The sequence below is a fragment of the Bradyrhizobium jicamae genome (assembly GCF_018130695.1).
GTDB classification, from domain to species: Bacteria; Pseudomonadota; Alphaproteobacteria; order Rhizobiales; family Xanthobacteraceae; genus Bradyrhizobium; species Bradyrhizobium jicamae_B.
The window spans coordinates 111,960-303,174 of the sequence record NZ_JAFCJX010000009.1 but is presented as its reverse complement, the minus strand read 5'-3'; the positions used below and the strand labels follow the sequence as shown (position 1 = coordinate 303,174).

The window sequence follows — 191,215 nt, the reverse complement described above, 5'->3', positions numbered from 1 at the left end:
TCGCCCTGGTGAGACTCTGCTTTTGTGCCACCATCGCCAGCGACAGGCGTTAGCCTTTCGCGTGCTTGCCACCTGCATCGGGGCGGCAGGCCCACACGACTTCGCCGTCCGCCTTGCATGCACACGCCTGTCGCACGCCCGGCGGCCACCGCATCGTCACCCACGTTCGTGGCGTTCGCGAGCGCCCCTCGTGTCGGGTGAGATGGCCATTGTTAGCATATTCCGAAGTTCGTGTAAAGAGGAAATATTTTCACTCCGGGCCCTTGCGCCGTCGGGCAAATCAGCGGTCTAATGTCAGCGGGAGCGCACAGGCTTTGTGATGGGTGGAGCGCAGCGATATCCATCCTCTCACGACGCGGCACGAAGGTGATGGGTATCGCCCTTCGCTCCACCCATCCGACGAAACTACGATACCGCGCCACTGCCGACGCCTCTCCAAAATCAATGGATCGCTTCTGGAACCTGTGCGTTGTCAGGCTGACGACGCACAAAGGGGGTCTTGGCGTGATGGCGATCCGCTGGGGGCGACTGCTACCGATGGTCGGGGCTGTCCTCGCACTCCTGCTGATGACGTCAGTGGCGGATGCGGAAGGCGACAAGGGCGCAAAACCATCCGAATTCATCCTGCTGGTGCAGATCGCGCTGCTGATCCTGGTCGGCCGCGGGCTCGGCGAGATCATGCAGCGGATCGGCCAGCCCTCCGTCATCGGCGAGCTGCTTGGCGGTCTCTTGCTCGGCCCGTCCCTGTTCGGCTGGGTGTGGCCTTCCGCGCAAAGTGCGATCTTTCCGCATTCCGCTGAGCAAAAGGCGCTGATCGACGGGATCGCGCAGTTTGGCATTCTTCTGCTGCTCTTGCTGACGGGCATGGAGACCGACCTCAAGCTGGTGCGCAAGGTCGGCCGCGCCGCGGTCACGATCTCGATCGCCGGCATCGTGGTGCCCTTCGTCTGCGGCTTTGCGCTCGGCCATGTCCTGCCGGACAGTCTGCTGCCGCATCCCGAGGCGCGGCTGGTCGCCTCGCTGTTCCTCGGCACGGCCCTGTCGATCTCCTCGGTGAAGATCGTAGCCGTCGTGGTACGCGAAATGAACTTCATGCGCCGCAATGTCGGGCAGATCATCGTCGCGACCGCCATCATCGACGACACGATCGGCTGGATCATCATCGCCATGATCTTCAGCCTCGCCTCGCGCGGTACGCTCGATCTCGCCTCGGTGGCGCAGGCGCTGCTCGGCACGCTGGCCTTTCTCGCGATCAGCTTCACGATCGGCCGGCGGCTGGTGTTCCGCCTGATCCGCTGGGCCAATGATCATTTGGCCAGCTCGGCCGCCGTCATCACCGTGATCCTGCTGCTGATGAGCGTGATGGCGATGATCACACACCTGATCGGCGTACATACCGTGCTCGGCGCCTTCATCGCCGGCGTGCTGGTCGGGGAATCCCCGATCCTGACACGGCAAATCGACGAGCGATTGCGAGGGCTGATCTCGAGCCTGTTCATGCCGGTGTTCTTTGGTCTCGCCGGCCTCAGCGCCGATCTCACCGTGCTCAGGGATCCGAACCTCTTGATGCTGACGGGCGCGCTGGTGCTGATTGCGAGCATCGGAAAATTCGGCGGCGCCTTCGTCGGCGGCGCACTCGGCGGGCTGACGCGTCAGGAATCCTATGCGCTGGCGAGCGGCATGAATGCGCGCGGCTCGACCGAGGTGATCATCGCGACCATCGGCCTGTCGATGGGCGTGCTGAGCCCGAACATGTTTTCCATGATCGTGACCATGGCGATCCTGACCACGATGGCGATGCCGCCGATGCTGCGCGCGGCGCTGGCGCGGCTGCCGCTCGGCGAGGAAGAGAAAGATCGGCTCGAGCGCGAGGAGTACGAACAAAAGGGCTTTGTCGCCAATCTGGAACGGCTGCTGCTGGCGGTCGACGAGAGCACCAACGCGACCTTCGCCGCTCACCTCGCCGGCCTGCTCGCCGGCGGGCGCGGCCTGCCGATCACCGTGCTGCATGTCGGCGCCGAGGCGGAGGCGCAGCAGAAGAAGCGCGCCGAGGATGAGAGCCACGAGGCGGCTGTAACCGAGGCTGCAAGAGCCAGCGCAGAGGCCGAACCCGATCGCGGCGGCAATGTCGAGGTCACGACACGGGCACGCGACAAGGATATCGCGGAGACGATCACTGAGGAGGCAAGGAAGGGTTTTGATCTGCTGATCGTCGGTGTCGAAGCGGTGATCGACGGCGACGGCGGTTTCACGCAAGAGATCGACGACCTGAGCTCGGGCTTTACCGGGCCACTCGCGATCGCGCTCGCCAAGGGCCCTCACCTCAAACAGCCGACCAGCACCGCGCGAAAGATCTTGGTGCCGGTGTCCGGCAGCACGGTGTCGCGGCGCGGGGCCGAGGTCGCGATCGCGCTGGCCAGGCTCAGCGCACAGCCGCTGCAGATCGTCTATGTCTCGACCACCCGGGACAAGGGCGCGCGGCGCTCCAGCCCGAGCATGTCGCTGGCGCGAGAGGAAGCGATCCTGAAGGACACCGCGGCCGCAGCCGCCCGCTACGACGTCGAGGTGCGCACGCGACTGCGCGTCAACACCGCGCCAGAGGTCGCGATCCTGCAGGAGATTGCGGCCGTCAGCGCCGATCTCGTCGTGCTCGGTGTCGATCGCATCCAGGGCGATGAACTGAATTTCGGCAGCGTCGCAGCCGCCGTGCTGAGCAAGTCGAAAGCGTCCGTGCTGCTGGTGTCGGATGGGGAAGTCAGGCCGAAGACCTAAGCACCTTGCGTTTGGCAGGTCGCAGATCCCCTATCCCCTCATCCTGAGGAGCCCGCGAAAGCGGGCGTCTCGAAGGACGAGGCCACAGCTGGGGCCTCATGGGTTCGAGACGCGCTTCGCGCTCCTCACCATGAGGGTAACCAGCGCCCCTACCACTCTTCCGGGCAGGGATCGACGATCTTCCAGAGCTCGGTGCCGTTCTTGATCTTCTTCATCTCGGTGGTGAGCCCGCCGTTCCTGCGGATCCAGTCCTTCACCGTGTCGGGGTAATAGGACATCAGGTCGGAGGTGCCCTCGAGGCTGGTGACCTTGATGCCGAAGGTGAAGGCCTTGTCGTAATAGGCCTTGTGGAAGCCGAGGCTCGCCTTCGGCGTCACGCAGATCTTGTTCATCGGCACGATGCCGAACACCAGCGTGCAGGCGGAGTTGCAGATGCCGTCGATGATGACGCGCTCGCCCTTGTCGCGGACGCGCTTGTACTTGGCCTTGTACTCCTCGACATAGCCGCCATGGTCGCGCGTGATGTGCAGCTCCGCCCGCGCGGGCGCGGCGGCCAGAACAACAAGCGACAAAGCGAAGAGCGTGATGCGCATGAACAGTTCGAAACCGGGGTGTCTGGTCAGGAAATACGGCCCAAGTCGATTTACCCAAGTAGACTTATCAGACAGGACCTGCCGCAAGACTCTGGCCGGACTGTGTTGGGAATTCGTTAAGCATCCCGAAAAGGCCAAAAATTGGCACGCTGTGACCGTTTTCCCGCAGCTTTTGGGCCCGTTACGGGTTAAATGGAGGGAGGGAGCGGCCAAAACGGCCGATTCCCCTGGGGAATGTCCGGAGATGCCGATGACCACCAAGACCCTTTTCGCCGCTGCCGCCGCCTTCGTCCTCCTGGCCCTGACCCCGGCCTCCGCCGCCGACATGACCGCCACTCCGCGCCACCACCACTACCGGCACGCCCATTGGTGGGGCCTGCCCTACCACATCAGCTATCTGCATAATTACGGCCCCGGCCCGGCTGCCGGCACCTTCGCCTATTATGACGGCCCGACCAGCGTGAAATGCTACCAGAGCGCCGCCGCCTATCGCGGCCAGGACGGCCGCCGGCATCCCTGCTTCTGAGGCGGTCCGCTTAAGCCGAGCCCCCGCGGCGGCGCCCGCTGGCCCTCGCCGGGCCAATCTGATAATCGACCTCTGTTCGGGCGTGCTCTGATCGGATCACGCCTCGGCATGCACTCGTAGCTCAGCTGGATAGAGCATCGGATTTCGATTCCGAGGGTCGGGAGTTCGAATCTCTCCGAGTGCGCCAAACAAATTCAAACAGCGTGGGTTTGAGGTTCGCGTCGCGTCCTCAGGAGAGTTGCTTCAGACCCTCTTCAATCGCTCGCAAATCGTCATGAACCTGATCGAGCGCGTGGCGCGTGGATCCGCTGGGCGAGGACTGGAGTTCTTCAAGCAACTTGCGCCGAAGCTCGCTCATTCTCTCCAGCGCTCGCCGGTTCTTCGCGCGCACGTAAGCGGATACGAGGGTTCGAACGGCAGATGACACTGAAAGACCCATAGCGAGCAGCAAATGCTGCGATGGTGCTACGTTTTCCCTAAATTATTATTCCGGCCGTCTCATACGTGAATCCGGCGATCGGACGAACGATTGGCGGGGCCGAATTGAGCTGCACGACTTTGCTCCATGATGAGCATCGGCTCTACGCTCAGCCATCTGAAGCGCTCGTCCTTGCGCGATGTTCGGCCGAACTTAAAATAATACCGCTCGCGTTCTGAAAATCGACCCCGCCCGTCTCAAATGAACATGCCCAAAGCGAGGATGACGACCGGCAACAGTCCGAATGCAATGATTCCTGCGCGTTTAAAGATTTCAATCATGGCACACCCCCGACAGATGCACTTAACCCAAGTTAAGCCGGGGAAACGCGGGCCGCCAAGTGCAGTTTGTGCCAAGCGGATTCGAGAGCGGAATGAGCGCCGCTAAAGCGCAAACAGGGCCAGCGCCGCCAGCATGACCAGTGCTGTCGAGACGCACAGTGCAACGGGGAGCCAATCAATGCGCATATCGCTACGCTGATCCGGCGTTCATCGCGACCTTTGACCTGAATCAACTGAGGCAGACGTTGCCGGCGCATCGCGCACGACGGACAGAATGCCGCAGGGGCTGCGCAGCGTCAGGTTGCATTTGAATGAGTCACACAAGGGATTTTCAAAAGACTTCGCCTAAACAGCACCGAACATTTTAGTTCGGGAGGGCGAATTGAACGGAAAGCTCGTCGTTGTTCTTGCAGGTGCGTTAACCGTGGCCGGCTGCGATCTCGTCCCCGACCCGACGGTCTTCCCTTATTCCAGCGACCAGGTCCGGACCATGCTGATGGACGCCAGGACCACCATGCCGCGGCGCGATGATGCCAAGGAGATGATCAAGATCTGGGGCGCCGCGCGCACATCGAAGGGCGTCAGACTGAACATGAAATATGCAAGCTGGGCGGGCACGCAGGAGTGCGAGGCCGTCATCACGGTCATCAAGCCGCAGGAAAGCCGCGTCGTTGCCGACTGCGGCAAAGTCACAAACCCTGACTCCGCGCTGAGCCGCACGCAGGATGGTCTGCGCGCCCCGATGTTCGAGGAACATATCGCCGCAACCCTCAACAAGCGCCCGTTCAATCGCGGCAACGTCACCGCGAAGGAGTCCGCGCTCGTGATGAAGAACCTGCCGGCGATGCAAGGCGAAGCATTGCAGATGGCCGCCGACGAAGCCAAGCTAAGGGCTGCGGCGGGCCGCCGCTGAGGACGTCGCAACACCCCCACTGCGGCACGTTGATCGAGAGAAAAATCGGCCCGGCCAATCGCATGCAGCGATCGCCGGGCCGATCTCATGTTGGCTCAATGCTTGCTCGGCGTCAGCATCACCAGCACGCCGGTCGGCTCGGGCTCGTGGGGACGCAGGCTCGTCAGCGTCGGATCGCTCCAGTCGGCGAGGCTGACGACCTCGCCGGTCTCGCCGTCCATGTCGGAGGTCTGCGCAGGCTCGAGCACCTTCAGCCCGCTGCGATCGACGAAGAAGGTGTGGTCGCCGAACAGGCCGCACAATTGCGCGACGGCCGGATGATTGTCGGGAAGCACCTCGGCTTCCATCTGGGTCATGGTGCGCTTCACTTGGTCGGAGTTTAGCTTCATCAGCAGTTCCTTGTCTGGAGTTCCGGCCGCCGCCCGTTTTCCTCAGGGGCCTTGAACTCCCGAACACATGTTGCGCGGAAACGTTCCGCACGTGAGGCTCTTCGACGTCACGGCGCAACCGACAACATGTCGCTCAATTCATGTCGCTCAATTCCCGATGCCCCAATCGTCGCAAGCCTGAGGCAAGAACCGGCGACTCCAGCGCTTGACGATCGTCGCGGTTCCCATAAATATGGTTTTATGGGAGAGCGACGCATGAAGACCACGATTGAGCTTCCCGACGACCTCTATCGCCGCGCCAAGGCGGAGGCGGCGCTGCGCGGTCGCAAGCTCCGGGATCTGGTGGAGGAAGGGCTGCGGCTCGCCCTCGATGCCAAGACCAAGACCCGCCGCCCGCCGAGCCTGTCCGGATTGACCAAGCGGGCACGCGGCATGATCGATTCAGGTGTGCCCGACCTCGCCTCGAACCCCAAGCATCTCTCGGGCTTCGGGCGCCATGACCGTCGCGATCGTTGATACCGGGCCCCTCGTCGCGCTGCTCGACCGCGCCGAGCAGCACCACGGCTGGGTCGCCGAGCGCCTCGGAGAGCTCGATGCCCCTCTCCTCGTCTGCGAGCCCGTGCTCGCCGAGGCGATGTATCTGCTGGCGCGCTATCCGAGTGCACAAGACGCCGTCCTGGAACTCATTCAGAACGGAGCGCTGGCCGTCGCGTTTCGCGTCGATGACCATGTCGAGGCGCTGCGCAGGCTTCTCAGGAAGTACCGGGACATGCCGATGTCGCTCGCCGATGCCTGCATCGTTTTGATGTCGGAGGTCCATGATCAGCACGTCGTCCTGACGCTGGACTCCGACTTCCTGGTCTACCGGCGACACGGCCGCTCGCCCCTGCCAGTCATCCATCCCCAGGCACAATAGCTGGTGGCCGCGGCGGCGGTTGATTGATACCTGTCGCGTTCCTCAAGGGGATAGAATTCACCTAGAACTTGCGTTAGTCACGGGAAAGGCCTCGGCTTTGCCGGTCCGGGCCCCCCTCCTTCGGTCATCACGCCATTTCGGACATTTTCGACATGAGACAGATCATCCTCGCGCTGGCGCTCCTCGTTCCGGCTGCCGCGCTCGCCCAGGGCACCACGCCGCCGCCGCCGGCCGATGCCAGCCAGCCCTCAGCAGCCGCCAAGCCGGCCAAAAAGCCCAAGCCCGCGGCAACAGCACCTGCGGCAGCCGCGCCAGCGGCCGACAGCACGGCCCCGATGGTCGGTGACAAGCCCCTGGTCCAGGTCGGCAAGAAGAAGGCCGCCAAGAAGGATGCCGCCGCCCCGGCCGCCTCCGGCAAGGGGCAATCGGTCGCCCAGAAGCTGCAGGCCTGCGGCGACATCGACGACGCCACCAAGGAACGGCTGATCTGCTACGACGCGATCTACAAGCCGGAGCCGAAGGCCAAGCCCGCGGCCGCCAAGGGCGTCAATGAGTGCCGTTTCGTGAAGGAAGAAGACGAGCGGCTGACCTGCTACAACGGTTTTGCCGACAAGATTCCACGCCTGCCGCGCTAAGTGCTTGATAGCGCACGCGATCGGCCTGCAGCCAGATTAGATTAGACGGGAATGGTCAGCGTTGCCCAAGCGGGCAACGCTGACGTTTGGCTTTTACCAGGTGCTGTTCCAGCCGAAGCCGCCGAAGAAGCCACGCGGCTGCTGCTGGGCGACGCGGAACGGCTGGGCCTGCGGCTGCGCCAGCCGGGTCGGCTGCAGCTGCTGCGGCGGGTTGCTGTGGACCTTGGCGACCTTCTTCTTCGGCTTGGCCTGCTGGGCCGGGGTCTGCTGGACCTCGAGCGGCTTGGCCTCGGCGACCTTGGCCGCATCCTTCTTGCTGACGTCCTTGCTGCCCAAGTCCTTGGCTTCGGCCGGGACGAACTGGGCGAAGGTGTCGCGAACCCGGGCGGTGGCCGACTGGTCGACCGCCGGCCTGGTGGCCGCGGCAACCACGGTTGCCTGCGCCGGCACGATGGTCGGCTGGGTGGTGTCATAGACCACCCGCTCCGGCAGCTTCTGGGTCGACTTGATCCGCACCGTGCTCTTGTCGAGGCCGGGCGATGACAGGTTGGCGAGCGCGGCGTTGTCTTGCGGGACAATGGCGTCGATGACAAACAGCAGCGCAAGCAACGCACCGCCGACAAACAGAAAATATCGCGCCAAAGGCATCGTCGTAGCTCCCCCCGCGCTCTCTTCGCGCGGTTCATTCGCCATGGCCCTTCCGGATTTCGTTCCTTCGGACCAGATTTTTCGTTTGAGGTGCTCGTTCAGGCGATCCCGTCAACCGGTAACCCGGGACGCATCGCTTCGAAGCCCTCACACGGGCGATCTATCAGTTAGTTACGAGGGAGGTCCTAAGGTTCACCCCAGGGGGTCAAATTTTCGCGACGAAAGGTTTACGTGCGGCTCGCGGTGACGAGGGAACAACGCGCCTTGTTTGCATTAACGTTGACGAAGCCGATTAACATTCCCGAATAGGTCTTCCGGCTCTTCATGTTGATGGTGTCGGATATCAGCTTGGTGCGCGCGGTCAGCGGGCTGCCGTCCTGACGGACGAACTTGCAGGCGATCTCGATATCCTTGACCGCGAAGTCGTTGCTGTTGCGCAAGGTCAGCGTCACCAGCGCCTTCGAGCCCAGCCCGCCGCGGCGGAACGACTGCGACGCAATTTGTAAACCATCCAGCGGCGACTTCTCGGGCCGCGCGTCAGGCGCAACCGACGACGGCGCCATGCCGACCGTCCCGGTCGCCTCCGCCGGCGCGGTGGCCACCGCCGGGCTCGCGGTCGCCTCATCATTGGTCGCGTTCTGCGCGGTGAGAATGATGGCGGAGGACGCGGGCGAGGCCTGATCCTCGGCATCGCTGGGCTCGGGAAGCATCAGCCAGGCGGTCAGCCCGGCGACGACGATCAGTGGCAGCGCAATGGTCGTCCCCCAACTCTGCAGCGACGCCTTGCCGAGCCTTGCCCCGATCCACATTGCCTCACCCCTCAGCCGGCAACGAACCGGCCGTGCCGGTCCGCCACACATGAAAAAAGCCATACGGCGTTCAACCGTACGGCTTCCGGGACGACGGCCGCGCAGTACGGGGCGCCACTTCCAACCCAACCACTGGGCAGCAAAATGGTTTCATTCCGGGACGGCAATATTGCGGCGCGCGCATATTAGCGCGATGGCATTGCCGCGGGGCCGCCGCTAATACTGCGGCGATCGGCCGCCGCTTCGCGCGGTCCAAGAACAACTTGAGGAGCTCGCTATGCCCATCGTCGTCACCTGGGATCACGTCCACCTGCGCAGCCCCGATCCCGAGGCCACCGCGGCCTGGCTTCGCGACACGCTCGGCGGCGAGATCCTCCGCGGTCCCGGCCGCATCGACGTGCAGCTCGGTGGCGCAAAAGTGTTCATCGCCGAGGTCAAGGATGGCGACGGCGTCAACGCACCGCCGGTGACGCCCTATCAGGGCCTCGACCATATCGGGCTGACGGTGAAAGACATCGACGCGGTCGCCGCCGAGCTCAAGAGCAAGGGCGTGGCGTTCACGAAGGAACCGACCACGATTCGCCCCGGCGTGCGCATCTGCTTCATCCGCGGCCCACAGGGCATCTCGATCGAGCTCCTGGAGCGCGACAAGAAGTACGCGTGATGTATCTCCTCATGGTGAGGAGGCGCGCGAGCGCCGTCTCGAACCATGCGGCCACATCCTTCGAGACGCCGCTGCGCGGCTCCTCAGGATGAGGGGAAAGGTACAGTCTGACGACAGAGTCGCTACGTCATGCTTCCCGGCATGAAGCAGCGGATGGTGATGCCCTGATAGCCGCGGATCGGCCACACCATGGTACGGCCGACGCGGTTGGGCTCGGTGATCACGGCCTCGTCGGGCACGTCCCACCATTTGTCATCGAGACGCACGCGGTAGTGGCCGTCCCTGGATTCCCAATCGACGTCGCTGACCGCGCTGCCGTCGGCGTCCGAGCAGCACGGTCCCTTGCCGCTGCGCAGGCTGTCGAACCATTGCTTGAGCGGCGAATTGGCGTAGCGGCCGTCGGGATCGCGGGCCTGCGCAAACGATATCGCCGCAACCGAAAGCGAGACCGCAAGCGCGAGTTTGAGGGGTGTCATGACGGGGCCCGTTCGGTTGCGAAGCGGAAGCCCACGGGCGAAGTGACGGCGCACCATGGTGCGGCCGGAATCGATCCAGTCTGTCACGTGTTTCTTGCTCCAGCACCCACCGGCCCAGTGCAATCAGACATTATGCATTTCGCGGGCCAACTTGATTCGCAGAGCCGCCCGCTCTGTCATCGCATCGTCACACAACTGGCAGGAACCGAGGGTCTCACCGCCCGCCTTGGGCTAAATAATCAACCGGCTGCGTTGCGCTAGGTTGCACGCTTTGGCATAAAAATCCGAACGGCTGCCGTGGGCGCGGCGGCCGGCGAGTTGGGACGTTATGAAGAACGGGCTGTATTCCATCCACGTCCAACTGCAGGACGGGCGCGTCGGCAAGGGCAGCGGCGTGATTCTGTTTCGCGACGGCCAGATCCTGGGCGGCGATGCCTATCTCTATTACACCGGCAGCTACACGGTGAAGGGCGACACCTTCAAGGGCGAGGTGCTGGTGCAGCGTCACACCTCGCCGCGCGACAATGACAATCCGCTGTTCGGCGGCCCCGCTCCGGTCGGCATCGGCGTCTCCGGAACCTTCACCGACACCCGCGGCAGCATGACCGGCACTGCCCTCGTCGGCAAAGCCAGCCAGATCTTCGGCGCCACGCTGCACAAGCTCGCGGATACGAATTAGCGCCGGCTGCGATATCTCGCGACGCACGTTTCAACGCCGGCCGAACACCTTGAGGATGTCGAGCAGTTCCTTGTGGCCGCGCGCGCCGACCTTCTTGATCAGACGCTTCTCGTGCTCCTGAACCAGCGCGTCCGCGCGCGCCAGGAAGTGCTGGCCTTCGGCGGTCAGGTGCAGCGCGTGTGAGCGACGGTCCGATGCCGACGGCATGCGCCGGATCAGCCCCTTGCCTTCCAGCCCGTCCAGCAACGGCACGAGGCCCGACCGCACGATGCCGAGGATCTGCGACAGCGCCATCTGGGACAGACCGGGATTGTCGCCGATGATGGTCAGGATCGAATATTGCACCGGACGCAGATCGAGCGGCTCGAGCGTGGCGTTGAAGTCCTGGAAGACCCAGAGCTGAGCCTGCCGGATCAGATAGCCGGCCAGGCCTGTCAGCTTCTTCAGGTTCACCATGGGCGCAGCGTCAGTCGTGCGGTCTGCGCGCTGCGCTCGCCTGTCGCTCCGCGGCGCTTGCTTGGCTGACTTCACCGCCGTCCGCAGCTTCTGGTCGGACACCCCTACCCTCATCACTGTGATCCGCTCCGTTCATGGCGTGGTTCGCGCAGCAGCGCAAATTGTTTGTGAATCGTTCTTGACTCGAACAGTTCACTAGATGAACAATATCGGCAACTGGCGAAACGGCCAGACATCCTGGGGGAAGGTTCAGATGCGAATGGGGCGCGACGCGCAGGCGTATCCTGCAGACACGATCACGGCGATGGTTTCAGGCAAGCGCAGACGGGGCGCGGCTGCGGCGATTGCCGCTACTCTCCTCGCCTGCAGCACCGCGCCGGCGCTGGCGCAGGGCACGAAGTTCACCAGCATCACCGGATTCGGCGACAGCTATGCGGACACCGGCAGCGCGCCCGGCGGCGCGTTCCGCCTGCTCGGCTTCCCCTGTCCCGCGGGACCTCCGACCAATCCGACCTGCCATTTCAGCCAGGGCACCAATTTCGTCGACTCGCTGCAGTCGATCTACAATTTGCCGCCGCTCACCAACTACGCGGTCGGCGGCGCGCAGACCGGCAACACCAATGTGATTCCCGGCCTGCCCGGCTTCGCCCAGGAGGTTGCGACCTTCGTCGCCAGTGGCAAGCGCTTCTCCTCGACCGACCTGCTCGCGATCTCGATCGGCGGTAACGACCAGGCGCAGTTCAACAGCGCCAACACGCTGCCGCAGATCAACGCGATGGCAACCACATCGGCCGGCAATGCGGTCGCCGGCGTCCAGCAATTGATCGCGCTCGGCGCGCACAACATCGCCTGGGTCAGCCCCGGCAATCCCTTCTACTTCCCGGCGCCGTTCGGCGATCCCGCGCTGACCTTCGCGCAGCGCGAGGAATGGGCGCGCACCTATTTCCAGCAGTTGCAGATGCAACTCGCGCCGGCGGCCAATGCCGGCACCCGCATCTTCCTGTTCGACTACGAAACGCTGCAGGCGCGCATCGTCGCCAATCCCGGCCAATACGGCTTCGCCAGCGCCGGCAGCTGCCTCGCAAGCCTCGGTGTCGGCGGCTGCCTCGCCGCGTCGAGCGCGGTGCAGAACAGCTATTTCTACTGGGACACCATCCATCCGACCAGCGCGGGCTTTGCGCTGATCGCGCGCTACATGGCCAACCAGATCGATGCGCCGCTGACGGTGGCGCCGCAGGGCGACGTCGCGATGTCGATCGCGACGGGTTTTGCCGGCTCGATCTTCGGCCATCTCGACGCCTATCGCACCTTCGCGCCCTATGGCGGCGTCATGAACGCAATGGCGGCGGACATGCCGGCGAAGGCGATGCGGCCGCAGGCCGCGGCGAGTCCGTGGACGGTGTATGGCGATGCGGCCTATTCCGGCGGCAACCGTGACAGCCAGGCGCTGTTGTCCGCCTACAACTACAATGCGGCCGGCGGCCAGATCGGCGTCGACTACCGCGTGCGGCCCGACCTCGTGGTCGGCGGCGTGTTCAACTACAGCCAGCCCAACGTCAATCTCGCCGTGCAGAGCGCGAACTACAAGATCGATGCGTTCCAGTTCGGCGGCTACGCATCTTACACAAAATCGAACTGGTTCGCCGATGCGCTGGTCGCTTATGGCCGCCAGGCCTTCGCCACCAGCCGCCAGGGCATCCTCGGCAACATCAACGGGTCGACCAATGCCGACACCTTCACGGTCGCGGGCAAGGCCGGCTATCTCTGGGATGCCGGGCGCTTCCGCATCGGCCCGATCGGCGGTCTCGCCTACACCAATGCGCAGATTGCCGGCTACACCGAGACCGGCGACATCCTGCTCACCAACATGGTCGCGCGGCAAACCCTGGAAAGCCTGACCGGCAGCGCCGGCGTGCAGATCCGCGCCCCCTTCACGTTCAGCAACGGCCTCTACAGCCCGTACATCAACGTCACCGCCGAGCACGACTTCATCGGATCGGCGCGGACGCTGATCACCACCCAGGTCACCACCCCGCTGCTGCCCGTGCTGACGCCGATCGACGGCCGCACCGCGACCTACGGCAAGGTTGTCGCCGGCCTCGCCGCTGCGATCAGCGACAGCGTCAGCGCCAATGTCACGGCGGTCAGCACCTTCGCACGCAGCGACGGCAATGACTACGGCGTCAGCGGTGGTCTCAAGGTGAAGTTCTGAGGAGCCGAGGGAATGACACGACTGATCGGAACACTCCTTGTTCTCTTCTGGGCGTCGTCGACGGCGCTGGCGCAGGTCTCGGACAACGCGGTCAGGATCGGCGTCATGACCGACCTGTCGAGCTGGGGCCGCGACAACACCGGCCCCGGCTCGATCGAAGCCGCCAAAATGGCGATCGAGGAGTTCGGGCCGACCGTGCTCGGCAAGCCGATCGAGCTGATCAGCGCCGACCACCAGATGAAGGTCGACGTCGGGACCCAGATCGCGCGCGGCTGGATCGACAACAGCAAGATCGATGCGATCGTCGACGTGCCGAATTCGGCGATCGCGATCGCCCTCCACAACATGGCGCGCGAGCGCAACAAGATCCTGCTGCTGTCGGGCGCCGGCGCGAGCTCCCTGACCGACGAGCTCTGCAGCCCCAACACCGTGCAGTTCACCTACGACACCTACGCGCTGGCCAAGGTGACGGCGTCCGCGATGGTGGTTGAAGGCAACAAGTCGTGGTTCTTCGTCACGGCGGACTATACGTTCGGCCAACAGCTCGAGCAGGACGCGACCCGCTTCATCAAGCAAGCCGGCGGCACGGTGCTCGGCAGCGTGCGGCATCCGTCCAATACCTCGGACTTCTCGTCGTTTGCCCTGCAGGCGCAGAACTCGAAATCCAATGTCGTCGCCTTCGCCAATGCCGGCCAGGACACGCAGACTGCGATCAAGCAAGCCAACGAGTTCGGGCTTGTCAGCGCCGGACAAAAGCTGGTCGGGCTTCTGCTGTTCGATGCGGACATCCACGCCATCGGCCTGCGCGAGGCGCAGGGAACCTACATGACGACCGCATCCTACTGGAACATGGATGACAAGACGCGCGCCTGGTCGAAGAAATTCTTCGACCGCACCGGCGTCATGCCGTCCATGATCCACACCGGCGTCTATGGCGCCACCCTGCACTACCTCAAGGCCATCAAGACAGCCGAAAGCGACGATCCGGCCAAGGTGATGGCGAAGATGCGCGAGCTGCCGATCGAGGATGCCTTCGTGCATCAGGGACGGTTGCGCGAGGACGGCCGTGTGATCCGCGACATGTATCTGGCCCGGGTCAAAAAGCCCGAGCAATCGAAGGAGCGATGGGACTATCTCGAGATTGTCCGGACGGTGAAGGGCGACGATGCGTTCAGGCCGGTGTCGGAATCGAAGTGCCCGCTGCTGAAGCGTTGACTGCGATGGTCAGTCTGTTCGATCCGATCAAGCTCGGCGCCATCGAGGCCCGAAACCGCATCTTCATGGCGCCGATGACGCGGGCACGCGCCACCGCCGACCACGCGCCGACGGCGATCATGGCCGAGTATTATCGGCAGCGCGCCTCGGCGGGGCTGATCCTCACCGAAGCCATCGGCATCAGCCTGCAGGGGCTGGCCTGGCCCTACGCGCCGGGCATCTGGAACAGCGCGCAGGTCCAGGCCTGGCGAACCGTCACCGACGCCGTGCACGCGGCCGGCGGGCGCATCGTCGCGCAACTCTGGCATATGGGCCGCCTCACGCACACCAGCTTTCCCGGGCGCGGCCGCCCCGTCTCGGCGTCCGCGACGACCGCTCCCGGGCTGGCGCAGACCTACGACGGAAAGCTGCCTTACGAGGAAGCCCGCGCGCTGCATCTCGACGAGATCCCCGCCATCATCGACCAGTTCGCCAACGCCGCCCGCAATGCCATCCAGGCCGGCTTCGACGGCGTGCAGATCCATGCCGCGAACGGCTATCTGCTCGACCAATTCCTGCGCAGCAGCTCCAATCTGCGCAGCGACAGCTATGGCGGCAGCGTCGAGAACCGCATCCGGATCCTGCTGGACGTGACGCTCGCGGTCGCCCAGAGCATCGGCGCCGGCCGCACCTCGGTGCGGCTCTCCCCCAACGGCGAGATCAAGGGCATCAACGACGACCATCCCGAGGAGCTGTTCGTCGCCGCGGCGAAGATGCTCTCGAAGCTCGGCATCGCATTCCTGGAAATTCGCGAGCCGGACTTTGCCGGCACCAACGGCAAGGCCGACCGGCCGCCGATCGCACCGCTGATGCGCGCAGCCTTTCGGGGACCGCTGGTGCTCAATTCGGACTACGACGCCGCCAAGGCGCAGGCCGCGCTCGATGCGGGGCACGCCAATGCGATCTCGTTCGGCCGTCCGTTCATTGCCAATCCCGATCTTCCCGGCCGATTTGCCAGACGCGCAGCGTTGAAGTCGACCGATTCCGCGTCGTGGTACGGCAGAGGCGCGGAGGGTTATACCGAGCTCTGACGTCGCGCGCAGGCCACGCCCTACTCCGCTGCCTGCTCCAGGGGTGCTGTGCGCGGCAGGATGATCTGGATGCGGGTGCCCTTGCCCGGCGCGGAGTCGAGATCGAGCCGGCCGCCGAGGCGCGTGGTGACGATGCTGTAGACGATGTGCAGGCCGAGCCCGGTGCCGCCCTGGTCGCGCCGCGTGGTGAAGAACGGGTCGAAGGCGCGGCGACGCACGTCGAGCGACATGCCGCAGCCATTGTCGGAGAAGATCACCTCGACATTGTCCTTGCCGGACTCGCGCACCTGGATGTCGACCTCGCCGGCCTTGCCGTCCGGGAACGCGTGCGCCACCGAATTAAGGAACAGATTGGTCAGCACCTGGCCGTACGGACCGGGATAGGAATTCATGGTCAGGTTCGGCTGGCAATCGACATTGAGCGTGAGGTTATGCTTGCGCAGGCCCGGGCGCAGCGACATCACCACCTGCTCGGTGAGATCGCCGAGATCGAAGGTGCGCTGGTCGGAGTAGTTGCGGTCGGCGGCGACCTGCTTGAACGACTGGATCAACTCGGCGGCGCGGTTGAGGTTGGCGACCAGCTGTGACGACGCATCGCGCGCGGTGCCGAGGAAATCGTTGAGGCTGGAGCGGCGCAGATCGCCGCGCTCGACCTGGGAAGCAAAATTCGCGGTCTTGCGCTCCAGCGCAGACGCCACCGTCAGGCTGATGCCGACGGGATTGTTGACCTCATGCGCGACGCCGGCGACGAGGCGGCCGAGCGCGGCGAGCTTCTCGGCCTCGATCAGCGAATTCTGCGTCTCGCGCAGATTGCGCAGCGCGGCCTCGGCGGAATCCTTGGCTTTCCGCATCTCCTGCTCGCTGCGCTTGCGCTCCCCGATGTCGAGCGCAACCGTCACGATGGTCTCGATCTCGCCCTGGCCGTCCAGGATCGGCAGCTTGTTGACCAGCCACTGCCGCATGTTGCCGGCGGAATCCTTGTACTCCTCCTCGTAGAAGCCGAGCTCGCGCCGCGCCGACAGCACGCGCTTGTCATGCTCGTCGGTCTTCGCCGCGCCGTAATGCGACATAAGCTCGGCCGTGGTCTGGCCGAGCGCGTCCTGCGGCTCGATGCCGAAGATGCCGGCCATGTAGCGGTTCATCAACACATAGCGCAGCTCGCGATCCTTGACGTTGATCACCGCGGGCACGGTGTCGATCACCATCTGCAACAGGCGGCGGCCTTCGGCGATCGCATCTTCCGCACGCTTCTGGTCGGTGATGTCGCGCACCGTGCCTTCGTAGCGGACCACCTCGCCGCGCTCGTTGCGCACCGAGGTGGCGGAGTCCGACAGCCACAGGATGGTGCCGTCGCGCGAGCGCACCTGGTATTCATATTCGCGCACCATGCCGTCGCGCCTCATCAGCGCCTCGTAGCCATCGCGCGCGGCCGCATCGACATAGACGGTGGAGGCGATGTCGCCGATGCCGTTGATCAGGCCCTGCGGGGTCTCGTATCCCATCATCCGCGCCAGCGCCGGATTGGCGTTGAGCAGCGCGCCGCCCGGCGTCGTCACATAGATGCCGTCGACGGAGGCCTCGAACAGCTTGCGGTAGCTTTCCTCGGCCAGCCGCTGCTCGGCGAGCGCGCGCACCGCGGCCTCCCGCGCGGTGTCGGCATCGACCAGCGTGGCGCGGAACACTTCGGCGGCGCGCGCGATGTCGCCGATCTCGTTGTCGAGATCGGTCGCCGGGATGAAGGCGCTCTTCTCGCCGCCCGACACCTTGCGGATCGCGCCGGCGATCTTGGCGAGCGGACGCACGGTGCGACGGACCACCAGCACGGCCGCGAACATGCCGATCAGCACGCCGGCCGAGCCGAGCACGATGCTCTGCCATTTGGCTTCCGCGAGCGTGCGGGCGAAGTCGCGCGACAGCACATGGCCGCGCCGCGTGCTGACTTCGCGGAGCAACTCGGTGACGCGCTGGATCAGGCGGCCCTCGATGCCGAGCACCTCCTTGTCGATGTCGGCGATCTGGCCTTCCCGCACCGAGATCGCGATGATCGCCTCGGCATAGGCATCGACCGCGGAGCGCAGCGAGCCATCGGCGATCTGCATCGCGCGCATGCTCTGGGCCGCCTGCTCGGCCGCCGACGGGTTGTGCGCCAGCAGCGCGGTCGCGATCCGGCTCTGGGTTTGTGACAGTTTTGTCGCAATCTCCGGATCGGGGCTGGCCGCGACCGCCTTGTCGAAGGCCTCGCGCAGCGGCGCCAGCGCGACGATCAATTCGGCGCGGCGGGCGATCAGCGCCGAGATCCGCTCGATGCCGCCGCGGTAGGTCGCCAGCCGCTCGGTGACCCCATCGATCATGTCCTGCTGCTCGGGCGCGAGCTCGAGACGGGTCTTTTTCAGGATCTCGTTCAGCGATTGGGCGGCTTCCGCGACCTGGACGGACTGGCTGCCGGGCTCTGTGACGAAGTCACGCGCCGCCAGCCGCAGCTCGTTCATACGGCGATCGATGTCCTCGGCGAGGTCGCCGACGCTCTGCAGCCGCCGCAGCTCGGCGAAGGTCGAATCGATGTGGCGGATCGCCACCACGCTCGCGGTCGAGGTGATGATGATGACGGCCAGCACCAGCATGAAGCTGCCGAACGTCAACTGCCCGATCGACAGCGAGAACGATCGCGGCGGCGGCGAATTCGGCGGCAGTTCGGAGGTCATCTTATCGAGGCCGGGGTCCCATCCGCCCCAATATACGGGATATTACGAGCCGTGGGGAACATGCTGATCATCATGGATAAGCCGGCCGGCCCGGCGTGATTTGCGTCACGCTGACGCGGTCCACTGTCCGAATCCGGGCTTGCGCAGCCGGCCAGCGCCCGAACCGCCCGCCTGAGCGGGCGGTCAGGCGGCCGAGAACGACCGTGCCGGGATCGTCATCGCGGCAACACCGATCACGACGCAGGCGAGCCCGATCCAGACGGTCGGACCAGCAGCGCGAGCTCGAAGGCCAGGTTGGGCTGGCGTGGGGTGGTCATGGGCTTCCGTCCCGATGCGATCGGGACGGAGACTACGCCGGGAGGTGACCACGATACTTCGATCGAGACCAAACTATCCGTGTCCCGGACGCGATGCAGCGTGCAACGCTGCTTCGCAGCGCCGGGACCCACGCTTGCTTGTTTGATGGATGGACCCCGGAGCAGCAGCGCATCACCATAGCGTGTCGAAGACGCGCGTGAACGCGCTTGCGGTGCTGCGCAGCATCCGGGGAACGCCGATGGAGATACGGCTACCCCACCGCCCCCACGTCGAACACCTCGCCGTCGTAGCCGGCTTCCTTGGGGATACGCAGCTGCCGGCCGGTGGCGGTCTTGGTCATCACGGGCATCACGCTGACGACGGTCTTGCCGCGGCTATCGTCCAGCGCGGCCTGCACGCTTGGCTGCTTGCCGAGCTTGATCAGATTGCGGGTGGTCGGGAATGGCAGCTTGAAGCGGCCGTTGTCGCCGCCTTCCAGCGCCTCGCGCGGCGACACCCAGATCGAGTCGGTGGACTCCTTGCCATCGTGCGCGCCGAGCTGCTCCGGCGGCGCGGCGGCGAGGAAGAACCAGGTGTCGAAACGCTTGGGCATGCCCTCGGGCGTGATCCAGTGCGCATAGGGCATCAGCCCGTCGAGCGCGAGCACGAGGCCGTTGTCCGTGATCACCTTCAGGAAGCTGATCTTGCCTTCGTTGAGCTCGGTGCGATGCGCCAAGGCGATCGCCTCGGCCCGCTTGGCGTCGATCAGATCCGTCGAGCCCTTCGGCCGCGCCAGCAGAATGCCGCTTTCCTCAAACGTCTCGCGGATGCCGGCGATGCGGAAGCCGAGCGCGTCGCCATCGAGCCCCTCGCCGCCCGAATAGAGCGCGGGATCGGCCGCGATCTCCATGTCGTTCTTGTCGACACTGCCGCCCGGAAACACCAGCGCACCGGAATTGAACTCGATCTGATGATGGCGCACCATCATGAAGATTTCGATTTCAGCGCGGCCCTTGCCGTCGCTTGACGCCGCTGCGCTATCGCGCAGCAGCAGCACGGTGGAGGCAAGACGCGGGGCGACGGTGTCGGGCATGGACTAACTCCTCAGGACCTCATCCTGAGGAGCGGCCACTTGGCCGCGTCTCGAAGGATGAATGGCACGATCGGGGCCTCGTGGTTCGCCTGGCGATGCGAAGCATCGGACGGCGCTTCGCGCCTCCTCACCATGAGGGTCCTGCGCTGGATTGCTTCGGCTGCAGATTGGCGCGGCGATCGACGCGCGCCACGCGCGACAGGAGGTAATCGACCTCCGCCCGCGCCTGCGCCGTGATCACGGCGCCGGGCTTGCGCTGGGCACTGGAGGCGATCACGCCGCGCTTCTGCAGCACATATTTTCGCACCGTGAGGCCGACGCCGGGCTGCTGCTCGTAGCGGATCAGCGGCAGATGGGCGTCGAACAGATCGTGCGCTGCGTCGCGCTTGCCGGCCTTGGAGAGATTGACCACGTCGATCAGCAACTCAGGGAAGGCATAGCCGGTCATCGCGCCGTCGGCGCCGCGCTCCATCTCGAAATCGAGGAAGGTGCCGCCATTGCCGCACAGGATCGACAGCGGCCGCAGCGAGCCGTCCTTCTGGAAGTTGCGCAGCGTGGTGATCTTCTCCAGCCCCGGCCAGTCCTCATGCTTGAGCATCACGCAAGACGGCGAGTTCATCACGATGGTGCGGATCACCGCGGGCGTGAACACCACCGTCAGCGTCAGCGGATAATCCTGCAGCACCCAGGGAATGTCGTCTCCAACAGCTTCCTGCGCCTGCTTGAAATAGGTGACGATCTGGTCGTCGGTGCGCAGGTTCGGCGGCGGCGCGATCATGACGCCGGCGGCGCCGGCGTCCATCGAGGCCTTGGCGAGCGAGCGCATGGTGGCAAAGCCCGGCGCGGAGACGCCGACGATCACCTGCATCGACTTGGCGCGCTTGACGTAGCGGATCGCGACCTGCTCGGCCTCGGCAGCATCGAGCTTCGGCGCCTCGCCCAGGATGCCCAGCACCGTGACGCCGTCGCAGCCGACCTCGGCGTAGAAATCGGTCAGGCTGTCGATGGATTTCTCGTCGATGCGGCCGTCATCATGGAACGGCGTCGGCGCGATCGCGAAAGTTCCTTTGGCCTGGGCAGTGAGCTTCATATCTATCCTCGTTAGGTATCCGGGGCGGACCATTCCGGCCGCCCCGGCCCCAATAGCATGGGGTCAGAACCGCCGCGCGCCCATCTTGATCTGCTCCTCGGAGAAGAAGATCTCCTTGGCGTGGGTGACGATGTCCTCGGCATTCCAGCCCGAAAATGGCGGCTTCCAGCCTTCCATCTCCATCATCCGCATCTCGCGGACGCCACGCGGGCCTGATACGCCGAGCACCTTGCCGGTCTGGTCGCCCGACAAATCGCTGACCATGTATAGCACGGCCGGCGCGATGCCGTCCGGCCCCAGCGCCGCACCAGGGTTCTCCTTGTAGCGGGGCAGGTCTGCGGTCATGCGGGTCAGGGCGCCGGGCGCCAGCGTCCAGATCCGGATGTTGTACTTGCGGCCCTCGATGGCCAGCACGTTGGAGAGGCCCCAGATGCCGCCCTTGGCCGCGCCGTAATTGGTCTGGCCGAAATTGCCGATCAGGCCGGAGGTCGAGGACGTGTTGACGATGACGCCGCCGCCGTTGTCGCGCATCCATTTGAACACCGGCTGGGTGCAGCAGAAGGTGCCCTTCAGATGCACCTTCATCACCCGGTCCCAGTTCTCCTCCTTCGCCTTGTGGAAGGTCTCGTCGAGCAGGATGCCGGCATTGTTGACGAGGATATCGGCGCGGCCGAAATTCTTGATGGCGTCGTCGAACACGGCCTGGCCGCCGGCGAGCGTCGAGATGTCGGCGCCGTTGGCGACCGCGCGGCCGCCCTCGGCCTTGATCGCGTCCACGACCTTTTGCGCCATCGATTTGTCGGCGCCGGAGCCGTCGCGCGGCCCGCCGAGATCGTTGACGACCACCGCCGCCCCCTCGCGTGCGAACAATTTCGCATAGGCCTCACCGAGCCCGCCGCCGGCGCCCGTGATCAGCGCCACCTTGCCGTCGAGTAATCCCATGGTCGTTTCTCCCTGTTATCGTGTCCCGGACGCGATGCAGCGTGAAACGCTGCTTCGCAGAGCCGGGACCCATGCCCGGCAATGGGCCCCGGCTCTGCAGCGCACCGCTTGCGCGCTGCGCTGCGTCCGGGGCACGAGAGTTACGCCAGCACAGTCTTGCCGCTCTTGATCACGGTGACACCGCGCGATTTCACCTTGGCTTCGAACGACACCACATTGCTGTCCTTCCACAGCTCCATGGTCACGGTCTCGCCGGGATAGACCGGCGAAGAGAACCGGGCGACGTGCTGCTTGAAGGCGGACGGATCGTAGTCGGCGTAGGTCTGCAGCACGCCGCGGCAGGTGATGCCGTAGGTGCACATGCCGTGCAGGATCGGTCGCGGGAAGCCGGCCTTTTTGGCGAACTCGGGATCCGAGTGCAGCGGATTGCGGTCGCCGCAGAGCCGGTAGATCAGCGCCTGGTCCGGCCGCGTCGTGATGTCGACGGTCTTGTCGGGCGCCCGCTCCGGCACCTTGTGCGGCTCGGGCTGGCCTTCCGACGGACCGCCGAAGCCGCCATCGCCACGGGCGAAGCGCGAGGCGACCAGCGTGGCGAGCTTCTCGCCTTTCTCGTCTTTCAGTACGGTCTGGTGACGGATCACGGCGCCCTTGTCCTTGCCCTTGTCGAAGACGTCGAGCACGGTCGAGTCCGCAGTGATGTGGGCGGCCGTCGCGAACGGCTTGTGGAAGGTGATGTCGCGCTCGCCGTCGACCACCATCACCCGGTTGAGATTCATCTCGCCCGGCCCCGCGCCCCACGCGGCGACGGAAGCAAAGGTCGGCACCACCTTGAGCGGCCGCGGCGTCAGCACGCCTTCATTGACGAAGGCGAGCTCCTTCTCGTCCATCGGATCGGCGCCGAGCCCGATGCCGTAAGCATAGAGCATCACCTCGCGATCGCTGTAGCTGTATTTCTGGCCGAGATTTTTCAGGGCCATCAGCTGTTCGTAATTGATCGGCATGTTTGTTCTCTCCCCGAACTGTCTCTTCTTCGGCGCTGCTAGTTATTGTGCCCTCTCCCCTTGCGGGAGAGGGCTACACCGGCATCAGCCAAAAACTCTTTTGGGAGAGGGGTTGCCTCCACAGCGAGACTCCTTATGCGGAGCGACCCCCTCTTCCGGCGCTTCGCGCCACCTTCCCCCGCAAGGGAGGAAGGTACTTCTTAGACAGGCGTAAAGAACGGCAGCGGCGCGCCGTCGGTCGGCTTCCACACCACCTTCACCTTCTGGCCGATCTTGATCTTCTCCAGATCGCAATCGACGATGTTGGTCTGCAGCGACGGGCCTTCTTTCAGCGTCACATAGGCGATCGCGTAAGGCCCCGTCGGCGACTTCCGCATCAGGCTGTAGGTGTAGATCGTGGCCTCGCCGGAAGACTCCTCCCACACCGTCTTGTCCGAGAAGCAGAATGGGCAGACCGAGCGCGGAAAATAATGCGGCTCGTTGCACGATGTGCAGCGCTTGATCATGAACTTGCCGGCCTTGGCCGCTTCCCAGAACGGCGCGGTCTCCGGATTGGTCACGGGGGCGTTGAGTTTCTTCGCGTCAGCCATCACACACGCTCCAGAATGCAGGTTGAGGCGGCGTGGCGCACGCCGAGGAGTCCGCCGGTGCCGTGCGCGATCGCGAGATCACAGTTCGGCACCTGCACCTTCGGATGCGCTTCGCCGCGCAGCTGGCGCACCGCCTCGAGGATTTTCGTCATGCCGCCGCGGTTGACGGGATGGTTGCTGCAGAGCCCGCCGCCATCGGTGTTGAACGGCAGCTTGCCGACGCCGGAGATCAGATTGCCGTCGGCGACGAACTTGCCGCCCTCGCCCTTCTTGCAGAAGCCGAGGTCTTCGAGCTGCATCAGCACCGTGATGGTGAAACTGTCGTAGATCGAGGCATACTTGATGTCCTTCTGCGTCACACCCGCTTCCTCGAAGGCACGCGGGCCGGACCAGACGCCGGCGGAGTACGTGAGATCGAGATCCTTGCCGCCGCGCGGGCCCTTCATCGCCTCGCCATGACCGATCAACCGCACTTGCGGCTTCTTCAGGCTTTTGGCGATCTCCGGCGTCGTGACGATCATCGCGCCGCCGCCGTCGGTGACGACGCAGCAATCCATCCGATGCAGCGGATCGGAGATCATCGGCGAGTTCAGCACGTCCTCGACGGTGACGACCTCCTTCAGCATCGCATGCGGATTGTATTGCGCGTGATGGGAGGCCGCGACCTTGATCCAGGCCAGCTGCTCGGAGGTGGTGCCGTAGTCGTGCATATGGCGCATGGCACACATGCCGTAGGCATTGTGCGTGGTCGCCCCGTAGGCGGACTCGAAATCGGCCTCGGCGCCGGAGGCGCGTGCCGGCATCGGCCCGGTGCGCGGCTTGCCCGCCAGTGTCACCAGCGCGACCGAGCACTTGCCGGCGGCGATCGCTTCCGCGGCATGGCCGAGATGGATCAGATAGGAACAGCCGCCGGTCTCGGTGGAGTCGACATGGCGCAGCTTCCCGGTGTTGAGGCCGAGATAATCGACCATCGGCCACAGCCCGCCCGGCGCGTCGCCGGCGCAGAAATAACCGTCGACGTCGGCCCTGGTGAGGCCGGCGTCTTCCAGCGCGCCCTTGGCGACCTCGGCGTGCAACTGCGCGGTGGATTTGTCGGGTGCGTGCCGGGTGGGATGCTCGTAGATCCCGGCGATGTAGGCTTTGCCCTTGATGGTCAAGTCATGCTCCGCTGGCGTTTCTTCTCTCCAGCGTTTTTCTGAACCGCGCAGGCGACCTTGGCAAGCGCGGAAATATTCCGTCAGGCGATACAGGCGGATCGATATGATTATAGGCAAAAATCGTATTGAGTCTGACGCCCCGCATCTCCAGCGACACATGATTTGAAAGAAGCCGGGCCACCACAGGACGACTGGGTTGATGGCGGTGCGCTCAATCGGGCAGACCGGCCATGCGAAGGCCATCGAGATAGTGCGCGAAGTTTGCCGCGTCGCCCAACAGGTGGGTTTCTCGCACAAAGGCTATCGACGTGTTTGGGCGCTTGACCTGCAATTCCTGGATGCGATTTCTGGCCTCGTCGAGCCTGCCAAGCTGAGCCAGAGCCGCGATCAGCACGGTGTAGCGCGACCATTGGAAATTCGGCTGCTGCAGCGCGCGCTGCGCCCACTCGGCGGCTTCCTCGTAGCGCGTCAGCAAATAAGTGGCATCGGCGAGTCGTACCAGGAATGATCCCATGTTTGGATCATGCGGACTTAATCGTATCGCGGCAGTCAGATGGGGGATGCTTTCCTCTGCGCGCCCCGAGAATACGAGCGTCGCACCCAGACCGTAATGTGCGAGCGCCAGTGAAGGGTTGAGCTCCAATGCTGTCTTCAGTTCCCGGAATGCAGCATCATATGCGCGGCGCATATAGTAAGCCCGCCCCAACGTACAGTGCGCGCCCGCGTCCTCGGCGTCGAGCACCACGGCCCGCAGCGCCGGTGCGAGTGCTCTCTCCCGATTGTCCGAGATGGACTCAGCGAAGCCGTAGACACCCTCGTAGTAATAGGTCTCGGCGAGCCCGGAATGCGCCGGCCCGAGCTGCGGATCCCTCGCGATGGCCTGCAAAAAATACTGCCGCGCGCGCTGCAGGTCGTCCCTGGTATATTCATAGAGATGCGACATGCCACGCTGGTAGAGATCCCACGCGTCGAGATTATCCGGACGCTTGCCAGCCGAGCGCCGGCGCTCGACTTTTCCGAGCTCCGGCTCGACCGCACCGATAATTGTCTCCGTGATCTCGTCCTGCATGGCGAATATGTCGGATAATCCTCGGTCGTAGCGCTTCGCCCAAAGCTGCCTCCCGGAAACTCCCTCCGCCAGCTGTGCACTGATCCGGACGCGCTCGCCCACCTTGCGTACGCTGCCCTCGAGCACGTAGCGCACGCCGAGCTCGCGCGCGACCTGCTTGACGTCGGTCGAGCGCCCCTTGTACGCAAAGGACGAATTCCGCGCGATGACGAAGAGCCAGCGTGCGCGGGAGAGCCCGGTGATGATATCCTCGATCATGCCGTCGGCGAAATAATCCTGCTCGGTATCACCGCTCATGTTAGCGAATGGCAGGACGGCGATCGAAGGCTTGTCGGGAAGCGCCAAAGGTAGCGGCAAGGCCGGTCGCGCCTGCGCGGCTTCGCCGCTGAGCCGCACCCGATAGACCCGCACCGGCCAGGCGATGTTCTTCAGCTGCTGTTCGCCGATGTCCTCGAAGGCGATATCGAGCTTGCCCCGAGCATCTTCCTGCACGCGGCCCGAAACGCTGATGCCACCAGGCTCCGCAAGGCCCTCCAGACGGGCTGCCACATTCACGCCGTCGCCATAGATGTCGCCGCCGTCGCTGATGATATCGCCGACATTGATGCCGACACGGAACTCGATCCGCCTCTCCTGAGGCACGTCCGCATTGCGCTCCAGCATGCCGCGCTGGATCTCGACGGCACAACGCAGTGCATCGACCACGCTCGCGAACTCGGCCAGCATGCCGTCGCCTGTGGTCTTGACGATCCGCCCCTGATATTCGTCGATCTTGGGATCGAGCAGCGTATGCCGATGCGCTTTCAATTGGGCAAGCGTGCCCTCCTCGTCAGCGCCCATCAGCCGGCTATAGCCTGCGATGTCGGCCGCCAGAATTGCCGAAAGCCGTCGCTGCACGCGCTCGCCAGCCATGGCATCCCTCTGTCATCCGCCGGATGGATACTACACGCTTCCGGTGGCGGGGGACATGAGGCTAAACAGTCGTACCCCCGTTGAACCTGCGTCTCCAGCGCGGCCACAAATGATACCGAATGGCATCATCGTGTAAGGAGGCTGCGCTGGCCAGGGCTGCATTGGGTGTATCCTGCATCGGCTTGATCCTGATCCTGGCCGCGTGCGGTGCGGCCCGCACCGAGAGCGCCCGCATCAAGGCTTGCTTCGACCGCCGCTCGAATGCCGAGCAACGCGATTGTCTGCATGATCTCTATCGCGAAGCGCAGGCCGAGCTCGATCAGCTGTTTCACCGGAAGATCGACGAGGCGAACGCCCGCGAGGCCGACATGCGGGCGAGAAACACCTTGCCGCCGCCCGTGAAGGGACCAAGCACCGTGGAGCGGATCGCTGCGAGCCAGAAAGCCTGGGAAGGCTATCGCGAGGCCGAGTGCTGGGGCGTTGTCGGCGAGCCCGGCGGTTCGGGGAGCAGGACCTGGGCGTATGGCTGCCTCGCTGAAAAGACGTTCGAGCGGATCGGCGAGCTGAAGGTGCCGTACGTCCAGCGGTAGTTTTGAAGGCGTAACCCACGAAAGCTCATTTTCGCAGAAGCGAAGTGATGGGCACGCTTCGCAGGCACACCCTACGACTTCTGCCTTCGCTGGCGTTTCTTCTCTCCAGCGTTTTTCTGAACCGCGCGGGCGACCTTGGCAAGCGCGGAAATATTCCGTCAGGCGATACAGGCGAGCTGATACGATTATGGACGGAAATCGTATTGCCTGCGCGAGGCTATTTCGGATCGGCTAATGCTTCGTGCCGGCATATCTGAGAAGGTCCAGGATCGCGGGATCAATCCCCTGCTCGGCGGCATCTCGCAGCAAATTCATGGACGTGCTGGCCGCTAGTATCGGCAGCGTCGCTCGACCGTAGTCGGTCAATTCAAGACTCGAGCGGAGCGCCATGTAGAGGTCCTCCCTCTCACCAAGGTCCAATCCAGGATGAACGACGAACTGTTCAAGCTCCTGGACGATCTCGGCTGCGAACTGATCCGGAGCGATCAACTTTTCCGCCGCCCGCAGAAGACCGTACTCGTCAAGTGGTCCGTGCGGAAACCGGATGCCGTCTCTATGCCGGATCAACGCGAAGTAGATGCCGAACCTGATCATGGCCAGATCGCGCCACTTGGTCTCCTTGATGTAGAGCTTCATGATCGTGTTGGTGGAATACGTCTCGTGCTCGCCATCCCGCTTGACGAGATAGTCGCGGAAGACATCATGCGCGTCCGGGCTGAGGCGCAACAGCGCCAGCATCGCTGGGGCAAGTGCGCCTTGATTTTCCGGCCCCCATATCTGGCGAAAGATCTTGCTGGCCTCAATGACACGAGGTTGGACCTCCAGATACACGGTCAAGAGTTCTCGAAGCGCCGATGCAACGGGAATCCGCTCGCGCGTCAAGCGGGCGAAGAATGCGGTCTCCGATATCGTACGCTTGCCGACCTTAAAGGACACCTCAAACACGTCGTTCTGAAGAAGATCGGACAGGCGGTCGCGGACATCGCGTGTCAGCTGCGCAAGCGCGTCGACGATGGCTGACTTCGAGAAATCCCGCACAAGTACAACATGGCTTCGGTCGGTTTGAGTGAGCAACTTCCTGACCAGACGGCTCGGCGGATATGGCCGCATCCCCTTGCGGAAGCCATCTTCATCCTCGGCAATCAGCCTGAACGGCAATTCGCTCTCACACCAGTCACGCTGAAGATAGACGGTGTCTTCATGCGACTGGATTTCCACAGTCCGGGTATCCGTCACGTCGACGATATCTTGAAGCACGTTATAGCTTTTATTGCGAAATCGCTGAAAGGCGAACGCGGGCGAAAGCTTTCCATCGACACTGACGCGCTGGAACTCGACTGATCTGGACCAAGTACCGGTCTTGATCCAAAAAGCTGCTTCGGACTGCTCCCAGATCACGTCGTGGATCGACTCGGTCTGCAATCCCTTCCGCGTTGTGATGAGAGACTTTAGCCCGGGAGGGTCGGTTACCCAAAGCTCGAGAACATGCCAATTGCGCTTCTGCTCGTCGTAACCCACCCCCCTCAGCGCATGATCCCGATCAACAGAACCATCATCGACCGAGGGGACGCCAAGGTGGTGCGCGATCGCATAGCATCCAGTCGGGCTGAGCCAGATCCATGGCCCCGCTTCGTTTGGAATGAGTTCGGCGGAAATGGACCAATCAGACCTATCGATGCGGCAAAACCTGCGGCGAGATTCTGCATTTCGCGGATCTCCGTCACAGCAAATGAACAACAAGTGGCCGGCTTGATCCTCGGTTACCTTACCCAAAATCTGCAGGTCCGAACGGTCGCACCGTTCTTCATCGGTAGGCTGCGCAATGCCCTCGCTGACAATTCGTCCGGCGCGTTGGTCCGCCGCCCATGACACAGCATCCCCCTCAACCATCGTTTCGAGACTATTCGACTGCAGGATGTGGATCGAATGCGCCCCAGCCCAGCGATCGAGGTAGGTTCCGGCACGATAGAAAACAATGAACTCAGCATCGTCCGTCACACGCACGTGGCCGCTACTAGACTTCATTGAAATATGTCGTCTTGCGATCTCCTTGCCCGATCGCCAGTCGATCAGGCATACCTCCGAGTCCTCGGAACAGCACACCAAGCGGTCGTTACCAACGATCGCGGCTTGCTGAATCCTGTGTTTGGGAAATGGCATGAACAGCCGCCACTGGCCATCGTGCTCCACCGCAGCGACGGCGTTATAGCGACGTTCAGTACCCGTGATGTGAACGATGGGCTTCAGGTCGACCAATTCCTATCGTCCCAAAATGCAAACGTATCGAAACGTTCCGAATTCTAGGTTGCTATGGGAGTCAGATGCAATCCTCATTGTCGCAGAAGCGACAATGAGGACCGGACGTCTCCAGGCTGAAATTCACGAGTCGGCAAAAGGGCGTCAGAAGGTGAGCATATGCTTTTTGCCCACCCACTCTGCACCCTGCTCTTACTCCGCCGCGATCTGCCGCGGGGCCGGCGACGGGCTCGCGAGGTCGGCGGCGAGTTGCGCGTAGCGGACCTTTGTCTCCTTGATCGCCTTGTCCTTCACCGGGCCGTAGCCTCTGATACGATCGGGCAGCGACAGCAGCTCGACGGCGATGTCGTGGTTGAGCGGCGACAGCAGGCCGAGCACGGTGGCGACGTCCTTCTCGTAGCCAGCGATCAGGTCGCGTTCGAGCTTGCGGTCGGCGTTGTAGCCGAACATGTCGAGCGGCGTGCCGCGCAGGAAGCGGAATTTCGCCAGCCAGCGGAAGGCCGACATCATCCACGGGCCGAACGTGCGCTTCTTCGGACGGCCCTGCGCGTCGAGGCCGCCGCCGAGGATCGGCGGCGCCAGATTGAAGTTGAAGGTGAACTCGCCCTCGAACTGGTCGCGCAACTGCTTCTCGAAGCGGCCGTCGGTGAACAGACGCGCCACCTCGTATTCGTCCTTGTAGGCGAGCAGTTTTGCGTAGTTGATCGCAACCGCGCGCGGCAGCGCTTCGTCGAAGCCGCCCTTGGTCGCGGCGTCGCGGACCTGATCGACCAGCTTGCGGTAGCGTTTTGCTAGGCGTCCGTTCTGGTAGTCGGAGAGCAACGCCATGCGATGGGTGATGATCTCGTCGAGCGACATCGCATCCAGCGTCTTCACCGGTGCAACGTCGTCGTCCTGCCCCTTCATCATGTCAGCCAGCCGCGCCGGATCGGCGGCGGCGAGACGGCCGAGCTGGAAGGCCTGCGTGTTCATCTTGATCGAGACGCCGTTGACCTCGATCGCCTGCTGGATCGATTCCGCCGTGAGCGGCAATAGCCCGCGCTGATAGGCAAAACCCATCATCATGATGTTGGTCGCGATGGAGTCGCCGAGCAGCGCTTCGGCCGGCTTGGTGAAATCGACGAAGGCGGAGTCCTTGCGCAGCTCGGTCTCCAGCACGCTGTTGACCTTGCGGCTCTGGAAGTTGAAGTCGCGGTTGAGGATGAAGTCCGCGGTCGGGATCACATGGCTGTTGATGACGCCGACGGTGCGGCTGGCGTCGCACAGCGTGATCGTCTCCTTCGACGCCGCCACCACTTCATCCGCGGCCAATACGAGATCAGCCGTGCCGGTGACGATGCGCGAGCAGGTCACGTCAGCCGTGTGCTCAGACAGGCGGACGTGGCTCAGCACGGCCCCGCCCTTCTGCGCGAGACCGGACATGTCGAGGATCATGCTGGCCTTGCCCTCGATATGGGCGGCCATGCCGAGCAGCGCGCCGATCGTCAGCACACCGGTGCCGCCGACACCGCCGACCGCGATGTTGTACGGCCGGTCCAGCGGCGGCTTGGAGGTCGGCTCGGGCAGATTGTCGATCGCGCCGAGATCGGGCGGCGCGCGGCGGCGCAGCTTGCCACCGTCGACCGTGACGAAGGACGGGCAGAAGCCCTTCACGCAGGAATAGTCCTTGTTGCAGGTCGACTGGTTGATGGTGCGCTTGCGCCCGAGCTCGGTCTCCAGCGGCTCGACCGAGATGCAGTTCGACTGCACCGAGCAGTCGCCGCAGCCCTCGCAAACCGCGGGATTGATCAGCACGCGGCGTTGCGGATCCTCCATCAGGCCGCGCTTGCGGCGGCGGCGCTTCTCGGCCGCGCAGGTCTGCACGAACACGATCGCCGAGGTGCCCTTGAACTCGCGGCACATCTTCATCACGTTCTCGAGTTCGTCGCGATGGAACAGCTTCACACCCGGCGCGATGGTGTCGGACGGATAGGAGCCGGGATTCTCCGAGACCAGATAGATCTCGCGGATGCCTTCGGCGTGCAGCTGGAAGGTGATCTGCTGCGGCGACAGATCGCCGTCATGGCGCTGGCCGCCGGTCATCGCGACGGCGTCGTTGTAGAGGATCTTGTAGGTGATGTTGGCTTTCGACGCGATCGACTGCCGGATCGCCAGAATGCCAGAGTGGAAATAGGTGCCGTCACCGAGGTTCGCAAAAATGTGGTTCTCGTTGGTGAAGGGCGCAATGCCGACCCACGGCACGCCCTCGCCGCCCATATGGGTGAACGTCTCGGTCGAGCGGTTCATCCAGAGAGCCATGAAGTGGCAGCCGATGCCGGCCAGCGCGCGGCTGCCTTCCGGCACCTTGGTGGACGTGTTGTGCGGGCAGCCGGAGCAGAAATACGGCGTGCGCGACACCGGGGCCACCGCCTGCATCTGCGTCGATTGCCGGCCGTTGAACCAGTCGGCCTTGGCGCGCAGCATCGCGGCGATCTCAGGGTTGAGGTTCAGTCGGAGCAACCGTTCCGTCAGCGAGCTCGCAAGCGACGCGACGCTCAGCTCGGCGGCGAAGGTCAGGAAGCGCTTGTCGTGCTCGTCCATCTTGCCGACGATGCGCGGGCGCACGTCGTCACGCCAGTTGAACAGCACCTGCTTGACCTGGTTCTCGACGATCTCGCGGCGCTCCTCGACGATGAAGATCTCTTCGAGGCCGACGGCGAATTGATGCACGCCTTCCGGCTCCAGCGGCCAGGGCATGCCGATCTTGTAGAGGCGGATGCCGATCTGGGCGGCGATCTCCGGTGTGATGCCGAGCTCGCGCAGCGCCTGGCGGATGTCCTCGTAGCTCTTGCCGGAGGCCATGATGCCGTAACGCGCGTTCGGCGAATCCATGGTGATGCGGTTGACCCTGTTGGCGCGGGCAAAGGCGATCGCCGCAAAGCCCTTGTAGTCCTGCAGCCGGCGGTCCTGCTCGAAACGGTCGTCGGGCCAGCGGATGTTGAGGCCATCAGGCGGCAGCTCGAAATCGGGCGGGATGATGAACGGGGTCATCTCGTCGGTGAGATCGATCTCGGCGGTGGTCTCCACCGTCTCGGTGATCACCTTCATGCCGACCCAGCAGCCCGAGTAGCGCGACATCGCGATACCCAGGAGGCCCATCTCGATCATTTCGTGGATGCTGGAGGGATAGAGGTAGGGCATCAGCGCCGACATGAAGGCGTGGTCGGACTGATGCGGGACGGTAGAGGATTTTGCGCCGTGGTCGTCGCCGGCGAGGCACAGCACGCCGCCGTTCTTGGCGGAGCCGGCCGCATTGCCATGGCGGAACACGTCGCCGCAGCGGTCGACGCCGGGGCCCTTGCCGTACCAGATGCCGACCACGCCATCATGCTTGGCGCCGGGCGAGAGGTGGAGCTGCTGCGAGCCCCAGACCGCGGTCGCCGCGAGGTCCTCGTTCACGCCAGGCTGGAATTTGATGTTGTATTGCTCAAGGTGCTTGCGGGCGGCGAACAGCTGCTGGTCGTAGCCGCCAAGGGGGGAACCGCGATAGCCGGAAATGAAACCCGCGGTATTGAGGCCTGCGGCGCGGTCACGCCTGATCTGCGCCATCGGCAGACGGACCAGCGCCTGAATGCCGGTCAGAAAGACGTGGCCGGTGCCCTGGGTATATTTCTGATCGAGGCTGATCGGACCTTGGTTGATTCCCATAGTGCCCTCTTGGAGAACTGGTCGCGATGACGTCGTTTTTAGCTAGTCATCTGAGCTTGTTAGAACCAGTCTATGTCGGATTTTCCGCGCCGCGCAGCACAATTCTGAACGCTCATGCCCGGCATTCAAAAATCGCAATTTCGTGCCGGGAATATCGCGAGGGCGTTTCGGTTTCTGTCGTTGGACGGGCCTGCAGCGAAACGGCGTGACGCGTCTGGCAGACCGGAAGGTGATGGATGCGGGTGCGGGTTTGGTCGGCGCGGGCGATTCTTCTCGCCGGAGTGGTTTTGTGCGGTGCGTTCCAGCCAGGTGAATGCGCGGCCGCGCCTTCCGAGGAGATGATCGCACGCGGCAAGGCGTTGGTGATCGCCGGCGACTGCGCGAGTTGCCATACCGTCGATCCCCAAAAGCCGTTTGCCGGCGGCAAACGCATCGAGACACCGTTCGGCAGCATCACCTCGCCGAACCTGACACCCGACCGCGATACCGGCATCGGCGGCTGGAGCGACGACGATTTCGTCCGCGCATTGCGCGAGGGCGTCTCGCCGAGCGGCGCGCGCTACTACCCGGCCTTCCCCTACCCGAGCTTCACCAAGCTCACCCGCGACGACATCCTGGCGATCCGTGCCTATCTCGGAACGATTGCGCCGGTCAGCAACAGAGCGCCGCCACCGGACCTGCGCTGGCCCCTCAACTATCGCGTGCTGATGCGGGCCTGGAACGCGCTGTTCTTCACGCCGGGCATCTTCCAGCCCGACCAGAGCAAGAGCGCCGAGTGGAATCGCGGCGGCTATCTGGTCGAGGGCCTCGCGCATTGCGGCGCCTGCCACACGCCGAAGAACATGTTCGGCGCCGACAAGGCCGGCCAGGCCTTCGGCGGCAGCGCGATCCAGGGGGTGTTCGCACCACGGCTCGATGCGGCTGCGCGCAGCGGACTGAAGTCGTGGAGCGTCGACGACATCGTCGAGTACCTGCAGAGCGGCCGCAATGCGCGCAGCCACGCCGGCCCCCTGATGTCGGAGGTGATCGTCAACTCGACCTCCAGGATGGCCGATGCCGATGTGCGGGCGATCGCGGTCTATCTGAAGGGCCTGCCCGCCGGCGCGCCGGAGCCCGAGGTGACGCCGCCGTCACCGGAGTCGATGCGCGACGGCCAGCGCATCTATCGCAGCGCCTGCGTCGCCTGCCATGAGATCGACGGCAGCAGTGCGCCGCGGATCTATCCGCCGCTGCCCGGCAACGCCAATCTGCAATCGGCGGATGCTGCGAGCACCATCCGCATCATCCTCGACGGCGCGCAGACCGTGACCACGCCGCGCGCGCCCAACCCCGGCTCGATGCCGTCCTATCCCAAACTGACCGACCAGGAGATCGCCGACGTCACCAATTATATCCGCAATTCCTGGGGCAATGCGGCGCCGGTGGTGTCGGCGGATGAGGTGGCGAAGGCGCGGCGGAGATAACTCTCGTGTCCCGGGCGCGGTGCAGCGTGCAACGCTGCTCCGCAGAACCGGGACCCATGCCTCAACGGCCTGAGATGGGCCCCGGCTCAGCAGCGCACCGCAAGGGCGCTGCGCTGCGTCCGGGGCACGGGGGCTGCTACCGCCCCTCGCCCGTGAACACGAATTTCGGCATCTCCCATTTGTAGCGGATCGCAAGCAGGCGGAAGCTGAGGCCGAGCACAAAGGTGAGCGCGGTCCAGAGATGGGGGTTCAGCTGCAGGCCGAACGCGGTCGCATAGAACAGGCCGGTGACGACGGAGACACTGGCATAGAGCTCGCTGCGGAACAGCAGCGGCACCTCGTTGCAGAGGATGTCGCGCAGCACACCGCCGGCGCATCCCGTGATCATGCCGGCGACGATCACGATCGGCAGCGAGGCATCGACCTGCCAGGCGACGTCGCAGCCGGCCATGGTGAACACCACGAGGCCGATCGCATCGAGCACCAGGAAGGCGAGATTGAGCCGGTGCACCAGCCGCGCCAGCAGGATGGTGACGAGGGCTGCGACCTTGGTGATCGCCAGATAGATCGGCTGCTGCACCCAGAGCAGCGGATAATGCCCGAGCAGCACGTCGCGGATGGTGCCGCCGCCGAGCGCGGTAATGCAGCTCAGCATGCACACGCCAGCCCAATCCATGCTGCGCTTGCCGGCCGCGAGCGCCGCCGTCATCGCCTGCGCTGCGACCGCGATGAACGACAGCACATGCAGCACGGAATCAGTGGGCGGCATGGTCCACATTGCGGATAAGCCCCTCGGAACCTCCGAATCGCCGGTTCCATCATGAACGGACTGCAACATGGCGCGGAACATCCTTGCGCGCCAGCCATTGTCTTCGCGCGTTTAGCGATGGGGTGCTAACGGAGGAACTTTTGATGGCATACCAACCGAACGATCCGTATCGCGCCAACCTGACCGAAGACGAAATCCGGCATCAGGCGCGCCTCAACAGTCTGGACAACGAGTTGCAGCCCGATCCGGAGCTCGCCGAGGGCCCGGCCAGCGGGACCAAGATCGCGATGTTCGCTGTCGCGATCGCGGTGGTGCTGGGTGCGCTGTTCTACGGGCTGAACAACACCTCGGTGAACCAGGCCGGCACGACGCCGTCGACGCAGACCGCCCAGACCCAGCCGGCCAACCCGGCCGCGGCGCCTCCGGGCATGCGTGATGTGACGCCGCGTCCGAACAACCAGCCCGGCATGACCACGGGCGCCGCCCCGGCGAACCCGGCTGCTCCGCCGGCCAACAAGCCGACCGGCCAGGAGTCGACGGGCGACAAGCAATAATCAATCACGCTCTCACGCAACGAAGCAGCGGGCCGATCGGCCCGCTGCTTTTTTGTGTGCTCTATTTGAACATCTTGTTGAGCTCGCCGCCGGGATAGCCATTGGCGAATTCGGTGAAGGTGCCCTGCTCGGCCATCTCCTTCGACGCCTTCATGAAGCCCGCCCAGGCCATCCGCGCCAGCGCGCCGCCGACGCTGATCCGGCGTACGCCGAGTTCGGCGACCTTTTGCAGCGACAGATCGGACGCGCCGCCGATCAGGAGATTGACCGGCTTCGGCGCCACCGCCTTCACGACCGCGGCGATCTCCTCGCTGGTCGAGATGCCCGGCGCATAGAGAACGTCGGCGCCCGCGTCCGCATAGGCGCGCAGCCGTTCGATCACCAGCCCCAGATCCTTCACTCCCCGCAGGATCGCTTCACAGCGGCCGGTGAGCAATACGCCGCTGCTGCCGATCGCCTTGCGCGCCGCCTTGATGCGCTCGACCGCAAGCGCCTGCTCGAACAGCGGGTTGGCGGCATCGCCGGTGAAATCCTCGATCGAGAGCCCGGCAACGCCGGTCTCGACGGCCCGCGCGACATTGACGGCAACCTTCTCGGGTTCGACGGCAAAGCCGTCCTCGTAGTCCGCGTTAACGGGAATATCGACGGCGGCGCAGATCGCCGTCAGGTGATGGCAGACGTCATCGACAGTGACACGGTTGTCGGCCTTGGCGATGGTCCAGGCAAAGCCGGCGCTGGTCGAGGCCAGCGCCTTGAAGCCGAGATGCTGCAATGCGCGGGCGCTGCCGACATCGAAGGGGTTTGGGATGATGAAGCAGCCGCTCTCGTGCAGCGTCTTGAAGGCGGCGCGTTTGTCAGCAGTTGTCACTGGCATTGTTCTCTTCCCTGGTGTTGTTGCCGCGCTGAGATAGGCACGCATCCGGGGCAGCGCCAGTGCGCGCCCGGAGGTGCTAGCGCGCCTCGTGGACGGCGCGGCTGTCCTTCGGCGCCTGCTCGCGCTCGTTCATGCCGTAGTCACGGATCACGCCGGCGACACGCAGGCGATAATCGTCAAAAATCCTTGCGCGGCCCTTGGCCTGGGTGCGGCGGTGGCCGGCGGTGTTGCGCCAGGCTTCCACCGCAGCCTCGTCGCGGAAGAACGACAGCGAGACGAACTTGCCCTTCTCGGTGACGCTCTCGAACCGCTCCACCGAGATGAAGCCGTCAATCTTCTCCAGCTCCGGCTTGAGCTCGGCGGCTAGGTCAAAGTACTGCTGGCGGTACTCGGCCTTGGGCCAGACCTCGAAGATCACGGCGATCATGTTCGTCTCCTTGTTCGTTATGATCGCACTATAACGCCACCTTGCGCAGAAATGTCCGTTCCTCAGCCAGGATGAACTTGTTTTCTTCGGCGAAGTTGAAGTTCGCCATGCCTTCACTGTCCTGGCGCAGCCGCGCGCGATAGGCCTCGTAGGCGGCAAGGCTCTCGAACGAGATCAGCGCGAAGGCGATGTTGTTGGTGCCCTCATGCGGCATCCAGTAGCCGATCAGGTCGCCGCCGCATTTCGGGATGATAGTGAGCCAGTTCTTCGAATACGCCTCGAACATCGCGCGCTTGAACGGGTCGAGCTGATAGCGGATGAAGACGGTAATGGTCATGGCAGTGCTCCCTTGATTTCCCGCGCAGACTAGTCCCTTGCCCGACGTAGATGCTTCGGCTATCATCGAACTATGAAATCCGGACCCGACATCTCCATGGTCGCCGCTCTGGTCGGCGATCCCGCGCGCTCCAACATGCTGCAGGCGCTGATGACCGGCCGCGCGCTGACCGCGAGCGAGCTGGCGCAGGAGGCCGGCATCACGCCGCAGACCGCGAGCTCGCATCTGTCCAAGCTCGAGGCCGGCGGGCTGATCGAGCCGGAGAAACAAGGCCGCCACCGCTACTACCGCCTCACCGGGCCTGACGTCGCGAGCGTGCTGGAAGGGCTCGCGGGGCTCGCTGCGCGCGCCGGCCACATGCGCGTGCGCACCGGGCCGAAGGAACCGGCGCTGCGCCGCGCGCGGATCTGCTACGACCATCTCGCCGGCGATCTCGGCGTGCAGATGCTCGACAGCATGCGACGGCAAAAGCTGGTCCGGCAGACCAAGCAGACGATCGAGTTGACCGGCGACGGCAGGCGCTTCATGGCCGAGGCACTGCAGATCGACGCCAATGCGCTGGCGCATCCGCGCCGCCCGGTGTGCAAGGCCTGCCTCGACTGGAGCGAGCGGCGCCATCATCTCGCCGGCACGCTGGGCGCGGCCGTGATGACGCGCTTTGCGGAGCTGAAATGGGCGATGCGCGATCCCACGCCGGGCAGCCGCGTGGTCAATTTTTCGCGAAACGGCGAAAAGCGATTTGCAGCGTTGTTCGGTCCGGGCGAATAACGGCGCGCGTTGCAGGCCGGCGTCATTGCCGGCTTGCATGAACGCAGCACGTTCGTCCCGGAGCCCTTGATGAATCGTCTGTCCGCTGCGGCGCTGCTTGGCGCCCTGCTCGCCTTGCCTGTTGCCCCCACCTTCGCCGCCGAGCGCGAACCCTATGGCATCGGGCTCGAAGGCTTTGCCTATCCCTACCCCGTCAACATGCTGCCGCTGGTCAATGACGGCGAGCAGCTGCGCATGGCCTATATGGACGTCGCGCCCGCGCAGCCGAACGGCCGCAGCGTCGTGCTGCTGCACGGGCGCAATTTCCCGTCGAGCTACTGGGCGCCCGTCATCAAGACGCTGACCGACGCCGGCTATCGCGTCGTGGTGCCGGACCAGATCGGCTTCGGCAAGTCGTCGAAGCAGCAAGGCGATCTGCATTTCGACAATCTCGCGCGCAACACGGTCGCACTGCTCGATCACCTCAAGATCGCCAAAGCCGACATCGTCGCGCATTCGATGGGCAGCATGCTCGGCGTCCGCATCGCGCGCGCCTATCCTGACCGCGTCGATCACCTCGTGCTGACCGCGCCGATCGGACTGGAAGACTACCGCCTCTATGTGCCGCCTACGCCGACCGAGAAGATCATCGAGAACGAGGACAAGCTCACCGCCGAGGGCTACCGCAAGCAGCTCGAGATCAACTACGCGCTGAAGCTGCCGCCGGACCAGGTGACGCCGTTCATCGACGCGCGCTTCAACATCAAGGGCAGCGCCGAATATCCGCGCTGGCTGCACGCCTTCGTCGCCTCCGCGCAGCTGATCTATCGCGAGCCCGTGGTGCACGAGATCCCGCTGATCACGCAGCCGACCTTGTTCGTGATGGGCGCCGACGACCATAACGCGCCGGGCCGCCCGAATGCGCCGGAGGCGCTACGGCCGAAGATGGGCCACAACGCCGACCTCGCCAAGGCGCTGGCGGCGCAGATGCCGAACGGCCGTGCCGAGGTCATTCCCGACACCGGCCATCTGGTGTTTCTGGAAGCGCCGGCGAAATATGACGAATTGTTGCTGGGCTTCCTCCGCTCGCATCAGTAGAACCAAGACAGATGTTCGCCTTCGCCACGTTCATGTCGCATTCAGGCAGCGGAACTATGGTTGAAGACAACGGAGGCGGCATCTGCAAGACTCCGGCCCGCCGATTCGTTTGAGCATGTTTTTTGCGGTGCCACACAGCGTGGGCCGAAATCGAGGGAGAAGACATGAAGTATCTTTTTGCAGCAGTTTTGCTCGCGAGCTCCGTTGCCAGCTTCACCGCCGCTGAAGCGGCGGGCGGATGCGGCCCGTATCGGCATCGCGGGCCCTACGGCGGCTGCGTTCCCAATGGTGGCGGTGGTGGCGTCGTCGTCGTGCGACCGCCGGTCGTCGTCGCTCCCGCGCCGGTCGTCGTGGTTCGTCCCGGCCGCGGCTGCCCCTATGGTTTCGTCTGGCGCTACGGCCGCTGCCGTCCGATCTGATCGGCACATCGGAATCCATCAAAACCCCGCCGCTCCGGCGGGGTTTTCTTTGACGGCTGCTTGAACGCATTCATCGCTCGGCAAGACCAAAAGAGTGGTGCGTTTCCTCCGCCGTGTCATTCCCGTTCATGAAGCCCTTCATCTCGCTCACCGCTCTCTTCCTCGCCGCATCGATCGGCCTCGCATACGCCGACGAGGTGCGCAGCTGCGACTTCGAGGTGAAGCCGCGCTGCACCTCCGGTTCGGCAAGCGTGACGCTGGCTGATGGGACCGTGAAGAGCATCGAGGTGACTGTCGTCACCTGCGGCCTGCGCGGCCGTCCCGGCTACAGCTGCACCGTCGATGCCTCGCGCGGCGAGACGGATTCCAAATGGAGCGAGGAGAACGGTGCGACCGTGATCGCGAACGCCTCGCCGTTCAATCCGACGGCGCCTGACCGCGTCAAGGTCACCGTCGGCAAATACGTCTCGATCGACATGGACGAGGCGCAATCAGCCGGCCGCTGCGGCGCCGGCGCGGAGCTGCCGCGCGCGATCGTCATTCCCGCGGCCAAGGGCGCGTGCAAGGTCTTCCTGGGATCGCGCTAGGCTCGTTACCAATAACGGCGCCAGTGCCGGCGATGCCAACGACGGCGGTGCCAGCCCCAGTGGCGACGGCGCCAGCCCCAGTGCCTGCGGCGCCAGCCCCAATGGCGGCGATGCCAGCCCCAGTGACGGCCACGGCCCCAGCGCACCTCCTCCGGCGTGAGATGCTCGACCTCCTCGCCCGTCGTGACGGCGGGATGGGCGTCCGGCGGCGGCGGCAGGCGGGCGTCTTCGTTGAGCGGATGCGGAGCGAGTGGCGCAGCATTGGCGCTCGCGGCGAAGGCGGCGGCTCCGGCGGCAACACCGAAAGCGATCTTGAGAAAGTCGCGGCGTTCCATGGCATCTCTCCAGTTCTGTGACGTGAGCGATGCGCAAGGATCTTGCGGCGGCCACCTGAACATCCGCTGAACCGCGCGTTCAGGTTGGGCGTGGCGGCACCGGGCGGCGACACCTCCGTCGGCCCCCACGCCGCCGTCACACGATCCGTGATATCCTCCCGCCGCACATCGCCTGCTCCGGAAAAACAATCATGTTTGCCCGCGTCCGTTCCAACCTCTTCGCGACACTTCTGCTGATCGCTAGCGCCCTGCCCGCCGTTGCCGACGACGTCGCGCTGCCGCGCGAGGCGCAGCTTGGCCCGCGGCCGTTCTATCTGGTCGACAAGATGAAGGACGGACCGCTGAAGCAGCGGCTCCGCCAATGCACCGGCCCGTTTCACAAGACCGATTTCTCGATCGGCCATCGCGGCGCCGCGCTGGAATTTCCCGAGCACAGCCGCGAATCCTACATCGCGGCCGCCCGCATGGGCGCCGGCGTGATCGAGTGCGACGTCACCTTCACCAGGGATCGCCAGCTGGTCTGCCGCCATTCCCAATGCGATCTGCACACCACGACCAACGTGCTGGCCGTGCCGGAGCTGGCATCGAAATGCACGCAAGGCTTCAGCCCGGCCGACCCGGCCGCCGGCAAGAAGGCCACGGCCAAATGCTGCACCAGCGACTTCACGCTCGCCGAGTTCAAGCGCCTCACCGCCAAGATGGACGGCTTCAATCCGGATGCGAAGACGCCTGAGGAGTACCAGAACGGCACGCCGCGCTGGCGCACCGACCTCTACGCCCGGGGCACGCTGATGACCCATGACGAGAGCATCGCGTTGATCAGGAGCCTCGGCGCAAAGTTCACGCCGGAGCTGAAGGCGCCGGAGGTGCCGATGCCGTTCGACGGCGACTACACCCAGGAAAAATACGCGAGCCAGATGATCGCGGCCTACAAGCAGGCCGGCATATCAGCGCATGACGTGTTCGTGCAAAGCTTCAGCCTTGCCGACATCCTCTATTGGGTGAAGACCGAGCCGGAATTTGCCAAGCAGGCGCTCTATCTCGAGGAGCGCTACGAAAAGCAGGGGCTCGATCCGAACAGGCCCGAGACCTGGAAACCGTCGATGGAAGAGCTGAAGGCCGCGGGCGTCGCGATCCTCGGCCCGCCGATCTGGACCATGCTGACGCTGAACGACAAGGGCGAGATCGTCCCCTCCGCCTACGCCAAAGCCGCGAAAGCCGCCGGCCTCGATCTGATCGGCTGGTCGCTGGAGCGCGACGGCCCCCTCAACAAGGGCGGCGCGTTCTATCACAAGTCGGTCAAGGCAGCGATCGATCGCGACGGCGATACGCTGACGGTGCTGGACGTGCTGACCCAGCAGGTCGGCATCCGCGGCATGTTCTCGGACTGGCCGGCAACGACGACGTTCTATGCGAATTGCGTGGGGAAGGATTAGGGCTGCGCGCGCAGTCTCCTCACCGTCGTCCTGGCGAAAGCCCGGACCCACTACCACCGAATTTGGTTGTGAACGGGATCGTGGCCCCAGCGTCGTGAAACAATTTGCGTTTGGGGTAATGGGTCCTGGCTTTCGCCAGGATGACATCGAGTTTGTTCGCGGCCGTAACCTGATTTCAGACAGTAAATGTAGGGCGGGTCAGCCGCCTCGTCCGCCGTGGCTCAACAAGCGAAGGGCCTTAACGCTCGTCGGATGGAGGGACGACGGGTTGACCTGAGACGCTGACCCGCCCCATGCGCTGCCCAGGTGCGAGACTGTGCGGCGCAAACTGCAGAAATCAGTGGCGTTCGAAGATCCTGGCGCCCGGGTAGGCTCGCCAGGCGTAGCTCACGACCAGCTCGCGGTCCTGTGTCTCCAGGAACGGCGTTCGGATCTGGCACGAGCCGACGATGAGGTACCAAAGGCCGTTGAGCTTCTGAATGAAGACGTTCATCGCGCGTTCTCCGAAGGACTTTCTGTCCGGCAAACCCGTGTCGATGTGACAATCCTGCACGTGTTGGCTTGAAGCAGTGATTGCGGTCACATCCGTTGGGAGCCCACCTTGTGCCTGCCATCGGATTGCTTGCCCGAGATCATAAGGATTCGTCGCCGCCGTTGAATTGTACAAGCGTAAGTGCAGGGCATGATTTGGGATGAACGGGATATACGAGGGTATGCCGGGTTCATCCGTGGTGACGAAAAAACCCCGCCGTTGATGTCGGAACGCGCGCCCGTCGCACGTCCTTTGCCTGGAACCAGCACATGGAGATACCGCATGGCCGACCTCACCCTCACCACCTTCGATTGGGTTCCCGAGCCGCCACGCGGTTTTGTACGCGATCTGCGCATCCGCTGGGCCCTGGAAGAGGCCGGCCTGCCCTACCGCGTCGCCAGCGTGCCGTTCGGCGACCGGAATGCTGATCATTTCGCGCACCAGCCGTTCGGCCAGGTGCCGTGGCTGACCGACGGCGATCTCTCGATCTTCGAGAGCGGCGCGATTCTGCTGCATCTGGGCGGACTGAGCGCAGCGCTGATGCCGAGGGATTCGCGTGGCCGCAGCGAGGCTGTGGAATGGCTGTTCGCCGCACTCAATTCGGTGGAGATGGCAAGCCTGCCCTGGACGATGTTCAAGTTCATGGGCACTGACGACGGCTCACCCGCCGTGAAGTTTGTCGACGACTTCCTCACGCTGCGCCTGAAGCACATCGAGGCGGTGCTGGCGCAACGCGAATGGCTGGCCGGTTCGTTCTCCGTCGCCGATATCCTGATGTCCGACGTGCTCCGCGTCGTCGACCGCTTCGGCGGCCTCGCGGCCCATCCCGCCAGCCGCGCCTACGTCGCCCGCGCGACAACACGGCCGGCGTTTGCGAAGGCGCATGCGGACCAGATGGCGCATTTCGCCGCGGCGGATAAGAATCGTGAAAAATCGTAGGATGGGTGGAGCGGCCGCCATCGCTCGAAGAGCGAAGGCGGACGCGATACCCATCATCTCTCCGCGCAGCACGAAGTTGATGGGTATCGCTTCGCTCCACCCATCCTACGCACCGCGCGCGCGTCACCGCCTCACATCAATTTCATCGGCGCGTCGTGCACGACGCGGAGATCGATCCGGCCGATCAACTCCGCCCGCAGCGCCTCGGCGGCACCGATCGCGGCATCGGTCTGGCGCAACGTGCTGACATTCGATCCCAGCGAAACGATCCCGCCGAGCATCAAGGCAATCGACCCGAGGGCAGCGGTCGAGCCCGCGCTGAACAGGCCGAGCATCACGATGAGCAGCAACGCAGCTCCGCCGGCGATGGCGGCCTTCGACGCCAGGATGAATTTGCGGCAGCGCTCGGCCGTCACGGCAAGCGCTTCGATCCGCGCTTCGATCTGGGAGATGCCGTCGGTCGAGTCGTCGTCTTCGGTCATCGGATTCGAGATCACGCCGTCATCCACAGGGTGGGTAGCGTTAGCGTAACCCACCACAGTCTCAACGCGCTGTTGGTTAGGCCGGTGGGTTACGGCTTCGCCCAACCCACCATGCGAACCTCATTACAACGGCAAATTGTCGTGCTTCTTCGCGGGGATCTCGACCTTCTTATCCCTGAGCATCGCCAGCGCCCGCGCAATCCGCCGCCTTGTCGAATGCGGCATGATGACGTCGTCGATGTAGCCGCGCTCGGCCGCAATGAACGGTGACAGGAAGCGGTCTTCGTATTCCTTGGTTCGCGCCGCGATCTTGTCGGGGTCGCCGATATCAGCCCGGAAGATGATCTCGACCGCGCCCTTGGCGCCCATCACGGCGATCTGCGCGGTCGGCCAGGCGTAGTTCATGTCGGCACCGATTTCCTTCGACGCCATGACGTCGAAGGCACCGCCATAGGCCTTGCGGGTGATGATCGTCACCAGCGGCACCGTGCATTGCGAATAGGCAAACAGCAGCTTGGCGCCGTGCTTGATCAGGCCGCCATATTCCTGCGCGGTGCCTGGCAGGAAGCCCGGCACGTCGACGAAGGTGACGATCGGGATGTTGAAGGCGTCGCAGAAGCGGACGAAGCGCGCGGCTTTCCGCGAGGCGTCGCTGTCAAGCACGCCGGCCAGCACCATCGGCTGGTTGGCGACGAAGCCGACCGTGCGGCCGGCGATGCGGCCGAAGCCAGTGACGATATTCTTGGCGAACGTCTCGGAAATCTCGAAGAAGTCGCCCTCGTCGACGACCTTCAGGATCAACTCCTTCATGTCGTAGGGCTTGTTCGGATTGTCGGGGATCAGCGTGTCCAGGGACATGTCGACCCGGCCGATGTCGTCGAAGCTCGGCCATTCCGGCACGCCGTCGGTGTTGTTGGACGGCAGGAAGTCGATCAGGCGGCGCATCTGCAAGAGCGCGTCGACGTCGTTTTCGTAGGCGCCATCCGCAATCGAGGAGCGGGTCGCGTGCACCGAGGCGCCGCCGAGCTCTTCGGCCGTCACCACTTCGTTGGTGACGGTCTTCACGACGTCGGGGCCGGTGACGAACATGTAAGAGGTGTTCTTCACCATGAAGATGAAGTCGGTCATGGCCGGCGAATAGACGTCGCCGCCGGCGCAGGGACCCATGATGACCGAGATCTGCGGGATCACGCCTGAGGCGATGACGTTGCGGCGGAACACGTAGGAATAGCCTGCCAGCGCTGCGACGCCCTCCTGGATGCGCGCGCCGCCGGCGTCATAGAGGCCGACGATCGGCGCCCGCGCCTTCATCGCCATGTCCTGCAATTTCGTGATCTTCAGCGCGTGGGTCTCCGACAGCGAGCCGCCGAACACGGTGAAGTCTTTGGCAAAGACAAAGGTCTTGCGGCCGTTGACGGTGCCCCAGCCGGTGACGACGCCGTCGCCGGGGACCTTGGTCTTCTCCATCCCGAATTCGGTCGAGCGGTGCTCGACGAACATGTCGAACTCCTCGAACGAGCCCTTGTCCAGCAACAGCTCGATGCGCTCCCGCGCGGTGAGCTTGCCGCGGGCGTGCTGGGCCTCGATGCGCTTCTCGCCGCCGCCAAGCTTGGCTCCGGCGCGCCGGTCTTCGAGGGTATCGAGGATGTCTTTCATTTGCTTCCGCCCGCATTAGCTAGTGGACCTGACGTCCGGGGATTGGGCGGGGTTCTAACACGGCCTTTTCGGATGCGGAAACCGGGTTCTGGGCGATCCCGGCGACAAAACGGTAGGATTTTCTGACCTTGGGGAGACGACCATGAATGATACCACCACGGCCGCGACGGGCGCGGCCACTGGCGGGGTGCGCGCCCTGCTCCGCCTAGAGGGGCTGGCGCTCTTCCTCGGCATGACCGTGCTCTATGGCATCTGGGACGGCTCGTGGTCGGTTTATGCCATCCTCTTCCTCGCTCCCGACCTCAGCTTTGCCGCCTATCTGGCGGGCCCGCGCACAGGCGCCTTCGTCTACAACACCGCCCACGCCTATCTGGCGCCGACGGTGCTGATGACGGCGGGCTTCGCCACGTCATCGCCGCTGGTGCTGTCGATCGCGATGATCTGGCTCGCCCATATCGGCATCGACCGCGCGCTCGGCTATGGGCTGAAATATGAGGCAGGCTTCGGCTTCACCCATCTCGGGCGGATCGGGAAAGACCGAAATTGACAGGCAGTTCCGCCCTTGCTGTTATTGGACAAAATCGAACACGGGGGGTTACCAATGAAGGACTGGCGGATCGCCGCAACGGGCGCGCTTCTGGGCTGCGCCGTGCTGTTCACCTGCATCGAGACCAGCGCGCAAGTGATCCCGAAGGAGATCGCGGCACGCACCGAGATCTACGGCATCCCCTCGCTGACCATCTCCGACCAGCAATTCCTGACCGGTGACGCCAACGGCAAACAGGTGACGGTCGGCGGCGAATTCCGCATCGCTCAAGGCACCGGCAAGCTGCCGGTCGTGGTGCTGATGCACGGCTCGAGCGGGGTCGGCGGCACCATGGATGCCTGGGTGCACCAGTTCAACAGCATGGGAATCTCGACCTTCGTGATCGACGGTTTTTCGGGCCGCGGACTGACCGCGACCGGGCCGAACCAGGCCCTGCTCGGCCGGCTCAACTTCATCCTCGACATCTACCGTTCGCTGGACATCCTCGCCAAGCATCCGCGCGTCGATCCTGACCGCATCGTGCTGATGGGATTTTCGCGCGGTGGGCAGGCCGCGCTGTTTGCCAGCCTGGAGCGCTTCCACAAGCTCTGGAACAAATCCGGCGCGCAGTTCGCTGCCTACATCCCGTTCTATCCGGACTGCTCGACGAGTTACGCGTCAGACACCGAGGTCGCGGCGAAACCGATCCGCATCTTCCATGGCGCGCCTGACGACTACAATCCGGTCGCCAGCTGCAAGGCCTATGTCGCGCGACTGCAAGAAGCAAAGCGCGACGTGGAGCTGACGGAATATCCGGACTCCGCGCACGGGTTTGATGCCGGGCTGATCGGAGTGACTAACGTGGTGGAAGCGACGGGATCGCAGACCGTGCGCCACTGCACCATCAAGGAGGGCGAAGGCGGCGTGCTGATGAACGCGGCGACGCACGCCGCCTTCACCTACAAGGATTCCTGCGTCGAGCTCGGCCCGCATGTCGGCGGCAACCCGACCACCGCGGCCGAAGCGCGCAAGGCGGTGAGCGATTTCCTCACGGCGCTGTTCAAGCTGGGGTGACGGCACTCGCATGCACCACCGCTGTCATCGCCCGGCCTTGACCGGGCGACCCAGTATTCCAGAGACGGTGTTGTTTAACCGATAAGCCGCGGCGTACTGGGTCCCCCGCATTCGCGGGGGACGACACTCCATGTGTGTCGTCACATCGCGACGATATCCGTCAGACACTGCTGCGTCACGCTCATGCGCGCGGCGATCTGCTCTGGCGTCTTGCAATCCATGTTCATCGCGAACACCGTGACCGCTGAGCCCTTCTCGACCCAGCCGACCAGCCAGCCGAGCGAGCCCTGCTCGCGGCCGGTCAGGCCGCTCTTGGCGCGGATGGTGGCGTCGCCGACCTTGGTCACCGGAAGGATGTCGCGCACCAGCTCCTGGCTGCGCTTACCGACCGGCAGCACGCCGCGGCGCAGGCGGTCGACGAAATCGATCTGCTCGATCGGATCGATGCGTAGCTTGCCGGAGAGCCAGAACTGATCGATGCCGCCGCCGATGTCGCGGTTGCCATAGTCGAGCTTGTCGACGTACTCCTGCATCCGCGCCTCGCCGATCCGCCGCGCGATCTCCTGATAGACCGGCACCGCGGAGACCGCGATCGCCGAGCGCAAGGTGTGATCCTTGTTCCAGGCCTCGATCGGACGCGTCACGCCATCCCATTTGAACACGTCCTTGTCGGGATCCTTGACGACACCGGTCTCCAGCGCGATCAGCGAGTTCGGAATCTTGAACGTCGAAGCCGGCAATTTGCCCTCGCCCGAGCGCTTCTTGTCGCTCGCGACGATCAGGTAATCGTCGATCTTGTAGGCGACGAAGGTGCCCTCGGTGCCGAGATCGAAGAACCGCTTTTGCAGATCGTCGCGAAATTCGCTGCGCTGGCTGGAGACATTGGCGAAGCTGCGGGATGGCAGGATGCTCGCGGCGGCAAACAGACCGAGCGCATGACGGCGATGGATCACGACGGAACCTGGACCAATTGAGGGACGCAACGATGGTGATGCCATCTTGGTAAAACGATGGCAATGAGGATTAGCCTCGTTGTGTCTTTAGCCCCTCATGGTGAGGAGGCGCGAAGCGCCGTCTCTGGACGATGCTTCGCATTGCCAGGCGAACCACGAGGCCCGGCTGGTGGCCTCGTCCTTCGAGACGCTTGCTTCGCATGCTCCTCAGGATGAAGGGATAAAGCTAACTATGACGCAGCAGGATCAGCGCACCCGTCCCGACAGCCGCAGCACGAAGATCAAGACCTCCGCGACGGCCTTGTAGAGCTCTTCCGGAATCTCGTCGCCGATCTCGACATTGGAGAGCGCGCCGGCCAGCACCTCGTTCTCCTCGATCGGGATGTCGTTGGCCTTTGCGATCTCGATGATCTTGGCACCGATCGTGCCCTTGCCCTTGGCGACCACGCGCGGTGCGCCGGTGCGGTCGTAATGCAGGGCGACTGCAAGCTGGGTCTTGGTGTCGCTCATAGCGCACGGTCCAGGAAATGCCCGGCGCGCGCCGGGATCGCTTGCGGCGGCGTGCCGTCGCGGATCACGATGTCGCCGGGATTGAGCTCGGCCTGCGCCAGCTGCTGGCTCAGCTCGGCGGCGCCGGCACGCAGTTGGGCTGCGGTCGACGGCCGTTCCGCCCACATCCGAACCGAGGTGCGGTCGCCGACCAGCGAGATCAGCGCATGCACCGGACCGGTCGGCTCGACGTCGAGCGAGAAGCGCGCCTTCCACACGCGCTTGCCCGCTTCGGCCGCCTCGCCGCCGCCATCCCTGGAGACCTCGAACTGCGCGATCGCCGTGCCCTGCGGGGTCAGGAACGGGATCTCGAAATTCCAGCGCGGCGTGGTGATATCGATCCGCTGCGCCGTCGCGTCGACGCGATCGGGGAGCGAGGCGACCTGCAGCAGCGTCTGCCGCGCGATCGCGGCATCGGTGTTTTCAAGGAGATGATGCGTGGTGGCCGCCAGCGGCGCATCCGGCGCGATCGATGGCGCGGCGATCGGCTGCGCGGTCGGCAGCGCGCCGCGGAATGGCGGTGGCGGCGTGTTGGTGTGGACGGTATCCCCGAGCGGCACCGCGCGCGGCGCGGCCGGCTGAAGTCGCGTTGCGGCCGTGGTGCCGAGCTCCTGCAGCGCCTCCTGCAGCAGATTGAGCGCGCCGCCGGAGGACGGGCCGGAGTCGAGCGCTTCGGCCAACGCATTCGCGATCGTGCTGCTCGCGACACCGACATCATCGGCAACCGGCACACGCGCCTGCGGCAGCAGGATTTCCTGCAGGTCGGCCTCGGGCGCCGGCGCCAAGGTTATGGCGGCGGTGGTCGCAGCCGCGCGCGGCAAAGCGGCGTCCTGCGCGACGGGCGCGGCAGGCGCCTGCCCTGCTTCCGTCGCGCCGAGCGACGACAGCGTCTGCTTCAGCACGATCAGCGCGGCCTTGAGATCAGGCAGCACGCCGCTTGATGACGGCACCGTGCCCGTGGCGAGCGAGGCCTCCAGAAACAGGCCGGATTTCTGAAACGCGGCCTTGATGTCGCCGCCGTCGAGTTGGGGGTCGAGGCTGGTCTGCTGGGCCAGCACCTGCGCGATCGCAGCCTGCAATTTCGGCGGCAGGTTCGGAGAGGTCGCGAGCGCGTTGAGATTGGCGAACAATGGCGCCTGGCTGTCCTGGATCGTCGCCGCACCCTGGGCGGCCGCCGTCACCACGACGCGCTCCAGCGGCGTCAGCACGGCCTTCTGCACCGGCGCGGCCGGCTGTGCGCTCAGGGGCGCATCGACCTGGGCTTTCGGCGACAGCGTGATCGCATCCGGCGAGACGCCGCCGGCATCCGCGCCCTGCCCGACCAGTTGCAGCCGCGTGCTGCCGTCCTGACCCTGCGACACGGCCAACTGCAGTTGCTGCCCGGCCTGCAGCGGTACCTCGGTCTGCACGTCGATGGAGAGGCTCTGGATCGCGATCCGCACCAGGTCGGCCGACAGAACTTGAAGGACCTGCGCATTGACCACGCTGCCCTGCTGCAGCACGAGCTCGGGCGCGATGCTGGCAGCCTCCTGGGAGGCAAGCACCGGCAGCACAGGGTGGATGGAAATCGCCATATCGGAGGTCTCGGCCTGGGCGAGACGCTAGCCCAACGCCGTAAACCTCTCGTTAACCGAAGCGCAGAGAGTGGCCGGTTTCGGCCCCCCGGCCGGCTATTTGAGGATGGCGAGGATGCCGGCTGCGGCCTTGTAGTCGACCAGCCGGGCCGCCCGGCGGGCCACGACCTCCTCGTCGGCGCCCCATTTCTCGATGTTCCAGTCCTCGTCGACATGGGCGGCGGTCCAGATCGCGTCCTCGTCGCGCACGCCATGCGCCAGCGCCAGCGCCAGCAGCGCCGAGCCCGTGATCGTCGTCACCACGTGCAAGGCTGCGACCGACCAGGCATCGGCCGGAAACGCCGCCCGCGCTGCGGTGATCGCGGGCTCGGGCTGGGCGACATGCACGATGCCCTCGGCGAGGATGAAATGCGCACCGAGCTCCTCGGCGGCCCAGCGCAGGATCGGGTCCCAGTGCCGGCCCTCCCGCGCGACCAGCGTCTCGGGATGGCCGGCGCGGTAGAACAGCATGTCGGTGCCGAGATATTTGGCGGCGTCGTCGGCAACCTCATCGACGCGCGCGATCACGCCCTCGACGACGCTGTTGGCAAAGCGCGTCAGCGGCATGGTCAGGGGATCGATGCTCTCGCCCTGCGCACGCCATTCGGCTGCGATCATGTCGGCAATCGCGCGCGTCGGCGCGGTCACGCCCTTGCCGGTCGGCGTCTTGATCGGCCGGCCGTCGAGCGTGACGGCAAATCCGCCAGCGGCCTCGGCCACGCCGACGTCGGTATAGAACCGCTTGCGCAGCGGCGCGCGGGTCTGGCGCCGCACCGCTTCCTGCGGGTCGAGCGGGGATTGTCCCGCGGCTTCTTCGAAGAGTTCGCGCATTGCGCCTGATAGCTTTCGTTCGATGAGACTTTTCGGCAAGATATGTCAGGGATGGCGGCAAATAAAGCAGATGCGACGTCTGAAATGCCTGACAGGTTCTGTGCTGCTCGCGGCCACCCTCGCCGCGACGCCGGCCGATGCCGGGTTCCGCTCGCCGGAATCGCTGGTCCGCAACGTCTATGCCCATTACGGCAAGGGCAGCGCCGAGCTGTCCGGCGGCCTGCCGCGCGACGCCGAGACCACGCGGCAGTTCTTCGATCCCAGCCTGCGCGCCGCCTGGAGCGCGCCGCACGACCAGCCCTATGATTTCCTGGTGCAGAGCCCGACCTGGCGGCTCGGCGCCATCTCGATCGCGATCCTGCGCAAGCAGTTCGACAGGACCTATGTCACGGTTACCTTCGACAATCAGGGCCGCGCCGTGGTGCTCAACTTCATCGTCGTCAACGGCCCCGAGGGCTGGGTCATCTCGGACGTCGAGAGCCCGCATGACTCGCTGCGGCTGTTCCTGGCGCAGTTCAAACGCTAAAGTGCGATGAGATTAGGTTGAATCGTCATCGTGCTTTAGCTCGTGTTTGAGCACGATCTTTTCGGAAAACCGCTTCACACCTTTCCGAACCGGCGACCAGCCAGTCCGACGCACCCCAACCGACCGGCATGACCCTGCTTTGATCGTTCCTGCTGTGGGAGCCGCGCTGATTATTCTTCCGGCGCATTCTCGATGGGATCGAAGCGGTCGTATTCGAGCCCGAGCAGATTCCAGGACTGCTGCATGTGCGGTGGCAGCGGCGCGGTGGCGTCGATCACGCCGCCGCGCGGATGCGGAATCACGATGCGGCGGGCGAGCAGATGCAGCCGGTTCTGCAGGCCGCCAGGCAGCTGCCAGTTCTCCTTGTTGAAATATTTGGGATCGCCGACGATGGCGTGATCGATATGCGCCATATGCGCGCGAAGCTGATGGGTTCGTCCCGTCACCGGCTTCAGCGACACCCAGGCGAGCTTTTGCGCCGAGGTCTCGACCACGGCATAGTAGGTCACGGCGTGGCTTGCGCCTTCATCACCATGCGCCGCGATCCGCATGATGGTGTCTTCCTCGTTCTCCTCCTTGGCAAGGTAGGTCGAGATCCGGCCCTGCTTCGGCTTCGGCACGCCGGCCACCAGCGCCCAGTAGATCTTTCGCGCCGAACGATGGCGGAAGGCGCCGGTCAGATGCGTCGCTGCAAAGCGCGTCTTGGCAATCAGCAGGCAGCCGGACGTCTCGCGATCAAGCCGATGCACCAGGCGCGGCTTCTGTCCCTTGGCGTCGCGCATCACCTCCAGCATCTGGTCGACATGGCGCGTCATGCCGGAGCCGCCCTGCACCGCAAGCCCCGCGGGCTTGTTCAGCACCATGACGTCGGCGTCCTCGAACAGCGTCATCTCCTTGAGCGCCTCAAGCGTCTTGGTCTGTGCGTCCGAGAGCACGCCGACCACCTTCGGCGCGTCGAGCTTGAGCGGCGGAATGCGCACGCTCTGGCCCTCCTCGAGGCGATCCTTCGAGTCGGCCCGCTTGCCGTTCACCCGCAGTTCGCCTTTGCGGACGATGCGCTGGATGTGGGAGAACGACAGCCCGGGAAACCGCGCCTCGAGGAAGCGGTCGACGCGCATGTTGTCCTCGTCGGCGGTCACGACCACGGTCTGCACCTTGGTCGGCAGCTGCGGCTCGGCCTTGGGCTTTTCCGGCTCGTCGCGGAACGCCGCCGGCTTCTCGCGCAATGGCTTGGAGAAGCGCTGCGGCTTGCCGCCAGCGAAATGCGCGGGCGCGCGATGCCGCTCGCCGCGCTCGCTCTCGGCCCCTCCGCCGCCCTTGCGATCGCGATCGCCGCGGCCGCCTTTGGGACGCTCACCCTTCGCACGATCTCCCTTGGCACGGTCGCCGGGCGACGTTGTTCTCTTGATGCGACGACTCATGAGGCTTTTCCAAGTTTGCGCTATGTCAGAAAGACTCGTCCGACGGACGAGATATTGGAGTTCGTCAAGGAGAGAAAGTATTACTACGTCAGTTCCACGCGTAGCGTGCGACCAACGGCGTTGGCCGCTCTACGGAGGGTCTCCAGTGTAACGGACGGAGTTGCGGGATCGAGCAATCGGTCGAGCTGGCGCCGGCTGGTCTTCATGCGCTCGGCCATCACGCTCTTGGTGATGCCTTGTGCCTTCATGGCTTCTGCCAGCTGCTCGGCGATGATTTCCTTGATGGCACGCTCCTCGCAGGCACCCAGCATTCGCTGTTCGGAGAGAAAGTCGTCAAATGTCTCTTCGCTGATACGCGCTTTTTTCTTTGCCATCACGTCACCTCTCGCTTCCGCTTAAGCGCCAACTCCAGATCCTGCTGCGGCGTCTTCTTGATGAATCCGTGCAAGAGGATCATCTGACCGTCAGCAATATAGAAGATCACCCGCGCAATCCGATTGCTGTCGAGATCGCTCCTGACTTCCCACAATCCGTGCCCAAGCGGCGCGCAAGACGGTCGACCGATCGGCCAACCGAATTCCACTTTCTGAATGTCCTTTCCGACCGTGCGACGGTCATCAGGGGGTAAATCCAGAATCCATTCGCGGACGGGATGACGCCCCGTCGGGCTGATGTAGAATCGTGCGGGCAGCTTTTTCGCGCGATCAATCATGCGCAATTTATGTGTCATTTTTGACACACGATTGCAATACCACCCTCAGCGTTTCGTCCGACCTACGCCCCGCCCCGCTCCTTCCGCAGCCTGTTCCAATAATCCAGCCGCTTCCGGATCTCCCGTTCAAACCCACGGTCCGGCGGATCATAAAACGTCTGCCGGCCGAGTGCCTCCGGGAAATAGTCCTGGCCGGAGAAGGCGTCGGGCATATCATGGTCGTATTGATAGCCGGAGCCGTATCCTTCCGACTTCATCAGTTTGGTCGGCGAATTCAGGATGTGCTTGGGCGGCAGCAGCGAGCCGCCCTGCTTGGCGGTCTGCATCGCCGCGCCGAAGGCGGTGTAGACCGCGTTCGATTTCGGCGCGGTCGCGAGATAGACCACCGCTTGCGCGATCGCGAGCTCGCCTTCGGGCGAGCCGAGGAAATCATAGGCGTCCTTGGCGGCATTGCAGACGGCCAGCGCCTGCGGATCGGCCAGGCCAATGTCCTCGACCGCCATCCGCACCACGCGCCGCGCCAGGAACAGCGGGTCCTCGCCGGCGTCGAACATGCGCGCCAGATAATACAGCGCAGCGTCAGGATCCGAGCCGCGGACCGATTTATGCAAGGCCGAGATCAGGTTGTAGTGACCGTCGGCCGACTTGTCGTAGATCGGCGCGCGGCGCTGCAGGATCTCCTGCAACTGCGCGGCATTGAACACCTCGCCCTTGCGCGCGGCGCGCCAGACCTCTTCGGCGAGCGTCAGCGAGGCGCGGCCGTCGCCGTCGGCCATCCGCACCAGCACGGCGCGCGCTTCCGCATCGAGCGGCAGTTTTCGGCCTTCAATCCTCTCGGCGTTCTCAAACAGCCTCTCGATCGCGACCGCATCGAGCGAATGAAACACCAGCACGCGGGCGCGCGACAGGAGCGCCGCGTTGAGCTCGAAGGACGGGTTCTCCGTGGTGGCGCCGACCAGCACCACGGTGCCGTCCTCCATCACGGGCAGGAAGGAATCCTGCTGCGCGCGATTGAAACGATGCACCTCGTCGACGAACAGCAGCGTGCCCTTGCCCATCTCGCGGCGGGCCCGCGCGGCGTCGAACACCTTCTTCAAGTCGGCGACGCCGGAGAACACCGCCGAGATCTGCTCGAACTGCAGCTCGGTGGCGTCGGCCAGCAGCCGTGCCACCGTGGTCTTGCCGGTGCCGGGCGGGCCCCAGAACACCAGCGAGCCCAGCGTCCGCGTCTCGAGCATGCGCGTCAGCGCGCCGTCGGGACCGAGGATGTGATCCTGGCCGACGACATCGGCGAGCACCCGCGGCCGCAGCCGGTCCGGCAGCGGACGCGGCGCGTCCTGCTCCATCCCCGCCGCGGCAAAGAGGTTCGCTGCGTCCTGCGGCTTCTTCGGACTCATCCGCCGAGCGTCACGTTGATCTGCTGGCCGCCGCGCACCACGGTGATGCGCCAGATCCGGGAGCCCGCCTTGGTCGCTCTGTCGAGATCACTGGTGCGCGCGATCTTCTGGTTGTTGACGGCGAGGATGATGTCGCCCTTCTGGAAGCCGACATTGGCTGCAGTGCCGTCACCGGCGAGATCGGTCACCACGACGCCCTCGGTGCCGGCATCGAGATGCAGCTCGTCGGCGAGCGCCGGCGAGATGTTGGCGACCCGGGCGCCCTGGAACGGCGAGCGCGCGGTCAGCACGATCTCGTCGCGATCATTGTCCGGCGCGGTCTCCAGCGGAACGGTCAGCTTCACGCTCTTGCCGCCGCGCTGCACGTCGATCTGCGCAGTGCCGCCGAGCGGGCGCGTGGCGAAGCGATAGTCGAAGGCGTTGGGATCATCGATGGCCTGGCCGTCGATCCCGACGATCAGGTCGGACAGCTTCAGCCCCGCCTTGGCCCCGGGGCTGTTCGGCGACACGTTGGCGACCAGCGCGCCGGTCGGCGTCTTCAACCCGAGCGTTTCGGCGATGTCGGGCGTCACCGCCTGCAGGCGCGCACCGAGCCACGGCCGCTTCACCGCCTTGCCACCACCCTTGGCGGAGGCGACGACGACACGGACCATGTTGGCAGGGATCGCAAAGCCGATGCCCTGCGAGCCGCCGGAGCGCGAATAGATCGCGGTGTTGATCCCCGCAAGCCGGCCGGTCATGTCGACCAGCGCGCCGCCGGAATTGCCGGGATTGATCGCGGCATCGGTCTGGATGAAGAACTGGTAGTCGGTGATGCCGACCTGGGTGCGCGCCAGTGCCGAGATGATGCCGTGCGTCACGGTCTGGCCGACGCCGAAGGGATTGCCGATCGCGAGCACGACGTCGCCGACCAGGAGCTCGTCGGAATTGGCGAAGTCGAGCGTCGGAAATTTCTCCTTGGTGTCCTTCAGGCGCAGCACCGCGAGATCGGTGCGGCTGTCCTTCAGCACGATCTCCGCCTCGAACTCACGCTTGTCGGACAGCGACACCTTGACCTGGTCGGCGCCTTCGATGACGTGGACGTTGGTGACGACGAGGCCGGAGGCATCGACCATCACGCCGGAGCCGAGCGAGCGCTGCATCTGCTCGGGCTGCTGGCCGGGCACGCCGAAGAAGCGGCGGAAGATCGGATCGTCCAGCAGCGGATTGCGGTTCTGCACCACCTTGGCGGCGTAGACATTGACGACCGCCGGCTGCACGCGCTGCACGATCGGCGCATAGGACAGCCGCAGTTCGGCCGCCGAGGACGGCACGCGCCGGTCCTGCGCCAGCGCAAGGCAAACGCTGCCGATGTGGATGAGCGTGCAGAGCACAGGAATTGCAGCAAGGCGGATCGATCGAAGCATTCTTACCTCTCGCGGAAAACGCCGGAATATAGGCGCGTTCGCACGGCAATTGAAGGGCGGTCCGGCCAATATATGGCGCCCAAAATGCCCCTCGCCGGCCGTCCTCACGTCCCGTTGAACCGGCCCGTCAAAGTTCTATGATGACCATCATGCCAGCACGCAGTTCGCGTTCTGAGTTTGACTACCTTTTCCATCGGGGAGAGGTGAAACGATTACGCTGCGCGCTTCGCCTTCTTCACCACCACTTCGGGCGCGGGCGCGCACGACAGCGACTGCTGATGGCTCTCGCCCCAGGCTTTCAAAATATCGATCACCGGCCGCAGGCTCTCGCCGAGCTCGGACAGCGTGTATTCGACCCGCGGCGGCACCTCGGCATAGACCTTACGGATCACGAGCCTGTCGTCCTCGAGCGCACGCAGCTGCTTGGTCAGCATGCGCTGGGTGATGCCGGGCATCCGCCGGCGCAGCTCGCCGAAGCGCTGGGTGCCGGCCTGCAGATGAAACAGGATCACGCCCTTCCATTTGCCGTCGATCAGATCGAGCGCCGCCTCGACCGCGCAGCCCGGCCGGCGGGCGAAATTCTTCCGCTTCACGATGATTTTCCCAGGATTTTTCCCATTAGTATCCAAACGGGGACTAGGTCCCTCTTTTTACAGTACTTGCCAATTCGGCGCCAGCGCGACAGTTAAGCGGCAGGCGATTGCCGCCACACATGGAGACCGGGCATGAAGGCCGTCGGATACAAACAGTCGCTGCCGATCGAGGCAGCCGACGCACTCGTCGATTTCGAAATTGCAAAGCCGGAGCCGAAGGGGCGCGACATCCGTGTCGCGGTGAAGGCGATCTCGGCCAATCCGGTCGACTACAAGGTCCGCAAGCGCGCCGCGCCGCCCGCAGGCGAGCACAAGATCCTCGGCTACGATGCGGCCGGCGTGGTCGACGCGGTCGGCCCCGACGTTTCGCTGTTCAAGCCGGGCGATGAAGTGTTCTACGCCGGCTCGATCCTGCGCCCCGGCACCAACTCCGAATTTCATCTGGTCGATGAGCGCATCGTCGGTGCCAAGCCGAAATCACTCTCGTTCGCGCAGGCCGCGGCGCTGCCGCTGACCTCGATCACCGCCTGGGAATTGCTGTTCGATCGGCTCGGCGCCGTTCCCGGCAAGAGCGTCGATCCGCGCACGCTGCTGATCACGGGCGGTGCCGGCGGGGTCGGCTCGATCCTGATTCAGCTGGCGCGACGCCTCACCGGCCTCACCGTGGTTGCGACCGCGACGCGGCCGGAATCGCAAAAATGGTGCCTCGATCTTGGCGCGCATGCGGTGATCGATCACGGCAAGCCGATGAACGAGCAGATCGAGAAACTGAAGCTGCCGCCGGTCGACCTCGTCGCCAGCCTCACCTACACCGAGCAGCACTACAAGGGCATCGCCGAGTTCATGGCGCCGCAGGGCAAGTTCGGACTGATCGACGATCCCGCTGAATTCACCATGAGCGTGTTCAAGGGCAAGGCCATTTCGGTGCACTGGGAATCGATGTTCACGCGCTCCTCGTTCCAGACGCCTGACATGATTGCGCAGCATCATCTGCTCAACGACGTCGCCGACCTCATCGACAAGGGCGTGCTGCGCACCACGCTGGACCAGACCTTTGGCACGATCAATGCTGCGAACCTGAAGCGCGCGCATGCGCTGCTGGAGAGCGGCAAGTCACGCGGCAAGATCGTGCTGGAAGGCTGGTAGCTTCGCGGCATCCGGTCGCTTTCAAACGACCAAACGTCTCTGTTAGGTTCCCCGGGCCGGTTGACCCCGCCTCGGGGAATTACAGGGACAGGATTGAATGAACATCTGGATGAAGAGAACGATCTCGGCGGCTGCCTGTGCGGCCGCCGGGTTGATGGGCTGCACCTCGCTCGCGCTTGCTGACGGCTATCCCGAGAAATCACTGCAACTGGTCGTGCCGTTTCCGCCGGGAGGCGCCTCCGACGTCGTGGCCCGCATCATCGGCGGCGAGCTCGAGAGCCGGCTCGGCAAGCCCGTGGTCATCATGAACCGCCCCGGCGGCGGCACCACGATCGCGGGCAAGGAAGTCGCACGCGCTGCGCCCGACGGCTATACCCTGTTCTTCAGCTCGAATTCGACCTTCACTCTGCCGGCGGCGGTGAAGGAGAGCGTGCCTTACGATGCGGCCAAGGATTTCGAGCCGATCGGACAAGTCGGCAAAATCACGCTGGTGCTCGTCACCTACAAGGACAACCCGGTCAAGGACCTTGCCGCGCTGATCGCCGAAGCCAGGGCAAATCCGGATAAATTGTCGCTCGCGTCCTTTGGCGTGGCGACCGTCTCGCACTTTGCGGGCGAGCTGTTCAAGTCGAGTGCGGGGATCAAGATGGTCCACCTGCCCTACAAGGGCAGCGCGCCGGCGATGAACGACCTGATCGGCAAGCACATCCAGTATCATGTCGACACCGTGATCGCCGCCAAGCCGCAGCTCGAGGCCGGCACCGTCCGCGTGCTCGCGGTCTTCTCCTCCAAGCGCACGCCGCTCCTGCCCGACGTGCCGACGCTGACAGAACTCGGCTATCCCATCGACTTCGCCTCCTGGGGCGCCGTGGTCACGCCGAAGGGGCTACCATCCGCCGTGCGCGACAGGCTGACGGCGACGCTGGAGGAGACCATCAACAATCCCGCCGTCATCGAGCGCTTCACCAAGGTCGGCTTCGAGCCTGGCTTCATGCGCTACAGCGACTGGACCGGTGCGATCACCAAGGAAACTGCTGACATGAAGGACGTCGCGCAGAAGGCGGGGATCAAGGAGGAGTAGTCGGCGTGACCAGCGCGAGGAGCGCCCTGCGCAAGGCGCTCCTCGTCATCCAGCAAGACACAGCTACTTCGCCTGCGCGGCCGCCCGAAGTGCCTTCGTTGCGTCAGAAAGACCTTCCCCGGCACGCCCTCGACAAACACCAGCCGCCGCTCCAGCGCGTCAGCGCGGATCGTCACCGCGACGCGGGCGAAGCTGCCGCCTCCGGCGGACGCGCCGCCCGCTCGACAAAACCCTTGGCGAGCGCGTGATAGATCCCCTCCTCGCAGATCATCCGCGAAACGAAATGGGCGATCAGCGCCGCGGCCATCAGCGGCACCACCATGGCATGATTGTCGGTCATCTCGGTGACGATCACGAAGGCCGTGATCGGCGCCTGCACGACGCCGGCGAAATAAGAGACCATGCCGAGCAGCAAGATCGCACCGATCGGCGCATCGTGGAAAAGCACTGCGACGTTGCTGCCCAGGCCGGCGCCGACGGCCAGCGACGGCGAAAAGATGCCGCCGGGTATGCCGCTGATCGCCGCAAACGCGGTCGCCAGCAGCTTGAGCACGCCGAAATCCTGCGGCAGCGGCGTGCCGTGATCAAGCGCTTCCTTCACCTGCGCATAGCCGGTGCCGTAGATCGTATCGCCGGAGATCAGACCGCAGATCGCAACCGCAAGCCCGCACGCCAGTGCAAACCACAAGGGATGCGCCTTGATCGCACGGCCGACGGGGTTGGGCAGGCCGCGCGCCATCGTGATCACGATACGGCTGAACACCCCCCCTGCAACGCCTCCGACCACGCCGCAAACGGGAACCGCCAGCCAATCGAGGCCGCGGGCCAGCGACATCGCGCTGCTGCCGAAATAGGTGTAGTTGCCCATCAGCGCCAGTGACGTCAGGCCGGCCGCGATGACCGCGGCGATGATCAGGCTGCTGGTGCGCGTCTCGAAGGCACGACTCATCTCCTCGATGCCGAACACGATTCCCGCCAGCGGCGTGTTGAAGGCCGCGGCGACACCGGCCGCCGCGCCGGCCAGGATCAATCCGGGCTGGCGGCGCGGCGAGACGCGCCCGAGCGCGAACATCACGGATGCGCCGACCTGAACGGTCGGCCCTTCCCGCCCGACGGAGCCGCCGCACAACAGGCCGAACAGAGTGAGGAGAATTTTCCCGACGGCAATGCGCAGGGACACGAGCCGTTCCCGCGCCGTCTGATCGTCAAGATGGCGCGCGGCGATGGCTTGCGGAATGCCGCTGCCCTGAGCTCCCGGAAACAGCCGCATGGTGAGGAACGCCGACAGCAGGAAGCCGAGCGGCGTCACCAGCAGCGCGGCGTAACGCCACTTTGCGAGCAGCAGCCTGAACGCCTCCTGGGCGAGGTCGGCGAGCAGCGCGAGCCCCACGGCCGCGGCGCCAACCACGATCCCACCCAGCAGGAAGATGGCCCGCCGTTGCCACCGCGCAGACGTGATCCTCAACCGCCGCCTGTTGCGGATAGACCGGACTATAACCATAACGCGGTCTATACCGATCACGCCGCGAATTGAAGCGGCCAGCGAGCAGATCAGCTAAGTTTGTTCCACACCCTCGACGAACACCAGCCGCCGCTCCAGCGCGTCTGCGCGGATCTTCAACGCCTCGGCGTATTCCGGCGAAGCATACCATTCCTTCAGCCGCGCCATGGTGGGGAATTCGACGATCACGATGGATTTGGGCGGCAAATTGCCTTCGGCGAGCTCGGCCTTGCCGCCGCGGACGAGATAGCGGCCGCCAAATTGCGCGATGGTCTTTGCGGCGAGCGTGCGATAGGCCTCGAAACCGTCGGGGTCACGCATCTCGACTTCGGAAATCACATAGGCTGTCATGTGCGTGCTCAAGCGATGGTGTTGACGATGCCGCCCTCGGCGCGCAAGGCCGCGCCGTTGGTCACTGATGCCTCCTTCGAGGCAACATAAACCACCATGTTGGCGATCTCCTCGACGCTGGCGAAGCGCTGGATCAGCGAGCTCGGGCGATGCTGCCTGACGAAATTGGCGGCGGCCTCATCGACCGACTGGCCGTTCTGCTTCGCAAGATCCCTCACGAAGGTCTCGACGCCTTCCGACATGGTCGGTCCCGGCAGCACGGAATTGACGGTGACGCCGGTGCCGCGGGTGAGCTGCGCCAGCCCGCGCGCGACCGAGAGCTGGGCGGTCTTGGTCATGCCGTAGTGAATCATCTCGACGGGAATGTTGAGCCCGGACTCCGAGGAGATGAAGACGATGCGGCCCCAATTGCGCTTGAGCATGCCCTTGAGATACGCGCGCGACAGCCGCACGCCGCTCATCACATTGACCTCGTAGAAGCGGCTCCAGTCCTCGTCGGGGATGTCGAAGAACTCCTTCGGCTCGAAGATGCCGGCGTTGTTGATGAGGATGTCGACCTCCGGCAGCGCTGATACCAGCGCCTTGCAGCCGGACGCGGTCGAGACGTCGGCGGCGATGCCGCGGATCTTGGCCCCCGTCCCTTCCAGCTTGCTCACGGCCGCATCGACCTTGTCCTGGCCGCGGCCATTGATCACGACGCTCGCCCCTGACTCGGCGAGGCCCTTGGCGATGGCGTGACCGATGCCGGCGGTCGAGCCGGTGACGAGCGCCGTCTTTCCGGACAGGTCGATGTTCATGTGTGATCTCCGTGGTTGCTGACAGAGATATCGTGCGCTGCACAAAGAGCTTCAACCGCCCTCACCGATGCGTGAGGCAAAAAGCGCGATGAGATTGGGTTGAATTCGTCATCGCGCTTTAGCTCTTTGTTTGAGCATGATCTCCGCGCAAACGCCTTCGGCGTTTGTCGCGAGGGAAAACCGCTTCACACTTTTCCGGATCATGCTCCAGGTTCCGCATGGCCGCTATTCGCGCGGCGGCAGCGTCCGGACGAAGGCGACGAGCGCGTCCAGATCCTGCGGGCTCATGGTCGCATAGCCCGCATACGCCATCGGCGGCTTCATCTTGTGGCCGTCGCGCGCGACGCCTTGCGTGATGGCGCGCTTGATCTCGTCGTCGCTCCACGCACCAATGCCGGACTGCGCATGCGAGGTGATGTTCGGAGACCTGGATTCGCCCCATGGCCCCTTGAAGGTGCGGCCGCCCTTGCCGCTCGCCTTGGCGAAGTCGTGCACGGCGGACGGGCCTTCCGGCGTGTGACATTCCAGGCAATGCGCGATGGTCAGGAGATAGCGGCCGCGCGCGAGCTTGTCGGCCAGCTCAGCCTCACTCGCCTGCTTGCCGGCATAGGTCGGCACCTCCGGCTTCAGCGCAATCCGGTATTCCGGCGCCGGCACCTCATGAGGCACGGCCGGCACCGAGCGCAGATAGGCCACCAGCGCGTCGAGATCGCGTGCGGTGAGCACGGTGTAGAACCCGGTCGGCATGATCGGCGCGACCTTTGTGCTATCGGGCCTGACGCCGCTGACCAGGAAGTGCTTGAGCTCGGCGTCGCTCCATTTGCCGATGCCGGTGTCCTTGTCCGGGGTGATGTTGGAGCCGGTGACCTTGAAGGCGGGCTCGTCGAAGGTCTGGCCGCCCGACAGCGCGCGCGACATATCGAAACCTTGCGGACCGCGCGGGGTGTGGCAGTTGTGGCAGACCATGACGCTACCCACGAGATAAGCGCCGCGCTCGACCAGCGTCTCGCTGGCCGCCGGCGACATCAGCAATGCGAGCGCGATCCCCAGCACAATCCTCATTGAAGCCTCCCGGGCAAAAATCGCATTTGAAAAAATGATCGTGCGCGGCATGAGAATTCGACGCGCCATACAAAAAAGCGGCGCCCAAAAGGCGCCGCTTTCGAAACTCTTATCCGCTGAGGCTTACGCCGCCTCGGCTTCCTTCTCCTGGACCGGACCGGAGTCCTGGCCCTTGGCGTCGACGTCGCGGTCGACGAACTCGATCACGGCCATCGCCGCGTTGTCGCCGTAGCGGAAGCCGGCCTTGATGATGCGGGTGTAGCCGCCCTGGCGGTCCTTGTAGCGGGTGGCCAGCGTGTCGAACAGCTTCTTGACCTGGTCGACGTCGCGCAGCTCCGAGATCGCCTGGCGGCGCAGGGCGAGACCGCCCTTCTTGCCGAGGGTGACGAGCTTCTCGACGATCGGACGCAGCTCCTTGGCCTTCGGCAGCGTGGTGACGATCTGCTCGTGCTTGATCAGGGCTGCCGCCATGTTGGCGAACATCGCACGCCGATGCTCGGCGGTGCGGTTGAGCTTCCGATGAACCTTGCCGTGACGCATTTCTGTATTCCTTACTTTGACTGCCGCGACGGTTCGTCGGACATGTTGCTCAGGTGGGCTACCTGCGTTCGCCCGTTAAAACATGACGGCCGGACAAGCCGGCCATCACGCAACTCAGTAGTGATCCTCGAAGCGCTTGGCGAGCTCGTCGATGTTCTCCGGCGGCCAGCCCGGCACTTCCATGCCGAGGTGCAGACCCATCTGGGCCAGCACTTCCTTGATCTCGTTCAGCGACTTGCGGCCGAAGTTCGGAGTGCGGAGCATTTCCGCTTCGCTCTTCTGCACGAGGTCGCCGATGTAGACGATGTTGTCGTTCTTCAGGCAGTTGGCCGAACGCACCGACAGCTCGAGCTCGTCGACCTTCTTGAGGAACGCCGGGTTGAAGGCGAGATCCGGGATGATCTCCTGCGCGACTTCCTTGCGCGGCTCTTCGAAGTTGACGAACACGTTGAGCTGATCCTGCAGGATGCGCGCGGCATAGGCCACCGCGTCATCCGGCGTGATCGCGCCGTTGGTCTCGATCGTCATGGTCAGCTTGTCGTAGTCGAGGATCTGGCCCTCGCGGGTGTTCTCGACCTTGTAGGAGACCTTGCGGACCGGCGAGAACAGGCTGTCGACCGGGATCAGGCCGATCGGCGCGTCCTCGGGACGGTTACGCTCGGCGGCGACATAGCCCTTGCCGGTGGTGACCGTGAACTCCATGCGTATCTCGGCGCCGTCGTCCAGCGTGCAGAGCTGCAGGTCGGGGTTCAGCACGGTGACGTCGCCGACGGTCTGGATGTCGCCGGCGGTGACGGCGCCCGGGCCCTGCTTCTTCACGACCATGCGCTTCGGGCCTTCGCCCTGCATCTTGATCGAGATGTCCTTGATGTTGAGCACGATGTCGGTGACGTCCTCACGGACGCCCGCGATCGAGGAGAACTCGTGCAGCACGCCGTCGATGTGCACCGACTGCACGGCGGCGCCCTGCAGCGAGGAGAGCAGAATGCGGCGCAGAGCGTTGCCGAGGGTCTGGCCGAAGCCGCGCTCGAGCGGCTCGGCGACGATGGTCGCGAAGCGCGAAGCGTCCGAACCCGGCGTCACCACCAGCTTGTTCGGTCGAATCAATTCCTGCCAATTTTTCTGGATCGTCACTGGTTCACCCATTTGCCGGCCATCCGGGCCGATCGATCGGCCCACACCGGCGTTGGAGATCGCGGAACTGTCCGCGCGGTCAAATTCCAAAAAACCATCGCGGACGGCCGGGCCGTCCGCGACTTCATCAGATCAAACGCGCCGGCGCTTGCGCGGACGGCAACCATTGTGCGGGATCGTGGTCACGTCGCGGATCGAGGTGACGGTGAAGCCCGCAGCCTGCAGCGCACGGAGCGCCGACTCACGGCCCGAACCGGGGCCGGCCACTTCAACTTCCAGCGTGCGCATGCCGTGTTCCTGCGCCTTCTTGGAAACATCTTCGGCTGCGACCTGCGCGGCATACGGGGTCGACTTGCGCGAGCCCTTGAAGCCCATCGTGCCTGCCGACGACCAGGCAATGGTGTTGCCCTGCGCGTCGGTGATGGTGATGGTGGTGTTGTTGAACGACGAATTCACGTGCGCGATGCCGGAGGCGATGTTCTTGCGTTCGCGACGGCGGACGCGGGTGGCTTCCTTGCCCATTTCAAACCTTTCCTGTGATCTCAAACGCCGCCGTAGTGCCAGCGGCTACACCTAAAAACGTGATTAGCGAATGGCGAGTAGCGAATAGTAACTATTCGCCACCCACTATTCGCTATTCGCGAAACTTTACTTCTTCTTGCCGGCGATCGCCTTGGCCGGACCCTTGCGCGTGCGCGCATTGGTGTGGGTGCGCTGGCCGCGCACCGGCAGGCCGCGGCGATGACGCAGGCCACGATAGCAGCCGAGGTCCATCAGCCGCTTGATGTTGATGCCGACCTCACGACGCAGGTCGCCCTCGACGAGATAGTCGCGGTCGATCACTTCGCGGATCTGCAGGACTTCCTGGTCGGAGAGCTGGCTGACGCGGCGCTCGACCGGAATCTTGACCTTCTCCAGGATGTCGGCCGCATTCTTCTGGCCGATGCCGTGGATGTACTGAAGCGCGATCAGCACGCGCTTGTTGGTGGGGATGTTCACGCCGGCAATACGGGCCACGGCCTTCTCTCCTGTTGCCGATCCTCTCGGAGGATGCGGGCTTAAGTTCTTGCTATCTCGGGCAGGTGTCCGCAAACGCGAACACGACGCCCTCCCCTCATGTCCTTGTGGGGCCCGGCATCGTCATAAAACTATCCGACTTGGATGCGGGGCTTATTAAAGGATTCATGTCGGTTTCGTCAACCGCCCCTAGCGCTTAGCTCGCTTTTTCGTCAGCTTTTTTGCAGCCTTTTTGGCGGCTTTCTTGGCCTTCTTGGCACCCCCGCCTTTGGCGGGCTTTTTGGCTGATTTCGCGGCCTTTTTTGCCCCTTTAGCGGCCTTTTTGGCCGGTTTGGCGGCCTTCCTGGCAACTTTCGCTGCCTTCTTGGCCGGCTTCTTCGCGGATGTCTTGGCGCCCTTGGCGGCCTTCCTGGCCGGTTCCGCGGCGTGTTCCTTCGGTTCCAGGGCTCCGATGGCGCCAAGGATTCGGTTGATGTCGCGAGTGACGTGCTCGATGGTCATCATGCCATCGACGGTCAGCAGCTTGCGCTTCTCCGAATAATAGTGAATCAGCGGCTCGGTCAGCGAGCGGTACTGGGCGAGGCGCTTGGTCAGCACTTCCGGGGTGTCGTCGAGGCGGACTTCCTCGCCACGGGCGCGGGTCTCCTGGGCGCGGCGCTCGACGCGCTCCAGGAGCGCACTCTCATTGACGCGCAGCTCGACCACGGCGTCGAGCTTGAGGTGCTTCTTGCGGAGCAGTTCGTCGAGGGCAGCGGCCTGCGGCACCGTGCGCGGGAAACCGTCGAGGATGAAACCCTTCTTGGCATCCGCCTGCTCGATGCGGTCGGCGATGATTCCCACCACAACCTCGTCGGGAACGAGGCCGCCATTGGCCATGATCTCCTTGGCCTGCAGCCCGATCGGCGTGCCGGCGGCAACCGCGGCGCGCAGCATCTCGCCGGTCGAGAGCTGGACGATGCCGTGCTTGTGCACCAGCCGCTGGGCCTGGGTCCCCTTGCCCGAGCCAGGCGGTCCGAGAAGAATCAATCTCATTTGCGTTCGCCCCCACGAGTGGTGAGCGAGAGATCGCACACCTGTTTTTTCAGATCCAGAATAGTGCAAACCACAATCAGCACCGAACCACCACCAAAAAGAAAGGGCAGTTCGCCCCAGGCCACCAGCAGCTCCGGAATCAACACGATCGCCACGAGGTAGACGGCTCCGACGACGGTCGTCAATGACGCGACGCGATCGAGATGCTCGACCGTCGCTTCCCCAGGCGCGACGCCTTGTATCGTTCCGCCCTGCTTTTGCAGGGTCTCGGCGGCCTGCTCGGGATCCAGCACATAGGCCGTGTAGATGAAGGCCAGCACGAAGATCACGATGGATCCGAGCACCATGTGCACCGGCTGGCCGAACTTAAGGTGTCCATATGCCCTGGCCAACCAGGACGTTTGGCCGAACACGAAGGTCGCGAGCGCCAGCGGCAGATAGAACACCCAGGGCGTGACCGTGGAGGGAATCAGGAATCCGGCGCTGTTGATCTTGATCGACAGCACCGAGGACTGCGGCTCAATCACGGATTGTCCGACCTGCCGCGCGGCGTATTGCACCGGGACACTCCGCCGCGCGCCTTCGAAAAACACGACGACAGCTACCAGCGCCACCGAGATGACGGCCAGCAACGGCCCAAGACCACCGGGGAGCGCGCCCTGTCTCAACAGTTCAAAAGTGTTGGCGATGTCCCCCGGCAGCGAGACGATGATGCCGACAACCAGAATGAGCGCGAGCCCGTTACCGATCCCGTGCCGGGTGATTTGCTCGCTGAGCCAGACCAGGCAAAACACCCCGCCCACCATCGTTGCCGTGGCCGAAACCAGGAACCAGGCGCCGGGCTCGCTGACGACGCCTGAAATACCCTGCAGGCCGGACGCAACACCGAACGCCTGGAACGATGCAATGAGCAGTGTCAGGACCAGCGTGTAGCGGGCGATTCTGCGCCGGCCGATTTCGCCGGATCGCTCGAGCGCACTCAGCCTTCCCCACACGACGGCGACAAGCTGGAGCAGGATCGCGGCGCTCAGATAGGGAATCACGGAGAGCGCGAAGATCGAGATGCGGGCGGCGCCGATCGCTGAAAGCAGGTCGGCCTGAACGCGGGGCGAAATTCCCGTCATCGGGATGTGGCTGCCGAGCCTGAAAAGAAGCAGCGCGCCGATCGTGATTGCGATGCGGCGCGCCAGCTCGTTCATGATGGGGACTCTCGTTAGCGGCGGCGTCCGCGCAGCTTCGACTTGCGGATCAGGCCTTCATACTGATGCGCCAGCAGATAGCCCTGCACCTGCGCCACTGTATCCATGGTCACGCTGACCACGATCAGGAGCGACGTGCCGCCGAAGTAGAACGGCACCGAGGCGTACGAGATCAGGATCTCCGGGATCAGACAGACGATCGCCAGATAGACCGCGCCGAGCACGGTGACGCGCGACAGCACATAGTCGATGTATTCGGCGGTGCGCTCGCCGGGCCGGATGCCCGGGATGAAGCCGCCATGCTTCTTCAGATTGTCCGCGGTCTCGGTCGGGTTGAACACGATCGCGGTGTAGAAGAACGCGAAGAACACGATCAACGCGAGATACATGAACAGGAACAGCGGACGGCCGTGGCTGAGCTGGGTGGTCAGCCACTGGAACCACTCCGGGCCCTTGCCGGCGTAGAAATTGGCCACCGTCGTCGGCATCAAGAGCAGCGACGAGGCGAAGATCGGCGGGATCACGCCCGACGTGTTGAGCTTGAGCGGCAGATGCGAGGACTGGCCCTCGAACATCTTGTTGCCGACCTGGCGCTTCGGATACTGGATCAGCAGCCGGCGCTGCGCGCGCTCCATGAACACGATGAAGGCGATCACGGCGACCGCCATCACGATCACGATCAGGATCAGCCCGGTCGACATCGCACCCTGGCGGCCTAGCTCCAGCATGTTGGCGAGCGCCGACGGCAGCTCGGCGACGATGCCGGAGAGGATGATCAGCGAGATACCGTTGCCGATGCCGCGCGAGGTGATCTGCTCGCCGAGCCACATCAGGAACATGGTGCCGCCGGTCAGCGTGATCGTGGTCGACAGCAGGAAGAAGAAGCCGGGGTCGCTGACGACATTGCCGGCGCCTTCGAGGCCGACCGCGATGCCGTAGGACTGGAACGCCGCCAGGATCACGGTGAGGTACCGCGTGTACTGGTTCAGCATCTTGCGGCCCGCCTCACCTTCCTTCTTCATCGCCTCGAGCTGGGGCGAGACGGTGGTGAGCAGCTGGATGATGATCGATGCCGAGATGTACGGCATGATGTTCAGCGCAAAGATCGCCATGCGGTGGATGCCGCCGCCGGCGAACATGTTGAACATGCCGAGGATGCCGCCGGCCTGTGTGCGGAACACCTGCTCCCAGATGTTGGGATCGATGCCGGGCAGCGGGATGTAGGTGCCGAGCCGATAAACAAGCAGCGCACCCAGGGTGAACCAGATGCGCTTCTTCAGCTCGTCGGCCTTGGCCAGGGCGCCGAAATTCAGGTTGGCTGCAAGTTGTTCCGCTGCTGAGACCATGTCTTGGCTTTCTCCCGGGCCCCCTTCGCCGACGACCCCAGGGCTCAAGTTTGGGGGATCATCGGCAGACGCCGGACATTATCTGGTGCTCGGCCTCGATAAGTCCATCGTTCCAAATGCGAATTGCCCGCGTGCGACGCGGGCAATGACGCAGTTGTTACGCCGCCTCGCCGTCTTCCTTCTTGGCGGGCGCGAGGATCTTGACGGTGCCGCCGGCCTTTTCGACCGCTTCCACGGCCGACTTGGAGGCGCCATGCACCTCGATGGTCAGCTTGGACTTGAGCTCGCCGCGACCGAGCAGCCGCAGGCCGTCCTTGGCGCGGCGCAGCACGCCGGCCTTGACCAGGGCTTCCACGTTGATCGTGGCGCCGGCGTCGAGCTTCTTGGCGTCGACGGCTTCCTGCAGACGGTCGAGATTGATCTCGGCGAAGTCGAGCCGGAAGATGTTGTTGAAGCCGCGCTTGGGCAAACGGCGATGCATCGGCATCTGGCCGCCTTCGAAGCCCTTGATGCGCACGCCCGAACGCGCGGTCTGGCCCTTGCCGCCGCGGCCCGAGGTCTTGCCCTTGCCGGAACCGATGCCGCGGCCGACACGCATGCGCTTCTTGCGCGAGCCGGCGTTGTCGGCGATATCGCTGAGCTTCATCGCCCTTCTCCTATTTCTTGCTTACTCGCCGACGATGCGGACGAGGTGATGGACCTTGTTGATCATGCCGCGAACCTCAGGGGTGTCCTGAAGCTCGGCGGTCCGGCCGATCTTGTTGAGCTTGAGGCCGATCAGCGTCGAACGCTGCGAGTGATGGCGGCGGATGGCGCTGCCGATCTGCTCGACCTTGATCGTCTTGCTGGCCTTGGCCATGTCAGTAACTCCAGATAGCGCGCTGGCTTACAGCGCCGGTTATTCCGCCACCACTTCGGCGTCGCCGCCGACGCGGCGCGACTGCAGGGTGGAGACCTTGATGTTGCGGCGGGCGGCCACCGAGCGCGGCGAATCCTGATGCTTCAGCGCGTCGAAGGTGGCGCGAACCATGTTGTAGGGATTCGACGAGCCGATCGACTTCGCCACCACGTCCTGGATGCCGAGCGTCTCGAACACCGCGCGCATCGGGCCGCCGGCGATGATGCCGGTACCGGCCGGAGCGGCACGCAGGTAGACGCGGCCGGCGCCGTGACGGCCGGCGATGTCGTGATGCAGCGTGCGGCCTTCGCGCAGAGCGACGCGCGTCAGGTTGCGCTTCGCCGACTCGGTCGCCTTGCGGATCGCTTCCGGCACTTCGCGCGCCTTGCCGTGGCCGAACCCGACCCGGCCCTTCTGGTCGCCGATCACGACCAGTGCCGCAAAGCCGAAGCGCTTACCGCCCTTGACGACCTTCGCCACGCGATTGATGTGGACGAGCTTGTCGACGAACTCGCTGTCGCGCTCCTCGCGATCCCTGCTCCGTTCGCGTCCGCCGCGTTCGCGTTCACCTGCCATGGTGTTTTCCAATCTTTAAGAGGCCTTACGCCTCAATCCTCAAATGTCTGTTCGGTTTAGAAGCTCAGTCCGCCTTCGCGCGCCGCATCCGCGAGCGCCTTGACGCGCCCGTGATAGATGTAGGCGCCGCGATCGAACACGACTTCCTTGACACCCTTCTGCGCCGCGCGCTCGGCAAGCAGCTTGCCGACCGCCTTGGCCGCATCGATGTCGGCGCCGGTCTTGCCACCGTCGCGCAAGGTCTTCTCGAGCGACGAAGCGGACGCCAGCGTCTCGCCCTTCTGGTCGTCGATGACCTGGGCATAGATGTGCTTGGACGAGCGGAACACCGACAGCCGCGGGCGGCCATTGGCAGAGCGGCGAAGCGCAAGGCGCACGCGCTGCTTGCGCCGGGCATTCGTAACCTTGAGTGACATGACCGGCTCCGTTACTTCTTCTTGCCTTCCTTGCGGAAGATGAATTCGTTTGCGTACTTCACGCCCTTGCCCTTGTAGGGCTCCGGCGGACGGTAGGCGCGGATCTCGGCGGCGACCTGGCCGACGCGCTGCGGATCGTTGCCGGTGATCGTGATCTCGGTCGGCTTCGGCACCGCAATGGTGATGCCTTCCGGGATCGCGTAGACCACATCGTGGCTGTAGCCGAGCGCGAGCTGCAGGTTCTTGCCCTGCATCGCGGCGCGGTAGCCGACGCCGGTGATCTCGAGCTTCTTCTCGAAGCCCTTGGTGACGCCCTCGACGAGGTTGGCGACCTGCGCGCGCGCGGTGCCGTACATCGCCTGCGCGCGGTTGGTCTTGACGCGCGGAGCGACCTTGACCTGGCCGTTCTCGAACTTGACCTCGACGTCGTCATGCACGACGAACTGAAGCGCGCCCTTCGGGCCCTTCACCTTCACCGTCTGGCCCTCGACGCTCGCCGTCACACCCGACGGGATCGTCACCGGCCGCTTGCCAATACGTGACATCGCTCTTCCTTCCTCAGAACACCGTGAAGAGAACTTCGCCGCCCACATTCGCGTCGCGCGCGTCGTGGTCAGCCATGATTCCCTTCGGCGTCGACAACACCGAAATGCCGAGACCGTTGTTCACGCGCGGCAGGTTCTTCACCGAGGTGTAGACCCGGCGGCCCGGCTTGGAGACGCGCTCGATCTCGCGGATCACGGGCTCGCCGTCGAAATACTTCAGCTCGATCTCCAGCTCGCTGCGGCCGGACGAATGCTCGACGCTGGCGTAGCCGCGGATGTAGCCCTCGGCCTTCAGCACATCGAGAACGTTCTGGCGCATCTTCGAGCCGGGGCTCGAGACCTTGGACTTGGAACGCATCTGCGCGTTGCGGATGCGGGTGATGAGATCGGAGATCGGATCGTGCGTAGACATGTTTCCGACCCTCCTTACCAGCTCGACTTCACGAGCCCGGGAACCAGGCCCTTGGAGCCGAGTTCACGCAGCGCGATGCGGGACAGCTTGTTCTTGCGATAGTTCGAGCGCGGACGGCCCGAGAGCTCGCAACGGTTGCGGATCCGGGTTGGCGACGAATTGCGCGGCATCTCGGCGAGCTTCAAGGTCGCCGCGAAACGCTCTTCCATCGGCTTGGTCTTGTCGGCGATGATCGCCTTCAGCTTCTCGCGACGCGGGGCGGCGTTCTTCGACATCCGCTTGCGCCGGTTGTTCTTCTCGATTGAACTCTTCTTTGCCATGCTTGGCTCCTGGGTATCCGCGTTTGAGTGGCTTTGGCTCAGCTACTCACTGCCGGAACGGGAAATTGAAAGCGGTCAACAAGGCGCGCGCCTCGTCGTCGGTCTTGGCCGTGGTGCAGACCGTGATGTCCATGCCGCGGGCTTCCGTGACCTTGTCGAAGTCGATCTCGGGGAAAATGATGTGTTCCTTGATGCCGAGCGAGTAGTTGCCGCGGCCGTCAAAGCTCTTCGGGTTCAGGCCGCGGAAGTCGCGGACGCGGGGCAGCGCCACGTTCACCAGGCGGTCGATGAACTCGTACATATGGGCCTTGCGCAGCGTGACCTTGCAGCCGATCGGCTGGTTCTCACGCAGCTTGAAGGTCGCGATCGCGATCCGCGAATAGGTCACGATCGCCTTCTGGCCGGCGATCTGGGTCAGCTCGGCAGCGGCGGTCTCGGCCTTCTTGCGGTCGTTGACGCTGTCGCCGACGCCCATATTGAGCACGACCTTGTCCAGGCGCGGAACCTGCATCACGTTGGCGTAACCGAACTTCTCGGTCATCAAGCCGCGGATCTTCTTGTCATACTCCGCGCGCAGGCGCGGAACGTAAGCGGTATCAGCCATCGATCTCTGCTCCCGAGCTCTTGGCAATACGGACCTTCTTGCCATCGGCCTGAATCTTGAACCCAATGCGGGTCGGCTTTCCGTCCTTTCCGACATACGCAATGTTGGACAGGTGGATCGGCGCCTCCTTGGAGATGATGCCGCCCTCCTGGGACTGGGTCTGCTTCTGGTGACGCTTCACCATGTTGACGCCGCGCACGAGAGCCTTGTTCTCGTCCGGACGCACCTCGAACACCTCGCCGGTGCGGCCCTTGTCGCGGCCGTTCAGCACGATCACCTTGTCGCCCTTGCGGATCTTGGCAGCCATCACAGCACCTCCGGCGCGAGCGAAATGATCTTCATGTGGTTCTTGGCGCGGAGTTCGCGCGGCACCGGCCCGAAGATACGAGTGCCGACCGGCTCCGACTGGTTGTTGATCAGCACGGCGGCGTTGCGGTCGAAACGGATGACCGAACCGTCGGCGCGGCGGATGTCCTTGCGGACGCGCACCACGACGGCCTTCATCACGTCGCCCTTCTTCACCTTGCCACGCGGAATGGCTTCCTTGATCGACACAACGATAACGTCGCCCACGGTGGCATAGCGGCGCTTGGAACCTCCAAGAACCTTGATGCACATGACACGGCGTGCGCCAGAATTATCGGCCACGTCGAGGTTGGTCTGCATCTGAATCATTGATGCACCTCGTCCTCTTTCTGCGCTTCAGCGCGCTCAAAATTTCCCTGAACTCGTCCGGCTAAGCGGAAGAAATCAGGCAGTTTTCTTGTGTTCGCCCCGGACCACGGTCCAGCGCTTCAGCTTCGAGATCGGCTTCGATTCCTCGATCCACACCATGTCGCCCGGCTTGAACTCGTTGTTCTCGTCGTGCGCGTGGTAGTTCTTCGAACGGCGGATCGTCTTCTTGTAGATCGGGTGGGTAAAGCGGCGATCAACGCGCACCACGATCGTCTTGGCTTGCTTGTCGCTGACGACCACGCCCTGAAGGGTACGTTTCGGCATAGGCGGCCTCTTACTTCTTCTTCGCGCGCGACTGCGCGGCGACGGTCTTGATACGGGCGATCTCGCGGCGGGCTTCACGCATGCGCGAGGTGTTCTCCAGCTGCCCGGTGGCGCGCTGGAAGCGCAGGTTGAAGCGCTCCTTCTTCAGGTTGAGGATCGCCTCCTCGCGCTGGTCGTCGCTCATCGCGCGGATGTCTTCGATTTTCGTCTCGGCCATGGCGATTACTCCGCGATGCGCGCGACGAAGCGCGTCTTGATCGGCAGCTTGGCGGCGGCGAGCGTCAGCGCTTCCTTGGCGGTTTGCACGTTGACGCCGTCGATCTCGAACATCACGCGGCCCGGCTTGACCCGCGCCACCCACAATTCCGGCGAACCCTTGCCGGAGCCCATGCGGACTTCGGCGGGCTTCTTCGACACCGGCACGTCCGGGAACACGCGGATCCAGACGCGGCCGGCGCGCTTCATGTGACGGGTCAGCGCGCGGCGGGCGGCTTCGATCTGACGGGCGGTGACGCGCTCAGGCTCCATCGCCTTCAGGCCGAACTGGCCAAACGCCAACGTCGCGCCAGAGGTCGCAACGCCGTGGATACGGCCCTTATGCGCCTTCCGGAACTTCGTTTTCTTAGGTTGCATCATGGCTTTAAGCCCTCAAATTCCTGCTTTGCCTCAAGCGGCGTCGCGGCGCGACGGACGGCCGGAGTCGCCTTCGGCCATTCTCTTGTCCTGGGCCATCGGATCGTGCTCGAGGATCTCGCCCTTGAAGATCCAGACCTTGACGCCGCAGGTGCCGAAGGTCGTGAACGCGGTGGCAACGCCGTAGTCGACGTCGGCGCGCAGCGTGTGCAGCGGCACGCGACCTTCGCGGTACCACTCCATGCGCGCGATTTCGGCGCCGCCGAGACGGCCCGAGCAGTTGATGCGGATGCCCTCGGCACCCAGGCGCATCGCCGACTGCACCGCGCGTTTCATGGCGCGGCGGAACGCGACGCGGCGCTCGAGCTGCTGGGCGATCGATTCAGCGACCAGGGTCGCATCGAGCTCGGGTTTACGGATTTCGACGATGTTGATCACGACGTCCGACGAGGTGATGTCGGCAACCTTCTTGCGCAGCTTGTCGATGTCGGCGCCCTTCTTGCCGATCACGACGCCCGGACGCGCCGAATGGATCGTCACGCGGCACTTCTTGTGCGGACGCTCGATCACGATGCGCGCGACGGCCGCCTGCTTGAGCTCCTTGTGCAGGATCTCGCGGATCTTGACGTCTTCGTGCAGCAGCTTACCGTATTCCTGCTTGCCGGCGAACCAACGGGAATCCCAGGTCCGGTTGATGCCGAGACGCAGCCCGATTGGATTGATCTTTTGACCCATCGTCTTCTCCTGCGCCCTTCTTAAGCGCTTGCCTTTTCCTCGACCTGACGAACCACGATGGTCAGGTGCGAGAACGGTTTGTACACGCGGCCCGAACGGCCACGGCCCCGCGGGGCAAAACGCTTCATCACGATGCCGTTGCCGACATGGGCCTCGGCGACGACGAGATCGTCGACCTCGAGGTCATGGTTGTTCTCGGCATTGGCGATCGCCGATTCCAGGCACTTCTTGACGTCGACCGCGATCCGCTTGCGCGAGAACTGCAGGTCGGCGAGCGCAGCCGATGCCTTGCGGCCACGGATCAGCTGGGCGACCAGGTTCAGCTTCTGCGGGCTGACGCGCAGCATGCGGGCGACGGCCTTGGCCTCATTGTCCGCGAGGCTACGTTCGCGCTTAGGTTTGCTCATCGCTTAATCCTCAAGCCTTCTTGGCTTTCTTGTCGCCCGAGTGGCCATGGAAGGTCCGGGTCGGCGAGAACTCGCCGAACTTGTGACCGACCATTTCCTCGTTGATCGCGACCGGCACGTGCTTCTGGCCGTTGTAGACGCCGAACGTCAGGCCGACGAACTGCGGCAGGATGGTCGAGCGGCGGCTCCAAATCTTGATGACGTCGTGACGGCCGGACGCGCGCGCGGCATCTGCCTTCTTGAGCAGAGAACCCTCGACGAACGGGCCTTTCCAGACTGAACGAACCATGTCCGGCGTTCCTTACTTCTTCCGCTTGTGGCGGCTTAGGAGAATGAATTTGTTGGTCGACTTATTGGTACGGGTCTTCTTGCCCTTGGTCGGCTTGCCCCACGGGGTGACCGGGTGGCGGCCGCCCGAGGTACGACCTTCACCACCGCCGTGCGGATGGTCGATCGGGTTCATGACGACGCCGCGGTTGTGCGGACGCCAGCCGAGCCAGCGGGTACGACCGGCCTTGCCGATCGAGATGTTCATGTGGTCGGGGTTCGAGACCGCGCCGATGGTGCCGCGGCAACGGCCGTGCACCAAACGCTGCTCGCCCGAGTTCAGGCGGACGATCACGTAGTCCTGGTCGCGGCCGACGATCTGGGCGTAGGTACCGGCGGAACGCGCCAGCTGACCGCCCTTGCCGATCTTCAGCTCGATATTGTGGATGATCGTGCCGACCGGCATGTTGCCGAGCGGCATGACGTTGCCCGGCTTCACGTCGACGTAGTTGCCGGCCACGACGGTGTCGCCGGCCGCCAGACGCTGCGGCGCCAGGATGTAGGCCTGCTCGCCGTCGGCGTACTTGATCAGCGCGATGAACGCGGTGCGGTTCGGATCATACTCCAGCCGCTCCACGGTCGCCGCCACGTCCACCTTGTCGCGCTTGAAGTCGACGACACGGTAGGCCTTCTTGTGGCCGCCGCCGCGGAAGCGCACGGTGATGCGGCCGGTGTTGTTGCGGCCGCCGGTGCCGAGCTTGCCCTCGGTCAGCGCCTTCACCGGCTTGCCCTTGTAGAGCGCCGAACGATCGACCATCACCAGCTGGCGCTGGCCCGGCGTCGTGGGATTGTAGGTTTTCAATGCCATCGTGGTTACGCCTTATAGTCCGGTCGTCACGTCGATGCGGTGGCCCTCTTCCAGGGTCACGATCGCGCGCTTGGTGTCCGACTGCGAGCCGAGATTGCCGCGGAACACCTTGGTCTTGCCCTTGCGGACGAGCGTGTTGACGCTCTTCACCTTGACGTCGAACAGCTTCTCGATCGCTTCCTTGATCTGCGGCTTGGTGGCCTTGCTCGCGACCTTGAACAACACCTTGTTGTGCTCGGAAGCCAGCGTCGCCTTTTCCGTGATGACGGGAGCGACGATCACGTCGTAATGGCGCGGGTCGATATTCTTCATTTGAAGCGCGCCTCCAGCGCATCAACCGCAGCCTTGGTCAGCACCAGCTTGTGGCGGCGGAGAATGTCATAGACGTTGATGCCCTGGATCGGCAGCACGTCGATGTTGGGGATGTTGCGAGCCGCGGTCGCGAAACCGGTGTTCAGCTCGGCGCCGTCGATGATCAGCGCATTGGTCAGGCCGAGGCCCGCGAAGTTGCCGATCAACGCCTTGGTCTTGGCTTCCTTGATCGCCGCCTGGTCGATCACGACCAGCCCGCCGTCCTTGGCCTTGGCCGACAGCGCATGCTTCAGCGCCAGCGCACGGACCTTCTTCGGCAGGTCGGTCGCATGCGAGCGCACGACCGGACCGAACGCACGGCCACCGCCGCGGAACTGCGGCACGCGGGCCGAGCCGTGACGGGCGCCGCCGGTGCCCTTCTGCTTGTACATCTTCTTGCCGGTGCGCCAGATCTCGGCGCGGCCCTTGGCCTTGTGCGTGCCGGCCTGGCGCTTGTTGAGCTGCCACTGCACGCAACGCTGGATGATGTCGGCGCGCGGCTCGAGGCCGAAGATCGCATCCGACAGCTGGACCGAACCAGCTTCCTTGCCCTCAAGGGTGGTGACCTTCAGTTCCATCTCACGCACCCTCCTTCTCGGCCGCAGCCTCGGTGGCGCCCTCGCCGGCAACCTTGAACTTGCCGGGCTTCGGGGCTTCCTTCGGCAGCGGCTTCTTCACCGCATCGCGCACCGAGATCCAGCCGCCCTTGGAGCCGGGAACGGCGCCTTCGACGAGGATCAGGCCGCGCTCGACGTCGGTCTGGACGACCCGCAGGTTGAGCGTGGTGATGCGGTCGACACCCATGTGGCCGGGCATCTTCTTGTTCTTCCAGGTCTTGCCGGGGTCCTGACGGCCACCGGTCGAACCGATCGAACGGTGCGAGATCGACACACCGTGCGTGGCGCGCAGACCGCCGAAGTTCCAGCGCTTCATGCCGCCGGCAAACCCCTTACCGACCGAGGTGCCGGTCACGTCGACGAATTGGCCGACCACGAAATGGTCCGCCTGGATTTCCGCGCCGACCGGGATCAGCGCGTCCTCGGACACGCGGAATTCGGCGACCTTGCGCTTCGGCTCGACCTTCGACACGGCGAACTGGCCGCGTTCGGCCTTCGGCATGTACACGGTCTTGCGGGCGCCCGAGCCGAGTTGAAGGGCGACGTAGCCGTTCTTCTCGGTGGTGCGGTGGCCCAGCACCTGGCAGTTGCCCAACTTCAGCACGGTCACAGGGATATGCTCGCCGGTCTCCGTAAAGACCCGCGTCATCCCGACCTTCTGTGCGATCACTCCGGAGCGCATCGGCGTGCTTCCTGTCTTTCTGTCCGCAATCGGCGGACGTAAAAATCCAAAACCTTAGAGCTTGATCTCGACGTCGACGCCGGCGGCCAGGTCGAGCTTCATCAGCGCATCGACGGTCTGCGGGGTCGGATCGACAATGTCGAGGAGGCGCTTGTGGGTGCGCATCTCGAATTGCTCGCGGCTCTTCTTGTCAACGTGCGGCGAACGGTTGACGGTGAACTTCTCGATGCGGGTCGGCAGCGGAATGGGTCCGCGAACCTGCGCACCGGTGCGCTTCGCCGTGTTCACGATCTCACGGGTCGACGTATCGAGGATCCGATGGTCGAACGCCTTGAGACGGATGCGAATGTTTTGGCCGTTCATTGCCGTATCTCTTTCTTCGTCGCTGTCTTAGCGAATAGGGAGTGGTGAGCGGCGAATGGAGAAACCCACTCGCCGCTCCCTTGATTGGTCCACCCTTACTCGATGATGGCGGCGACGACGCCGGCGCCGACGGTGCGGCCGCCTTCGCGGATCGCGAAGCGCAGCTTTTCTTCCATCGCGATCGGCACGATCAGGTGCACTTCCATCGCGATGTTGTCGCCCGGCATCACCATCTCGGTGCCTTCGGGCAGGTGCACGACGCCGGTCACGTCGGTGGTGCGGAAGTAGAACTGCGGACGGTAGTTCGTGAAGAACGGGGTGTGACGGCCGCCCTCTTCCTTGGTGAGGATGTAGGCCTCAGCCTTGAACTTGGTGTGCGGCTTGACCGAACCCGGCTTGCAGAGCACCTGGCCGCGCTCGACTTCCTCGCGCTTGGTGCCGCGGAGCAGCGCACCGATGTTGTCGCCGGCCTGGCCCTGATCGAGCAGCTTGCGGAACATTTCGACGCCGGTGACGATGGTCTTCTGGGTGTCGCGGATACCGACGATCTCGATTTCCTCGCCGACCTTGATCACGCCGCGCTCGACACGACCGGTGACCACGGTACCGCGGCCCGAGATCGAGAACACGTCTTCAACCGGCATCAGGAACGGCTGGTCGATCGGACGCTCCGGCTGCGGGATGTACTCGTCGACGTTGCGCATCAGCTCGAGGATGGCGTCGTGGCCGAGCTTCTTGTCCTTGTCTTCGAGGGCGGCGAGCGCCGAGCCCTTGATGATCGGGATCTTGTCGCCCGGGAATTCGTACTTCGAGAGCAGCTCGCGGACTTCGAGCTCGACGAGCTCGAGCAGCTCCGGATCGTCGACCATGTCGCACTTGTTGAGGAACACGACGAGCGCGGGCACGCCGACCTGGCGGGCGAGCAGGATGTGCTCGCGGGTCTGCGGCATCGGGCCGTCAGCGGCCGACACGACCAGGATCGCACCGTCCATCTGGGCGGCGCCGGTGATCATGTTCTTGACGTAGTCGGCGTGGCCGGGGCAGTCGACGTGGGCGTAGTGGCGGTTCTGGGTCTCATACTCGACGTGAGCGGTCGAGATGGTGATGCCGCGCGCCTTCTCTTCCGGCGCCTTGTCGATCTGGTCGTAGGCGGTGAACGTCGCGCCACCGGTCTCCGCGAGCACCTTGGTGATCGCCGCGGTCAGCGAGGTCTTGCCATGGTCGACGTGACCGATGGTGCCGATGTTGCAGTGGGGCTTGTTACGTTCAAATTTTGCTTTGGCCATTTGACTCTCCGTTCAATCGTTAGCTGCCAACCAACGATAATCAGGCAAACTTTTTCTGGACTTCAGCCGACACGTTGGCCGGGGCTTCTGCGTAGTGGTCGAACTGCATCGTGAAGGTCGCGCGACCCTGGCTCATCGAGCGCAGGTTATTCACGTAACCGAACATGTTCATGAGCGGCACCATCGCGTTGATGACGTTGGCGTTGCCGCGCATGTCCTGGCCCTGGATCTGGCCACGACGGGAGTTGAGATCGCCGATGACCGAACCGGTGTAGTCTTCCGGGGTCACGACCTCGACCTTCATGATCGGCTCGAGCAGGACCGACTTGCCCATCTGCAGCGCTTCGCGGAAGCAGGCCCGCGTCGCGATTTCGAAGGCCAGCGCCGACGAGTCGACGTCATGATACTTGCCGTCGATCAGCTGCACCTTGACGTCGACGATCGGGAAGCCCGCGACCACGCCGGAGGACAGCACGCTCTCGAGACCCTTTTCGACGCCGGGGATGTATTCCTTCGGCACCGCGCCGCCGACGATCTTGGATTCGAACTCGTAGCCCTTGCCCGCCTCGTTCGGCTCGACGATGATCGTCACGGCCGCGAACTGACCGGTACCACCGGTCTGCTTCTTGTGGGTGTAGGAGTGCTCGACGCGCTTGGTGACACGCTCGCGGAACGCCACCTGCGGCGCGCCGATGTTGGCGTCGACCTTGTAGGTGCGCTTGAGGATGTCGACCTTGATGTCGAGATGGAGTTCGCCCATGCCCTTGAGGATGGTCTGGCCGGACTCGTGGTCGGTCGACACGCGGAAGGACGGATCCTCCGCGGCGAGCTTGGCCAGCGCCACGCCCAGCTTTTCCTGGTCGGCCTTCGACTTCGGCTCGATCGCGATCTCGATCACCGGCTCCGGGAATTCCATCTTCTCGAGGATGACCGGCTTGTTGGCGTCGCACAGCGTGTCGCCGGTGCGCGCTTCCTTCAGGCCGGCCAGCGCGACGATGTCGCCCGCATAGGCTTCCTTGATGTCTTCGCGATTGTTCGCATGCATCAGCAGCATGCGGCCGATACGTTCCTTCTTCTCGCGGGTCGAGTTCACCACGCCGGTGCCCGACTGCAGGATGCCGGAATAGATGCGGCAGAAGGTGATGGTACCGACGAAGGGGTCGTCCATGATCTTGAATGCGAGCAGCGCGAGCGGCTCCTTGTCGTCCGCCTTGCGCACGACCTCGTTGCCGTCCTCGTCGGTGCCCTTAATCGCGGGCACGTCGATCGGCGACGGCAGATAGTCGACGACGGCGTCGAGCAACGGCTGCACACCCTTGTTCTTGAACGCGGAACCGCACAGCACGGGATAGAACGCGCCGGTCAGCACGGCCTTGCGGATCAGCCGCTTCAGCGTGGCTTCATCCGGCTCGTTGCCGTCGAGGAACGCGGCGAGCGCATCGTCGTCGAGCTCGACGGCGGCTTCCACCATCTTCTCGCGGTATTCCTTGGCCTGCTCGACCAGGTCTTCCGGGATGTCGACGTAGTCGAACTTCGCGCCGAGCGATTCATCGTTCCAGATGATGCCCTTCATCTTCACGAGGTCGACGAGACCCTTGAAGTTGTTCTCGGCACCGATCGGCAGCTGGATCGCGATCGGCTTGGCGCCGAGGCGGTCGACGATGTCGGACAGGCACTTGAAGAAGTCGGCGCCGGTCTTGTCCATCTTGTTGGCGAAGACGATGCGCGGAACCTTGTACTTGTCGCCCTGACGCCAGACGGTCTCGGTCTGCGGCTCGACGCCCTGGTTGGAGTCGAGAACGCAAACGGCGCCGTCGAGCACGCGCAGCGAACGCTCGACTTCGATGGTGAAGTCGACGTGGCCGGGGGTGTCGATGATGTTCAGGCGCTTGCCGGCCCAGAACGCGGTGGTCGCAGCCGAGGTGATCGTGATGCCACGCTCCTGCTCCTGCTCCATCCAGTCCATCGTCGCGGCACCTTCGTGCACTTCGCCGATCTTGTGGCTCTTGCCGGTGTAATAGAGGATGCGCTCGGTCGTCGTGGTCTTGCCGGCGTCGATATGCGCCATGATACCGAAGTTACGGTAGTCCTCGATGGCATGTTGGCGGGGCATGGGTTCTTCCTGTTCCGTTAGTCGCCGTTACCAGCGATAGTGCGAGAAGGCACGGTTGGCTTCCGCCATCTTGTGCACGTCTTCACGCTTCTTGACGGCGTTCCCCCGGTTGTTCGACGCATCCAGCAGCTCCGCCGAGAGCCGCTCCGTCATGGTCTTCTCGTTGCGATCGCGCGCAGCCGAAATCAGCCAGCGAATGCCGAGCGCCTGGCGACGCACCGAGCGAACTTCCACCGGCACCTGGTAGGTCGCACCACCCACGCGGCGGGAACGGACCTCGATGGTCGGCATGACGTTCTCGAGCGCCTGCTCGAACACGCCGAGCGGGTTCTGCTTGGTCTTGGCCTCGATGATACCGAACGCACCGTAGACGATGCCTTCGGCAACCGACTTCTTCCCGGCATACATGACCGAGTTCATGAACTTGGTAACGATGATGTTCCCGAACTTCGGATCGGGAAGCACTTCACGCTTTTCGGCAGAATGGCGACGAGACATCGATCTGGTTCCCGCTTACTTCGGACGCTTCGCGCCGTACTTCGAACGACGCTGCTTACGGTTCTTGACGCCCTGGGTATCCAGCACGCCGCGGAGGATGTGGTAGCGCACGCCCGGCAAGTCCTTGACGCGGCCGCCGCGGATCATGACCACCGAGTGCTCCTGCAGGTTATGGCCCTCACCCGGGATGTAGCCGATCACCTCGAAGCCGTTGGTCAGGCGCACCTTGGCGACCTTACGAAGCGCCGAGTTCGGCTTCTTCGGGGTCGTGGTGTAGACGCGCGTGCAAACGCCGCGCTTCTGCGGCGACTGCTGCAGCGCCGGCACCTTCTTGCGCGACTTCTGCACTTCACGTGGATTTGCGATCAGCTGGTTGATCGTCGGCATGCAGCCTTCACCCTTTAATTCGCGCGGAGACCTTGAATGGCTCCGCAAATTCTTCTCGGGACTAGCCGTCCCGTACGGCCCGTTCGACGCGGAACTAGCACCCGCGCAAAACGAAATCGCGCCAACCACTCATTGCTGAGCGGAAAGCGCTTCGACGCCACAGAGGACCGCGATTCCCGGGCCGATCAGCGTTCGCTGTTCAGTCCGTCACCGAGGTCATGCATCCGAACCCACTCTCAAGAGAACTTGCTCAAGAGAACCAGTATCGTCCTGGCATTGCCTAGCTATAATCGACAGCGTTTGAGCGGCATTCGTCGAGGTTGGTGCCCGTCCCTGCCCCAAAAGGCCGTCCGGGTGCTCCGTTCCGACGCTGGCGTTGCTCACCGCCTGTCGTTAAGTGGGCGCCTTGTATAAGCGCAACTGAGTGAAGTCAAGCGAAACGACAATCAAAGAAACGCCTATGGCACCAGCGGATTCCGCATTTCGCGCGACTCGGAATCGCGCAAATTTTGGGCGTCCCGACCAGCCCTTTGTGACACAAGATCACATATTTTATCCGGGTAAAACATAGGTAGAAACAACTCTCCGCAGCTTTGCCCTTAAGGCGCCCCACCAAACTAAGCCTTTATTTGCCATTCGCGGCGCAAAGATGGGGTTCCGAGGCCCGGATTCCCTTTATGCGGTACACCGACATCGCGATCATTGGCGGCGGCCTTGCAGGCTCGACCGCGGCCGCCATGCTCGGCCGCGCCGGGATTGCGAGCGTCGTGATCGACCCGCATGCGGTCTATCCGTTCGATTTTCGCGTCGAAAAGCTCAGCGGCGGCGTCCAGCTCGAGCGATTCGAGAAGACGGGACTGGCCGATTCCGTGCTGCGATCGGCGACTCACGACGGCGAAAACTGGATCGCGCGATTCGGCTACCTCCTGGACAAGGCGCCGAGCGAGCAGTTCGGCATCATGTATGACGTGCTGATCGCAGCGATCCGCGCCGAGATTCGCAAGCCCGCCGAATTCGTCTGCGCCAAGGCCGTCGAGATCGCGCTCAGTACCGAACGGCAGAAGCTGACGCTATCCGACGGGCAAGAGATTTCAGCCCGGCTCATCGTGCTTGCCAATGGGCTGAATGTCGGCCTGCGCCGCATGATCGGCATCGAGCGCCAGGTGATCAGCGCCTGCCATTCGATCTCGATCGGATTCGACCTGGTGCCGGTCGGTCGCCCCGCCTTCCCGTTCCCGGCAATGACCTATTTCTCGGAGCGGCCAAGCGACCGCATCCCCTATCTGACGCTGTTTCCGGTCGGCAGCCGGATGCGCGCCAACCTGTTCGCCTATCGCGAGGCCGACGATCCCTGGCTGCGCGAGATGCGGCGGAAGCCCGTCGAGACGCTCAATGCGGCCCTGCCGCGGCTGAAACGGATCACCGGGGAATTCGACGTCGCCGGCGACATCAAGATCCGCCCCGCCGACCTCACCGTCTCGACCGGTTATCGGCAGCCCGGCGTCGTGCTGGTCGGCGATGCCTTCGCGGCCACCTGCCCCGTCACGGGCACCGGGACCGACAAGGTGTTCACCGACGTCGCCCAGCTCTGCAACGTCCACATCCCGGCGTGGCTTGCGAGCGAGGGCATGGGGCTAACGAAGATCGCCGCATTCTACGACGATCCGGCCAAGCTTGAATGCGATGCCTGGTCCACCGCAAAAGCCTTCAACTTCCGCTCGGTGTCGATCGATCCAGGACTCTACTGGCAGGCGCAGCGCTGGGCGCGCTTCCTCGCCTATCTCGGCGACGGGACGCTGCGGCGACTCAACAAGGCGTTCAGCGGGGGGACAAGGCTCCGCACTCACTCCTCCTCGTCGTCCTCATCCTCGTCCTCGTCGTCCTCATCATCCTCGTCGCTGTCGTCGTCGTCATCATCGTCGTGACTGGCGAGGCCCTGGTCGTCCCATAGCTTGCGGTAGGTGCCGTTCTTGGCGAGCAGCTCGGCATGCGAGCCGCGCTCGATCGCCCGGCCGCCGGAGATGACGATGATCTCGTCCATCTCCACGACCGAAGTCAGCCGATGCGTCGACCAGATCATGGTGCGGCCTTCGGCGACCTTGAGCAGCGTGCGGTTGATCGCAGCTTCCGTGGTCTGGTCGAGCGCCGAGGTCGCCTCGTCCAGCAGCAGCACCGAGGGATTGCGGATGATGGCGCGCGCGATCGCGATGCGCTGGCGCTGGCCGCCGGACAGCGTATCGCCGCGCTCGCCGACCGGCGTGTCGTATTTCTGCGGCAGGCTCATGATGTAGCGGTGGATCTCGGCCTTCTTGGCGGCGTCCACCACCTCCTCGTCGGTCGCGCCTTCCTTGCCGAGCCGGATGTTCTCGCGGATCGACATGTTGAACAGCATGTTCTCCTGGAACACCACCGCCATGCTCGCCCGCAGCGACTCGCGGGTGACGCGGCGGATGTCGACGCCGTCGATCGCGACGCGGCCCTCGTCCGGCACGTAGAGCCGCAGGATCAAATTGAGCAGCGTGCTCTTGCCGGAGCCTGAGGGACCCACGATTGCGATGCTTTTGCCGGCATTGAGCTTGAGGCTGAGATTGTCGAGCACCGGCGTCAGCGCGCCCTCATACTGGAAGGTGACGCGATCGAAGGTGATGTCGTTGGTGATACGCGGCAGGTCCGGCGCGCCGGGACGGTCGGCGCCGCGGGTCGGCTCGTCAAGCAGCTCCTGGATGTGCCGGATCGCCGCCGCCGACTGGATCGACACCGGGATGAAATGCATGAGATGGGCGATGTTGTAGGACACCTCCCAGAATGCGCTCTCGAAGGTGACGAAGGTGCCGATCGTGATCTGGCCCTTGGTGGCGAGATAGGCGCCGATCGCGAGCACCACCAAATGCAACAGCAGCACCGAGATGGTCACGGTGCGCTCGACCATGGTCGACAGGAAGGTGGCGGACGCCGACTTCAGCCGCACGTCATTGTTGCGCAGCGTGAACCAGCCGAGCGCGCGGCGCTGCAGGTTGAAGGCCTTCACCACCGCTTGCGCGGCGACGTTTTCCTGCACGGTCGCCAGCAGCCCTGCCTCCTGCAGCTTCTGCTCGTAATTGGCCTGCACCGCCTTCGGGGTGAGGATGCGCGGGCCGATCAGTGTGATCGGAAACACCAGGAGCGCCACCGCGGCGAGCTGCCAGTTCAGGAACAGCATCAGGATGATGCCGGCAATCAATTCGAAAAACGGCAGCGCTGCGCTGTTGGCAAAGCTCTTGATCGCACCCTCGAACGCCGACAGGTCGATCGAGAAGCGCGACAGGATCTCGCCGCGCTTGGTGCGCGCGAAATAGGCCGATGGCAGGTTCTGCACATGGTCGAACAGGCGGGTGCGGACGTCGGAGATGATGTTGGCGGCAAGCCGCGCATCCCAGCGCTCGTACCAGACCGCGATGATCGAGGTGATGATGCCGGCAACCGCGAGTACGCCGAGGATCTTGTAGAGCGCCTGGAAATCTTCCTCGCCGAGCGCGTCGTCGATCAGGAATTTCAGGCTGAGCGGCATGATGACGTTGAACAACGTCTCGACCAGCACGCCGAAGGTCACGAAGACGAACAGCTTCTTGTAGCTGGAGAGGAAGGGCCTGACGAAGCCGTAGATGGTGGCGAGCGCGCCGGCGGCTTCCTTGGCGGTGAAGACGACGAGGTCCTCGTCATCATCATCGTCGTCGAGCTCGAGTTCGTCGTCCTCATCCTCGTCGTCATCGTCGGGCGCCGGCTTCGCAGCCGCAGGCACAACAGCCGATGCTGCAAGCTTCTTCTTCCGCTCGGCCTCCTCGGCCGCGGTCAGTTCAGGGTCGTCAGGGGCAGGAGGCTTTGAGCTAGGAGGCTCGGAGGTGGGAGATTTGGGCGCCATGAAACCAACCGATGCTGCACGGCCGGCATGACCGCAAATCGAAATCGTCACGCAAATCGCAACGGCGGCAATCCTATGCGATCAGGATGAATTCGGCAAAGCAATTGGCAGTCGAGGACGCGCCGCACGAAAGTTGCAACGGCGGAAGGGGCGCGCTGCGCGCCCGCCCCTTTTACAGTTTTCTGACGCGGCGGCGTCGAGGCGACTAGTCTTCGTCCTCGTCGTCCTCGACCTTGTCGAAGAACGAGTAGCGCAAGGAGTCGGCGTCGGCGTACCACTGCCCCGGCCCCTTGTTGGCGGCAAGGGTCGCGGCCCACAACGCGTCGGTGCAATCCTTGCGATGCATCGAGAGATCGAAGCCGTTGCCGAAGAACAGCTCCGACCATTCCCACCAGGTGCCGAGCTTCCTGACCCCGCGCAACAGGTCGTAGCGGTCGATCAACCCCGGCGCCATGTCCGAGGTGACCGAGCCGAACACCAGGCCGGTCTTCATCACGCGATTGAGCTCGCGCACTGCGCGCACCACCTGCTTCTCGCCGACATGGCAAAGGCTGGTCTCGTAGACGAAGTCGAACTCGCCTGTCTTGAACGGCAGGTCGGTGATCGAGCCGAACTTGTTGTACTTCTGCAGCGCCTTCGGCGTCTTGCCGTGGATGTAGCGATTGTTCTCGACACCCCAGGCATCGATGCCGCGCTCGCGCAGCGCACCGACCAGCTCGCCGCTGGCCGAACCCGCGATCAGCACCTTGTAGCCCTTCGCCCTGCCCCACACGATCTTGATCATGTCGGTCAGGTAGGTCGGATCGGAGAACTGACGCCACACGTCGCCATAGGGACCGGCACCGCGATAGTTCTGGAAATAGTCGCGGTCGATCTTGTCGGAGAGGTTGCCGGACTCCTGCGCCTTCGAGCGGCGCAGCCGCATCATCTCGGTGACGACGATGTCGGTCGCCGCATCCGAGGAGTCGAGCAGACCGTTCAGGGTCGAATCGAAGAGATAGTCGCCGACCACGACGATGCCGGGATGGTCCTTCGGCTCCGGGCGGTGATTGGTCATGACGTCGCGCACCGGCAAGCCGCCGGGTAGCGCGTTGACCGACGACAGCCAGCGATGGATCTTGCCCTCGAGGAAATGCTCGCGGACATTGCCGAGCGAAGCCGGCAGCGACTTCAGCGCGGCGTCGATCAGCTCCTGGTCGCTAAGATTAGCGAAGGCCAGCGCATCCGAGCCCGCGATCAGCCAGTTCAGCACGCCGTGCTTGCCGACGTCGTGGCGCGCGCCCTCATTGTAGACGCAGCAGCCGCCGAACGCTTCCGACATGAACCAGGCGCCGGGAATCTTCTCGCCCCAGAACGGCTCGTCGAACAGGATCGAGACACGCAGATAGTGCGCGGGACGATCGAAATAGGCGACGTGCTTGACCATCGACTTGCGCAGCTCTTCGCCGTCCCAGCGCATGGTCGAGAGCCAGGAATGCGGCAGGCAGACCAGCACGAGATCGAAATCGCGCGTCTCCGGCCCCTTGCCGTTCATCATGTTGAGCTGGTAGCGCCCGCTCCCGGTCTTGCCGACCTTGAGGACGCGATGATTGAGCTGGATGTCAGCTGAGACTTCCGAGCGCAGGCAATCGATCAGCTGCTCATTGCCGTTCTGGATCGAGTAGAGGCCGATATAGCCGTCGACATCCATCACGAAGTTCTTCAGCGCGTTGAGGCCGTTGGTGTTGTGGCTCTCGGTCGCGATATCGGAGCGCGCCATCACCTTGAAGAAGCGTTTTGCGATGGGATCCTTGACCTCCTCGTCGAGCAATTGCTCGGCGGTCTTGTAGGCCCAGGGATGCTCGTTGTCGTGGGCGCCGACGCCTTCGTAGTATTCGATCGGCGACACCATGTTGGCGCAGCGCTTGCGGAACGCCTCGATCGCAGCGGCGGTCTTGGCGCCGTACTTGCGACGCATGCCCGGCACGTCGTTGAGCAGTTCGCCATCGAGCTGCACCTGCTCGGCGTCCATCGGTATCGTCTGCAGGCCGAAATGCTGGATCAGCTCGCGCAGCGGATCGGGTCCGGTCATCGAGTAGTCGTAGATCTCGGCAACGCCGGCTTCATACATCGCAGGCGCGGTGTCGAACTTGCGCGTCACGATCTTGCCGCCGAGGCGATCGGACGCCTCGAAGATCGTGATGCGGCAGAGATCGCCGAGCTTCTTCTTCAGATACCAGGCGCTCATCAGCCCGCCAGGGCCGCCGCCTACGATTGCGAGATCAAGCATGTGGGTTCCGTCGGTTCCGGCTCGCAAAGGGCCGGTCTAAGTCAGCCTAGCAAAAGCGCTTTTCAGCCTGAAGGGAAGATGAACAAAGCGGGTCCCCGCACCGCAGCAGGGAAACAAAGCAGCAAAAAGGCCGGCAAAAAGCCGGCCTTTTCGTCTGTCTCCGTAGTCTTGCGGAGGCTTATTCCGCCGGCGGCAGCGCCAGCGGTTCGGCTTCCGGAGCAGCAGCCGGCACGATCGCCGCCTGCTTCTCGCGCTCGTCGAGGATCAGCTTGTCGCGCTTCATCGCGACTTCGCGGATCCGCGCCATCGAGGCGCCGGTGCCGGCCGGGATCAGGCGGCCGACGATGACGTTCTCCTTGAGGCCTTCGAGCGGGTCCACCTTGCCGTTGACGGCAGCTTCGGTGAGCACGCGCGTGGTCTCCTGGAACGACGCCGCCGAGAAGAAGGAGCGGGTCTGCAGGCTCGCCTTGGTGATGCCGAGCAGAACCGGCGTACCCGTGGCGGGCTTCTTGCCCTCCTCCTTGGCCTTGGTGTTGAGCGCGTCGAACTCGATCTTGTCGACCTGCTCGCCCGAGATCATGTCGGTGTCGCCCTGATCGGTGACCTCGACCTTCTGCAGCATCTGACGGACAATCACCTCGATGTGCTTGTCGTTGATGAGCACGCCCTGCAGCCGGTAGACCTCCTGGATTTCGTTGACCAGATAGGCAGCGAGTTCCTCGATGCCCTTGATCGCCAGGATGTCATGCGGCGCCGGGTTGCCTTCGACGATGAAGTCGCCCTTTTCGACGATGTCGCCGTCCTGAAGGTGGATGTGCTTGCCCTTCGGGATCAGGTACTCCTTCGGCTCCTCGGTCTTGTCCATCGGCTCGATCGAGATGCGGCGCTTGTTCTTGTAGTCGCGGCCGAAGCGGATCGTGCCCGCGGTTTCCGCGATGATCGCCGCGTCCTTCGGCTTGCGAGCCTCGAACAGTTCCGCCACCCGCGGCAGACCGCCGGTGATGTCGCGCGTCTTGGCGCTCTCGGTGGAGATACGCGCCAGGATGTCGCCGGCCTTGACCTGCGCACCGACGTCGACCGACAGAATGCCGTCGACCGACAGCATGTAGCGGGCATCGCCGCCACGCGCGAGCTTCAGGACCTTGCCGTCCTTGCCCTTGACCACGATCGCCGGACGCAGGTCCGCACCGCCGCGGGTCGAGCGCCAGTCGATGACCACGCGCTTGGCGATACCGGTCGATTCGTCGAGCGTTTCCGAGATCGACTGCCCCTCGACCAGATCCTCGAAGCCGATGGTGCCTTCCGCCTCGGTGAGGATCGGACGGGTGTAGGGATCCCACTCCGCGATGCGCTGGCCGCGCTTGACGGTGTCGCCCTCGTCGACATGCATGCGCGAGCCGTACTGGATACGGTGGGTCGCACGCTCGGCGCCATCGGCGTCGACGATCGCGACCACCATGTTGCGCACCATCGCGATCAGGTGGCCTTCGCTGTTGCGGGCGATGGCCTTGTTCTTGATCACGATCTTGCCGTCGAAGTTCGACTCCACGAACGACTGCTCGTTGAGCTGCGCCGCGCCGCCGATGTGGAACGTGCGCATCGTCAGCTGGGTGCCGGGCTCACCGATCGACTGAGCCGCGATGACGCCAACGGCCTCACCGTGGTTGACCGGCGTGCCGCGCGCGAGGTCGCGGCCGTAGCACTTGCCGCAGATGCCGTTGATCAGCTCGCAGGTCAGTGCCGAGCGGATCTTCACCTCCTGGACGCCGGCCTGCTGGATGGCGTCGACGTGGCTTTCCTCCATCAGCGTGCCGCGCTTGACGATCACCTTGTTGGAGGCGGTGTCGCGCACGTCATCGCAGGCCACGCGGCCCAGGATGCGCGAGCCGAGCGAGGCCACCACCGTGCCGGCATCGACGATGGCGCGCATCTTGATGCCGAGATGGGTGCCGCAGTCGTCCTGCGTGATGATGCAGTCTTGCGCAACGTCGACCAGACGACGGGTCAGGTAGCCGGAGTTCGCGGTCTTCAACGCGGTGTCGGCCAGACCCTTGCGGGCGCCGTGGGTCGAGTTGAAGTACTCGAGCACCGACAGACCTTCCTTGAAGTTCGAGATGATCGGCGTCTCGATGATCTCGCCGGACGGCTTGGCCATCAGGCCGCGCATGCCGGCCAGCTGGCGCATCTGCGCCGGCGAACCACGCGCACCGGAGTGGGCCATCATGTAGATCGAGTTGATGTCGGCATCGGCCCCGCTCGCCGTCTTCTTGGTGGCGGAGATCTCCTTCATCATCGCCTTGGCGATTTCTTCCGTCGCCTTCGACCAGGCGTCGACGACCTTGTTGTACTTCTCGCCGTGGGTGATCAGACCGTCATTGTACTGCTGCTCGAAATCCTTCGCCAGCGTACGGGTGGTGTCGACGATCTTCCACTTGCCGTGCGGCACGACCATGTCGTCCTTGCCGAACGAGATGCCGGCCTTGAACGCGTTGTAGAAGCCGAGCGCCATGATGCGGTCGCAGAAGATCACCGTCTCCTTCTGGCCGCAGTGGCGGTAGACCTGGTCGATGACGCCGGAGATCTCGCGCTTGGTCATCAGCTTGTTGATGATTTCGTACGAGATCCTCGGATTCTTCGGCAAGAGATTGCCGAGCATGACGCGGCCCGCGGTGGTTTCGATCCAGCGCTTGGAGTGCTTGCCTTCCTCGTCGATGCCTTCCCACCGGTACTTGATCTTGGTGTGGAGGTGGATGACCTTGGAGTGCAGCGCGTGCTCGAGCTCGGCCATGTCGCCGAAGATCTTGCCCTCGCCGGGCAGGCCTTCACGCATGATCGAGACGTAATAGAGGCCGAGCACGATGTCCTGCGACGGCACGATGATCGGCTGGCCGTTCGCCGGATGCAGGATGTTGTTGGTCGACATCATCAGCACGCGCGCTTCCAGCTGCGCTTCGAGCGACAGCGGAACGTGCACGGCCATCTGGTCGCCGTCGAAGTCGGCGTTGAAGGCGGCGCAGACCAGCGGGTGCAGCTGGATCGCCTTGCCCTCGATCAGCACCGGCTCGAACGCCTGGATGCCGAGGCGATGCAGCGTCGGCGCGCGGTTCAGCAGCACCGGATGCTCGCGGATCACCTCGTCGAGGATATCCCAGACCTCCGGACGCTCCTTCTCGACCAGCTTCTTGGCCTGCTTCACCGTGGTGGACAGGCCCTTGGCGTCGAGCCGCGAGTAGATGAACGGCTTGAACAGCTCGAGCGCCATCTTCTTCGGCAGGCCGCACTGGTGCAGGCGCAGCTCGGGACCGACCACGATCACCGAACGGCCGGAGTAGTCGACGCGCTTGCCGAGCAGGTTCTGACGGAAGCGGCCCTGCTTGCCCTTCAGCATGTCGGCGAGCGACTTCAAAGGCCTCTTGTTGGCGCCGGTGATGACGCGGCCGCGACGGCCGTTGTCGAACAGCGCGTCGACGGCCTCCTGCAGCATGCGCTTTTCGTTGCGGATGATGATGTCGGGCGCGCGCAGCTCCATCAGCCGCTTCAGGCGGTTGTTGCGGTTGATGACGCGGCGGTAGAGGTCGTTGAGATCAGACGTCGCGAAGCGGCCGCCGTCGAGCGGCACCAGCGGACGCAGGTCCGGCGGAATCACCGGCACGACCGTCATGATCATCCACTCCGGCTTGTTGCCGGAGAAGCGGAAGGCCTCGACGATCTTCAGGCGCTTGGCGAGCTTCTTGTGCTTGATGTCCGAGTCGGTCTCGGCCATGTCGGTGCGCAGCTGCGCCTCGAGCTTCTCAAGCTCGAGACCCTTGAGCAGCTCGCGGATCGCTTCCGCGCCGATCATGGCGGTGAACGAATCCTGGCCGTACTCGTCCTGCGCCTTCAGATACTCGTCCTCGGACAGCAGCTGACGGTCCTTGAGCGCGGTCAGACCCGGCTCGAGCACGACGTAATATTCGAAGTAGAGGATCCGCTCGAGATCCTTCAGCGTCATGTCGAGCAGCAGGCCGATGCGCGACGGCAGCGACTTCAGGAACCAGATGTGGGCGACCGGCGCCGCGAGCTCGATATGGCCCATGCGCTCGCGCCGGACGCGCGACAGCGTGACCTCGACCGAGCACTTTTCGCAGATGATGCCCTTGTACTTCATCCGCTTGTACTTGCCGCACAGGCACTCGTAGTCCTTGATCGGCCCGAAGATGCGGGCGCAGAACAGGCCGTCGCGCTCCGGCTTGAACGTGCGGTAGTTGATGGTCTCCGGCTTCTTGATCTCGCCGTAGGACCAGGACAGAATCTTCTCAGGAGACGCGATCGAGATCCGGATCTGGTCGAAGACCTGAGCCGGCGTCGTCGGATTGAAGAGATTCATAATTTCTTGGTTCATCGTCTTCTCCTCGCGTGCCGATCGTCACCGGCAGCAAATTCGAAAGTCTTTAATTCGAAGCACCCTGCCCGCACCCCGCGGACCAAGGCGCCGATGCCCGGCCTTTCGGCCGGGCATGAAGCATCGTGTTACTCGGCCGCCTCGGAGGTCGGCGCCGGGCCGATCTTGGAGTTGTGCAGGTCGACGTTGAGGCCGAGCGAGCGCATTTCCTTGACCAGCACGTTGAACGACTCCGGGATACCGGCCTCGAACGTGTCGTCGCCGCGCACGATCGCCTCGTACACCTTGGTACGGCCGGCGACGTCGTCCGACTTCACGGTCAGCATTTCCTGCAGCGTGTAGGCGGCGCCGTAGGCTTCGAGCGCCCAGACCTCCATTTCGCCGAAGCGCTGGCCGCCGAACTGCGCCTTGCCGCCCAGCGGCTGCTGGGTGACGAGCGAGTACGGACCGATCGAACGCGCGTGGATCTTGTCGTCCACGAGATGGTGCAGCTTGAGCATGTAGATGTAGCCCATCGTCACCTTGCGATCGAAGGGATCGCCGGTACGGCCGTCATAGACGGTCGACTGGCCGGAGGCGTCGAAGCCCGCGAGCTTCAGCATCTCCTCGATGTCCGCTTCCTTCGCACCGTCGAACACCGGCGTTGCGATCGGCACGCCGTGGCTCAGATTGCGGCCGAGCTCGACCAGCTCGTTGTCGTTCAGCGACTTGATGGTTTCATCCTCGCCGTAGATCTTCTTCAGGGTCTCGCGCAGCGGCTTGAGATCCTGCTTCTGATAGAAGGCGTCGATGGTCTGGCCGATGCGCTTGCCGAGGCCGGCGCAGGCCCAACCGAGATGCGTCTCGAGGATCTGACCGACGTTCATGCGCGAGGGCACGCCGAGCGGATTGAGGACGATGTCGGCATGCGTACCGTCCTCGAGGAACGGCATGTCCTCGATCGGCACGATCTTCGACACCACACCCTTGTTGCCGTGACGGCCGGCCATCTTGTCGCCGGGCTGGATCTTGCGCTTCACCGCGACGAAGACCTTGACCATCTTCATCACGCCGGGCGGCAGCTCGTCGCCGCGCTGCAGCTTCTCGACCTTGTCGAGGAAACGCTGCTCGAGGCCCTTCTTCGACTCGTCGTACTGCTTCCGCATGGCCTCGATCTCGGCCATCAGCTTGTCGTTCGGCGAGGCGAACAGCCACCACTGCGACTTCGGATACTCGTCGAGCACCGCGCGGGTGATCTTGGTGTCCTTCTTGAAGCCCTTGGGGCCGGCGATGCCCTGGCGGTTCTCCAGCAGCTCCGCGAGGCGGTTGTAGACGTTGCGGTCCAGGATCGCCTGCTCGTCGTCGCGGTCCTTGGCCAGACGCTCGATCTCTTCCCGCTCGATCGCCAGCGCACGCTCGTCCTTGTCGACGCCGTGGCGGTTGAACACGCGGACTTCCACGATGGTGCCCTGCACGCCCGGGGGCACGCGGAGCGAGGTATCGCGGACGTCGGAGGCCTTTTCACCGAAGATGGCGCGGAGCAGCTTCTCTTCCGGCGTCATCGGGCTTTCGCCCTTCGGCGTGATCTTGCCGACCAGGATGTCGCCGGCGCGGACTTCCGCACCGATGTAGACGATGCCGGCTTCGTCGAGGTTCTTCAGCGCTTCTTCCGAGACGTTCGGAATGTCGCGGGTGATTTCCTCCGGACCGAGTTTGGTGTCGCGGGCCATCACCTCGAACTCCTCGATGTGAATCGAGGTGAAGACGTCGTCCTTCACGATCCGCTCGGAGAGCAGGATCGAGTCTTCGAAGTTGTAGCCGTTCCACGGCATGAACGCGACCAGCACGTTGCGGCCGAGCGCGAGCTCGCCGAGATCGGTCGACGGACCGTCGGCGATGATGTCGCCCTTCTTGACGACGTCGCCGACCTTCACCAGCGGACGCTGGTTGATGCAGGTCGACTGGTTGGAGCGCTGGTACTTCATCAGGCGGTAGATATCGACGCCCGACTTGGTCGGATCGAGATCCTCGGTCGCACGGATAACGACGCGGGTGGCGTCGATCTGGTCGATCACGCCGGAACGGCGCGCCGCGATCGCAGCACCCGAGTCGCGCGCAACCACGCCTTCCATGCCGGTGCCGACGAACGGCGCCTCGGCGCGAACCAGCGGCACCGCCTGGCGCTGCATGTTCGAGCCCATCAGCGCGCGGTTGGCGTCGTCGTTCTCGAGGAACGGAATCAGGGCTGCTGCGACCGAAACCAGCTGCTTCGGCGACACGTCCATGTAGTCGACCTTGTCCGGCGTGATCGGCAGCACTTCGCCAGCGTGACGGCAGACGATCAGGTCTTCGGTGAAGCGGCCCTTGGCATCGAGCGGCACGTTGGCCTGCGCGACGCGGTAGCGGCCCTCTTCCATCGCCGAGAGGTAGACCACCTCGTCGGTGACGCGACCGTCCTTGATCTTGCGATAGGGCGTCTCGACGAAGCCGTACTTGTTGACGCGCGCGAACGTCGCCAGCGAGTTGATCAGACCGATGTTCGGACCTTCCGGCGTCTCGATCGGGCAGATGCGGCCGTAATGCGTCGGATGCACGTCGCGCACCTCGAAGCCGGCACGCTCGCGGGTCAGACCGCCCGGGCCTAGCGCCGAGAGACGGCGCTTGTGGGTGATCTCGCTGAGCGGATTGGTCTGGTCCATGAACTGCGACAGCTGCGACGAGCCGAAGAACTCGCGCACCGCGGCAGCCGCGGGCTTCGCGTTGATCAGGTCCTGCGGCATGACGGTGTCGATATCGACGCTCGACATGCGCTCCTTGATCGCGCGCTCCATACGCAGGAGACCGATGCGGTACTGGTTCTCCATGAGCTCGCCGACCGAGCGCACACGGCGGTTGCCGAGGTGGTCGATGTCGTCGATCTCGCCCTTGCCGTCGCGCAGGTCGACCAGCGTCTTGATGACGGAGAGGATGTCTTCCTTGCGCAGCGTGCGATGGGTGTCGGGCGCGTCGAGCTCGAGACGCATGTTCATCTTGACGCGGCCGACCGCGGAGAGGTCGTAACGCTCGGCGTCGAAGAACAGCGACTGGAACATGGCCTGTGCCGAGTCCAGCGTCGGCGGCTCGCCCGGACGCATCACGCGATAGATGTCGAACAGCGCATCCTCACGCGTCATGTTCTTGTCGGCATGCAGCGTGTTGCGGATGTAGCCGCCGACATTGACGTGGTCGATGTCGAGCAGCGGCAGGTCCTTGTAGCCCTGCTCGTTCAGCACCTTCATAGACTTCTCGGTGATTTCCTCGCCGGCCTCGGCGTAGATCTCACCGGTCTTCGGATTGACCAGGTCCTCGGCGAGGTAGTTGCCGACGAGCTCTTCGTCCGACATGCGAAGCGCCTTGAGGCCCTTCTCCTGCAGCTGGCGGGCCTGGCGCACGGTCAGCTTCTTGCCGGCCTCGAGCACCACCTTGCCGGTGTCGGCGTCGATCAGGTCGTTGACGGTCGAGTAGCCACGGAAACGGCTGGCGTCGAACGGCACGCGCCAGCCTTCCTTGGTCCGCTTGTAGGTGATCTTCTTGTAGAAGGTCGACAGGATCTGCTCGCCGTCGAGACCGAGCGCGTACATCAGCGAGGTCACGGGGATCTTGCGGCGGCGGTCGATGCGCGCGAACACGATGTCCTTGGCGTCGAACTCGATGTCGAGCCAGGAACCGCGATACGGAATCACGCGCGCGGCAAACAGCAGCTTGCCGGACGAATGGGTCTTGCCCTTGTCGTGGTCGAAGAACACGCCGGGCGAACGGTGCATCTGCGAGACGATGACGCGCTCGGTGCCGTTGACCACGAAGGTGCCGTTCATCGTCATGAGCGGGATGTCGCCCATGTAGACGTCCTGCTCCTTGATGTCCTTGACGGACTTGGCGCCGGTCTCTTCGTCGATATCGAACACGATCAGGCGCAGCGTCACCTTGAGCGGCGCAGCGAAGGTCATGCCGCGCTGGCGGCACTCGTCGACGTCATACTTCGGCGGCTCGAATTCATAGCGGACGAATTCGAGCATCGAGGTGCCCGAGAAGTCCGAGATCGGGAACACCGAGCGGAACACCGCCTGCAGGCCCTCGTCGAGACGACCGCCGACGGGCTCGTCGACCATCAGGAACTGGTCATAGGACGCCTTCTGAACCTCGATGAGGTTCGGCATCTCGGCGACTTCCTTGATGTGACCGAAGAACTTGCGAACGCGTTTGCGACCGGTGAATGTCTGCTGCGCCATCGTGGCCTCTCATTTTCGTCGCCTTTGTCTGGCGAACCTTCCGAGCACCGGCTGCGGCCGGCTTCGGGTTGAATTTTTCGAACCGCCTCGAAGGAACGAAGCCCAGATTCAGGAATTAAATCCTCAACCCGGACCGAGGGCCTTCAAAACGCAAAACGACGCGCGGGGCGCTTGACTGCACCCGCCCGTCCGAACGTTCCGCTTCACGGACTGAAAAAGCCCGAAATCTGACTGTCTCCCAACGGCTTGTGCCGAGGGCCCTGCCGCCCCCGTCGCCGACCGTGTTTTTCCGCTGCCGTCCCGATATGGGATGGCAATAATGGAGATTCGAGGGTTAAGTCCACGCATCCCCACACTTTTTTGTGTCCCGCGCCATCTGCGACAAGCTGCCGCACACCGCCTGCATGGCCGGGAGCGCCATTCGGCGCTCCCGGATCGCGCATTACTTGAGGTCGACCTTGGCGCCAGCCTTCTCGAGCTGGGCCTTGATCTTGTCGGCTTCTTCCTTGTTCACGCCTTCCTTGACGGGCTTCGGAGCGCCTTCGACGAGATCCTTGGCTTCCTTGAGGCCCAGGCCGGTGATGGCGCGGACTTCCTTGATGACCTCGATCTTCTTGTCGCCGGCGGAAGCCAGCACGACCGTGAATTCGGTCTTCTCTTCAGCCGGAGCGGCGGCAGCGCCACCAGCGGCCGGGCCAGCGACCGCAACGGCGGCGGCGGCGGACACGCCCCACTTTTCTTCGAGGAGCTTGGCGAGTTCGGCCGCTTCGAGCACGGTGAGGCTCGAGAGGTCGTCGACGATTTTCTGCAGATCAGCCATTGTTCAGTTCCTTAAACGTTTGGTTCGAACCAGGTTTGAGATTAGCGAAGGGGTCAGGCCGCTTCGCCCTTTGAGGCATGAGCCTGAATGACGCGTGCGAGCTTGGCCGCAGGCGCGTTGGAGAGCTGAGCGAGCTTGGTCGCCGGCGCCACGAGGAGGCCAACGAGCTTGCCGCGCAGTTCGTCCAGGGACGGCAGCGAGGCGAGCGCCTTCACGCTGTCGACATTCAGGACGGTTTTACCCATCGAGCCGCCGAGGATGACGAACTTCTCGTTCGCCTTGGCGAATTCGATGGCAACCTTTGGCGCCGCAACCGGATCTTTCGAAGTAGCGATCACGGTCGGTCCCTTCAGCAGGGAGCCGATGGCAGCGACGTCAGTGCCTTCAAGAGCAATTTTGGCGAGACGGTTCTTCGAGACCTTCACCGACGCACCCGCCTGCTTCATCTGCATGCGCAGCTTCTGCATCTGGGCCACGGTGAGGCCGGAATAGTGAGCAACGATCGCAACCGACGTGGTCTTGAAGACCTCGTTAAGTTGTTCGACCGACTCTTTTTTTGCCGCTCGTTCCACAGCAAGCTCTTTCCGGTTGGCGGCCTACACGAAAGGCAGGACCGCCGGGTTGCACCCATCGTCCCACCCAAAACCTGATCCGAGAGGCCGAAGCTTTCGGACATGCCGGGCAAGACGACATCTAGAAGCCTGCCCTCCCAAAGCCTTGCGGCGATGGGCTGTCGAGGTTCGAACCAAATCAGCGTCTCGTCACGGCAATCGCCGCGACGGGGAATGCAAAATCCGGTCTTCACCCGTCTATGCAGGCCATGCGATTAAGCCGTTGAAAACGTGACGTTCTCGCGGGCGCCTGCAGTCTTGGACAGGATCGGATGATTGACCGAAGCCAACCACCCTGCTCTCATTCCACCGGAGGCGACGGGTTTCCTTCCTTTCGAGCATCCTTGCGGGCATGCGGAAAGGAATGATCTCCTATCATCTCAGGTTTTCGGAATGCGAGCACGGACGCGCCAGCAACGAGGCCAGCACGCCCGGAGGCCGCTATGTAGCGGCTCCGGCCCGTCTTGCCAAGAGCAAAATTCAGACCAGTTCAGGCCAGACCGGCCGGGCCGGATTTTTCCTTTGTAGTCAATATGATCCTACCGGCTCCTGACCTCGTAGGGCAACGGTCTGCCGGCAAAAAACGCCTCCAGATTGGCGAGCACGCAGTCCTGCATCGCCACATGTGATTCCAGGGTGTGGCCGCCGAGGTGAGGTGCCAGCACGACGTTCTGAAGCGCCGTCAGTTCGCCGGGCGCGTGCGGTTCCAAAGCGAACACGTCGAGCCCCGCCCCTGCGATGGTCTGCTCGGTCAGCGCCTTGACCAGCGCCGGCTCGTCGATCACCGAGCCGCGGGAGATGTTGACGACAAACCCCTCGCTGCCGAGCCGGCGCAGGATGTCGGCATTAACGACATGCTGGGTATCAGCCCCAGCCCTCACCGCGATCATCAGGATGCTGCACCAGTCGGCGAGCGCCTCGAGCGTCGGGAAGTACTGATAGGGTACCTCGCGCTTTGTGCGGCTGAAATAGCCGACCTCGGTCTCGAAGGCCGCGACCCGGGCAGCGATCTTGAGCCCGATTTCACCCAAGCCATAGACCCCGACCTTGCGGCCGCGCATGCCGGCCTGCGGCCGCATCATCGGCGACGGCTTGGCCCCAGCCCAGTCGCCGCTGCGGACATAATTGTCGGCCACTGGCAGACGCCGCACCGCCGCGAGCATCAGGGTTAGCGCGATGTCGGCCACCGAGGACGCATTGGCGCCGGGGCTGTTGGCGACCGCGATGTTGCGTTTGGCGGCGGCGGCGAGATCGACGCCGTCATAGCCGGTGCCGTAGCAGACGATGGCCTTGAGGTTCGGCAGCGTGTCCATCGCCTCGGCGGTCAGCGCCGTGCCGCCGGCCGTGATCATGGCCCTGATATCGGCAAGCTCGGCGGCCGAAAACACCTCGGTCAGCAGCTTGCCGCCGGCGTTGAGCAGCTCGTAATGCTCGCCGAAGCGGACCATCTGGGCTTTTGGAAAGCGTGAATAGATCAGGACCTTGTCGGGCATTGTTGTTATTTCCTGCGAGCTGCCTCACGCCCCAAAACAAAAGGGCGAGATCGGCTGTCCGATCCCGCCCTTCGTTATCTCGTCACGGCCAAGGTCTTAGCCGAGGATCGTGCCCGGCTCGACCTTCACGCCCGGGCCCATGGTGGAGGACACCGCGACGCGCTGGATGTAAGTGCCCTTGGAGCCGGCCGGCTTCGCCTTGGAGACCGCGTCGGCGAGCGCCTTGACGTTCTCGACCAGCTTCTCCTCGGTGAACGAGGCCTTGCCGATACCGGCCTGCACGATGCCGGCCTTCTCGACGCGGAACTCGACCGAGCCGCCCTTGGCGCCCTTCACGGCGGAGGTGACGTCCATGGTCACGGTGCCGATCTTCGGGTTCGGCATCATGCCGCGCGGACCGAGCACCTTACCGAGGCGGCCGACCAGCGGCATCATGTCGGGAGTTGCAATACAACGGTCGAAATCGATCGCACCGCCCTGCACCTTCTCGACCAGGTCTTCGGCGCCGACCACGTCGGCACCGGCGGCCTTGGCTTCCTCGGCCTTGGCGCCACGGGCGAACACGCCGACGCGCAGTGTGCGGCCGGTGCCGTTCGGCAGGTTGACCACGCCGCGAACCATCTGGTCGGCGTGACGCGGGTCGACGCCGAGGTTGATCGCGATCTCGATCGTCTCGTCGAACTTCGACTTGGCGCGCTCCTTGACCATCTTGATGGCGTCCGCGAGCGGATAGAGCTTCTCGCGGTCAACACCCTCGCGGGCCTTCTTCAAACGCTTTCCGATTGCCATGGCCCGTTACCCCGCAACTTCCAGACCCATCGAACGGGCGGAGCCCTCGACCATCTTCATGGCCGATTCAATGGTGTCGCAATTGAGATCCTTCATCTTCTTCTCGGCGATCTCGCGCACCTGCGCCTTGGTCACCTTGCCGGCCTTGTCGCGGCCCGGGGCTTTCGAACCGGACTGGATCTTGGCGGCCTGCTTGAGGAAGTAGGACATCGGCGGCGTCTTCATCTCGAAGGTGAAGGAACGGTCCGCATAGATGGTGATGATCACCGGGATCGGGGTATTCTTCTCTTCCTTCTGGGTCTGGGCGTTGAACGCCTTGCAGAACTCCATGATGTTGAGACCGCGCTGACCGAGCGCGGGACCGATCGGTGGCGACGGGTTCGCCGCACCGGCCGGGACCTGAAGCTTCAGGTATCCGGTCACTTTCTTTGCCATTTCATACTCCTGTTGTGCCGGACGGAGCCGGCGGTTTCAGGTTCCGTGGTTCGGTCAGAGGGGCTGGCGACCGCCTCCTCCCTCCCACGGCCTCTAAGTCACGCGGGGCGCGTATACCCCACGCCGTCCGATCAGGCCACCTTCTCGACCTGACCGAATTCCAGTTCCACGGGCGTCGCGCGACCGAAGATCGACACCGCGACCTTCACGCGCGAGCGCGCCTCGTCGATTTCTTCCACCACGCCGGAGAACGACGCGAACGGGCCGTCGGCCACGCGCACGTTCTCGCCGATCTCGAACGACACCGACGCCTTCGGCCGTTCCACGCCTTCCTGCATCTGGTTCAGGATGCGCATGGCCTCCGATTCCGAGATCGGCATCGGCTTGTTCTCGGCGCCGAGGAAGCCCGTCACCTTCGGCGTGTTCTTGATGAGATGGAACGCCTCGTCGGTCAGCTTCATCTTCACCAGCACGTAGCCGGGGAAGAACTTGCGCTCGGCGTCGATCTTGCGGCCGCGGCGCACCTCGGTGACCTTCTCGATCGGCACCAGCACCTGCTCGAACAGCTCTTCGAGCCCGCGCTGCTTGGCCTGCTCGCGAATGGACTCCGCGACCTTCTTCTCGAAGTTCGAATAGGCGTGAACGATGTACCAGCGCTTGTCCATCAATTGAGTCCCGGTGCTCATCAGTGGATGCCCAATATCAGGGTCACCAGATAGCGGATGACCTGATCTGCGGCGAAGAAAAAGACCGACGCCAGTGCCACCATCACGAACACCATGATCGTGGTGATGGTCGTCTCGCGACGCGTCGGCCAGGTGACCTTGGCGGTCTCCGAGCGCACTTCCTGCAGGAATTTGAACGGGCTGAAAGCCATCGTTGGGGTACCGCGTCACAAAGTTTACGAGGAATCCGAACAGCCGATCTTGCGGACCCAGCCCTCGTATGAAGGTTGAGCCGATGAACGAGCTCGAATGTTCGGGGGAAATTCAAGGCCGCGCCGGATATCCGCTTTTCTCAGCGGGCCGGCTGCGAGTGGGGGGTATCTACTGCGGGACCGGCCAAACGTCAAGGTCGGCCGGGCCGCCTGCCGGCCCCGGATAACGCCGGGGCGAGCGGGACCGCCCGCGAGAATCAAGGGGTTAACGGATCGGTTGCTTTGCTGGCAGGTGGGCGAATGCTGGCAGGAGTGGCAGGGCTCGAACCTGCGACCCCCGGTTTTGGAGACCGGTGCTCTACCAATTGAGCTACACTCCTGCAGGGAACCCGCGTCGCCGCCGGTTCGCGCCGTTTCAAGCACAGGGCATGGCCGGATTGCAAGTCCGAAGCGGCGAACCTGCTGTTCAAGCCGAAACTTCTGCGCCAGAGTTTCCCCATCACCACCCGGCGGAGCGTCGCCGCAAGAATCAGTCGCAAGGGAGAGACCATGAACGCCCAAACTGCCACCCAACGCGCAGCCCACCCCCAGACGCCGTCCCTCCCTTTGGCCAAGCCGGAAGCGATCGGGCTGTCGGGTGCGCGGCTGCAGGCGCTGTCGGACACATTCAAGCGCGAGGTCGACAAGGGCAACGCCCCGGGCGTGACCGTGCTGGTGGCGCGGCGCGGCCAGATCGGCTGGTACGACGCGATCGGCCGGCAAAGCCCGACTGCGAGCGCGCCGATGACGCATGATTCGGTCTTCCGCATCTTCTCGATGACCAAGCCGATCGTCTCTGTTGGCATCATGATGCTGCTCGAGGACGGGCACTTCATACTGAACGACCCCGTCGCAAAATTCATTCCGGAGTTCGCCGAGACCAAGGTCGGCGTCGAGCACAATGGCAAGCTCGAGCTGGTCGCGCCGAAGCGGCCGATGACGGTGCAGGACCTGCTCCGCCACACGTCTGGTTTGACGTATGACCACACCGGCAACAGCCTGGTGCAGCAGCTCTACCAGCAGTCGCGGCTGCGTAGCCGCAAGATCACCAATGCCGAGCACGCCGTCATGCTCGCTGGCATGCCCCTGATCTGCCAGCCCGGCGCCGAGTGGAACTACAGCCGCTCCACCGACATCCTCGGCCGCATCATCGAGGTCGTCAGCGGCAAGCCGCTCGGCGAATTCCTGAGCGAACGCATCCTTAAGCCCCTGCAGATGAACGAGACCGGATTCCACACGCCGGAGTCCAATGCGGGACGCCTCGCCGAAGCGTTCGCCAATGATCCCTGGACCGGCGACAAGGTGCAGCTGTTCAACATGCTGGAGAAGCCGGCGATGGAGTCCGGCGGCGGCGGCCTCGTCTCGACGACGATGGACTATGCGCGCTTCGCGCAGATGCTGCTCAATGGCGGTTCGCTCGACGGCAACAGGATCATCGGCCGCAAGACGCTGCAGCTGATGGCGTCGGATCATCTGTCGCCGAGCGTGCAGATCAAGGGCACCTTGATGCCGCCCGGCCATGGTTTTGGCCTCGGCTTCGCGGTACGGACGCATCAAGGTATCGCATCGTTCTCCGGTTCGGTCGGCCAGTTCTTCTGGAGCGGCATGGCCGGCACGTTCTTCTGGATCGACCCGAGCGAGGATTTGATCGCGGTCTTCCTGATGCAGGGTCCGGGGCAGCGCGAATATTTCCGCTCGCTGGTGCGGAACGGGGTGTACGCGGCGGTGGAGTAAGTCTCGTGCCCCGGACGCAGCGCAGCGCGATAGCGGTGCGCTGCTGAGCCGGGGCCCATCTCGATCCAATCACAACTCTCCACATGGGTCCCGGCTCTGCGGAGCAGCGTTGCACGCTGCACCGCGTCCGGGACACGAGACGTCAGCTGATCGTCGCCCCACCGTCGATCACAATCGTCTGCCCCGTCATGAAGTCGCCGGCCGCAGATCCCATCAACACGGCAGCACCCGCGATCTCGTCGGGGATGCCGATGCGCAGCAGCGGCGAGCGGGCGGTCGAGGCTTTCAGATTGTCGGGATTGTCCCACAATGCCTTGGCAAAGTCGGTCTTGATCAGGCCGGGCGCGATGCAGTTCACGCGGATGTTGTGCTTGCCGTACTCGCAAGCGAGGTTGCGCGCGAGCTGCATGTCGGCCGCCTTCGAGATCGCGTAGGCGCCGAGGATGGTCGAGCCTTTGAGGCCGCCGATCGAGGAGACGATGATGATCGAGCCGTCCTTGCGCTCGATCATCTGCGGCACCACCATCGAGATCAGCCAGTTGTTGGCGACGATGTTGTTGTCGAGAATCTTTCGGAACTGATCATCGGAGATGCCGGCGAGCGGGCCGTAATACGGATTCGACGCCGCGTTGCAGACGAGCACGTCGATCTTACCGAAGGCGCGGTTGCTCTCATCGACCAGGTTCTGCAGGTTTTCCTTCGACGAGATGTTGGCTGCGATCGCAACCGCCGTGCCCTTGCCGTAGGTCTCGTTGATCTCGCTCGCGACCTGCTCGCAGACGTCGGCCTTGCGCGAGGAGATCACGACCTTGGCGCCGTGCTCGGCCATCCGCTCGGCGATGGCGCGCCCGATGCCGCGCGTCGAGCCGGTGATGACGGCGACTTTACCCTTCATGTCGAACAAGGTCATGGTTCTCTCCCAGATTGAAATTGTGAATTGGCGTTGAGCTAAGCAGCGTTCGCCGTGCGCGACAACATGATCAGGCGAGCTTCTTCACTTCCGGCCCTGACAGCTGATGCATCGCCGCATGGCGCGGGTCGGCGATCCAGGGCTGCTGATTGACCATCGGCAGCCGCCAGATCGAAACTCCGGGCGCAGCGATGTGGTCGAGCCGCGTGACTGAGACATTGTCGATGTCAAAGGACAGGCCGCGATCCGGCTGGCCGCCGAGCGCGAGGCCAACCGCGGCCTTGATCGTGCCACCATGGCCGACCGCGATGATGTTCTTGCCTGCTTCCTTCGCGTTGATCCGCACGATCTCACGGCACACCCGGGTGTAGAGATCCATGAAACTCTCACCGCCGGGGGCGCGCTCGTTGACGTCGGCAAACCAGACGCGGCCGGGTGGCTGGCTGGCAAGGAACGCGGCGCGGTTCATGCCCTGCCACTCGCCGAGATGCAGCTCGGCGAAATCCTTCTCCTGCGTCATCTGCGCAGGTCTCGGATAACCGGCGGTCCAGATCGCAGCCGCGGTCTGATGCGTGCGCTTGAGGTTGCTCGAATACCAGACCGCATCGCGCGGCAGCATCTTGGCGACGGCCTCGAACACTTCGGTGTCGCCGGTGTCGCACTCGATATCCTGCTGGCCGTAGATGTTGCCGCCGTCGCTGCGCACCGGCGCATGACGCACCCACCACCAGCGCGTCGTCACGACTTTCGAACTGTCTGGATTGGACATCGCGAAGACCCTTCAATACTGTCCCTCGTCGCTGTACGTCAGGGCGCGCATCGTCTCAAGTGACTTTGACGTTTGAAATCTTGTTTGAAATTCCGTGAAGCGGCAGGTGTCGCAATGGATGCAGTCAGGGAGAAACTCATGGGCCGCCTCGAAGGCAAATCCGTCATCATCACCGGCGCCGGAAGCGGCATCGGCCGCGCGGCCTCGTTGCTGTTCACCAAAGAGGGCGCGAAGCTGATCGCGGTCGATCGCACCGAGGGCGTGAACGAAACTGCGAAGCTGGTGCGCGAGGCCGGCGGCACCGTCGAGGCCGTGATGGCGGATGCAGGCTCCGAGTCCGACGTGAAGGGTTTTATCGCGAAGGCCGTCAGCACATACGGCAAGCTCGATGCGATCTGGGCCAATGCCGGCGTCAGCGGCGGTCTCGTTCCGCTCGCCGACCAGACCCCCGAGCATTGGCAGGAAGTGCTGCGCGTCAATCTGATCGGGCCGTTCCTCGCCATCAAGCATTCGATCCCGCACATGACGAAGCAGGGTTTCGGATCGATCGTCTGCACCGCGTCCGTCGCAGGCCTGAAGTCCGGCGCCAGCGGTCATCCCTACGGCGCGAGCAAGGCCGGCGTGATCAGCCTGGTGCAGACCACCGCCTACTCGCTCTCCGGCACCGGCGTGCGCATCAACGCGGTGTGCCCCGGCCTGATCGAGACCGGCATGACCAAACCGGTGTTCGACCGCGCCAAGGAGCGCGGCACCGCCGACAAGATCGGCCAGCTCAATCCCTTGAAGCGCGCCGGACAGCCGCACGAGCTCGCCGCGATGGGATTGTTCCTGGCGAGCGACGAGGCCTCCTACGTCAACGGCCAGGCGATCCCGGTCGACGGCGGCCTGACGGCGTCGATGCCGTATACGGGCAAGCCGATCTAGCGAAGGATATCTCAAGCCTCATCCTCTCAGTGTCATCACCCGCGCATGCGGGTGATCCAGTATTCCAGAGACGATTGTGATTGAGCCGATGGGCCGCGGCGTACTGGGTCGCCCGCCTTCGCGGGCGATGACAGTTTAGTATGAGGATACAGCTTCGCATTCTCGCGACATGATTTGCCCGAGTCTTGCATCTCGTTCCGCCCTCTCTCCTGAGAGAGGGCGCGGGGAAGACCGGGTGCACGCCGCACCCGCGGTCTCGCGTGCAATGTGCACAGAAGAAAGTGCGCACACGAGCATACAGGTTTGGCTGAGACATCCCGGCCTTCCCTGCGCGATGGCTTTACGGCTTATACGTGCTCGCCCTGGTGAGACTCTGCGTTTGTGCCACCATCATCAGCGATCGGCTTTGGACCTCTCGCGTACTTGCCACCAGCATCGGGGCGGCAGGCCCACACGGCCCTATTTTGGGGCTAGGTGGGAATATTTGGACGCCGCTGGGGCAAATTATGCCCCTGCAAAATAAGCCCTTTTAGGAATAGCCTTTCCTATCAAGGGCAAGCGCTTTCACCGCAGCCCGCTGCGATTGGGGCAAGGCCCCAACCCCCACTTCCAATCCCCGGCACCCGCGAGGGTCACCGGGTCAGGCGGTCAGAACGCCCCGCAATCATGCGCGGCTTCTGAACCGAAGGAAGTACATCATGACGACCACCAAGAAGCCTCACCCCGCTGATGCCGCCGATTTGGCCTTGATCGCCAGCTGCAAGAAGTTCACCGCATCGATCCTGAAGGCGAACAAGCCGCAGACCACCGAGCATCCTTCGCTCGCTGCGGCCCGCATCGAAGCGGCGCGGCTGAACGCCACCGCCAACAACGGCCGCAAGGCTCTGGTCTACGCGATCACCGATGAAGGCCGCTCGATCCTCGTCCCGGCCACCTACGGCAGCGAAGCGGCCAAGCCCGAGGCCAAGCCCGCCGATGCTGCAAAGCCCGCCGAGGCCGCGAAGGGCGAAGCGAAGCCCGCTAAGCCTGCGAAGGCTGCCAAGCCAGCGAAGGCGACGAAGCCTGCCAAGAAGGCGAAGGCCAAGAAGGCGGCGAAGCCGAAGGCGGCCAAGAAGGAAGGCCCATCAAAGGTCGATACCGTCATTGCGATGCTGACCGGCCGGAAGGCGGTCTCCCGCAAGGATATCGCCGAGGCGGTCGCATGGCCTTCGATCAACATCAAGGCCATCTGCGCCCGCAAGGGGATGAAGCTGAAGCAAGCCGCTGACGGAACGCTGTCAGCATCGGCCCCGAAATAACCAGCGCGATCATCAGGGCGGGCCAGCGGCTCGCCCTTCTGCTTTTTCAAATTCTCGAAGGACGCAATTATGACCGACAAACTGACCAACGCCGATCTGCAGCAATTCACCGGCGGCACTGGCCACTGGTATCGGCACAATCTGGTGCGCGGCATCACCTATACCGATGGCGTCAAGTACATGGCCGAGCGCGCTGGCGCTTATTGGCTGATCGATGAGATCGCGCTTGCGCAGATCGGCGAGCCGCGCGTCAAGGCCGAGCCCTTCCAATCATGGAAGCTGCGGGTCGCGGACTCGAAGGCCACGCTGACCTGCGATGACGGCAACGGCAACATCGTATTCTCCAAGGCCATCGACTTCACCGACTTCCCCCTCGATCAGATCGATATCTGGGTTGAGGAAGGCGAAGGGCGCGTGATCCTGCTGCCCTGCGAGCACTGATCAAACCGGGCGAGCCCAGCGGCTCGCCCATTCGCTTTTCAAGCCATCAAGGATCATCATCAATGCAATATCTCATCTTCAAGGCCGCTGATCTGCAGCGCGTCGTGCAGCATTCTCTGACCGCGCCGAAGCAGAGCGAGCAGCTGGATCATTACGAAACCGAACCGCCATGTCGCGCGATCACCAAGCCGGTCGATGCGCCTTCGGTTCTGCTCGTCCACGATCAAGGCGTTTACCTGATGTCGAACGGTTCGCCGCGCGACATTGCCAAGGGCGAGACTTCTTACGTCGCCTATGCGGAAGGCTGCAACCCGGATCGCGACCGCGATTGGTGGCAGGCCTCCCGCCAGCTGGTGGGCGGCGACGACTTCGGCGAGTGCCTGCCATGGGCCGCCGAGATCGCCCAGCAGATCAGCGAAGGCGCAACCGAGATCATCATCAGCATCAGCGGCGACTCCATCGCGCTGGTCGAGAGGAGCTAAGCAAATGGCCGATTATCGCACCGAGTTTCCCGACTTCCCCGCCGCTGACATGCCCGCGATCCCGGAAGGCTTCGCGGATGCATCTTGGCGCAACGATGCCTGCCCGAGCTTCCTAAGCGAAGCGCTGGGGCTGCGCCTTTGGATTGACTATGCCGATCCGCTGCAGCGCGATCACAGCGACGGCAGCCGCTACCAGCTGGTGCCCGACAGCATGGACGACGATATCAGCGATGGCATCGCCACCGATGATTGGGCGGCCTTGCTGGCGGCCATCGAGGAGGAGCGCGCGCAGGTCGCCGATGTTCTCGATACGCTGGAAAAGGCCGATGGCGCGGTCCTGCAATGGCAGCTGGATCACAACAGGCGCTTCGCCAATGCCATGCTGAAGCGCGGCTTGATCAGATCGGAAGGCGACGTGCTGATCCATCCGAAGGCGCGCAAGGTCACCGATCTGACCTTCACCATGGCGCAGCCCGCCGAAATGCGCGTGCTTTACACGGGCGACAATGAAGGCCCGTCGATCATGCTGCTGAGCAAGCTCATCGCGAACTTCAACGCGGGCGGCGGCTGGTATGCGCACGCAAGCGAGGAAGCCATGCGGCAGGAGCTGGAGTCGCGCGGCTGGTTCGAAGGCCTGCACGCCAACGGCCATTACCTCGTGCTTGATCTGGATCACGTCAAGCTCGAACCCCACCCCGATCATCCCGACAATCAGGTCACCAGATAAGGAGCGCTTAAAATGCGACCGAATAAATTTGCAAAGCTGATCGCCATGCCCGCGCTCTGCCTTCTGGCTGCAGGCTGCGAACCCGAAGCGCCCACGCCGAACGCCGACGTAGCCGCGCAGGTCGGCGACACCGTTACGCTGCTCTATTCGCTCGTCACGCCGATGTGCTCTGACCGAACTGATGCGGGCGCGGTTTACCTCGCCTATGAGATCGCCATGCGGCAGAGCCTTCGGCTTGAAGGTAGCGCGATGAAGGCGGTCGGTGCCGCCAAGGATGCTCAAAAAGCAGCGATGGTCAAAGCCTATTCGTGCGAGTGGGGTCCCGCCAAAGGCGAGTACGTGGTGAGGCGGAAGGAGATCATGGGGGACGAGAAAGAGCCCCTGTATCATACGGCTGAATACTGCCTGAAGCCGAAGCTGCCCGAGGGGCAGGATTGCTGGTGGATCGTTTCGGCCGCCACGCGCGGCGCGCTGATCAAGCGCGTCGATCCCCAGCAGGCCGCCAAGTAAGGAACACCATTCAATGTCGAAAAGAGCAAAGCAGAACATCACCAACCGCGATTGCACCCGGAAGGTGACGAAGCGCGCGAAGATTTACGACGCGGAATGCTCCGGCCTGTACGTCAGCCTGAGTCCGACCGCGCCGCCGACCTTCTCGCTGAAGTACACTTGCCCGATCACAAAGGAGCGCGGCACGCATCGGCTGGGCATCTATCGCAAGGCCGAAGATGGCCAGCCCGCGCATGATGTCGCTTATTGGCGGATCGAAGCTGGCAAGGTGAAGCAGCGGCTGGCCCGGGGCGAGGATATCACTGCGACTTCGCGGCGCGCGAAGGATCAGCAGGCCAAGCAGATGATGACGGTCAGTCAGCTGATCGACCTGCGCATCGCGTGGTGCGCCGAGGAGATCACGGTGCGTCGCCATACCGACAGCGGCGTGGTGCTGAAGACGAAGCCACGCATGAAGGACCACGCCAACATGGCGAGCCATCTGAACCGCTTCGTTCGGCCGCGCCTTGGGCCGATGATCGCGAAGGAAGTCAGCAACGACGATATCGCGCAGCTGCAGGCCGATATCCTCGCGGGCACGCTGATCATCAAGAAGGGCAAGACCAGCAAGAAGGACTCCGTCAGCAGCGCGCGGCATATGCGCAAGGCGGTCTCGGGCCTTTTCAACTGGGCCGCCGAAGCGGGCCGCAAGTACGTCAGCGCCAGCCCCTGCGTGAACCTGCCGCCGCTGCCGAGGGAAGAGCCGCGCAAGCGCAAGCTGACGCCTGATGAGATCAGGACGCTGTGGCTCGGGCTGGATCGGCCCGACATCACCGTGGATCGCCGCATCTGCCTTGCGATCAGGTTCGCGCTGGTCTCGATGCTGCGCTCCATCGAACTGCTGCATATCCATCGCGACGAGCTGGTCGGTGGCCTGACCATTCCGAAGCCGCTGGTGGTGATCCCGGAGGAGCGCGTCAAGAAAGGCCGCGAGATCCATCAGCCGCTGTCCGATCTCGCGGTCGAGATCGCGAAGGAAGCCATGGGCAACTACGACTGGATGTTCAGCGGGCGCTGGGAAGGCGAGCCGCTAAACCGCAAGGCCATGGCTTGCGCGCTGCGCGGCAATACCGCCAAGGATGGCCGGGTGCGGTCCGTTGGCCTTTGCGCCAAGCTCGGGATCAGGCCGTTCACACCGCATGATCTGCGCCGCACGGCCGCCAGCCTTCTGGGCAGCTTGAAGGTGCCGCGCTCGATCATCTCGATGTGCCTCGACCATACGGTCCAGAAGGATGAGCACGGCGACATCTCTCCGGTCACCGGCAAGCATTACGATCAGGACGAGCGCATCGAAGAAAAGCGCGAGGCCCTGCAGCTGCTGGCCAACGAGATCAAGCGCATAATCAGCATGCCCGCCGAAGCGCAGGAAGAGCTGCGGCAAGCCGCCTGACCATCATAAAAAAAATGAGCCGCCCCGGTTGATTCGGGGCGGCTTTTTTGTTGGCATGCGCTGGCAAGCAGCTGGGGCGCGCGAAGCATGGAAGGGAACCCCCATGCATCCGCTGCTGCTACCTAAATTCCCGATCCGGCTGGGCATCGCATTAGCGGCCCTGTGGTGCGGGCTGGCGGCCGGGGCTGTGTTGATCCGTCGGCCGGGAAATATCGCGCCAGCGCCTGCGCCTGGGCGGCCAGTGAAGGCGGAAAGCCTGATCCTACAGGCTCCGGAAATGGCCCCGCTACTGGCCTTTGATGATCGCTGGCAGGGCCAAGCGCCAGTTATGCAGCATGTGGGCATGGCTGAAGCCGCCCAGATCGCCCCAGCGAAGCCCAAAGAAGCGCAAGGCCGCCCAAGGCGGACGGCAAGCCATGCTGATCGCGTATGCGGCAGCAAGGGCCGCCGCTATTTCCATCGCGGGCGGAACCTCTCATGGAGATGCAGGCGATGAGCGAGCGCGAAGGCGGCGATCAGGCCGCGATCATCACCGACGCCGCCGCCTTCCTGCGGCGGCTCGCCGAGCATCTCGAAACCAGCGGGATGCCGGGGCAAGCGAGTAACTGCGTCCTGCATGCCGATGCACTCGCCCAAGCGACGTGGATCGAGCGCGTCGATTAGGCGCTCGCGCGGCAGCTGTCGCGCTCGAGACAGGAGAAACGCGCGGCTGCACGCGCGCATCAGCGAGCACCGTAAAGAGAGATCGAACGCCTGGCCACCGAGCTTTCAAAGAAGCTCGCCGACGAAGGCACACCTATTGACGCAGGATTGGCCTCCCTCCTTACCATTCTCCAGTGCATTCTGGTGACGAAGCGCCATCTCTGCTTGGCCACCAAGCTGTCAACCGCTAAGCATTCATAAAGCAAAAAAGCCTATGTTCTCGGTTTGTTCGGCGTGATACGTTCGTCGACTCGACCGCTCTCCAGCTTTATTACCGGGGACTTGCCTATGTCCGCTATCGTCAAACAGCTTCTGCGCGCCAATGAGGCAGAACCTAACCCCTTAGACTTCCTCGACAAAGAGGACCTCATCAAGCTCGTCAAGTCGCTATTGAGTGGAGGCGTCGCCCTCTCCTTCAGCGGAAAGCGCTCGGCTCTGGAGATCGGACGGAAAGTGCGCCCGCGCATTATGCGGCGGGAGTCCAAGTTTCACGTGGGGCCGCCTGACCAGCAGGGTCGGAACTTGCTTATCGAGGGCGAAAACCTCCAAGCCATGGTCACTCTGTACAAGTACCGTGGCCAGATCGACCTCATTGTCACCGACCCCCCATACAACACCGGCGGGCAGTTCCGGTACAATGATGCGTGGGACAAAGACCCCAACGACCCCGAGCTTGGCACGCTCGTTGCCAAAGACGATGGCTCTCGGCACACCAAGTGGATCAAGGCGATGATGCCGCGACTTCAAGTCATGAAGTCGATGCTCAAGCCAAGTGGCGTTATCGCGATCTGCATAGACGAGAACGAGCTTTTTCACTTGGGCATGCTCATGGACGAAGTCTTTGGCGAGGACAATCGCTTAGGCATCATCAACTGGCAGAAGGCTTATTCGCCGAAGAACGACTCCAAGACCATATCGAAGACGACTGAGTACGTCCTCGCATATGCGAAGGATCGAGCCAGTTCCAAGATGTCGCTGCTCGGGATCGACCGCACGAATCTCCGATCGCTGGACGGCGACAAAACCCGATGGTTTCCGAAAGACCCAACGGCGCGGCAGCATCGAGCCAAGAGCGCATATGCGATCCAGTCGCCATTTACTGGCTACCTTCATTATCCGAACGGAGAATACCGTTTCAACGGACAGCTTCCCGAGCCTCGCGCTCATTGGGTAAACTTCACCAAGCTCGAAGCGCTCGATATGCTCGAAGAGTGGGGTGTCAAGTATGAAGAGCAGGACATAGGCGACGGTCGCGGTTCTGCCCTCGTGATCAAGGGCACCGACGTCAGCGTCAAAAAATACGATCCTTCAAAAGACCCGATCGTTCAAAAGGCCATAAAGAAGGCAAACGCCCGCCGCGAAAGCGGTCAGTGGCCATTGCTCTATTTTCGCGACGATAAGAACCGCAACGCTGGATGGGGCCGCCCGCGTCTGAAGGCATACGAGCAGGAGATCCGACAAGGCAAGGTTCCAACCACGTTCTGGGACGATGACTTTTACACGTTTCCCGTCGAGACGGGCGCAGTGACTTGGCCGCACGAGGAGTCGGGTCATACCGATCTCGCAAAGCGCGAACTCGACGCGATCGTGGGGACCGATCACGGCTTCGACACCGTGAAGCCGCTGCGATTGATGAAGAAGATCATCCAAATCTGGTGCCCGCCAAACGGGCTTGTCTTGGACCCGTATGGCGGTTCGGGCACGACGGGACACGCGGTGCTTGAGCTCAACAAAGAGAGCGAGAGCACGCGACGCTTCATACTGATCGAGCAAGGGGCGCCTGAGGTAGGTGACAAATACGCTCGGACTTTGACCTGGAAGCGGCTGCGGAATGCCATCACAGGCGAGAGACCAGATGGCTCCGAGGGCGAGCCACTTGGTGGCGCTTTCGAGTATCGGCTTCTGATGAAGCAGATCGACGCCAAAACCGTGCTGTCCATGAAGAAGGACGAACTCGTGGACGTTGTGATCACGTCTCATTGGGAGACCTCTAACCGAAGCTCTCCCGGACTGATCCGAATCGACGAGCCAAAGTTTCGCTACCTCGTAGGAAGGAACGATCGCGGCGAAGGATATTTCATCATTTGGGACGGCGAAGGGCCGGTCGGACAGCTCGACCGCGAGACCTATAGAGACGTGTTGAAAGATGCTGAGAAGGCTGAATTAAAGCCCCCGTATCACATCTATGCGCGGTATGAGCTCTATCAATCCAAGAACGTTCAGTTCTGGAAAATTCCGGACAAGATTCTCGCCCATCTAGGGCTCAACGAGAACAGCGATCGTTTCAACGAAGAGGATTGAGTCCCGCCATGGAGCTTTTCCCGTTCCAGGCCGCGGCAGCTAGTCAGATTGCCTCGCGCTTCCAAACCTACATGCAGGACCCGCTGACCGTCACGCGCAGGCAGCTCGTCCCCTTCTATCAGAATCTTTCGGCCATTACCGGTAGTGGCAAGACCGTTATCCTTGCTGACGCGATCGAGCAAATTCGCTCGCAGCTCAGCGTGGAGCCCGTCGTCCTATGGCTGTCCAAAGGTCGCATCGTCGTATGGCAGACTCTGACCAACCTCTCTACGGGTAAGTACAGCAGCCTAGTGGGCGAATTCGATATCAAGCCCCTACTCGAGTGCACGCCTGAAGCGGTGGCCGACTCTAGCCAAGGCCTCCTGCTAATCGCCACTGTCGGCCGCTTCAATCAGCGAGACAAGGAAGAGGGCGATCGCCGTATTTTCCGAGTTCGGCTCGATGTAGCTGAACAATCGCTTTGGGACCAGCTTAAGGAGAGACGCGACCGACAAGGACGGCGCCGGCCGCTTATCATCGTGTATGACGAGGGCCACAATCTTTCGGACCAGCAGACGCAGCTCCTCATGGAGCTTATGCCAGATGCGCTGATCGCGGCCTCGGCCACAACCCGTGTTCCTCAGGCGCTTTCTTCCACGATCGAGCGACTTCGAAACGACAAACGCTGGACCGACGACGATCTTGTCACGAAGCTCCGCAGCGCCGACGTCGTAAGCTCCGGGCTTGTGAAGAAGAATATCATGCTCGGCGGCTACCTCACGCCAATGGAGCTTGCCATCAACGACATGCTCGCCGAGATGAAGCAGGCTACCGAAGCGGCGCATGATCTCGGCTTGCCATTCCGACCGAAGGCGATCTATGTAGCAACGACAAACGTCCCCGAGGGCGGGACAATGCGTGAAGATGCCGCTCGGCCTTTTGATCAACGCCATGCGCGGCCGATACAGATATGGCGGCATCTAGTCGAAAGCGCGAAGATCGACCCCGCCAAAATTGCCGTCTACTGCGACCTCCGATTCGATTCGAAGTTCCCCCCTCCTAGGGGGTTTAATTTATTTGCGGGGGGCGATTCCGATTACGACACCTTTATCGCAGGCGGGTACGAGCACATCATCTTCAACCTTGGCCTTCAGGAAGGTTGGGACGAGCCAGAATGCGCGTTTGCGTACATTGACAAGGATATGGGCTCGCCCGATCAAGTGACTCAGATCGTCGGTCGTGTCTTGCGCCAGCCGGGTGCTCAGCACTATGCCGCGCCGAGTCTCAATACAGCTCACTTTTATATCCGCACTGATGAGCGCGGCGTGTTCGAAGCCATTCTCGAAGATGTCGAACGGAAGCTTGCAGCGGAGAGCCCCGAGATCACACTAACAATTAGGCGGACCACGAAAGGAGGGTCTCGCACCTACGCGGAAGCCACGAAGCAGCGCCAAGTCCCCACTGTCAGTATCGATTCAAGTGAAGCCAGGGCTCCGGTGGGGAAAATAGTCGATCGGATCGTCGACTTTCGACAGGGCGGCTCTAGTACGATCGGAAAGGGTGGCCGCATCCAAGTCCTTCAGACTATTGGTGAGGGCACTACTCAAACTGAGGAGTGGGTCGAGGTCGAACATAGCAACCGCGTGACCGCACGCTGGATTCTTCGCCGCGAAATTCAGCAACTCTTCCCTGCACACGGCGATCGGACGCTCAGCCCGATAAACATCTGCGATATCGAGCATCCTAAATTCGATGCTTTGATCGAATACAATAGCGCGGCTGCGGATCATTTGCGCGAGCAGGCGCGCAACATCGTGAAAACCTACATCGAACGTTCTAAGCTCGTTCAAAACGCACTCGACCATCCTTATGTCGTCGGCAATGTGCCGATCGACGAAGGGAAGCTCATGCCATTCAAGAATGCCATTCATCGCGGCTATAGCGGCCTAAATAATGATGAGCGGCCGTTCGCGGAGGCGCTCGATAAGACGAAGCGCGTGTGGTGTCGCAATCCGTCGCAAGGCGGTTTCTCTATCCCGCTCCTCGACCATGGCAACACGCGCACTTTCTCGCCTGACTTCCTCGTCTGGCTCGACAGGGTAGTTTTTGCACTCGATACGAAAGGCGATCATCTCATCACAGAGGACGCCGGACGGAAACTATTCGACATCGAGCCCATGGAGGACGGCCTGCTGTTGGTCATCCGGCTCATCACGAAGGGCGAGTGGACGATCGCGCCTACTGGCGAGTTCAGCAAGAAGTCGGGTTCTACGGGTCATACGGTCTGGCGGCTCCGTAATGGCCGCATACAGCCCTCACACACCGAGAGCATCGGCGAGGCAATAGAGGCATGCTTGCAAAAATAGCGAGCGTTTGTCACAGCCGAATATTCGCCGTAGGCCTAGACCTTCGTGATCTCCTCCCTGCACTCGGGTGATATGAGTTTGTCTGCGGCGCACGCCACCGAACAGCAACACCATCCGAGCCGCAGGTTGTGCACAAACTTTAGAACTGATCCTGCACCCGCCGATAGGCTGGGTGCTTCGGGTTCTTCACCTTGAGCCAGTGCGTGCAGCGCCCGACGCCATAGGCGCGGCCGACATGTTTCGAGACCAGCCCTTCCAGCCCATGTAGGCATGCGTGGCGGAACAGATCGGGGCCAATCTCACCTTGCTCGTAGGGTGCGGCATGGATGCCTTCAGGCCTACGCGCTAGCAACGCTGCAAGGTTCTGCTTGCGCAGCGACAGCGGCAGCCGGCGGTGATCATCGCCGCCGCCCGACAGCATGTCGAAGGCGTAGAACTGGACCTCGTCGTCGTACTTGCGGGAGTGCAGACCCCCGAAGTCCGATGTCCCATCGACCCCCAACAGCACTGCTTCACCGTCAAGCTCGAAGTGGTTCTGGCGCAGCTTCAGGGCCGCCTCAACGATCACCGGATAGCGGTCGGTCCAATCGTGCCCGTTCTTGGTCCGCAGCCGCACGCGCTTGCCCTCCCGAACGATCATCATCCGGTAGCCATCGTGCTTGATCTCATGGAGCCAGTCAGGCCCAGCCGGAACTTGGGCGGCCTTGACCGGCAGAGCGAACAGAACGTCCCTGCGCATAGGATGCAGATAGGTCATGTTAAAATTTATGCGAGTCCCGCGCCCGGTTTGGGGTACAGTTTTGCCGGTCGAGACGGGAGTTGCGTATGCGTGGGATGCCGTCGATTGTCCCGGGCGCGGAGCCGGATTACTACCTTGTAATAAACGACTTTCACGACGGGCCTTCTTTTCTGGAGACCGATCTGGAGAAGGCTGATCTGGACACCATCATCGCCAACTTGATTGCTGGCGAGTACAGCGAGCCGCTGCGCGTGATCGTGGCCAACCCCCAGACCGGGCGCTGCGCTGATGTCTCGCATGCGGTCGCCAGCGATGTCCTGCGGCGGCTGGAGCTTGAGGGCCGCGATCCGCCCGAGCATCTCGAAGCCTTCATCGACGCCCATGTCGGGCCGGATCGCCAGCTGACCTTGCGCCTTGCCGGTCAAGCTGCGAGCGCGCTCTAAGGTGTCGGAACGGCCTGCCATTACCCATCATCTAGCCCGCCGAAGTTGAGCGGTGATGGATGTGCCGCGTGATGGGCTTGAGCCAGCGCTCTCAGATCGGAATCGATGGATCGATGTGAGCGTTCGAACAGCCCGGCCAAGCCAAACGCTGCCTTGAGCGGAATGATGAAATTTTGTCGCATTTCAAAGGTCGTGATCCCTGTAGCTCGATCCCGCGCTGAGAACAGACCGCGATGTCCAAAGGAGTTGGGGTGGCAGAACTCGGAAAGCGTTTCGTAGTGCCCGCGAAAGCCCGGTAAGACATCTTCGTCGACCGCATCGATGGAGTTCATAATCGACCGCAGCTTGAACTCGGGAAACTCCTTCAGCAGTTCCTGATCCATCGTGCCGAACAGGCACTTCGTAATCAGTTGGTTGATGGCCTCGAAGTCGTTGCTCGGCACCAGTTGCGAGAGCCGCTTGCCAAAGTCATAGTAAAAAGCGAACGTCTCCATCGCCGCCCGAGCGTTCAGAACAGCACTGAGAGAGTTGGAGGCGTTCCAGGAAATCGCCACGCCCTCGGCAAGCGCGACAAATCGATGCACCATTGCATTGGAAAAGATCGCGATCTGCCACGCTATCCGCGACAAGCAATACGGCTCATCGCGCAGATCAATCTGCGCGAGCCGAAGCGCCGCCAGACTCTCCAGCTGGGCATTCACCTTTGCGAGGTCCGCGCGCTCGCCTTCAGGGACGGCCTTTTCATAAATCAGGATCATAGCTCACAACCACCATGTCACAGCGATCTTGGTTTCCGAGATGCAGCGGATGGGCTTACTGAGCCTCCGCTGCGGAAATCGAGGTCGTTCACCAGCTCGGCTCCACGGCGGGGCTTCTCATTGTCCCGGCGCAGATAGTTGAAGTCGATATTGTGCGCGTACACTTGCCGCTCGGCGCAGGCGGCGACGGCTCCATTCACCCGGGCGACATGCTCCTCGGGCAATTGGATCTCATCCTCTTTGAGTTCGAAGGCCCCGACGACGGCAAGATGCCGAGATACCGGGAAGATGATCTCGGTGCCTTTCAGGCCATGCCCCGGTCCGAAGAACTTGCCGCGCAAGGCGGGGTCGGAGAACATCAGGCAAACTGGATGGTCTGATGTGATGAAGCCACCAGAGACAGCTGGCGGCGTCAGGCAGACCCATTTCCGATTGAACAAGGTCGGGAGGATCGCATCGAAGCCCTTCAGCTCGCTCGCGATGTGAAAGCCCTTGTTCAGCTCGATGCGATAGTCTCCCCGCTGCACGAAGTCCCGCATCTGTTCATATGTCACTTCGGGCGAGTCGGGCTTGACGTAGCCGCTATCCCGCATCTTCTTGACCTGACCTTCCCAGCGATCCTTGTCGGCGGTGACGAGGTTCATCAATTGGTTCAGGACCTGCTCGTTGAAGTCGCGGAAGGTCTCTCGGAAGCGCGGATTGCGGATCGCAACGAGGCCGATAAAGTTCAGCAGCGTGGCGCGATCCTCTTCGTTTCGCAGGTTGCGTGCCTGCAGTATCCGGCTGAGCGCTGGCCCGAGGTCGCCCTCGAAGGCTGCCATCAACTGTTCGAAGGTGTCGGGCGGGTGACCTTCGACGTCCACGCGATTAAAATCCTGCTCCACCGCGATGTTGATGATGTTAGACGTGAAGGATTTGCCTGCGCGATCAAAAACGACGACTTGGTGCGTCTTGCCGTGTTTCTTCGGCCGCGCGAAGCCCTTCAAATAGCATTGCGGTAAAAAATGGTGCCGCCGAGCGACCATCATCGCCTTCCTTGCCGAATCAGGGCGACAACGATGGCACAATGCAAGGTAGCGCCGCGACAGAACGCAGCGCCCGATCCCAACTATTCACAGGTCGCCGCCTAGCGCTGATACCGATCCGGCCGGTCGGCGCGGTTCATCTCCCCATAGGCCTTCGCCAGTTTCTCCGGGCCGTGCTTCTCCTTGAAGGCGAGCCACGCCGTCTTGAAGCGCTCCTTGGCTTCTGTGATCGACTTCGCATCACCGAACGGCGGGCCGGGAATGGTGACGGTGACATTCCAGAGCCAAACGCCGGGCGAGCGCTCTTTGGCATGCCGGATGCGGCCGATCCGCTGGCCGTCCTCGAAGACGCAATAGTCGTTCGGGTCGATCAATCGCATCGACAACGACCCGGCGTTTTCGCTCATATCCACACCTCAATGATCTGCGGCTGATCGCCCTCGCTGCGCGACAGTTTCACCAGACCCGCGTCGCCCAGGCAAGCCCGCAGCTCGCTTAGATCGACGCCGCCGATCATGTCCTGCGTCGGCACCGGCTCCGGGGTGCCCCGGATAACTTCCCAGCGTCTGGCGACGAAGGCATCGGGGTGGTCGCGCGGATGGTCATAGACCACCCATTGCGACATCACCCCGCGCTGCGCGGCTTCCCACTGCCGCCGCATCACCAGCTCCAGCGGCCCCATCACTTCACCCGCGAATAGGTGACGATGGCGCGCGACCCATGCTCGGTATGATCCCACGTTACCTCAGGCTTAATCAGGCCCAGCCACGAGACATCGCTGCGCAGGACAGCGAGGGGAATGCGGCAGCTGGTGGTCTCGCCATGGCGATCAGCGCCGACGATCACGCAGCGGCCTGCGAACGGGTCCTTGGCCCTCGGCAGCAGGAAAGCGTGGATCGGCTCGCCTCGCGAAAGGCCACCGTCATCCATCCAGCCGCTGTCGATCTGGCCATTGTCGTCCCAGCGGGCGAGTCCGAAATGGCACAGCGTATCCGCGCCGATCAGCTCGTGCATGGCCGCCAGCGTGGCGGTGCTCTCGATCTCGGTGATATGGCGCGCGGCGGGATCGATCAGGATCAAGCGGTGCTTCTTTGGCTCGGGCATGTTAGCATCCTCAATGCTCTCGCTTTCTGCGGAGATAGCGCCCCAGCTCAACCGCCGTTTCCGGTGTGATGATCGAATGCAGCTCGCCCCGCGCGCCCAGCTGCTCTATTTCCGGCATGATGCAGACTTCGCAGACCTTGCTCGGCAGCGGCGAGACATGCGGTCGGAATTGGATCGCTTCGCCGCAGCGCGAGCACAGCCCGATCTCGTTGTCGGGCATCAGCAGCGGCTGGGTCATCCTGCGGCAGACCAGCACATCGGCGGCATCGCCGTTCTCGCCGTCGTCAATCTCGAAGCTGTTGGTCATGAGTGCATAACCGTTCGCCTCGCTGCCGATCTTTTCATTGCCGCGTCGCCTCTCTCCACTCAGGCCCGCACTGCCCGCGCTCGATCATTTCCTCGACTTCGATGGGAACCAAATCGCGCGCCATGTCGATCACCAGCCGCATGGCCTCGTCGCGCATAATCGGATGGTGCCCGGCGACAAGCTTGGCGAGGAGCTGACCCAGCACCGCGCCCGCTATCTCGGGCGGCACACCGGCAAAGACCGGCTCGATCATCTTGACCATGCCGCTAGCGATCTGGGTGGCGACATCCGCCTGCGCTTCGGTCTGGTTTCTGCTCATGGCACGGCCTCGGTCTGCTCGCCGACCGCGCTCCAGCTGCCGAAAGCTTCTCGCAGCGCCTTGGTGACGTAGCGGCGACGGTCGTTCTTCTGCCGGAAGTCAATCTGCCGCTTCCAGTTGATCTCGGGCCGATCCAGCCAGAGCAGCATCACGCGGCGGTCGGGCAGCACCGCCTCGCAGCCCGCAATGGACGGGCAACCGTGGATCAGCTGGTGCGGCCATGGCTGGTGATACTTGATCGCTGCCATGCCGCTGACCGCGCCAGCCCATTGCGGGCGGACCGCCTGATACACCGTGGTGTCGATCAGCAGTTTGAGCGACGGCACCGTGCAAACCGCATGGCCGTTGAACTTTTCGGGGATCGGGTATTGCCCAGGCGCACCGAGGCCAACCGACCACAGCTCCTTGCCCTGCAGATCGTTGGCGGCGATGTACAGGAAGCAGCTGCGCGCTGTCGCATCGGCAAAGCCGATCTCGACAAGGAAGTCCCGCACGGCCAGCGACATGAAAAGGCACTTGTCCCGGCTGGCGCCGGCGGCCACGCCTGAGCACTCGTCATAGGCCGGATGGGCGCGGGTCGCGATCACCGCCAGCGCCTTCAGCATCTTGGCGGGCGGATGCGCCATCACCCCCATGTCGCCGAACTGCAGCGCCTCGATGATATCGGGTTCGGTCATCGCGTGCCTTCGTCGCCCTCGGTCACCTTCAGCTGCACCAGCTGCGGCATGCTCTTGCGCCGCGCTTCCTTCATTGCAACGACCTCGTCCACGAAAAGCTGCATCGCCTGGATTGCGCGGTCTGGATCAACCCCGCTGGTGACGAGATGATGGTAGGCATCGAGCGACCAGCTGCTTTGCACGCCGACAGTCCTGATGCGGTCGATGATCATGGCGCGCGGATCGCGCATCATTGCAGCACCTGCGGGAACATATCTTCCCTCCATTCGCTGTCGTTCGAAATCCGCTCGACCCGCACCAGCAGGCCGCGCCAGCATGCGACGTTGAAGCGCGACCTGCAGCCGACGCATTCGAGGTTCTGCGAGAGCCCGCCGCGCGGCCCGGGGCGGAAGATGAAGCCGCCGCAGTCCGGGCAGGTGAAGTCGCGGGCTTGTTCGCTTGGCGTCACTGCGGCGGTCTCCCATCGGGCGTGATCGTCATTTCCTCGGTGCGGGCGCTCATCTTCACCACCTTCACCGGCTTGCCGCTCAGCTCGGCGATCTGCCTGGCCAGCGGCATCAGCGCGTCCCTGCGAACCTTGTCGGCCGCGACCAGCGGCACCAGCGTGCCGGGTCCCATCAGCGGCCCCGCGCACAGGCCTTCGCCGTTTTCATCGATTGAGACGAACAGCCAGACTTCATCAATGCGCAGCTGCTCGTTCGGCGGCGTCAGGACGACTGTCATTGCTTCCCCTTATTGAATGTCACCAGATAGCCGGGCACCGGCACCTGCCCGAGGCTGGGCTTGATCGGGTCGTCAGTAAAGTGCTTGCTGACGATGTGGATCGAATTGGAGCCGTTGTCGGTCGGATAGATCGCGGCGATGAACGAGCCGTCGTCGCCGTAGACCTCGACCATGCGCCGCCCGGTCTCGGTGTGGAAAGCCATCTTCATCGTGGTCATTGCCGCGTTCCCCGTACTGGCAACATGCCGACAAGTCGGCCGGTCGACTGGACCGCCGCGCCTTGCGGAATGAAGGGCAGATCGTTGACGAATTGCAGCGGGCCGAGATACGGCTTGCGCCCCTCGGGTCTGATGATGTTCCGCGCCGCCATGATCTGGCCGTACTGGCTATCCTCGCCCTGTATCTGGACCACTTCGACGCGATCAGGATGCTCGGAGATCCCTTTGCGGAAAATTTCCTCCTGCTCCTCGGGCCTGATGATGCGGTTCAGCGTCCAAGCTTCGCCGACGTAGACGTATCGAACCACGTCGCGCAGATCGAACAGCGCGCGGATCAGCGCGGCGGCAAGGTCCTTGCCGAAGAACATCGGATGCGGCTCGATGATCCTGTCGCCGGTCGCGGTGATCGCGTGCCAAGTCGGGGCGATCTCGCCCTTTACATCGAAGGTGCGCTCGCAGAAGTCGGATGCGAGGTCGATCATTTTGCGCAGCTCTCGTTCGCTCATCCCTGTCCTCCCTGGGCGGCGGTACGATCATCGCTTCGTTCGCGGCTTGCGGTGACCGTTGGTCTTCGCGGGCTTCGCCTTCGCCGCCGCCTTCTGCTTCTCCTGTTTCTCGAGCCACGCGGCAGCCGCCTTGCGTTCCGCCTCGATGTCGAGGTCATGGTCTTTCACGAACTCCTCGCGGTAACCGAGCGAGGTGACCACCGCCGCGATGGTCGCGTGCTGCGGTGATCGCGTGGTGCCGTTGAACCAATTGTCGAGCGTCGATGTCGAGACGCCCGATATCTCGTGAACGATCCCCAGCTTCTTGATCAAGCCTTCGTCTTGCACCAGCGTGCGGACTTTATCGATGACGGGGTTCTTATCGACCATGTTGTAGGTGCGATATACGCGCAGGAAACCCCTAGCCATGTGCCGCAGCTCCCAGCTCGATCTTCTGGCCCTTCGCCGTCAGCGCATAGCCGACGCCATTCTTCTTGATCAGGCCGCTCTTCTTGGCGCGATCCAGCACGCCCGCAACGCTCTTCGCTGACATGCCCTTGGCCGCAAGATGGGCGCGCAGATCGGAAGGCGAGACCGGCCCTGCGTCGAGCGCCTTGCGAAGCAGAATGTTGCCTGATCCGGGCGCAGCGCGCCCGCTCGGCCCGCGCGACACTTTGTCGGGCGCGGGCAGCGCGGGCATGGCACCGCCCAGCTGCTCGCGCGCCTTCTTGGTCAGCTGATGCATCGCGCGGCCTTGCGCCGGTTCCGCCAGCCCCTGCTTGCGCAGCTGGGTCATGATTCCATAAGCGCGGGTCTTCTTGCCCCCAACCGCGTGCGCAATCTCGTTGATATGCTTCGGCCCGCTCATCAGCAGCTTGACCGCCGCCTGTTGCCCGTCGCCGTTGCTGGCGCGATGCGCGGCGGCTTGCCTCTCCAGCTGCTTTTTGCCTGCGCCTTGACCGCCTTGGCCGAGGTCAAGATGCAGCTTCGCGATTCCTGGCATCTCGTTGAGTCGCCGCAGCACGGGGCCGAGCGCGATCTCTTCAACTTCGATCATGATGGGAAATGTCTTCGGCACCGCGTGATCCTCCTTCGTTTTGAGCGAGGTGGTTTCGTCAGCGGTGTGAGAGGTCGGGGCAGCAGGCAGCGTGCGGCTTGAACTGCCGCACCGATGTTTCCTCCCGCCCTTGGTCGCACACACGGGTTCTGTCCCAAGGACGGCTCGCGATGGCCCCAGCGATCACGAGCAGCTGTTAAAATAAATGAGATCGTGGCGGTTGTATAGCAGTACGATGCCAACCGGCTTATCTTGTCGTCGGGATCGGCGCACACGGGCGATCCTGGGGAACTGGAGCGGGCGCTTTTCATGGGTGGCCAAATTGGCCACCCCCAACCAGACAAAAAAAGAGCCCCGCCGAAGCGGGGCGATGATCGAGCGGGCTTTTCGTCGCACTACGCTGCGGGCTTCACGGTCGCATAGGCGAGACTGCGAGAATCCCAGATTGTCGCAAGTGCGAACTCGATGTCGCCGTCTGGCACGTTCTTGCCAAGCGCCTCGGGATCGCTGTCGATGGCCCCGGAGATCACCGCGTTCGACGAGATCACATGACCGGCAACCAGCTGCGGCTTTTCTTCGCCCATGATGACGAAGCTGGCATAGGCGATGCGCTCTTGATGGTGCGCGGTCGCCGGGTCCTCGCTCGCGACGTTCTGCGCGACCTTGAACATGATTATCATCACCCGGCCGGAGAACTCAGGATCGGACGCTGTTGCGATGTAGTTCACAGCGGGCATGGTTCAGGCTCCCAGAATTTCGGAGGTGGTCTTTGCTGGCTTGTCGTCAAGCTTCGGATTGATCGTCGGGTTCACCGGATCGGGCACGCCGCCGGCATCGAGCCATTGCTGGTAGGCTTGCCAATCGACGTTGCCCTCGTCGTTTGGGATCAGCGCGTTGTCGGCGGTGCGGATAACCGCGTCGGTTGCGGTCAATCGATATTCTGCCATCAGTTCAGCCTCGCGTCTGACTTCCATGTGCCGTTCGCACCGAAATCGTCGTTGGCGGCACCCGTGTTGAGGAGCGCGATATAGAAGCAGTCCGGCCCCGGCTGGCCCGTGTTGACGCTGCAACGTGTCGCATTGATTGTCGGCACGGTGAGCGTCGGGCTGGCGCGCTTGAGCATCTTGTAAGGTATCGTCCAGACATAGTTGCGGTTCGCGATTGAGGACGAAATTGAGCCGAGCTGCCATGTGCCTGTCTCGACGTAGCGCTGGCAGGTTCGCAGCTCTTCGCCATAGGGGCGCATCAGCAAGTGAGCGCGGTCAGATGTCGGCGCTTCGTTGCCGGGTGCAAGGAAGATGTTGCCGATCTGGAAGCGGTCGGTGTTCGCCTGTGCGCCGTTGATTTGATTATTGGACGCGATGACCCCGGTCGTAGTCCCGAGCCAAGCCCCAGCCGCCGCTCGAAGGCTCGATCCGGCAGCCACCACGAAGGTAACGTAGAGACCAGCGCCGTTCGTCAGCGTCGGTGCTGGCCCTGTAGTCTGCGGCGGAATTTGGATGACGTTGAATTGCGCGACCCCTGATGCAACCTGCGTGTACTCGAAGACGTAGCAAAAGGCCGAAGCGATGTTTTTGACCGAGCCGGAATAAATACCGGGGCGAATGTGCGCAGTCCAGAAGCACAGGAACATCGGCTGGCAGGACGCGGAGCCGAATCCTAACCGCGCTAACCGATAGCCCTCGATCACCTGATACATCGCGACGGCATCATTGGCGCCGAGCGAGGCTTGCCCCGTGCCGATCTCGATGTCGCCCATGAAGTTGCTGCCCGGAGCTGGGAAGTTCGGCGACGGAACACACCGTCCCCACGCTCCGGCGGTGCCGACGCTGTAGAGGTTCCAGCCGTCGCAAAATGCGGAGGCATGGGTGGTCGTGCCACCTGTACCTCCGGGGTCCTGATTAACGTCGAATGCTCCGTTGATCAGCAGGTTGTTGAACGATTGCGCGTCGAGCGGCGCGGCGTAGACGTTGGCGCGCGCAATGGCCTTCTGCGCGACGGTGATTGCGGGCTGCGCCGCATCGAAGCGGACAAGGGCACCGGAGCCATCGAACCAAGCACCATTGCGCCGCGTGTAGTATGCGCCATCGCTCGGCGCTTCAGGCACCGGCCCGGCCGGGCCTTGAATGCCCTGCGGTCCTCTGATGTTGCCGACCGGCGAGCCCCACGAGCTGCCCGAGTAGTTGTAAACGTCGCCGTTGGTGGTGTTCAGATAATTGTCGTTGGCAATCGCCCCGCTGATCGTGCCGGGTGGACCTGCGCCTTCATACCATTGCGATCCGCGCGTGCCGGTGACGCCCTGAATGCCCTGAACCCCCTGCGGACCTTGCGGTCCAACCAGCGACGTGCCAGCGGGCCATGCGCCGCCAGCCTTCGGCCCATAGATGAAGTTGTTGCTGGTGTTGATGTAGAAGTCGCCATCGATGCCGGTCCCAGCGACCGGAGCGCCTGCGCCGTACAGCACCGCGTTCCCGCGCGGTCCCTGCGGCCCGATCAGCGAGGTGCCAGCCGGCCAAAGGTTGTTCGCCTTCGGCCCGAACATGAAATGCGACGTGGTGTTGATGTAGAAGTCGCCATTTCGCCCGTCAGAATTGACGGGGTCCACCGGGCCATAGAGCACCGTGTTGCCGGGATCGCCCTTGGGGCCTTGCGGTCCCGGGATGGTCGAAGGCGCTCCGGGCGGTCCCTGCGGTCCAGGCGGACCCTGCTGGGTCTCTTGGATGACCTCAACCTCGAAGTCGGTAACGACCACCACAGAGTCTGAAGACGAGCCAGTTGCAACGTCCTTGTCCTGACTGATCTCGACATCGATCATCGGCTCGCCCCAGCGTTGTTGATGAGCGAGCCCGACCAGACGCGCAGATGCATCCCGCTGAACATGCGGATCAGGGAATGCTCGTAGTCGCCGAGCTGGAGCCGCTCCAGCTGCGCCTGGGTGATCCGCACAGTGAATTTGCCGTGCGTTGCATCGACAATCGCGATTCCGCCGTTCTCCGTGGTCAGCAGCAGGTCTTCGTGCGCGTCCGTGGCGCGATGCCGTATGCCCATGCGCATGGCGCTGCCGGTCAGATCGATGGGCGTGCCATCCTGAAACTGGTAGGCGAACTGCCTGTAGAAGTCGGCATCGTTCTCGCAGGTGATGTTGACGATGGCCATCCGTCAGCCTTTCACCGCCTTGAACCGCTCGTCGATCTGCTGGTGGCTGGTGATCTTCTTTTGCCTGACCTGCGTAACGATGTCGGTATAGGCGACAAAGCATGCATCGATGTGGTGCTGGAGATCCCCGACCTGCTGCTTCAGCTGATCGTTGGTGAGCGGATAGAGCTCGCCGTCCGCGCCTACCCATGTCGTGGTGAAGTTGGGATCGTTGGTCGCCAGCAGGCCAGCGCCGATGATCATGGTCTTGCCACGGTCATCCGTCTTCAGGGGCACCCCGGCCGTGGAGGCGATGCCGCCCGTCTCCAGCTTCCATCGCTCGTTGGCGGCGTAGGCTTCGAGCGTGACGAAAATGAAGTAGGGATCGAGCACGCCCTGCAGCGCGGCGTCGGTCTGGGTGCCATCGTTGTCTCGCGGCCATGTCGTCGGGGCCTGAACCTCGGCGAACGCGATGAAGTCCGGATCGGTCTCGTCAACGATCTGCTGGCGGGCGCTCGCGAAGATGCGGCCGTCGTCTGCGCGCCAATACCAGTTGAACGGGTTAAACATACTGACCTCCCGACAGCTGGGTGCCCGGGATGCTGCCCGGCACGTAGTTGGGGCCGCCGCCGCCTGTGTTGAGGATGCCGTTGGTCGCGACGTAGTAGCGCATGCCGGTCGCCGCGCCGGTCACATCCGCCACCCAATCGACCACGCCCACGTCGAAGCAGCGAATGAAGGCGGTGCCGTAGTTCGGTGTGCCGACAATGTTGAGCGTCATATGGACGGAGAGCGGGCAGTCGGCCTTGGAGGCTTGCGAGCATTCGATGAAGCAACCGGGCGAGTACGGGCCGCCCGGGGTGCCTCCAGAGATTTTGAAGGCCGACAAGCCGAAGCGAAGCTGCGAGCCGTTCACCAGCCGGTTCTGTGCGCCGACCGTTGGACCCCACTCGAAATTGTCGATGCCCATCAGCCACGGGCCGTTGCCGTAGATACCGTTGCACTCCGAGATGCTGCCGACCCCCGTGTGCGTGACCTTGAAGCCGCTCATGTAATTGGCGACCCCGGCCATGCCGATGCAGGAGTTGGTCTGGTTACCCGCGATCAGGCATGCTGCTGGGTTGGCATTGTTGCCGTGCCACGAAACTTGGCCTTGACCGGCAACTTGAGGAAGCTGCACGGGCGCATAAGTCGCGTCCGCGACGTAGACATCGACATTGTAGCCATTGAGGTTGAACTTCGCGATTGAGTTCGACGCGCGCTGCAACGTCCTGAACGGACCTTTTGGGGACGGGCCGACCGCCGCCTGCGAGCCGTCGAAATTGTCGTCTCCGGTATTGCCGTTGACGTAGTACGTGCGCGGCGCGGTGAGATAGATCGGCCCGCCAGAGCCCGCCGAATTGATGCCCGTCAGGACCCATTGCGCGCCGTCATAGACGAAGGTGGCGACCTGACCTTGGATCAGGTCGTACTGCTGCAGGTTTGTGCCGTCCGGTCTGACCACATGCTTGGGCGAGAGCGGATAGAGCGCGAGCGTCGAGTCGCCCGCGTTGGTCGCGCCGATCTTCACGCGGCAAACCATGCCAGCGAAATAGTCGTCCGGTGCTGGCGCAAGGTGCGCGACGTAGGCGTTCGCGGTGCCGTAGTCGGCCGAGTAGTTCAGACGCTGCGACTGGATCGCTTTTGCCAGCTGATGCAGGTCAGAGTTCGCTGGCACCGCAATATTGACATCGGTGAGGAGATTGACGATCTCGCGCTGCGGATACTCAATCGACGCGGCGGGCGGGATCGATCCAGCCTGGCCGGTCGAAGGGTTGCCGTTGATATAGGGAGCGTTCGGATCGCTCACGCCATAGGGCTGGTTGTACTTCATGCGCGCGTCCTCTTGCGCGGCGGGCCGAGACAGGCTCGCCGTGGTGACCGTCAGAGAAGCTTGTCGAAAGGGCTACGGTGTCCCCGCCATGGGATCGCCCGGCGTCAGGCCGGAATAGTCGAAGACGATCTCGGTGTGCGCTGGCTTCCAGCGCGCGAGGATGCATTCAAGATCGGTGGCGTGCCCGATGCGCAGATGCGGATCGACGCCGCATTGGCCCGACGCGCAGCGAAACCATGTCAGGTTCGCTTGATGGACGTGGACCGTCCAATAGTAGCGGTTGGTGTCGGGGCCGAGGCCATAGTTCGGATATTCGCTCAGCTCGCCGTTCTGAACCCGCTCGCCGTTGGGATTGTAGACCGGCAGGTAGCCGCAGACGAACATTGGGCTGAACATCGGGTTGCTGCCGTCGCCATAGACCCGATTGTCGCCGCAGCGATCCAGCCCGACCATGAACGGCCGATACTCGGTGATCGTGATCGTGTAGCCGATCTGGGCAGCGAAATTGATGTAGAACTGGCGCGACTGCGACCCCCACAGCGTCATCCGCGCGACCAACGCCACCTGCCGATCATGGATGCTCTGAGGCGCGGTATAGCAAGGATCAGGCAGGCCCCAGTTGCGCTCCCAGTCCGGTAACAGCTCGACGGTCTGGCGCGGATCGCTTTCGCGCTCCAGCAGATCGGCGGCGCGGCCGTCAACGAAGCCCCAATAGTTCGCCAGCCCACGGCATGCCAGATCGAGCGTTGATCCGGGATGCTTCGGCCACGCTTGGCCCTGCGGCAGCAGCGACAGCAGCGCCGTGCCGTAGTCGTCGCCCAGCCGTCGAATGTGCCTGTCGCTCATGGGTAATAGATCGTCCCGAGCACCGCCATGTGGCCGGGCGATGGCATCACATAATCGTCGTCCGTCACCAGCTTGAAGGACTGCACGCTGGGCGCGTTCATGATCGCGTAGGAAACCCACGCGGCGAAGATGGTCTGTCCGGGCGCGGCCGTGACGAATAGCATGTCGCGCAGGCTCTTCTCGATCTCGGCTTTCACTTCCTCGGTGTCGGGGACCAGATCGGCGATGGTGATGTCGATGAATTGCTTGATCGGCGCGATGACGTAGCAGTCCTTGACGGTGACCGGGCGCACCTTGTCGATGTAATCGGCGACCGCCACGATATCCTCCGGCTGCGGCCAGCCGTCGTCGTCGGCGCGCAGATCGTCCATCAGGAAGCGCACCGTCATTGTGCCGATGCCCATCTCCTGCGGCGCGGCCCATGCCCGCGTGACGCCGTTCACCGCCAGCGCCCATTGCTCATAGTCGGTCTTGTCGCCGCCCATCGGCGGGTTCTGGATGCGGCGCAGGATGCGCGAGCGCAGCTGATCATCGGTCTCGGCGTCGGTGCCGCCCGTCAAAGCGACGACCGAGGCGGTCGAACTTACCCCAGCGGGCGGCGTCGGCATCCATAGCGCGGAGTCGACAGGCAGGTTGCCGAAGCTGCCCGCGTCGAGCGCGCGGATCGGGCCTTGCACCAAAGTCGTTGCCGATGTGGTGATGTCTTCGAGGGTTTCGAAGGTCACAACATCGTTGGGCGAGTCGGAGCCGGGCGGCATGCCGACCGCGCTCTGCAACTGCGTGCCAGCCGGGATCACCGTGCGGTCAATGATGCCCTGAAAGCTGGCGGTCCCGCTGGCCAGCGAAGCCAGCTTGCGGCCGGTCGTGCCATCGGCGTTGACGAGCCAGATGTTGCTGTGCCGATCCAGCCATTCGGTCTCGGCCGTGTCGGGCAGCAGCTGCAGCGCCAGCCAGTCGATGTACTGCAGGGTCAGGTGGCAGAGCGCGCCTTGGCTGTCCGACAGGATGCGCAGCACGCTGTTCGGGACATTTGCGTCTGCACCAGGCAGCGATGCATGCACGGCATCGCGCACCAGCGAGCGGACCTCTCGCAGTGTCGGCGTTGACCAAGGCATTCTCTATGGCCCCATCGCGTCCCAGAGAACCTCATAGCGCAGCTCGATTGGGCGGCCGGGTCCTCGAACAATCCGCAGCAGTGCGTCGATGCGCTGCTTGTCCACGCGCGTCGCCATCACTTCGAAGCTTGTGCAAATGCGCCGGTCCACGAACGGCTGCATGGCGTCGCGAATGTAGTTTTCGACGGCGACCAGCGTGGAGCCTTGCTGCGCGGATGCCGAGTTGATCTTGGAGCGGCGCAGCAGCCAAAGCTTTGAGCCGACCGGCCAGCCGTTCCAGATCAGCTCGGCATCGAGATCGCCCCACCAGCCGCAGCGGTCGCTGCTGTCGGGATCGGGCAGCACATCGGTGGGAGAAGCCAGCGCGTTGGTGCCTAAAGCGACGCAGACGGCGGTCGCAAGCGCCTGGGTGTCGTCCAGCGTGCCGTTCGGCAGCAGCGACCAGTCCAGCGTGACCGAGTATTTCGGGAACTGATTGTTCTGGACCAGCCTGATGTCAGGGACATTGGCGGCCATCGGCTCATCCGATCTTGCCGAGGCTGTTCACGCACGGCCCCGATAGCGTCGCCAGATAGTCGAATGCCCCTTTGCCAGCTTCCCCACCGACATAGACCTGCTTGTCGGTGTGGCAATGCACGTAGGTGTTGCCATCATCGAGCATCAGATGGACCTGCTTGCCAGAGGCGCGGGTCCTGTCCTTGGTCACATCAACGAAGCGGTTGCCTTTCTGGCCGTCCTTGTACAGCGCCTCCTGACCGCGCTTCTGCTGGCCTTGCTGCTGCCCGCCGCCGGCTGATCCATCCGCCGCCAGCTGATGCGCGCCAGCGCCGCCCGATCCCGATCCGCCGCCTTGCGTGGAGTTGCTTTCGCTGTCCTTGTCGAGCAGCTGCATGCGCACCGTCTTGTCCTGCGGCGCGGTCCAAAAGCCGCCATCCTTGGTCAGATGGAATTGCTGCTTGTCGCCGCGCCCGCGAAACATCGCGGTGTCGCCTTTCTCCAGCTTGTAGAGGCGGTGCCTGCGATCATCCATCGGGCCGCTGACCGGAAACGACCGATTGCCGCCCATGAAACCGACGAAGGTCTCTGCGCTGGCCGCGATCTTGCCGTCCGCGCCTTTCTCCGCGTCGAACACCACGCTGGTGAAGCCATAGTTCTGCGGGCTCTCGATCTCCGCGCGGGTCTCGTTGGCCATGAAATTCCCGCCCATCTCCTGCATCAGCTTCTGGTCATCGACCTTATCGACGACGCTGCGCGATCCGCCTGCGGTGTATGCGCGGATGGACGTATTGAGCGGCGTAGCGCGATGCATGGGGACTCCTATGCTCCGGGGTTGAAGTCGGAACGGCTGCGCAAAAGGTTGGGGCTGACCAGATCGAGCGTCGTATGCGTCCCGCTGGCGTTGTCCTGGGTGAATGTGCAGTTCTGGATTTTCAGGGTGTTGTTCAGCATCGCCATCGGCGAGTAGACCGAGACCTCTTCGCCCGCGTGCCAGAGCGCTGATCCATCGCGCAGCCAGCCCTGCACGACGATGGTGGCCTGTATCTTCGTGCCTTCGTGCCAGATGCTTTCGTTCTTCGCGCGGGACTGCAGCTCGGCGATGGTCTTCACTGGCTGCTCGGCCGGGGTGATCAGCTTCGAGAAGACCGGCGAGGTGCCGCCGACCGTCGCCTTCATCTCGCTCGCCGCGGTGCCCGAATTGCTATCGCTGGCCGGGGCCTGCCCATCGACGCGATATTCGCTATAGGTGTGCTCCTCGGTGATGATGCACTGACAGGACTTGATGTTCTGCCCTTCCACCAGCTGCGCGGCGACCGGGAAGGCGTGCTCGCCGATCATGAGGAAATTGCCGTGGCTGTCAGATCCCATGACGACGCCACGCGGCCGGGCGATCCGCTCAAGGAAGTCCCAGATCAGCTCGCCTTTCTCGTTCTGCAGCTTGTCGAATGGCGTGAGGTCAAGCTGCCCAATCACCTTGATGCCGACCGGATAGTCCTGCAGCACTTCCTGCGCGACCTGCAGGATGTTCTTTTTATCGAAGTTGCCGGTCTTGGTATCGACGCTCGATTTGGCCGGGCCAGCGGTGTCGCTTTTGCCGATCAGCATCACGCCGTGCTGAAAGGCGTCATAGGCGACTTGCCGGGTCTCGATGAAGCCCGTCACCGCCAGCTGTCCCGCCAGCGTGATGGTGCAGCGATCACCCGGTTTGAACTGCAGCTTCGCGATCAGGGGGAAAGGGCCGCCGCGCTGGTTGACGATGGGATCGCGCTCGGCTGCGGTGAAGCGGAAATAGGTGAAGCTGTCTGCCCAGCGTTCCTGAACCCAGACCGATTCCCAATCTTCGAACTTCAGGCCGTTGACCTCAAGAACGGCAACTTCTTGAGGCTTCGGCATGTTTCGAGCGCCCCCCTAACTCACTTGCGCTGTGGGGGTTCAATCGGAGTCGGTTCGCCCAGCGGCTGGATCGAGCCCGCGACGGCTTCGCCGCCGACGACCTGGATGTCGCAGATAGTGATCAACTCGCGCGTGCCTTCGCCCAGATCAGCATCGCAAGTCGCGGTGATCTGGACCTGACCCATGCCGCCCATGGGTACGGCGCGGCAAATCGTGCTGTCCTGAAGGTCTACCTGCACCGAAGCGATAGCCTCGTCCGAGCTTGCCCAGGCGACATCGCCATCGATGGTCGCAGGGTTGCCTCTTGCATCGACATACGAGACCTGCATCAGCACGCTGTGATCGACCGGCAGTGTGTACATGACATGGTTTCCTTCTGCGGTGACGGTGAACTGCTCGAACGTCAGCTTGATCTCCGAGCGGCCGCGCGGCGGCTCCTCGGTGACTTCCATGATCTTCAGGGTGTTGCCGAAGATGATCTCGACGCGCTGCAGCTCGACCATGGGTCAGGACGACAGCGCTTGGCCCGCCATCGGGCAGAAAGCCGGATGCACGATCTTGTTTTCGGCGCGAAGCTCGTCGCAGCGCGATGCGTCGTCATAGAGCTTGTAAGCCATGACCAGCGACGGCAGCGGCTCGAAGAATTGATAGTTCAGCATGCGCGGCAGCGGCCGAGCCGTTGCCACCAGATGATTGGTGACCGTGCCGTGCAGCGCGACCAGCGCCTGAAATGTCATCTGGTCCATTTCGTCGGCGGCGATCTCCTCGGCGTCCTGGAACGGTTGCAGCAGCTGCTGCTTCAAGGCATCGACATCCTGCCTGCTGACGAAGGACATGCTCGCGATGATGTGGCACTGCGTCGCGAGGCACAGGCGGATGCCGCAGTTCATCACCAGCGCGCCTCCAAGGGTTGCTGGGGCTTCCTGTTCGATCTGTTCGCGGACGTGGTTGATCTGCGTTGATGATGTGCCCGCCAGCCGCGCCAGCTCGAAGCATTGGTCCAGCGGCGGCCCCAGCGTATCGCTGATGCAGAGCTTGAACGCATTTGCGCGGGTGTCGCCGATGGCGGTGCGCGCATCCGATCCCAGGCGGCCCTTGGATGGCACGGTCGCCAGCAGCTGCGCCAGCATGCGATCCACTATCGGCGCAGCCTCTTCAGCATCGAGCCGTTTCATGCGCTGATCGCCTTGGTGGGCGGCGGCAGCATCTGCTCTGACAGCGCCCGCAGAACCTGCGAGCGCATGGCGTCGCTGGCCTGGGTGATGGCTGCTGCCGTCGCGATGCTCGGCGCAAGCTGCTGGGGATCGAGCCCGTATTCCAGAAACTGCATGTCGAAGACGCAATAGCCGCCGAAGCGTTCTTCCTCGGACATGCGATAGCGCGGGCAGACCACCTGCTGGGCTGGCTGCGTCGGCAGCTGAAGCACGCCCGGGCCTTCGGCTTCCAGCTGCTGCATCAATTGATCGCGGGCGATCCGGTAGTCGCGGCTGTAAAGCGCGTATTCGCTGTCATAGGGGAAGACGATGCAATAGCCGCGCACGCTGAACTCGCGCGCCGCGCGGCCCATGTCTTCGGCATAGGGCAGCTCTTTTTTCGGAAACTGATGCTCGACGATCCTGCGCCCGCTCTCCCGGCCATTGGCTTCGCAGTGGAAGCGCGCGCCGTTGAACGAGGCTGGCATCAGCGACCGACGCCAGACCGCTGGCAGATCGAAGATGTTGGTCATTGCAGGAATTGCTCCGTCGCGTAGCCGCCCACAGGTCCGCGCGGGGCTTCGGACATCTGGGTCTGGCGCTTGATCTCGACGTTCTTGAACAGGCCGCCACCTTCAGCGGCGACATTGGTGCCCTTCGGCGCGTTGACATCGACGCTTATCTTGCCGGTGCCCTCGACCTTGGTGCTCGCGGCCTGCGACCGATCCAGCTGCGCGCGGTCTTCGTCCAGCCGGCGATAGGTGAAGCGTGCATCGGTCGGGAAGGTCTTGGCCGAGTAGCCCATCTGCGTTGCCGCAGACGAGGTGATGTCGATGCCACGCCCTGTGCGCGGGCTCGGGCCGATATCGGTCTGCGGCAGCACGAAGGTGCGGCCATCGGGCGTCGTCACTTCGTACATCTTCCCGAGGCCCTCGCGCGTGGGCAGCGCGATTCCTGGCACTTGGTTGGACTGACCCGATGCGGTCTTGCGGCCGATTGGTTCAGAAGGATCGTGCCAGCCCGGGCCGCTACCGAACCAAGAGCCTTTCGCCGTCTGACCCGTCTCGCCCGCACCCTTTCCGGTGCCGGGTCCTACATCACCCTTCGCGATTGACTGCGGCGTCCACTCGAAGTGCCCCCAATCGTGTATCGATGCACCGGAGGACGTATCCAGATTGCGCATGTGGTGCCGCCGCTGAATTTCCGCGAACTGCTCTGGATGCGCCTTTGCCCACGCATAGAGTTTCGGGCTGTTGTCAGGCCCACTGCCAAACCCGGTCTCGATATCGAGCGCGTTGCCGTAACCGTGCTGGCGCGGCTTGTGGACGTAAGCACCTGCGAACTGATCCAGCGGCGCACCAGCATCGTGCAAGTCCTTCAGGAAGCCCGCCATGTCAGGGCCGGCGTATTTATTTGCCCTGATCGATGTCGGACCTTGCCCCTTCGGAATGCCGGTTGGCAATTCGATCTGCGCGTTCGGGCCATACTGCTGAACGTCGCCCATGCCCATCGCACGCGCGCGCTCGCTGCCCATGAAATTGTAACCGCCAACACCTTCATACTTGCCACTCGCAGCGGCCGGTGTCTCACCCGCGCCTTTTCCAGAGCCGGGACCCGCATCGTTGCCATACGGCGTGTCTGTCGGCGTGCGCATCGCGTACTGACGGCCGCCGCTGCCCGCGCCGACATCGCTGCCATAGGGCGCTACCCCGCCGCCGCTGCCACCGAGGTTGGCATAGCCGCCGCCGCCGAAGGCGCGGGGCGTGACGCCGCGCCCGCCGCCGCCGAAGCCGCCGCCCGGGTGATAGGCCGCAGCGATCACGCCGCCGCCCATGCCGCCACCGTCCCCGCCGCCAGCCATGGCCAGCTTCAGCAGGTTGGTCAGGTCTTCCGTCGCGCTGGTCTGCTTCTTGATGGCGTCGGTCTGTTCCTTCTCGGGCAGACCCAGCAACCCGCGTCGCCGCTCCATGTCCTGTTGTTGCCGACGCTGAAACTCTTGGTCGGGTGTCGGCTGCGGCCCCTGCGGCTTCTCAACGCCGAGGCCGAACTTGCCGAAGCGCTCCTGGATGCTTTCCTTGGCGGTGTCTGGCCGCAGCAGGTGCTTCTCCTCGATCTCGTTGACCTTGGAGATGATCGTGTCCAGCGTGCTCTCGACAGCCTTCAACGCGGTCAGCAGGTACGGGATGAAAGGCTGCTTCAGCGTTTCGACCAGCGTCTCGTACTTCTTGACGACCTGACCCCACTCGTTGGACAGCGCCTCGGCATTCCGCTGCCGCTTGTCGGCCAGCTCCTGTTCGGCCTTCGAGAGATTTTGCAGCTGGCCAGCTTCGCGCAGTCGTGAATTGTAGCCGAGGTCGGCATAGAACTGGTTGCGTCGGTTGGCGGCTTCTTGCTCGCTGTGCGTCTGCTCCAGCGCGTGCCGATAAACCTGTTCGCCGCCTTCGCGGATGATGTTCAGCTGGTCGGCGACGGTCTTCGCGCTGGTCAGGCGGTCGAGGAATCGCTGCATGTTCTCGACCGCTTCGCGGCCGGGCCCTGCCTGCTGCAGCATGTGCAGGCGCAACTGGCTGCCTTGCCGCTGCAGCTCGGCGACCTTGCCCGAGATCGCGCCGATGCTGGCGGCGGATTCCTCGGCGCTGATGCCGAAGGCCTGCAGCTGCTCGGTGACATCCTTCAGCTGGGCCGGATTGACGCCGAATTGCCGGGCCTGCTGGTTCACACTCCTGATCTTGTCCGCATATTCGATCAGGGCCTTGCTCTGCTTCGCGATCTCGAAGCCGAACAGCGCGAGCCCGGCAGCGCCAGCGGCAAGACCGCTGCGGAGCATGCCGAGGCCCTTGAAGGCCTCGCCGACTTCGCCGGTCATGCCCTTGATCTTGGCGGTCAGCTCGGACGTTTCGCGCTTGAACTTCTCGACGTGCCGTTGGCTGGCTCCGCTGCCTAGCTGCTTGATCTCCTCATTCAGTTTCGCGAGCCCAGCCGAAGCGTTGTCGGCGAGGTTGACCGTTAAGCGTAGCTCTTCCTGTTCGGTGGCCATCAGTCGTCATCGCCAGCGGCGGCCCGCTGGGCCTTGTCGCATTGCGCCGAACGGTGCAGATGCAGGGCCACGTCGCTGATCGGCATCGCCAAGAAGACCTCGGGGCTGACGTGATACCAGCGCGCCAAGCGGTAGCAGTCGAGGATGATCTCTTCCTCGCTGCCTACCAGGCCGCTGGATCGGGAAGAAAAAAACGCCGCAACCGATAGGCGCAGCTATTCCAATCGCGGGTGTCCATCTCTTCGATGAAGGGCGGCAGCACGCCCGACAGCGCGGCGATCATGTACGTCATCTTGCGCTCATCGATCACCACGTCACCGTCTTGGTTGACGCGGATCGGGTTGCCGTAGCGGTTGATGTCGCCAGCGCGCGGCTCGCGCAGCGAGACTTCCTTGATGTCCTCGCCGCGATTGTTACGGATCGGGCGATAGAGCAGCTTGACGACGATGGGCCACTCGTCCTGTTCCAGCGGCGGCAGTTCGGCGGGCGACGGCTCGATCTCGGGCGGTGGCATCGCGCGGGTCTTGCCGCCGCTCGGCGAAATGATCTCGGGCTCGGGCTTCGCCTGATCGTCCACGAAGCCTTCGCGTTTCGGGTTCACGTTCACAGGCTCACCTCCTCACAGGTGACGCCTTCCCAGCGCACGCGGACCTGACCATCGCGGGTATTGTTCTCGAAACCGCCCTTGCAGGTGGCGCTGGTCAGCACGTACTGCATCCGGTTCGCCAGCTGCGCGACCACCGTGACATCGGTTTCGTTCAGCAGGTCCTCCAGATAGAAGCCAGGAAGCGTCGAAAGATCGCCCTCGATATAGGGCACGCGCGGCAGCTCCTGATAGCCATGCACGCCATCCTGTCCCGCGATCATCGTTCGCTCGACAGGCGACGGGCTGACGGTGAAGTTGCCGCGCAGCGCCAGCTGGTTGCCATCCACGGTCAGGAAGGCAATGCCCGCAATTCTCTGTGCCATTGATCAGTCCTCCTTTTGCTTTAAGTTCGCAGCGCATGATCCAAGGCCCGTTTTGGGAGCTTGAATCAGGCTCACGGCGGCGCCATCCCGCGATGACCCTAATACTCTGAATTTACTTCCGCTTTCGGCAGCATAGCGGCCTATGCCCGGATTTGCCGCTGGCTGAACCAGTCGCGATTGACCCTTTTCGGACCTAGCGTGCTGTCTGACTTGAGTCCGTAATGCGCTCAAAATCGGACGTTGGCCAACCTCTGCCGACCAAACTCAATCGGACCACAAGCCCGTTCGCGATTCCTAGGGACCCGGCGGCACCGAAATGCTGGGCACGATGAACAAACCAGCCGAGAGACCTATGGCCCAATCCCAATGTCGATCCTGCAGATGTGAAGCGCGCCTTCCAGCACCGAATTTGTGATAGTGTTTGCGCCCAGTCCCTGCTATCCCGTGCCTTGATGAAACGGCAAATCGGCCATAGGCGACGTCCTTTTGCATCCGCGCTGCGTGGACTGCTGACCGTTTTCCTTACGATTGCGTATGTCCTCGTTGGCGTGGGAGGGGAGATTGCCTGCGCCGAGGAGACGCTCATGTCAGTCGAGCAGGTCGAACAGCTCGAACTCGGCGATGTACCCGGCAAAGCGGACCAGGATTCGAAGAAGCCGGCCGTCACCGTCGTCGATCATTGCTACACGTGTGTTCCCTTGCTCCTTCCGCCGCCGCTCCTAGTAGTTGAGCCAGCGGCAAAGTCGGTCCCGCCGACATACTCCACTCCGACGTTCGTCCTTGAGGATCATCCGGGGCTCGATACGCCGCCGCCCAAATACCGGATCTGAGAGCCGTCTTCTCGGAGCGCGCGAGCGCTCGATCGATCTGCTTGATCAGGTAACTACTCATGTTTCGGAAGAAAGCCGCGCGTCTTGCGTGTGCGGTGGCATTTCTGGCCAGCCCGTTGCTGACGAGCGCTTCACATTCGCAGACTCTCACGATGAGGGCCGCGCTTGCGCGGGCACTCGCCGCCAGCCCTCGTCTCACCGCGGCCGAGCGGGACGTCGGGATCGCGTCGGGACAGCGCATCCAGGCAGGAGCGTTGCTCAATCCCGAGGTGTCGTACGAACAAGACGATTCCTTCGGTACTGGGAAGTATCGGGGGACGAAGTCCGCAGAGACCACGCTGCAGATCAGCCAGGCCTTCGAATGGTTCGGCAAGCGTGAGGCGCGAGTCGCGGCCGGTGCAGCGGGTGTCGAGACGGCGGCGATACAGCGTCAAGCAGTCCGGTTGGAAGTGCTCTCGGAGACGGCCATCACGTTCCTGAACGTGCTCGGTTCACAGCGTCGAATCCAGATTCTCGACGAGCAAGTCGCCGCCATCGATCGGTTGACCCCGCTGCTGCAGCGGCGCGTCGAGGCCGGCGCGTCCTCGCCGGCGGAGACCGGGCGGGCCGAAGTGGCTTCCGCGCTGGTCAAGGCGGATCGAGAACGGCTCCGATCGACGCTCGCCGGCGCGCGGCGCGAACTGGCGGTCCTCATGGGCGATACGGTGGCGAAATTCGCCGCCGTCTCCGGGCGGCTCGATACCACCGGTCGGCCGCCCTCCTTTCAGGCCGTCGTGGCGGCGATCGACGCGAATCCGCAACTGGTCCGCTGGACCGCTGTCTACGCACAGCGGAACGCGGAACTCTTGTTGGCGCGGCTCAGGCCCTATCCGGACGTGCGCATCGCCGCTGGATGGCGTCACTTCAACGAGACCAACGACGACGCCGTGCGGCTGACGCTGTCTGTGCCGATCCCGGTGTTCGATCAGAACCAGGGCAACATCCTCTCCGCGCAGGAGAGCCTAGCGAAGACGAGGGCAGAGCGGGACGCGAACCGGAATACGCTGATCGTGATCGCAGGCCGGGCTTACGACTCGCTGCAGGGCTCGCTGCGGGAGCTTGCCATCCTCCGCGAAGTCGCCATTCCGAAAGCGGAGCAAGCGGCGCAGGCCATCTCGGAGGGATACGGTCAAGGCCGATACACGCTTCTCGAGGTGCTGGACGCCCAGGCGAGCCTCACGCAGGCGCGACTGCGTGAACAGGAAGCATTGCAGAATTTCCACGTTGCCGTCGCGACCATCGAAGGACTCGTGGGCAATCCGTTTTCGCTCGCACGCGAGAGTTCAAGATGATCCGAGGACTGATCCGATTTTTGGTTTTCGCCGTGGTCGCCGTCGGGCTTATCTACGTTGGCTACCGCATGTCGACGCCGGCGACGACCAAGACTGCGGCAACGGCGAAGGCGGAAGAGGAGGAGCATTCGAACAGCGTCGCCATGACCGACGCCAAAGTCGCCGCTGCCAGCATCGAGTTGGCGAAGGCGTCACCGGCCGTGCTGCACGACAATCTGCTGCTCAACGGCATGGTTCAGCCGAACCATGAATCTCTGGTTCAGGTCACGCCGCGATTTCCGGGCATCGTCCGGGACGTACGCAAGCGGATCGGGGACCGCGTCCAGAAGGGCGATGTCCTCGCGATCGTCGAAAGCAACCAGAGTCTCACGCCCTATGAGCTGAAGGCGGTCCTCGGCGGGACTGTGATCGATCGTCAGACCACGTTGGGCGAATACGTCTCCGAACAGAAGCCGGCCTTCGTCATCGCGGATCTGTCGACCGTCTGGGTGGATTTTTCCGTTTATCGCCGGGACCTCGGACGGGTCAACGTCGGCGATCAGGTACTCATCGATACCGCGGATGGCAAGCCGACGGTCGACGCGAAGATTTCCTACATTTCGCCGGTTGGCAGCAGCGATACCCAGAGTGCGGTGGCAAGAGCGGTGGTGCCAAATACGGACCAGCGGCTGCGTCCGGGACTGTTCATCACAGGTCGGCTGACGCTGTCGGCCAAGCAGGTTCCGGTCGCCGTGAAAGTCTCGGCGCTGCAGACGGTCGAGAACCGCACGGTCGTGTTCGTGCGCGACGGGGACAAGTTCGAAGCCCGTGAGGTCGAGATCGGCGAGCGGGATTCGGAATCCGTGGAGATCACGTTCGGCGTTCTCGAAGGCGACACGTACGCGGCGAAGAACAGCTTCACCGTGAAGGCCGAAATGGCGAAGGGAGGAGTTGACAATGATTGACGGCATTCTCTCCTTCGCGATCCGTCAGCGCTGGCTGGTGATGATCGGCGTTGTCGCGATGGCCGGATTCGGGGCGTGGAATTTCACGCTCCTGCCGATCGACGCCGTTCCCGACATCACGAACGTACAGGTCCAGATCAACAGCCGCGCGCCCGGCTACTCGCCGCTGGAGGTCGAGCAGCGCATCACGTTCCCGGTCGAGACCGCGATGGGCGGGCTGCCTCGCCTCGAAAGCACGCGCTCGCAATCCCGCTATGGCCTCAGCCAGGTCACCGTCATCTTCAAGGACGGCACCGATATCTATTTCGCCCGCCAGTTGATCAACGAACGGATACAGCAGGTGCGGGATCAGTTGCCCACCGGGATCGAGACCGCCATGGGGCCGATCTCAACAGGGCTCGGCGAAATCTTCATGTACACCGTCGACGCCCGGCCTGGTGCGCGCAAATCGAACGGAGAGGAGTACACGGCCACGGACTTGCGGACCGTTCAGGACTGGATCGTCCGGCCTCAATTGCGGACCGTGGCGGGCGTCAGCGAGGTCAACACGGTCGGCGGCTTCGAGAAGCAATTTCACGTGCTGCCGGATCCTACGCAACTGATGGCGTACAGGATCAGCTTCCGCGAAGTCATGGCCGCTCTGGCCGCCAACAACGCGAATGTCGGAGCCGGGTACATCGAGCGGAACGGCGAGCAGTATCTCGTCCGCACCCCCGGCCAGGTCGGGAGCATCGAGGAGATCAAGGACATCGTGATCGGCTCGCGAAACGGCGTTCCGGTCCGGATATCGGATGTCGCCGAGGTCAGGCAGGGCAAGGATCTGCGCACGGGTGCCGCGACGCTGAACGGCAACGAAGTTGTGCTCGGAACCGCCATGCTCCTCATCGGCGAGAACAGCCGGACGGTGGCGCAGCGGGTGTCCAGCAGGATCAGGGAAATCGGACGCTCGCTACCGGAGGGAGTGACCGTCCACGTCGTCTACGACCGGACGCGCCTAGTCGAGGCGACCATCGCGACGGTCCGCAACAATCTCGTCGAGGGCGCTTTGCTGGTCGTGGTCGTGCTTTTTCTGACGCTCGGAAACTTCAAGGCGGCAATCGCGACGGCGTGCGTCATTCCGCTCGCCATGCTGTTCGCCATCACCGGCATGGTCCAGACCCGCGTCAGCGCGAACCTGATGAGCCTGGGCGCCATCGATTTCGGGATCATCATCGACGGCGCAGTCATCATTGTCGAGAACTGCCTGCGCCTGCTCGCCGTAGAGCAGCGCCGGCTGGGTCGCGTGCTCGATCGCGAGGAACGATTTGCCACCATTCTCGCGGGATCGCGCGAAGTCATTCGGCCCAGCCTGTTCGGAATGTTCATCATCGCCGCCGTCTATCTGCCGATCCTGACCCTCACCGGCGTCGAGGGAAAGATGTTCACGCCCATGGCGCTGACGGTGCTGATGGTGCTGGCGGGCGCCAGCATCCTGTCGCTGACGTTTGTGCCCGCGGCGGTGGCGCTGCTGGTCGGCGGCCGAGTATCCGAGCATGAGAACCTTCTGATGCGAAGCGCCCGGCGCATCTACGCCCCGCTGCTCGCGGCGTCGATCCGGAACAGGTTCGGCGTCGCGGTCATCGCGGCGCTGCTCGTCGCGGTCTGCGGAATCGCGGCATCCCACATGGGCGCCGAGTTCATACCCGGTCTCGACGAAGGCGACGCTTCGTTCGAGGCGATCCGGATCCCGGGAACAAGCCTGACCCAGTCGGTGGAAATTCAGGGCATGATCGAGAAGCGCCTCGGCAAGATCCCGGAAGTCAAAGAAGTGTTCGCGCGCACAGGTACGGCGGAAGTCGCAACCGACCTCATGCCGCCGTCGGCATCCGACGGTTACGTGATGCTGAAGCCGCGGAACGAATGGCCGGATCCTGACAAGCCGAAGGCGGCGGTCGTCTCCGAGATCCAGGAGGCGGCCCAGGACGTCCCTGGGACCGCCTATGGCTTTTCGCAACCCATTCAGCAACGCATGAACGAGCTAATCTCCGGCGTGCGAAGCGATGTCGCCGTCGAAATCTTCGGGGACGATCTTGACGAACTCGTCCAGGGCGCGGCACGGGTCCAAGCCGTGCTGCAGAAGATAGCCGGGGCCGCCGATGTCAAAACCGAGCAGACGACCGGCCTTCCGGTCCTGACGGTGAAGCTGAACCGCCCAGTGCTGTCGCGCTACGGGATCAACGTCGCCGATGTCCAGAACCTCGTCGAGATAGCCGTCGGCGGCAAGAGCGCGGGCCGCGTGTTCGAGGGCGACAGACGCTTCGACATCATGGTCCGGCTGCCGGAGCACCTTCGTTCGGACGTGGAGGCGATCAGGGCGCTGGCGGTGCCATTGCCGCCACTCGAGAACCACGCCAAGGCGACGCCAGCCCTATGGGCCAATTCGCCCCTCGCCCAGATCCGTTACGTTCCGCTGTCGGAGGTCGCGCAGATCGATGTGGCTCCGGGTCCCAATCTGATCAGCAGGGAGAACGGCAAGCGACGCATCGTCGTCACGGCCAACGTGCGGGGCCGCGATCTGGCCTCCTTCATTGCAGATGCCCAGGATCAGGTGACGCAGAAGGTGAAGCTCCCACCCGGCTACTGGATCGGATGGGGCGGTCAGTTCGAGCAACTCGTCTCGGCGACGCAGCGGCTGACGGTCGTCGTGCCCCTCGCGCTGTTCCTGATCTTCCTCCTGCTCTTCGTCAGCCTCGGCTCGATGCCCGATGCGTTGCTGGTGTTCAGCGGTGTGCCGCTTGCCCTGACGGGGGGCGTCGTCGCGCTTCTGCTCAGGGGAATCCCGCTATCGATCAGCGCCGGAATCGGTTTCATCGCGCTCTCCGGAGTCGCCGTGCTCAACGGTCTCGTCATCATCACGTTTATCGAAAAGCTCCGTCGGGAAGAACTGGCGCTGGTGGACGCGGTCCGGGAAGGCGCGCTGACGCGGCTGAGGCCGGTCCTGATGACCGCGCTTGTTGCCGCCCTCGGCTTCGTCCCGATGGCTATCGCCACCGGAGCGGGTGCGGAGGTGCAACGTCCGTTAGCCACCGTTGTCATCGGCGGGGTCGTTTCCTCGACCATCCTGACTCTATTGGTCCTGCCTGCGCTCTACGTTCTGTTCAGGCGCGAGCATGCCGATCGACCGCTTTCGACTGCCACCAAACCGATGGGAGAACGTTCATGAGAATCATCAGTTGGATCGTCGCCGCGCTGCTGTTGGCCACGCCGGTGGCGGCCGAGGACTACGAAAAAGGCCCGAACGGGGGACTAATGCTGGACGTGGCCGGCATCGATGCCGAACTCCTGACGTCGGGCAATACGGTCACCATCAACGTCTTCGAGGCCTTCAAAGCGAAGCCCGTCTCGACCAAGGGCTATGTAGGAGCCGTGCTGATCGCCGGCGGACCGGCCCGGGAAACGGTGACACTTGCGCCACAGGGCGAGAACTCGCTCAATGGCGAGGCGAAGAATCCGATCCCCGCCGGCGCGACGATCACCCTCACGATCAAGACCGCCGAAGGAAAGTCGGGCCAGGCCAAATTCAAGAAGTAGGCTCGCGGAACGTGAAATGGATGCGCCGAGCGGAGGGAAGATCAAGCCTTTGGAGCGGACACGCCTCGGCCGACATCCGTATGCGACATTTGGCGGCCGCCTGCCTGATGTGGCCGCTGGCCTGGAACACGGTGGCCGCAGAAGAACTGGATGCGCGGACCGCCCAGATCGTCGGGCTCGGTGCCACGACATGCCGGCAGTTCACGGCCGATGCGGCGGGTGATCCGCAGGTGCGAAAGGATTACCTGGCCTGGGCGCAGGGCTTCATGAGCGGAATCGTGTTGAGCAGGCCGCCTGGCGTGGACGTCGGTCTCGATCTCAGCCCGCCGACGTTCGGTCTGATGGCTCAACTACGGTTCCTCGAAGAGCACTGCGCGCGGAACGAGACGGCCGATTTCTCCAGTGCCGTCGAGGCGCTCTACAAGAGACTGCGGCTCGAAGGTAAGACTTGATGTAAGGATGTTTGCGATGACGGAAACAGACGCTGCCGAAGCGGTGCGTTACCGCGTGACGGGCATGGATTGCTCCGCCTGCGCTGCCAAGATCGAAGCCGCCGCGCGTTCGATCGCAGGCGTGCGGGATGCGAAGGTCTCGATCGCGTCCCAGGAGATGACGCTCCGGACGGAAAACGGGACGGCTCCGTTGCCCGAGGTCGAGCGCTCGATCACCGGCCTCGGCTATAGACTTGCGCGCGTCGACGAGGGCGAGGATGACGACAAGATCCCGGATCTCTCGCACGTAACGCCTGCCTACAAACGCGCCCTTTGGATCGTAGTTCTGCTGAATGCCGGATACGGCATCGTCGAGATCGTCGGCGGGTTTCTCGCTGGCTCGCAATCCGTGAAGGCCGATGCGCTCGATTTCATCGGGGACGGCGTGATCTCGTTCCTTGGGCTGATGGCGGTGGGCTGGGGACTGGCGGCCCGGGCCAAGGCCGCCCTGCTGCAAGGAATTTTCCTTGGCGTTTTGGGAACTGGCGTTCTCGTCGGGACTGCCTATCGCGTGCTGGTGCAGCAGCAGCCCGAAGCTGAGCTGATGGGGATTCTGGCGCTCGTCGGACTGGTGGTGAACGTGATGGCGGCCGTGGCGCTCCTCCCACACCGGCAGGGCGACGCCAACGTGCGCGCGGTCTGGCTGTTCAGCCGCAACGACGCGATCGGCAACGTCGCGGTCATAGTCGCCGCCGTCCTGGTCGCATGGACCCAGACGCCTTGGCCTGACCTGGTTGTGGCGGTCATCATTGCCGCCCTGTTTCTTCAGTCGTCCTTCTCCATCATAAGGGACGCTCGAAACGACTTAAGCGCGACGGCATCAAGTTCTAATTAGTATGCGCCCTCTAAGCACCCGATGCCGCGTTGAACGGCGGCTGCGTGGGTCCGATGATCTGGGTGTCGATGCCCCGGTCGTATTGCAGCCGGAACTGCGCCAGCACCGCGAAGATACGCAGCTGGTTGATCAGGTCAGGCGGATACAGCACGTTTAGGCGGTTGGGGTCGTTGGGATCGCGCTCGACCAGCAGATGGCGCTTGAAGTTCGAGAGGTCCTCTACAAGGCCGACGTACATATCCTGCTGATACTGCGCGATCAGCTCGCCCTTGACGATGCCCGGAGTGACGATGGCTTGGCCTGGGCCAAACTTGGTGCCGTCATTCGCCAGCTTGTGGCGCGGATACTTCGAGGTGACCGCATGCTTCTGATTGCGCAGCAGCTTGGCCAGCGTGGCGAGCGTGGTCACCAGCTCATAGGCATCATCGGGCTGGCCATAAAGATTGACCTGATAGGTGGTCTGCTCTCGGGCGATCATCGGCTGATTGTCCGCACCAATTTTCTGGATCGCGAGGCCAGTCGATGCGAGCGAGTTCAGCTCCACGAAGTCGAAGCGCTGATGCACGCCAGCGGCCTTGATCTGGTTCAGCGAGAGCGCCTGCAGCGGGCGTGCGGGGTCATTGATCAGGGCGCGCTGCGCCTTCGCGGCATAGGCCGCCGCCCACTCGAAGGTTGGCGACGGCGCGGCGACCTCAACCGCCATGATCGACTCGACCGGGCTGTTCAAGGCATCGCCAAAGGTCAGCAGCTCGGCATAGGTGCCGCGCTTTGCCGAGAAGACGTGGCCGAACAGCTGCCGCTGCCAGCCCCATCGTCCCTGATCGGTGAAGCCATACTCCTGATCCCAGTCGAACAGCGAGTCCGAGTCGGTGTACGGCATCGCGACGTATTCATAGGGCTCTTCGCCGAGGTTCAGGATCGCGGCGTCGAAGTCTGGCGAGCCGGTGCCGCCCGTCAAAAAGCCGCTGGCCGGGAGATCGAGCGCCAGTCCAGGCGGGGTCTGTTCGCCGCCTCGGCTGCCGTAGTAATTCAGCCCCACCGCGATGTCGTTCGCATTGATGCTCTTGAACACCGAGGTCAGCGTAACGACGCCGAGCGCGGCAGTCGCAGTGACCGGCAGCGTTACATCATCGTTGATCGCCGCAGCGATGGCGCTGGCGATGGTATCGACGGTATCGGTGGTTGCGACATTGATCGGGACATGCTCGCCCGCGACGTACAGATGGATGGTGCCCGCAGCGGTCGGCGCGGCAGTGACGGTGATGTCGCCCTTGGCATCTGCCGCTGCGGTCGGCTCTTTCAGCGGCAGGCCCCAGACTTCATTCGCGAAGTTGTTGGCGAAGAACGCTTTGAACATGCGCGACAGCTCGGAGCCTTGTCCGAAAGCGAGATCGGCCTGCGCTTGGCTCCCGATGGGAAGCGGGATGTCAGGCGTGGCCGCGCCATCGGCAGTCATCACGCCGACAAGCAGCGCCCGCAGATTGATGGTCGGCAGGCCCGCCATCGACGGATCGACTTCGACCCAATAGAGCGGGACCTTGATGTTCGCAGGAATGTTGGCAAAGCTGATCGGCATCGACGCCTCCTGTTCAAAATGAAAACGCCGCCTTCTCAGGCGGCGTCGTTCGGTTCATCGGCGTGCTGCTCTCGATGGCGGTGCGCGCGCTGCGGATGCTCTTCGCGCTGATCGGGCTTCGGCTTCGGCGGCGGCTTTTCCACCGTCACCGAGCCGTCGGCGATGCGGCGCTTGGTGAAGCGATCATTTGGCCACTCTGCGCTGCCTTCAGCCGGGAAGTTGCCGCGAGCCGGATGCTTCATCACCCTGCGAATGGCGTCGCTTGCGGGCACGACGCGAACGGGCGCTGGCGTTTGCGCACGCATCTTCTCCATCCGCTGCTTCGTGCGCAGACCGCGCAGCGAGGCCTTGCTCAGGCCCTTGTGTTCATCCGTCATCGGCGTGGCTCCCTTTTTCTGGAGATGTCGAACAGGTACTTGCTCTTGATCGGCGGGCGCTGGTCGTGTGGCTCGTCGCCGACAACGGTGGTGACATCGATCTCTTCGAGATCGTCGGTGATGATCGGCGGCCATGTGGTGCGGAAGAAAACCGACACGTCGTATTGCAGCTCGGCGAGCGGCGTTTCGTTGTTCAACGCCGTGGACCCGAACACATGGCGGCGCACGCCGCGCGTGATGCCCTCGATCACGGTGTTGTCCGGGTTGGGTTGCCCGGTATGCGGGTTCATCGTGTCGAACAGGTTCATGATGTACTGGTCGAGCCAGAGCCGGTTCATGATCCGCCACCAAGCCGCATCGATCTGCTGCTCGGCCACCACCTGATCGTTGTTGGCCACGACCACCGAGAAACCGATGCGCAGCGTGTGGCTGAAGCGGATCATGCCAGCGTTGGCGTCGCCGTCCGGCAGCATGGTCTCATCGATGATGTAGACGCCCAGGTACGGCAGCAGCTGATGTTGCACGCTCAGCATCTTGTTTTTGCGCTTGCTGTAGTTCTCGAAAAACGGATCGCCCGTCAAGGCATCGAAAAACACGTCGCGGATCACCAGCGAGAATGACTGCGTGTCGGTGATGCCCATCGCTCACATGATTGTTTCATAGATGCGGATCGTCAGCATGGTCTGGCCGCCGCCGTCGCTCGATGCGTCGATGATCTGATATTCGCCGCGCGGCACGTTGTTGCAGTCCAGCGGGATCACCAGCCGGTCATTCTGCTGCGGCAGCACCGCGAACTCGCTTTCGCGGATGTCGAGGATGGTGCGCTGGTCGGAATAAATCTGGCCGTCCAAGCCAGCGACATCGAGGCTGTAGGTGTTGAGAATGCCGCGCCCCTGATAGTCGGGCTGTCCGGGCTGCGAAGCGAACGGCCTGAACGTCACCGGCACCGCCCAGAAGTCGAAGATCGGCCCCTGCAGCAGCACGTCGAGGTTCACGGCCATTTCATCGCCTCGGCGGTCAGCCTCACCATGCGATCCCAAAGCTGCCCCAGCAGCTCGGCCCGCAGGATCGGGCGGTTGCTTCGCACCACAGGCCCGTGCTTGGCGGGCCGATACTGCTTCGGACCCTGCCTGCGGTGATGGGTGTCTTTAGAAGGCTGGCGCGAGCGCGGCCAGATCAGGGTCGTCGCGCTGGTCTCGTTCGCGACCATTTCGGTCTGCATGTTCGGATATTTGCGGCGCATGTCCTGGCGCTGCCAGTTCTCCAGCTCCTCGGGCATCTTTCTGCGCAGGGTGGTGATCTGGGTGTCGTACTGGTTCAGCTTCGCAAGCAGCTCTTCGACGCCCTCGATCTTCACCTCAAACATAGAAGCGCATGTACTTGTAGAGCAGCGCGTTGACGGTCTCGGCGGCTTCACCGAGCGCACCTCCAGTCTTGTTCAAAGCCGCGTTGGGGTCCATGAACTGCACCCGCGACTCGCGGTGGGTGATCGACTTGATGCCGCTGACCGCCGCCGCAGTCCGCTGCGCGCGAGCGCCTTGGATCAAAAGGCCGGTCGCCTGCTTCAGCGCTGGCGGCGCTTCGTCGGGCAGATCGTAGCCGCCCCTGTAGGTGACGGTGACTGGCTCCGACCATGCGCCCTCGATGCGCATCTTGCCTGAGCGGTTCTCGATCTCATAAGCAGCCGGGTCGATGCTGCTGCCGCGCGGCGATTCCACGGCTTCGATGTCGGCGTCGGCGACCGGATAATGCGTCAGGAAAAGCCGGGGACTATCGAACGGCATGGTATCGCCGCGCCATGTCTCCTCGACCGTCTCCTTGGCAAAGACTCGATTGCACATGGTGGCGACGATATCGCTGTAGTGCTCGATCCATTGCTTCAGCTGCTCGTCTTCGCTGGTATCGCTCGCGGGGATGTTCAGGATCAGCTTGAGTTCATCGAGCGTCAGCAGATCGTAGCTTTCCGCTGGCGTGATCACTTTGACCCAGATGTCGGCCATCAGTCCGCCTCGGAGTGGAATTGCTCGAACAGGGCGCGCAGCTGCAGCGGTTCGACCTCGCTGTTGTCGGACATGATCGGCGTGGCGCAGTAGCGCTCGCGGTCGATCTTCCAGCCGAGGATCGTCGGCGCTGGCAGGCCGGGCTCGCCACGCGCTCCTGCCTCGCCACGTTCGCCTTGCGGTCCCGGCTTACCTTGCTTGCCCGCGCTGGCGATCAGCTGCCAGCCTTCGCCTGGACACGGCCCCGGATCATCGGTGCGTGCGATGAAGCTGGAACCGCCGAGCGCCACGATGTTGAGGAACGAATAGTTCTCTCCCTCGCGATAGGTGCCGATGATCTTCGGCATCGCGGCGTCGCGGCCCTTGGCGGCGATCAGCGCCCAGTCGTCATGCGGCGGCGTGCGCGCAGTATCGCATCGCGCTTGATAGGTGCTGCCCATATGCCGGACGACCACGCCCTCATAATGGACAGCACCCTCGACAAATGCCTCGACAGCGCTCAGCTGCCCCGGTGCGCCTTTCTCGCCGGGCGCGCCATCCTGTCCCGATAGCCCTTGCTCGCCTTTTTCACCGGGGACACCTTGATCGCCGCGAGCGCCTTGCTCGCCCGGCTGGCCGGGCTGGCCCGCTTCGCCTTCCTCGCCTTTTTCACCTGCTTCGCCTTTTTCGCCTTGCTGGCCATCTTGACCTCGCTCTCCTGTTTCGCCCCGCTCGCCCTGCATTCCTTGTTCACCGCGCTCGCCAGCTGGACCCGGCTCGCCCTGCGGACCTTGCTCGCCTCGCGGCCCCGGCCCGCCAGCAGCCCCGGCAGGGCCTTGCTCACCGCGCTCGCCTTGTTCGCCGCGCTCTCCCGGCTCGCCGCGCTCGCCAGCAGGTCCCTGATAACCTCGCTCGCCAGCTGGACCTGCAGGTCCCTGATCGCCGGGTGCTCCATCCTTGCCGTCTGCGCCATCCTTGAGCGTTGCAAGGCGGGCGCTGATCTGCGCCTGCAGGACATCAACCTGTTCCTTGGCGAACTGCAGCAGCGATGACTTCAGGTCAGCGACTTCGGCCTTCAGCCCGAGGATGACGGTCGCGGCCTGCGCCTCGATCAGGGCGCGCTCGCGCTGCCATTGCCCGCGCTCGCGGTCGAGCGCTTCGCCCAATGCCTCGCGCCAGGCCTCAAGAAGTAATTCGGCGGCGTCCGATCCGGTCGGCGCAGGCAAAGAGGTTTCGGACTTCCCGTTGGATTGCATCGCGGTCGCCCTTTTCTGGAGGCGGTGGCTTCGCATCATCATTTGCAGCTGCTGCGGGATCGGCCGGCGGCGCAGCTGGCGGCGCTGGCGCGGCGGGTATCTTGCTGACTGCGCTCAGCGGAACGACCTGCTGCTGCACGCGCGGCTCATCGCCAAACGGAACGGCGTCGAGGCTCTCGCTATGACGGGCCTCATTGGGCGCGTAGATGCCGCCCTGAACGCCGCGCGCCAGTGCTTCGATCCGGTCCTTCAGGGCAGAGCGCAGCAGTGCTGCCGTATCGAACTCGACATATTCGTCAGGCTGGCCCTTCAGCCCGAACAGCAGGCCGATGGCTTCCTCGATGTGGTTGAGCGCGAAGCCGAGGCCCGATGCGATCCAGCTCTGCATCAGCATCTCGGTCGATGACAGATTGTTGCCGCCAAGCCCGAGCACCTGCAGCGGAATGCGAAAGGCGAGCGCGATATGCTCGTTCGAGAGCTTCAGGATTTCGGCCGTGGCGGCATCCTTGCCGCCTTGCGCCCAAGGCTGGACCTTCAGGCCAGCGGTCAGGATCGGCGTGCCGCCCTGATGCAGCCCCTTGGATTGCTCATTCCAGCGATCCCGCAGCGCCTGCACCTGATCCTTGTCAAGCTGCAGATCGGTCGAAAGCACGGCCGATGGCCGCGCCTCGTTCATATAGAACTTCATCTGCTGCGCGGTGATCGCCGCTGCAATGCCGACATCGCCATAGGCGGCGACGATGGGCGACTCGCCGACCAGCGGGCGCGGCCATTGGCTGCGGACAGTCTGCAGCCGGATATGCAGGACATCCCGCTGCGGGACGATCAGGTTCTCGCCGCCCAGGCGGCGGTCGATCACGTCATTGCCGCTCAGCTGATAGAAGATGTCCCCGGTGGTCGCGAGCCGTGGATAGGACTGCGTCGAATCCATCAGATGCAGCTCGTCGATCTCATAACGGTCATTTCGCAGCGCCAGCCCATAGGCGTTGCCGTGCAGATAGAGCGAGCGCGTGCCGTTCAGCAGAAAGTCGCTGATCGATTGATAGTCGTTCGGCGACCGGAGGATGCGGGAGAGCGCGGAGTTCGTGACGCGATCTCTCCCGCCTTTATCGTTGGCCCGCCAGTGATCCCCGGGGCACATCGCGACGGTCTGGGCATAGGCCGAGACGCAGGCCTCGACCATGGCCGAGGTGGTGCCGAAGCTGATCGGGTCATAGCCCAGCTGCCACCAGTTCATGCTGCTGCCGACCTCGGCGGGCAACCAGCCTCCGGTGATCGGCAGATACCAAGGCCCCGGCCTGACCTCGCCCTCGGCTTTGACAACCGAAGTGTCGGGGCCAGCCACCGCGAACGAGCGGCCAGCTTGAACGCGGTAGCGGGGCTTGGCGGCGGGCTCGGTCATTCAGCTTTGTGCGTCGATGCAGGGTTCGACGTGCGGGTCGAGTAGTCAGCGCGGGACTGCGAGCCTTGGGCTGGCTTGGTCTCGCGCGTGCGGTGCTTGTCCGGATTGGCCGGATGATGCTCCGTTGACTGCTCGGGCGAGCCGTCCGGTTCGTGCTCCGCGATATGGACGCCGCTTTTGGCGAGATCGTTCTCCTCCTGCGTCGGCGTCGGCTTCACCTTCGCGTTCTCGGCCATGCGCTCCTCGCGCTCTTTCTGCCGCGCATCGCGCTCTTCAGCGAGACGCTTGCGGGTATCCTCGTCCCGCTTCTTGGTGGCGGCGGCTTGCTCCTCGGCGCGCTTCGCAGCGGCCTGATCTTGGTCGGTCATCGAAGTTCTCCTTTGCTGGTTGCGCCGCTTACCAAGTGACGCCGTTGACGACGGCGACCACGCCCGGACGGCGGATCGTCCAGTTGACCGGCAGGATCAGCCGCAGCGCGATGCTGTCGGTCTGCCACATCGACTTGACGGGGAACGCGGGCGTGCCCGGGCCGGGACCCGCGACGATGTCCGCAGGCGCGGTGTCCTCCATGTGGAGGGTCGCCTGATCGGACAGCTCGAAGCGCGGCGCATCGCCGCCGACCGAGACGAAGTCGGCTGCATCGAGCGTGATCACGGTGCCCAGCGGGATCGTGCCCGAGTCGATGATCGGCCAGCCCGACAGCCGGCCGTTGCTGATCTCCTCCCGGAACGGGAAGACGCCGGCACCGGGCGCGGTGATCAAGCCCGCGCTGTTCACCTGCTGCGGGTTCATCAGCCAGACCGGATTGCGCACATTGCCAGCGGTGGCAGTGAGCAGCGCGCCTGACAGCTGCTTGATGTCACCGACGATGGCATTGAAGCCGCCGCCTGCGGTGGGCGTCAGCGGGGTGACGCCGTGGAGGATGCCAGCGGGCCGGACCACGGTCGCCGCGTTGCTATCGATCAGGACGGAGTCCAGCGAGACCGCGGTATCCTCCTGGATCGCGTTGCGCAGCAGGCCCTCGATAGCGGGAACGCTGTGCTCGTTGATCTCGCGGGTCCAAGTGGTGATGACCGCCATCTTCTTGGGCGTCAGCACCTGCGAAGTGAACAGGCCCTGACGGACGGGGATCGGCAGCCCTTCACCGACGAACGATCCCGCGATGGTCGGCGTGGTGGAGCGCGTCGGAATGATGATCTTGCCGTTGGTGCCGAAGGACAGCGAAAGGCCAGCGTTCGAAAGCCGGGGATAGACCGACTTCGGCATCAGGGTTTCCATGAACCCGCTGACGATCTGCTGCACCAGCTCGGCGGCCCAGCCCGTGACGGTGGTCATTGCGGGGTTGGTGGCCGCCTTGGCCATCCAGTCGAAGACGCCCCGAATGATCTGCTCATCATCGGGATAGACTTCGCGCATCATGGCCTCGACGGGCTGCTTGCGGCTATGCGCGAGCACCTGCACGACGCCCATCTTCACTAAGAGATCGATGGGCTCGACCTTGCGCTTGGTGAACGGCCGGAAGTCGGCCTGCTGCCGGGCCGGTGGCTGCACCGGATGGCCGCGCACGACAATCGCGGTGCTGCCATCGTCCGAAGTCAGGCCCAGATGCTTCTCGGCATCGCGCAGGGCAGCGAGGCCCTTTTCCTCCTGCGCGATCTTGGCGTTCAGGTCGTTGGCAGTTTCAAGCTGCGCATCGGTGACGTTGGTGTCGTCGATGGTTTCATAGTGGGCCTTCAGCTGGTCGCGCAGCGCCGTGACGCGCTGCTCGGCAGCGGTGATCCTCTGAGCAAACGACATCGTCGTGCCCTTTCTGGTCTGCTGTTGCTTTGAGGCTTGCCCGCCAGTGATCCCGCGCCGCGCGATCCCGTCCTTTCTGCCTTTCCCGGCAAAGACGAGTTCGATGGTCTCGGGTGAAATGTTCAGCGCCTTGGCGACCGCGAGCGCATTGGGATTCGCGGGCACCGAGACAAGGCTGGTCTCGACCAGCTCGGCCTTCGTGTAGAAGACGCCCCAGTCGGTCTCCTTGCGCGGCTTCGTCTCCAGCGGCCTGAAGCCGACCGAGACGGCGCGCAGAATGTCGGCATCGACCAGCCGCCTGATCTCATCGATGCGGTCGGATGTGCCTTCCGGGGCCAGCTCCAGCACGCCGCGCAGCTGCTTATCGACGACGCGCAGGTTGCTCCATTTGCCGATTGGGAAGCTGGACTGATGCCCGAACAGCGCAATTGGGTTCTTCTTGAAGTTGCTCAGCTGCCAGCCGTCCGACAGGATGATGTCGTCCATGCGATCAGGCGTCTCGTCCGACAGCACGAACTCAAGCCCGTTCTTTTTCGCTGCATTGACCTTGTGGCGCAGGCCATCAGCCGCACGATTGTCCCAGATGATCTGACAGACATCCGCATCGCCGATCTCGTCGGTGCAACGGTCCATGAAGTCGGAATAGGTCTCATCGTCTTCCGGCTCGATGTCCGAGCGCGTGACCATCTTTCGCTGATCCATGGCAACTCCTCCCGCAGGGTGCAGGGCTGGTCGGCTTTGCGATCCGGTGACGTTCAGGGTTCGAGATGCCGCTCGATCTCTTCGAGCCGCGCTTCGATGCGATCCAGGCGGCGCGATATCTCGCGCGCTCCGGTCTCAGTGAAATGCACTTCGTTCCAATGGCCGTTGCCGTCGCAGGCATAGAGGCCAATGGCAGGCACGGTGATGATGCGGTTCATGCAGCAGAGCAGCTGCAGCCTCGCGCTATGCTCCAGCGTGATCCCGGCTTCGAACAAAACCCGCTTTATGGTCGGCGGGCCTTCGCCGAACGATGCGATTGCGCCGCTGCCGGTGATGTGGACGAGGTTGGAGTCGACGCTGTCGTCTTCTGGCGCGAGCGCGACCGTGCGAGCGCAAGCAAGCGTGACAGCGGGAGCTTCACCATGCGCGCAGCGCCATTGCAGAATCGGCAATGCCTCATCTCCCGCGATGCCTGTTCGCCGGATGCTTCGGATCGGTCGGCCAGCCGTCGTCATCGACCATCACGTCGAAGCCGCGCGCCTCCATCTGCTGCTTTCGCGAGTTGTGGCAATGGGCGCAAAGGCTCTGCAGCTCGCCGAGGCAGAACAAATTCCAGTCGCCCCGATGGGGCTCGACATGATCGACGTGGGTCGCGGGCATCACCAGCCCATCATCAGCGCAGAACCTGCAGAGCGGATGCGCCAGCAGCTGCTGCCTCCGGCGGCGCTGCCAGAAGGCAGTGCCGTAGAAGTGCGCCCAATCCTCACGCATAGCTTGCTCCGCGGCGGCTAGGCCGCTGATGAAGTGCAGGTGATCGTTTTGACAGGTTGACTCCGTGTTCCTGCTATGGAACTCACTGGAGCGCGGGAGACATTGCCGATGCAAGACTATGAGGCGCACATCGAAAAGCTGCGAGCAGAGGCCGCCGAATGCGCGCTCATCCGCGATCTTGCGACCGATAAGGCGAAGCGTGAGATGTTCAATCGGCTATGCCTGCACCTGAATGCTCTTGCGGACGAAGTCGAAAAAGAAATGCTCAAGCGAAAGACGACGTAGCCGACCATGAAAATGCTGGTCGAATACTTGGAGCGCGCCGTCGCGCTCGAAACGCTTGCCGCGACAGAGCAGGACGAGGTTTTCCGGTCGCAACTGCTGAAGCAAGCCGCCGCCTATCGGCAGTTGGCGCAAAAGCGCGCAGAGCAGTACGGATTGCCAATGCCTAGCTCACCGCAATCAGGCCAATGACGACCACGAGCGCGCAGAAGGCGAAGAACCACCAAGGAACTTCCGTGCCCATCAGCCTCATCCGATCAGCGCCTCGATATCGATTGGTTTGCTTGGCGCCCGATCCCGCGAGCGCAGGCCCAGCAGCATGGCCAGCGCGACCGCGCCGTCGATGCGGAATCGCGCCTTGTCCTTGTCCAGCTTCCTGTTGCCAGCCGGGTCCATCGTCGCCACAGCGTTTGCCATGTTCCAGTTCATCAGCGGATTGTTGGGATGGATCAGCTGGCGCTCGATCACGGCCAGCTCCAGCGCGTCGATGGAAGGCCCCATGTCCTTGAAGCCTTGGCCCCACGGCACCAGCCGCAAGCCATCGCCGCCTTTCTCGCCGTCCTCGAAGGCCTGCAGGCCGATGCGGTCGAACTCGCGCAGCAGATCGTTGATGCGCCAGCGGTCATACGCCATGCCCTTGACGCGATAGCGCTGCGTCATTTCGGCGATGAAGAGCGCGATCACTTCCGGGTTGATCGATTTGCCTGGACTGACCTTCAGAAAGCCTGCGTCGGCATATTCGCGATATCGATGCGATCCCGAACCGAAGTCGCGGGCTGAATGCTCGGTCAGGCTTTCGCGCGGCTTCCAGAAGAACGGCTGGATGCGGCAGGGATCGGCGGCCGAGCCGATCAGCAGCGCGGTCAGATCGACGGTCGAGGACAGATCGAGCGCCAGATAGACTTCCTCGCCGTCCTGCAGCGCCGCGTCGCCAGCGCAAGCCATCCATTCGGCGCGGCTGATCAGCGAAGCGATGGGCGAGACCCGCTGGTTCAGAAACAGGTTGCGGACCTTCGGCTCCTCGGCGGGCATTCGGATCGCCTTGCGGATCGCGGTGGCAAGGTCCTCGTAATCGCGGAATTTGCCGAGCGCCGGGTTGGCTTTCTTCCATTGCTTCTCGTCGGCCAGCTCGCAATCTTCATCGGCCGCATACAGGTGGCAGACGATTGCGGGGTCGATGCCGGAGATTCCATCATCGATCAGTTTCGACATGATGTGCTCGGGATCGTTCGACTGCGTCGAGATCACGATGAAAAGCGGCTCCTCCCGGGCGCCGAAGGATGTATCGAGCACGTCGTACAGGTCGCGGTTCTTCGCCTGCGCCAGCTCGTCATAGATCACCAGGCTGGGCAGGTAGCCGTGCTTGGTGCCAGCTTCGGCGCTGATCGCGCGATAGACCGAGCCCGTGCGGCGGGCGACCATCGTCTTGGTCGATGGCACCAGCTCGATCAGCTCCAGCAGCTCGGCGTCGAGCTCGACCATCTGGCGAGCGAATTTGTAGACGATGGCGGCCTGATCGCGATCATTCGCCGCCGAATAAATCTCGCCGTGGATGATGGCCTCGGGTCCGACCAGATGCGCCAGCACGATGGCGGCGATCAGCGCGGTCTTGCCGTTTTTGCGCGCCATCGAAAGGATCGCGCGGCGCACCGCGCGACGCTGGCCGAGATAGGGCTCATAGATCGCGCGGATGAAGAGCTTCTGAAACGGCTCCAGCTTGAACGGCTTGCCCATGCCGTGACCGCTGGGCACGGTCAGTTTCTCGATAAACCGGATAACGGCTGAAGCCCGACGCCTGCCTTCGGAAGTGCGTCTAGCCTGCGATGAGTCCGGCAAACTTGCTCTGCGAGTTGTCGCCGTGGATGCCCGCCGTGATCCTGCTGCGGGCCGCCGGCGTCAGGCCGAACTCTGCCGCGAAGCGCACCATGTCGCCCGCGTGCTTGCGCACGATGCTGACCAGCGGGTTCATCGCGGCGTCGCCGAACTTCGACTTGATGATCATGGCGTTCATGATCGGATCGTTCGCCTGCATCTTCGCCAGCGCCTCGGCCGCCATGCGCCACTGGCCGAAGCTGTAGCAATAGGCCGCCAGCGCGGGGACATCGACGCGGGTCAAGAGGCCCAGCCGATGCAGCTCGGTGCCGGTGATCCACCATTCGTCGGCAGCATAGCCCGTGATGAAGGGCGGCGGATCGGGGACATCAGGCAGCTGCTCGGGCTGCGGTTCATCAGGAAGCCTGCGCTGGCCGGGGTTTCCGCGCAGCAGCTTCAGATGCGTCGGCAGTGGTCGCTTGCCGGGTTTCATGCGGTCCTCTTGGTTCCTGTCGCTGGAGCGTGGGGATCGGTGCTGCTCCGTCGCTGTGCTGGTTGGTGCCAGCCATCGCCTGCTTCCCACGCACGCCGCGATACATGTTTGCGCCCCGGGCTTCGATTGCGCTGAACGGCAGCTCCTCGGCGTTCAACCGCTGCCGCGCTGCCGGATTCAAAAAATAGACGTAGCGCAGCGTGTAACCTTCCAGCGGCGTGCCGATGCCGCTCCATTTGCCGCCCGTCGCGGCGAAGTGCTGCAGCCGGTTGCCGCCCGTGACTTGCGACATCTTGTGGCCGACGCTGCCATCGGCGAAGCGCATCACGTCCTTGTTCTGCTTGATCAGCGTCAGGATGAAGCCCGAGGCCCGATAGATCGTGCCGTCGCCGCATTGGCAGGCATCCGCGAAGCTGACGATCCATTCGATGTGCGGATAATGCTTCCTGATCATCCGCATCGCGACGCCCAGCGCGCGGCTTTCCGAGTTGCGCGGCAGCGTGTCGGTGAAGGCCATCCGGTTCAATTCCAGAAAGCCGTTCCATCGGGTATCGCGGACGAGGTTCAGCATGTGCGATTTGTCCAGCGATGGGCCGAACTGCATCGCGCCTTCCATCCTGCCGTTCAGGAAGACGCCGAGCGACAGCTGCGAATTGGTGACGACCTTGCCGCTGTAGTGCACGCGGCGGATCAGCGCGTCGGCGTCGCGCTTGGCGACGGGCTGCACCACGATATCCTTCGCGCTGGTCATGATGTCACTGCCTTGAAGGCCGCCATCAGGAAGAGCAGGACGGCCAGCGTATACGCGCGGTCGATCAGCGCGGCGATGCAGAGCAGCAGCAGCGCAGGGGCGATCATGCGGCCAGGTACGCGCGGCAGATTTCCGCCAGCGCGTTGCCGTTCTGGTTCTTGTTCTCGTCGGCATCGGTGGTCGGATGCCGTCGCGCCGCCAGCTGCAGCGCAGAATTGATCGTCTCGGCCTGCTCGGTCAGCAGGATGAAGGTCATCTGCTGAAAGCGCGACTTCTCGCCATCGGCCAGCGGCGGCATTTCGCCCAAGGCCGATACGCCCACGCCCAGCTCGCGCAGCTCGACTTCGTTGAAGCCGGTCAGCGCTACCAGCCCCATGTCGGCCAGATCGCCCAGCTCGATCCGCAGCAGCTTGTCATCCCAGCCGCCGTTCTCGGTCAGCTTGTTGTCGGCGATCAGATAGGCGCGCTTCTGCGCTTCGGTCCAGCCGCGAGCGACCATGACCGGCACCTGATCGATGCCCAAATGCTCCGCAGCCAGGACTCTCCCGTGGCCAGCTATGATCGACCCGACTTCATCGATCAGGACCGGCATGGTCCAGCCCCACTCTCGGATCGACGCCATGATCTGGCTGATCTGCGCCTCGCTATGCTGGCGGGCATTCCGCGCGCTCGGGGTCAGGGCGCTGATCGGCCGCCGCTCGATCTGGTCGGCGGGCCATAGCCTGGGCGTTTCGGCGCGTCCGAATTGACCGTTTTCCTCGGGAAAAACGGCTCTTTCCGCGATCTGATGCATCCGGTTCCTTGGCGCAAGAGCCTGAAATTGCTGGGTTTTCGGCGTGTAGACGAAACTCCCACGCGGTATCTAGTTGCGGAAAAAAGGGCCAATCCGGCCCGAAAGTTAGCCGGGACAGGCCTCGGCCAACTGTTCCGGCCGAAACGGGGCTTTCGAGCACAAGATGCTGTAATCCCAACGCTTTCTGCGTTTTAGAACTTTCGTCTTTCTCGGTTTTTCCATTTTGCAGGCGCTAATTTTGAAGCGCCGCCAGCGCTGCAGCGGGTCCCGCCAATAGTTCGCAAGGAGCCCCCCGGCCCCGTGGCATATTATTCCACCATGAGATCAAGCAGTTAGGCGGCACGGCAGGCGTCACCATGCAGAGGCATGGTCAAATTCGGACCTGCCGAAGGTGCTGACCGGGCCGGAACGGCCCGATCTGCAAGCCTTTTGCGCCCCGTTCACTGCCAATAGAACGAACTTCCACCCCAAAAGCGTCATGAGATCAGGGCCTTACCGGGCGTCAGGGATCTCCAGCGCAATGGCGAACTTGCAAGCCTCGCGCTGGCTGACGGGATGATCCCGGCTGCCGCTGCGAAGCTTTAGCCACCCCACCGTTCGAACCCATGGCTCCCCGGCAAGGGCGATGCCGCTGTCCGGCTTGGCCGTGATGGTGATCTCGTTGCCGCGCGGATCGAACATCGCGTTGTAGAGCGCGCCATCGGACGAGACCTCGAAGGTCATGTTGGCCTGCGTGAACTCCTGCGGGACGGTGATGCGGACGATCTGCCCAGCGCTGCAGTCGACTCCTTCGGACAGCGACTCGCCTGCCGGGATGGTCGGGCCGTCGATGATCTGTAGCGACATCGGTCTTCTCCCTGTTCACCGCGCGGCTTCGATCTTCTCGCGCACCACGCTGCATGTTTCGATCACGGTGACGTACTTCGCATCGGCAAGGCTCACCATGCAGCGCACGCCCTTGGTCAGGTACTTGCCGCTCGCTTCATCGCCGCGAGCTTCGCGCAGTGTGGTGATCTGCTTCGGGTTGATGTCGATCTGCCTTCCGTCGATGGAGTGAAGGCCGATCAGGATCACGGCCAGGAGCAGCATGATCAGCATCCCTTGCAGATCGATGGCGGCGCTGGCGGATAAGGCGGCAAGGCCTCGACTTGGCTATCGGACGTGAGGAAAGCCGAGCGTGCCTGTACCTCCGAGCAGGCAGGATAGCAGGCCGAAGATCACCACGACGACAGCGATGGCGATGATGGCCCACAGCACGATCATGAGCGCGCGGCCGATGATCGGCATGCCTGTGAGGCTATCGAGGAACGGGATCAGCAGCTTGATGATGGCGACGACAGCGCCGATGACGATCAGCCAAACGATCAGCTGCTCAAGCCAAGCAAGGGTGAAGCACATGGGCAATCTCCCCATCGGGCACGAAAAACCGGCCTCGATGGAAGCCGGTTTGAAGCCCGTTGCGTCGGTGGTCGGGAGGTGCGAGCACGGATTCCGAGCCGCGCCAGCGCGCGTGAAGAGATCACCCTGAAACGGAAGAATCAATTCCCTGCAGCGGCGGGAAGATGCTCGCTGGATCAATCTGGCTATCGTTGGTCAGAATTTGACGAAAAATATTTTGCCGCAGCCGGGCGCGGGCCTCGGCATAGGACATTCCGCGCCCTTGGCGCTGCGCCTCCAGCCGCCACGCGCGATAGGCCGAGTTGAACCACGCGAGTTCGCCGTTGGCCTGCGCCTGGGCGATCTTGGCGTCGATGAAGGCGACCGCGGATCGGGCGCGCATCAGCACGGTGGCGTGCTCGGTCAGCTGGATACCCATATGCGCGGCGACGTTCTCGACATGCCGCTGCGCGGCCTTCGCATCGGCCATCAGCAGCTTCTGCTCGGCGACATGCATCAAGCTGCGATTGACCTCGGTGGCGATCAGGCGGGCTTCGCCTCGGTTCTTCACCCAGAACGCTGATGCGATGTGCAAGCCCGGCCACCTGCGCCGCAGCGTCAGCAGGCTGTGCAGCAGATCGCGGGAAAAGCCGACCAGCGATGCGCCTTGCGGCAGCGATGCGACGTAGACCGCGACGATGCCATAGATCGCCAGATATTCGCGCTCGGCAGCTCGCGGCAGCTTGATCATCAGAACACCGGGACCCTGCGGCTGCGCAAGCCGATGGCGATGATGTCGCATCCCTGATCGTGCCGCTCGCGCCATGTGTCGGCATATCCGCCGCGCTTGGCTGCGACCCATCCGGCATCGCGCTCCAGCGCATGCGCCAGCGCCACGGCGTTGACGGCGCGGAGCAGATGATCCTTCGCGCCAAGGTGCTCGGCAGGCCAGCAGATCGCGATCTCCATCCGCTGCACCTCGCGGCTCGATGGCAGCAGCCTGATGCGGTTCTGCATCGCCTGCGTCCGCTCCAGCTCGCCCTGCGCCTGCTGCGCCAAGAGGTCGTCCCATTCGTACACGTAGGGCGGCCAGATTGCGCGCCCGGTTCCGGTGCCCATTGGCAGCATCGCCAAGGTCCGCATCGCCTCGGCCAGCCGCCGGCCGACATGCGGGCCTGACCACCGGCTCGGCGTCTCGTCCAGCAGCTCATCGGCAAACGCCAGCGCGTCCATTTTTCCCTCCAAGTTCTATCATCAATCGCTCCGCTCCGCTCCAGTCTCCAGACAGTCCTGTAATCTGCTCCGCTCCACTTCCTCTTCCCGTAGGGAAGTGGAGCGTGAGCAGGGACTGTACAGCGCTCCAGTTGAGCTCCGGTTTTGCTCCAGTTGAAAACCGCGACTGGAGCAGCCTCATTCCGCATCGCACACCTGCACGAATTGGCGGGCCCTGCGCTGCTCATCGAACCCATCGACCACGATCAAACTCCCGTTGTCCAGCCACCCCTTGACCAGCGTCGTGACCTTCGCCTTGTCGCTCTTCTTGTCGATGTCCAGGCCGAGCGCGCTGGCCACTGCCTTGCCCACCCAGCTGGTCGAGCGCACGTCCTTGCGCCAGTCTGCCTTGCGGATCGCGATGGCGACCTTCTCGAAGTCGAAGGTCGTCACGGCCGACATCGGATCGGGCCATGCCCATGGCGTCACTACGCCGACGCTGTCGCCGCCACCGGGCGCATTGTCGAGCCAGACGCTGGCGATCTTGAACCAGACCGAGACCGATGCGGGCGGCGCGAGATTGGTCTTGTCGTTGATGGCGCGGAAATACACCCGATGGTTCTCGACTCCAGCGGTGACGCCTTCCTCCTCGGTCATCTGGTTCAAGGCGCGGGCGACGCGGGCCGCATCGGTCAATGCCTTCGCGCCCCGGCTGCTGTCGGTGGTGATCTCGGTGCCCGCTGGCGACTTGCGCGTGTGATGCACCAGATGGACAGCGCAGTTCGCCAGCTCGGCGACGCGGCTCCATTCCTTGGCGATCATGTCGATGGCGGAATTGTCGTTCTCGGAAACTTCGTGGCAGCTGACGAAGGGATCGATGATCACGATGTCGATGCCGTTCTCGCTGATCTGCTGCACGAGGTTGTCGATGACCGGCCGCATCACGACGACGCTGCCATTGCGATACTCCTTGGCGATCACCAGCGCATGATCGCGCCCGGAATTGACGAACAGCTGCCCTTCGATGTCCTGCGGCTGCAGATCGAAATGCTTCGCTGCTGCCTGGATCTTGCGCGTGGTCTCTTCCTGCGGGTCTTCCAAATTCCACAGCCAGACCTTCAGGCGGCGCACGGGCTCGATGCCCAGCAGGTTGCGGCCAGAGACCATCGCCAAGGCTTCAGCGGCGATCATGGAGGACTTGCCGACGCCACCGGGCGCAATTGTCACGGTCAGGAAGCGACGCACCAGCAGCCTTCCGTACAGCCAGTCGCGCACCGGGATCGTGGCGGGGTCGATCCAGACATAGGGCGCGGCGGTGATGACGACGGTGGCGCGCTGCGGCTCGCCTTCGGCCGCGCGGTCGCGCCGACGCCGCGCGTCATCGAACGGCACGATGACGGGCTCATCGGGAATCGGCACGCGCACGTTGTCCTCATCCTCAAAGTCGGCCACAGCGCTCGCTCCACACGTCGGCCTGATCCTTGCCTTCACCCCTTGCTTTGAAAATATCGGCCTGCTTGTGCGCCGCGATCCAGCGCTGCGCGCAGATCACGGCGGCGCGCTCGCCGGGCCGCACCATCTTGCCGCCGATCAGCTGCAGCGGATCATGATCGGCCCAGATCACCAGCTCGTTGATGTCTTCGAGCACGGGGAAGGTTTGGATCAGGGATGCTGAGCCGAGCGCCCATGCCGGGCAATGATCCTGCGCAATGACGGCCAGCGCGGTCTCCAGCCCTTCGGCGATGTGCAGCATGGTGCCTATCTTCGGCTGCAGCTGCATCGCCGCGCCGCCAGCGCTGCCGAGCATCATGCCTTTTCCGGTCTTGCGTCCGTGCCTGTCGAGGAAGATGCGCTGGATCGCGGTGATGGCGCGGCTGTGCACCGAGCGCATCGCGACGACGATGGCGGGATGGTCGCTCTTCTCGCGCGGGCAGCGCGGATGGAAGCGAATATCGTCAATCTCCATCGCGACCGACCAGAGATCGCGGCTCTCGAAATAGGCCTGTGCGATGGTGCCCTTGATCGGCTGCGCATCATCGAAAATGCAGCGCGCCAGCACGCGCAGCTGCTGCGTGCGCTTGTCCTCAAGTGTTTCATGTGAAACGCTTTTTTTGCCCTTCGGCGTCCAAGGACGCCCATTCTCGCCCATCGCATCCCACAATCCGCGCGAGCGCAGCACCGCGATGATGTCGGCAGGCTCGCAGCCGGACATGCAGCGGACCTGCACGCTGTCGCGTCCGTCGAAGATGATCATGCTCGGCGAATGGTCCTCGTGGGCGACGCAGCGGCACTTCCACTGCCTGCCGGATCGAACAGCTCCCAGCGCCTGGGCGAGTGCTTCAGCGTTCATGCTGCCACTCCAATGCTTCGCATCGCTGCGCGGATGAAGGCGGCGGCAGGTCGGTGATCGATGGCGTTTCCGAGGGCGCGCAGCTTATCCACTCGGGCGGGAATCCCATCAGCCACGAGACGAAGGCCGGGTTCAATGCGACGGACTCGTCCGTCGATTCTGCAGATGGCGAGATCGAACTTGCGGCGACCGCTGGCAGCGCCATCCCCGTCGATGATCGCGAAGCCTTCGCGAAGTCCGGTCCCGCTTCCGAGGCCCGCGCTGTCGGCCACAGCACCACTTCCGAATTGAAGGCCTGCCGGGGCAGCTGATCCAGCCGCTTGCGCCCGCGCTCGCGCGTGATCGACATCCCGGGCGTGTCCTTCCAATCCCGGCTCGATGCCGTTGACCACAGCGCCGCGCCCGCCAGCGTCGTGCCGCGCTTGCGATGCTTCGCCGCTGCTCCGAAGCCGCGAACCTGCGGATTGTCCGCGATAGCAGTCGCGGTCGGCCACAAACCAATATCGATCTCGTCGATGGTCCGCACACGCGCATGCGGCCTCGACCGGCAGCGCCCCCACGGCGTAACCCAGCGCTTCCAGATCACCTCGCACAAGTCGGAGCCAGCGAGGAGCGGTCGCAAGTTGCTCTCCAAAGATTGTTGCAGGTCGTCGCTCGCCGATGAGCCGAGCCCAAGTCGGCCAAAGGTGCCGCGGGTCTGCGTATCCAGCCTGCTTGCCGAGGAGCGAGAACGGCTGACAGGGGCAGCTTCCTGTCCAAACAGGTCGAGTGTCAGGCCATCCCGCTGCTCGCAAAGCGAGGGACCATCCGCCGATTCCTGCAAAGAAGTGGCACTGCTCGAATCCGGTAAGGTCGGCAGGTCGAACATCTGCAATTGATCGGGTATCGACTTCGCCGTCTGCGACGAGCCGATGCCTGATAAGTTCGCGCAGCCATCCTGCGGCATAGGCGTCGTTCTCGTTGTACCAGGCCACCATCAGGCCTGCTTCACCGTCCGCTTAGTCTCGATGAAGAGCGGCACTGCTTCAGCCTCGACCAGCTCGCGGTAATCGTCCCGGATCGCTTCCATCAGGCGCATCTCCTCGATGCGCTCCAGCTCGCTCATTTTCCCACGCGCCACCAGCCGCGCGTAGACGCGGCGGCGGTAGCTCAGCTCGCGCTCGATGCATTGCAGCTTCTGGGCAGCAGTGACGCTCATGGCTGGCCCTCGCATAGGCGGTCGATAACCGCGCCGACGACGGATTGCGGAGATCCCTGTTCGTCGCGCGTGATCGCGCTCTTGATGTTGGAAAGCTCGGCCCCGTACTGCAGCGCCAGCGAAAGCAGCACGGCGGAATCCCGGGCGATGGCCTCGACCACTTCGCCGGTCTTGCCGCCGTTGATGAAGACTTCACCCAGCGTGCCGTCCTCATAGAAGCCCAGCGTGATGGTGTGGCTTTTCGCCAGCCCGCCATAGGCCATCTCGAAGGTTTCGGACTTACGGCGCTGCGGCAGGGTGCGTCTCGTCATGGTCCGCCTCAAGCAGCTGCAGATCGCGTCGGATCATCGAAAAATGCGGCGACTCCTTCGCTCGCTTCGTTTCCCCACGCGCTCCATCCAGGTCGCGCGGGGCCGCGTCGATTCAATTCGATCTTTGGCAGCGTCGGGAAATATCGCTCGATCATTTCGAGGAATGCTTCGGGCTTGGCGCTGTGCACGCCGCGATCTGCGTCGATGACAGATTGCTCCTGGGTCCCAAGCGCGGGGCACGGCACGTTGCCTCGCGTCCCGATCAGAAGCAATTCGTGCACGCTGCGATTCCAATAGCCAAGGCCGATGGTCGGCTTGCGCCAGATGTAGTGCGAGGCGTACTCGAAGCCCCAAGCGCGCAGAACGTCGATGGCAACATCTAGATGCTGGTTGGTTGACCACAAAAACAGAACGCAGTCATCGGCGGCAATGCTGGCCACGGGCCGCGCCTTGATGGTCTCAACGTCGCTGGTCGTGTAGTGCCGCGAGGCGTGCCGGTCCATGCCGGTTTCTTCGGAGTAGACCTCGTCGTGCCATTCCGGGTCGGCGAGGATCACTCCAAATTTGGCATCAGGCAACGCCGCGATCTTTTTTCCCAACTCCTGTTCGCGCTCGGCCCGCTTCGCATGCGTTCGTGTCATTCCGTTGGAGCGGCGCTCGACGATCTTTGCGGCTGCAGCACCGGACGGCGCAGGTGGCACATTTGTGCCAGCTGAAGCTTTTGGACTGTTGATCTGATTGAGCGTTTTCCCGGCGCGTGGCACATTTGTGCCAGCCTCACGATTGATCGTTTGGCGACTCACACCTAGCGTCTTCGCGATCTGCCGGTTGGAGACCTTCGGCGCCAACTCCTTAATGCGAAGCGCGATGCGCTTGCGCTGCTCAGCGGAGGACTTCAGGTTATCCAGCTTGATCGACGCCATGAAGGCGTAGACATCGGGAAAGCCGCCGCCGACGCTGCGCCAGCGGTCATGCTCCAGCAGCCATTCCAACTTGCTGCACGCACGCTCGAACGTGTAGCTGGCGATGTGTACGCCCTCGATCAGCGCGCCGTAAGCTTCGGCTGCTCTCGGATCAGACGGTTGCTTGCCGGGCGCTCGGGTCATGGCCGTCGCTCCGGAGCGCGGCGAGCGTGGGCCGACCATTCATTCGAATGCAGCGGCGGAACTCTATCCTTTGTTAAGGAACGCGCACGCGAGAGAAAGTTAGACCATTGAGCTAGGTCAAAGAAAGGAACTGCTACCTCCGGCTGCGATTGGCGTTCGTCGCACTGCTGGAGGGGACACCCATGCAGGACAAGGCCTACGCGCGCCGTCACAGCAAGGCGGCGGCAATCTCGCGCATGTTCCTGACGCTGAGCCGGATCATGTCGCGGACCTATCCGCATCAGAAGAACGTCGGCCAGCTGTTGCCCGAGATCCTCATCATCATGGCCTGCAGGGTGAACGACGAGCGCAAACGCCCGCCAGCCTCGTTCAGCCAGATCGCGCGCATTACGGGGATGCCGCGCACCAACGTGCGCCGGCTGATGCCATCCCTGATCGCCGCTGGCGTGCTGGAGAAGAGCGGCAGCGGCTACATCGGCAGCCCGGCCTACATCCGCAGCCGCATCAACGCGCGCTACTTCCGCCGCGTGCTCATCGCGGTGCAGCGCTGCGCGCGAGAGTTGGAGGCGCTGGAGAAATGAGTGGCCATTTTGGCCATGGCCATTTTGGCCATCGCCCTCAAGGCCAATGTGACATTGCGCCGCCATCACTGAAGCTCCACGGCCGAGCGCAGGATGCCCAGCTGCTTCAAGGTGGCGACCGCTTCATCGAGCGAGGTGGTGACCAGCACCGCGAAGCCGCAGGCGACCAGATGCGCGAGCACATCGCTCTGATCTTCCGACAAGCGGCCGGTGCGGAATCGCTTCAGCTCCAACCAGAACACCTGCTGCTGCGGCCCGACGAAAATGAAATCGGGCCAGCCTGGCATCACGCCCATGCGCTGCAGCCGCTGACCTGATGGCGAGTAGCGCTTGCCGGTCTTGGGATTGATCCTGTGCTCGCGGTGCTCGCCGAGCGGCAGGTGGGTGAACTTCCAGCGCGGATCGAGCCAGCGCTTGCAGATGTCGGCAAGGGTCGCATGCGTCGCGAATTCGAGGGGCGGTGGCGGTGCTATTCCGCGCTGTTTTCTGCCTTTGAAAAGCGATAGTTGACGCATGGCGGCTCCCTCCGCGCGTCCGTCATTCAGGCGGCTTGCTGGTTGTTGTCGTGCTCTTCGTTGATGCCGTAGAAGCCCCAGAGGGAAAGCGGCGCGGAGCATCCGACCTCGGCAAGCGCCTCGCTCATGCAAGGCCAATACTTCGGCGGAAACAGCCCTCGATATCGACGCCAGTTGCAAACGGCAGCGCAGGTCTGACCTGTCAGCTTGCCGAGAGCGACGGGGCCGCCCAGCGCTTCGACAACTTCGTTGAAGGTGGTGAGAGTTCGCAGACGCCGTTTCATGGCGTCAACGATGCGCCTGAAAAATTATTTGATCAAACGAGCGCGCTGGAGCGATTTGGACAAAGGCGAGCAGATATTTTCACCCAAATAAAACCAGCGAGGCCCACATTGACCCAGATCAAGCCATCAACACCTCAAAAAAATTTTCAGGCCCGCAGGCGCGGTCTCAGAAAAATTAACGCGCGATAACTTCCCGCTTGACGAGATGAAAATTTCTGTTCGATATTCGCGACCCTGCGCTGCTCGGCCGAGCGTGGATACGGGACACTCGGTCGAGTGAGATCAAAGCAACCGCCAATTGCAAAGGGCGAAAGCCCGCAGCGCGGCGCTCTAAGCACTTTTAGAAGACCAACAACACTGCACGTCTCAGCATCGTCGCTGGGAGGAATCCCGTATGCCCGCCGCGTCCGACTTCAGCTACCAGATCGGCCGATTCACTGGTTCCTCTGCAAATATAGTGATGCAGGGAACAGAAGCCGACTGGAACGCGCACTATCAGCTGCGCGCTGGCCTGGTCGAACCCGATCCGCCGAGCTGGGCGATGCAGGCGGGCTCGCACATGGAGTCGCTGATCCTCGATTGGTACGCTGGCCAGATTGGCCACCCGATCACGCGGCGCGGCGAAGTTGTGTTCCATCCCGAGTTGAAGGACGTTTGTTGCAAGCTCGATGGGTTCTGCGCTGCGCTTGACGCAGTGATCGAGGCAAAATTTCTAGCGCCGCACCGCCAGCGAGAAGAAATCAATCGCGCTTACTATGCGCAGACCACGCTGCAGCGGCTGTGTACATCGGCGAGCAGAGCGTTCCTTGTCGTCGCTCAAGGCACCAGCGAGCCCATCGACTTCGAGCACGAGCACGATCCCGACTACACCGCGGAACTGCTGCGGCGCAAAGACATCTTCCTGAACTGTCTGCGCACGCTGACGCCGCCTTACCCGATGCTGCTGCCGCCCATCGTGCCGCGCGAGAAGTGGCGCACGCTCGATGTCGTCGCCGAGCCCACGAACTGGTCGGCCGAGCTGTTCATGTACTTGAACGAGTACGACGCGACATCGGCAGCAGCCGCGAGCCACGAGGCCATGGGCAAGGCTGCGAGGGATCTCATCCCCGACGATGTCGGCAAGGTCTTCGCTGGCGAGTTCCAGATCACGCGCAACCGCAAGGGCAACCTTGCCATCACCCGGAGGGCCGCCGCATGAACGAGCGCCTGCCTGCCACAGCTGGTCCTGTTCTCTCCGACGCAATGGCGATGCTCCAGACCGCGCTCGCCAACAAGGTCGATGCGGCGACCATCGCGCCGCTCTATGAGCTGATCGACGGCATCCAGACCCGCGAAGCCGAGAAGCGCTTCAATGCCGCGTTCGTGCGCGCCCAGGCGGAAATGGAGCCGGTGTTCGCCGACGCCACCAATCCGCAGACGCGCTCGAAATATGCGACCTATCACGCGGTGCTGCGCGCCGCCCAGCCGATCTATACCGCGCACGGCTTCGGCGTGACCTTCACGCAGGAGCCCAGCGACCAGCCCGGGATGGTGCGCGTGGTCGGCTTCCTGACCCACGAGGACGGCTTCATCCGCCGCTATCAGATCGACGTGCCGCGCGAGAACAAGGGCCTGCGTGGCGGCGACGCGATGACGCCCATGCATCAGGTCGGCGCTGGCTTCACTTACGGTAAGCGCTATTGCCTGATCGCGATGTGGAATCTGGCCATCGATCCCGACACGGACGGCAATGTGCCGCGCCAGCCTTATCGGCCCGCGCCTGCGGCCCGGTCGATGGATGAACTGACCGATCCGCAGACCGGCGAAGTCGTCGATCACGTCGCGCCCTTCAAGCTGGAGATGCGCGAAGGCCAGACGTGGGCCGACTTCATCGAGCCGCTGCAGCGCTACATCAACCACTGCCGCAGCATCGCCGAGTGGGACGAGTGGCGGCTGTTGAACCAAGACCTGCTGCTGAAGCTGAAGGAAACCAAGCCGCAGCTGTTCCGGCTGTTCGAGAAGAACGTCGAGGCCAAGTACGAGGAACTGACCAAATGAAGTGGCTGAAGATGCCGCGCGGCTTCGAGCCGTTCGACTCCGAGGCGCGGGAATTTCATCGCAGCGCCAGCGGGCGCGAGCCGGTCGATATGGAAGGGCTGCACGAGCGCGACATGGTCGAGTTTCGCCGCATCATGGGCACGATCAACGCGGTGGCGAAGGCGCTGCACACGCCGCCCGAGAAGCTGCGCGCCGAACTGCTGGTCGCGACCGGCAATTTCCAGCTGCTCGGCGAGCACCTTGGCAAGCAGGTGGTCGCGGTCAGCTCGATGTCGCGCCATTCGATGAAGGATCACGAGCTTCACGAGTTCTGGGACGAGGCGAAGGAGATCATCAAGTCCCAGCTGTTGCCACGCATCGAAAATGCCGCTGAGCGCGAGCGCTTGGCGGCGACGCTATCGCTGCAGCCTGCGTGATCGTATCTCACAGGGTTGCGGTCGATCCAAAGGCCCTGCCCGAAAGGGCAGCGGCCGGCGGATCATCGCAAGGGTGGATGTGACTCCAGCTGCAGTGGTTCCGAAGGCTCGCCGTCCGGACAATGCGCCCCAGCTCTGCGAGGGCGGCGAGCCGAGGGACCGTACAGGGAAGCCAGACGGGAGACAGGCCATGGTGGAAATGAACGGGATCGACAGGAGCGACTTCAATCAGGCTGAAGAGCGCGAGATGGGCGAGCGCGATCAGGCGCGCATAGCGGCGCGCGAGCCTGTGACGGTAGTTCAGGAGACGCTGGCCGCCTCGGACCTGCCGTTCGACCAGAAGGCGCACGACCTCCTGATCCGGGGCATCGATCAGGTCGCCACCGATTGGGTGCATGAACTGAAGCACACCCGCGAGAACTCCAAGCGCGTCGAGCAGATGGTGCTGGAGCGCGCTACCAAGGTGAAGGCCGATATCACCGCGCTTTACCTGCTCGGCAGCGCGGCCCTGGCAGAAGCAAGGCGCGGCGACGACATCAACGAGCGGCTGGCGGCCGAGCTCGACAAGCTTGCGGAGGAGCGCGCAGCATGACGCGGGTCTATCGCGGCTGGCGCGACGCGGAGGGCAAGGCGCACGTCGATGCCGACGATATGCCGCTGCCGCTTCGGCTCGATCTGGCAAATCATTCGCCCACCGGCTTCGAGTGGGGTTATGGCGGATCGGGACCGGCGCAGCTGGCGCTTGCGATCCTAGCCGACGCCCTTGGGAGCAATCAGAAGGCGCTGCTGCTGCATCAGCGGTTCAAATGGGCAGTGATCGCCAAGCTGCCGCGCGATAAGGGATGGACGCTGCATCGCGACGAGGTCCATCGGCTGCTTGGCCTGAACCTGAAGGATCAGGCGGCATGAGGAGCGGCAACGCCACCAAAGCGAAGCTCGGCGTCTGGCAATGCCTTGAGCAGCTGGCGCGCGAAAAGAACCCGCGACTGGTGGCGCTGATCGAGATCGGGGATGCGCGGCATCTGCTTGATGTCCGCGCGGCCTTGGAAGACTTGGCTTCGGGGGTTGTCGGCAAGGCCAAGGTCGCCAGAGCAAGGAAGCTGCTGGCGCACAAATGACGGCGGGCTGGGGAATGCAGGAGACGCAGGAATGCTCTACTCGTCCCACTTCTGGATCGGGCTGTGCATCGGCCTGATCGGCGGCGGCAGCTCTGGTGCGATGATCATGGCCATGATGGCCATGGCGAAGGATTCGAACCACTGGCCGCCCGGTCCTGACGAGCCCCATCTTGACCATGGCGATGTCACGCTCGTTCCAGGCGCTGGCGAGACGCCCCGGCACTTCACCGGGGAGCGGCACTATCGGCGGTGACGGGGCAATGCCATGGCGAAGGACGAGCCCCGCAGGCTGAGCCGGAACGAGACCCACGATCTTTCTATGATCATCAAGGATCGCACCAAGGTGCTGCGTGCGCACGCCGAGGAGCAGGCCGCTGCCTGCATGGCCGACTTCGAGAAGCAGATGGCGACGGTCTACGCGTTCGATCAGGACGAGGTCTGGCAGAAGGCGACCCGCGAGGCCCAGCGCGTCGTGCAGGAAAGTCAGGAGACCATCGCCAAGCGTTGCAAGGAGCTGGGCATTCCGCCGACCTTCGCGCCGTCGATCAGCGCCAGCTGGCAGGGCCGTGGCGAGAATATGCTGGCATCCCGCCGCGCTGAACTTCGCCGCGTGGCCAAGACATCCATCGACGCCATGACCAAGGCCGCGATCACCAAGATTGAGAAGCAGGCGCTTGACCTGCGCACGCAGGTGGTCGGCATGGGCCTGCTGTCGCCCGATGCAAAGATGTTCCTCGAAAGCCTCGCGCCGGTCGAAGAGTCGATGCGGGCGCTGGACTTCCACGAGATCGAGAAAAAGCTGGAGCAGGAGCAGCAACTGCGGATCGCGGATCGCCGGCGGCTGTACGGAGGCGAAGGATGACGTGGCGCGAAGGCGTCGAATATTGGCGGGCCTGGGCGCGGCGCGGTGATGGCGACATCATCGAGGACGCCGCGCGCATCGCCTCGTTCTATGAAGCCTTGTTGCGGCACAATCCCGATCTGGACAGCCAGATGCCGCCCGCGCTGGTTAGCGAATTGGGGATGTCGCCATGAGCACGCCTTACGAGAACGCGACTTCAGGCGTTGCGGCGCGGGACGAGATCACCAAGCTGCTGCGGCGGTTCGGGTGCTCGTCCATCGGCTTCCTAGACGACTACGACAAGCACGAGGTGCTGCTGGTCTTCGAGCATCGCGGCCGCAAGATGCAGCTGCGTGCCAGCGCCAAGGGCTGGGCCGCGCTGTATCTGAAGGATCACCCGTACAATTATCGCCACAAGGGCAGCGAGCAGCAGCACCGCGAGAAAGCGCTGGCGCAGGGGCAAGTGGCGATCAACTCCATCCTTCGCGATTGGGTGAAGGGCCAGATCATGGCGGTCGAGTGCGGGATGCTGTCCTTCAACGATGTCTTCTTGCCATTCATGCTGACCCATGACGGTCGCACCGTCTCGGAGCGGGCCGATCAGTTGGGCCTGCTGAGCGCAGCTGCGGGAGCCGAAGCATGACCATTAAGCGGGGAATGATCCGCACAGTGATCACGGTGGCGTTGCCGTTCTGCATGGCGTGGGGCTTCGCCGAGGAGCTTTGGCGCGGGATCAGATCGGCATTCCGGCTGGCGTGGCTGGAAGCGCGGGCCAACATCGCAAGCTATCGCGACCTGATGAAGCGAGAGGACTACTGAACCGGAATTGCAAGCCTGGGGCGCGTTCGAACACTGGAGAACGAGCATGGCGACCGAACAGACCGAGCAGAGATTGTCGGCGCTCGCCGAGACGGCAGCAGCGACCGGAGCCTGGTGGAAGCCTGACGCGCTCGGGCAGCGCAGCGATCTTGAACTGCCTTCGCGGGTCCTAACCATTCTCGACAACGCCGGAATCCATACCGTTGATGAGCTGAAGGCGCTTGGGCCGCAGAAGCTGCGCAAGCTGGACGGCATCGGCAAGCAGGCCTTCGAGCAGATCGTGGCGCTGTTGCAGGCGCTGGATCGGCAGCAAGCCAATGGCGGGGAAAGCTGATGCGCGAATTGAACCAGCGCATCCGGCATCTTGAGATGCCCGAGCGCATGCACAATCTGCCGATAGACGACCGGGGTTTTCCGGTGCCGTACTTTGTCGCGTGGCTCGATGGACGGCCCGAGTTCCGCGCCTTCGACGGCGAGAAGATGGCGATCTGCGTCAGGCACAAGCGCTGCTGGCTGTGCGGCCAGCCGCTTGGCAAATATCAGGTCTTCGTCATCGGCAGCATGTGCGCCGTCAATCGGATCAGCGCGGAGCCGCCCAGCCATCGCGAGTGTGCTCTGTATGCGGTGTCGGCCTGTCCGTTCCTGACGCAGCCGAAGATGCGGCGCAACGAAGTTGATATGCCGCTGGAAAGCACGCAGCCCGCAGGCCTGATGCTGAAGCGGAACCCAGGCGTGACCCTGCTTTGGACCACGCTGAAGTATTTTCCGTTCAAGGCTGGCAAGGGCGTGCTCTTCAACGTCGGAGATCCCAAGCGGGTGGAATGGTTCTGCGAAGGCCGCCCGGCTACGCGCGCCGACGTGCTGGCCAGCATCGACAGCGGCTATCCGCTGCTGCGCGAGCAGGCCGAGCGCGACGGCCCGGATGCGCTGGTCGAACTGGCGCAGATGCATTCCAAGGCGATGGAGCTGGTGCCGTCATGACCGAGCGACCGCCGATCAGACGCAGGCCTAGCTGCGAAGCCGCCTATGCCTTCGAGATGGGGTTCTGCGGCGATCCCAAGTGTGGCTTGCATCTGATCGCGCTTCGTGAAGGCGGCGAGCCGATCTGCGAAGTGATTATCGGCCGCGAAGGCATCGGCGAAATGCTGCGCGCGATCCACGATGAAGGACTCGATCTGCCATGAGCGGACCCATCACTCACGAGCTGAAGCTGTACGCAAGCGCCGCGCACAAGACGGCGCAACCGGGCGAGCTGATACTGCATCTCTGGTTTCGCGGCGCTGGGCATACCCTCGACATGGACCTCGACATCGCCCGGCACCGCGAAGATGTAGCCTATGTCGATCTGATCGACTGCATCGAGCACAAGACGCAACGCCTATACCCTTTGCGAGGAGACGATGATGGTGCACCTAAGCACAACCGAGGCGCGGATCGTCAGCGATCTGCACGAGGAACTCATGGACGAGCTGCGCGGCGAGCCCCCGTCGATACAGGTGATGGTGGCGCTGGCGGTGCTGATGACAGCCGTCGAAAGCACCGCAAAGGCCGAGCCAAATGAAGCGAAGCGCGCAGCCGAAATGCTGCACGGGATAGTCGGGTTGTTTCAATGAATGCCCACGCCTGGGGCCGTTGGCTTGGGAAGCTAGGAAGGGAGCACGAAGGTGCAGGCCATGGACGAAGTGAAACCCACAGGCGCGCGGCGCATGCTGACGCTGGAGCAGGTGCTGGAGATCGTGCCGGTTGGTCGCAATACGCTGATGCGGATGATCGACCGGGGCGAGTTTCCCAGAGGCAACTTCATCAGCCCGAACAAGCGCGTCTGGTACGAAGACATGGTGCAGGCTTGGCAGGATGCTTTGCCGGATCACAGCTCGCGCAAGAAGCGCAGGACGAAAGATGCCGCGAAAAACTGAGTAGCGTACTAAAGCTGCGTTACGGCCCAGCAGATGACGCCGAAGATTTCAGAGGAACTACTACCAATATCGCGGCTCGCACAAACCGATCAAGTATGATGAATCTATTGATTGATCATACTTCTGCTGATAGTTTGCATCGCCGGGTTGGAATGCAGTCTACGTGACTGCGACTATGATCGGGGACGTACCGGTGCGCGGGGTTTGGTCGCGGATATTTTCCGCCATGGCATCATCTGCCATTCTGGTTCTTCCTGCTGAAGCGCAGGAGCGTTCCGCGCAGCAGCCAGACCAACTCCCGCCAGTTACTGTAGCCGCGCCCGATGCAAAGCCGCCGAAGCGCGTCGCCCGACAGAGGCCTCTGCCAAATCGGGGGGTTCGTGCTAGAAGCGCGGCTCGGCCCGAGCAGCAACAGGAAGCAGCGAGTGCGGTTTCGAATGGGGTGACGCCTTCGTCTTCCGATGGTACTACCGGCCTACGCCCCACAGCCGCCAGTTCGATCCGCTTCGCCGGAGCCGAGGTAAATGCGGTGCCCTTCACTCGCCCCGGTGAGGCATTGGAAATCGTGCCCGGCCTGATTGTCACGCAACACTCAGGAGAAGGCAAAGCCAATCAGTATTTTCTGCGTGGCTTCAATCTCGACCACGGCACCGACCTCGCCATCACCGTCGATGGCATGCCAGTCAACATGCCGACCCATGGCCACGGACAAGGCTATGCTGATATTAACTTCCTGATCCCCGAGTTGATCCAGTCGGTGAATGTCCGCAAGGGGCCGTACTTCGCCGATGTTGGCGACTTTGGTTCGGCCGGAGCCGTTGGCATTGATTATGTCAACAAGCTGCCCAAGAACATTGCGGAAGTGAGTTTTGGCAGTTTCGGATATCGTCGCGGCATTGCTGCAAGCTCTACCGCTGTCGGTGATGGCACGTTGCTCGCGGCGATTGAAGGAACAAGGTACAACGGCCCATGGGACGTGCCGGACGACGTACGTAAGATCAATGGCATGCTGCGCTACAGCCAGGGTACAGCAACTGATGGCTTCACCCTAAGTGGCATGGCCTATTCCAATGCCTGGAACTCCACCGATCAGGTCGCCCAGCGTGCGATTGATCAGGGCATCATCAGCCGTCTCGGCTCGCTCGATCCGACTGATGGGGGTGTGTCCAGCCGTTTCAGCCTCTCCAGCAACTTTGCGCATTCGAGCGACTACGGCCAGACCAAGATCAGCGCCTACGCAATTCGTTCGAGTCTGCAGCTCTACAATGATTTCACGTACTTCCTGGACGATCCCGTCAATGGCGACCAGTTCAACCAGCTCGATCAACGAACGGTCAGCGGCTTCGACGCGCGACATGCATTTGACTGGCGGTTCGGTAGCTTCGAGACACAGACCCGCGTCGGCATGCAAACCCGATACGATGACATCCGGGTCGGCCTCTTCAAGACCGAGCAACGCAACTGGTTGTCGACGGTGCGAGAGGATAGCGTCCGCGAGGGCAATGTCGGCATCTGGACCGATTCCACCACACGATGGACCGACTGGCTGCGCACGACAGTTGGTCTCCGCGAGGATTTCTTCGCCGGGCGCGTGCTAAGCGACACTCCGGAAAATTCAGGAAATGCGCAGGCATCGATGATGAGCCCCAAGGGCGGCATCGTATTAGGCCCATGGTTCAAGACCGAGTTCTATGGCAATGCCGGTTACGGCCTCCATAGCAACGATATCAGAGGCGCGACCATTACGGTTGATCCCAATGACAAGGTGACGCCGCTGGACCGCGTGCCGCTTCTCGTCCGGTCACGCGGCGCGGAGGTCGGCGTTCGCACCAAGCCAATTGAGGGCCTCACAAGTTCAGTCGCGGTCTTCGTTCTCGATTTCGACTCCGAACTTCTGTTCGTCGGTGATGCCGGCACCACGGAGCCAAGCCGACCAAGTCGCCGCGTCGGTGTGGAGTGGGTCAATCAGTACAAGCCGCTGCCCTGGCTGTCGTTCGATCTCGACGTCGCCTATACCAAGGCGCGCTTCACCGACATCGATCCTGTGGGCGACCGCATCCCCGGCGCTCCTGCCTGGGTGGGAAGCGCCGCCATCACGTTCGGCCGCGAGACCGGCTGGTTCGGTGCGTTAAAAGCGCGCTATTTCGGACCTAGGCCGTTGATCGAGGACGACAGCGTGCGATCGCTGGCGTCGCTGATCTTCAATGCGCGTGCGGGATATCGATTCGACAACGGCCTGCGCGTACAGCTCGACATCCTCAATCTCTTCAACGCGCAGACAAACCAGATCGAATACTATTATCTCTCACGACTTCCGGGCGAGCCCATCGACGGTGTCGCCGACCGCCATGTTCATCCCGCAGAGCCGCGTGCAGTGCGACTGACGGTAGCTGCGCGGTTTTGATTTGTTAGAATCATTTTCCGCAGCCTGATATCCCTCGATCGGTCTGCTAAAGGCCACAGCGGACCTCACTGTTTCGGCAGGAGTTTCAAACCCGGTGCCGGCTCCTTGTAGTCCGCCGCAGACTTTCCACTCGTGGGGATTTCGATCCAGCGGTGGGCGCCGCCGCCCTCGCATTCCTGTACCACCGGGAAATATAACATGCGGCCCGGGGCCAAGTCGTCGGTAAGGTAGACTGAGATCACAAACTCCTCGTAGTAGTCGTTCGGGAGGTTGCCGGTCCACGACACCTCCTTAACGCCTTCGGTGACGTTGCTGTGGTACATGGCGTACGACTTGTCATAGCTGCCTTTGACAAGATCGATCTGCCAGCCTGCCTTCGGCATCGGCTTGACCCCGACCACTCCGTCGGGAATCCGGACGCGGACCTTCAGCGTCGGTGAATCGCCGCAGCCATGAGGAACTCGGAAGGTTGCCCGATAGGAAGTTCCGACCGGAGCCTCCGATTGCGCGAGGGTGACGTGTGCCTGTGCCCCGCCGGTGAAGCCAGCGAAAGCGGCGAGAGCCAGCAGAATGTGACGCATGTGGGCCGTCCCTTTCCTTCTCTTGGTTCTGCCGCATGGATGGCCATGCGGGATTTCATCGATCCTCATCACCACCGATACCTCATCCCGGCGAAGACCGCTCTCCCGGTACCTGGCTCGAACAGCGGCGATGTCGGTGTCGCTCGGTCGATAATGCTGGCGCTTGCGATGTAGGCCTTGTCTGCAATATTGCGCGCTTCGATGTAACCCGTGATCGGACCACCATTGTCGAAGCCGGCCTTGAAACCCCAAATCGCGTAGGCGGAGCTGATCAGTGTGTTGGCGCTATCGACGAAGTAGGCCTGCGGCACCCATTCCAGATTGGGTCCGAAGTAGAGGCCGCTCGGATGCTTGTACAGCAGCTCAGCGCGGACGAAGTGGCGCGGCGCACCCGGCAGCTGGTTGTTGCCGAACACCGGGTCGTTCTCGAAACGGAAGTCGTTCAGCGTGTAGGCCAGGTTGAGCCAAATCTTGTCAGGCGCGGCTCCACTCACGAAGAGATCGCGGAAGATCGCCGCGCCTGCACCCGCTTCGATGCCCTGATGAATGGTCTTGTTGGCGTTCGTGACGTTGCAATTGCCGAATGCGCTGTACAAGCACAGCAGTTCGTCGTCGATTTGCGACCGGTAGAGCGTGACCTCCCAGGCGTAATCTGGCCGCTTCATCCGGGTGCCGACCTCGAACGTCGTTGCCGTTTGCGGCTTGATCTGGAAGAACGGAATGTTCGGCAGCGCCGGATTGAGGAAGTTCGGGCTGACGCTTTCGCCGAAGCTCGGCACCTCCGCGCTGCGCGAAACATTGCCGAACACCTGCCAGCTGGGATCGACCTGCCACAACAGCCCGGCCTTCGGACTCCACAGACTGAAGGTGCTGCGGCCGTTCACGTCGCCGTTGGTGGAGAAAATGACCTGCTGGTCGCGCACGGCGAACAGATACTGCGTGCCGGCCACAAGAGCGACGTTCGGCAGGAAATAGAACGAGTTCTCCGCGAAGGCCGAATAGTTTTCCGGCCTTTGCCGCAAGGCTGATGTCTGGGCCCCCTTGAAGCCGCCAATATTGACGAATTGCTGCGCGTCGATCGTGCCGTTGAGGATGTTGAAGCCGGCGACAAACCGGTTGCGGTAGCCGCCGATGAGCCGGTCGTCCGTCACCTTGGCGAAGCCGCCGTAATCCTTGTAGCGGTAGTCGAGCCACTGGAAGATCGGATGCATCAGATGGCGGTCGACGCCGAACGCCCCGAACTCCACCTTCGTATCATCGATCTGAACGGTGGTCTTGTTGGCGAGCCGTACGGTGTCAATGTTCCGTTGCCAGTCATTGGCAACATTGACGGCCGCGGGCGTGGTCGGCGAGGTCAGCGCCGTTGTTCTGTCGATGCTGCCAGGGATGCGCTGGCGCACCTCGTTGGCGTTCAGGTAGAAGCGCGTTTCGACGTCAGGCGAAATCTGATAGCCGACGTTGGCACTGAGTTTGTTGCTTGATCCGAAGCTGTGATCACGAAAGCCGTCCGAGGCCTGCGTGGATGCGGTGACGAAGCCATCCCACGGGCCGTTCGCACCGCCGACATTGGCCTGTAGCCGTTTCGTGTTGAATGCGCCGAAGTCTACTGAGGCGCCGTTGGGATAGGCATCGCGCCCGGTCGGGGTGACAAAATTGATGGCGCCCCCCAGCGAATTGGCGCCGAACTGCAGTGCGTTACCACCTTTGTAGACCTCCACATATTTGTAGGCTGTCGGGTCGATCTCCTGGAAATCGCCGTACCCGTCCGAGGTGTTGATCGGAATGCCGTCCATGTAGAGCTGGATGCCGCGCAGGTGGAAGTTGCGCGACAGACCTGAACCACGGATCGACAGGCGCGTGTCGTCGCCCCATTTCGGCTGGGCGAATACGCCCGGAACATAGTCCAGGATGTCCTTTATCGTGTTCGAGACGGTCGAATTTCGATAGGCCTCGGCTGGAACGAGCGCAACGCCTCCCGGTGTGTTGTTGATCTCCCTGAGAGCTTGCTGGGCAGAAAGGACGCCCAGTGCTGCACGCGAAGCGCTTCCCTGATCGCCGGTTGATTGGGCCGTTGAGACCGGCACCCGTCTGGTAGGCGCGCTTGGCGATGAGCGGGCTGCCTGCTGGGACGGACGGCTTGCGGCAGCCCGCTTTTGCTTTGGTGCTTCAACAGTCACCGGCGGCAACTGCTTCTGGCCGCTTGATTGTGCTTTTACAGGTGAAGACAGGATAACGGCGGCACTGGCGAGCGCACAGGCTCGCAGCCACCTGATGGTGGACAACACGACAAAACTCCCAATCGATCAGACAATATCGGCGCGGTAGCGCAGCTGTCAGATCAGAAAAGGAGGTCCTCGAGATTGATGATCGTAGGTGCGAAGCGGCGCAACAAACCGTGCTTCGAACGGGATAGCGCTCGGCGATCGGACGTGTGAGCCGCAAGCAAGCGTTGGCTGAGATGGCGGCAACGCACCAGAGACGTGGTGACCGACGCAGACGGGGCAGTGAACGACCGAGTTCTGCCGGCCTTTCCCAGTCTCATTTTGAGCCGCGCGGTCGCTGCCGTTGCTGACGCAGAGCACGTGCTCATCTGCGGCGAAGGCCGGGGAAACGCTGGCGACCAGCAGGCTGGAAAGAACAAGGTTCAATACTAGCGCATAGGCGCCTACGAAAGCAGCTCCCCAGCCGATCCGTCGCTTGAACGCAACCCATGTCATTGGCCTGAACCCCTTTTGCAGGAGTAACACGGCGGACAATGCTGTTAAACGAGCGAAGCTAGCCTTTGTGGGATTAGCTGACAGTGTTGCCGTAGGATCACAATTCTTGGTGAAAGCAATGATTGGTCAACTGTAAGTTCGACCCAAGGTCTCACCTCACCACCGGAGTGGCCGTGGGCCAGCAGCAGACGATATGTGATTGGGCTTACCACTTGAACGACGTCCCCATCTCGTAGCTGCGGGGCGCGCCTGCAATGATCTGGTCGGTGTAGCGAAGCGGCATCGAGCTTTGTTGGTCAGGTTGCGAAAACGCCGAACAAAGAAAAGCGCGGCCCCTCGAAACGCTCAAAGGCCGCCCAAATATGCCCAAGCTTCACCACTTGCTGGACAGGGGCCTATTTGGGGCCTGCGGGGCATCCTGCAGCCCATAGCTTTTTCAAGCGATTGGAAAGATTGCCGTTTTTAGGGCTATTTAGGGCTGGACATCAGGCCCACACGACTTCGCCGTACGCCTTGCGCGCGCATGTCACTCGCACGCCCGGCGTCCACCGCATCTCGACCCGCGTTCGTGACATTGCGCAACGCCCCTCAGAGGGTGAGATGGATGTACATATAGCATAATCCGAATTTCATGCAAGACGAAATATTTTTGCGCCGGGGCCTTGCGCCGTCGGGCAAATCAGCGGTCTAATGTCAGCGGGAGCGTTCCGGCGCATCATCCACCGGCACCAGCAGGCGATCCTCGATCTCCCCCACCATCAGCCCGTGCTCGGCATGGGTCACGCGCTTGATCTCGGCCCATTCGGCATCGGCCATGAACGCCGCCCATTGCGCCGTCTTGGTCGCCTCGTCGGGCCAGTCCAGGAGATAGACGAACTCGGTGCGGTCGCCGAACCGCGTTTCCCACATCTGGACGAATTTGAAGCCGTAGCGGCCGGTCATGATCCGCGCCGCATGGTCGCGGAACCGGGCATGGAACGCAGCCTTGTTCTTCTCGAAGATCTCGTAGATGCGCAACTGCTGGATCATCGTGGCCTCCCTTTTGGGCAACAGATGGGGGCGAGCCATCGAAGCGCAATCCTGCGCAGGAATTACGGCCATTCCGGCATTCACATTTCCCGGTCACAGTTTCGTTGTTATGGTTCGCCGATCTGTTTCCCGTACCTGAAGCCACACATGCAAAGCCCCCGCCCCGACCGCATCCGAAAACTGCTCGCCGACCTCATCGCCTTCGACACCGTGAGCGACCGCTCCAACCTGCCCCTGATCGCTCATATCGAGAGCTACCTCGCCTCATTCGGCGTCAGCGGCGAGCGGATCGTTGATGACACCGGGCAGAAGGCCTCGCTGTGGGTCACCATCGGCCCCGCGGACAAGCCCGGCTTCGTGCTATCAGGCCATACCGACGTGGTGCCGGTCACCGGGCAGATCTGGACCCGCGATCCGTTCGAGCTCTCAGAGCAGGACGGCCGGCTGTACGGCCGCGGCACCACCGACATGAAGGGCTTCGTCGCGGTCTGCCTCGCCATGGTTCCGGAGATGCTGGAGGCGAAGCTCTCAACACCGATTCACCTGGCGATCTCCTATGACGAGGAGATCGGCTGCGTCGGCGTGCGGCCGATGCTCGGCGAGGTCGCCACGAAGCCGGTCAAGCCCCTCGGCTGCTTCGTCGGCGAGCCGACGCAGATGCAGGTCATCATCGGCCACAAGGGCAAGCACGGCGTACGCGCGACGTTTCGCGGCCTGGCAAAGCATTCGTCGATCGCCCCTGAAGGCGTCAACGCGATCGAATATGCCGCCGAACTGATCACCGAGATCCGCCGCCGCGCCACAGAGCTCGCGAAGAACGGTCCACGCGATGCGCTCTACGACATGCCGCACACCACGCTGCTCACCAGCATCGTGCATGGCGGCGCCGCGCTGAACATCGTGCCGGATCATTGCACGATCGAGTTCGAATGCCGCGGGCTTGGCGTCACCGAGTCGAAGCAGGTGACGGATGCGATCGTCGCCTGGGCCAGGGCCGAGATCGAGCCGGCGATGAAGCAGCACCATCCGGACTGCGGCATCTCCTTCGAGGAGATTTTGGACTATCCCGCGCTCGACACGCCCGCGGATGAGGCGATCGTCACGCTGGCAAAACAGCTCGCCGGCCGCAACGACCACGCCAAGGTCGCCTTCGGCACCGAGGCCGGGCTGTTCGTCAGCATGGCCGGTGTGCCGTCAGTGGTGGTCGGCCCTGGCGGCATCGGGCAGGCGCATACGCCGGATGAGTATGTGGAGATGTCGGAGCTGTTGAAATGCGCGGGATTCGTGGAGCGGCTGATCGCGCATTGCGGGACGTGATGGCGTCGAAACCTGCCTACAAAGGGTACGCCGCAAGGAACGCTCGACATTCGTCGACCACCTTGCGGTCGTTGGTTTCCACGGACTTGGCAATCGAAACAAGCCGGACCAGTTCGTCGGGATTTTCAGACCAGTACGCTCCTTTGACTCGCAGAAGCACACTCAGGAGATCGCCTGGATAATAGTCGCCCTCGGTCAACGGATCGGAAGACACGCGCAAAAGCGCTCTCGGAACCAATGTCGTTAGGCCAATCTCTTGACCTATGAGCAGACGCAGATCGCTCACACTCAAGTCCTTCAAGGGCGTTCGACGCAAACGACGGCACTTTGCCACCATGCCAGTCTCGCCGGCCTCAGGATTTCCCCAATCCTGTCCGTCGATCTGCTGCAGCGTGAGGTGCTCATCAACCATCGTTTCGAAACCCGGAAGCGTTCATGCCATGTCTTTGCCGGAGCCAACTCGGACCCGCTTGGAGAAGCTGGCGATGACCTCGACCGGGACTTCATAGCAGTCTCCGCCACTGTGATCTTCCAGGAGATCGCGGATCAGGCCCGACAGCCTGGCGTCGAGTTCGTCAATGCTTGCAGCTTCGGTCACGAGACCCGGGAGATCGGGACTTTCGACCGTCCACACCGAAGCCTCGGTATCCCAAGTTGCTCTGACGACAATGCAGTGTGTCATTTGAGCGTCCTTTCCCCGGCTACGGTTTCCATCAAAACAAATCCGCCCGCGGGCGACAAAGAACCAGTTGCGGGTCGTCACAGCCCATCCGGCGGCAGACTCGACGCGGTGGCGGCGGGCCGCAGCTTGTTGCGGATGCGCTCGCGATAGAGGGTGTACAAGCCTGACGAGACGATGATGGCAGCGCCGATCACCATCGGCAGATCTGGGCGATCGCCAAACACGAGGTAGCCGAGTCCGATCGCCCAGAGCAGCGCGAAGTAGCGGAACGGCGCCACTGCGGAAATGTCGCCGGAGCGCAGCGCCTGGATGATGCATTGGTAGCCGATCAGGACGAACACCGCGGCCAGCGCAAGCAGGCCGACCGCCTTTGCCGATGGCGGGGTCCAGCCGCCGAGCGGCACCAGCACGACGGCGCCTGCGCTGGTCACCGTGACCGTCGTGAGCAGCGCAATGAACACCGATGGCAGATGACCGGGGATGCTGCGGGTGGCGAGATCGCGCACCGCGCAGAATGCGACGGACGCCAGCGCCAGGAGTGCGTACTGGCTGAAGCCGGCCATGCCCGGCCGCACCACGACGAGCACGCCGACGAAGCCTGCCGATATCGCGAGCCAGCGCCGCCAGCCGACGGGCTCGCCGAATACGATGGCTGCGCCGAACGTGATCACGAGCGGCAACGCCTGGAAGATCGCGGCAGCGTTCGCCAGCGGCATGTGCGAGATCGCGGTCAGGAAGGTCAGCGTGCCGCCGATCTCGCCGATGCCACGCAAGGCCACGGGGCGGATCAGCAGCGACTTCAGCGGCCGCAAGGCATCGCGATGCACCGCGAGCGCACCGATCAGCGCCAGCGCGAACACGCCGCGCAGCAGCAGGATCTGTCCGATGTTCATCTCCGCCGACACGGCTTTCGTCAGTGTGTCGTTGGTCGTGAAACTGGCCATGGCCGCGACCATCAACAGGCCGCCGCGGATGTTCGGGGAAAGCTTCAAGTCGAAATCCAGGGCGCTCGAGCCGCGAAGAGATGAGGCCCCCTCGCCCCGCTCTTGCGGGGAGAGGGTTGGGGTGAGGGGCTGCTTCCGCAGATACTTTGACAGTTGCGCTCGCGGAGACTCCCCCTCACCCACATCGCATCTTCGATGCGATGTGACCTCTCCCCGTAAGCGGGGCGAGGTGAAGAGAAGTCCGCGATTGTTGCTACAGCGGCCGGATAACAGCGTTCGGCAATGACGTCAAAAAGAAAGGCGGCGCGATTCCAAACGAATCGCGCCGCCTGATCTCACACCGCACCGGCCTTCTGCGCGTATTCCCATGATGCTTGCGACAGCGGCACGGTGCGCTTGGCCGACTCGATGGCCTTGGCATTCGCGGCGGTGCCGTCGCGGATCCGCCCCGCAATACCCTGGGTGATGCCCGCAAGGCGGAACAGATTGTACGAGAAGTACCAGTTGAGATCCGGCACTGCGATGCCGGTGACGTCGCAGTAGATCTGCGCCGCCTCGTCCTGGCTCGGGATGCCGAGTGCCTTGAGATCAACACCGGCGAGACCCGGCATGGTCCACTGCATCAACAGATAGGTGAAGTCGGCCATGGGGTCGCCGAGCGTCGACAGCTCCCAGTCCAGCACCGCCTGCACGCGCGGCTCGGTCGCGTGGAAGATCATGTTGTCGAGGCGATAGTCGCCATGCACGACCGAGACGCGCTTCTGCTCCGGCACCGTCTTCGGCAGCCATTCGGCGAGTTTCTCGAACTCCGGAATGTGCTGGGTCTCGGACGCCCGATACTGCTTGGTCCAGCGATCGACTTGGCGCGCGAAATAATTGCCGGGCTTGCCGAAGTCGCCGAGGCCGATTGTCTCCGGATCGAGGATGTGCAGCTTCGCCAGCGTTTCGATCTTGCTGGTGAAGATTTTTCGCCGCGCGTCCGGATCCTGGCTCGGCAAGGTCGGATCCCAGAACACCCGGCCCTCTTCCATCGACATGATGTAGAAGGCCGAGCCGATCACGGCATCGTCGGTGCAGAGCGCGTAGGCGCGCGCGACCGGAAAGTTCTGCTTGCCGAGCGCGGCGATGACGCGGAACTCGCGGTCGACCGCGTGCGCCGACGGCAACAATTTACCGAACGGCCTGCGGCGCATCACATAGTTGCGACCGGGCGTTTCGATCTTGTAGGTGGGATTGGACTGACCGCCCTTGAACTGCAGGACCTTCAGCGGGCCCTGATAGCCCTCGACATTGTCCTTCATCCAGGCATCGAGGTTCGCCTCGTTGATACGATGGCGCTCCTCGACTTCCCTTGTGCCGGAAAATTCTTCGTCTTTCCTGACGCCGTCCGCCACGATGACGCTCCCTCAACTGTTCTCTTAACGGTTCTTGGAGAGCGCCATCGCTGGCGCTCCCGTTGGTCTTGCTCCGTCACAAACCCTCATGGTGAGGAGCGCGGAACGCGCTCCGGACGATGCTTCGCATCGCCTTGAGAACCACGAGGCCCCGTCTGTGGCCGCATCCTCCGAGACGCCCGCGTTGCGGGCTCCTCAGGATGAGGGGTTACAGCGTTCATGACGCAACAGGATCAATGCGCCTTGTTTGCATACTTCCGAAGTTCAAGTCTGGCAATGGCGCGATTGTGCACCTCGTCCGGACCGTCGGCGAGACGGAGCGTGCGGATGTGGGCGTAAGCGCGCGCAAGGCCGGCTTCGTCGGAGACGCCGCCGCCGCCATGGGCCTGGATCGCCTGATCGATGATCTTCAGCGCCATGTTGGGACCGGCGACCTTGATCATCGCGATCTCGAGCTGCGCGGTCTTGTTGCCGACCTTGTCCATCATGTCGGCGGCCTTGAGGCACAGCAGGCGATTCATCTCGATGTCGGTGCGCGCTTCGCCGATGCGCTGTTCCCACACCGAGTGCTCGATGATCTTCTTGCCGAACGCGGTGCGCGAGGCGAGCCGCTTCACCATCTTCTCCAGCGCCTCCTCGGCCTGGCCGATGGTGCGCATGCAGTGGTGGATGCGGCCGGGCCCGAGACGGCCCTGCGCGATCTCGAAGCCGCGGCCCTCGCCGAGCAGGATGTTCTCCTTCGGCACGCGCACGTTCTCCAGCAGCACCTGGGCGTGGCCGTGCGGCGCATCGTCATAGCCGAACACCGGCAGCATCTTCTCGACCTTGATGCCGGGCGTGTCGAGCGGCACCAGGATCTGCGACTGCTGTTGATGCGTCGCCGCCTTCGGATCGGTCTTGCCCATCAGGATCGCGATCTTGCAGCGGGGATCGCCGACGCCCGACGACCACCATTTGCGGCCGTTGATGACGTAGTGATCGCCGTCCTTCTCGATCCGCGTCTCGATGTTGGTGGCGTCGGAGGACGCGACTGCCGGCTCCGTCATCAGGAAGGCGGAGCGGATCTCGCCGTCCATCAGCGGGCGCAGCCATTTGCGCTTCTGCTCCTTGGAGCCGTAGCGGATGAACACTTCCATGTTGCCGGTGTCGGGCGCCGAGCAGTTGAACACCTCCGAGGCCCAGGAGATGCGGCCCATCTCCTCCGACAGCAGCGCATATTCGAGATTGCTCAATCCCGCGCCGTGGAATTCGTCGTCCTCATGCTGCGACGGCGGCATGAACATGTTCCAGAGGCCTTCGGCCTTCGCCTTCTTCTTCAGCTCCTCGAGGATCGGGATCACCTTCCAGCGCGGACCCTCGGCATCCTGCTTGTCATAGATCGGCACCGCGGGCCGGACATGCGTCTTCATGAAGGCCTGAACGCGCTCGAGCCATTCCTTCTGGCGGGCGGAGATCGTGAAATCCATGGGACGCTCCTCGTCTAGACTTGGGTCACTTGTTTGGGCCTTTTGCTCGGCCGTTGGGCTGCACTGTCCTCCTCGCGCCTGCATGCCGCAAGGGCGTCGGGGCGAGATGAACGTGGTGTGCCAGAACGCCGCCGCGGGATGCGGATTGACATTTCCGGCTCTTCAAACGATAGTTTCATACAAATGTTTGAAAAGCAACTCCCCGC

At 63.4% G+C, this 191,215-nt stretch carries 221 protein-coding genes and 2 tRNA genes; 67 read left to right on the top strand and 156 right to left on the bottom strand.

The genetic code is table 11. From position 1 onward, the window contains the following. Positions 1 to 537: 537 nt before the first annotated feature. Complete coding sequence (locus JQ604_RS15865) at positions 538 to 2,772, top strand: cation:proton antiporter domain-containing protein (protein ID WP_249158280.1); 2,235 nt, start codon at positions 538 to 540, stop codon at positions 2,770 to 2,772. A 149-nt stretch (positions 2,773 to 2,921) separates the two neighbouring features. Here JQ604_RS15865 and JQ604_RS15860 read toward each other — a convergent pair whose 3' ends face one another. After that, positions 2,922 to 3,365 (bottom strand): hypothetical protein, encoded by a 444-nt coding sequence (locus JQ604_RS15860; protein ID WP_212358329.1) that lies wholly within the window; start codon positions 3,363 to 3,365, stop codon positions 2,922 to 2,924. Between the two features lie 250 nt (positions 3,366 to 3,615). Between JQ604_RS15860 and JQ604_RS15855 the strand changes: the two genes are divergently transcribed. Further along, positions 3,616 to 3,891, top strand: coding sequence for a hypothetical protein (locus tag JQ604_RS15855; RefSeq protein WP_212358328.1), 276 nt, complete (start codon positions 3,616 to 3,618; stop codon positions 3,889 to 3,891). Between the two features lie 110 nt (positions 3,892 to 4,001). Further along, positions 4,002 to 4,078, top strand: a tRNA-Arg gene (locus tag JQ604_RS15850). Positions 4,079 to 4,120: 42 nt separating this feature from the next. Here JQ604_RS15850 and JQ604_RS41870 read toward each other — a convergent pair. Beyond that, positions 4,121 to 4,249, bottom strand: coding sequence for a hypothetical protein (locus tag JQ604_RS41870; protein ID WP_283817996.1), 129 nt, complete (start codon positions 4,247 to 4,249; stop codon positions 4,121 to 4,123). An 891-nt stretch (positions 4,250 to 5,140) separates the two neighbouring features. Here JQ604_RS41870 and JQ604_RS15840 point away from each other — a divergent pair. Continuing rightward, entirely contained in the window at positions 5,141 to 5,563 is a 423-nt protein-coding gene (locus JQ604_RS15840) for a hypothetical protein (protein WP_212358326.1), read from the top strand. A 95-nt stretch (positions 5,564 to 5,658) separates the two neighbouring features. Here the strand turns inward: JQ604_RS15840 and JQ604_RS15835 are convergent, their stop codons facing one another. After that, positions 5,659 to 5,952, bottom strand: a complete 294-nt coding sequence (locus JQ604_RS15835) for a hypothetical protein (RefSeq protein WP_212358325.1) — start codon at positions 5,950 to 5,952, stop codon at positions 5,659 to 5,661. A 255-nt stretch (positions 5,953 to 6,207) separates the two neighbouring features. Here JQ604_RS15835 and JQ604_RS15830 point away from each other — a divergent pair, with 255 nt between their 5' ends. The 3 genes from JQ604_RS15830 to JQ604_RS42145 all read left to right on the top strand — a co-directional run bounded on the left by JQ604_RS15830 (position 6,208) and on the right by JQ604_RS42145 (position 7,503). Then, positions 6,208 to 6,468 carry a hypothetical protein gene (locus JQ604_RS15830; protein WP_212358324.1) on the top strand — a complete coding sequence of 87 codons (261 nt, stop codon included), beginning with the start codon at positions 6,208 to 6,210 and terminating at the stop codon, positions 6,466 to 6,468. Next, positions 6,449 to 6,868 (top strand): type II toxin-antitoxin system VapC family toxin, encoded by a 420-nt coding sequence (locus JQ604_RS15825; RefSeq protein WP_212358323.1) that lies wholly within the window; start codon positions 6,449 to 6,451, stop codon positions 6,866 to 6,868. Before JQ604_RS15830 ends, JQ604_RS15825 begins: the two co-directional genes overlap by 20 nt. 152 nt (positions 6,869 to 7,020) lie before the next feature. Continuing rightward, complete coding sequence (locus tag JQ604_RS42145; protein WP_212358322.1) at positions 7,021 to 7,503, top strand: hypothetical protein; 483 nt, start codon at positions 7,021 to 7,023, stop codon at positions 7,501 to 7,503. Between the two features lie 93 nt (positions 7,504 to 7,596). Here the strand turns inward: JQ604_RS42145 and JQ604_RS15815 are convergent, their stop codons facing one another. Next, a complete protein-coding gene (locus JQ604_RS15815; protein ID WP_212358321.1) occupies positions 7,597 to 8,151 on the bottom strand; it encodes a hypothetical protein in 555 nt (184 codons plus the stop codon). 227 nt (positions 8,152 to 8,378) lie between these two features. Continuing rightward, the gene (locus JQ604_RS15810) at positions 8,379 to 8,960 is read right to left on the bottom strand and encodes a hypothetical protein (protein WP_212358320.1); all 582 of its coding nucleotides are present in this window, start codon (positions 8,958 to 8,960) and stop codon (positions 8,379 to 8,381) included. Between the two features lie 277 nt (positions 8,961 to 9,237). Here JQ604_RS15810 and JQ604_RS15805 point away from each other — a divergent pair, with 277 nt between their 5' ends. Beyond that, complete coding sequence (locus JQ604_RS15805) at positions 9,238 to 9,624, top strand: VOC family protein (RefSeq protein ID WP_212358319.1); 387 nt, start codon at positions 9,238 to 9,240, stop codon at positions 9,622 to 9,624. Between the two features lie 122 nt (positions 9,625 to 9,746). Here the strand turns inward: JQ604_RS15805 and JQ604_RS15800 are convergent, their stop codons facing one another. Continuing rightward, a complete protein-coding gene (locus tag JQ604_RS15800) occupies positions 9,747 to 10,100 on the bottom strand; it encodes a hypothetical protein (protein ID WP_212358318.1) in 354 nt (117 codons plus the stop codon). A gap of 328 nt (positions 10,101 to 10,428) precedes the next feature. On the opposite strand from JQ604_RS15800, the gene JQ604_RS15795 reads away from it, so the two are divergent. Then, positions 10,429 to 10,779: a GrlR family regulatory protein gene (locus JQ604_RS15795; RefSeq protein ID WP_212358317.1), complete on the top strand. Its 351-nt coding sequence runs from the start codon at positions 10,429 to 10,431 to the stop codon at positions 10,777 to 10,779. Positions 10,780 to 10,809: 30 nt separating this feature from the next. Here JQ604_RS15795 and JQ604_RS15790 read toward each other — a convergent pair whose 3' ends face one another. Beyond that, on the bottom strand, positions 10,810 to 11,337 hold the full coding sequence (locus JQ604_RS15790) for a MarR family winged helix-turn-helix transcriptional regulator (RefSeq protein ID WP_349631107.1): 528 nt from the start codon (positions 11,335 to 11,337) through the stop codon (positions 10,810 to 10,812). A 151-nt stretch (positions 11,338 to 11,488) separates the two neighbouring features. Between JQ604_RS15790 and JQ604_RS15785 the strand changes: the two genes are divergently transcribed. The 3 genes from JQ604_RS15785 to JQ604_RS15775 are packed head-to-tail and all read left to right on the top strand — an operon-like array spanning position 11,489 to position 15,732. Beyond that, positions 11,489 to 13,447, top strand: coding sequence for an autotransporter domain-containing protein (locus JQ604_RS15785; RefSeq protein WP_212358315.1), 1,959 nt, complete (start codon positions 11,489 to 11,491; stop codon positions 13,445 to 13,447). 12 nt (positions 13,448 to 13,459) lie between these two features. Beyond that, positions 13,460 to 14,662 carry an ABC transporter substrate-binding protein gene (locus JQ604_RS15780; protein ID WP_212358314.1) on the top strand — a complete coding sequence of 401 codons (1,203 nt, stop codon included), beginning with the start codon at positions 13,460 to 13,462 and terminating at the stop codon, positions 14,660 to 14,662. 5 nt (positions 14,663 to 14,667) lie between these two features. Next, a complete protein-coding gene (locus tag JQ604_RS15775) occupies positions 14,668 to 15,732 on the top strand; it encodes an alkene reductase (RefSeq protein WP_212358352.1) in 1,065 nt (354 codons plus the stop codon). 20 nt (positions 15,733 to 15,752) lie between these two features. On the opposite strand, the gene JQ604_RS15770 is transcribed toward JQ604_RS15775, so the two are convergent. The 8 genes from JQ604_RS15770 to JQ604_RS15735 form a co-directional block, all read right to left on the bottom strand. Next, the gene (locus JQ604_RS15770) at positions 15,753 to 18,434 is read right to left on the bottom strand and encodes a PAS domain S-box protein (RefSeq protein WP_212358313.1); all 2,682 of its coding nucleotides are present in this window, start codon (positions 18,432 to 18,434) and stop codon (positions 15,753 to 15,755) included. Positions 18,435 to 19,002: 568 nt separating this feature from the next. Further along, entirely contained in the window at positions 19,003 to 19,824 is an 822-nt protein-coding gene (locus tag JQ604_RS15765; protein ID WP_212358312.1) for an NUDIX hydrolase, read from the bottom strand. A gap of 127 nt (positions 19,825 to 19,951) precedes the next feature. Further along, positions 19,952 to 20,914 (bottom strand): dihydrodipicolinate synthase family protein, encoded by a 963-nt coding sequence (locus JQ604_RS15760; protein WP_212358311.1) that lies wholly within the window; start codon positions 20,912 to 20,914, stop codon positions 19,952 to 19,954. 63 nt (positions 20,915 to 20,977) lie between these two features. Then, a complete protein-coding gene (locus JQ604_RS15755; protein ID WP_212358310.1) occupies positions 20,978 to 21,856 on the bottom strand; it encodes an SDR family oxidoreductase in 879 nt (292 codons plus the stop codon). Between the two features lie 140 nt (positions 21,857 to 21,996). Then, the gene (locus JQ604_RS15750) at positions 21,997 to 22,857 is read right to left on the bottom strand and encodes a MaoC family dehydratase (protein ID WP_212358309.1); all 861 of its coding nucleotides are present in this window, start codon (positions 22,855 to 22,857) and stop codon (positions 21,997 to 21,999) included. A gap of 200 nt (positions 22,858 to 23,057) precedes the next feature. Next, complete coding sequence (locus tag JQ604_RS15745; RefSeq protein ID WP_212358308.1) at positions 23,058 to 23,447, bottom strand: Zn-ribbon domain-containing OB-fold protein; 390 nt, start codon at positions 23,445 to 23,447, stop codon at positions 23,058 to 23,060. Further along, positions 23,447 to 24,604 carry a thiolase domain-containing protein gene (locus JQ604_RS15740; RefSeq protein WP_212358307.1) on the bottom strand — a complete coding sequence of 386 codons (1,158 nt, stop codon included), beginning with the start codon at positions 24,602 to 24,604 and terminating at the stop codon, positions 23,447 to 23,449. Before JQ604_RS15740 ends, JQ604_RS15745 begins: the two co-directional genes overlap by 1 nt. Before the next feature lie 211 nt (positions 24,605 to 24,815). Beyond that, on the bottom strand, positions 24,816 to 26,585 hold the full coding sequence (locus tag JQ604_RS15735; RefSeq protein ID WP_212358306.1) for an adenylate/guanylate cyclase domain-containing protein: 1,770 nt from the start codon (positions 26,583 to 26,585) through the stop codon (positions 24,816 to 24,818). Positions 26,586 to 26,704: 119 nt separating this feature from the next. Between JQ604_RS15735 and JQ604_RS15730 the strand changes: the two genes are divergently transcribed. Then, entirely contained in the window at positions 26,705 to 27,175 is a 471-nt protein-coding gene (locus JQ604_RS15730) for a lysozyme inhibitor LprI family protein (RefSeq protein WP_212358305.1), read from the top strand. 231 nt (positions 27,176 to 27,406) lie between these two features. Here JQ604_RS15730 and JQ604_RS15725 read toward each other — a convergent pair whose 3' ends face one another. Both JQ604_RS15725 and JQ604_RS15720 read right to left on the bottom strand, forming a co-directional pair. Then, a complete protein-coding gene (locus JQ604_RS15725) occupies positions 27,407 to 29,431 on the bottom strand; it encodes a hypothetical protein (protein WP_212358304.1) in 2,025 nt (674 codons plus the stop codon). A 192-nt stretch (positions 29,432 to 29,623) separates the two neighbouring features. After that, complete coding sequence (locus tag JQ604_RS15720) at positions 29,624 to 33,118, bottom strand: indolepyruvate ferredoxin oxidoreductase family protein (RefSeq protein WP_212358303.1); 3,495 nt, start codon at positions 33,116 to 33,118, stop codon at positions 29,624 to 29,626. Between the two features lie 236 nt (positions 33,119 to 33,354). Between JQ604_RS15720 and JQ604_RS15715 the strand changes: the two genes are divergently transcribed. Continuing rightward, the gene (locus JQ604_RS15715; protein WP_212358302.1) at positions 33,355 to 34,581 is read left to right on the top strand and encodes a cytochrome c; all 1,227 of its coding nucleotides are present in this window, start codon (positions 33,355 to 33,357) and stop codon (positions 34,579 to 34,581) included. Positions 34,582 to 34,717: 136 nt separating this feature from the next. Here the strand turns inward: JQ604_RS15715 and JQ604_RS15710 are convergent, their stop codons facing one another. Further along, a complete protein-coding gene (locus JQ604_RS15710) occupies positions 34,718 to 35,359 on the bottom strand; it encodes a trimeric intracellular cation channel family protein (RefSeq protein WP_212358301.1) in 642 nt (213 codons plus the stop codon). A 134-nt stretch (positions 35,360 to 35,493) separates the two neighbouring features. Between JQ604_RS15710 and JQ604_RS15705 the strand changes: the two genes are divergently transcribed. Next, a complete protein-coding gene (locus JQ604_RS15705) occupies positions 35,494 to 35,904 on the top strand; it encodes a hypothetical protein (RefSeq protein WP_212358300.1) in 411 nt (136 codons plus the stop codon). A gap of 61 nt (positions 35,905 to 35,965) precedes the next feature. On the opposite strand, the gene JQ604_RS15700 is transcribed toward JQ604_RS15705, so the two are convergent. The 3 genes from JQ604_RS15700 to JQ604_RS15690 all read right to left on the bottom strand — a co-directional run bounded on the left by JQ604_RS15700 (position 35,966) and on the right by JQ604_RS15690 (position 37,542). Next, entirely contained in the window at positions 35,966 to 36,778 is an 813-nt protein-coding gene (locus tag JQ604_RS15700) for an isocitrate lyase/PEP mutase family protein (protein WP_212358299.1), read from the bottom strand. Positions 36,779 to 36,854: 76 nt separating this feature from the next. After that, positions 36,855 to 37,205, bottom strand: a complete 351-nt coding sequence (locus JQ604_RS15695) for an antibiotic biosynthesis monooxygenase family protein (protein WP_212358298.1) — start codon at positions 37,203 to 37,205, stop codon at positions 36,855 to 36,857. A 28-nt stretch (positions 37,206 to 37,233) separates the two neighbouring features. After that, positions 37,234 to 37,542 carry an NIPSNAP family protein gene (locus tag JQ604_RS15690; RefSeq protein ID WP_212358297.1) on the bottom strand — a complete coding sequence of 103 codons (309 nt, stop codon included), beginning with the start codon at positions 37,540 to 37,542 and terminating at the stop codon, positions 37,234 to 37,236. A 72-nt stretch (positions 37,543 to 37,614) separates the two neighbouring features. Between JQ604_RS15690 and JQ604_RS15685 the strand changes: the two genes are divergently transcribed. The 4 genes from JQ604_RS15685 to JQ604_RS15670 all read left to right on the top strand — a co-directional run bounded on the left by JQ604_RS15685 (position 37,615) and on the right by JQ604_RS15670 (position 40,393). Beyond that, the gene (locus JQ604_RS15685; protein WP_212358296.1) at positions 37,615 to 38,310 is read left to right on the top strand and encodes a metalloregulator ArsR/SmtB family transcription factor; all 696 of its coding nucleotides are present in this window, start codon (positions 37,615 to 37,617) and stop codon (positions 38,308 to 38,310) included. Between the two features lie 69 nt (positions 38,311 to 38,379). Beyond that, a complete protein-coding gene (locus JQ604_RS15680; protein ID WP_212358295.1) occupies positions 38,380 to 39,387 on the top strand; it encodes an alpha/beta fold hydrolase in 1,008 nt (335 codons plus the stop codon). Positions 39,388 to 39,551: 164 nt separating this feature from the next. After that, positions 39,552 to 39,806, top strand: coding sequence for a GCG_CRPN prefix-to-repeats domain-containing protein (locus JQ604_RS15675; protein WP_212358294.1), 255 nt, complete (start codon positions 39,552 to 39,554; stop codon positions 39,804 to 39,806). A gap of 128 nt (positions 39,807 to 39,934) precedes the next feature. Then, on the top strand, positions 39,935 to 40,393 hold the full coding sequence (locus JQ604_RS15670) for a hypothetical protein (RefSeq protein WP_212358293.1): 459 nt from the start codon (positions 39,935 to 39,937) through the stop codon (positions 40,391 to 40,393). A gap of 5 nt (positions 40,394 to 40,398) precedes the next feature. Here JQ604_RS15670 and JQ604_RS15665 read toward each other — a convergent pair whose 3' ends face one another. Continuing rightward, complete coding sequence (locus JQ604_RS15665) at positions 40,399 to 40,728, bottom strand: twin-arginine translocation signal domain-containing protein (RefSeq protein ID WP_212358292.1); 330 nt, start codon at positions 40,726 to 40,728, stop codon at positions 40,399 to 40,401. A 191-nt stretch (positions 40,729 to 40,919) separates the two neighbouring features. Here JQ604_RS15665 and JQ604_RS15660 point away from each other — a divergent pair, with 191 nt between their 5' ends. Beyond that, entirely contained in the window at positions 40,920 to 42,164 is a 1,245-nt protein-coding gene (locus JQ604_RS15660) for a glycerophosphodiester phosphodiesterase family protein (RefSeq protein ID WP_212358291.1), read from the top strand. A gap of 337 nt (positions 42,165 to 42,501) precedes the next feature. Here the strand turns inward: JQ604_RS15660 and JQ604_RS15655 are convergent, their stop codons facing one another. Then, entirely contained in the window at positions 42,502 to 42,657 is a 156-nt protein-coding gene (locus JQ604_RS15655) for a hypothetical protein (RefSeq protein WP_212358290.1), read from the bottom strand. 321 nt (positions 42,658 to 42,978) lie between these two features. On the opposite strand from JQ604_RS15655, the gene JQ604_RS15650 reads away from it, so the two are divergent. Next, the gene (locus tag JQ604_RS15650; RefSeq protein WP_212358289.1) at positions 42,979 to 43,635 is read left to right on the top strand and encodes a glutathione S-transferase family protein; all 657 of its coding nucleotides are present in this window, start codon (positions 42,979 to 42,981) and stop codon (positions 43,633 to 43,635) included. Positions 43,636 to 43,766: 131 nt separating this feature from the next. On the opposite strand, the gene JQ604_RS15645 is transcribed toward JQ604_RS15650, so the two are convergent. Together JQ604_RS15645 and JQ604_RS15640 are read right to left on the bottom strand one after the other, a co-directional pair. Beyond that, on the bottom strand, positions 43,767 to 44,117 hold the full coding sequence (locus JQ604_RS15645) for a hypothetical protein (protein ID WP_212358351.1): 351 nt from the start codon (positions 44,115 to 44,117) through the stop codon (positions 43,767 to 43,769). Between the two features lie 123 nt (positions 44,118 to 44,240). After that, positions 44,241 to 45,773 (bottom strand): acyl-CoA carboxylase subunit beta, encoded by a 1,533-nt coding sequence (locus JQ604_RS15640; RefSeq protein ID WP_212358288.1) that lies wholly within the window; start codon positions 45,771 to 45,773, stop codon positions 44,241 to 44,243. A gap of 142 nt (positions 45,774 to 45,915) precedes the next feature. Here JQ604_RS15640 and JQ604_RS15635 point away from each other — a divergent pair, with 142 nt between their 5' ends. Together JQ604_RS15635 and JQ604_RS15630 are read left to right on the top strand one after the other, a co-directional pair. Further along, the gene (locus JQ604_RS15635; protein WP_212358287.1) at positions 45,916 to 46,320 is read left to right on the top strand and encodes a DUF4260 domain-containing protein; all 405 of its coding nucleotides are present in this window, start codon (positions 45,916 to 45,918) and stop codon (positions 46,318 to 46,320) included. A gap of 54 nt (positions 46,321 to 46,374) precedes the next feature. After that, on the top strand, positions 46,375 to 47,373 hold the full coding sequence (locus JQ604_RS15630) for a dienelactone hydrolase family protein (protein ID WP_212358286.1): 999 nt from the start codon (positions 46,375 to 46,377) through the stop codon (positions 47,371 to 47,373). A 140-nt stretch (positions 47,374 to 47,513) separates the two neighbouring features. Here JQ604_RS15630 and blaOXA read toward each other — a convergent pair whose 3' ends face one another. From blaOXA to JQ604_RS15610, 4 genes are all read right to left on the bottom strand, one after another. Beyond that, the gene (gene blaOXA / locus JQ604_RS15625; RefSeq protein WP_249158278.1) at positions 47,514 to 48,371 is read right to left on the bottom strand and encodes a class D beta-lactamase; all 858 of its coding nucleotides are present in this window, start codon (positions 48,369 to 48,371) and stop codon (positions 47,514 to 47,516) included. A gap of 201 nt (positions 48,372 to 48,572) precedes the next feature. After that, complete coding sequence (locus JQ604_RS15620; protein WP_212358284.1) at positions 48,573 to 48,836, bottom strand: EscU/YscU/HrcU family type III secretion system export apparatus switch protein; 264 nt, start codon at positions 48,834 to 48,836, stop codon at positions 48,573 to 48,575. Then, the gene (locus tag JQ604_RS15615; protein WP_212358283.1) at positions 48,833 to 50,449 is read right to left on the bottom strand and encodes a flagellar hook-length control protein FliK; all 1,617 of its coding nucleotides are present in this window, start codon (positions 50,447 to 50,449) and stop codon (positions 48,833 to 48,835) included. The genes JQ604_RS15620 and JQ604_RS15615 overlap by 4 nt, the downstream gene beginning before the upstream one ends. Before the next feature lie 96 nt (positions 50,450 to 50,545). Further along, positions 50,546 to 51,319 (bottom strand): ATP12 family chaperone protein, encoded by a 774-nt coding sequence (locus JQ604_RS15610; protein WP_212358282.1) that lies wholly within the window; start codon positions 51,317 to 51,319, stop codon positions 50,546 to 50,548. A gap of 70 nt (positions 51,320 to 51,389) precedes the next feature. Here JQ604_RS15610 and JQ604_RS15605 point away from each other — a divergent pair, with 70 nt between their 5' ends. Then, positions 51,390 to 51,845 carry a hypothetical protein gene (locus tag JQ604_RS15605; RefSeq protein WP_212358281.1) on the top strand — a complete coding sequence of 152 codons (456 nt, stop codon included), beginning with the start codon at positions 51,390 to 51,392 and terminating at the stop codon, positions 51,843 to 51,845. A gap of 170 nt (positions 51,846 to 52,015) precedes the next feature. On the opposite strand, the gene JQ604_RS15600 is transcribed toward JQ604_RS15605, so the two are convergent. The 6 genes from JQ604_RS15600 to JQ604_RS15575 all read right to left on the bottom strand — a co-directional run bounded on the left by JQ604_RS15600 (position 52,016) and on the right by JQ604_RS15575 (position 57,374). Then, positions 52,016 to 53,266 carry an RluA family pseudouridine synthase gene (locus tag JQ604_RS15600; RefSeq protein WP_212358280.1) on the bottom strand — a complete coding sequence of 417 codons (1,251 nt, stop codon included), beginning with the start codon at positions 53,264 to 53,266 and terminating at the stop codon, positions 52,016 to 52,018. An 83-nt stretch (positions 53,267 to 53,349) separates the two neighbouring features. Further along, positions 53,350 to 53,640: a helix-turn-helix domain-containing protein gene (locus tag JQ604_RS15595; RefSeq protein ID WP_212358279.1), complete on the bottom strand. Its 291-nt coding sequence runs from the start codon at positions 53,638 to 53,640 to the stop codon at positions 53,350 to 53,352. Further along, positions 53,640 to 53,978: a type II toxin-antitoxin system RelE/ParE family toxin gene (locus JQ604_RS15590; protein WP_212358350.1), complete on the bottom strand. Its 339-nt coding sequence runs from the start codon at positions 53,976 to 53,978 to the stop codon at positions 53,640 to 53,642. Before JQ604_RS15590 ends, JQ604_RS15595 begins: the two co-directional genes overlap by 1 nt. Positions 53,979 to 54,040: 62 nt before the next feature. Beyond that, on the bottom strand, positions 54,041 to 55,375 hold the full coding sequence (locus JQ604_RS15585) for a replication-associated recombination protein A (protein ID WP_212358278.1): 1,335 nt from the start codon (positions 55,373 to 55,375) through the stop codon (positions 54,041 to 54,043). Further along, entirely contained in the window at positions 55,372 to 56,781 is a 1,410-nt protein-coding gene (locus JQ604_RS15580) for a DegQ family serine endoprotease (RefSeq protein WP_212358277.1), read from the bottom strand. The genes JQ604_RS15585 and JQ604_RS15580 overlap by 4 nt, the downstream gene beginning before the upstream one ends. A 212-nt stretch (positions 56,782 to 56,993) precedes the next feature. Beyond that, complete coding sequence (locus JQ604_RS15575) at positions 56,994 to 57,374, bottom strand: winged helix-turn-helix transcriptional regulator (protein WP_212358276.1); 381 nt, start codon at positions 57,372 to 57,374, stop codon at positions 56,994 to 56,996. 132 nt (positions 57,375 to 57,506) lie between these two features. Between JQ604_RS15575 and JQ604_RS15570 the strand changes: the two genes are divergently transcribed. Together JQ604_RS15570 and JQ604_RS15565 are read left to right on the top strand one after the other, a co-directional pair. Beyond that, the gene (locus tag JQ604_RS15570; protein ID WP_212358275.1) at positions 57,507 to 58,520 is read left to right on the top strand and encodes a zinc-binding alcohol dehydrogenase family protein; all 1,014 of its coding nucleotides are present in this window, start codon (positions 57,507 to 57,509) and stop codon (positions 58,518 to 58,520) included. A 109-nt stretch (positions 58,521 to 58,629) separates the two neighbouring features. Continuing rightward, positions 58,630 to 59,601: a Bug family tripartite tricarboxylate transporter substrate binding protein gene (locus JQ604_RS15565; protein WP_249158276.1), complete on the top strand. Its 972-nt coding sequence runs from the start codon at positions 58,630 to 58,632 to the stop codon at positions 59,599 to 59,601. Positions 59,602 to 59,773: 172 nt separating this feature from the next. On the opposite strand, the gene JQ604_RS15560 is transcribed toward JQ604_RS15565, so the two are convergent. From JQ604_RS15560 to rpsL, 36 genes are all read right to left on the bottom strand, one after another. Then, a complete protein-coding gene (locus tag JQ604_RS15560; RefSeq protein WP_212358348.1) occupies positions 59,774 to 61,102 on the bottom strand; it encodes a chloride channel protein in 1,329 nt (442 codons plus the stop codon). A gap of 54 nt (positions 61,103 to 61,156) precedes the next feature. Continuing rightward, on the bottom strand, positions 61,157 to 61,453 hold the full coding sequence (locus JQ604_RS15555; protein ID WP_212358274.1) for a DUF1330 domain-containing protein: 297 nt from the start codon (positions 61,451 to 61,453) through the stop codon (positions 61,157 to 61,159). Between the two features lie 8 nt (positions 61,454 to 61,461). After that, positions 61,462 to 62,250: an SDR family NAD(P)-dependent oxidoreductase gene (locus JQ604_RS15550; RefSeq protein WP_212358273.1), complete on the bottom strand. Its 789-nt coding sequence runs from the start codon at positions 62,248 to 62,250 to the stop codon at positions 61,462 to 61,464. A 225-nt stretch (positions 62,251 to 62,475) separates the two neighbouring features. Further along, positions 62,476 to 63,312, bottom strand: coding sequence for a c-type cytochrome (locus JQ604_RS15545; protein ID WP_212358272.1), 837 nt, complete (start codon positions 63,310 to 63,312; stop codon positions 62,476 to 62,478). A gap of 123 nt (positions 63,313 to 63,435) precedes the next feature. After that, positions 63,436 to 63,852 carry a 50S ribosomal protein L17 gene (rplQ, locus tag JQ604_RS15540; RefSeq protein WP_212358271.1) on the bottom strand — a complete coding sequence of 139 codons (417 nt, stop codon included), beginning with the start codon at positions 63,850 to 63,852 and terminating at the stop codon, positions 63,436 to 63,438. A gap of 114 nt (positions 63,853 to 63,966) precedes the next feature. Further along, positions 63,967 to 64,998, bottom strand: a complete 1,032-nt coding sequence (locus tag JQ604_RS15535; protein WP_212358270.1) for a DNA-directed RNA polymerase subunit alpha — start codon at positions 64,996 to 64,998, stop codon at positions 63,967 to 63,969. 120 nt (positions 64,999 to 65,118) lie between these two features. Beyond that, positions 65,119 to 65,508 carry a 30S ribosomal protein S11 gene (gene rpsK / locus JQ604_RS15530; RefSeq protein ID WP_006021048.1) on the bottom strand — a complete coding sequence of 130 codons (390 nt, stop codon included), beginning with the start codon at positions 65,506 to 65,508 and terminating at the stop codon, positions 65,119 to 65,121. Between the two features lie 126 nt (positions 65,509 to 65,634). After that, entirely contained in the window at positions 65,635 to 66,003 is a 369-nt protein-coding gene (gene rpsM / locus JQ604_RS15525; protein WP_212358269.1) for a 30S ribosomal protein S13, read from the bottom strand. A 189-nt stretch (positions 66,004 to 66,192) separates the two neighbouring features. Further along, complete coding sequence (locus JQ604_RS15520) at positions 66,193 to 67,035, bottom strand: adenylate kinase (protein ID WP_212358268.1); 843 nt, start codon at positions 67,033 to 67,035, stop codon at positions 66,193 to 66,195. Beyond that, positions 67,032 to 68,234 carry a preprotein translocase subunit SecY gene (locus JQ604_RS15515; protein ID WP_249158275.1) on the bottom strand — a complete coding sequence of 401 codons (1,203 nt, stop codon included), beginning with the start codon at positions 68,232 to 68,234 and terminating at the stop codon, positions 67,032 to 67,034. Before JQ604_RS15515 ends, JQ604_RS15520 begins: the two co-directional genes overlap by 4 nt. Positions 68,235 to 68,248: 14 nt before the next feature. Continuing rightward, the gene (secY, locus tag JQ604_RS15510) at positions 68,249 to 69,580 is read right to left on the bottom strand and encodes a preprotein translocase subunit SecY (RefSeq protein ID WP_212358267.1); all 1,332 of its coding nucleotides are present in this window, start codon (positions 69,578 to 69,580) and stop codon (positions 68,249 to 68,251) included. A gap of 157 nt (positions 69,581 to 69,737) precedes the next feature. Further along, on the bottom strand, positions 69,738 to 70,226 hold the full coding sequence (gene rplO, locus JQ604_RS15505; RefSeq protein ID WP_212358266.1) for a 50S ribosomal protein L15: 489 nt from the start codon (positions 70,224 to 70,226) through the stop codon (positions 69,738 to 69,740). Positions 70,227 to 70,247: 21 nt separating this feature from the next. Next, the gene (gene rpmD, locus JQ604_RS15500) at positions 70,248 to 70,439 is read right to left on the bottom strand and encodes a 50S ribosomal protein L30 (RefSeq protein WP_212358265.1); all 192 of its coding nucleotides are present in this window, start codon (positions 70,437 to 70,439) and stop codon (positions 70,248 to 70,250) included. Positions 70,440 to 70,478: 39 nt separating this feature from the next. After that, a complete protein-coding gene (gene rpsE / locus JQ604_RS15495; protein ID WP_028349043.1) occupies positions 70,479 to 71,054 on the bottom strand; it encodes a 30S ribosomal protein S5 in 576 nt (191 codons plus the stop codon). A gap of 56 nt (positions 71,055 to 71,110) precedes the next feature. Next, positions 71,111 to 71,470: a 50S ribosomal protein L18 gene (rplR, locus tag JQ604_RS15490; protein ID WP_212358264.1), complete on the bottom strand. Its 360-nt coding sequence runs from the start codon at positions 71,468 to 71,470 to the stop codon at positions 71,111 to 71,113. Between the two features lie 11 nt (positions 71,471 to 71,481). Continuing rightward, positions 71,482 to 72,015 carry a 50S ribosomal protein L6 gene (gene rplF, locus JQ604_RS15485; protein WP_212358263.1) on the bottom strand — a complete coding sequence of 178 codons (534 nt, stop codon included), beginning with the start codon at positions 72,013 to 72,015 and terminating at the stop codon, positions 71,482 to 71,484. 13 nt (positions 72,016 to 72,028) lie between these two features. After that, on the bottom strand, positions 72,029 to 72,427 hold the full coding sequence (gene rpsH / locus JQ604_RS15480; RefSeq protein ID WP_212358262.1) for a 30S ribosomal protein S8: 399 nt from the start codon (positions 72,425 to 72,427) through the stop codon (positions 72,029 to 72,031). Between the two features lie 14 nt (positions 72,428 to 72,441). Next, positions 72,442 to 72,747 (bottom strand): 30S ribosomal protein S14, encoded by a 306-nt coding sequence (rpsN, locus tag JQ604_RS15475; protein WP_212358261.1) that lies wholly within the window; start codon positions 72,745 to 72,747, stop codon positions 72,442 to 72,444. Between the two features lie 46 nt (positions 72,748 to 72,793). Next, a complete protein-coding gene (rplE, locus tag JQ604_RS15470) occupies positions 72,794 to 73,351 on the bottom strand; it encodes a 50S ribosomal protein L5 (protein ID WP_212358260.1) in 558 nt (185 codons plus the stop codon). Beyond that, on the bottom strand, positions 73,344 to 73,658 hold the full coding sequence (gene rplX / locus JQ604_RS15465) for a 50S ribosomal protein L24 (RefSeq protein ID WP_212358259.1): 315 nt from the start codon (positions 73,656 to 73,658) through the stop codon (positions 73,344 to 73,346). Before rplX ends, rplE begins: the two co-directional genes overlap by 8 nt. Next, a complete protein-coding gene (rplN, locus tag JQ604_RS15460; RefSeq protein ID WP_011473865.1) occupies positions 73,658 to 74,026 on the bottom strand; it encodes a 50S ribosomal protein L14 in 369 nt (122 codons plus the stop codon). The genes rplX and rplN overlap by 1 nt, the downstream gene beginning before the upstream one ends. Positions 74,027 to 74,101: 75 nt before the next feature. Next, entirely contained in the window at positions 74,102 to 74,350 is a 249-nt protein-coding gene (gene rpsQ / locus JQ604_RS15455) for a 30S ribosomal protein S17 (RefSeq protein WP_212358258.1), read from the bottom strand. A 10-nt stretch (positions 74,351 to 74,360) separates the two neighbouring features. Continuing rightward, positions 74,361 to 74,567, bottom strand: a complete 207-nt coding sequence (rpmC, locus tag JQ604_RS15450) for a 50S ribosomal protein L29 (RefSeq protein WP_212358257.1) — start codon at positions 74,565 to 74,567, stop codon at positions 74,361 to 74,363. 5 nt (positions 74,568 to 74,572) lie between these two features. After that, the gene (gene rplP / locus JQ604_RS15445; RefSeq protein WP_212358256.1) at positions 74,573 to 74,986 is read right to left on the bottom strand and encodes a 50S ribosomal protein L16; all 414 of its coding nucleotides are present in this window, start codon (positions 74,984 to 74,986) and stop codon (positions 74,573 to 74,575) included. Positions 74,987 to 75,016: 30 nt separating this feature from the next. Next, a complete protein-coding gene (rpsC, locus tag JQ604_RS15440; protein WP_212358255.1) occupies positions 75,017 to 75,718 on the bottom strand; it encodes a 30S ribosomal protein S3 in 702 nt (233 codons plus the stop codon). A gap of 20 nt (positions 75,719 to 75,738) precedes the next feature. Beyond that, on the bottom strand, positions 75,739 to 76,125 hold the full coding sequence (gene rplV, locus JQ604_RS15435) for a 50S ribosomal protein L22 (RefSeq protein WP_212358254.1): 387 nt from the start codon (positions 76,123 to 76,125) through the stop codon (positions 75,739 to 75,741). A gap of 10 nt (positions 76,126 to 76,135) precedes the next feature. Then, positions 76,136 to 76,414: a 30S ribosomal protein S19 gene (rpsS, locus tag JQ604_RS15430; RefSeq protein WP_018272137.1), complete on the bottom strand. Its 279-nt coding sequence runs from the start codon at positions 76,412 to 76,414 to the stop codon at positions 76,136 to 76,138. 12 nt (positions 76,415 to 76,426) lie between these two features. Then, on the bottom strand, positions 76,427 to 77,260 hold the full coding sequence (gene rplB, locus JQ604_RS15425; RefSeq protein WP_212358253.1) for a 50S ribosomal protein L2: 834 nt from the start codon (positions 77,258 to 77,260) through the stop codon (positions 76,427 to 76,429). A gap of 12 nt (positions 77,261 to 77,272) precedes the next feature. Further along, entirely contained in the window at positions 77,273 to 77,572 is a 300-nt protein-coding gene (locus JQ604_RS15420; protein ID WP_212358252.1) for a 50S ribosomal protein L23, read from the bottom strand. After that, positions 77,569 to 78,189: a 50S ribosomal protein L4 gene (gene rplD, locus JQ604_RS15415; protein ID WP_212358251.1), complete on the bottom strand. Its 621-nt coding sequence runs from the start codon at positions 78,187 to 78,189 to the stop codon at positions 77,569 to 77,571. Before rplD ends, JQ604_RS15420 begins: the two co-directional genes overlap by 4 nt. Position 78,190: 1 nt before the next feature. Continuing rightward, positions 78,191 to 78,910 (bottom strand): 50S ribosomal protein L3, encoded by a 720-nt coding sequence (rplC, locus tag JQ604_RS15410; protein WP_212358250.1) that lies wholly within the window; start codon positions 78,908 to 78,910, stop codon positions 78,191 to 78,193. Between the two features lie 54 nt (positions 78,911 to 78,964). Further along, positions 78,965 to 79,273, bottom strand: a complete 309-nt coding sequence (gene rpsJ, locus JQ604_RS15405) for a 30S ribosomal protein S10 (RefSeq protein WP_002712302.1) — start codon at positions 79,271 to 79,273, stop codon at positions 78,965 to 78,967. A 95-nt stretch (positions 79,274 to 79,368) separates the two neighbouring features. Then, the gene (gene tuf, locus JQ604_RS15400) at positions 79,369 to 80,559 is read right to left on the bottom strand and encodes an elongation factor Tu (protein WP_028339316.1); all 1,191 of its coding nucleotides are present in this window, start codon (positions 80,557 to 80,559) and stop codon (positions 79,369 to 79,371) included. Positions 80,560 to 80,599: 40 nt separating this feature from the next. After that, positions 80,600 to 82,672, bottom strand: a complete 2,073-nt coding sequence (fusA, locus tag JQ604_RS15395) for an elongation factor G (RefSeq protein WP_212358249.1) — start codon at positions 82,670 to 82,672, stop codon at positions 80,600 to 80,602. A 27-nt stretch (positions 82,673 to 82,699) separates the two neighbouring features. Next, the gene (rpsG, locus tag JQ604_RS15390; RefSeq protein ID WP_212358248.1) at positions 82,700 to 83,170 is read right to left on the bottom strand and encodes a 30S ribosomal protein S7; all 471 of its coding nucleotides are present in this window, start codon (positions 83,168 to 83,170) and stop codon (positions 82,700 to 82,702) included. Between the two features lie 15 nt (positions 83,171 to 83,185). Continuing rightward, positions 83,186 to 83,557 (bottom strand): 30S ribosomal protein S12, encoded by a 372-nt coding sequence (gene rpsL, locus JQ604_RS15385; protein ID WP_006611834.1) that lies wholly within the window; start codon positions 83,555 to 83,557, stop codon positions 83,186 to 83,188. Between the two features lie 677 nt (positions 83,558 to 84,234). On the opposite strand from rpsL, the gene JQ604_RS15380 reads away from it, so the two are divergent. After that, positions 84,235 to 85,482, top strand: a complete 1,248-nt coding sequence (locus JQ604_RS15380; RefSeq protein ID WP_212358247.1) for an FAD-dependent oxidoreductase — start codon at positions 84,235 to 84,237, stop codon at positions 85,480 to 85,482. Here JQ604_RS15380 and JQ604_RS15375 read toward each other — a convergent pair. The 12 genes from JQ604_RS15375 to JQ604_RS15320 form a co-directional block, all read right to left on the bottom strand. After that, complete coding sequence (locus JQ604_RS15375; RefSeq protein ID WP_212358246.1) at positions 85,401 to 87,455, bottom strand: ABC transporter ATP-binding protein; 2,055 nt, start codon at positions 87,453 to 87,455, stop codon at positions 85,401 to 85,403. The two genes, JQ604_RS15380 and JQ604_RS15375, sit on opposite strands and share 82 nt — an antisense overlap. A gap of 205 nt (positions 87,456 to 87,660) precedes the next feature. Next, positions 87,661 to 89,724: an FAD-dependent oxidoreductase gene (locus tag JQ604_RS15370; protein WP_212358245.1), complete on the bottom strand. Its 2,064-nt coding sequence runs from the start codon at positions 89,722 to 89,724 to the stop codon at positions 87,661 to 87,663. 178 nt (positions 89,725 to 89,902) lie between these two features. Beyond that, positions 89,903 to 94,105 carry a DNA-directed RNA polymerase subunit beta' gene (gene rpoC, locus JQ604_RS15365; protein ID WP_212358244.1) on the bottom strand — a complete coding sequence of 1,401 codons (4,203 nt, stop codon included), beginning with the start codon at positions 94,103 to 94,105 and terminating at the stop codon, positions 89,903 to 89,905. A gap of 128 nt (positions 94,106 to 94,233) precedes the next feature. Further along, complete coding sequence (gene rpoB / locus JQ604_RS15360; RefSeq protein ID WP_212358243.1) at positions 94,234 to 98,352, bottom strand: DNA-directed RNA polymerase subunit beta; 4,119 nt, start codon at positions 98,350 to 98,352, stop codon at positions 94,234 to 94,236. A gap of 442 nt (positions 98,353 to 98,794) precedes the next feature. Next, a complete protein-coding gene (gene rplL / locus JQ604_RS15355; RefSeq protein ID WP_212358242.1) occupies positions 98,795 to 99,172 on the bottom strand; it encodes a 50S ribosomal protein L7/L12 in 378 nt (125 codons plus the stop codon). Between the two features lie 53 nt (positions 99,173 to 99,225). Further along, on the bottom strand, positions 99,226 to 99,744 hold the full coding sequence (rplJ, locus tag JQ604_RS15350) for a 50S ribosomal protein L10 (RefSeq protein ID WP_212358241.1): 519 nt from the start codon (positions 99,742 to 99,744) through the stop codon (positions 99,226 to 99,228). 578 nt (positions 99,745 to 100,322) lie between these two features. Continuing rightward, positions 100,323 to 101,276 (bottom strand): 2-hydroxyacid dehydrogenase, encoded by a 954-nt coding sequence (locus JQ604_RS15345; RefSeq protein WP_212358240.1) that lies wholly within the window; start codon positions 101,274 to 101,276, stop codon positions 100,323 to 100,325. 96 nt (positions 101,277 to 101,372) lie between these two features. Beyond that, the gene (gene rplA, locus JQ604_RS15340) at positions 101,373 to 102,065 is read right to left on the bottom strand and encodes a 50S ribosomal protein L1 (RefSeq protein WP_212358239.1); all 693 of its coding nucleotides are present in this window, start codon (positions 102,063 to 102,065) and stop codon (positions 101,373 to 101,375) included. A 6-nt stretch (positions 102,066 to 102,071) separates the two neighbouring features. Then, positions 102,072 to 102,500 (bottom strand): 50S ribosomal protein L11, encoded by a 429-nt coding sequence (gene rplK / locus JQ604_RS15335; RefSeq protein ID WP_011088164.1) that lies wholly within the window; start codon positions 102,498 to 102,500, stop codon positions 102,072 to 102,074. Between the two features lie 131 nt (positions 102,501 to 102,631). Continuing rightward, positions 102,632 to 103,165 carry a transcription termination/antitermination protein NusG gene (gene nusG / locus JQ604_RS15330; protein WP_212358346.1) on the bottom strand — a complete coding sequence of 178 codons (534 nt, stop codon included), beginning with the start codon at positions 103,163 to 103,165 and terminating at the stop codon, positions 102,632 to 102,634. A gap of 20 nt (positions 103,166 to 103,185) precedes the next feature. Beyond that, on the bottom strand, positions 103,186 to 103,377 hold the full coding sequence (gene secE, locus JQ604_RS15325; protein ID WP_212358238.1) for a preprotein translocase subunit SecE: 192 nt from the start codon (positions 103,375 to 103,377) through the stop codon (positions 103,186 to 103,188). 304 nt (positions 103,378 to 103,681) lie between these two features. After that, a tRNA-Trp gene (locus JQ604_RS15320) sits at positions 103,682 to 103,757 on the bottom strand. 169 nt (positions 103,758 to 103,926) lie between these two features. On the opposite strand from JQ604_RS15320, the gene JQ604_RS15315 reads away from it, so the two are divergent. Further along, entirely contained in the window at positions 103,927 to 105,150 is a 1,224-nt protein-coding gene (locus tag JQ604_RS15315; protein ID WP_212358237.1) for a serine hydrolase domain-containing protein, read from the top strand. A gap of 142 nt (positions 105,151 to 105,292) precedes the next feature. On the opposite strand, the gene JQ604_RS15310 is transcribed toward JQ604_RS15315, so the two are convergent. Continuing rightward, a complete protein-coding gene (locus tag JQ604_RS15310) occupies positions 105,293 to 106,060 on the bottom strand; it encodes an SDR family NAD(P)-dependent oxidoreductase (protein WP_212358236.1) in 768 nt (255 codons plus the stop codon). Positions 106,061 to 106,130: 70 nt separating this feature from the next. After that, positions 106,131 to 106,829 (bottom strand): histidine phosphatase family protein, encoded by a 699-nt coding sequence (locus tag JQ604_RS15305; RefSeq protein ID WP_212358235.1) that lies wholly within the window; start codon positions 106,827 to 106,829, stop codon positions 106,131 to 106,133. Between the two features lie 138 nt (positions 106,830 to 106,967). Between JQ604_RS15305 and JQ604_RS15300 the strand changes: the two genes are divergently transcribed. From JQ604_RS15300 to JQ604_RS15255, 10 genes are all read left to right on the top strand, one after another. After that, positions 106,968 to 107,753: an SDR family NAD(P)-dependent oxidoreductase gene (locus JQ604_RS15300; protein WP_212358234.1), complete on the top strand. Its 786-nt coding sequence runs from the start codon at positions 106,968 to 106,970 to the stop codon at positions 107,751 to 107,753. A 698-nt stretch (positions 107,754 to 108,451) separates the two neighbouring features. Further along, a complete protein-coding gene (locus JQ604_RS15295) occupies positions 108,452 to 109,051 on the top strand; it encodes a hypothetical protein (protein WP_212358233.1) in 600 nt (199 codons plus the stop codon). A gap of 69 nt (positions 109,052 to 109,120) precedes the next feature. Continuing rightward, positions 109,121 to 109,492 (top strand): DUF6876 family protein, encoded by a 372-nt coding sequence (locus JQ604_RS15290; RefSeq protein ID WP_212358232.1) that lies wholly within the window; start codon positions 109,121 to 109,123, stop codon positions 109,490 to 109,492. Positions 109,493 to 109,554: 62 nt separating this feature from the next. Next, positions 109,555 to 109,974 carry a DUF3085 domain-containing protein gene (locus JQ604_RS15285; protein WP_212358231.1) on the top strand — a complete coding sequence of 140 codons (420 nt, stop codon included), beginning with the start codon at positions 109,555 to 109,557 and terminating at the stop codon, positions 109,972 to 109,974. A gap of 4 nt (positions 109,975 to 109,978) precedes the next feature. Continuing rightward, positions 109,979 to 110,701 carry a hypothetical protein gene (locus JQ604_RS15280; RefSeq protein ID WP_212358230.1) on the top strand — a complete coding sequence of 241 codons (723 nt, stop codon included), beginning with the start codon at positions 109,979 to 109,981 and terminating at the stop codon, positions 110,699 to 110,701. Positions 110,702 to 110,713: 12 nt separating this feature from the next. Further along, on the top strand, positions 110,714 to 111,211 hold the full coding sequence (locus JQ604_RS15275) for a hypothetical protein (protein ID WP_212358229.1): 498 nt from the start codon (positions 110,714 to 110,716) through the stop codon (positions 111,209 to 111,211). Between the two features lie 13 nt (positions 111,212 to 111,224). Next, complete coding sequence (locus JQ604_RS15270; protein ID WP_212358228.1) at positions 111,225 to 112,640, top strand: tyrosine-type recombinase/integrase; 1,416 nt, start codon at positions 111,225 to 111,227, stop codon at positions 112,638 to 112,640. A gap of 477 nt (positions 112,641 to 113,117) precedes the next feature. Further along, positions 113,118 to 113,303 (top strand): hypothetical protein, encoded by a 186-nt coding sequence (locus JQ604_RS15265; RefSeq protein WP_212358227.1) that lies wholly within the window; start codon positions 113,118 to 113,120, stop codon positions 113,301 to 113,303. A 327-nt stretch (positions 113,304 to 113,630) separates the two neighbouring features. After that, positions 113,631 to 115,643, top strand: a complete 2,013-nt coding sequence (locus JQ604_RS15260; protein WP_212358226.1) for a site-specific DNA-methyltransferase — start codon at positions 113,631 to 113,633, stop codon at positions 115,641 to 115,643. Positions 115,644 to 115,651: 8 nt separating this feature from the next. Then, positions 115,652 to 117,988 carry a DEAD/DEAH box helicase family protein gene (locus JQ604_RS15255; protein ID WP_212358225.1) on the top strand — a complete coding sequence of 779 codons (2,337 nt, stop codon included), beginning with the start codon at positions 115,652 to 115,654 and terminating at the stop codon, positions 117,986 to 117,988. A 139-nt stretch (positions 117,989 to 118,127) separates the two neighbouring features. On the opposite strand, the gene JQ604_RS15250 is transcribed toward JQ604_RS15255, so the two are convergent. Further along, positions 118,128 to 118,745, bottom strand: a complete 618-nt coding sequence (locus tag JQ604_RS15250) for an RNA ligase family protein (RefSeq protein WP_249158274.1) — start codon at positions 118,743 to 118,745, stop codon at positions 118,128 to 118,130. Positions 118,746 to 118,822: 77 nt separating this feature from the next. Here JQ604_RS15250 and JQ604_RS15245 point away from each other — a divergent pair, with 77 nt between their 5' ends. Beyond that, positions 118,823 to 119,170 (top strand): hypothetical protein, encoded by a 348-nt coding sequence (locus tag JQ604_RS15245; RefSeq protein WP_212358224.1) that lies wholly within the window; start codon positions 118,823 to 118,825, stop codon positions 119,168 to 119,170. A gap of 20 nt (positions 119,171 to 119,190) precedes the next feature. Here JQ604_RS15245 and JQ604_RS15240 read toward each other — a convergent pair whose 3' ends face one another. The 32 genes from JQ604_RS15240 to JQ604_RS15085 form a co-directional block, all read right to left on the bottom strand. Next, on the bottom strand, positions 119,191 to 119,928 hold the full coding sequence (locus JQ604_RS15240) for a hypothetical protein (RefSeq protein WP_212358223.1): 738 nt from the start codon (positions 119,926 to 119,928) through the stop codon (positions 119,191 to 119,193). Between the two features lie 17 nt (positions 119,929 to 119,945). Continuing rightward, a complete protein-coding gene (locus JQ604_RS15235; RefSeq protein ID WP_212358222.1) occupies positions 119,946 to 120,953 on the bottom strand; it encodes a DUF4238 domain-containing protein in 1,008 nt (335 codons plus the stop codon). A 101-nt stretch (positions 120,954 to 121,054) separates the two neighbouring features. Further along, a complete protein-coding gene (locus JQ604_RS15230; RefSeq protein WP_249158273.1) occupies positions 121,055 to 121,333 on the bottom strand; it encodes a hypothetical protein in 279 nt (92 codons plus the stop codon). A 23-nt stretch (positions 121,334 to 121,356) separates the two neighbouring features. Further along, positions 121,357 to 121,635 carry a hypothetical protein gene (locus JQ604_RS15225; RefSeq protein ID WP_212358220.1) on the bottom strand — a complete coding sequence of 93 codons (279 nt, stop codon included), beginning with the start codon at positions 121,633 to 121,635 and terminating at the stop codon, positions 121,357 to 121,359. Further along, positions 121,635 to 122,057 carry a hypothetical protein gene (locus JQ604_RS15220; protein ID WP_212358219.1) on the bottom strand — a complete coding sequence of 141 codons (423 nt, stop codon included), beginning with the start codon at positions 122,055 to 122,057 and terminating at the stop codon, positions 121,635 to 121,637. The genes JQ604_RS15225 and JQ604_RS15220 overlap by 1 nt, the downstream gene beginning before the upstream one ends. 10 nt (positions 122,058 to 122,067) lie before the next feature. Then, positions 122,068 to 122,364 (bottom strand): hypothetical protein, encoded by a 297-nt coding sequence (locus tag JQ604_RS15215; protein WP_212358218.1) that lies wholly within the window; start codon positions 122,362 to 122,364, stop codon positions 122,068 to 122,070. A gap of 34 nt (positions 122,365 to 122,398) precedes the next feature. Further along, the gene (locus JQ604_RS15210) at positions 122,399 to 122,683 is read right to left on the bottom strand and encodes a hypothetical protein (RefSeq protein ID WP_212358217.1); all 285 of its coding nucleotides are present in this window, start codon (positions 122,681 to 122,683) and stop codon (positions 122,399 to 122,401) included. Beyond that, the gene (locus tag JQ604_RS15205) at positions 122,680 to 123,360 is read right to left on the bottom strand and encodes a hypothetical protein (RefSeq protein ID WP_212358216.1); all 681 of its coding nucleotides are present in this window, start codon (positions 123,358 to 123,360) and stop codon (positions 122,680 to 122,682) included. Before JQ604_RS15205 ends, JQ604_RS15210 begins: the two co-directional genes overlap by 4 nt. Beyond that, positions 123,357 to 123,593: a hypothetical protein gene (locus tag JQ604_RS15200; protein WP_212358215.1), complete on the bottom strand. Its 237-nt coding sequence runs from the start codon at positions 123,591 to 123,593 to the stop codon at positions 123,357 to 123,359. Before JQ604_RS15200 ends, JQ604_RS15205 begins: the two co-directional genes overlap by 4 nt. Continuing rightward, positions 123,590 to 123,808 carry a hypothetical protein gene (locus JQ604_RS15195; protein WP_212358214.1) on the bottom strand — a complete coding sequence of 73 codons (219 nt, stop codon included), beginning with the start codon at positions 123,806 to 123,808 and terminating at the stop codon, positions 123,590 to 123,592. Before JQ604_RS15195 ends, JQ604_RS15200 begins: the two co-directional genes overlap by 4 nt. Then, positions 123,805 to 124,083, bottom strand: coding sequence for a hypothetical protein (locus JQ604_RS15190; RefSeq protein WP_212358213.1), 279 nt, complete (start codon positions 124,081 to 124,083; stop codon positions 123,805 to 123,807). The genes JQ604_RS15195 and JQ604_RS15190 overlap by 4 nt, the downstream gene beginning before the upstream one ends. Further along, positions 124,080 to 124,301 (bottom strand): hypothetical protein, encoded by a 222-nt coding sequence (locus JQ604_RS15185; RefSeq protein ID WP_212358212.1) that lies wholly within the window; start codon positions 124,299 to 124,301, stop codon positions 124,080 to 124,082. The genes JQ604_RS15190 and JQ604_RS15185 overlap by 4 nt, the downstream gene beginning before the upstream one ends. Continuing rightward, positions 124,298 to 124,807 carry a hypothetical protein gene (locus JQ604_RS15180; protein WP_212358211.1) on the bottom strand — a complete coding sequence of 170 codons (510 nt, stop codon included), beginning with the start codon at positions 124,805 to 124,807 and terminating at the stop codon, positions 124,298 to 124,300. The genes JQ604_RS15185 and JQ604_RS15180 overlap by 4 nt, the downstream gene beginning before the upstream one ends. Positions 124,808 to 124,834: 27 nt before the next feature. Continuing rightward, positions 124,835 to 125,215 carry a hypothetical protein gene (locus tag JQ604_RS15175; RefSeq protein ID WP_212358210.1) on the bottom strand — a complete coding sequence of 127 codons (381 nt, stop codon included), beginning with the start codon at positions 125,213 to 125,215 and terminating at the stop codon, positions 124,835 to 124,837. Then, positions 125,208 to 125,864: a hypothetical protein gene (locus JQ604_RS15170; protein WP_212358209.1), complete on the bottom strand. Its 657-nt coding sequence runs from the start codon at positions 125,862 to 125,864 to the stop codon at positions 125,208 to 125,210. Before JQ604_RS15170 ends, JQ604_RS15175 begins: the two co-directional genes overlap by 8 nt. Before the next feature lie 374 nt (positions 125,865 to 126,238). After that, positions 126,239 to 126,580 carry a hypothetical protein gene (locus tag JQ604_RS15165; RefSeq protein WP_212358208.1) on the bottom strand — a complete coding sequence of 114 codons (342 nt, stop codon included), beginning with the start codon at positions 126,578 to 126,580 and terminating at the stop codon, positions 126,239 to 126,241. A 3-nt stretch (positions 126,581 to 126,583) separates the two neighbouring features. After that, positions 126,584 to 126,790, bottom strand: a complete 207-nt coding sequence (locus tag JQ604_RS15160; RefSeq protein WP_212358207.1) for a hypothetical protein — start codon at positions 126,788 to 126,790, stop codon at positions 126,584 to 126,586. After that, a complete protein-coding gene (locus JQ604_RS15155; RefSeq protein WP_212358206.1) occupies positions 126,790 to 128,658 on the bottom strand; it encodes a hypothetical protein in 1,869 nt (622 codons plus the stop codon). The genes JQ604_RS15160 and JQ604_RS15155 overlap by 1 nt, the downstream gene beginning before the upstream one ends. After that, positions 128,655 to 128,999 carry a hypothetical protein gene (locus tag JQ604_RS15150; protein WP_212358205.1) on the bottom strand — a complete coding sequence of 115 codons (345 nt, stop codon included), beginning with the start codon at positions 128,997 to 128,999 and terminating at the stop codon, positions 128,655 to 128,657. The genes JQ604_RS15155 and JQ604_RS15150 overlap by 4 nt, the downstream gene beginning before the upstream one ends. 3 nt (positions 129,000 to 129,002) lie before the next feature. After that, on the bottom strand, positions 129,003 to 129,548 hold the full coding sequence (locus JQ604_RS15145) for a DUF4376 domain-containing protein (RefSeq protein ID WP_212358204.1): 546 nt from the start codon (positions 129,546 to 129,548) through the stop codon (positions 129,003 to 129,005). Then, positions 129,541 to 130,851 carry a hypothetical protein gene (locus JQ604_RS15140; RefSeq protein WP_212358203.1) on the bottom strand — a complete coding sequence of 437 codons (1,311 nt, stop codon included), beginning with the start codon at positions 130,849 to 130,851 and terminating at the stop codon, positions 129,541 to 129,543. The genes JQ604_RS15145 and JQ604_RS15140 overlap by 8 nt, the downstream gene beginning before the upstream one ends. A gap of 72 nt (positions 130,852 to 130,923) precedes the next feature. Then, positions 130,924 to 131,697 (bottom strand): YmfQ family protein, encoded by a 774-nt coding sequence (locus JQ604_RS15135; protein ID WP_212358202.1) that lies wholly within the window; start codon positions 131,695 to 131,697, stop codon positions 130,924 to 130,926. Then, positions 131,694 to 132,812, bottom strand: coding sequence for a baseplate J/gp47 family protein (locus JQ604_RS15130; protein WP_212358201.1), 1,119 nt, complete (start codon positions 132,810 to 132,812; stop codon positions 131,694 to 131,696). Before JQ604_RS15130 ends, JQ604_RS15135 begins: the two co-directional genes overlap by 4 nt. A gap of 3 nt (positions 132,813 to 132,815) precedes the next feature. Then, positions 132,816 to 133,328, bottom strand: a complete 513-nt coding sequence (locus tag JQ604_RS15125) for a phage GP46 family protein (protein ID WP_212358200.1) — start codon at positions 133,326 to 133,328, stop codon at positions 132,816 to 132,818. A gap of 4 nt (positions 133,329 to 133,332) precedes the next feature. Beyond that, entirely contained in the window at positions 133,333 to 134,121 is a 789-nt protein-coding gene (locus JQ604_RS15120; RefSeq protein WP_212358199.1) for a phage baseplate assembly protein domain-containing protein, read from the bottom strand. An 8-nt stretch (positions 134,122 to 134,129) separates the two neighbouring features. Further along, positions 134,130 to 135,203: a phage baseplate assembly protein gene (locus JQ604_RS15115; protein WP_212358198.1), complete on the bottom strand. Its 1,074-nt coding sequence runs from the start codon at positions 135,201 to 135,203 to the stop codon at positions 134,130 to 134,132. A gap of 20 nt (positions 135,204 to 135,223) precedes the next feature. Next, complete coding sequence (locus JQ604_RS15110) at positions 135,224 to 135,706, bottom strand: hypothetical protein (protein ID WP_212358197.1); 483 nt, start codon at positions 135,704 to 135,706, stop codon at positions 135,224 to 135,226. A gap of 3 nt (positions 135,707 to 135,709) precedes the next feature. Next, positions 135,710 to 136,378: a hypothetical protein gene (locus JQ604_RS15105; RefSeq protein ID WP_212358196.1), complete on the bottom strand. Its 669-nt coding sequence runs from the start codon at positions 136,376 to 136,378 to the stop codon at positions 135,710 to 135,712. Continuing rightward, on the bottom strand, positions 136,375 to 136,929 hold the full coding sequence (locus JQ604_RS15100; protein ID WP_212358195.1) for a DNA circularization N-terminal domain-containing protein: 555 nt from the start codon (positions 136,927 to 136,929) through the stop codon (positions 136,375 to 136,377). Before JQ604_RS15100 ends, JQ604_RS15105 begins: the two co-directional genes overlap by 4 nt. Next, the gene (locus JQ604_RS15095; protein ID WP_212358194.1) at positions 136,926 to 139,433 is read right to left on the bottom strand and encodes a hypothetical protein; all 2,508 of its coding nucleotides are present in this window, start codon (positions 139,431 to 139,433) and stop codon (positions 136,926 to 136,928) included. The genes JQ604_RS15100 and JQ604_RS15095 overlap by 4 nt, the downstream gene beginning before the upstream one ends. 163 nt (positions 139,434 to 139,596) lie before the next feature. Further along, positions 139,597 to 140,040 (bottom strand): phage tail assembly protein, encoded by a 444-nt coding sequence (locus tag JQ604_RS15090; RefSeq protein WP_212358193.1) that lies wholly within the window; start codon positions 140,038 to 140,040, stop codon positions 139,597 to 139,599. Next, positions 140,037 to 140,402, bottom strand: coding sequence for a phage tail tube protein (locus JQ604_RS15085; RefSeq protein WP_128941060.1), 366 nt, complete (start codon positions 140,400 to 140,402; stop codon positions 140,037 to 140,039). Before JQ604_RS15085 ends, JQ604_RS15090 begins: the two co-directional genes overlap by 4 nt. Positions 140,403 to 140,986: 584 nt before the next feature. On the opposite strand from JQ604_RS15085, the gene JQ604_RS15080 reads away from it, so the two are divergent. From JQ604_RS15080 to JQ604_RS15050, 7 genes are all read left to right on the top strand, one after another. Then, complete coding sequence (locus tag JQ604_RS15080) at positions 140,987 to 141,232, top strand: hypothetical protein (RefSeq protein ID WP_212358192.1); 246 nt, start codon at positions 140,987 to 140,989, stop codon at positions 141,230 to 141,232. A 59-nt stretch (positions 141,233 to 141,291) separates the two neighbouring features. Then, on the top strand, positions 141,292 to 142,563 hold the full coding sequence (ihpA, locus tag JQ604_RS15075; protein ID WP_212358191.1) for a divalent metal ion exporter subunit IhpA: 1,272 nt from the start codon (positions 141,292 to 141,294) through the stop codon (positions 142,561 to 142,563). After that, entirely contained in the window at positions 142,560 to 143,507 is a 948-nt protein-coding gene (gene ihpB, locus JQ604_RS15070; protein WP_212358190.1) for a divalent metal ion exporter adaptor subunit IhpB, read from the top strand. The genes ihpA and ihpB overlap by 4 nt, the downstream gene beginning before the upstream one ends. Further along, positions 143,500 to 146,709, top strand: a complete 3,210-nt coding sequence (locus JQ604_RS15065; RefSeq protein ID WP_212358189.1) for an efflux RND transporter permease subunit — start codon at positions 143,500 to 143,502, stop codon at positions 146,707 to 146,709. The genes ihpB and JQ604_RS15065 overlap by 8 nt, the downstream gene beginning before the upstream one ends. Then, the gene (locus JQ604_RS15060; protein ID WP_212358188.1) at positions 146,706 to 147,077 is read left to right on the top strand and encodes a hypothetical protein; all 372 of its coding nucleotides are present in this window, start codon (positions 146,706 to 146,708) and stop codon (positions 147,075 to 147,077) included. Before JQ604_RS15065 ends, JQ604_RS15060 begins: the two co-directional genes overlap by 4 nt. Before the next feature lie 107 nt (positions 147,078 to 147,184). Further along, on the top strand, positions 147,185 to 147,529 hold the full coding sequence (locus tag JQ604_RS15055; RefSeq protein WP_212358344.1) for a hypothetical protein: 345 nt from the start codon (positions 147,185 to 147,187) through the stop codon (positions 147,527 to 147,529). Positions 147,530 to 147,545: 16 nt separating this feature from the next. Then, positions 147,546 to 148,403 carry a cation diffusion facilitator family transporter gene (locus JQ604_RS15050; protein WP_249158272.1) on the top strand — a complete coding sequence of 286 codons (858 nt, stop codon included), beginning with the start codon at positions 147,546 to 147,548 and terminating at the stop codon, positions 148,401 to 148,403. Positions 148,404 to 148,413: 10 nt separating this feature from the next. On the opposite strand, the gene JQ604_RS15045 is transcribed toward JQ604_RS15050, so the two are convergent. From JQ604_RS15045 to JQ604_RS14990, 12 genes are read right to left on the bottom strand one after another with little or no spacing between them, the layout of a single operon-like run. Next, entirely contained in the window at positions 148,414 to 149,979 is a 1,566-nt protein-coding gene (locus JQ604_RS15045; protein ID WP_212358187.1) for a phage tail sheath C-terminal domain-containing protein, read from the bottom strand. A 35-nt stretch (positions 149,980 to 150,014) separates the two neighbouring features. After that, positions 150,015 to 150,356: a hypothetical protein gene (locus JQ604_RS15040; RefSeq protein ID WP_212358186.1), complete on the bottom strand. Its 342-nt coding sequence runs from the start codon at positions 150,354 to 150,356 to the stop codon at positions 150,015 to 150,017. After that, entirely contained in the window at positions 150,353 to 150,997 is a 645-nt protein-coding gene (locus JQ604_RS15035) for a hypothetical protein (protein ID WP_212358185.1), read from the bottom strand. The genes JQ604_RS15040 and JQ604_RS15035 overlap by 4 nt, the downstream gene beginning before the upstream one ends. Positions 150,998 to 151,000: 3 nt before the next feature. Continuing rightward, positions 151,001 to 151,357 (bottom strand): head-tail joining protein, encoded by a 357-nt coding sequence (locus tag JQ604_RS15030; RefSeq protein WP_182869769.1) that lies wholly within the window; start codon positions 151,355 to 151,357, stop codon positions 151,001 to 151,003. Next, positions 151,348 to 151,713 carry a hypothetical protein gene (locus tag JQ604_RS15025; RefSeq protein WP_212358184.1) on the bottom strand — a complete coding sequence of 122 codons (366 nt, stop codon included), beginning with the start codon at positions 151,711 to 151,713 and terminating at the stop codon, positions 151,348 to 151,350. Before JQ604_RS15025 ends, JQ604_RS15030 begins: the two co-directional genes overlap by 10 nt. A 1-nt stretch (position 151,714) precedes the next feature. After that, a complete protein-coding gene (locus JQ604_RS15020; protein WP_212358183.1) occupies positions 151,715 to 152,356 on the bottom strand; it encodes a hypothetical protein in 642 nt (213 codons plus the stop codon). Then, the gene (locus tag JQ604_RS15015; protein ID WP_212358182.1) at positions 152,356 to 153,591 is read right to left on the bottom strand and encodes a collagen-like protein; all 1,236 of its coding nucleotides are present in this window, start codon (positions 153,589 to 153,591) and stop codon (positions 152,356 to 152,358) included. The genes JQ604_RS15020 and JQ604_RS15015 overlap by 1 nt, the downstream gene beginning before the upstream one ends. After that, positions 153,518 to 154,993: a phage portal protein gene (locus JQ604_RS15010; protein ID WP_212358181.1), complete on the bottom strand. Its 1,476-nt coding sequence runs from the start codon at positions 154,991 to 154,993 to the stop codon at positions 153,518 to 153,520. Before JQ604_RS15010 ends, JQ604_RS15015 begins: the two co-directional genes overlap by 74 nt. Further along, the gene (locus JQ604_RS15005; RefSeq protein ID WP_212358180.1) at positions 154,990 to 155,361 is read right to left on the bottom strand and encodes a hypothetical protein; all 372 of its coding nucleotides are present in this window, start codon (positions 155,359 to 155,361) and stop codon (positions 154,990 to 154,992) included. Before JQ604_RS15005 ends, JQ604_RS15010 begins: the two co-directional genes overlap by 4 nt. 28 nt (positions 155,362 to 155,389) lie before the next feature. Beyond that, positions 155,390 to 157,492 (bottom strand): phage major capsid protein, encoded by a 2,103-nt coding sequence (locus JQ604_RS15000; RefSeq protein WP_212358179.1) that lies wholly within the window; start codon positions 157,490 to 157,492, stop codon positions 155,390 to 155,392. Between the two features lie 53 nt (positions 157,493 to 157,545). After that, positions 157,546 to 158,007: a hypothetical protein gene (locus JQ604_RS14995; protein ID WP_212358178.1), complete on the bottom strand. Its 462-nt coding sequence runs from the start codon at positions 158,005 to 158,007 to the stop codon at positions 157,546 to 157,548. Next, positions 157,949 to 158,263, bottom strand: a complete 315-nt coding sequence (locus JQ604_RS14990; protein ID WP_212358177.1) for an HNH endonuclease — start codon at positions 158,261 to 158,263, stop codon at positions 157,949 to 157,951. The genes JQ604_RS14995 and JQ604_RS14990 overlap by 59 nt, the downstream gene beginning before the upstream one ends. Before the next feature lie 108 nt (positions 158,264 to 158,371). Here JQ604_RS14990 and JQ604_RS14985 point away from each other — a divergent pair, with 108 nt between their 5' ends. Beyond that, a complete protein-coding gene (locus JQ604_RS14985; RefSeq protein ID WP_212358176.1) occupies positions 158,372 to 158,548 on the top strand; it encodes a hypothetical protein in 177 nt (58 codons plus the stop codon). A 6-nt stretch (positions 158,549 to 158,554) separates the two neighbouring features. After that, positions 158,555 to 158,737, top strand: coding sequence for a hypothetical protein (locus JQ604_RS14980; RefSeq protein WP_212358175.1), 183 nt, complete (start codon positions 158,555 to 158,557; stop codon positions 158,735 to 158,737). A gap of 57 nt (positions 158,738 to 158,794) precedes the next feature. Here the strand turns inward: JQ604_RS14980 and JQ604_RS14975 are convergent, their stop codons facing one another. The 15 genes from JQ604_RS14975 to JQ604_RS14905 form a co-directional block, all read right to left on the bottom strand. Next, on the bottom strand, positions 158,795 to 160,297 hold the full coding sequence (locus JQ604_RS14975; protein ID WP_349631105.1) for a terminase large subunit: 1,503 nt from the start codon (positions 160,295 to 160,297) through the stop codon (positions 158,795 to 158,797). 61 nt (positions 160,298 to 160,358) lie between these two features. Beyond that, positions 160,359 to 160,850, bottom strand: coding sequence for a phage terminase small subunit P27 family (locus JQ604_RS14970; protein ID WP_128941048.1), 492 nt, complete (start codon positions 160,848 to 160,850; stop codon positions 160,359 to 160,361). After that, positions 160,774 to 161,601 (bottom strand): hypothetical protein, encoded by an 828-nt coding sequence (locus tag JQ604_RS14965; protein WP_212358174.1) that lies wholly within the window; start codon positions 161,599 to 161,601, stop codon positions 160,774 to 160,776. The genes JQ604_RS14970 and JQ604_RS14965 overlap by 77 nt, the downstream gene beginning before the upstream one ends. Before the next feature lie 103 nt (positions 161,602 to 161,704). Next, a complete protein-coding gene (locus JQ604_RS14960; protein ID WP_212358173.1) occupies positions 161,705 to 162,394 on the bottom strand; it encodes a ParB/Srx family N-terminal domain-containing protein in 690 nt (229 codons plus the stop codon). 492 nt (positions 162,395 to 162,886) lie between these two features. Then, a complete protein-coding gene (locus JQ604_RS14955; RefSeq protein ID WP_212358172.1) occupies positions 162,887 to 163,240 on the bottom strand; it encodes a hypothetical protein in 354 nt (117 codons plus the stop codon). Positions 163,241 to 163,255: 15 nt separating this feature from the next. After that, on the bottom strand, positions 163,256 to 163,483 hold the full coding sequence (locus JQ604_RS14950; protein WP_212358171.1) for a hypothetical protein: 228 nt from the start codon (positions 163,481 to 163,483) through the stop codon (positions 163,256 to 163,258). Positions 163,484 to 163,546: 63 nt separating this feature from the next. Next, the gene (locus tag JQ604_RS14945; RefSeq protein WP_128941043.1) at positions 163,547 to 163,792 is read right to left on the bottom strand and encodes a hypothetical protein; all 246 of its coding nucleotides are present in this window, start codon (positions 163,790 to 163,792) and stop codon (positions 163,547 to 163,549) included. 121 nt (positions 163,793 to 163,913) lie between these two features. Further along, the gene (locus JQ604_RS14940; protein WP_212358170.1) at positions 163,914 to 164,522 is read right to left on the bottom strand and encodes a hypothetical protein; all 609 of its coding nucleotides are present in this window, start codon (positions 164,520 to 164,522) and stop codon (positions 163,914 to 163,916) included. Next, positions 164,522 to 165,004 (bottom strand): hypothetical protein, encoded by a 483-nt coding sequence (locus JQ604_RS14935; RefSeq protein ID WP_212358169.1) that lies wholly within the window; start codon positions 165,002 to 165,004, stop codon positions 164,522 to 164,524. Before JQ604_RS14935 ends, JQ604_RS14940 begins: the two co-directional genes overlap by 1 nt. A gap of 177 nt (positions 165,005 to 165,181) precedes the next feature. Beyond that, positions 165,182 to 166,435 carry an AAA family ATPase gene (locus JQ604_RS14930; protein ID WP_349631104.1) on the bottom strand — a complete coding sequence of 418 codons (1,254 nt, stop codon included), beginning with the start codon at positions 166,433 to 166,435 and terminating at the stop codon, positions 165,182 to 165,184. Further along, the gene (locus JQ604_RS14925) at positions 166,422 to 167,333 is read right to left on the bottom strand and encodes a DUF7146 domain-containing protein (protein ID WP_212358168.1); all 912 of its coding nucleotides are present in this window, start codon (positions 167,331 to 167,333) and stop codon (positions 166,422 to 166,424) included. The genes JQ604_RS14930 and JQ604_RS14925 overlap by 14 nt, the downstream gene beginning before the upstream one ends. Next, positions 167,330 to 168,310 (bottom strand): DNA cytosine methyltransferase, encoded by a 981-nt coding sequence (locus JQ604_RS14920; protein WP_212358167.1) that lies wholly within the window; start codon positions 168,308 to 168,310, stop codon positions 167,330 to 167,332. The genes JQ604_RS14925 and JQ604_RS14920 overlap by 4 nt, the downstream gene beginning before the upstream one ends. Next, the gene (locus JQ604_RS14915) at positions 168,310 to 168,531 is read right to left on the bottom strand and encodes a hypothetical protein (RefSeq protein ID WP_212358356.1); all 222 of its coding nucleotides are present in this window, start codon (positions 168,529 to 168,531) and stop codon (positions 168,310 to 168,312) included. Before JQ604_RS14915 ends, JQ604_RS14920 begins: the two co-directional genes overlap by 1 nt. Further along, positions 168,528 to 168,842, bottom strand: coding sequence for a hypothetical protein (locus JQ604_RS14910; RefSeq protein ID WP_212358166.1), 315 nt, complete (start codon positions 168,840 to 168,842; stop codon positions 168,528 to 168,530). Before JQ604_RS14910 ends, JQ604_RS14915 begins: the two co-directional genes overlap by 4 nt. An 8-nt stretch (positions 168,843 to 168,850) precedes the next feature. Beyond that, positions 168,851 to 169,948: an MT-A70 family methyltransferase gene (locus JQ604_RS14905; RefSeq protein WP_212358165.1), complete on the bottom strand. Its 1,098-nt coding sequence runs from the start codon at positions 169,946 to 169,948 to the stop codon at positions 168,851 to 168,853. A gap of 182 nt (positions 169,949 to 170,130) precedes the next feature. Here JQ604_RS14905 and JQ604_RS14900 point away from each other — a divergent pair, with 182 nt between their 5' ends. Further along, entirely contained in the window at positions 170,131 to 170,529 is a 399-nt protein-coding gene (locus tag JQ604_RS14900) for a helix-turn-helix domain-containing protein (protein WP_212358164.1), read from the top strand. A 65-nt stretch (positions 170,530 to 170,594) separates the two neighbouring features. On the opposite strand, the gene JQ604_RS14895 is transcribed toward JQ604_RS14900, so the two are convergent. Both JQ604_RS14895 and JQ604_RS14890 read right to left on the bottom strand, forming a co-directional pair. Continuing rightward, positions 170,595 to 171,044 (bottom strand): hypothetical protein, encoded by a 450-nt coding sequence (locus tag JQ604_RS14895; RefSeq protein WP_212358163.1) that lies wholly within the window; start codon positions 171,042 to 171,044, stop codon positions 170,595 to 170,597. Between the two features lie 26 nt (positions 171,045 to 171,070). Then, on the bottom strand, positions 171,071 to 171,328 hold the full coding sequence (locus JQ604_RS14890) for a hypothetical protein (protein WP_212358162.1): 258 nt from the start codon (positions 171,326 to 171,328) through the stop codon (positions 171,071 to 171,073). Between the two features lie 394 nt (positions 171,329 to 171,722). Here JQ604_RS14890 and JQ604_RS14885 point away from each other — a divergent pair, with 394 nt between their 5' ends. The 17 genes from JQ604_RS14885 to JQ604_RS14805 all read left to right on the top strand — a co-directional run bounded on the left by JQ604_RS14885 (position 171,723) and on the right by JQ604_RS14805 (position 180,879). Then, entirely contained in the window at positions 171,723 to 172,526 is an 804-nt protein-coding gene (locus JQ604_RS14885; protein WP_212358161.1) for a YqaJ viral recombinase family protein, read from the top strand. Then, positions 172,523 to 173,365, top strand: a complete 843-nt coding sequence (locus JQ604_RS14880; RefSeq protein ID WP_212358160.1) for an ERF family protein — start codon at positions 172,523 to 172,525, stop codon at positions 173,363 to 173,365. Before JQ604_RS14885 ends, JQ604_RS14880 begins: the two co-directional genes overlap by 4 nt. Continuing rightward, the gene (locus JQ604_RS14875; protein WP_128941027.1) at positions 173,362 to 173,781 is read left to right on the top strand and encodes a hypothetical protein; all 420 of its coding nucleotides are present in this window, start codon (positions 173,362 to 173,364) and stop codon (positions 173,779 to 173,781) included. Before JQ604_RS14880 ends, JQ604_RS14875 begins: the two co-directional genes overlap by 4 nt. A 190-nt stretch (positions 173,782 to 173,971) precedes the next feature. Further along, positions 173,972 to 174,373 (top strand): hypothetical protein, encoded by a 402-nt coding sequence (locus JQ604_RS14870; protein ID WP_212358159.1) that lies wholly within the window; start codon positions 173,972 to 173,974, stop codon positions 174,371 to 174,373. Continuing rightward, positions 174,370 to 174,690: a DUF6166 domain-containing protein gene (locus JQ604_RS14865; RefSeq protein WP_212358158.1), complete on the top strand. Its 321-nt coding sequence runs from the start codon at positions 174,370 to 174,372 to the stop codon at positions 174,688 to 174,690. Before JQ604_RS14870 ends, JQ604_RS14865 begins: the two co-directional genes overlap by 4 nt. Further along, complete coding sequence (locus JQ604_RS14860) at positions 174,687 to 174,899, top strand: hypothetical protein (RefSeq protein ID WP_212358157.1); 213 nt, start codon at positions 174,687 to 174,689, stop codon at positions 174,897 to 174,899. Before JQ604_RS14865 ends, JQ604_RS14860 begins: the two co-directional genes overlap by 4 nt. A gap of 31 nt (positions 174,900 to 174,930) precedes the next feature. Continuing rightward, positions 174,931 to 175,152 carry a hypothetical protein gene (locus JQ604_RS14855; protein WP_212358156.1) on the top strand — a complete coding sequence of 74 codons (222 nt, stop codon included), beginning with the start codon at positions 174,931 to 174,933 and terminating at the stop codon, positions 175,150 to 175,152. A gap of 12 nt (positions 175,153 to 175,164) precedes the next feature. After that, a complete protein-coding gene (locus JQ604_RS14850; RefSeq protein WP_212358155.1) occupies positions 175,165 to 175,761 on the top strand; it encodes a hypothetical protein in 597 nt (198 codons plus the stop codon). Then, a complete protein-coding gene (locus JQ604_RS14845; protein WP_212358154.1) occupies positions 175,758 to 175,934 on the top strand; it encodes a hypothetical protein in 177 nt (58 codons plus the stop codon). Before JQ604_RS14850 ends, JQ604_RS14845 begins: the two co-directional genes overlap by 4 nt. Further along, positions 175,931 to 176,383, top strand: coding sequence for a hypothetical protein (locus JQ604_RS14840; protein ID WP_212358153.1), 453 nt, complete (start codon positions 175,931 to 175,933; stop codon positions 176,381 to 176,383). Before JQ604_RS14845 ends, JQ604_RS14840 begins: the two co-directional genes overlap by 4 nt. Continuing rightward, positions 176,380 to 176,559 (top strand): hypothetical protein, encoded by a 180-nt coding sequence (locus JQ604_RS14835; RefSeq protein WP_212358152.1) that lies wholly within the window; start codon positions 176,380 to 176,382, stop codon positions 176,557 to 176,559. The genes JQ604_RS14840 and JQ604_RS14835 overlap by 4 nt, the downstream gene beginning before the upstream one ends. Before the next feature lie 46 nt (positions 176,560 to 176,605). Continuing rightward, positions 176,606 to 176,893, top strand: coding sequence for a DNA-directed RNA polymerase subunit alpha C-terminal domain-containing protein (locus JQ604_RS14830; protein WP_212358151.1), 288 nt, complete (start codon positions 176,606 to 176,608; stop codon positions 176,891 to 176,893). Then, a complete protein-coding gene (locus tag JQ604_RS14825; protein WP_249158271.1) occupies positions 176,893 to 177,540 on the top strand; it encodes a hypothetical protein in 648 nt (215 codons plus the stop codon). The genes JQ604_RS14830 and JQ604_RS14825 overlap by 1 nt, the downstream gene beginning before the upstream one ends. Then, positions 177,537 to 177,743 (top strand): hypothetical protein, encoded by a 207-nt coding sequence (locus JQ604_RS14820; protein ID WP_212358150.1) that lies wholly within the window; start codon positions 177,537 to 177,539, stop codon positions 177,741 to 177,743. Before JQ604_RS14825 ends, JQ604_RS14820 begins: the two co-directional genes overlap by 4 nt. 219 nt (positions 177,744 to 177,962) lie before the next feature. Further along, positions 177,963 to 178,172 carry a hypothetical protein gene (locus JQ604_RS14815; protein ID WP_212358149.1) on the top strand — a complete coding sequence of 70 codons (210 nt, stop codon included), beginning with the start codon at positions 177,963 to 177,965 and terminating at the stop codon, positions 178,170 to 178,172. A 60-nt stretch (positions 178,173 to 178,232) separates the two neighbouring features. After that, positions 178,233 to 178,475 carry a helix-turn-helix transcriptional regulator gene (locus JQ604_RS14810; protein WP_212358148.1) on the top strand — a complete coding sequence of 81 codons (243 nt, stop codon included), beginning with the start codon at positions 178,233 to 178,235 and terminating at the stop codon, positions 178,473 to 178,475. Between the two features lie 226 nt (positions 178,476 to 178,701). Beyond that, complete coding sequence (locus tag JQ604_RS14805) at positions 178,702 to 180,879, top strand: TonB-dependent receptor (RefSeq protein WP_212358147.1); 2,178 nt, start codon at positions 178,702 to 178,704, stop codon at positions 180,877 to 180,879. A gap of 65 nt (positions 180,880 to 180,944) precedes the next feature. On the opposite strand, the gene JQ604_RS14800 is transcribed toward JQ604_RS14805, so the two are convergent. The 4 genes from JQ604_RS14800 to JQ604_RS14790 form a co-directional block, all read right to left on the bottom strand. Continuing rightward, positions 180,945 to 181,460 carry a YcnI family copper-binding membrane protein gene (locus tag JQ604_RS14800; protein ID WP_212358146.1) on the bottom strand — a complete coding sequence of 172 codons (516 nt, stop codon included), beginning with the start codon at positions 181,458 to 181,460 and terminating at the stop codon, positions 180,945 to 180,947. A gap of 68 nt (positions 181,461 to 181,528) precedes the next feature. Beyond that, the gene (locus JQ604_RS14795) at positions 181,529 to 183,745 is read right to left on the bottom strand and encodes a TonB-dependent receptor family protein (protein ID WP_212358145.1); all 2,217 of its coding nucleotides are present in this window, start codon (positions 183,743 to 183,745) and stop codon (positions 181,529 to 181,531) included. 48 nt (positions 183,746 to 183,793) lie between these two features. Beyond that, positions 183,794 to 184,177: a DUF2946 family protein gene (locus tag JQ604_RS42140; protein WP_433996248.1), complete on the bottom strand. Its 384-nt coding sequence runs from the start codon at positions 184,175 to 184,177 to the stop codon at positions 183,794 to 183,796. Between the two features lie 693 nt (positions 184,178 to 184,870). Further along, a complete protein-coding gene (locus JQ604_RS14790) occupies positions 184,871 to 185,206 on the bottom strand; it encodes an NIPSNAP family protein (RefSeq protein ID WP_212358144.1) in 336 nt (111 codons plus the stop codon). Positions 185,207 to 185,353: 147 nt separating this feature from the next. Between JQ604_RS14790 and argE the strand changes: the two genes are divergently transcribed. Further along, complete coding sequence (gene argE / locus JQ604_RS14785; RefSeq protein ID WP_212358143.1) at positions 185,354 to 186,523, top strand: acetylornithine deacetylase; 1,170 nt, start codon at positions 185,354 to 185,356, stop codon at positions 186,521 to 186,523. A 16-nt stretch (positions 186,524 to 186,539) separates the two neighbouring features. Here argE and JQ604_RS14780 read toward each other — a convergent pair whose 3' ends face one another. The 5 genes from JQ604_RS14780 to JQ604_RS14760 form a co-directional block, all read right to left on the bottom strand. Beyond that, positions 186,540 to 186,935 carry a contact-dependent growth inhibition system immunity protein gene (locus JQ604_RS14780; protein ID WP_212358142.1) on the bottom strand — a complete coding sequence of 132 codons (396 nt, stop codon included), beginning with the start codon at positions 186,933 to 186,935 and terminating at the stop codon, positions 186,540 to 186,542. 21 nt (positions 186,936 to 186,956) lie between these two features. Continuing rightward, positions 186,957 to 187,205, bottom strand: coding sequence for a DUF1902 domain-containing protein (locus tag JQ604_RS14775; protein ID WP_212358141.1), 249 nt, complete (start codon positions 187,203 to 187,205; stop codon positions 186,957 to 186,959). A 77-nt stretch (positions 187,206 to 187,282) separates the two neighbouring features. Further along, positions 187,283 to 188,197 (bottom strand): DMT family transporter, encoded by a 915-nt coding sequence (locus tag JQ604_RS14770; RefSeq protein ID WP_212358140.1) that lies wholly within the window; start codon positions 188,195 to 188,197, stop codon positions 187,283 to 187,285. Between the two features lie 287 nt (positions 188,198 to 188,484). Further along, entirely contained in the window at positions 188,485 to 189,543 is a 1,059-nt protein-coding gene (locus JQ604_RS14765) for a phosphotransferase family protein (protein WP_212358139.1), read from the bottom strand. A 233-nt stretch (positions 189,544 to 189,776) separates the two neighbouring features. After that, positions 189,777 to 191,009 carry an acyl-CoA dehydrogenase family protein gene (locus tag JQ604_RS14760; RefSeq protein WP_212358138.1) on the bottom strand — a complete coding sequence of 411 codons (1,233 nt, stop codon included), beginning with the start codon at positions 191,007 to 191,009 and terminating at the stop codon, positions 189,777 to 189,779. Positions 191,010 to 191,215 lie beyond the last annotated feature (206 nt).

Excerpts from the sequence above, each read along its gene's own strand:
- JQ604_RS15420 (WP_212358252.1), bottom strand. The coding sequence starts at position 77,572 with ATGAAGAATATCGACCCGCGCCATTACGACGTGATCGTCGCTCCCGTC.
- JQ604_RS15660 (WP_212358291.1), top strand. The coding sequence starts at position 40,920 with ATGTTTGCCCGCGTCCGTTCCAACCTCTTCGCGACACTTCTGCTGATC.
- rplL (WP_212358242.1), bottom strand. The coding sequence starts at position 99,172 with ATGGCTGATCTGCAGAAAATCGTCGACGACCTCTCGAGCCTCACCGTG.
- JQ604_RS15180 (WP_212358211.1), bottom strand. The coding sequence starts at position 124,807 with ATGAGCGAACGAGAGCTGCGCAAAATGATCGACCTCGCATCCGACTTC.
- JQ604_RS15550 (WP_212358273.1), bottom strand. The coding sequence starts at position 62,250 with ATGAACATCGACCTGTCCGGAAAGACGGCGCTCGTCACCGGCTCGACC.
- JQ604_RS15665 (WP_212358292.1), bottom strand. The coding sequence starts at position 40,728 with ATGGAACGCCGCGACTTTCTCAAGATCGCTTTCGGTGTTGCCGCCGGA.
- JQ604_RS15570 (WP_212358275.1), top strand. The coding sequence starts at position 57,507 with ATGAAGGCCGTCGGATACAAACAGTCGCTGCCGATCGAGGCAGCCGAC.
- JQ604_RS14805 (WP_212358147.1), top strand. The coding sequence starts at position 178,702 with ATGGCATCATCTGCCATTCTGGTTCTTCCTGCTGAAGCGCAGGAGCGT.
- JQ604_RS15165 (WP_212358208.1), bottom strand. The coding sequence starts at position 126,580 with ATGCCCGCTGTGAACTACATCGCAACAGCGTCCGATCCTGAGTTCTCC.
- JQ604_RS15345 (WP_212358240.1), bottom strand. The coding sequence starts at position 101,276 with ATGCCCGACAAGGTCCTGATCTATTCACGCTTTCCAAAAGCCCAGATG.
- JQ604_RS15225 (WP_212358220.1), bottom strand. The coding sequence starts at position 121,635 with ATGGGGCCGCTGGAGCTGGTGATGCGGCGGCAGTGGGAAGCCGCGCAG.
- JQ604_RS15085 (WP_128941060.1), bottom strand. The coding sequence starts at position 140,402 with ATGGCACAGAGAATTGCGGGCATTGCCTTCCTGACCGTGGATGGCAAC.
- JQ604_RS15675 (WP_212358294.1), top strand. The coding sequence starts at position 39,552 with ATGAAGTATCTTTTTGCAGCAGTTTTGCTCGCGAGCTCCGTTGCCAGC.
- JQ604_RS15635 (WP_212358287.1), top strand. The coding sequence starts at position 45,916 with ATGAATGATACCACCACGGCCGCGACGGGCGCGGCCACTGGCGGGGTG.
- JQ604_RS15860 (WP_212358329.1), bottom strand. The coding sequence starts at position 3,365 with ATGCGCATCACGCTCTTCGCTTTGTCGCTTGTTGTTCTGGCCGCCGCG.
- JQ604_RS15000 (WP_212358179.1), bottom strand. The coding sequence starts at position 157,492 with ATGGATCAGCGAAAGATGGTCACGCGCTCGGACATCGAGCCGGAAGAC.
- JQ604_RS15565 (WP_249158276.1), top strand. The coding sequence starts at position 58,630 with ATGAAGAGAACGATCTCGGCGGCTGCCTGTGCGGCCGCCGGGTTGATG.
- JQ604_RS15295 (WP_212358233.1), top strand. The coding sequence starts at position 108,452 with ATGACGACCACCAAGAAGCCTCACCCCGCTGATGCCGCCGATTTGGCC.
- JQ604_RS14920 (WP_212358167.1), bottom strand. The coding sequence starts at position 168,310 with ATGGTGGCCTGGTACAACGAGAACGACGCCTATGCCGCAGGATGGCTG.
- JQ604_RS15800 (WP_212358318.1), bottom strand. The coding sequence starts at position 10,100 with ATGACACCCCTCAAACTCGCGCTTGCGGTCTCGCTTTCGGTTGCGGCG.
- JQ604_RS15065 (WP_212358189.1), top strand. The coding sequence starts at position 143,500 with ATGATTGACGGCATTCTCTCCTTCGCGATCCGTCAGCGCTGGCTGGTG.
- rpsL (WP_006611834.1), bottom strand. The coding sequence starts at position 83,557 with ATGCCGACGATCAACCAGCTGATCGCAAATCCACGTGAAGTGCAGAAG.
- JQ604_RS15590 (WP_212358350.1), bottom strand. The coding sequence starts at position 53,978 with ATGATTGATCGCGCGAAAAAGCTGCCCGCACGATTCTACATCAGCCCG.
- JQ604_RS15005 (WP_212358180.1), bottom strand. The coding sequence starts at position 155,361 with ATGACCGACCAAGATCAGGCCGCTGCGAAGCGCGCCGAGGAGCAAGCC.
- JQ604_RS14960 (WP_212358173.1), bottom strand. The coding sequence starts at position 162,394 with ATGCATCAGATCGCGGAAAGAGCCGTTTTTCCCGAGGAAAACGGTCAA.
- JQ604_RS14855 (WP_212358156.1), top strand. The coding sequence starts at position 174,931 with ATGCTCTACTCGTCCCACTTCTGGATCGGGCTGTGCATCGGCCTGATC.
- JQ604_RS14925 (WP_212358168.1), bottom strand. The coding sequence starts at position 167,333 with ATGAACGCTGAAGCACTCGCCCAGGCGCTGGGAGCTGTTCGATCCGGC.
- JQ604_RS14840 (WP_212358153.1), top strand. The coding sequence starts at position 175,931 with ATGAGCACGCCTTACGAGAACGCGACTTCAGGCGTTGCGGCGCGGGAC.
- JQ604_RS14885 (WP_212358161.1), top strand. The coding sequence starts at position 171,723 with ATGCCCGCCGCGTCCGACTTCAGCTACCAGATCGGCCGATTCACTGGT.
- JQ604_RS15545 (WP_212358272.1), bottom strand. The coding sequence starts at position 63,312 with ATGAGGATTGTGCTGGGGATCGCGCTCGCATTGCTGATGTCGCCGGCG.
- JQ604_RS14825 (WP_249158271.1), top strand. The coding sequence starts at position 176,893 with ATGCGCGAATTGAACCAGCGCATCCGGCATCTTGAGATGCCCGAGCGC.
- JQ604_RS15830 (WP_212358324.1), top strand. The coding sequence starts at position 6,208 with ATGAAGACCACGATTGAGCTTCCCGACGACCTCTATCGCCGCGCCAAG.
- JQ604_RS15775 (WP_212358352.1), top strand. The coding sequence starts at position 14,668 with ATGGTCAGTCTGTTCGATCCGATCAAGCTCGGCGCCATCGAGGCCCGA.
- JQ604_RS15715 (WP_212358302.1), top strand. The coding sequence starts at position 33,355 with ATGCGGGTGCGGGTTTGGTCGGCGCGGGCGATTCTTCTCGCCGGAGTG.
- JQ604_RS14830 (WP_212358151.1), top strand. The coding sequence starts at position 176,606 with ATGGCGACCGAACAGACCGAGCAGAGATTGTCGGCGCTCGCCGAGACG.
- rpsE (WP_028349043.1), bottom strand. The coding sequence starts at position 71,054 with ATGGCAGGTGAACGCGAACGCGGCGGACGCGAACGGAGCAGGGATCGC.
- rplD (WP_212358251.1), bottom strand. The coding sequence starts at position 78,189 with ATGGAACTGAAGGTCACCACCCTTGAGGGCAAGGAAGCTGGTTCGGTC.
- JQ604_RS15220 (WP_212358219.1), bottom strand. The coding sequence starts at position 122,057 with ATGCCCGAGCCAAAGAAGCACCGCTTGATCCTGATCGATCCCGCCGCG.
- JQ604_RS15145 (WP_212358204.1), bottom strand. The coding sequence starts at position 129,548 with ATGTTTAACCCGTTCAACTGGTATTGGCGCGCAGACGACGGCCGCATC.
- fusA (WP_212358249.1), bottom strand. The coding sequence starts at position 82,672 with ATGCCCCGCCAACATGCCATCGAGGACTACCGTAACTTCGGTATCATG.
- JQ604_RS42140 (WP_433996248.1), bottom strand. The coding sequence starts at position 184,177 with ATGACATGGGTTGCGTTCAAGCGACGGATCGGCTGGGGAGCTGCTTTC.
- rpoB (WP_212358243.1), bottom strand. The coding sequence starts at position 98,352 with ATGGCGCAGCAGACATTCACCGGTCGCAAACGCGTTCGCAAGTTCTTC.
- JQ604_RS15010 (WP_212358181.1), bottom strand. The coding sequence starts at position 154,993 with ATGACCGAGCCCGCCGCCAAGCCCCGCTACCGCGTTCAAGCTGGCCGC.
- JQ604_RS14870 (WP_212358159.1), top strand. The coding sequence starts at position 173,972 with ATGGTGGAAATGAACGGGATCGACAGGAGCGACTTCAATCAGGCTGAA.
- JQ604_RS15095 (WP_212358194.1), bottom strand. The coding sequence starts at position 139,433 with ATGGCCACCGAACAGGAAGAGCTACGCTTAACGGTCAACCTCGCCGAC.
- rpsG (WP_212358248.1), bottom strand. The coding sequence starts at position 83,170 with ATGTCTCGTCGCCATTCTGCCGAAAAGCGTGAAGTGCTTCCCGATCCG.
- JQ604_RS15250 (WP_249158274.1), bottom strand. The coding sequence starts at position 118,745 with ATGACCTATCTGCATCCTATGCGCAGGGACGTTCTGTTCGCTCTGCCG.
- rplA (WP_212358239.1), bottom strand. The coding sequence starts at position 102,065 with ATGGCAATCGGAAAGCGTTTGAAGAAGGCCCGCGAGGGTGTTGACCGC.
- rplC (WP_212358250.1), bottom strand. The coding sequence starts at position 78,910 with ATGCGCTCCGGAGTGATCGCACAGAAGGTCGGGATGACGCGGGTCTTT.
- JQ604_RS15285 (WP_212358231.1), top strand. The coding sequence starts at position 109,555 with ATGCAATATCTCATCTTCAAGGCCGCTGATCTGCAGCGCGTCGTGCAG.
- JQ604_RS15825 (WP_212358323.1), top strand. The coding sequence starts at position 6,449 with ATGACCGTCGCGATCGTTGATACCGGGCCCCTCGTCGCGCTGCTCGAC.
- JQ604_RS14945 (WP_128941043.1), bottom strand. The coding sequence starts at position 163,792 with ATGTGCTTCACCCTTGCTTGGCTTGAGCAGCTGATCGTTTGGCTGATC.
- JQ604_RS15020 (WP_212358183.1), bottom strand. The coding sequence starts at position 152,356 with ATGGCCGACATCTGGGTCAAAGTGATCACGCCAGCGGAAAGCTACGAT.
- rpmD (WP_212358265.1), bottom strand. The coding sequence starts at position 70,439 with ATGGCCAAGGCCAGCAAGACGATCAAGGTCGAGCAGATCGGCAGCGCC.
- JQ604_RS15175 (WP_212358210.1), bottom strand. The coding sequence starts at position 125,215 with ATGGCTAGGGGTTTCCTGCGCGTATATCGCACCTACAACATGGTCGAT.
- JQ604_RS14865 (WP_212358158.1), top strand. The coding sequence starts at position 174,370 with ATGACGCGGGTCTATCGCGGCTGGCGCGACGCGGAGGGCAAGGCGCAC.
- JQ604_RS15580 (WP_212358277.1), bottom strand. The coding sequence starts at position 56,781 with ATGCTTCGATCGATCCGCCTTGCTGCAATTCCTGTGCTCTGCACGCTC.
- JQ604_RS15655 (WP_212358290.1), bottom strand. The coding sequence starts at position 42,657 with ATGAACGTCTTCATTCAGAAGCTCAACGGCCTTTGGTACCTCATCGTC.
- JQ604_RS15560 (WP_212358348.1), bottom strand. The coding sequence starts at position 61,102 with ATGGTTATAGTCCGGTCTATCCGCAACAGGCGGCGGTTGAGGATCACG.
- JQ604_RS15710 (WP_212358301.1), bottom strand. The coding sequence starts at position 35,359 with ATGTGGACCATGCCGCCCACTGATTCCGTGCTGCATGTGCTGTCGTTC.
- JQ604_RS15730 (WP_212358305.1), top strand. The coding sequence starts at position 26,705 with ATGGCATCATCGTGTAAGGAGGCTGCGCTGGCCAGGGCTGCATTGGGT.
- JQ604_RS15310 (WP_212358236.1), bottom strand. The coding sequence starts at position 106,060 with ATGACCTTGTTCGACATGAAGGGTAAAGTCGCCGTCATCACCGGCTCG.
- JQ604_RS15585 (WP_212358278.1), bottom strand. The coding sequence starts at position 55,375 with ATGAGTCCGAAGAAGCCGCAGGACGCAGCGAACCTCTTTGCCGCGGCG.
- JQ604_RS14915 (WP_212358356.1), bottom strand. The coding sequence starts at position 168,531 with ATGAGCGTCACTGCTGCCCAGAAGCTGCAATGCATCGAGCGCGAGCTG.
- secE (WP_212358238.1), bottom strand. The coding sequence starts at position 103,377 with ATGGCTTTCAGCCCGTTCAAATTCCTGCAGGAAGTGCGCTCGGAGACC.
- JQ604_RS14850 (WP_212358155.1), top strand. The coding sequence starts at position 175,165 with ATGGCGAAGGACGAGCCCCGCAGGCTGAGCCGGAACGAGACCCACGAT.
- JQ604_RS14900 (WP_212358164.1), top strand. The coding sequence starts at position 170,131 with ATGCAGGACAAGGCCTACGCGCGCCGTCACAGCAAGGCGGCGGCAATC.
- JQ604_RS15150 (WP_212358205.1), bottom strand. The coding sequence starts at position 128,999 with ATGGCCATCGTCAACATCACCTGCGAGAACGATGCCGACTTCTACAGG.
- JQ604_RS14790 (WP_212358144.1), bottom strand. The coding sequence starts at position 185,206 with ATGATCCAGCAGTTGCGCATCTACGAGATCTTCGAGAAGAACAAGGCT.
- JQ604_RS15080 (WP_212358192.1), top strand. The coding sequence starts at position 140,987 with ATGTCAGTCGAGCAGGTCGAACAGCTCGAACTCGGCGATGTACCCGGC.
- JQ604_RS15240 (WP_212358223.1), bottom strand. The coding sequence starts at position 119,928 with ATGATCCTGATTTATGAAAAGGCCGTCCCTGAAGGCGAGCGCGCGGAC.
- JQ604_RS15595 (WP_212358279.1), bottom strand. The coding sequence starts at position 53,640 with ATGGCAAAGAAAAAAGCGCGTATCAGCGAAGAGACATTTGACGACTTT.
- JQ604_RS15745 (WP_212358308.1), bottom strand. The coding sequence starts at position 23,447 with ATGGCTGACGCGAAGAAACTCAACGCCCCCGTGACCAATCCGGAGACC.
- JQ604_RS14940 (WP_212358170.1), bottom strand. The coding sequence starts at position 164,522 with ATGATCAAGCTGCCGCGAGCTGCCGAGCGCGAATATCTGGCGATCTAT.
- JQ604_RS15680 (WP_212358295.1), top strand. The coding sequence starts at position 38,380 with ATGAATCGTCTGTCCGCTGCGGCGCTGCTTGGCGCCCTGCTCGCCTTG.
- JQ604_RS14820 (WP_212358150.1), top strand. The coding sequence starts at position 177,537 with ATGACCGAGCGACCGCCGATCAGACGCAGGCCTAGCTGCGAAGCCGCC.
- JQ604_RS15060 (WP_212358188.1), top strand. The coding sequence starts at position 146,706 with ATGAGAATCATCAGTTGGATCGTCGCCGCGCTGCTGTTGGCCACGCCG.
- JQ604_RS15280 (WP_212358230.1), top strand. The coding sequence starts at position 109,979 with ATGGCCGATTATCGCACCGAGTTTCCCGACTTCCCCGCCGCTGACATG.
- JQ604_RS15275 (WP_212358229.1), top strand. The coding sequence starts at position 110,714 with ATGCGACCGAATAAATTTGCAAAGCTGATCGCCATGCCCGCGCTCTGC.
- JQ604_RS14875 (WP_128941027.1), top strand. The coding sequence starts at position 173,362 with ATGAAGTGGCTGAAGATGCCGCGCGGCTTCGAGCCGTTCGACTCCGAG.
- JQ604_RS15205 (WP_212358216.1), bottom strand. The coding sequence starts at position 123,360 with ATGACCGAACCCGATATCATCGAGGCGCTGCAGTTCGGCGACATGGGG.
- JQ604_RS14965 (WP_212358174.1), bottom strand. The coding sequence starts at position 161,601 with ATGACCAGCGCGAAGGATATCGTGGTGCAGCCCGTCGCCAAGCGCGAC.
- rpsN (WP_212358261.1), bottom strand. The coding sequence starts at position 72,747 with ATGGCAAAGAAGAGTTCAATCGAGAAGAACAACCGGCGCAAGCGGATG.
- JQ604_RS15380 (WP_212358247.1), top strand. The coding sequence starts at position 84,235 with ATGCGGTACACCGACATCGCGATCATTGGCGGCGGCCTTGCAGGCTCG.
- JQ604_RS14810 (WP_212358148.1), top strand. The coding sequence starts at position 178,233 with ATGGACGAAGTGAAACCCACAGGCGCGCGGCGCATGCTGACGCTGGAG.
- JQ604_RS15315 (WP_212358237.1), top strand. The coding sequence starts at position 103,927 with ATGAACGCCCAAACTGCCACCCAACGCGCAGCCCACCCCCAGACGCCG.
- JQ604_RS15535 (WP_212358270.1), bottom strand. The coding sequence starts at position 64,998 with ATGGGTGAACCAGTGACGATCCAGAAAAATTGGCAGGAATTGATTCGA.
- JQ604_RS15105 (WP_212358196.1), bottom strand. The coding sequence starts at position 136,378 with ATGAAACGGCTCGATGCTGAAGAGGCTGCGCCGATAGTGGATCGCATG.
- JQ604_RS14775 (WP_212358141.1), bottom strand. The coding sequence starts at position 187,205 with ATGACACACTGCATTGTCGTCAGAGCAACTTGGGATACCGAGGCTTCG.
- JQ604_RS15700 (WP_212358299.1), bottom strand. The coding sequence starts at position 36,778 with ATGCCAGTGACAACTGCTGACAAACGCGCCGCCTTCAAGACGCTGCAC.
- JQ604_RS14980 (WP_212358175.1), top strand. The coding sequence starts at position 158,555 with ATGAAAATGCTGGTCGAATACTTGGAGCGCGCCGTCGCGCTCGAAACG.
- rplX (WP_212358259.1), bottom strand. The coding sequence starts at position 73,658 with ATGGCTGCCAAGATCCGCAAGGGCGACAAGGTGATCGTGCTGAACGGC.
- JQ604_RS15760 (WP_212358311.1), bottom strand. The coding sequence starts at position 20,914 with ATGAAGCTCACTGCCCAGGCCAAAGGAACTTTCGCGATCGCGCCGACG.
- JQ604_RS15110 (WP_212358197.1), bottom strand. The coding sequence starts at position 135,706 with ATGGTCGAGCTGCAGCGCGTCGAGATCATCTTCGGCAACACCCTGAAG.
- JQ604_RS15100 (WP_212358195.1), bottom strand. The coding sequence starts at position 136,929 with ATGACCAACATCTTCGATCTGCCAGCGGTCTGGCGTCGGTCGCTGATG.
- JQ604_RS14955 (WP_212358172.1), bottom strand. The coding sequence starts at position 163,240 with ATGTCGCTACAGATCATCGACGGCCCGACCATCCCGGCAGGCGAGTCG.
- JQ604_RS15650 (WP_212358289.1), top strand. The coding sequence starts at position 42,979 with ATGGCCGACCTCACCCTCACCACCTTCGATTGGGTTCCCGAGCCGCCA.
- JQ604_RS15050 (WP_249158272.1), top strand. The coding sequence starts at position 147,546 with ATGACGGAAACAGACGCTGCCGAAGCGGTGCGTTACCGCGTGACGGGC.
- rplQ (WP_212358271.1), bottom strand. The coding sequence starts at position 63,852 with ATGCGTCACGGCAAGGTTCATCGGAAGCTCAACCGCACCGCCGAGCAT.
- JQ604_RS15615 (WP_212358283.1), bottom strand. The coding sequence starts at position 50,449 with ATGGCGATTTCCATCCACCCTGTGCTGCCGGTGCTTGCCTCCCAGGAG.
- JQ604_RS15555 (WP_212358274.1), bottom strand. The coding sequence starts at position 61,453 with ATGACAGCCTATGTGATTTCCGAAGTCGAGATGCGTGACCCCGACGGT.
- JQ604_RS15030 (WP_182869769.1), bottom strand. The coding sequence starts at position 151,357 with ATGGCCGTGAACCTCGACGTGCTGCTGCAGGGGCCGATCTTCGACTTC.
- tuf (WP_028339316.1), bottom strand. The coding sequence starts at position 80,559 with ATGGCCAAAGCAAAATTTGAACGTAACAAGCCCCACTGCAACATCGGC.
- JQ604_RS15120 (WP_212358199.1), bottom strand. The coding sequence starts at position 134,121 with ATGCATCGCGCTACGCCGCTCAATACGTCCATCCGCGCATACACCGCA.
- JQ604_RS15155 (WP_212358206.1), bottom strand. The coding sequence starts at position 128,658 with ATGATCGATGTCGAGATCAGTCAGGACAAGGACGTTGCAACTGGCTCG.
- JQ604_RS15270 (WP_212358228.1), top strand. The coding sequence starts at position 111,225 with ATGTCGAAAAGAGCAAAGCAGAACATCACCAACCGCGATTGCACCCGG.
- JQ604_RS15780 (WP_212358314.1), top strand. The coding sequence starts at position 13,460 with ATGACACGACTGATCGGAACACTCCTTGTTCTCTTCTGGGCGTCGTCG.
- JQ604_RS15685 (WP_212358296.1), top strand. The coding sequence starts at position 37,615 with ATGAAATCCGGACCCGACATCTCCATGGTCGCCGCTCTGGTCGGCGAT.
- JQ604_RS15215 (WP_212358218.1), bottom strand. The coding sequence starts at position 122,364 with ATGACCAACAGCTTCGAGATTGACGACGGCGAGAACGGCGATGCCGCC.
- rplR (WP_212358264.1), bottom strand. The coding sequence starts at position 71,470 with ATGTCACTCAAGGTTACGAATGCCCGGCGCAAGCAGCGCGTGCGCCTT.
- JQ604_RS15515 (WP_249158275.1), bottom strand. The coding sequence starts at position 68,234 with ATGAACGAGCTGGCGCGCCGCATCGCAATCACGATCGGCGCGCTGCTT.
- JQ604_RS15720 (WP_212358303.1), bottom strand. The coding sequence starts at position 33,118 with ATGGGAATCAACCAAGGTCCGATCAGCCTCGATCAGAAATATACCCAG.
- JQ604_RS14845 (WP_212358154.1), top strand. The coding sequence starts at position 175,758 with ATGACGTGGCGCGAAGGCGTCGAATATTGGCGGGCCTGGGCGCGGCGC.
- JQ604_RS15795 (WP_212358317.1), top strand. The coding sequence starts at position 10,429 with ATGAAGAACGGGCTGTATTCCATCCACGTCCAACTGCAGGACGGGCGC.
- JQ604_RS15855 (WP_212358328.1), top strand. The coding sequence starts at position 3,616 with ATGACCACCAAGACCCTTTTCGCCGCTGCCGCCGCCTTCGTCCTCCTG.
- JQ604_RS15230 (WP_249158273.1), bottom strand. The coding sequence starts at position 121,333 with ATGCGATTGATCGACCCGAACGACTATTGCGTCTTCGAGGACGGCCAG.
- JQ604_RS15375 (WP_212358246.1), bottom strand. The coding sequence starts at position 87,455 with ATGGCGCCCAAATCTCCCACCTCCGAGCCTCCTAGCTCAAAGCCTCCT.
- JQ604_RS15035 (WP_212358185.1), bottom strand. The coding sequence starts at position 150,997 with ATGGGCATCACCGACACGCAGTCATTCTCGCTGGTGATCCGCGACGTG.
- JQ604_RS15605 (WP_212358281.1), top strand. The coding sequence starts at position 51,390 with ATGCGACGTCTGAAATGCCTGACAGGTTCTGTGCTGCTCGCGGCCACC.
- JQ604_RS15755 (WP_212358310.1), bottom strand. The coding sequence starts at position 21,856 with ATGGGATTACTCGACGGCAAGGTGGCGCTGATCACGGGCGCCGGCGGC.
- JQ604_RS15190 (WP_212358213.1), bottom strand. The coding sequence starts at position 124,083 with ATGACAGTCGTCCTGACGCCGCCGAACGAGCAGCTGCGCATTGATGAA.
- secY (WP_212358267.1), bottom strand. The coding sequence starts at position 69,580 with ATGGTCTCAGCAGCGGAACAACTTGCAGCCAACCTGAATTTCGGCGCC.
- JQ604_RS14800 (WP_212358146.1), bottom strand. The coding sequence starts at position 181,460 with ATGCGTCACATTCTGCTGGCTCTCGCCGCTTTCGCTGGCTTCACCGGC.
- JQ604_RS15135 (WP_212358202.1), bottom strand. The coding sequence starts at position 131,697 with ATGAGCGACAGGCACATTCGACGGCTGGGCGACGACTACGGCACGGCG.
- JQ604_RS15750 (WP_212358309.1), bottom strand. The coding sequence starts at position 22,857 with ATGCCGATCAATTACGAACAGCTGATGGCCCTGAAAAATCTCGGCCAG.
- JQ604_RS14970 (WP_128941048.1), bottom strand. The coding sequence starts at position 160,850 with ATGAAACCCGGCAAGCGACCACTGCCGACGCATCTGAAGCTGCTGCGC.
- JQ604_RS14880 (WP_212358160.1), top strand. The coding sequence starts at position 172,523 with ATGAACGAGCGCCTGCCTGCCACAGCTGGTCCTGTTCTCTCCGACGCA.
- JQ604_RS15645 (WP_212358351.1), bottom strand. The coding sequence starts at position 44,117 with ATGACCGAAGACGACGACTCGACCGACGGCATCTCCCAGATCGAAGCG.
- JQ604_RS15245 (WP_212358224.1), top strand. The coding sequence starts at position 118,823 with ATGCCGTCGATTGTCCCGGGCGCGGAGCCGGATTACTACCTTGTAATA.
- rpsC (WP_212358255.1), bottom strand. The coding sequence starts at position 75,718 with ATGGGTCAAAAGATCAATCCAATCGGGCTGCGTCTCGGCATCAACCGG.
- JQ604_RS14995 (WP_212358178.1), bottom strand. The coding sequence starts at position 158,007 with ATGACGACGGCTGGCCGACCGATCCGAAGCATCCGGCGAACAGGCATC.
- JQ604_RS15630 (WP_212358286.1), top strand. The coding sequence starts at position 46,375 with ATGAAGGACTGGCGGATCGCCGCAACGGGCGCGCTTCTGGGCTGCGCC.
- blaOXA (WP_249158278.1), bottom strand. The coding sequence starts at position 48,371 with ATGGCATCACCATCGTTGCGTCCCTCAATTGGTCCAGGTTCCGTCGTG.
- JQ604_RS15235 (WP_212358222.1), bottom strand. The coding sequence starts at position 120,953 with ATGGTCGCTCGGCGGCACCATTTTTTACCGCAATGCTATTTGAAGGGC.
- rplO (WP_212358266.1), bottom strand. The coding sequence starts at position 70,226 with ATGAAGCTCAGCGATATCGCCGACAACGCCGGCTCGCGCAAGAAGCGC.
- rplN (WP_011473865.1), bottom strand. The coding sequence starts at position 74,026 with ATGATTCAGATGCAGACCAACCTCGACGTGGCCGATAATTCTGGCGCA.
- JQ604_RS15055 (WP_212358344.1), top strand. The coding sequence starts at position 147,185 with ATGTGGCCGCTGGCCTGGAACACGGTGGCCGCAGAAGAACTGGATGCG.
- JQ604_RS15815 (WP_212358321.1), bottom strand. The coding sequence starts at position 8,151 with ATGCCTTTGGCGCGATATTTTCTGTTTGTCGGCGGTGCGTTGCTTGCG.
- JQ604_RS14815 (WP_212358149.1), top strand. The coding sequence starts at position 177,963 with ATGGTGCACCTAAGCACAACCGAGGCGCGGATCGTCAGCGATCTGCAC.
- JQ604_RS15255 (WP_212358225.1), top strand. The coding sequence starts at position 115,652 with ATGGAGCTTTTCCCGTTCCAGGCCGCGGCAGCTAGTCAGATTGCCTCG.
- nusG (WP_212358346.1), bottom strand. The coding sequence starts at position 103,165 with ATGGACAAGCGCTGGTACATCGTTCACGCCTATTCGAACTTCGAGAAG.
- JQ604_RS15785 (WP_212358315.1), top strand. The coding sequence starts at position 11,489 with ATGCGAATGGGGCGCGACGCGCAGGCGTATCCTGCAGACACGATCACG.
- JQ604_RS15835 (WP_212358325.1), bottom strand. The coding sequence starts at position 5,952 with ATGAAGCTAAACTCCGACCAAGTGAAGCGCACCATGACCCAGATGGAA.
- JQ604_RS15140 (WP_212358203.1), bottom strand. The coding sequence starts at position 130,851 with ATGAAGTACAACCAGCCCTATGGCGTGAGCGATCCGAACGCTCCCTAT.
- JQ604_RS14985 (WP_212358176.1), top strand. The coding sequence starts at position 158,372 with ATGCAAGACTATGAGGCGCACATCGAAAAGCTGCGAGCAGAGGCCGCC.
- JQ604_RS14990 (WP_212358177.1), bottom strand. The coding sequence starts at position 158,263 with ATGCGTGAGGATTGGGCGCACTTCTACGGCACTGCCTTCTGGCAGCGC.
- JQ604_RS14890 (WP_212358162.1), bottom strand. The coding sequence starts at position 171,328 with ATGAAACGGCGTCTGCGAACTCTCACCACCTTCAACGAAGTTGTCGAA.
- rpsH (WP_212358262.1), bottom strand. The coding sequence starts at position 72,427 with ATGTCTACGCACGATCCGATCTCCGATCTCATCACCCGCATCCGCAAC.
- JQ604_RS15300 (WP_212358234.1), top strand. The coding sequence starts at position 106,968 with ATGGGCCGCCTCGAAGGCAAATCCGTCATCATCACCGGCGCCGGAAGC.
- JQ604_RS14760 (WP_212358138.1), bottom strand. The coding sequence starts at position 191,009 with ATGGATTTCACGATCTCCGCCCGCCAGAAGGAATGGCTCGAGCGCGTT.
- JQ604_RS15115 (WP_212358198.1), bottom strand. The coding sequence starts at position 135,203 with ATGCCGAAGCCTCAAGAAGTTGCCGTTCTTGAGGTCAACGGCCTGAAG.
- JQ604_RS42145 (WP_212358322.1), top strand. The coding sequence starts at position 7,021 with ATGAGACAGATCATCCTCGCGCTGGCGCTCCTCGTTCCGGCTGCCGCG.
- JQ604_RS15520 (WP_212358268.1), bottom strand. The coding sequence starts at position 67,035 with ATGAGATTGATTCTTCTCGGACCGCCTGGCTCGGGCAAGGGGACCCAG.
- JQ604_RS15670 (WP_212358293.1), top strand. The coding sequence starts at position 39,935 with ATGAAGCCCTTCATCTCGCTCACCGCTCTCTTCCTCGCCGCATCGATC.
- JQ604_RS15130 (WP_212358201.1), bottom strand. The coding sequence starts at position 132,812 with ATGCCTTGGTCAACGCCGACACTGCGAGAGGTCCGCTCGCTGGTGCGC.
- JQ604_RS15370 (WP_212358245.1), bottom strand. The coding sequence starts at position 89,724 with ATGCTTGATCTCGCAATCGTAGGCGGCGGCCCTGGCGGGCTGATGAGC.
- JQ604_RS15265 (WP_212358227.1), top strand. The coding sequence starts at position 113,118 with ATGGAGATGCAGGCGATGAGCGAGCGCGAAGGCGGCGATCAGGCCGCG.
- JQ604_RS15290 (WP_212358232.1), top strand. The coding sequence starts at position 109,121 with ATGACCGACAAACTGACCAACGCCGATCTGCAGCAATTCACCGGCGGC.
- rplB (WP_212358253.1), bottom strand. The coding sequence starts at position 77,260 with ATGGCATTGAAAACCTACAATCCCACGACGCCGGGCCAGCGCCAGCTG.
- rplF (WP_212358263.1), bottom strand. The coding sequence starts at position 72,015 with ATGTCACGTATTGGCAAGCGGCCGGTGACGATCCCGTCGGGTGTGACG.
- JQ604_RS15125 (WP_212358200.1), bottom strand. The coding sequence starts at position 133,328 with ATGGCCGCCAATGTCCCTGACATCAGGCTGGTCCAGAACAATCAGTTC.
- JQ604_RS15705 (WP_212358300.1), top strand. The coding sequence starts at position 35,494 with ATGGCATACCAACCGAACGATCCGTATCGCGCCAACCTGACCGAAGAC.
- rplE (WP_212358260.1), bottom strand. The coding sequence starts at position 73,351 with ATGGCTGATACCGCTTACGTTCCGCGCCTGCGCGCGGAGTATGACAAG.
- rpsQ (WP_212358258.1), bottom strand. The coding sequence starts at position 74,350 with ATGCCGAAACGTACCCTTCAGGGCGTGGTCGTCAGCGACAAGCAAGCC.
- rpsS (WP_018272137.1), bottom strand. The coding sequence starts at position 76,414 with ATGGTTCGTTCAGTCTGGAAAGGCCCGTTCGTCGAGGGTTCTCTGCTC.
- JQ604_RS14905 (WP_212358165.1), bottom strand. The coding sequence starts at position 169,948 with ATGACCCGAGCGCCCGGCAAGCAACCGTCTGATCCGAGAGCAGCCGAA.
- JQ604_RS15735 (WP_212358306.1), bottom strand. The coding sequence starts at position 26,585 with ATGGCTGGCGAGCGCGTGCAGCGACGGCTTTCGGCAATTCTGGCGGCC.
- JQ604_RS15015 (WP_212358182.1), bottom strand. The coding sequence starts at position 153,591 with ATGCAATCCAACGGGAAGTCCGAAACCTCTTTGCCTGCGCCGACCGGA.
- JQ604_RS15200 (WP_212358215.1), bottom strand. The coding sequence starts at position 123,593 with ATGATGCGCGATCCGCGCGCCATGATCATCGACCGCATCAGGACTGTC.
- JQ604_RS15210 (WP_212358217.1), bottom strand. The coding sequence starts at position 122,683 with ATGAGCAGAAACCAGACCGAAGCGCAGGCGGATGTCGCCACCCAGATC.
- rpsK (WP_006021048.1), bottom strand. The coding sequence starts at position 65,508 with ATGGGCAAGGAAGCCACCCGCGTCCGCCGTCGCGAACGCAAGAACATC.
- JQ604_RS15305 (WP_212358235.1), bottom strand. The coding sequence starts at position 106,829 with ATGTCCAATCCAGACAGTTCGAAAGTCGTGACGACGCGCTGGTGGTGG.
- JQ604_RS15865 (WP_249158280.1), top strand. The coding sequence starts at position 538 with ATGGTCGGGGCTGTCCTCGCACTCCTGCTGATGACGTCAGTGGCGGAT.
- JQ604_RS14860 (WP_212358157.1), top strand. The coding sequence starts at position 174,687 with ATGAGGAGCGGCAACGCCACCAAAGCGAAGCTCGGCGTCTGGCAATGC.
- JQ604_RS15185 (WP_212358212.1), bottom strand. The coding sequence starts at position 124,301 with ATGACCACGATGAAGATGGCTTTCCACACCGAGACCGGGCGGCGCATG.
- JQ604_RS14895 (WP_212358163.1), bottom strand. The coding sequence starts at position 171,044 with ATGCGTCAACTATCGCTTTTCAAAGGCAGAAAACAGCGCGGAATAGCA.
- rplK (WP_011088164.1), bottom strand. The coding sequence starts at position 102,500 with ATGGCAAAGAAAGTGACCGGATACCTGAAGCTTCAGGTCCCGGCCGGT.
- JQ604_RS15690 (WP_212358297.1), bottom strand. The coding sequence starts at position 37,542 with ATGACCATTACCGTCTTCATCCGCTATCAGCTCGACCCGTTCAAGCGC.
- JQ604_RS15600 (WP_212358280.1), bottom strand. The coding sequence starts at position 53,266 with ATGAGTCGTCGCATCAAGAGAACAACGTCGCCCGGCGACCGTGCCAAG.
- JQ604_RS41870 (WP_283817996.1), bottom strand. The coding sequence starts at position 4,249 with ATGAGCGAGCTTCGGCGCAAGTTGCTTGAAGAACTCCAGTCCTCGCCC.
- JQ604_RS15805 (WP_212358319.1), top strand. The coding sequence starts at position 9,238 with ATGCCCATCGTCGTCACCTGGGATCACGTCCACCTGCGCAGCCCCGAT.
- JQ604_RS15260 (WP_212358226.1), top strand. The coding sequence starts at position 113,631 with ATGTCCGCTATCGTCAAACAGCTTCTGCGCGCCAATGAGGCAGAACCT.
- JQ604_RS15695 (WP_212358298.1), bottom strand. The coding sequence starts at position 37,205 with ATGATCGCCGTGATCTTCGAGGTCTGGCCCAAGGCCGAGTACCGCCAG.
- rplV (WP_212358254.1), bottom strand. The coding sequence starts at position 76,125 with ATGAGCAAACCTAAGCGCGAACGTAGCCTCGCGGACAATGAGGCCAAG.
- JQ604_RS15040 (WP_212358186.1), bottom strand. The coding sequence starts at position 150,356 with ATGACGGATGAACACAAGGGCCTGAGCAAGGCCTCGCTGCGCGGTCTG.
- rpoC (WP_212358244.1), bottom strand. The coding sequence starts at position 94,105 with ATGAACCAAGAAATTATGAATCTCTTCAATCCGACGACGCCGGCTCAG.
- JQ604_RS15160 (WP_212358207.1), bottom strand. The coding sequence starts at position 126,790 with ATGGCAGAATATCGATTGACCGCAACCGACGCGGTTATCCGCACCGCC.
- JQ604_RS15640 (WP_212358288.1), bottom strand. The coding sequence starts at position 45,773 with ATGAAAGACATCCTCGATACCCTCGAAGACCGGCGCGCCGGAGCCAAG.
- JQ604_RS14780 (WP_212358142.1), bottom strand. The coding sequence starts at position 186,935 with ATGGTTGATGAGCACCTCACGCTGCAGCAGATCGACGGACAGGATTGG.
- JQ604_RS15810 (WP_212358320.1), bottom strand. The coding sequence starts at position 8,960 with ATGTGGATCGGGGCAAGGCTCGGCAAGGCGTCGCTGCAGAGTTGGGGG.
- JQ604_RS14835 (WP_212358152.1), top strand. The coding sequence starts at position 176,380 with ATGACCATTAAGCGGGGAATGATCCGCACAGTGATCACGGTGGCGTTG.
- rpmC (WP_212358257.1), bottom strand. The coding sequence starts at position 74,567 with ATGGCCGAGACGAAAATCGAAGACATCCGCGCGATGAGCGACGACCAG.
- ihpA (WP_212358191.1), top strand. The coding sequence starts at position 141,292 with ATGTTTCGGAAGAAAGCCGCGCGTCTTGCGTGTGCGGTGGCATTTCTG.
- JQ604_RS15045 (WP_212358187.1), bottom strand. The coding sequence starts at position 149,979 with ATGCCGATCAGCTTTGCCAACATTCCTGCGAACATCAAGGTCCCGCTC.
- JQ604_RS15620 (WP_212358284.1), bottom strand. The coding sequence starts at position 48,836 with ATGAGCGACACCAAGACCCAGCTTGCAGTCGCCCTGCATTACGACCGC.
- JQ604_RS14950 (WP_212358171.1), bottom strand. The coding sequence starts at position 163,483 with ATGCTGCTCCTGGCCGTGATCCTGATCGGCCTTCACTCCATCGACGGA.
- rpsJ (WP_002712302.1), bottom strand. The coding sequence starts at position 79,273 with ATGAACGGCCAAAACATTCGCATCCGTCTCAAGGCGTTCGACCATCGG.
- JQ604_RS15770 (WP_212358313.1), bottom strand. The coding sequence starts at position 18,434 with ATGACCTCCGAACTGCCGCCGAATTCGCCGCCGCCGCGATCGTTCTCG.
- JQ604_RS15765 (WP_212358312.1), bottom strand. The coding sequence starts at position 19,824 with ATGCCCGACACCGTCGCCCCGCGTCTTGCCTCCACCGTGCTGCTGCTG.
- JQ604_RS15610 (WP_212358282.1), bottom strand. The coding sequence starts at position 51,319 with ATGCGCGAACTCTTCGAAGAAGCCGCGGGACAATCCCCGCTCGACCCG.
- rplP (WP_212358256.1), bottom strand. The coding sequence starts at position 74,986 with ATGATGCAACCTAAGAAAACGAAGTTCCGGAAGGCGCATAAGGGCCGT.
- JQ604_RS14910 (WP_212358166.1), bottom strand. The coding sequence starts at position 168,842 with ATGACGAGACGCACCCTGCCGCAGCGCCGTAAGTCCGAAACCTTCGAG.
- JQ604_RS14935 (WP_212358169.1), bottom strand. The coding sequence starts at position 165,004 with ATGGACGCGCTGGCGTTTGCCGATGAGCTGCTGGACGAGACGCCGAGC.
- ihpB (WP_212358190.1), top strand. The coding sequence starts at position 142,560 with ATGATCCGAGGACTGATCCGATTTTTGGTTTTCGCCGTGGTCGCCGTC.
- argE (WP_212358143.1), top strand. The coding sequence starts at position 185,354 with ATGCAAAGCCCCCGCCCCGACCGCATCCGAAAACTGCTCGCCGACCTC.
- JQ604_RS15840 (WP_212358326.1), top strand. The coding sequence starts at position 5,141 with ATGCTGATGGACGCCAGGACCACCATGCCGCGGCGCGATGATGCCAAG.